The organism is Labrys okinawensis (genome assembly GCF_047345005.1).
In the GTDB taxonomy this organism is placed as follows: Bacteria; Pseudomonadota; Alphaproteobacteria; order Rhizobiales; family Labraceae; genus Labrys; species Labrys okinawensis.
Map to the genome: position 1 here is coordinate 1,178,931 of NZ_CP178864.1, position 227,181 is coordinate 1,406,111.

General features: G+C 63.7%; 208 protein-coding genes and 3 pseudogenes (1 of these 211 cut by a window edge). 126 read left to right on the forward strand and 85 right to left on the reverse strand.

All coding sequences use genetic code 11. The features are described 5' to 3' along the window. Positions 1-657: 657 nt before the first annotated feature. Complete coding sequence (locus tag ACMDCR_RS05695; protein ID WP_413991589.1) at positions 658-1,542, forward strand: hypothetical protein; 885 nt, start codon at positions 658-660, stop codon at positions 1,540-1,542. Between the two features lie 186 nt (positions 1,543-1,728). Here ACMDCR_RS05695 and pheT read toward each other — a convergent pair whose 3' ends face one another. Next, positions 1,729-4,143 (reverse strand): phenylalanine--tRNA ligase subunit beta, encoded by a 2,415-nt coding sequence (gene pheT / locus ACMDCR_RS05700; RefSeq protein WP_413991590.1) that lies wholly within the window; start codon positions 4,141-4,143, stop codon positions 1,729-1,731. Between the two features lie 81 nt (positions 4,144-4,224). Further along, positions 4,225-5,121, reverse strand: a complete 897-nt coding sequence (locus tag ACMDCR_RS05705) for a LysR family transcriptional regulator (RefSeq protein WP_413991591.1) — start codon at positions 5,119-5,121, stop codon at positions 4,225-4,227. A 129-nt stretch (positions 5,122-5,250) separates the two neighbouring features. Between ACMDCR_RS05705 and ACMDCR_RS05710 the strand changes: the two genes are divergently transcribed. From ACMDCR_RS05710 to nudC, 6 genes are all read left to right on the forward strand, one after another. Beyond that, positions 5,251-5,532 carry a type II toxin-antitoxin system ParD family antitoxin gene (locus tag ACMDCR_RS05710; protein WP_413991592.1) on the forward strand — a complete coding sequence of 94 codons (282 nt, stop codon included), beginning with the start codon at positions 5,251-5,253 and terminating at the stop codon, positions 5,530-5,532. Between the two features lie 2 nt (positions 5,533-5,534). Beyond that, positions 5,535-5,693: a type II toxin-antitoxin system RelE/ParE family toxin gene (locus ACMDCR_RS05715; RefSeq protein WP_413991593.1), complete on the forward strand. Its 159-nt coding sequence runs from the start codon at positions 5,535-5,537 to the stop codon at positions 5,691-5,693. 270 nt (positions 5,694-5,963) lie between these two features. Continuing rightward, on the forward strand, positions 5,964-6,248 hold the full coding sequence (locus ACMDCR_RS05720) for a hypothetical protein (protein ID WP_413991594.1): 285 nt from the start codon (positions 5,964-5,966) through the stop codon (positions 6,246-6,248). A 299-nt stretch (positions 6,249-6,547) separates the two neighbouring features. Next, positions 6,548-10,009, forward strand: a complete 3,462-nt coding sequence (gene pyc / locus ACMDCR_RS05725; protein WP_413991595.1) for a pyruvate carboxylase — start codon at positions 6,548-6,550, stop codon at positions 10,007-10,009. 221 nt (positions 10,010-10,230) lie between these two features. Beyond that, on the forward strand, positions 10,231-10,647 hold the full coding sequence (locus ACMDCR_RS05730; RefSeq protein ID WP_413991596.1) for an HIT family protein: 417 nt from the start codon (positions 10,231-10,233) through the stop codon (positions 10,645-10,647). Positions 10,648-10,655: 8 nt separating this feature from the next. Further along, the gene (gene nudC, locus ACMDCR_RS05735) at positions 10,656-11,612 is read left to right on the forward strand and encodes an NAD(+) diphosphatase (protein ID WP_413991597.1); all 957 of its coding nucleotides are present in this window, start codon (positions 10,656-10,658) and stop codon (positions 11,610-11,612) included. A gap of 127 nt (positions 11,613-11,739) precedes the next feature. Here nudC and ACMDCR_RS05740 read toward each other — a convergent pair whose 3' ends face one another. Next, positions 11,740-12,588, reverse strand: coding sequence for a prephenate dehydratase (locus ACMDCR_RS05740; RefSeq protein WP_413991598.1), 849 nt, complete (start codon positions 12,586-12,588; stop codon positions 11,740-11,742). Between the two features lie 11 nt (positions 12,589-12,599). Then, entirely contained in the window at positions 12,600-13,340 is a 741-nt protein-coding gene (locus tag ACMDCR_RS05745; RefSeq protein ID WP_413991599.1) for a 3-deoxy-manno-octulosonate cytidylyltransferase, read from the reverse strand. Between the two features lie 215 nt (positions 13,341-13,555). Between ACMDCR_RS05745 and ACMDCR_RS05750 the strand changes: the two genes are divergently transcribed. Next, on the forward strand, positions 13,556-14,107 hold the full coding sequence (locus tag ACMDCR_RS05750; protein ID WP_413991600.1) for a c-type cytochrome: 552 nt from the start codon (positions 13,556-13,558) through the stop codon (positions 14,105-14,107). Positions 14,108-14,300: 193 nt separating this feature from the next. Beyond that, a complete protein-coding gene (locus ACMDCR_RS05755; protein ID WP_413991601.1) occupies positions 14,301-15,035 on the forward strand; it encodes a DUF1868 domain-containing protein in 735 nt (244 codons plus the stop codon). Positions 15,036-15,135: 100 nt separating this feature from the next. Here the strand turns inward: ACMDCR_RS05755 and ACMDCR_RS05760 are convergent, their stop codons facing one another. The 3 genes from ACMDCR_RS05760 to ACMDCR_RS05770 all read right to left on the reverse strand — a co-directional run bounded on the left by ACMDCR_RS05760 (position 15,136) and on the right by ACMDCR_RS05770 (position 17,760). Then, complete coding sequence (locus ACMDCR_RS05760) at positions 15,136-15,672, reverse strand: thioesterase family protein (protein WP_413991602.1); 537 nt, start codon at positions 15,670-15,672, stop codon at positions 15,136-15,138. A 99-nt stretch (positions 15,673-15,771) separates the two neighbouring features. Next, a complete protein-coding gene (locus tag ACMDCR_RS05765; protein WP_413991603.1) occupies positions 15,772-16,653 on the reverse strand; it encodes a 3-keto-5-aminohexanoate cleavage protein in 882 nt (293 codons plus the stop codon). 207 nt (positions 16,654-16,860) lie between these two features. Continuing rightward, a complete protein-coding gene (locus tag ACMDCR_RS05770; protein ID WP_413991604.1) occupies positions 16,861-17,760 on the reverse strand; it encodes a sugar phosphate isomerase/epimerase family protein in 900 nt (299 codons plus the stop codon). Between the two features lie 233 nt (positions 17,761-17,993). On the opposite strand from ACMDCR_RS05770, the gene ACMDCR_RS05775 reads away from it, so the two are divergent. The 3 genes from ACMDCR_RS05775 (at position 17,994) to ACMDCR_RS05785 (ending at position 24,100) form a co-directional block, all read left to right on the forward strand. Beyond that, the gene (locus ACMDCR_RS05775; protein WP_413991605.1) at positions 17,994-19,337 is read left to right on the forward strand and encodes a polyhydroxyalkanoate depolymerase; all 1,344 of its coding nucleotides are present in this window, start codon (positions 17,994-17,996) and stop codon (positions 19,335-19,337) included. Between the two features lie 209 nt (positions 19,338-19,546). After that, complete coding sequence (locus tag ACMDCR_RS05780; protein WP_413993545.1) at positions 19,547-22,333, forward strand: M16 family metallopeptidase; 2,787 nt, start codon at positions 19,547-19,549, stop codon at positions 22,331-22,333. A 105-nt stretch (positions 22,334-22,438) separates the two neighbouring features. Beyond that, positions 22,439-24,100, forward strand: a complete 1,662-nt coding sequence (locus tag ACMDCR_RS05785) for a tetratricopeptide repeat-containing sulfotransferase family protein (RefSeq protein WP_413991606.1) — start codon at positions 22,439-22,441, stop codon at positions 24,098-24,100. A 37-nt stretch (positions 24,101-24,137) separates the two neighbouring features. Here ACMDCR_RS05785 and ACMDCR_RS05790 read toward each other — a convergent pair whose 3' ends face one another. Continuing rightward, entirely contained in the window at positions 24,138-24,497 is a 360-nt protein-coding gene (locus ACMDCR_RS05790; RefSeq protein ID WP_413991607.1) for a winged helix-turn-helix domain-containing protein, read from the reverse strand. A gap of 158 nt (positions 24,498-24,655) precedes the next feature. Between ACMDCR_RS05790 and modB the strand changes: the two genes are divergently transcribed. The 3 genes from modB (at position 24,656) to ACMDCR_RS05805 (ending at position 27,692) form a co-directional block, all read left to right on the forward strand. Beyond that, entirely contained in the window at positions 24,656-25,357 is a 702-nt protein-coding gene (gene modB, locus ACMDCR_RS05795; RefSeq protein ID WP_413991608.1) for a molybdate ABC transporter permease subunit, read from the forward strand. A gap of 156 nt (positions 25,358-25,513) precedes the next feature. Next, a complete protein-coding gene (locus ACMDCR_RS05800; RefSeq protein WP_413991609.1) occupies positions 25,514-27,148 on the forward strand; it encodes an ABC transporter ATP-binding protein in 1,635 nt (544 codons plus the stop codon). Between the two features lie 190 nt (positions 27,149-27,338). Beyond that, a complete protein-coding gene (locus tag ACMDCR_RS05805; protein WP_413991610.1) occupies positions 27,339-27,692 on the forward strand; it encodes a VOC family protein in 354 nt (117 codons plus the stop codon). A gap of 132 nt (positions 27,693-27,824) precedes the next feature. Here ACMDCR_RS05805 and ACMDCR_RS05810 read toward each other — a convergent pair whose 3' ends face one another. Together ACMDCR_RS05810 and ACMDCR_RS05815 are read right to left on the reverse strand one after the other, a co-directional pair. Then, positions 27,825-28,412: an HD domain-containing protein gene (locus ACMDCR_RS05810; RefSeq protein WP_413991611.1), complete on the reverse strand. Its 588-nt coding sequence runs from the start codon at positions 28,410-28,412 to the stop codon at positions 27,825-27,827. Then, a complete protein-coding gene (locus tag ACMDCR_RS05815) occupies positions 28,409-29,566 on the reverse strand; it encodes a gamma-butyrobetaine dioxygenase (RefSeq protein ID WP_413991612.1) in 1,158 nt (385 codons plus the stop codon). Before ACMDCR_RS05815 ends, ACMDCR_RS05810 begins: the two co-directional genes overlap by 4 nt. 93 nt (positions 29,567-29,659) lie before the next feature. On the opposite strand from ACMDCR_RS05815, the gene ACMDCR_RS05820 reads away from it, so the two are divergent. The 6 genes from ACMDCR_RS05820 to ptsN all read left to right on the forward strand — a co-directional run bounded on the left by ACMDCR_RS05820 (position 29,660) and on the right by ptsN (position 34,245). Beyond that, complete coding sequence (locus ACMDCR_RS05820; protein WP_413991613.1) at positions 29,660-30,538, forward strand: LysR family transcriptional regulator; 879 nt, start codon at positions 29,660-29,662, stop codon at positions 30,536-30,538. Positions 30,539-30,632: 94 nt separating this feature from the next. Further along, positions 30,633-31,403, forward strand: a complete 771-nt coding sequence (locus ACMDCR_RS05825; protein WP_413991614.1) for a mechanosensitive ion channel family protein — start codon at positions 30,633-30,635, stop codon at positions 31,401-31,403. After that, positions 31,403-31,888: an N-acetyltransferase family protein gene (locus ACMDCR_RS05830; protein WP_413991615.1), complete on the forward strand. Its 486-nt coding sequence runs from the start codon at positions 31,403-31,405 to the stop codon at positions 31,886-31,888. Before ACMDCR_RS05825 ends, ACMDCR_RS05830 begins: the two co-directional genes overlap by 1 nt. A 120-nt stretch (positions 31,889-32,008) precedes the next feature. After that, positions 32,009-32,950, forward strand: a complete 942-nt coding sequence (locus tag ACMDCR_RS05835; RefSeq protein WP_413991616.1) for a 2-hydroxyacid dehydrogenase — start codon at positions 32,009-32,011, stop codon at positions 32,948-32,950. A 144-nt stretch (positions 32,951-33,094) separates the two neighbouring features. Beyond that, positions 33,095-33,676: a ribosome hibernation-promoting factor, HPF/YfiA family gene (gene hpf, locus ACMDCR_RS05840; RefSeq protein ID WP_413991617.1), complete on the forward strand. Its 582-nt coding sequence runs from the start codon at positions 33,095-33,097 to the stop codon at positions 33,674-33,676. Between the two features lie 104 nt (positions 33,677-33,780). After that, positions 33,781-34,245: a PTS IIA-like nitrogen regulatory protein PtsN gene (gene ptsN / locus ACMDCR_RS05845; protein ID WP_413991618.1), complete on the forward strand. Its 465-nt coding sequence runs from the start codon at positions 33,781-33,783 to the stop codon at positions 34,243-34,245. A 147-nt stretch (positions 34,246-34,392) separates the two neighbouring features. On the opposite strand, the gene dapB (ACMDCR_RS05850) is transcribed toward ptsN, so the two are convergent. The 7 genes from dapB (ACMDCR_RS05850) to ACMDCR_RS05880 all read right to left on the reverse strand — a co-directional run bounded on the left by dapB (ACMDCR_RS05850) (position 34,393) and on the right by ACMDCR_RS05880 (position 40,926). Further along, the gene (gene dapB / locus ACMDCR_RS05850; protein ID WP_413991619.1) at positions 34,393-35,208 is read right to left on the reverse strand and encodes a 4-hydroxy-tetrahydrodipicolinate reductase; all 816 of its coding nucleotides are present in this window, start codon (positions 35,206-35,208) and stop codon (positions 34,393-34,395) included. Between the two features lie 15 nt (positions 35,209-35,223). Next, positions 35,224-36,039: a 4-hydroxy-tetrahydrodipicolinate reductase gene (dapB, locus tag ACMDCR_RS05855; protein WP_413991620.1), complete on the reverse strand. Its 816-nt coding sequence runs from the start codon at positions 36,037-36,039 to the stop codon at positions 35,224-35,226. 121 nt (positions 36,040-36,160) lie between these two features. Next, positions 36,161-36,637: a GNAT family N-acetyltransferase gene (locus ACMDCR_RS05860; RefSeq protein WP_413991621.1), complete on the reverse strand. Its 477-nt coding sequence runs from the start codon at positions 36,635-36,637 to the stop codon at positions 36,161-36,163. Continuing rightward, complete coding sequence (gene tsaB, locus ACMDCR_RS05865; RefSeq protein WP_413991622.1) at positions 36,634-37,311, reverse strand: tRNA (adenosine(37)-N6)-threonylcarbamoyltransferase complex dimerization subunit type 1 TsaB; 678 nt, start codon at positions 37,309-37,311, stop codon at positions 36,634-36,636. Before tsaB ends, ACMDCR_RS05860 begins: the two co-directional genes overlap by 4 nt. Positions 37,312-37,530: 219 nt before the next feature. Next, complete coding sequence (locus ACMDCR_RS05870) at positions 37,531-38,481, reverse strand: hypothetical protein (protein WP_413991623.1); 951 nt, start codon at positions 38,479-38,481, stop codon at positions 37,531-37,533. Between the two features lie 189 nt (positions 38,482-38,670). Beyond that, positions 38,671-39,324, reverse strand: a complete 654-nt coding sequence (locus ACMDCR_RS05875; RefSeq protein WP_413991624.1) for a methyltransferase family protein — start codon at positions 39,322-39,324, stop codon at positions 38,671-38,673. 153 nt (positions 39,325-39,477) lie between these two features. Beyond that, positions 39,478-40,926, reverse strand: a complete 1,449-nt coding sequence (locus ACMDCR_RS05880; protein WP_413991625.1) for an ATP-binding protein — start codon at positions 40,924-40,926, stop codon at positions 39,478-39,480. A 411-nt stretch (positions 40,927-41,337) separates the two neighbouring features. On the opposite strand from ACMDCR_RS05880, the gene rpsO reads away from it, so the two are divergent. After that, positions 41,338-41,607 (forward strand): 30S ribosomal protein S15, encoded by a 270-nt coding sequence (rpsO, locus tag ACMDCR_RS05885; protein ID WP_413991626.1) that lies wholly within the window; start codon positions 41,338-41,340, stop codon positions 41,605-41,607. Positions 41,608-41,859: 252 nt separating this feature from the next. Beyond that, complete coding sequence (pnp, locus tag ACMDCR_RS05890; protein WP_413991627.1) at positions 41,860-44,004, forward strand: polyribonucleotide nucleotidyltransferase; 2,145 nt, start codon at positions 41,860-41,862, stop codon at positions 44,002-44,004. A gap of 142 nt (positions 44,005-44,146) precedes the next feature. Here the strand turns inward: pnp and ACMDCR_RS05895 are convergent, their stop codons facing one another. Continuing rightward, the gene (locus tag ACMDCR_RS05895; RefSeq protein WP_413991628.1) at positions 44,147-44,962 is read right to left on the reverse strand and encodes an SDR family NAD(P)-dependent oxidoreductase; all 816 of its coding nucleotides are present in this window, start codon (positions 44,960-44,962) and stop codon (positions 44,147-44,149) included. Positions 44,963-45,068: 106 nt separating this feature from the next. Here ACMDCR_RS05895 and ACMDCR_RS05900 point away from each other — a divergent pair, with 106 nt between their 5' ends. The 3 genes from ACMDCR_RS05900 to rplT all read left to right on the forward strand — a co-directional run bounded on the left by ACMDCR_RS05900 (position 45,069) and on the right by rplT (position 46,842). Then, positions 45,069-46,034, forward strand: a complete 966-nt coding sequence (locus tag ACMDCR_RS05900; RefSeq protein WP_413991629.1) for a GlxA family transcriptional regulator — start codon at positions 45,069-45,071, stop codon at positions 46,032-46,034. A gap of 216 nt (positions 46,035-46,250) precedes the next feature. Next, entirely contained in the window at positions 46,251-46,451 is a 201-nt protein-coding gene (gene rpmI, locus ACMDCR_RS05905) for a 50S ribosomal protein L35 (protein WP_311943873.1), read from the forward strand. A 37-nt stretch (positions 46,452-46,488) separates the two neighbouring features. Next, positions 46,489-46,842, forward strand: a complete 354-nt coding sequence (gene rplT / locus ACMDCR_RS05910; RefSeq protein WP_068297422.1) for a 50S ribosomal protein L20 — start codon at positions 46,489-46,491, stop codon at positions 46,840-46,842. Between the two features lie 76 nt (positions 46,843-46,918). On the opposite strand, the gene ACMDCR_RS05915 is transcribed toward rplT, so the two are convergent. Then, positions 46,919-47,749, reverse strand: coding sequence for a TIGR00730 family Rossman fold protein (locus ACMDCR_RS05915; RefSeq protein WP_413991630.1), 831 nt, complete (start codon positions 47,747-47,749; stop codon positions 46,919-46,921). A 509-nt stretch (positions 47,750-48,258) separates the two neighbouring features. Here ACMDCR_RS05915 and pheS point away from each other — a divergent pair. The 7 genes from pheS to ACMDCR_RS05950 all read left to right on the forward strand — a co-directional run bounded on the left by pheS (position 48,259) and on the right by ACMDCR_RS05950 (position 53,970). Beyond that, positions 48,259-49,341, forward strand: coding sequence for a phenylalanine--tRNA ligase subunit alpha (pheS, locus tag ACMDCR_RS05920; RefSeq protein WP_413991631.1), 1,083 nt, complete (start codon positions 48,259-48,261; stop codon positions 49,339-49,341). 267 nt (positions 49,342-49,608) lie between these two features. Then, positions 49,609-50,301, forward strand: coding sequence for a glutathione S-transferase family protein (locus tag ACMDCR_RS05925; RefSeq protein WP_413991632.1), 693 nt, complete (start codon positions 49,609-49,611; stop codon positions 50,299-50,301). Positions 50,302-50,409: 108 nt separating this feature from the next. Continuing rightward, positions 50,410-51,546 carry a tRNA epoxyqueuosine(34) reductase QueG gene (queG, locus tag ACMDCR_RS05930; protein WP_413991633.1) on the forward strand — a complete coding sequence of 379 codons (1,137 nt, stop codon included), beginning with the start codon at positions 50,410-50,412 and terminating at the stop codon, positions 51,544-51,546. 87 nt (positions 51,547-51,633) lie between these two features. Beyond that, positions 51,634-52,257, forward strand: a complete 624-nt coding sequence (locus tag ACMDCR_RS05935; protein WP_413991634.1) for a class I SAM-dependent methyltransferase — start codon at positions 51,634-51,636, stop codon at positions 52,255-52,257. Between the two features lie 10 nt (positions 52,258-52,267). Continuing rightward, positions 52,268-52,969 carry an orotidine-5'-phosphate decarboxylase gene (pyrF, locus tag ACMDCR_RS05940; RefSeq protein ID WP_413991635.1) on the forward strand — a complete coding sequence of 234 codons (702 nt, stop codon included), beginning with the start codon at positions 52,268-52,270 and terminating at the stop codon, positions 52,967-52,969. 54 nt (positions 52,970-53,023) lie between these two features. Continuing rightward, the gene (locus tag ACMDCR_RS05945) at positions 53,024-53,593 is read left to right on the forward strand and encodes a DUF433 domain-containing protein (RefSeq protein ID WP_413991636.1); all 570 of its coding nucleotides are present in this window, start codon (positions 53,024-53,026) and stop codon (positions 53,591-53,593) included. Next, entirely contained in the window at positions 53,590-53,970 is a 381-nt protein-coding gene (locus ACMDCR_RS05950) for a DUF5615 family PIN-like protein (RefSeq protein ID WP_413991637.1), read from the forward strand. The genes ACMDCR_RS05945 and ACMDCR_RS05950 overlap by 4 nt, the downstream gene beginning before the upstream one ends. A 115-nt stretch (positions 53,971-54,085) precedes the next feature. Here ACMDCR_RS05950 and efp read toward each other — a convergent pair whose 3' ends face one another. Beyond that, positions 54,086-54,655, reverse strand: coding sequence for an elongation factor P (gene efp / locus ACMDCR_RS05955; protein ID WP_413993546.1), 570 nt, complete (start codon positions 54,653-54,655; stop codon positions 54,086-54,088). 353 nt (positions 54,656-55,008) lie between these two features. On the opposite strand from efp, the gene trpS reads away from it, so the two are divergent. From trpS to recF, 4 genes are all read left to right on the forward strand, one after another. Then, positions 55,009-56,049, forward strand: coding sequence for a tryptophan--tRNA ligase (trpS, locus tag ACMDCR_RS05960; RefSeq protein ID WP_413991638.1), 1,041 nt, complete (start codon positions 55,009-55,011; stop codon positions 56,047-56,049). An 89-nt stretch (positions 56,050-56,138) separates the two neighbouring features. Further along, positions 56,139-56,336, forward strand: a complete 198-nt coding sequence (locus tag ACMDCR_RS05965; protein ID WP_413991639.1) for a hypothetical protein — start codon at positions 56,139-56,141, stop codon at positions 56,334-56,336. A 268-nt stretch (positions 56,337-56,604) separates the two neighbouring features. Next, the gene (gene dnaN, locus ACMDCR_RS05970) at positions 56,605-57,723 is read left to right on the forward strand and encodes a DNA polymerase III subunit beta (protein WP_413991640.1); all 1,119 of its coding nucleotides are present in this window, start codon (positions 56,605-56,607) and stop codon (positions 57,721-57,723) included. A gap of 183 nt (positions 57,724-57,906) precedes the next feature. Beyond that, on the forward strand, positions 57,907-59,028 hold the full coding sequence (recF, locus tag ACMDCR_RS05975; RefSeq protein ID WP_413993547.1) for a DNA replication/repair protein RecF: 1,122 nt from the start codon (positions 57,907-57,909) through the stop codon (positions 59,026-59,028). A 21-nt stretch (positions 59,029-59,049) separates the two neighbouring features. Here the strand turns inward: recF and ACMDCR_RS05980 are convergent, their stop codons facing one another. Further along, on the reverse strand, positions 59,050-60,438 hold the full coding sequence (locus tag ACMDCR_RS05980) for an aspartate aminotransferase family protein (RefSeq protein ID WP_413991641.1): 1,389 nt from the start codon (positions 60,436-60,438) through the stop codon (positions 59,050-59,052). Between the two features lie 157 nt (positions 60,439-60,595). On the opposite strand from ACMDCR_RS05980, the gene ACMDCR_RS05985 reads away from it, so the two are divergent. From ACMDCR_RS05985 to ACMDCR_RS06005, 5 genes are all read left to right on the forward strand, one after another. Next, on the forward strand, positions 60,596-61,891 hold the full coding sequence (locus ACMDCR_RS05985) for an amidohydrolase family protein (RefSeq protein WP_413991642.1): 1,296 nt from the start codon (positions 60,596-60,598) through the stop codon (positions 61,889-61,891). 185 nt (positions 61,892-62,076) lie between these two features. Further along, a complete protein-coding gene (locus tag ACMDCR_RS05990) occupies positions 62,077-63,120 on the forward strand; it encodes a BMP family protein (protein ID WP_413991643.1) in 1,044 nt (347 codons plus the stop codon). A gap of 96 nt (positions 63,121-63,216) precedes the next feature. Further along, positions 63,217-64,728 carry an ABC transporter ATP-binding protein gene (locus tag ACMDCR_RS05995; protein WP_413991644.1) on the forward strand — a complete coding sequence of 504 codons (1,512 nt, stop codon included), beginning with the start codon at positions 63,217-63,219 and terminating at the stop codon, positions 64,726-64,728. Next, the gene (locus ACMDCR_RS06000; protein WP_413991645.1) at positions 64,728-65,783 is read left to right on the forward strand and encodes an ABC transporter permease; all 1,056 of its coding nucleotides are present in this window, start codon (positions 64,728-64,730) and stop codon (positions 65,781-65,783) included. Before ACMDCR_RS05995 ends, ACMDCR_RS06000 begins: the two co-directional genes overlap by 1 nt. Continuing rightward, positions 65,780-66,724 carry an ABC transporter permease gene (locus ACMDCR_RS06005; RefSeq protein ID WP_413991646.1) on the forward strand — a complete coding sequence of 315 codons (945 nt, stop codon included), beginning with the start codon at positions 65,780-65,782 and terminating at the stop codon, positions 66,722-66,724. Before ACMDCR_RS06000 ends, ACMDCR_RS06005 begins: the two co-directional genes overlap by 4 nt. Positions 66,725-66,744: 20 nt before the next feature. Here ACMDCR_RS06005 and cobD read toward each other — a convergent pair whose 3' ends face one another. Further along, positions 66,745-67,758: a threonine-phosphate decarboxylase CobD gene (gene cobD / locus ACMDCR_RS06010; protein WP_413991647.1), complete on the reverse strand. Its 1,014-nt coding sequence runs from the start codon at positions 67,756-67,758 to the stop codon at positions 66,745-66,747. 74 nt (positions 67,759-67,832) lie between these two features. On the opposite strand from cobD, the gene ACMDCR_RS06015 reads away from it, so the two are divergent. The 7 genes from ACMDCR_RS06015 (at position 67,833) to ACMDCR_RS06045 (ending at position 75,213) form a co-directional block, all read left to right on the forward strand. Continuing rightward, positions 67,833-69,056, forward strand: coding sequence for an acyl-CoA dehydrogenase (locus ACMDCR_RS06015; RefSeq protein WP_413991648.1), 1,224 nt, complete (start codon positions 67,833-67,835; stop codon positions 69,054-69,056). Positions 69,057-69,221: 165 nt separating this feature from the next. Beyond that, positions 69,222-70,553, forward strand: coding sequence for an 8-oxoguanine deaminase (locus tag ACMDCR_RS06020; protein ID WP_413991649.1), 1,332 nt, complete (start codon positions 69,222-69,224; stop codon positions 70,551-70,553). A 97-nt stretch (positions 70,554-70,650) separates the two neighbouring features. Continuing rightward, positions 70,651-71,295, forward strand: coding sequence for an REP-associated tyrosine transposase (locus tag ACMDCR_RS06025; RefSeq protein ID WP_413991650.1), 645 nt, complete (start codon positions 70,651-70,653; stop codon positions 71,293-71,295). Positions 71,296-71,349: 54 nt separating this feature from the next. Further along, positions 71,350-72,159: a M15 family metallopeptidase gene (locus ACMDCR_RS06030; protein ID WP_413991651.1), complete on the forward strand. Its 810-nt coding sequence runs from the start codon at positions 71,350-71,352 to the stop codon at positions 72,157-72,159. Then, positions 72,153-72,947, forward strand: a complete 795-nt coding sequence (locus tag ACMDCR_RS06035) for an alpha/beta fold hydrolase (RefSeq protein WP_413991652.1) — start codon at positions 72,153-72,155, stop codon at positions 72,945-72,947. Before ACMDCR_RS06030 ends, ACMDCR_RS06035 begins: the two co-directional genes overlap by 7 nt. Next, complete coding sequence (locus ACMDCR_RS06040; RefSeq protein ID WP_413991653.1) at positions 72,947-74,569, forward strand: Mur ligase family protein; 1,623 nt, start codon at positions 72,947-72,949, stop codon at positions 74,567-74,569. The genes ACMDCR_RS06035 and ACMDCR_RS06040 overlap by 1 nt, the downstream gene beginning before the upstream one ends. Further along, positions 74,566-75,213, forward strand: a complete 648-nt coding sequence (locus ACMDCR_RS06045) for a class I SAM-dependent methyltransferase (protein WP_413991654.1) — start codon at positions 74,566-74,568, stop codon at positions 75,211-75,213. The genes ACMDCR_RS06040 and ACMDCR_RS06045 overlap by 4 nt, the downstream gene beginning before the upstream one ends. Before the next feature lie 20 nt (positions 75,214-75,233). On the opposite strand, the gene ACMDCR_RS06050 is transcribed toward ACMDCR_RS06045, so the two are convergent. The 5 genes from ACMDCR_RS06050 to ACMDCR_RS06070 all read right to left on the reverse strand — a co-directional run bounded on the left by ACMDCR_RS06050 (position 75,234) and on the right by ACMDCR_RS06070 (position 80,534). Then, positions 75,234-76,232: a DUF4105 domain-containing protein gene (locus ACMDCR_RS06050; RefSeq protein WP_413991655.1), complete on the reverse strand. Its 999-nt coding sequence runs from the start codon at positions 76,230-76,232 to the stop codon at positions 75,234-75,236. Positions 76,233-76,243: 11 nt separating this feature from the next. After that, on the reverse strand, positions 76,244-77,098 hold the full coding sequence (locus tag ACMDCR_RS06055) for a TrmH family RNA methyltransferase (protein WP_413991656.1): 855 nt from the start codon (positions 77,096-77,098) through the stop codon (positions 76,244-76,246). A 220-nt stretch (positions 77,099-77,318) separates the two neighbouring features. Continuing rightward, positions 77,319-78,230 carry a class I SAM-dependent methyltransferase gene (locus tag ACMDCR_RS06060; protein WP_413991657.1) on the reverse strand — a complete coding sequence of 304 codons (912 nt, stop codon included), beginning with the start codon at positions 78,228-78,230 and terminating at the stop codon, positions 77,319-77,321. Between the two features lie 212 nt (positions 78,231-78,442). Beyond that, a complete protein-coding gene (locus ACMDCR_RS06065; protein WP_413991658.1) occupies positions 78,443-79,867 on the reverse strand; it encodes a L,D-transpeptidase family protein in 1,425 nt (474 codons plus the stop codon). A gap of 49 nt (positions 79,868-79,916) precedes the next feature. Further along, the gene (locus tag ACMDCR_RS06070; protein WP_413991659.1) at positions 79,917-80,534 is read right to left on the reverse strand and encodes an ACP phosphodiesterase; all 618 of its coding nucleotides are present in this window, start codon (positions 80,532-80,534) and stop codon (positions 79,917-79,919) included. 508 nt (positions 80,535-81,042) lie between these two features. Between ACMDCR_RS06070 and ACMDCR_RS06075 the strand changes: the two genes are divergently transcribed. From ACMDCR_RS06075 to ACMDCR_RS06120, 10 genes are all read left to right on the forward strand, one after another. Next, positions 81,043-81,276 carry a hypothetical protein gene (locus ACMDCR_RS06075; RefSeq protein WP_413991660.1) on the forward strand — a complete coding sequence of 78 codons (234 nt, stop codon included), beginning with the start codon at positions 81,043-81,045 and terminating at the stop codon, positions 81,274-81,276. A gap of 129 nt (positions 81,277-81,405) precedes the next feature. Next, on the forward strand, positions 81,406-82,089 hold the full coding sequence (locus ACMDCR_RS06080; RefSeq protein ID WP_413991661.1) for an outer membrane protein: 684 nt from the start codon (positions 81,406-81,408) through the stop codon (positions 82,087-82,089). Between the two features lie 539 nt (positions 82,090-82,628). After that, complete coding sequence (locus tag ACMDCR_RS06085; protein ID WP_413991662.1) at positions 82,629-83,066, forward strand: c-type cytochrome; 438 nt, start codon at positions 82,629-82,631, stop codon at positions 83,064-83,066. 282 nt (positions 83,067-83,348) lie between these two features. Next, the gene (locus ACMDCR_RS06090) at positions 83,349-84,275 is read left to right on the forward strand and encodes a c-type cytochrome (protein ID WP_413991663.1); all 927 of its coding nucleotides are present in this window, start codon (positions 83,349-83,351) and stop codon (positions 84,273-84,275) included. A 69-nt stretch (positions 84,276-84,344) separates the two neighbouring features. Continuing rightward, on the forward strand, positions 84,345-85,967 hold the full coding sequence (locus tag ACMDCR_RS06095) for a caspase family protein (RefSeq protein WP_413991664.1): 1,623 nt from the start codon (positions 84,345-84,347) through the stop codon (positions 85,965-85,967). Further along, complete coding sequence (locus tag ACMDCR_RS06100) at positions 85,964-87,478, forward strand: caspase family protein (RefSeq protein ID WP_413991665.1); 1,515 nt, start codon at positions 85,964-85,966, stop codon at positions 87,476-87,478. The genes ACMDCR_RS06095 and ACMDCR_RS06100 overlap by 4 nt, the downstream gene beginning before the upstream one ends. A gap of 10 nt (positions 87,479-87,488) precedes the next feature. After that, entirely contained in the window at positions 87,489-90,152 is a 2,664-nt protein-coding gene (locus ACMDCR_RS06105) for a DUF4384 domain-containing protein (protein WP_413991666.1), read from the forward strand. Between the two features lie 46 nt (positions 90,153-90,198). Beyond that, positions 90,199-92,241, forward strand: a complete 2,043-nt coding sequence (locus tag ACMDCR_RS06110; protein WP_413991667.1) for a tetratricopeptide repeat protein — start codon at positions 90,199-90,201, stop codon at positions 92,239-92,241. A 34-nt stretch (positions 92,242-92,275) separates the two neighbouring features. Beyond that, the gene (locus ACMDCR_RS06115; protein ID WP_413991668.1) at positions 92,276-93,175 is read left to right on the forward strand and encodes an OmpA family protein; all 900 of its coding nucleotides are present in this window, start codon (positions 92,276-92,278) and stop codon (positions 93,173-93,175) included. Between the two features lie 108 nt (positions 93,176-93,283). After that, positions 93,284-94,459, forward strand: coding sequence for an acetate/propionate family kinase (locus ACMDCR_RS06120; RefSeq protein WP_413991669.1), 1,176 nt, complete (start codon positions 93,284-93,286; stop codon positions 94,457-94,459). Positions 94,460-94,677: 218 nt separating this feature from the next. Here the strand turns inward: ACMDCR_RS06120 and ACMDCR_RS06125 are convergent. Continuing rightward, positions 94,678-94,974 (reverse strand): annotated as a pseudogene (locus ACMDCR_RS06125) (phosphoketolase); the annotation flags it as partial. 315 nt (positions 94,975-95,289) lie between these two features. Here ACMDCR_RS06125 and ACMDCR_RS06130 point away from each other — a divergent pair. After that, positions 95,290-96,237: an ABC transporter substrate-binding protein gene (locus ACMDCR_RS06130; RefSeq protein WP_413991670.1), complete on the forward strand. Its 948-nt coding sequence runs from the start codon at positions 95,290-95,292 to the stop codon at positions 96,235-96,237. A gap of 160 nt (positions 96,238-96,397) precedes the next feature. Here ACMDCR_RS06130 and ACMDCR_RS06135 read toward each other — a convergent pair. Next, positions 96,398-96,547, reverse strand: a pseudogene (locus ACMDCR_RS06135) (DUF1427 family protein); the annotation flags it as partial. Continuing rightward, positions 96,544-97,527: a quinone oxidoreductase family protein gene (locus ACMDCR_RS06140; RefSeq protein ID WP_413991671.1), complete on the reverse strand. Its 984-nt coding sequence runs from the start codon at positions 97,525-97,527 to the stop codon at positions 96,544-96,546. The pseudogene ACMDCR_RS06135 and the gene ACMDCR_RS06140, both read right to left, overlap by 4 nt. A 105-nt stretch (positions 97,528-97,632) precedes the next feature. Here ACMDCR_RS06140 and ACMDCR_RS06145 point away from each other — a divergent pair, with 105 nt between their 5' ends. From ACMDCR_RS06145 to ACMDCR_RS06170, 6 genes are all read left to right on the forward strand, one after another. Further along, positions 97,633-98,520, forward strand: a complete 888-nt coding sequence (locus tag ACMDCR_RS06145) for a LysR family transcriptional regulator (RefSeq protein ID WP_413991672.1) — start codon at positions 97,633-97,635, stop codon at positions 98,518-98,520. Positions 98,521-98,648: 128 nt separating this feature from the next. Continuing rightward, positions 98,649-99,320, forward strand: a complete 672-nt coding sequence (locus ACMDCR_RS06150) for an amino acid ABC transporter permease (protein WP_413991673.1) — start codon at positions 98,649-98,651, stop codon at positions 99,318-99,320. Then, on the forward strand, positions 99,320-99,991 hold the full coding sequence (locus ACMDCR_RS06155; protein WP_413991674.1) for an amino acid ABC transporter permease: 672 nt from the start codon (positions 99,320-99,322) through the stop codon (positions 99,989-99,991). The genes ACMDCR_RS06150 and ACMDCR_RS06155 overlap by 1 nt, the downstream gene beginning before the upstream one ends. A 1-nt stretch (position 99,992) precedes the next feature. Beyond that, entirely contained in the window at positions 99,993-100,727 is a 735-nt protein-coding gene (locus ACMDCR_RS06160) for an amino acid ABC transporter ATP-binding protein (RefSeq protein ID WP_413991675.1), read from the forward strand. 5 nt (positions 100,728-100,732) lie between these two features. Further along, positions 100,733-101,650: an isoaspartyl peptidase/L-asparaginase gene (locus tag ACMDCR_RS06165; RefSeq protein WP_413991676.1), complete on the forward strand. Its 918-nt coding sequence runs from the start codon at positions 100,733-100,735 to the stop codon at positions 101,648-101,650. A 55-nt stretch (positions 101,651-101,705) separates the two neighbouring features. Then, positions 101,706-102,497, forward strand: a complete 792-nt coding sequence (locus ACMDCR_RS06170; RefSeq protein ID WP_413991677.1) for a transporter substrate-binding domain-containing protein — start codon at positions 101,706-101,708, stop codon at positions 102,495-102,497. Positions 102,498-102,531: 34 nt separating this feature from the next. Here ACMDCR_RS06170 and ACMDCR_RS06175 read toward each other — a convergent pair whose 3' ends face one another. Then, positions 102,532-103,503, reverse strand: coding sequence for a LacI family DNA-binding transcriptional regulator (locus tag ACMDCR_RS06175; protein WP_413991678.1), 972 nt, complete (start codon positions 103,501-103,503; stop codon positions 102,532-102,534). A 212-nt stretch (positions 103,504-103,715) separates the two neighbouring features. Here ACMDCR_RS06175 and ACMDCR_RS06180 point away from each other — a divergent pair, with 212 nt between their 5' ends. Further along, positions 103,716-104,645: an ROK family protein gene (locus ACMDCR_RS06180; protein ID WP_413991679.1), complete on the forward strand. Its 930-nt coding sequence runs from the start codon at positions 103,716-103,718 to the stop codon at positions 104,643-104,645. 80 nt (positions 104,646-104,725) lie between these two features. Beyond that, entirely contained in the window at positions 104,726-105,448 is a 723-nt protein-coding gene (locus ACMDCR_RS06185; RefSeq protein WP_413991680.1) for a copper homeostasis protein CutC, read from the forward strand. 51 nt (positions 105,449-105,499) lie between these two features. On the opposite strand, the gene ACMDCR_RS06190 is transcribed toward ACMDCR_RS06185, so the two are convergent. From ACMDCR_RS06190 to ACMDCR_RS06200, 3 genes are all read right to left on the reverse strand, one after another. Further along, positions 105,500-107,098 carry an inorganic phosphate transporter gene (locus ACMDCR_RS06190; RefSeq protein ID WP_413991681.1) on the reverse strand — a complete coding sequence of 533 codons (1,599 nt, stop codon included), beginning with the start codon at positions 107,096-107,098 and terminating at the stop codon, positions 105,500-105,502. Positions 107,099-107,413: 315 nt separating this feature from the next. After that, the gene (locus ACMDCR_RS06195) at positions 107,414-107,827 is read right to left on the reverse strand and encodes a tetratricopeptide repeat protein (protein WP_413991682.1); all 414 of its coding nucleotides are present in this window, start codon (positions 107,825-107,827) and stop codon (positions 107,414-107,416) included. Positions 107,828-108,101: 274 nt separating this feature from the next. Next, complete coding sequence (locus tag ACMDCR_RS06200; RefSeq protein WP_413991683.1) at positions 108,102-108,245, reverse strand: hypothetical protein; 144 nt, start codon at positions 108,243-108,245, stop codon at positions 108,102-108,104. Positions 108,246-108,413: 168 nt separating this feature from the next. Here ACMDCR_RS06200 and ACMDCR_RS06205 point away from each other — a divergent pair, with 168 nt between their 5' ends. The 3 genes from ACMDCR_RS06205 (at position 108,414) to ACMDCR_RS06215 (ending at position 110,982) form a co-directional block, all read left to right on the forward strand. Next, a complete protein-coding gene (locus tag ACMDCR_RS06205) occupies positions 108,414-109,712 on the forward strand; it encodes a DEAD/DEAH box helicase (protein ID WP_413991684.1) in 1,299 nt (432 codons plus the stop codon). Between the two features lie 141 nt (positions 109,713-109,853). Further along, positions 109,854-110,135: a translation initiation factor IF-1 gene (gene infA, locus ACMDCR_RS06210; RefSeq protein ID WP_413991685.1), complete on the forward strand. Its 282-nt coding sequence runs from the start codon at positions 109,854-109,856 to the stop codon at positions 110,133-110,135. 190 nt (positions 110,136-110,325) lie between these two features. Continuing rightward, the gene (locus ACMDCR_RS06215) at positions 110,326-110,982 is read left to right on the forward strand and encodes a class II aldolase/adducin family protein (protein ID WP_413991686.1); all 657 of its coding nucleotides are present in this window, start codon (positions 110,326-110,328) and stop codon (positions 110,980-110,982) included. A gap of 232 nt (positions 110,983-111,214) precedes the next feature. Here ACMDCR_RS06215 and hslU read toward each other — a convergent pair whose 3' ends face one another. Further along, the gene (gene hslU, locus ACMDCR_RS06220; RefSeq protein WP_413991687.1) at positions 111,215-112,516 is read right to left on the reverse strand and encodes an ATP-dependent protease ATPase subunit HslU; all 1,302 of its coding nucleotides are present in this window, start codon (positions 112,514-112,516) and stop codon (positions 111,215-111,217) included. A 403-nt stretch (positions 112,517-112,919) separates the two neighbouring features. Between hslU and ACMDCR_RS06225 the strand changes: the two genes are divergently transcribed. Continuing rightward, a complete protein-coding gene (locus tag ACMDCR_RS06225) occupies positions 112,920-113,993 on the forward strand; it encodes an ABC transporter ATP-binding protein (protein WP_413991688.1) in 1,074 nt (357 codons plus the stop codon). Positions 113,994-114,162: 169 nt separating this feature from the next. On the opposite strand, the gene hpxZ is transcribed toward ACMDCR_RS06225, so the two are convergent. Then, positions 114,163-114,546, reverse strand: coding sequence for an oxalurate catabolism protein HpxZ (gene hpxZ / locus ACMDCR_RS06230; protein ID WP_413993548.1), 384 nt, complete (start codon positions 114,544-114,546; stop codon positions 114,163-114,165). Between the two features lie 373 nt (positions 114,547-114,919). Between hpxZ and ACMDCR_RS06235 the strand changes: the two genes are divergently transcribed. The 7 genes from ACMDCR_RS06235 (at position 114,920) to ACMDCR_RS06265 (ending at position 122,222) form a co-directional block, all read left to right on the forward strand. After that, positions 114,920-115,588, forward strand: a complete 669-nt coding sequence (locus ACMDCR_RS06235; RefSeq protein ID WP_413991689.1) for a GntR family transcriptional regulator — start codon at positions 114,920-114,922, stop codon at positions 115,586-115,588. Between the two features lie 292 nt (positions 115,589-115,880). Then, positions 115,881-117,008: a BMP family ABC transporter substrate-binding protein gene (locus ACMDCR_RS06240; RefSeq protein ID WP_413991690.1), complete on the forward strand. Its 1,128-nt coding sequence runs from the start codon at positions 115,881-115,883 to the stop codon at positions 117,006-117,008. A 10-nt stretch (positions 117,009-117,018) separates the two neighbouring features. Then, the gene (locus ACMDCR_RS06245; RefSeq protein WP_413991691.1) at positions 117,019-118,122 is read left to right on the forward strand and encodes an ABC transporter permease; all 1,104 of its coding nucleotides are present in this window, start codon (positions 117,019-117,021) and stop codon (positions 118,120-118,122) included. Positions 118,123-118,129: 7 nt separating this feature from the next. Next, entirely contained in the window at positions 118,130-119,047 is a 918-nt protein-coding gene (locus ACMDCR_RS06250) for an ABC transporter permease (protein WP_413991692.1), read from the forward strand. A gap of 13 nt (positions 119,048-119,060) precedes the next feature. Then, positions 119,061-119,786, forward strand: coding sequence for a cysteine hydrolase family protein (locus ACMDCR_RS06255; RefSeq protein ID WP_413991693.1), 726 nt, complete (start codon positions 119,061-119,063; stop codon positions 119,784-119,786). Then, positions 119,783-121,306, forward strand: a complete 1,524-nt coding sequence (locus ACMDCR_RS06260; RefSeq protein WP_413991694.1) for an ABC transporter ATP-binding protein — start codon at positions 119,783-119,785, stop codon at positions 121,304-121,306. The genes ACMDCR_RS06255 and ACMDCR_RS06260 overlap by 4 nt, the downstream gene beginning before the upstream one ends. Positions 121,307-121,562: 256 nt before the next feature. Next, positions 121,563-122,222: a cysteine hydrolase family protein gene (locus ACMDCR_RS06265; protein WP_413991695.1), complete on the forward strand. Its 660-nt coding sequence runs from the start codon at positions 121,563-121,565 to the stop codon at positions 122,220-122,222. A 204-nt stretch (positions 122,223-122,426) separates the two neighbouring features. Here ACMDCR_RS06265 and ACMDCR_RS06270 read toward each other — a convergent pair whose 3' ends face one another. The 8 genes from ACMDCR_RS06270 to ACMDCR_RS06305 all read right to left on the reverse strand — a co-directional run bounded on the left by ACMDCR_RS06270 (position 122,427) and on the right by ACMDCR_RS06305 (position 130,587). Beyond that, positions 122,427-122,933 (reverse strand): hypothetical protein, encoded by a 507-nt coding sequence (locus tag ACMDCR_RS06270; RefSeq protein WP_413991696.1) that lies wholly within the window; start codon positions 122,931-122,933, stop codon positions 122,427-122,429. Between the two features lie 554 nt (positions 122,934-123,487). Then, on the reverse strand, positions 123,488-124,366 hold the full coding sequence (locus ACMDCR_RS06275) for a PfkB family carbohydrate kinase (protein ID WP_413991697.1): 879 nt from the start codon (positions 124,364-124,366) through the stop codon (positions 123,488-123,490). Beyond that, entirely contained in the window at positions 124,363-125,232 is an 870-nt protein-coding gene (locus tag ACMDCR_RS06280; RefSeq protein WP_413991698.1) for a MurR/RpiR family transcriptional regulator, read from the reverse strand. Before ACMDCR_RS06280 ends, ACMDCR_RS06275 begins: the two co-directional genes overlap by 4 nt. Beyond that, on the reverse strand, positions 125,229-126,197 hold the full coding sequence (locus tag ACMDCR_RS06285; protein ID WP_413991699.1) for an ABC transporter permease: 969 nt from the start codon (positions 126,195-126,197) through the stop codon (positions 125,229-125,231). Before ACMDCR_RS06285 ends, ACMDCR_RS06280 begins: the two co-directional genes overlap by 4 nt. A gap of 3 nt (positions 126,198-126,200) precedes the next feature. Further along, positions 126,201-127,727, reverse strand: a complete 1,527-nt coding sequence (locus ACMDCR_RS06290; protein ID WP_413991700.1) for a sugar ABC transporter ATP-binding protein — start codon at positions 127,725-127,727, stop codon at positions 126,201-126,203. 59 nt (positions 127,728-127,786) lie between these two features. After that, positions 127,787-128,842: a substrate-binding domain-containing protein gene (locus ACMDCR_RS06295; RefSeq protein WP_413991701.1), complete on the reverse strand. Its 1,056-nt coding sequence runs from the start codon at positions 128,840-128,842 to the stop codon at positions 127,787-127,789. A 42-nt stretch (positions 128,843-128,884) separates the two neighbouring features. After that, a complete protein-coding gene (locus ACMDCR_RS06300) occupies positions 128,885-129,868 on the reverse strand; it encodes a sugar phosphate isomerase/epimerase family protein (protein ID WP_413991702.1) in 984 nt (327 codons plus the stop codon). Positions 129,869-130,110: 242 nt separating this feature from the next. Next, entirely contained in the window at positions 130,111-130,587 is a 477-nt protein-coding gene (locus tag ACMDCR_RS06305) for a YybH family protein (RefSeq protein WP_413991703.1), read from the reverse strand. A gap of 178 nt (positions 130,588-130,765) precedes the next feature. Here ACMDCR_RS06305 and ACMDCR_RS06310 point away from each other — a divergent pair, with 178 nt between their 5' ends. Together ACMDCR_RS06310 and ACMDCR_RS06315 are read left to right on the forward strand one after the other, a co-directional pair. Continuing rightward, the gene (locus tag ACMDCR_RS06310) at positions 130,766-131,356 is read left to right on the forward strand and encodes a hypothetical protein (RefSeq protein WP_413991704.1); all 591 of its coding nucleotides are present in this window, start codon (positions 130,766-130,768) and stop codon (positions 131,354-131,356) included. 397 nt (positions 131,357-131,753) lie between these two features. Further along, the gene (locus ACMDCR_RS06315; protein ID WP_413993549.1) at positions 131,754-132,938 is read left to right on the forward strand and encodes a cation:proton antiporter; all 1,185 of its coding nucleotides are present in this window, start codon (positions 131,754-131,756) and stop codon (positions 132,936-132,938) included. A gap of 9 nt (positions 132,939-132,947) precedes the next feature. Here the strand turns inward: ACMDCR_RS06315 and ACMDCR_RS06320 are convergent, their stop codons facing one another. From ACMDCR_RS06320 to hslV, 7 genes are all read right to left on the reverse strand, one after another. Beyond that, positions 132,948-134,060: an HlyD family secretion protein gene (locus ACMDCR_RS06320; RefSeq protein ID WP_413991705.1), complete on the reverse strand. Its 1,113-nt coding sequence runs from the start codon at positions 134,058-134,060 to the stop codon at positions 132,948-132,950. A 4-nt stretch (positions 134,061-134,064) separates the two neighbouring features. Further along, complete coding sequence (locus ACMDCR_RS06325; RefSeq protein WP_413991706.1) at positions 134,065-134,388, reverse strand: DUF3302 domain-containing protein; 324 nt, start codon at positions 134,386-134,388, stop codon at positions 134,065-134,067. A 230-nt stretch (positions 134,389-134,618) separates the two neighbouring features. Next, a complete protein-coding gene (locus ACMDCR_RS06330; protein ID WP_413991707.1) occupies positions 134,619-136,112 on the reverse strand; it encodes a DUF1254 domain-containing protein in 1,494 nt (497 codons plus the stop codon). A 24-nt stretch (positions 136,113-136,136) separates the two neighbouring features. Next, a complete protein-coding gene (locus ACMDCR_RS06335) occupies positions 136,137-137,651 on the reverse strand; it encodes a DUF1254 domain-containing protein (protein ID WP_413991708.1) in 1,515 nt (504 codons plus the stop codon). Between the two features lie 801 nt (positions 137,652-138,452). Then, entirely contained in the window at positions 138,453-138,713 is a 261-nt protein-coding gene (locus ACMDCR_RS06340; RefSeq protein ID WP_413991709.1) for a hypothetical protein, read from the reverse strand. A 21-nt stretch (positions 138,714-138,734) separates the two neighbouring features. After that, positions 138,735-139,124, reverse strand: a complete 390-nt coding sequence (locus ACMDCR_RS06345) for a hypothetical protein (protein ID WP_413991710.1) — start codon at positions 139,122-139,124, stop codon at positions 138,735-138,737. A gap of 252 nt (positions 139,125-139,376) precedes the next feature. Next, a complete protein-coding gene (gene hslV / locus ACMDCR_RS06350; protein WP_413993550.1) occupies positions 139,377-139,952 on the reverse strand; it encodes an ATP-dependent protease subunit HslV in 576 nt (191 codons plus the stop codon). Between the two features lie 505 nt (positions 139,953-140,457). Here hslV and ACMDCR_RS06355 point away from each other — a divergent pair. From ACMDCR_RS06355 to ACMDCR_RS06370, 4 genes are all read left to right on the forward strand, one after another. After that, positions 140,458-141,972 (forward strand): sugar ABC transporter ATP-binding protein, encoded by a 1,515-nt coding sequence (locus ACMDCR_RS06355; RefSeq protein ID WP_413991711.1) that lies wholly within the window; start codon positions 140,458-140,460, stop codon positions 141,970-141,972. 1 nt (position 141,973) lies between these two features. After that, positions 141,974-143,029, forward strand: coding sequence for an ABC transporter permease (locus ACMDCR_RS06360; protein ID WP_413991712.1), 1,056 nt, complete (start codon positions 141,974-141,976; stop codon positions 143,027-143,029). A 66-nt stretch (positions 143,030-143,095) separates the two neighbouring features. Further along, positions 143,096-144,094 (forward strand): substrate-binding domain-containing protein, encoded by a 999-nt coding sequence (locus ACMDCR_RS06365; RefSeq protein WP_413991713.1) that lies wholly within the window; start codon positions 143,096-143,098, stop codon positions 144,092-144,094. Between the two features lie 129 nt (positions 144,095-144,223). Next, positions 144,224-145,384 (forward strand): aminotransferase, encoded by a 1,161-nt coding sequence (locus tag ACMDCR_RS06370; RefSeq protein WP_413991714.1) that lies wholly within the window; start codon positions 144,224-144,226, stop codon positions 145,382-145,384. A gap of 6 nt (positions 145,385-145,390) precedes the next feature. On the opposite strand, the gene ACMDCR_RS06375 is transcribed toward ACMDCR_RS06370, so the two are convergent. Then, positions 145,391-146,593: a hypothetical protein gene (locus tag ACMDCR_RS06375; protein ID WP_413991715.1), complete on the reverse strand. Its 1,203-nt coding sequence runs from the start codon at positions 146,591-146,593 to the stop codon at positions 145,391-145,393. 191 nt (positions 146,594-146,784) lie between these two features. Between ACMDCR_RS06375 and hrpB the strand changes: the two genes are divergently transcribed. From hrpB to ACMDCR_RS06415, 8 genes are all read left to right on the forward strand, one after another. Beyond that, a complete protein-coding gene (gene hrpB, locus ACMDCR_RS06380; protein WP_413993551.1) occupies positions 146,785-149,247 on the forward strand; it encodes an ATP-dependent helicase HrpB in 2,463 nt (820 codons plus the stop codon). 396 nt (positions 149,248-149,643) lie between these two features. Next, positions 149,644-149,778 carry a 50S ribosomal protein L34 gene (gene rpmH / locus ACMDCR_RS06385; protein ID WP_082980037.1) on the forward strand — a complete coding sequence of 45 codons (135 nt, stop codon included), beginning with the start codon at positions 149,644-149,646 and terminating at the stop codon, positions 149,776-149,778. Between the two features lie 61 nt (positions 149,779-149,839). Then, entirely contained in the window at positions 149,840-150,250 is a 411-nt protein-coding gene (gene rnpA / locus ACMDCR_RS06390) for a ribonuclease P protein component (protein ID WP_413991716.1), read from the forward strand. Next, a complete protein-coding gene (yidC, locus tag ACMDCR_RS06395; protein WP_413991717.1) occupies positions 150,247-152,238 on the forward strand; it encodes a membrane protein insertase YidC in 1,992 nt (663 codons plus the stop codon). Before rnpA ends, yidC begins: the two co-directional genes overlap by 4 nt. Then, positions 152,231-152,881 carry a ribosome biogenesis GTP-binding protein YihA/YsxC gene (gene yihA, locus ACMDCR_RS06400; protein WP_413991718.1) on the forward strand — a complete coding sequence of 217 codons (651 nt, stop codon included), beginning with the start codon at positions 152,231-152,233 and terminating at the stop codon, positions 152,879-152,881. The genes yidC and yihA overlap by 8 nt, the downstream gene beginning before the upstream one ends. Beyond that, complete coding sequence (locus tag ACMDCR_RS06405; protein WP_413991719.1) at positions 152,878-153,237, forward strand: DUF423 domain-containing protein; 360 nt, start codon at positions 152,878-152,880, stop codon at positions 153,235-153,237. The genes yihA and ACMDCR_RS06405 overlap by 4 nt, the downstream gene beginning before the upstream one ends. Positions 153,238-153,275: 38 nt before the next feature. After that, positions 153,276-153,566 (forward strand): prevent-host-death family protein, encoded by a 291-nt coding sequence (locus tag ACMDCR_RS06410; protein ID WP_413991720.1) that lies wholly within the window; start codon positions 153,276-153,278, stop codon positions 153,564-153,566. A 73-nt stretch (positions 153,567-153,639) separates the two neighbouring features. Continuing rightward, positions 153,640-154,455: an MBL fold metallo-hydrolase gene (locus tag ACMDCR_RS06415; RefSeq protein ID WP_413991721.1), complete on the forward strand. Its 816-nt coding sequence runs from the start codon at positions 153,640-153,642 to the stop codon at positions 154,453-154,455. 79 nt (positions 154,456-154,534) lie between these two features. Here ACMDCR_RS06415 and ACMDCR_RS06420 read toward each other — a convergent pair whose 3' ends face one another. Continuing rightward, positions 154,535-154,996 (reverse strand): Lrp/AsnC family transcriptional regulator, encoded by a 462-nt coding sequence (locus ACMDCR_RS06420; RefSeq protein ID WP_413991722.1) that lies wholly within the window; start codon positions 154,994-154,996, stop codon positions 154,535-154,537. 286 nt (positions 154,997-155,282) lie between these two features. Here ACMDCR_RS06420 and ACMDCR_RS06425 point away from each other — a divergent pair, with 286 nt between their 5' ends. The 4 genes from ACMDCR_RS06425 to ACMDCR_RS06440 all read left to right on the forward strand — a co-directional run bounded on the left by ACMDCR_RS06425 (position 155,283) and on the right by ACMDCR_RS06440 (position 161,034). Next, positions 155,283-156,230 (forward strand): IS110 family transposase, encoded by a 948-nt coding sequence (locus ACMDCR_RS06425; protein ID WP_413987661.1) that lies wholly within the window; start codon positions 155,283-155,285, stop codon positions 156,228-156,230. A 167-nt stretch (positions 156,231-156,397) separates the two neighbouring features. Beyond that, on the forward strand, positions 156,398-158,806 hold the full coding sequence (locus ACMDCR_RS06430) for a transketolase (RefSeq protein WP_413991723.1): 2,409 nt from the start codon (positions 156,398-156,400) through the stop codon (positions 158,804-158,806). 197 nt (positions 158,807-159,003) lie between these two features. Next, positions 159,004-160,149: an endonuclease/exonuclease/phosphatase family protein gene (locus tag ACMDCR_RS06435; RefSeq protein ID WP_413991724.1), complete on the forward strand. Its 1,146-nt coding sequence runs from the start codon at positions 159,004-159,006 to the stop codon at positions 160,147-160,149. Positions 160,150-160,323: 174 nt separating this feature from the next. Beyond that, positions 160,324-161,034 (forward strand): glutamine amidotransferase, encoded by a 711-nt coding sequence (locus ACMDCR_RS06440; protein WP_413991725.1) that lies wholly within the window; start codon positions 160,324-160,326, stop codon positions 161,032-161,034. A 101-nt stretch (positions 161,035-161,135) separates the two neighbouring features. Here the strand turns inward: ACMDCR_RS06440 and ACMDCR_RS06445 are convergent, their stop codons facing one another. From ACMDCR_RS06445 to ACMDCR_RS06460, 4 genes are all read right to left on the reverse strand, one after another. Beyond that, entirely contained in the window at positions 161,136-162,455 is a 1,320-nt protein-coding gene (locus ACMDCR_RS06445) for a F390 synthetase-related protein (RefSeq protein ID WP_413991726.1), read from the reverse strand. Beyond that, positions 162,455-163,237, reverse strand: coding sequence for an MBL fold metallo-hydrolase (locus ACMDCR_RS06450; RefSeq protein ID WP_413991727.1), 783 nt, complete (start codon positions 163,235-163,237; stop codon positions 162,455-162,457). Before ACMDCR_RS06450 ends, ACMDCR_RS06445 begins: the two co-directional genes overlap by 1 nt. Before the next feature lie 109 nt (positions 163,238-163,346). Further along, complete coding sequence (locus ACMDCR_RS06455; protein ID WP_413991728.1) at positions 163,347-164,309, reverse strand: NAD-dependent epimerase/dehydratase family protein; 963 nt, start codon at positions 164,307-164,309, stop codon at positions 163,347-163,349. After that, complete coding sequence (locus tag ACMDCR_RS06460; protein WP_413991729.1) at positions 164,306-165,382, reverse strand: 3-oxoacyl-[acyl-carrier-protein] synthase III C-terminal domain-containing protein; 1,077 nt, start codon at positions 165,380-165,382, stop codon at positions 164,306-164,308. The genes ACMDCR_RS06455 and ACMDCR_RS06460 overlap by 4 nt, the downstream gene beginning before the upstream one ends. 74 nt (positions 165,383-165,456) lie before the next feature. Here ACMDCR_RS06460 and ACMDCR_RS06465 point away from each other — a divergent pair, with 74 nt between their 5' ends. Next, a complete protein-coding gene (locus ACMDCR_RS06465) occupies positions 165,457-166,080 on the forward strand; it encodes a TetR/AcrR family transcriptional regulator (protein ID WP_413991730.1) in 624 nt (207 codons plus the stop codon). 102 nt (positions 166,081-166,182) lie between these two features. Beyond that, positions 166,183-167,310, forward strand: a complete 1,128-nt coding sequence (locus ACMDCR_RS06470; protein WP_413991731.1) for a hypothetical protein — start codon at positions 166,183-166,185, stop codon at positions 167,308-167,310. A 96-nt stretch (positions 167,311-167,406) separates the two neighbouring features. Here ACMDCR_RS06470 and ACMDCR_RS06475 read toward each other — a convergent pair whose 3' ends face one another. The 4 genes from ACMDCR_RS06475 to ACMDCR_RS06490 all read right to left on the reverse strand — a co-directional run bounded on the left by ACMDCR_RS06475 (position 167,407) and on the right by ACMDCR_RS06490 (position 170,545). Further along, a complete protein-coding gene (locus ACMDCR_RS06475) occupies positions 167,407-168,486 on the reverse strand; it encodes an NAD(P)H-dependent flavin oxidoreductase (protein WP_413991732.1) in 1,080 nt (359 codons plus the stop codon). 412 nt (positions 168,487-168,898) lie between these two features. Continuing rightward, entirely contained in the window at positions 168,899-169,507 is a 609-nt protein-coding gene (gene rdgB, locus ACMDCR_RS06480) for an RdgB/HAM1 family non-canonical purine NTP pyrophosphatase (RefSeq protein ID WP_413991733.1), read from the reverse strand. Continuing rightward, a complete protein-coding gene (rph, locus tag ACMDCR_RS06485) occupies positions 169,507-170,220 on the reverse strand; it encodes a ribonuclease PH (protein ID WP_413991734.1) in 714 nt (237 codons plus the stop codon). Before rph ends, rdgB begins: the two co-directional genes overlap by 1 nt. Then, positions 170,192-170,545: a hypothetical protein gene (locus ACMDCR_RS06490; RefSeq protein ID WP_413991735.1), complete on the reverse strand. Its 354-nt coding sequence runs from the start codon at positions 170,543-170,545 to the stop codon at positions 170,192-170,194. The genes rph and ACMDCR_RS06490 overlap by 29 nt, the downstream gene beginning before the upstream one ends. A gap of 266 nt (positions 170,546-170,811) precedes the next feature. On the opposite strand from ACMDCR_RS06490, the gene mdh reads away from it, so the two are divergent. The 8 genes from mdh (at position 170,812) to ACMDCR_RS06530 (ending at position 181,302) form a co-directional block, all read left to right on the forward strand. After that, the gene (gene mdh, locus ACMDCR_RS06495) at positions 170,812-171,774 is read left to right on the forward strand and encodes a malate dehydrogenase (protein ID WP_413991736.1); all 963 of its coding nucleotides are present in this window, start codon (positions 170,812-170,814) and stop codon (positions 171,772-171,774) included. Between the two features lie 27 nt (positions 171,775-171,801). Beyond that, complete coding sequence (sucC, locus tag ACMDCR_RS06500; protein WP_413991737.1) at positions 171,802-173,001, forward strand: ADP-forming succinate--CoA ligase subunit beta; 1,200 nt, start codon at positions 171,802-171,804, stop codon at positions 172,999-173,001. Continuing rightward, a complete protein-coding gene (sucD, locus tag ACMDCR_RS06505) occupies positions 173,001-173,885 on the forward strand; it encodes a succinate--CoA ligase subunit alpha (RefSeq protein WP_413991738.1) in 885 nt (294 codons plus the stop codon). The genes sucC and sucD overlap by 1 nt, the downstream gene beginning before the upstream one ends. 103 nt (positions 173,886-173,988) lie before the next feature. Next, a complete protein-coding gene (locus ACMDCR_RS06510) occupies positions 173,989-176,937 on the forward strand; it encodes a 2-oxoglutarate dehydrogenase E1 component (protein ID WP_413991739.1) in 2,949 nt (982 codons plus the stop codon). Between the two features lie 11 nt (positions 176,938-176,948). Then, positions 176,949-177,269, forward strand: coding sequence for a YciI family protein (locus ACMDCR_RS06515; protein WP_413991740.1), 321 nt, complete (start codon positions 176,949-176,951; stop codon positions 177,267-177,269). A gap of 133 nt (positions 177,270-177,402) precedes the next feature. Continuing rightward, entirely contained in the window at positions 177,403-178,647 is a 1,245-nt protein-coding gene (gene odhB, locus ACMDCR_RS06520; RefSeq protein WP_413991741.1) for a 2-oxoglutarate dehydrogenase complex dihydrolipoyllysine-residue succinyltransferase, read from the forward strand. Positions 178,648-178,806: 159 nt separating this feature from the next. Further along, positions 178,807-180,207, forward strand: coding sequence for a dihydrolipoyl dehydrogenase (gene lpdA / locus ACMDCR_RS06525; RefSeq protein WP_413991742.1), 1,401 nt, complete (start codon positions 178,807-178,809; stop codon positions 180,205-180,207). Positions 180,208-180,543: 336 nt separating this feature from the next. Beyond that, positions 180,544-181,302: a LolA family protein gene (locus ACMDCR_RS06530; RefSeq protein ID WP_413991743.1), complete on the forward strand. Its 759-nt coding sequence runs from the start codon at positions 180,544-180,546 to the stop codon at positions 181,300-181,302. Positions 181,303-181,318: 16 nt separating this feature from the next. Here ACMDCR_RS06530 and holA read toward each other — a convergent pair whose 3' ends face one another. From holA to leuS, 3 genes are read right to left on the reverse strand one after another with little or no spacing between them, the layout of a single operon-like run. After that, a complete protein-coding gene (gene holA / locus ACMDCR_RS06535) occupies positions 181,319-182,344 on the reverse strand; it encodes a DNA polymerase III subunit delta (protein ID WP_413991744.1) in 1,026 nt (341 codons plus the stop codon). 39 nt (positions 182,345-182,383) lie between these two features. Continuing rightward, positions 182,384-182,914, reverse strand: coding sequence for an LPS assembly lipoprotein LptE (gene lptE, locus ACMDCR_RS06540; protein WP_413991745.1), 531 nt, complete (start codon positions 182,912-182,914; stop codon positions 182,384-182,386). Continuing rightward, positions 182,901-185,528, reverse strand: coding sequence for a leucine--tRNA ligase (gene leuS / locus ACMDCR_RS06545; protein WP_413991746.1), 2,628 nt, complete (start codon positions 185,526-185,528; stop codon positions 182,901-182,903). The genes lptE and leuS overlap by 14 nt, the downstream gene beginning before the upstream one ends. A 216-nt stretch (positions 185,529-185,744) precedes the next feature. Between leuS and ACMDCR_RS06550 the strand changes: the two genes are divergently transcribed. Further along, on the forward strand, positions 185,745-188,909 hold the full coding sequence (locus ACMDCR_RS06550; protein ID WP_413991747.1) for a hypothetical protein: 3,165 nt from the start codon (positions 185,745-185,747) through the stop codon (positions 188,907-188,909). 45 nt (positions 188,910-188,954) lie between these two features. Here the strand turns inward: ACMDCR_RS06550 and ACMDCR_RS06555 are convergent, their stop codons facing one another. After that, positions 188,955-189,722, reverse strand: a complete 768-nt coding sequence (locus ACMDCR_RS06555) for a hypothetical protein (protein ID WP_413991748.1) — start codon at positions 189,720-189,722, stop codon at positions 188,955-188,957. Between the two features lie 149 nt (positions 189,723-189,871). Here ACMDCR_RS06555 and ACMDCR_RS06560 point away from each other — a divergent pair, with 149 nt between their 5' ends. After that, positions 189,872-190,534: a YggS family pyridoxal phosphate-dependent enzyme gene (locus tag ACMDCR_RS06560; RefSeq protein ID WP_413991749.1), complete on the forward strand. Its 663-nt coding sequence runs from the start codon at positions 189,872-189,874 to the stop codon at positions 190,532-190,534. Positions 190,535-190,599: 65 nt separating this feature from the next. Here the strand turns inward: ACMDCR_RS06560 and ACMDCR_RS06565 are convergent, their stop codons facing one another. Continuing rightward, the gene (locus ACMDCR_RS06565) at positions 190,600-191,130 is read right to left on the reverse strand and encodes a L,D-transpeptidase family protein (RefSeq protein WP_413991750.1); all 531 of its coding nucleotides are present in this window, start codon (positions 191,128-191,130) and stop codon (positions 190,600-190,602) included. Further along, entirely contained in the window at positions 191,127-191,321 is a 195-nt protein-coding gene (locus tag ACMDCR_RS06570) for a hypothetical protein (RefSeq protein WP_413991751.1), read from the reverse strand. Before ACMDCR_RS06570 ends, ACMDCR_RS06565 begins: the two co-directional genes overlap by 4 nt. Between ACMDCR_RS06570 and ACMDCR_RS06575 the strand changes: the two genes are divergently transcribed. From ACMDCR_RS06575 to ACMDCR_RS06615, 9 genes are all read left to right on the forward strand, one after another. Next, positions 191,320-192,006: a response regulator transcription factor gene (locus ACMDCR_RS06575; protein WP_413991752.1), complete on the forward strand. Its 687-nt coding sequence runs from the start codon at positions 191,320-191,322 to the stop codon at positions 192,004-192,006. The genes ACMDCR_RS06570 and ACMDCR_RS06575 overlap by 2 nt on opposite strands. A 31-nt stretch (positions 192,007-192,037) precedes the next feature. Then, complete coding sequence (locus ACMDCR_RS06580) at positions 192,038-192,520, forward strand: cyclic nucleotide-binding domain-containing protein (RefSeq protein ID WP_413991753.1); 483 nt, start codon at positions 192,038-192,040, stop codon at positions 192,518-192,520. A gap of 230 nt (positions 192,521-192,750) precedes the next feature. Then, positions 192,751-192,999 carry a hypothetical protein gene (locus ACMDCR_RS06585; protein WP_413991754.1) on the forward strand — a complete coding sequence of 83 codons (249 nt, stop codon included), beginning with the start codon at positions 192,751-192,753 and terminating at the stop codon, positions 192,997-192,999. A 795-nt stretch (positions 193,000-193,794) separates the two neighbouring features. After that, entirely contained in the window at positions 193,795-197,256 is a 3,462-nt protein-coding gene (locus ACMDCR_RS06590; protein ID WP_413991755.1) for a helicase-related protein, read from the forward strand. 3 nt (positions 197,257-197,259) lie between these two features. After that, positions 197,260-197,556 (forward strand): RNA-binding S4 domain-containing protein, encoded by a 297-nt coding sequence (locus ACMDCR_RS06595; protein WP_413991756.1) that lies wholly within the window; start codon positions 197,260-197,262, stop codon positions 197,554-197,556. Between the two features lie 79 nt (positions 197,557-197,635). Beyond that, positions 197,636-198,082 carry an RrF2 family transcriptional regulator gene (locus ACMDCR_RS06600; protein WP_413991757.1) on the forward strand — a complete coding sequence of 149 codons (447 nt, stop codon included), beginning with the start codon at positions 197,636-197,638 and terminating at the stop codon, positions 198,080-198,082. 90 nt (positions 198,083-198,172) lie between these two features. Next, positions 198,173-199,126 carry an aldo/keto reductase gene (locus ACMDCR_RS06605; RefSeq protein WP_413991758.1) on the forward strand — a complete coding sequence of 318 codons (954 nt, stop codon included), beginning with the start codon at positions 198,173-198,175 and terminating at the stop codon, positions 199,124-199,126. 150 nt (positions 199,127-199,276) lie between these two features. After that, complete coding sequence (locus ACMDCR_RS06610) at positions 199,277-199,633, forward strand: YciI family protein (RefSeq protein WP_413991759.1); 357 nt, start codon at positions 199,277-199,279, stop codon at positions 199,631-199,633. A 15-nt stretch (positions 199,634-199,648) separates the two neighbouring features. Beyond that, positions 199,649-200,881 carry an RNA polymerase sigma factor gene (locus tag ACMDCR_RS06615; protein WP_413991760.1) on the forward strand — a complete coding sequence of 411 codons (1,233 nt, stop codon included), beginning with the start codon at positions 199,649-199,651 and terminating at the stop codon, positions 200,879-200,881. A 70-nt stretch (positions 200,882-200,951) separates the two neighbouring features. Here the strand turns inward: ACMDCR_RS06615 and phoB are convergent, their stop codons facing one another. From phoB to ACMDCR_RS06650, 7 genes are all read right to left on the reverse strand, one after another. After that, positions 200,952-201,653, reverse strand: a complete 702-nt coding sequence (gene phoB / locus ACMDCR_RS06620; protein ID WP_413991761.1) for a phosphate regulon transcriptional regulator PhoB — start codon at positions 201,651-201,653, stop codon at positions 200,952-200,954. Positions 201,654-201,668: 15 nt separating this feature from the next. After that, the gene (gene phoU, locus ACMDCR_RS06625; protein WP_413991762.1) at positions 201,669-202,388 is read right to left on the reverse strand and encodes a phosphate signaling complex protein PhoU; all 720 of its coding nucleotides are present in this window, start codon (positions 202,386-202,388) and stop codon (positions 201,669-201,671) included. Between the two features lie 61 nt (positions 202,389-202,449). Continuing rightward, complete coding sequence (pstB, locus tag ACMDCR_RS06630) at positions 202,450-203,262, reverse strand: phosphate ABC transporter ATP-binding protein PstB (protein ID WP_413991763.1); 813 nt, start codon at positions 203,260-203,262, stop codon at positions 202,450-202,452. 8 nt (positions 203,263-203,270) lie between these two features. Next, the gene (pstA, locus tag ACMDCR_RS06635) at positions 203,271-204,092 is read right to left on the reverse strand and encodes a phosphate ABC transporter permease PstA (RefSeq protein ID WP_413991764.1); all 822 of its coding nucleotides are present in this window, start codon (positions 204,090-204,092) and stop codon (positions 203,271-203,273) included. A gap of 11 nt (positions 204,093-204,103) precedes the next feature. Beyond that, a complete protein-coding gene (pstC, locus tag ACMDCR_RS06640; protein ID WP_413991765.1) occupies positions 204,104-205,105 on the reverse strand; it encodes a phosphate ABC transporter permease subunit PstC in 1,002 nt (333 codons plus the stop codon). 207 nt (positions 205,106-205,312) lie between these two features. Beyond that, complete coding sequence (gene pstS / locus ACMDCR_RS06645) at positions 205,313-206,362, reverse strand: phosphate ABC transporter substrate-binding protein PstS (RefSeq protein ID WP_413991766.1); 1,050 nt, start codon at positions 206,360-206,362, stop codon at positions 205,313-205,315. A 243-nt stretch (positions 206,363-206,605) separates the two neighbouring features. Further along, on the reverse strand, positions 206,606-207,838 hold the full coding sequence (locus ACMDCR_RS06650; RefSeq protein WP_413991767.1) for an ATP-binding protein: 1,233 nt from the start codon (positions 207,836-207,838) through the stop codon (positions 206,606-206,608). Positions 207,839-208,010: 172 nt separating this feature from the next. Between ACMDCR_RS06650 and ppk2 the strand changes: the two genes are divergently transcribed. The 3 genes from ppk2 to ACMDCR_RS06665 all read left to right on the forward strand — a co-directional run bounded on the left by ppk2 (position 208,011) and on the right by ACMDCR_RS06665 (position 209,581). Then, positions 208,011-208,922 (forward strand): polyphosphate kinase 2, encoded by a 912-nt coding sequence (ppk2, locus tag ACMDCR_RS06655; RefSeq protein WP_413993552.1) that lies wholly within the window; start codon positions 208,011-208,013, stop codon positions 208,920-208,922. Between the two features lie 115 nt (positions 208,923-209,037). After that, positions 209,038-209,295 (forward strand): PepSY domain-containing protein, encoded by a 258-nt coding sequence (locus ACMDCR_RS06660; RefSeq protein ID WP_413991768.1) that lies wholly within the window; start codon positions 209,038-209,040, stop codon positions 209,293-209,295. 34 nt (positions 209,296-209,329) lie between these two features. Continuing rightward, on the forward strand, positions 209,330-209,581 hold the full coding sequence (locus ACMDCR_RS06665; protein WP_413991769.1) for a DUF2934 domain-containing protein: 252 nt from the start codon (positions 209,330-209,332) through the stop codon (positions 209,579-209,581). A gap of 136 nt (positions 209,582-209,717) precedes the next feature. Here ACMDCR_RS06665 and ACMDCR_RS06670 read toward each other — a convergent pair whose 3' ends face one another. Next, positions 209,718-210,617, reverse strand: coding sequence for an alpha/beta hydrolase (locus ACMDCR_RS06670; RefSeq protein WP_413991770.1), 900 nt, complete (start codon positions 210,615-210,617; stop codon positions 209,718-209,720). Between the two features lie 208 nt (positions 210,618-210,825). Between ACMDCR_RS06670 and ACMDCR_RS06675 the strand changes: the two genes are divergently transcribed. From ACMDCR_RS06675 to ACMDCR_RS06690, 4 genes are all read left to right on the forward strand, one after another. Further along, positions 210,826-211,722, forward strand: coding sequence for a GlxA family transcriptional regulator (locus ACMDCR_RS06675; protein WP_413991771.1), 897 nt, complete (start codon positions 210,826-210,828; stop codon positions 211,720-211,722). Between the two features lie 100 nt (positions 211,723-211,822). Further along, positions 211,823-213,127 carry a M24 family metallopeptidase gene (locus tag ACMDCR_RS06680; RefSeq protein WP_413991772.1) on the forward strand — a complete coding sequence of 435 codons (1,305 nt, stop codon included), beginning with the start codon at positions 211,823-211,825 and terminating at the stop codon, positions 213,125-213,127. Then, entirely contained in the window at positions 213,128-213,811 is a 684-nt protein-coding gene (locus tag ACMDCR_RS06685) for an isochorismatase family protein (protein WP_413991773.1), read from the forward strand. A 92-nt stretch (positions 213,812-213,903) separates the two neighbouring features. Beyond that, positions 213,904-215,478: an ABC transporter substrate-binding protein gene (locus tag ACMDCR_RS06690; RefSeq protein ID WP_413991774.1), complete on the forward strand. Its 1,575-nt coding sequence runs from the start codon at positions 213,904-213,906 to the stop codon at positions 215,476-215,478. A 19-nt stretch (positions 215,479-215,497) separates the two neighbouring features. Here ACMDCR_RS06690 and ACMDCR_RS06695 read toward each other — a convergent pair whose 3' ends face one another. The 10 genes and pseudogenes from ACMDCR_RS06695 to ACMDCR_RS06740 form a co-directional block, all read right to left on the reverse strand. Beyond that, entirely contained in the window at positions 215,498-216,118 is a 621-nt protein-coding gene (locus tag ACMDCR_RS06695; protein ID WP_413991775.1) for a flavin reductase family protein, read from the reverse strand. Between the two features lie 7 nt (positions 216,119-216,125). Beyond that, positions 216,126-216,623, reverse strand: coding sequence for a nucleoside deaminase (locus ACMDCR_RS06700; protein ID WP_413991776.1), 498 nt, complete (start codon positions 216,621-216,623; stop codon positions 216,126-216,128). Positions 216,624-216,723: 100 nt separating this feature from the next. Then, positions 216,724-217,722, reverse strand: a pseudogene (gene truB, locus ACMDCR_RS06705) (tRNA pseudouridine(55) synthase TruB); the annotation flags it as partial. Further along, positions 217,656-218,081: a 30S ribosome-binding factor RbfA gene (gene rbfA / locus ACMDCR_RS06710; protein ID WP_413991777.1), complete on the reverse strand. Its 426-nt coding sequence runs from the start codon at positions 218,079-218,081 to the stop codon at positions 217,656-217,658. The gene rbfA and the pseudogene truB, both read right to left, overlap by 67 nt. 30 nt (positions 218,082-218,111) lie before the next feature. Next, positions 218,112-218,558 carry a hypothetical protein gene (locus ACMDCR_RS06715; RefSeq protein WP_413991778.1) on the reverse strand — a complete coding sequence of 149 codons (447 nt, stop codon included), beginning with the start codon at positions 218,556-218,558 and terminating at the stop codon, positions 218,112-218,114. A gap of 198 nt (positions 218,559-218,756) precedes the next feature. Continuing rightward, the gene (gene infB / locus ACMDCR_RS06720) at positions 218,757-222,107 is read right to left on the reverse strand and encodes a translation initiation factor IF-2 (protein ID WP_413991779.1); all 3,351 of its coding nucleotides are present in this window, start codon (positions 222,105-222,107) and stop codon (positions 218,757-218,759) included. Positions 222,108-222,149: 42 nt separating this feature from the next. Then, positions 222,150-222,893, reverse strand: a complete 744-nt coding sequence (locus tag ACMDCR_RS06725; protein WP_413991780.1) for an RNA-binding protein — start codon at positions 222,891-222,893, stop codon at positions 222,150-222,152. Positions 222,894-222,899: 6 nt separating this feature from the next. Then, a complete protein-coding gene (gene nusA, locus ACMDCR_RS06730; RefSeq protein ID WP_413991781.1) occupies positions 222,900-224,510 on the reverse strand; it encodes a transcription termination factor NusA in 1,611 nt (536 codons plus the stop codon). 12 nt (positions 224,511-224,522) lie between these two features. After that, positions 224,523-225,230: a ribosome maturation factor RimP gene (gene rimP, locus ACMDCR_RS06735; RefSeq protein WP_413991782.1), complete on the reverse strand. Its 708-nt coding sequence runs from the start codon at positions 225,228-225,230 to the stop codon at positions 224,523-224,525. A gap of 209 nt (positions 225,231-225,439) precedes the next feature. Beyond that, positions 225,440-226,480 (reverse strand): LacI family DNA-binding transcriptional regulator, encoded by a 1,041-nt coding sequence (locus ACMDCR_RS06740; RefSeq protein ID WP_413991783.1) that lies wholly within the window; start codon positions 226,478-226,480, stop codon positions 225,440-225,442. Between the two features lie 209 nt (positions 226,481-226,689). On the opposite strand from ACMDCR_RS06740, the gene ACMDCR_RS06745 reads away from it, so the two are divergent. Next, on the forward strand, positions 226,690-227,181 hold the start of the coding sequence (locus ACMDCR_RS06745) for an ABC transporter substrate-binding protein (RefSeq protein ID WP_413991784.1). It continues 777 nt past the right edge of the window; only the first 492 of its 1,269 coding nucleotides appear in the window; its start codon is at positions 226,690-226,692; its stop codon lies beyond the right edge, outside the window.

Genomic DNA, 227,181 nt, shown 5'->3' on the forward strand with positions numbered 1-227,181 from the left:
AAGTGGTGATTCCTGTCAGTGTTTCGAATGGCTTTACTCCCAGGCGCCGCCGCTGGCGTTTCGGGCGCAAATCAGTCTCAAGCGATGCGAAGGGCGAGCAAGCCTGTCACGTGAATAGGACAAACTATTCCTGCCTTCTTTCTCAAAGAATACTTCGCTATCTTGGGCGTCTTGGTCACAGGACTTGAAGTCAAGTCAGTTTGATCGCTTCCTGTTTTTCGTTTCGAGGGCGAACAATCGGCTCTTTGCCCTTGAGAAAACATATAGTAGTCCTTTATCTCTCTGGCTACTTCTTCAAAAGAACGGCGCCATGCCGATCAGTTTTGCAAGACAATTTGGAAATTATTGAATTCTATAACAATTCTAAACAATATTATTTGGCAGGATTATCGATATATATCAGCATAATTAGACGGAATGGGTAGGACATCACTACGCATTGTCGTAAAGGAATGTTGCTGTTCATTTTCAAATTGCGTGCTAAGAACCAGGTATGTGTGGCCTCATAGCCACAGCCAGAGCTAAAGCCCGGCCAATTCGGGTTTCTATGTGGCTTATCCATATACCTCCGCTTGCGGAATCGCGCATCCGGAGGATTGACTAAACGTAATCGGACTCTACCAAGAGATGTACAGAGACTGTTGTTACGACCGATCCATGAGAACATCGTTGCCTGAAGTTCAATCGTCGATCTATGCGGATGCCCAGATGTTAAGGGCGCATCCAGAGTTCAAAAACGCGCGGAATGTCTTTGCTAGACGCTACGTCGCTGTCCTCAAGAACAGCAAGCTGTTGACCCATATGGCAACGGATGAGGTGCGACAGGTCGTGGGTGTCTATGTGCTGGATCGCCATTTCTCCTACGCCTCGGGCGATCCCTCTTCGGGTGTGACGGTCTCCGACGTGCAGGCATTCTGCGCAAGCCTCGAATTGGCCGGGCACAACCGGATCGGCACGTTGCTCAATCTGCTTCGTCAGGCCGGCTATCTGCACCAGCGCAAGGAGGCGCATGACCGGCGCATCAAGAGGCTGGAGGTGACACACGCCGCGATTGCCACCAGCAAGCGGCTGCTGACACCGCCGCTGATTGCCTTATCGCTTCTGGAAGAAGTCAGCGATGCAATTTCGCAAATGGAGGCGAATGATACGCTGCTTGCCGGCATATCCCAGTTCTTGAGCCGGTATTTCCTCACGCATGGGTCGCTCGTCGACCTGATTCCGGACATCCGTCTCTTCATGTCCCGCAATGCCGGCTATGAGATCTTGCTGAAGCTGGTCTCGACCGACCGGCCTGGCGAGGTGCGGGCAGATCGCACGGTTCATTTCCACTATGGCGCCACGGCGGATTACTTTGGCGTCTCGCGCGTGCATGTGCGGCGTCTTCTGGAGGATGCCGAGGCCGCGGGCTATGTATCGCTGCACGCGCCCGGAGGGCGGGCGGTGGAGGTCCATCCCTCCTTGGCAGAACTGGTGGACCGGTTCGTCGCCCTCCAGTTGGCGCTGCTGCTGGAAGGGGTAAAGCACAGCCTGAACCTGGCCTGAGAGAATCAGCACGGGCCGATCAGGCATAAGTGCTCACTTTGCGGCTCAGCAGCGGAGCCAGGAGCAGTCATTGCGAGCTTGCAATGAGAGTGTTTCTGCCGCCCTGATGGAAACCAAGGCCAGTCAGAGAATTTCGCTTCCCCCGACTCGACATCCTGTCGATGCCACGGGGGAAGCCTGCACGTCTCAGCGCAGGGTCGCGCCGGTCTTCCTGCCGACCTCGGTAACGATCTTGCCGGCGACAGCTTCGATCTCGGCATCGGTAAGAGTGCGATCCAGAGGCTGCAGCACGACCTCGACGGCGACCGACTTCTGGCCCTCTCCGACGCCCTTGCCCTCATAGACATCAAAGATCGAGACACCCGAGATCAGCTTCTTATCGACGCCCTGCGCCGTTTTGATGATGTCGGCGGCGCGTACCTTGCGGTCGACCAAGAAGGCGAAGTCGCGCGTTACCGGCTGGAAGGCCGAGACATTGAGCACGCCACGCGACTTGGTAGCCTTGGGCTTGGACACCGGAATCGCATCGAGGATGATCTCGAAGGCCGCGACGGGGCCATCGGCGTCGAGCGCCTCGAGGGCACCGGGGTGCAATTCGCCAAACCAGCCGATGACGTTCTGGGGCCCAAGCTGGATCGTGCCCGAGCGCCCGGGATGATACCAGGAGGGGGCACCCGGCACGATCTGGAAGCTCGCCACTGGCGCGCCAAGGGCGGCGAGCAGGCTGAGCGCATCTTCCTTGGCATCGAACACGCTAACGGGCTGCGGCGCCGCCGACCAGTGCCGGCCAGAGCCTGCAGGGCGGGCGAGACCGCGACGGATGCCCGAAGCGGCGATCTTCTGGTCTTCAGGACGGTCGCCGCGGAAGATCTGGCCGACCTCGAACAGCGCGACGTCGGCGATGCCGCGATCGGCATTGCGCTGGCCGCCCGCGATCAGGCCCGGCAGCAGGCTGGGGCGCATGTCGGAGAGATCGGCGGCAATGGGGTTGGCGAGGGCGAGCGCCGGCTGGCCGCCTCCGAAGCGCTCGGCCTGGTCCTTGGCGATGAAGGACCAGGTCACGGCCTCCATCAGCCCGCGCGCGGCGAGGCTGCGCTTGGCGAGGCGGGTGCGCTTCTGCAGCACGGTAAGCACCGGCAGCGGCACATGGGCGGCGCGCGGCAGCGGCGTGACCGGGATGGTATCGACGCCGACGATGCGCATCACCTCCTCGACGAGATCTGCCTTGCCCTCGATATCGGGGCGCCAGCTCGGCGCCGTCACCGCCAGCGCGTCAGGCTTGCGGATGACGCCGAAGCCGAGGCGTTCCAGGATGTCGGCGCAGACCTCGAGGCTGGTGTCGAGGCCGGTCAGCCTGGCAACCTCGCCCGCCGGCAGGTCGATGATCTCCGCAGCCGGGAGGGGATCGCTCACGACGAACATCTCGGTCGGCTTCCCGCCGCACAGATCCATCACTAGTTGCGTGGCGAGATCGGCGCCGGGTACCATGAATTCTGGATCGACGCCTCGTTCGAAGCGGTAGCGCGCATCGGTATTGATGCCGAGCGCGCGGCCGGTGCGGGCAATGTTGAGCGGCTCCCAAAGCGCCGATTCGATCAGCACGTCGGTGGTACCGGCATCGCAGCCCGAATGCTCGCCGCCCATTACGCCGGCGATCGAGTCGAGGGCCTCTTCGTCGGCGATCACGCACATCGTGTCGTTGAGCGTGTAGGGGCGGCCGTCCAGGGCGAGGATCATCTCGCCGTCCCGGGCGCGGCGCACGGTGAGGTTGCCCTTGACCTTGGCGGCATCGAAGACATGCAAGGGACGGCCGCGGTCGAAGGTGATGTAGTTGGTGATGTCGACCAGAGCGTTGATCGGGCGCAGGCCGATGGCACTGAGGCGGCGCTGCATCCAGGCGGGTGATGAGCCGTTCTTGACGCCGCGCACCAGGCGCAGGGCAAAACCGGGGCACAGCGAGGGCGTGTCGCCGAAATCAAGCGCCACGCTCACCGGGCAGGGGCCTTCGCCGGCGATCGAGGGCACGGCTGGCGTCTTCAGTGTACCGAGGCCGGCGGCGGCAAGATCGCGGGCAATGCCGACCACGCCCGTGCAATCCGGGCGGTTCGGCGTAAGATTGACATCGATGATGGGGTCGTTGACCCCGGCATAGTCGGCATAGGGCATGCCGACGGGTGCGTCCGCGGGCAGGTCGATGATACCGTCATGGTCGTTGGAGAGTTCGAGCTCGAATTCCGAGCAGAGCATGCCGCGGCTCTCGACCCCACGCACGGGCGCGATGGCGAGCGTGATGTTCTTGGCCGGAATATAGGTGCCGGGCGGAGAGAACACCGACTTCATGCCCGTGCGGGCATTGGGGGCGCCGCAGACCACCTGCACGGGCTCGCCCTTACCGGCATCGACCATGCACACCTTCAGCTTGTCGGCATTGGGATGCTGCTCGGCCGAGATGACATAGGCGACGGAAAAGCCGGCCAGCCGCTTGGCGGGATCCTCCACCCCTTCGACCTCGAGGCCGATGCGGGTGAGGGTGGCGACGATCTCGTCGAGCGAAGCCTCGGTTTCGAGGTGGTCCTTGAGCCAGGAAAGCGTGAACTTCATTGCAGCGGCCTAGTCATTCTGATTTGGGCCATGCCGATAGCGCGTTGAGCGGGAAGATGCAAAGATTCTGGGCTCGTAGCTTCAATCCGCCCGCCCGTCCGCCGCAAAGCGCTTGGCTTCCGCGATCAGCGCGGCCACCAGCGGCGTCTGCGTCTCGCGCCGGGGGGTGATCAGGCCCACCATATGCTTCACCGCCGGCTCGACGATCGGAATCGAGCGTACCTTCTGGCCGACGCCCTGCCGCTCCACCAGGATCGAGGGCATCACGCTCGACCAGCGGCCGGTGCGCACATGCGAGAGCAGGACCTGCATGGAATTGGACTCGAGTGTCGGCGTCGCGGCGGAGCCGGCACTGCGCAGCAATTGGTCGATGATGCGCCTGTTCTGCATGTCCCGCGTCAGCAGGCAGAGCGGCACATGGCTGAGCTCGGCCCAGCTTACCGTCTCATGCCCACCCAATTCGCTGTCGGCCGAGGTCAACAGGCAATAGCTCTCCTGATAGAGTTCGATGGCGGAGACCTTACCCAGCGGCTCGTTGTCGAGATAGGTGATGCCGGCGTCGATGGCGAGATTGTCGAGTTCCTGCTGCACGTCGATCGAGGTGCGCGACAGGATGGTGAAGGTCACGTTGGGATGGCGGGCGCGATAAGGAGTCGTCAGCGAGGCCACCATCGATAGCGCCGTGGGAATGACGGAGATGGTGAGATGCCCGGTGAGGCCGCGCTTGAGCGCCGCCACCTCCTGGCGCATGGCGCGGCTGTCTCCGACGATGCGCCGCGCCCATTCCAGCACCTTCTCGCCCTCGGGCGTGAAACCCTGGAAGCGCGAGCCGCGCGAGACCAGGAGGACGCCGAGTTCGCCCTCCAGTTGCTTGATGCCGGCAGAGAGCGTGGGCTGCGTCACCCCGCAGATTTCTGCGGCCCGTCCGAAATGGTGCTCGCGGGAGAGGGCAATGAGGAACTCGAACTTGTCGATCATGGGGGCAAGTTAGCGTGGCGAAGTGCCGGTGTCCAAACCCACGAAGCGATGCAATCGCCTGTTCGCGCAACCTGAGCACTGTGATAGTGTTCTATCCCATGGAATCCTACTGGCCAGAACGGAGCTGCGATGAGAAGTACCCAGCAGTTCAGTGTGACCCTGCCGAATGAGATGGCACAAATGGTGAAGAAGAAGGTGGCGTCGGGTGAATATGCCAGCGAAAGCGAGGTGATTCGTGAGGGGCTGCGTGCGTTGCAGGCGCGCGAAACTGCCTTGGAGCGTTGGCTCCAGACGGAAGCCGTGGCTGCCTATGACGCCGCCATGAAAGACCCATCGCGTGTCGTCAGCGGAGCTGAGGCACGCGCGATCATGAAAGCTTTCCGTGAGCGCATGAGTAAGGAACGTCGGTAATCGTGCGTGTTGACTATTCTCCTGAAGCGATCGGTCAACTACAAGATCTCGAGCGGAAGATTGCATTGGCAGGCAGCCCGATGGCAGCAGCCAGATTTGTCGATGAAATTTTCAATTATTGCGATGGATTTGCAACTTTCCCAAAGCGAGGTCCGGCGTGACGATCTTCGCCCCGGAATGCGGGTCATCGGTTTCAAGCGTCGGGTGACCGTCACTTCTCGGTTCATGAGCATGCCATATTGATTCTTGGCATTTTTTATGGTGGCCAGGACTACGAGGCTACCTATCTCTCGGACGATCCCGCCTGACGCTCGTCGAGCACGTCTGGCATACCCGTGCCTAATCGCACGGAAGTAATCACTGCCCTGGGGCAAAGTCTTCCCATCGATCAAGCGCAAGCCCGCGCAAAGACAGAGAGATGGAAGACGACGATGTTCAAGAAGATCCTGACGGGTACTCTGGTTGCTGCCACGCTGGCTGGCGCTGCTGTTGCTACCACCGGAACCGCCGAAGCCCGCTATGGCCGCAACGGCGCCTTCGCCGCCGGCGCCGGCATCGGCCTGATCGGCGGCCTGCTCGCCGGCGCCGCCTACAGCAACAGCTATGGCTATTACGACGATTATCGCCCGGTCTATTATCGCCGCTGCTACATCGAGCGCCGCCAGGTTTCCGACTACTACGGCTGGCACTGGGAGCGGGTGAAGGTTTGCTACTAAAACGTTCGGGCTACCGGACCTGCACCCCGACACCAGCCCGGTAGTTTCGTAGGAAGCCCCGCTCCGGCGGGGCTTCTGACGTTTGCTGGGAGCGCGGACGTCCGCTCTTGAAATTATGGCTCACCAAGAAGAGACGAGGCGGTTGAAGAATGCGCAAGCCTCTCTCAGAGACCGGACCGGTTCAAGAGCGGACGAGGACGTCCGCGCTCCCAGCAAAGTCCGCGCTCCCAGCAAAGCATTTGCATCCCCTTCGCATTGCAACATAAAGTCGGACACTCTCCTCCAGAATGCGAGTGTCCATGCGTCCGCCCTTCCGCCGCCTGCTCGTCGCCAATCGTTCCGAGATCGCCATCCGCGTCTTCCGCGCCGCCACCGAACTCGGCATCTCGACCATCGCTATCTATGCGGAGGAGGACAAGCTCTCCCTCCACCGGTTCAAGGCGGATGAGGCCTACCAGATCGGCAAGGGAAAGGGACCGGTGGAGGCCTATCTCTCCATCGAGGAGGTAATCCGCGTCGCCAAGGAGGCGAAGGCGGATGCGATTCATCCCGGCTACGGCCTGCTCTCCGAGAGCCCCGAATTTGCCGAGGCCTGCGCGGGGGCCGGCATCGTCTTCATCGGGCCGAGCCCGCAGACGCTGCGCACCCTCGGCAACAAGGTCGACGCGCGTAACCTTGCCATCTCCGTCGGCGTGCCGGTGATGCCGGCGACCGAGCCGCTGCCCGACGATCCCGAGGCGATCAAGGCGGCGGCGCTGGCTGTCGGCTATCCGGTGATGCTCAAGGCGTCCTGGGGCGGCGGCGGGCGTGGTATGCGGCCGATCGAGAGCGAGGACAAGCTGCTCGACGCTGTCTTCACCGCCAAGCGCGAGGCCAAGGCCGCCTTCGGCAAGGACGAGGTCTATCTCGAAAAGCTGGTGCGGCGGGCGCGCCATGTCGAGGTGCAGATCCTCGGTGACAATGTGGGCACGCTCGTGCATCTGTTCGAGCGCGACTGCTCGATCCAGCGCCGCAACCAGAAGGTGATCGAGCGCGCGCCCGCGCCCTATCTCGACGAGGCGACCCGCCAGGAACTTTGCGCGGCCGCCCTCAAGATCGGCCGCGGCACCGATTATTCCGGCGCCGGCACGGTCGAGTTCCTGATGGATGCGGATACCGGCAAGTTCTACTTCATCGAGGTCAATCCTCGCGTCCAGGTCGAGCATACGGTGACCGAGGTCGTTACCGATCTCGATATCGTCAAGGCGCAGATCCGCATCGCCGAGGGCGGCCGCATCGGCGTCATCGGTAAGGACGGCGCCTATGAGACGGGCATCCCGCCGCAATCCGAGATCTTCATGCGCGGCCATGCGCTGCAATGCCGCCTGACCACCGAGAATCCCGAGAACAACTTCATCCCGGACTACGGCCGCATCACCGCCTATCGCGGGGCCATGGGGTTCGGCATCCGAATCGATGGCGGCACGGCCTATTCGGGCGCCGTAGTGACGCGCTGGTACGATCCCCTGCTCGAAAAGGTCACGGCCTGGGCGTCGACGCCGCAGGAGGCCATCGCTCGCATGACGCGGGCGCTGCGCGAGTACCGCATCCGCGGTGTCGCCACCAACCTGCCCTTCCTTGAGGCGGTGCTGGCGCATCCGAAATTCCGCAACAACCAATATACGACGCGTTTCATCGACGAGACGCCGGAGCTCTTCCAGTTCGCCAAGCGCCGGGACCGCGCCACCAAGCTCCTGACCTATATCGCCGACGTCACTGTTAACGGCCATCCCGAAGCGCGTGGCCGTGCCAGGCCCCCGGCCGAGGCCCGTACGCCCGTGGCGCCCGTGTTCGAGGGCAAGCCCTATTCGGGCACAAGGCAACTTTTCGATACGCTCGGCCCCGAAAAATTCGCGCAATGGATGAAGGAACAGAAGAGCGTCCTCATCACCGACACCACCATGCGCGACGGCCACCAGTCGCTGCTGGCGACGCGCGTGCGCACGTATGACATCGCCGGCATCGCCGCGGCCTATGCCGCGGGCCTGCCGCAGCTCCTCTCGCTGGAATGCTGGGGCGGCGCCACCTTCGACGTCGCCATGCGCTTCCTCACCGAGGATCCCTGGGAGCGCCTGGCGCTGATCCGCGAGCGAACCCCCAACATCCTCACCCAGATGCTGCTGCGCGGCGCCAATGGCGTGGGCTACACCAATTATCCCGACAATGTCGTGCAGCTCTTCGTCAAGCAGGCGGCCGGGGCCGGCATGGACCTTTTCCGCATCTTCGACTGCCTCAACTGGGTCGAGAACATGCGGGTCTCCATCGACGCCGTGCTCGAAGCGGGCAAGCTGGCGGAAGGCGCGATCTGCTACACCGCCGACATCTTCGATGCCTCGCGCCCGAAATACGACCTTGCCTACTATGTAAAGATGGCGCGCGAATTGGAAAAGGCCGGCTGCCACATCCTGGCGATCAAGGACATGGCGGGCCTCTTGAAGCCCGCCCAGGCGCGCAAGCTCGTCAGCGAGCTCAAGCAGGAGATCGGCCTGCCGATCCACCTGCACACGCACGATACCTCCGGCATTGCCGGCGCCACCGTGCTGGCTGCCATCGATGCGGGCGTCGATGCCGTCGATGCCGCCATGGACGCTATGTCCGGCACCACGTCGCAGGCCTGCCTCGGCTCGATCGTCGAGGCGCTGCGGCATTCCGAGCGCGATCCCGGCCTCGACCAGGAGGCCATCCGCCAGATCTCCTTCTATTGGGAGGCCGTGCGCACGCAATACACCGCCTTTGAGAGCGACCTGAAGGCGGGCGCCTCCGAGGTCTATCTGCACGAGATGCCCGGCGGCCAGTTCACCAATCTCAAGGAGCAGGCGCGCTCGCTCGGCCTGGAGACACGCTGGCACGAGGTGGCAAAGGCCTACCGCACGGCGAACGACATGTTTGGCGACATCGTCAAGGTCACGCCCTCCTCCAAGGTGGTGGGCGACATGGCGCTGATGATGGTGGCGCAGGGCCTGAGCGCCGCCGAGGTGGAGGATCCTGCCCGCGAGGTGGCCTTTCCGGCTTCGGTCGTCGAGATGATGCATGGCGATCTCGGCCAGCCCGAGGGCGGCTGGCCGGCCGCCCTGCAGAAGAAGGTGCTGAAGGACGTGGCGCCGATCAGCGTGCGGCCTGGTTCGCTCCTGCCGCCAGCCGATATTTCCGCCCTGAAAGCGGAAGCGGAGAAGAAGATCGGCCGCGAGGTCGAGGGCAACGAGATTTCGTCCTATCTTATGTATCCCAAGGTCTTCACCGACTATGCCCATGCCCTGCGCAAATATGGCCCGGTCTCGGTGCTGCCGACGCCGACCTATTTCTATGGCATGAAGACGGGCGAGGAACTCTCCATCGAGATCGAGCGCGGCAAGGCGCTGGCCATCCGATTGCAGACCCTTGGCGAGACGGATGAGGAGGGGCAGGTTCGCGTCTTCTTCGAGCTCAACGGCCAGCCGCGCATCATCAAGGTACCCAACCGCCTCGCCGCCGGCAGCGTCAAGGCCCGGCGCAAGGCGGAAGAGGGCAACGAGGCGCATGTCGCCGCGCCCATGCCGGGTGCGATCTCGACAGTGGCTGTGAAGGAAGGCCAGGCGGTGAAGGCGGGCGACGTGCTACTCACCATCGAGGCCATGAAGATGGAAACGGCGCTGCATGCCCCCCATGACGGCAAGGTGGCGGAACTGCTAGTTTCGCCGGGATCGCAGATCGATGCGAAGGATCTGCTGCTGGTGATCGGGTAGCGCGGAATCCACGCCATCATTGCGAGCGCAGCGAAGCAATCCAGGGGCAACAGACACCGCCCTTTGGCTCCTGGATTGCTTCGCTGCGTTCGCAATGACGGCGTTTCCGTCGCCTTTATCGACCAACGTCAGCGCCTACGGATGTCCTGTCTGCTCTTGGAAACACGGCGGTTGAAGGCTAGGAAGAGCGGACGAGACGTCCGCGCCCCCAGGAATCTCCCATGTCCTCCGCCTTTACCCTCCATCCGCAGATCCTCAAGGACAGTATCGGGATTGGCGACCTGCCGCTCTCGCATGTGCGGCTGATGAACGACTCGACCCATCCCTGGTTGCTGCTGATGCCGAAGCGGGCCGACGTGAGCGAGATCATCGACCTCGACGATGCCGACCGGGTGCAACTCATGGCTGAGATCGCACAGGTTTGCCAGGTGTTGAAGGCGCTGACCGGCTGTGACAAGCTCAATGTCGCTTCCCTTGGCAATCTCGTGCCGCAGCTCCATGTTCACGTCATCGCGCGGTTCCGGGGCGACGCCGCCTGGCCGAAGCCGGTCTGGGGGCAGCTACCGGCTGTCGCTTATTCGATGGATGCCGCAACCAATTTAATTAGCCAGCTTCGTACAAAGCTTTCGATATCCTGAAAAAAGTCATGACATTGCACACATTGTTCGATCGTTCCGCCGCCATCGGCTATTCCGTCAATCCGCTGGATCGGGTCTCCGGGCAGCGCGAAGATGCCAGCTTCATTGCCGAAAAGCTCGCACATTCCTCCAGTCGCTTCCTGGCTTTCGCGGGCGATACGCCATTGCTGCGATTGCGGGAGGGCACGCATGAGGCGCTTTTCGACCGGGAAGAGATCGAATCCTTCAAGGATAGCCGGCAAAGCGTATTCCTCGGCCTGCAGCCCGATGGCGGTGCCGTCTTCGCCTGGGCTTTCGACAAGGCGCTGACCGACGAGTTGGCCTGGCGAAGCGATATCGAGGCGGTGGACTTGCGGTCCCTCGCCATGCGCGGCCTCGTGGCGCCCGGCATTCTGGGTGAGCTCGCGACGGCCAAGGAGGTACTCGACTGGCACCAGCGCCACCGTTTCTGCGCCAATTGCGGGCATGAGACGAGGGCAACAAGCGGCGGCTGGCGGCGCGACTGCCCCAATTGCTCGACTCAGCATTTCCCGCGGGTCGATCCGGTGGTGATCATGCTGGCCATCGATGGCGACCGCTGCCTCATGGGTCGGCAGACCCGCTTTCCCGAAAGGATGTACTCGGCCCTTGCCGGCTTCCTCGAGCCCGGCGAGACCATCGAGGACGCGGTGCGCCGCGAGATTCACGAGGAATCGGGCATCGCCTGTTCCCATGTGCGCTACTTCGCTTCGCAGCCCTGGCCCTTCCCCTCATCGCTGATGATCGGCTGCTTCGCACGAGCCCTGGGCGCCGACATCACCGTCGATATCAAGGAACTGGAAGACGCGCGCTGGTTCACGCGAGCAGAGGTGATCGAGATGCTGGCCGAAAGCCACCCCGAGGGCTTCAACGCCCCCAAGCCGCTGGCGATCGCGCATCATTTGCTCAAGGAGTTCGCGGAAAAGGGCGGCGCGGTGGTGGCGTAGGGTTCCCGGGATCGCAGGCATCCTTGCCTGCTCCTGGAAACGAGGTGCTCGCCGGAAGGGCACACCAATCTCGGGCCATACCTGGACGGTGGAAGAGCAGGCTGGAAGCCTGCGATCCCAGGGCGCCTCACTCCGCCGGCGGCTGGTGATCGTCCCGGTCCAGACTCGCCGGGAACACGCCGAAGATGCGCATCTTCGTCGAGAAGAAGCCCAGCTCCTCCAGCGCGCGCTTGAGGTGCTTCTCCTCGGGATGGCCGTCCACCTCGGCGTAGAACTGCGTGGCCGAGAAATGGCCGCCGACCATGTAGCTTTCGAGCTTGGTCATGTTGATGCCGTTGGTGGCGAAGCCGCCCATCGCCTTGTAGAGGGCGGCCGGCAGGTTGCGCACCGTGAAGATCAGCGAGGTCACCGTCGGACCCTGTCCCGCAGGCACCCATTCCGGGTCCTTGGAGAGGATGACGAAACGGGTGGTGTTGTGCGGCTCGTCCTCGACATCGGCCTGCAGGATGGTGAGGCCGTAGATCTCGGCGGCGAGCGGGGAGGCGAGGGCTGCCCTGGTTGGATCTGCCCAATCACGCACGAGGCGGGCGGCGCCGGCGGTGTCGCTCTCGGTCACCGGCTTGAGGCCGAGCTTCCGCATGTTGTTGCGGCACTGGCCGAGTGCCTGCGGATGGCTGTGCACGGTGCGCAGGGTGTCGAAATTGGCGCCGGGCACCGCCATCAGCTGGTGGTGGATGGGCAGGAAGTATTCGCCGATGATGTGGAGGTCCGAGGTCGGCAGGAGATAGTGGATGTCGGCCACGCGCCCCGCCACCGAATTCTCGATCGGGATCATGGCGAGATCCGCCTCGCCGGAGGACACGGCGTTGAAAGCATCCTCGAAGGTCGGGCAGGGCAGCGGCTCGGCCTCCGGATAGACGTTCACGCAGGCGATATGGGAATTGGCGCCAGGTTCACCCTGGAACGCGACTTTCATCTGGGACGCGGTCATACGATACGGCTTTCGAGGATCTTGCGGGCACGTTCGAGCTCTTCCTGCGTGTCGACGCCGAGCGGGACGCCCTCCACCACCGCGGCATCGATGCGCATGCCGGCTTCGAGCGCGCGCAGCTGTTCGAGCTTTTCGCGCTGTTCCAGCGTCGAGGGCGGCAGGCTGACGAAGCGCTGCAGCGCTGCCCGGCGATATGCATAGAGGCCGATATGATGATAGAGCGGGCCCTCGCCCCAGGGTGCGGTGGCCCGGGTGAAATAGAGCGCGCGCAGGAGGCCCGGCTCGATCGGCGTACCCACCACCTTCACGACGGCGGAGTTGGTCTTCTCCTCCTCGCGCCGGATCACCGCAGCGAGGGTGGCGATATCCACAGCCTTGTTGGCGAGCGGGCCGAATACCGCGCGGATCGATTCCGGCTCGATGGTGGGCAGGTCGCCCTGCACATTGATAATGATGTCGTGACGCCCGTCCGGATCGAGCGTCATCATCGCCTCATGGATGCGGTCTGAGCCCGAGGGATGGTCGCTCCGAGTCATCACCGCCTCGCCGCCTGCGGCCCTGACGACATCGGCGATCTCGGTGGTATCGGTGGCGACGGCAACCCGGCCTAAACGCGAATCGCAGGCCCGGCGCCAGACATGCACGATCATCGCTTCGCCGCCGATGAGGGCGAGCGGCTTGTTGGGCAGGCGCGTCGAGGCCAGGCGAGAGGGAATGAGAATGAGGGGATTGGACAAGGCGTTCCAGCTCGGAGGAGGCCGCCTCTTGTAGCGGGGCGGCGAAAAGTAGCAAGTGCGCGCGATTTATACGAGTTGCAAACTACCGGTCAAACCGGATAGACGAACCTGTGGGGTTTGTCGCGTGACATGCGCGCCACAGGCGCGCGTGTGCGAGGCGTAAAAATTGGCAGCGTTCGCCGCAAGCCAAGGGTGTTTTCTAGTTGGAGCCGGGGATGAGCTCGTCGTCGTTTGAACTGAACAAGATTGCCGGTGCGGTTCTCGGCACTCTGATGCTCTCCTTGGGTCTCGGCATCGTCTCCGGGGAATATTTCAAGTCGGAAAAGCCTGCCAAGGCGGGCTATGAACTGCCAGACGCGGCGCCAGCCGCAGCCGGAGCCCCCGCCGCCGCACAGGATCCGCCGCTGGCTGAAGTGCTTGCCAAGGCCTCGGCCGAGCGTGGCGCTGCCATCTTCAAGAAGTGCGGCGCCTGCCATACCGACGACAAGGGCGGCAAGAACGGCGTCGGCCCCAATCTGTTCGGTGTGATCGGCGGCCCGAAGGGTCACAAGGACGACTTCGCCTATTCGGACGCCGTGAAGGCGCTGCATGACAAGGGTGAGACCTGGTCGGCCGACGATTTCTATCACTTCATCAAGGGGCCGCAGGCCTTCATCAAGGGCACCAAGATGACCTTCGTGGGCCTGCCCAAGCCGCAAGACCGCGCCGACGTGCTGCTCTATCTCAATTCGCAGAGCGACAAGCCGATCGACCTGCCGAAGTCCTGAGGCTTCGCATTTTTCACATGTTTCAAAGCCGGGCCGTCGCGCCCGGCTTTTGTTTTTGAAACGGGCTTCACGGCTCCAGTCAATTACGCAATGTACGCAATATCTCTCATCGCCGGAGGCCGTATCGCTTCATCGAGAGGTCAAGGGAGGCGGCTAGCTTGCCTCCCTCCGTGTTCTATCGTCAGAGAGAGACATGTCGACCGCTTCCATCAAGCCTTCCCTCCAGCAATTCGCCGCCAGCACCAATCGCTCCAGGCCGCGCCATCTCGGCACGCGCTATGACCGGCAGGGCCGTTTCCTGCCCGAGCCCGGCAATACGGTGGTCTGCCATGTCGTGCCCGACACGGCCACCGAGCGGGCCCTGGTGGCGGTGCGCGAGCGCCTGATGGCGATGCCGGATGCGGGCAGCCTTGCCTTCACGCCGGTCGCCAGCCTGCACATGACCCTGTTCCAGGGCATCATCGAATACAGGCGCCATTGGCCCTATTGGCCGCAGGATCAGCTCGCCAGCACGTCGATCGATGTCATGACGCGACTCTATCGCGAGCGACTGGCGGACTTCCGGCCCCCGGTGCCGTTCAAGGTGCATGCTGTGGACGTGACGCCGACCGAGGTGGTGCTCGAGGGCGCAACCCCCGAGGACAGGAACCTGCTCGGGGCCTGGCGCGACGGGCTTGCCGAGGTATTCGGCTATCGCCATCCCGATCATGAGCGCTATCGCTTCCACGTCACCCTGTCCTACCCGGTGGAATGGTTGGCGGATGGGCGCCTGGAGGACTGGCAGAGTGTGCTGGACGAAAGCCTCGCCCTGCTTCAGCGCGAGGCGCCTGTGCTGGAACTGCGCCCGCCGGCTTTCTGCAGCTTCAGCGACATGGAGCATTTCGAGGAATTGCTGGTACTGGAGGGCAGGGAGGCATTGCAGGCGTAGCGAAGGGCGAGGAGGGCGCGCCAAACGCGGAGTGGCAGTCTTCGACTGCCATCTTCCCTCCGTACTGAGACGCTTCGTTCCTAATAATGGCGATCCCGCGCTACTTCTTCCTCAGCCCGAGTGGCACACCCACCGTGGGGGGCACAGGCAGGGCGGCGTGGGCAGCGGCGATGGCTGCGATACGCTCGGCGAGATCAGGCGGGAAGGGCGAGGAGCGGCCTGCCTGCATGTCGACATGGACGAGGATCTGCTCGGCGGTGGCCAGCACGTTGCCGTCAGCCTCGTTCATCATGGCATGGAAAATGTGCAGGCGCTTGGCGTCGTGGTCGATGAGTTGCAGCGTCAGCGCCAGGGGATCGCCGATATGGGCCTCGCGCCGGTTATGGATGCGCGTTTCCATGGTGTAGATCGACTGGCCCGCTGCCCGATAGGCTTCGTCGATGCCAATATAGCGGAAGAAGCAGTCGGAGGAATCGCCGAAGACCAGCAGGAAGGCGCTCTCGGTCATATGGTCGTTGTAGTCGGTCCAGGCCTCGGTCACCGGCGTGCGGTGGAAGGCCAGCGGGGCCGGGATCGGCCTTGACCAATCCCAGCCTGCAAAGGGCTTGCCTTCATTGGGCGCGGTGACGCGGTTCATTACATCCTGTCCCCCGGGTGCGCGGACGTCTCGTCCGCACTCTTGGAAGCGTCCATCGTCGAAGAAGAAGCGGACAAGATGTCCGCGCACCCGGGAATCCTACTTCTGCTTCTTGAGGCCGAGCTTGTCGCGGGCTTCGGCCGGTGTCAGGGCGCGGCCGCCGAGGCGCTCGACGACTTCCCTGGCTCGCATGGTCAGCAATTCATTGCTGGCATGCACGCCGCGATCGAGCCAGATATTGTCTTCGAGGCCCACGCGCACATTGCCGCCCAGCAGCATCGACTGCGCCACGAAGGGCATCTGCATGCGGCCGATGGCAAAGGCCGCCCAGTTGGCGCCTGCCGGCAAATGATTGCGCATGGCGACCATGGTCTCGGTGGTGGCTTCGGCGCCCCAGGGAATGCCGAGGCAGAGCTGGAACATCGGCGGAGCATCGATCAGGCCGCGCTTGATCAGGTCCTTGGCAAGCCAGATATGGCCAAGCTCGAAGCACTCGATCTCGGGCTTGACGCCCACGGCCTGGATGCGCTCGGCCATCTCGCGCAAGAGGTCGCCCGTGGCCATGAATAGACCGTCACCGAAATTCAGCGAGCCGCAATCGAGCGTGCAGATCTCCGGGCGCAGTTCCTCGACATGGGCCACGCGCTCTGCGGCATTCGCCATGTCGGTGCCATGGCCGCCGGTGCGCGGGTTCTGCGGATCGAAGAAGAAGTCGCCGCCCATGCCGGCGGTGAGGTTGATGACGACGTCGACGCCCGAATCACGGATACGCGCTACCGCCTCGCGATAGTACTCGAGCTTGCGCCCGGCCTTGCCCGTCTCCGGATCGCGGACATGCAGATGGGCGATGGCCGCGCCGGCCTTGGCCGCCTCGATGGCCGAGTCGGCGATCTGCTTGGGCGTAACGGGGATGGCGGGGTGCCTGCCGACGGTATCGCCGGCCCCGGTGATGGCACAGGAAATGATGACGTCGGTATTCACGGGGGCTTCCTCCCAGGCAACCTAAGGAGGGTTGCCGACGGGGGCGATGTTAGGGCAGGCCGGCCGGTGAACATGGCCCGCCGCGACAGAGATGATGCCGAATGCGACAGCCTTCCTGGGATCGCAGGCATCCTTGCCTGCTCTTCCTTTCTAATGAACGCGGCGGTTCCAGGAGCAGGCAAGGATGCCGGCGATCCCAGGGGCGCCTCAGCCCTTTGTCTTCAGCTTCCCCAAAAACCCCTTTGCATAGTCCAGCGCCTCATGCCGGTCCCGCCAGAATCGCGTGTTGAGTTCGTGAATGCCTATCAGATCCGCCGGGAATTCGCACTCAGCCGCAATGGCGTCCCAGGGCACCGAGCCCCAACCTTGCGGCAGATGCAGGTCGCCGAAACCGAAGGCATTGGCCTCGGCGCTGGCATAGACCCAGGGCAGATCGGGCTGGCCGAAGGAATCGTGCAGATGCAGATGCGTGGCGAAGGGGGCCAGGGCTTTCGCTTCCTTGAGGAAATCATAGCCATACTGGCTGGCGTGGATCAGGCCGTGGCTGAAATCGAAGGTGGCCCGCACATGGGGGTGATCGATCAGCGACAATTCCTCGGCGAGGCGCGCGATGGTCGGCGTGGCGGCGTAGGGGCCGAAATCGAACAGGTTCTCGACACAGAGCGTCACCTTGTGCCCGGCGGCGAAATCGCCGGCGCGATGCAGAAAATCCCGCTGGCGTCCGGCGGCATTCTCGGCGTCGTGCCGCTCGTCGGGCTTCATCATGCCGGCATGGATGACCAGGTGCGGGGCACCGATCCGGGCGCAGATTTCGACGAAGGCCCTGGTCGTGTCGAGGAAGCGCGGCAGGTGGGCCGCCGGTCCCATGAAATTGATCGAGAGCGGGCCGTGCACGGTGTAGCCGAAAGGCCTGCCGCGGCAGAGCTGCTCGAACTCGGCCACGCGCCCAGCAATCGGCTTTCCAGCGAGGACGAGGTCATAGCAATAGGCGGGGATCTCGACATGGCCGATCGGCAGGTCCGCCATCTCGTCGAGCGTTCCGGCGAAATCGGAAAGGTCGGGCTTGCCTTCCCTTGAAGCAATTCCGAGGGCGGTCTGGGCGGGCATATCGGTCTTCCTGTGAAGTTGGCGCCAGCTTAGGCAATTTTGCCGGCGCAGCCACGGTGAGTCGGGATTTTCTGCACGAGGAAGCATCACGAGAGTTTGTTGCGCCGCAATAATGCTGCTATGACAAATAAGTGACGGACATCTTGCGACGCAGGACTGGGCGCGCCAATTTGTCAGACATGACGGACTGAGCATTCCTTTCTGGTGGCGCGATGTTTGAAGAATTTCGAAACATGTTTGGCATGGGTGTGGTCTCGGCGCCGGTTTATGCGCTCTATGAGGCGACACATGCCGCGTTAGGGCCCACTCGTGCCTTTTCCGACGCGACGCGGGCCTTTTTTGAGAATCCCGGCAACCCGTTCTCCAGCACTCCCTGGGGCAAGTCGGTCGCGGCGGCATGCGAGGTGTTCGAGCGGGTGACGCGCCGCTATGGCAAGCCCGCCTTCGGCATACAGGACGTGCTGGTGGGCGGCGAACGTGTTGCGGTGCACGAAGACATCGTCTGGCAGAGGCCCTTCTGCAACCTCATCCACTTCTCGCGCTCGATCCGCGCCGGCCGCCGCCCGGATCCCAAGCTCCTGATCGTGGCGCCGATGTCCGGCCATTACGCCACCCTGCTGCGTGGCACGGTGGAGGCCTTCCTGCCCAATCACGAGGTCTATGTCACCGACTGGGTCGATGCCCGCATGGTGCCGGTGACTGATGGACGCTTCGACCTCGACGACTATATCGACTATGTCATCTCCATGCTGCACGCGCTCGGCCCCGATACGCACGTGATCGGCGTCTGCCAGCCCTCCGTTCCGGTGATGGCCGCCGTCTCGCTGATGGAAGCCAAGAAGGATCCCTATACGCCGCTGACCATGACCCTGATGGGCGGACCGATCGACACCCGCCTGTCGCCGACCAAGGTCAACGATGTCGCCGTCGACAAGGGGGTCGACTGGTTTCGCTCCAACGTCATCACCAAGGTTCCGTTCCCCCATCCCGGCTTCATGCGCGATGTCTATCCAGGCTTCCTGCAGTTGACTGGCTTCATGACCATGAACCTCAACCGTCATTTCGATGCGCACAAGACCCTCTATTTCGACCTTGTCCGCGGCGATGGCGATAGCGCGCAGAAGCACCGCGAATTCTATGACGAATATCTCTCCGTGATGGATCTCACGGCCGAATTCTACCTGCAGACCGTCGACACGGTGTTCGTCAAATACGCCCTCGCCAAGGGCGAGATGACCCATCGCGGCAAGCCGGTCGATCCCGGCGCCATCCGCAATGTCGCGCTCTTCACGATCGAGGGCGAAAATGACGACATCACCGGCCACGGCCAGACACAGGCGGCCCATGGGCTGTGCGTGAACCTGCCGCTGGACAAGAAGGCGCATTATACCCAGGCCGGCGTCGGCCATTACGGCGTGTTCAACGGTTCGCGCTTCCGCTCCGAGATCGCGCCGCGCATCGCCGATTTCATCCGCTCCAACCTCGGCAACCGCAAGGCGCCGGAGAAGGAGACAAGCCAGCTCATTTCGCTTGACGCCAAGCGCGGTAGCACGCCGGTCCGCACGCCACAGGCGTAACATTTTGGTGTCCCGCAAGTAATTGTGGCATCCGGCCCCAATCCGGGCTGATTTGTCATGCAAGCGCGATGATGCGATGAGTGGTCGGTTGCCGCTTCGTTGCGCACTGCCCCTCAACGCCGCACCCCGAGATCCGCTTGCCCCCTATTTCTTTCCGCCTTTCCGCCCTGTCCCGGCTTCTCGCGGCGACGGCGCTCGCAGTCGTCTTCATGGGAGCGACGCTTCCGGCCCGCGCCGAGGCTCCGAGCGTGTCCTGGCCGCAGACCGCCAGCGACCTGCAGGCCGAATCGGGCATTCGCTTCGGTACGCTTTCCAACGGCATGCGTTTCGCCGTCATGCACAACGCCACGCCCGCGGGGCAGGCGGCGATCCGCTTCCGAATCGGTTCGGGGTCGCTGGAGGAGGACGACAGCCAGCAGGGCCTGGCGCATTTCCTCGAACACATGGCGTTCAAGGGCTCGACCCACGTCGCCGAGGGCGAGATGGTGCGCATCCTGCAGCGCAAGGGGCTCGCCTTTGGCCCGGATACCAATGCGCACACCTCCTATGACGAGACGGTCTATGCGCTGGACCTTCCCGAGGTCGATGCCGAGACGGTGTCCACCGGCCTGATGCTGATGCGCGAGACCGCGAGCGAGCTGAAGCTCGACGCCGGCGCCTTCGACCGCGAGCGCGGCGTCATCCTCTCCGAGGAGCGGCTGCGCGACACGCCGCAATATCGTGGCATGATCGGCCTCATCAACGTGCTGCTGGCCGGCCTGCGGGTGCCCCAGCGCCCGCCCATCGGCAAGACCGACATCATCTCCCATGCGCCCGTCGACCTCGTGCGGGACTATTACCGGGCCAATTACCGGCCTGATCGCGCCACCCTCATGGTGGTGGGCGATGTCGATCCGGACGCGATCGAGGCCGAGATCCGCCAGCGCTTCGATGACTGGAAGCCGGCCGGCCCGGTCAAGCCGGAGCCCGATGTCGGCGCGTTGAAGCAGCAGGGACCAGGGACCGATGTCGTGACGGTGCCAGGCGCCTCCACTCGCGTGCAGGTCGCCTGGACGCGCCCCTATGACGCTTCGGCCGACAATTTCGCCAAGCGGCGGGCACAGACCATCGAGGATATCGGCCTTTCCGTGCTGAAGCGCCGCGTCGGCGCCATGGCGCGACGGGCCAACGCGCCCTTCATCAGTGCCGAGGTCGCTTCTCAGGATCTCTACGATTCCGCCCGCATCGCCCTGATCGCCGCCGACAGCGAGCCGGGCAAATGGCAGACGGCGCTCGCCGCCATCGACCAGGAGCAGCGCCGCATCGCCCAGTTCGGCGTGGAACAGGCCGAAATCGACCGCGAGATACTGGAATATCGCTCGCTCCTGCAGGCGGCGGCCGGCGGCGCGGCGACGCGCACGAGCACCGATATCGCCAATACGCTGGCGCAGAGCGTCGACGACAACAAGGTTTTCACCTCGCCGGCCGACGACCTCGCTCTGTTCGAGCGCATGGTAAAGGGGCTGACGGCTGAGGAGGTCAACCAGGCGCTGCACACTGTCTTCTCGGGCAACGGGCCACGCCTGGTGCTGCAGACGGCGCAGGCACCGGAAGGCGGCGCCGATGCCGTGGCCAAGGCCTATGCCGCTTCCCGCGCCGTGCCGGTGACGGCCCCGCCCAAGGCGGTCGCGGCCGTCTGGCCCTACATCCATTTCGGCAATCCCGGCACCGTGGTCGAGCGGCGCGGCGCCGACGATCTCGGCGTCACCATGGTTCGCTTTGCCAATGACGTGCGCCTCAACGTCAAGCCGACCAAGCTGCGCGCCAACGAGGTGCTGGTGCGCGTCGATATCGGCCATGGTCGGCTCGACCTGCCCAAGGATCGACCGCTGTCGACCTGGACTGCGCAAGCCGTCGAGCTTTCCGGGCTGAAGGGCATCGACTACGAGGATATGCAGAAGGCACTGGCGGCCAATGTCGCCAGTATCGACTTCTCCCTCGAGGACGCCTCCTTCAAGTTCGAGGGGCGCACCAGGCCGGAGGATCTGGCGACGCAGCTTCAGGTGCTGGCCGCCTACAGCTCGGACCCCGCCTATCGGCCGGAAGTCTTTGCACGCCTCCAGCAGGCCTATCTCAACAATCTCGATCAATATGCGGCGACGCCGAGCAGTGTCGTCAGTCGCGACTTCCAGGGCCTGGTGCACGCTGACGACCCGCGCTGGGCCTTTCCGGACCGCGAGCAGCTGCTGGCGACCAAGCCTGGCGATTTCGAGGCGCTGTTCCACGATCCCATCACCAGGGGAGCGATCGAAGTGACCGTTGTCGGCGATGTCACGGCCGACGATGCGATACGCCTGGTTTCGCAGACCTTCGGTGCCTTGCCGGCTCGCCCGGACGGGGCGAGCGTGAACGCCGTCGTCCAATTTCCGCCGCCGGTCACCCAGCCTGTGCTGCGGACCCATACGGGCCGTGCCGACAATGCTGCTGCCGTGATGGCGGTGCCGGTAGGCGACATGCTGTCAGACCTGCCTCGCGCCTTTGCCGTCGACCTCGCCGGCCAGATTTTCGAGAACCGGCTGATCGACCAGTTCCGCATTGCCGAGGGCGCCACCTACAGCCCGCAGGGCGACGTCTCCCTGTCGAAGTCAATCCCCGGTTATGGCTTCGCCTACGCCTATGTCGAGACGACGCCGGCCAAGGTCGACCGCTTCTTTGCCCTGGTCGACAAGATCGCGACCGATCTTGCCGCGACCGATGTTTCGCCGGATGAACTGGCACGCGCCAGGGAGCCGACGATCGAGACTGTGAAGCACCAGCAGGAAGGCAATGAATACTGGCTGCAGAATCTGCGCGGCGTCCAAACCGATCCGCGCCGTCTCGATCTGATCCGTCAGAACCTCACCGGGTACGAAAAGGTCACGGCGCAGGACATCCGCACCATCGCGGCGACCTATTTCAGACCCGAGAAGTTCTGGAAATTCGAGGTCCTGCCGTCGAGCGTGGCAGCGGTCAGATAGGCTCGAAGGACCTCGTGAGGAAATGGAAGGCTGGCGATCAGCTCTGACGCCACCATGTTCCGGAGCAAAGCGCGTTCAGGTGTAGACGCTGCTTTGCTCTGACTTTTGTTTCGACGCGTCTTCGCCAAAAAGTCGATATTTCGTAGCATTTCTTATCTCGGCGGACATAAGCAGGAAATATTTTGGCGTCAGTTTCGTATTTTACTGAAAATACGAGATACTATGAATATAAATCTATTGTACAATAGAGCCGTCGATTTATACGGGCACAATAATTTCGAAGAATCGGATCGTATTTGCCGAAATATTTTAAAGGAAGATTCGCTTCATTTCGGATGCCTGCATCTGTTGTCGTCAATATGCTTTCTCACAGGTAGATTCGATGACGCGCTGTGCTATGCCACATCTGCATTGCAGCTCCAGCCAGACAATACGGCAGTTCTACTGGGAGCCGCGCAGCTGCTCGCCCTGCGGGGGCGCGAAACAGAGGCATTGGAGATCTACGCCAGGATTTTGACACTCCAGCCGGATCACCATGAGGCCTTCAACGGTCGAGGCATCCTGCTCGGCCATCTGAGGCGGCCTATCGACGCGCTGGCGGATTTTACCAGGGCGATTGCGATAAAGCCCGACTTTGCCGATCCGCATTTCAATACGGGCCGGATATCCGAACAGTTCGGCGAATTCGAGCTGGCCCTGCGTTCCTATCGGGCTGCCGTCAGGCTGAATCCGACGCGTGGCTCATTTTTTAATGCACTGGCCGAATGCGGGTATCGCGCCGTCGATGCGGCGCAGATGCATGCTGTGGAAGCGGTGTTGACCCCCTCTCGGCGGCCGGGCATCGAGGACAGGATAGGCCTGCATTTCGGGCTGGCGAAGGCCTATGAGGATCATGAGCACTATGATCGGTCCTTTGAGCACCTCGCTGCAGGCAATGCGCTCAAGAGGAAGACCCTTCACTATGACGAGGCTTCCGAGCTGAGCCTGTTCGAGCGAACTGCAGCCGCTTTCGACATGGAGACGATGGGCCGTCGCGTGGGCCCCGTGGCCTCTTCACCGGATGGGCCGATATTCATCGTCGGCATGCCCCGGTCGGGTTCCAGCCTTGTCGAGGCGATCCTTGCGAGTCATTCGCGGGTCTTCGCCGCTGGTGAAGTCGGTTTCCTCGAGAAGGCCATCAACGAGTTCGGTGCCTTGGGCAGCCTGGCGAAGGATCCCGAGCGCCTGTCAGCGCTATCCGAGCTTGAGCTGCGGGAGATTGGCGAGCGATACCTTGGCATCATGCGTGATGCCAGCCCCCGCGGGAAACGCCCAGTCGACAAATTGCCGATCAACTTTCGCCATATCGGCCTGATCCACAAAGCACTGCCGGATGCCCGCATCATTCATACCTGCCGCGACCCGCTCGACACCTGCCTGTCCTGCTTCTTTCGCCTCTTTGCAAACGCAAATCAGCCATTCAGCTACGATCTTGCGGAGCTCGGGCGCTACTATCGCGGCTATGAGCGTCTCATGGCCCATTGGCGTTCGGTGCTGCCGGGCCAGATCATCGTGGACCTTCGATATGAGGACCTGGTGAGCGACCTGCCGGGAGAGGTTCGCCGGTTGCTCGCCCATTGCGGACTCGCGTGGGAGCCCAATTGCCTGGAGTTTCACAAGACCCATCGGCAGGTGCGCACTGACAGCCGCGTCCACAAGCCCATCTATCGCACATCCATCGGGCGTTGGCGCAACTATGAGGCCTTCCTGGCACCGCTGCAGCAATGAACGCATGTGCACAGTGCCGAGGCCTGCGCTCGTCGGTTCATGCCCTGGCGTTGTTGCCGGTGGTGGGCAGCACGCCCATGAAGGCCTGCTCCGCCAGCCGCGCCGTCTCGGCCTCCAGCGAGCGATAGGCCGCCAGCAGCCGCTCGCCGAAGGCCGTCAACCGGGCTCCGCCGCCATTGACCCCGCCGGCCGAGGTTTCGATGGCCGGTTGCGCGAACATGGTGTTGACGGAGTCGAGCAGCACCCAGGCCCGGCGATAGGACATGCCGAGTTGCCGTCCTGCGGCCGAAATCGAGCCGGTGCGGGCCACCGCCTCCAGGAGGTTCATCTTGCCAGGGCCGAGCCTGGCGTCTTCGGCAAAGGTGAGCTTGAGGCTGACGAGGGGCTGGCCGGACATATTCTGGCTCCGTGATCGGGAAGGGGCCCACAGGCCGCATCATGATTGCGATTGCCGGCGAAGCGCCCTATTCAACAGGATATAACGAATTGGCGCGAAGGCATAACCCATGATGGGCCCCAAGGCGCTTTGCCGGCTGAAAGCGTCCGGGAGGGGCGATGGATCTGCTGTCGCCTGAGGAATGGATCGCTCTGCACCTGAGCCTCGAGATCGCCGGTCTCGCCACCCTGATTTCGCTGCCTTTTGCCATCGCGGCCGCCTGGGTCCTGGCGCGCTGCCACTTCCCGGGCAAGGCACTATTCGACAGTTTCGTGCATCTGCCGCTGGTGCTGCCGCCGGTCGTGACCGGCTACATCCTGCTGGTTCTGCTGGGCCGTAACGGGGTTATCGGCTCGTTCCTGCTGCAGCATTTCAACATCGTCTTCGCCTTCCGCTGGACCGGGGCGGCGATAGCCTGCGCGGTGATGGGCTTTCCCCTGATGGTACGTGCGATCCGGCTTGCCATCGAAGCCGTCGATCCCCGGCTCGAAGCGGCGGCAGGCACGCTCGGCGCCAATCCCTTCCTCACTTTCCTCGCGGTGACGCTGCCGCTGACGGCGCCCGGCATCATTGCCGGCATGGTGCTGGCCTTCGCCAAGGCGCTCGGTGAATTCGGCGCGACCATCACCTTCGTTTCCAATATTCCGGGCGAGACGCAGACCCTGTCGACCGCCATCTACAGCGCGCTGCAGGATCCCAATGGCGACAGCACCGTGGTGCGCCTGACGCTGGTGTCGATTCTGCTTGCCATGGCGGCGCTGGTCGCCTCCGAGGCTTTGGCCCGGCGGGCACGGATCAAGATAGGGCAGGCGAAGGTGTGAAGACTTCCTGGGATCGCGGGCTTCCAGCCTGCTCTTGGAAACCAGGCTCTTGCCAACAAGGAAGAAGCAGGCTGGAAGCCTGCGATCCCGGGAAGATGCCGCGCTTCCAGCGAGAATCCGATTCATTTGGCCACGATTCTGGGTTAGGCCTTGGCGATGGCCTCCTCCGCACCGCTTCTCGACGTCCGCGATCTCTCCGTCGCCTTCAGCAATGACGGCAACAAGGTCGTCGCCGTCGACCACGTCTCCTTCAGCCTCGACAAGGGAGAGACCCTGGCGCTGGTGGGCGAGTCTGGGTCAGGCAAGTCGGTTACGGCGCTTTCCATCGTGCAGCTCCTGAATTATCCGGCCGCCTCCCATCCTTCTGGAGAGATTCTGTTCAGGGGGCAGAACCTGCTGGGCGCCTCGGAAGACAGGATGCGCAAGGTGCGTGGCGCCGACATCACCATGGTGTTCCAGGAGCCGATGACTTCGCTGAACCCGCTGCATACGATCGAGCGGCAGATCGGGGAGATCCTCGACATCCACCAGGGCCTCTCCGGACAGAAGGCCCGCAAGCGCACGCTGGAACTTCTGCGCCAGGTCGGTATCCGCGATCCCGAGAGCCGGCTCGGCGCCTTCCCGCACCAGCTTTCCGGCGGCCAGCGCCAACGCGTGATGATCGCCATGGCGCTTGCCAACGATCCCGACCTCCTGATAGCCGACGAGCCGACCACGGCGCTCGATGTCACCGTGCAGGCGCAGATCCTGAAGCTTCTCAAGGAGCTGCAGGCCCGGAGCGGCATGGCCATGCTGTTCATCACCCATGATCTCGGCATCGTGCGCAAGCTCGCCGACAGGGTCTGCGTGATGCTGAAGGGCAAGATCGTCGACCAAGGCCCGACGAAGGATGTCTTCGCCAATCCGACCAGCGACTATACCAGGCGCCTGCTCGCCGCCGAGCCCAAGGGCCGGCCCACGCCCTTCGATCCCGATGCCCGCACCATCGTCTCCACCGACGAGTTGCAGGTATGGTTTCCGATCAAGACGGGGCTGCTGCGGCGCACCGTGGGCCATGTCAAGGCGGTCGACGGCGTCAGCGTGGCGGTGAAGGAAGGCCAGACGCTCGGCGTCGTCGGCGAATCCGGCTCGGGCAAGACGACGCTCGGCCTTGCCATCCTGCGGCTGATCTCCAGCAAGGGGCCGATCGCCTATCTTGGCCGGCCGATCGACGGGCTCGATCGAAAGACGATGAACCCCCTGCGCAAGGAGATGCAGATCGTCTTCCAGGATCCCTATGGCTCACTGTCGCCGCGAATGTCCATCGGGCAGATCGTCGAGGAAGGGCTGCTGGTGCTGGGTTCGCGCATGCGGGCGGAGGAGCGCCGCAGCGCAGTCGCCAAGGCGCTCAGCGATGTCGGCCTCGACCCGGCGGTGATGGACCGCTATCCGCATGAGTTTTCCGGCGGCCAGCGTCAGCGTATCGCCATCGCCCGCGCCATGGTGCTGCAGCCGAAGTTCCTGGTGCTGGACGAGCCGACTTCGGCGCTCGACATGTCGGTGCAGGCCCAGATCGTCGACCTCTTGCAGCAATTGCAGCAGCAGCACAAGCTCGCTTATCTCTTCATCAGCCATGACCTCAAGGTGGTCAAAGCGCTTGCCAATGAGGTGATGGTGATGCAAGCGGGCAAGGTGGTGGAGCACGGGCCCGCCGCCGAGATTTTCGACCACCCCCGCGAGCCCTACACCCAGGCTTTGCTCGCCGCCGCCTTCTCGATCGAGACCGCGCCGACGGGCGTGGTGCACGAGTAGATTCGGCGAGCGGCGGATCCCGACAACTGTCTGCGGCGGCTTGCCTAAAGCAAAATGCATTTGGGAAGCAGCGGATTTTCAGATCAACTCGGTGGCGTCAAATGCATTTTGCGATTCTTGGTGATTCTGTCTCAAAGCAAAACGCACGAGGATCTGGAAAAGCGGCCTATGCAAAAGGAGGTTCCCGCTCATGACCGTTTTGCGCATCGTGGCCAATCTTGCCGCCCCTGAGCCTGAGAAGGCTGCTGCTTTCTATCGGGATCTTCTTGGCCTCGATCTTGTGATGGATCACGGCTGGATCCTGACTTTCGCGGCCCCCGGCGAGCAGGCGCCGCAGCTCAGCGTCGCCAGCGAAGGCGGTTCGGGGACCGAGGTTCCCGACCTTTCCATCGAGGTCGACGACGTGGATGAAGTCCGTGGGCGTGTCGCAGCCGGCGGTCATGAGATCGTTTATGCGCTCACCGACGAGCCTTGGGGCGTGCGGCGCTTCTATGTGCGCGATCCGCTTGGCAAGGTCGTCAACATTCTCTCGCACGGCCGCTGAGCAACGGGAGAAGGCCTGGCAAGCGTGGAGTGGCGGTCTCCGACCGCCATCCTTGGAAACGGGGCGTTTTGCGGGAAGGGAAGATGGCGGTCAGAGACCGCCACTCCGGTGCCGCGCCTCATCAATCCATGCTCAATTTCCCGTCGCCACGAACCGATCGACCACCCGCTGTAGCAACGGAGCATAGTCGCGGAAGCTTCGCGTCTGCATGCCGGCGACCTTGCCAGCCTCGTCCCACAGCCGCACCCGCACGGCCTCGCTGTAGAAGGGGCTGGAGCGGAATTCAGCAATCTCACCGGCATTCATCGGACCGCCCTGCAGCGCCAGGGTGTGGCGCGAGGCCGTCGAAAGCTTCGCGTCGTAGCTGGGATCGGTGGCGCACAGATAGCGTTTGGCGGCAACATGCAGGCGCACGCATTCGGTCACCAGCGGCGGGAAAAAGGGAGCGAGCACCTCCGCGCCGGCATCGTCATGATGCTTGTCCTCCGTGTCATCCGGCGAATAGGCGCCGAACTCGCTGGTGAAGTGCCCGACATCATGCAGCAGCGCCGCCGCGACGAGTTCGTCGCTGGCCTTCTCCTGCTCGGCGAACCAGGCGCCCTGGAGCATATGCTCGGCCATGGTCACCGGCTCGCCGAGATATTCCTCGGCGCCGCGCCGCTCGAAGATGCCGGCCAGGAAGCCGACGATGGTCGTGGAGTCGAGGGCAGGGGCGCTCATTCTGCGGCCTCCCTCATGGTCTCCGCCTCGATGGCCGCCAGCGTCGACAACAGCCCGTCCTTGTCGGCATAGCAGCCTTGGAGCCAGCGCTTGCCCGTGCCGGAGAAGGCTTTGCGTGCATGCATTACGCGGGTGTTGTCGACGATGAAGAGCTCACCCGGCTTCAGCTTGAAGCTGACCTCCATGGCGGGATCCTCGAGGATTTCGGCAAAGCGGCGATAGGCGGCATAGAAGGCGGGCATGTCGGCATAGGGCACGTCGACAAAGGGCGCCGCCGAGCGATTGTTGAAGCGGATGGCGATCATCTCGCCATCCGGGCCGAGCTCGATCAGGGGACGTTTGGCGCGCAGGCACACACCCGAGGAGCCGGCATATTCGAAGCGAACGGGGTGGCGGGTGAGCAGGTCGAAACCATGTGGATCTTCGTGCTTCAGGCGCCGCGCCACGGCAAAGCCATCGACCACGATGGAATCGCCGCCTTCAACCGAATTCTCCAGGCAGGACAGCAATTGCAAGGTCGGCACGGGATCGCGATAGGGATTGTCGGTATGTGCCTGCAGGCCGAGATTCGTATAGGCAAGGTTGTTGGGATTGACCTCTGCCCGCACCTCGAACCAGCGGCCGTAATTGGTCTCGCGGACATAGCCGAACAGTCCGGCGACATCGCACAGGCTGCCCGAGGTGGTCGGGACCTCACTGAGCACGGCAAAGCCGTAGCGCCGCACGGCGGCAAGCCAGTCGCCGAGCGCCAGACGATCCTGGCGTACGAGCGGATAGGAGGCGCTGGAAACGCTGCCTTGCAAGGCGCTGTCCCATGGCTCGACCGGTTCCGCCAGCCAGCCGGTCTCGCGGGGCTGCTCCCTGTCATAGATCCGCTCATGCAGCCAGGCGGCCGGGAAGACGGTCTCGTGGCCATCGGGCAGGAAGCCTATGGCAATGTCGCCGCTGGCCGTCGGCGCGGCCGAGCCGATGAGCGTCGTTGGCGGAATGTCGAGCACGGTGATGAGGCGCTGTCCGTTGCCGGCGCTGCGCGTCTGCGGATCGAGCGCGTTGTCGCGCAGCCAGAGGGCGTGGAAGCGGCTTCGATGCCCATTGCTCCAGAGGATTCGGACGGCTTGTCCTCCCTCGATGATCTCGATCTCGTCCGCCTTCATGGAGCGCCTCCGTCTTTGCTGCTCCGTCCTTCTTGCCAAAGATCTGGCCATCGTTCAAACAATGAAAAATCGATGTTTGACCCAGGTTCTGTTATGGCTGAAACGACACAGCTGCCACCCCTGATCTGGCTCCGTACCTTTGAAGCCTCTGCCCGTCATCTGAACTTCACCAGTGCGGGCGCCGAACTCGGCCTGACGCAGGCGGCCGTCAGCCAGCACATCAGATCGCTTGAAGCGGAGCTCGGTGCGAGGCTGTTCGTCCGGCTCCGGCGCGGCGTGGCGCTGACGGCGGAGGGCGGCGCCTACCTGCCCCATATCCAGGGCGTTTTCCGCTCGCTTGCACGCAGCACGAGCGAGCTTTTCGGGCCAAGGGCCGGGCGTGCGGTGCTGCGCAGCCCGATTTCGTTCTCCCTGCTGTGGCTCGCCCCGAGACTGCACAGGCTCCGCCAGGCCCTGCCGCAGTTGCGGCTCGAGCTCAATACTATCCATGTGCCCGTGGATTATACCGGTGATCAGGAAGGGTTCGATATCCGCTTCGGCATCGGCCCCTTCGAGGGGCGCGAGAGCCACCGCCTGACCTGGGAGCGGCTGGTGCCGGCCGCTGCGCCGCTTCACCTGCACTTGCTTCATGATCCCGCCAACTGGCCGCATCTGCCCTTGCTGTCGGTGGCGGGAGCGCGCGAGATGTGGCCGGACTGGTTTGCCCGCGCTGCCCTGCCACTGCCGCCGTCGGCCTCCTTGGTGTTCGACAGCTTCGCCGTGGCCCTCGAAGCCGCCCGGGCCGGGGCTGGCGCGGTCCTGGCCTCCCGCCCACTTGCCGATGCGGCGCTGGAGGACGGCAGCCTTGTCCGCCTGTCGGACGTCGAGCTCACGGGCGAGCGCGGCCATTTCATCACCCATGCCGCAGGCCGTGCACTCCCCGCGCATGAGCAGGCCATGCTGGACTGGATCCTGGGCGAAGCGGCGCGTTAGTCGCAAAGCGGAGTGCCGGCAACCTGCTCAATTTGCATGAATCAACGGGCAGGACACACAATGGGGGTCCTGCAGGCAAGCAAGGAGACAGCCCGTGCCGATCGATATCAATGGTTTGGGGAACCTCTTCATCGTCTATGGTATCAATTGCTTAGGCGCTCTTGCCATCGCCGTGGTGGGATGGTGGGCGGCGGGACTCCTCGAACGGCTTGCCCTGCGCGCCCTGATCAGTTCCCATATGGATCCGATCGTGGCGACCTTCCTGGCCAGCCTGGTGCGCTATTCGATCATGGTGCTGATGTTCGTGCTGATCCTGCAGGTGGTCGGCATCCAGGCCACCAGCCTCGTCGCCGTGTTGGGCGCCGCTTCCCTGGCCATCGGCCTCGCTTTGCAAGGCACGCTTTCCAACATGGCGGCCGGCGTGATGCTGCTGCTGTTCCGCCCCTTCCGGCTGGGCGATGCCATCGAGGTGGCGGGCAAGGCCGGCACGGTGAAAAACCTCAACCTTTTCATGACGGAACTCGCCAGCGGCGACAATGTGCAGATCCTCATCCCGAATGGCCAGGTCTGGGGCTCGCCCATCACCAACACCTCGGCCTATCCGACGCGCAGCGTGAGCGTGAAGGTGACCGTGCCCTATGGTGGCAATATCGAAGCGGCCGCCTCCCATATCCGCGATGCCCTCAGCCGCGACAATCGCGTGTTGCCGCTACCGGCTCCGGCGGTCGATGCCAGCGGCTTCAACGACAGGGGCGTCGAGATTGTGGTGACGGCCTGGACCAAGTCTGCCGATGCGGGCGCCTTCAAGGCCGCCATTGTCCATCAGGCTTCCAACGCCGTGCAGCAGGCTGCGTCGGCGACCTGATGATTGTCCGCCGCCTTCTCCCTGCCGACTGGCACGATTACCGCACCATCCGCCTGCAGGCCCTGGAACTTACGCCCGAAGCGTTCGGCTCGGTCCATGCGCTGGAGGCCGCGCGCCCCGCCGAGGCCTTTGCCGAGCGCCTGTCATCCGCCGTTGTGATGGGCGCCTATGCCGAGGGGCGCATCGCCGGCATGGCCGGCTACAAGCGCTGCGAGGGCCCAAGGGATGCCCACAAGGCCTTCGTGTGGGGCGTGTTCGTTGCGCCGGACTTTCAGGGCCATGGCGTCGGCCAGGCGCTGATCACGGCCCTGGTCGCTGCAGCACGCCAGGAGGTCGAGCAACTCACGCTCTCGGTGGTCACGGCCAACAGGTCGGCCATCACCCTTTACGAGCGCAACGGCTTCAGGACCTACGGGATTGAGCCGCGCGCTCTCAAGAGTGCTGCCGGCTATGCGGACGAGGCGCTGATGGTGCTCTTTCTATAAGAGGCAAGTCCGCGCCCTCACTTCGCGATTTGCTCCTGTTCGCCCCGGACAAATCGGCTAGGCTGCATGCCTCCCTGGGGAGTTGAGCATCTCCCTCTTCCCATCCAAATCAGGTTTTCCATGGCCCTTCTCCTCTGCATCACCCAATGGGATGTCGGTCCCTGGCTCGATCGGCTGCGTCGGCTGGCGCCCGGACGCGATATTCGGGCCTGGCCGGAAGTCGGCAACCCCTCCGATATCACCTATGCGGCCCTTTGGAAGCAGCCGCCCGGCCTGCTGTCGAGCTTTCCGAACCTCAAGGGCATCATCTCGCTCGGCGCCGGCGTCGACCATGTGCTCTCCGACCCCACTCTGCCCGACGTCCCGCTCTGCAGGGTGGTCGACGGCAATCTCACCACGCGGATGAGCGAATGGGTGGTGATGCATGCCCTCATCCATCTGCGTCACCAGCGGGATTATGACCTCCTGCAGCGCCAGAAGCTCTGGCGCGAGATCATGCCTTCGCCGGCGGCGCAGGAATTGCGGGTCGGCGTCATGGGGCTCGGCGTGCTCGGCCTCGATGCCATCCACAAGCTCAAGGTCATGGGCTTCGACGTCGCCGGCTGGAGCCGCACGCCCAAGCAGATCGACGGCGTCCGCACCTATGCCGGCAATGACCTTGATGCCTTTCTCGCCCGCACCGATCTTCTCGTCTGCCTGCTGCCGCTGACGCCACAGACGAAAGGCGTGCTCAATCGCTCCCTGTTCGAGAAGCTGGCCCATGACGGCGTGCTCGGCGCCCCGGTTCTGATGAATGCCGGGCGGGGCGGGCTGCAGGTCGAGAAGGACATCCTTGCCTGTCTCGACGAAGGGGTGCTGAGGGCGGCGACGCTCGACGTCTTCGAGACCGAGCCGCTGCCTGCCGACAGTCCGCTGTGGTCTCATCCGGCCGTCACCGTCACCCCCCATAATTCGGCGATTTCAGACGAAGATGCGGTGGGCCGCTTCGTCTTGCGCCAGGTCGACCGGCATGAGCGGGGCCTGCCCTTCGAGGCGCCTGTGGATAGAACCAGACATTACTGAGAGTGAAGCGGAACAACCCCCTCGTGAAAATATTGTAACGTTGACGCCGCCTTCAGACGGTCCTACCTAAGGGGTGGCGGCTACAAGAACGCCTTTCTGCTGCAGGCCATCAGGCCCTGCGTGTCTCAAGAAGCGGAGCGAAGCATGACGCTGCGTGTCTCCGGACAAAATCTCGACATCGGTGATGCCTTGCGAACCCACGTCCAGGCGCGGGTTGCGGATAGCCTGTCGAAGTATTTTGACCAATCCTACACCGGCCAGGTCACCGTGAAGAAGGAAGGCACCGGTTTCCGGACCGATTGCCGCATCCATCTTCCTACCGGGCTTACCTTGCAGACCGAATCGATGGCGCATGACCCCCATGCCAGCGTCGATCTCGCAACGGAGCGCCTGACCAAGCGCCTTAAGCGCTACAAGCACCGCATCAAGGATTATCATGCCGGCCCGGACAGCGCGACCGCGGCTGAATCGACCGATTACATCATTGCCGCTCCCAATGAGGAGGAGGCCGTCCCCGATGAGTTCACGCCGGTGATCGTGGCGGAGAACACCACCCGCATGAAGCGCCTGTCGGTGAGCGAGGCGGTTGTCGACCTCGATTTGACGGGTGCAGCGGCGCTCGTCTTTCGCCACGCTGGACATGGCCGCGTGAACGTGGTTTACCGCCGCTCCGATGGCCATATCGGTTGGATCGACTTGCCGCAAGCCGCGGCTGAGGCGACCTGACGAGGCCCTACCAAACAAGCGCCCGCCTCGAAAAGGGGCGGGTGCAGTGCTGTTGAGCGGATCGTTTCTAGCGGCGATCGGCTCGAACTCCCGCGAGGAACGCAATGCCTTTGAGCGATCTGCTGCCGCAGGATGCTGTGCTTCCGGCGCTGAAGGTGAATTCGAAAAAACAGGCTCTGCAGGAAATCGCCGAACGGGCTGCCAAGCTGACTGGCCTGGGTGAGCGGGAAATCTTCGATACGCTGCTCCAGAGGGAGCGCCTGGGCTCCACCGGCGTGGGCAACGGCATCGCAATTCCCCATGGCAAGCTGGCCAAGTTCAACCGCATCTTCGGCCTGTTCGCCCGCCTCGAGCGCCCGATCGATTTTGAGGCCCTGGACGGCCAGCCTGTCGACATCATCTTCCTGCTGCTGGCCCCGGAAAGCGCCGGGGCGGACCATTTGCGGGCCCTCTCGCGTATCGCCCGCATGCTGCGCGACCCGTCCATCGTGCAGAAGCTGCGCGCCACGAACGACGCAGCCGGACTCTACTCGATCCTCTGCGACGAGCGGACCTCGCACGCGGCGTAAAGCCGGGAGTGGGGCATCCCCGTCTGCTCTTGGACAGCGGCGTTCGAGAACGAGGCGCAGGATTGGAGTGTCGATCACTGATCGACATTCTCGGAGACCGCGCGCTTGATGATAACAATGTCGATCAGTGATCGACACGAGCCAGCCCTATTGCTCCGCCAGCCCCAGCACATCTGCCATTGAATAGAGCCCCGGCGCGCGGCCGAGCCCCCAAAGTGCCGCCCTGAGGGCGCCTCGCGCGAACATCGTGCGGTCCTCGGCCTTGTGCCGGAACTCGATGCGCTCGTGCTCGCCGGCCAGAATTACGCTGTGCTCGCCAATCACCGTACCGCCGCGCAGGGTGGCAAAGCCGATATGGCCTTTCTCGCGAGCCCCCGTATGCCCGTCACGGCGACGATCGGACCTTGATTCCAGATCGATGCCTCGGCCATCCGCGGCGGCCTGCCCCAGCAGCAAGGCGGTGCCGGAAGGCGCATCGACCTTGCGGCCGTGATGCATCTCCAGGATCTCGATATCGAACTCGGCATCGAGGCTGCGGGCCGCCCGCCGGATCATGGCGGCCAGCAGGTTGATGCCGAGTCCCATATTGCCCGAATGCACGATGACGGCATGACGAGAGGCGTCCCGCAGCCGGGCGAAGTCGTCCGGGGAGAGGCCGGTGGTGCCGCTGACCAGCACCATCCCGCGGCGCGCTGCCAGGGTAGCCAGCGCCACCGTCGTCGCCGGCGTGGTGAAGTCGAGGATCACCTGCGCAGTTTCAGGCAAGGCGTGCGGATCGTCCATTACTTCCATGCCGTTCGGCTCCAGGCCAGCGAGCCTGCCGCAATCGGCGCCGACGGCGGCCGAGCCCGGACGCGCCAAGGCGCCGCACAGGGTGACCCCGGGCGTCTCCGCGATCATGCGGATCAGCGTCCGCCCCATTCGCCCGGAGGGACCGGCGACGACAAGCCCGATATCGGCCATGGTTGATCCGGCGGGTCAGAGTTCCGCCAGGCCGAGCACATCGGCCATGGAATAATAGCCCGGCTTGCGGCCAAAGCCCCAGATCGCAGCCTTGAGGGCGCCCTTGGCGAAAATCACGCGACTCTCCGCCTTGTGCGCGAATTCGATGCGCTCGCCCTCGCTGGCGAAGATCACGGTGTGCTCGCCGACCACTGTGCCGCCGCGCAGGGTGGCAAAGCCGATATGGCCCTTCTCGCGGGCGCCGGTATGGCCGTCGCGGACGCGGTCGGAATTACCATCGAGATCGATGCCGCGGCCGGCCGCTGCGGCCTGACCGAGCAGCAGCGCGGTGCCCGAGGGAGCGTCGACCTTGCGGTTGTGATGCATTTCGAGGATCTCGATATCGAAATCCTCATCAAGGCTCTTGGCGACGCGCTTCACCACGGAGGCGAGGAGATTGACGCCAAGGCTCATATTGCCGGACTGCACGATCACCGCATGGCGGGAGGCGGCCTTGAGGCGGGCGAAGTCCTCTTTCGACAGGCCGGTAGTACCGATAACATGCACGATGCGCATCTGGGCGGCGAGAGCGGCAAGCTCGACCGTCGCTGATGGGGCGGTGAAGTCGATGATGCCTTCGGCCGCCGTGAGGAGCGACAGCGGGTCGTCGGTGATCAGCACGCCATTGGGCTCAAGCCCAGCGACCTTGCCGGCGTCCTGGCCGACCGTTGGCGCGCCCGGGCGCTCGATGGCGCCGCTGAGCACCACGCCGGGAGTCTCCGCGATCAACCGGATCAGGGTCTGGCCCATCCGTCCGGAAGCACCTGCTACGACAAGCCGCATCTCGGCCATGGTGAATTCTCCCTGGGAGCGCGGACGTCCCGTCCGCTCTTGGAAACGCTACAGTGCGAGGCAAGGAAGAGCGGACATCGCGACATGCAAGCATGTCGCTGTGACGTCCGCGCTCCCAGCGTTACAACACCCGCTCCATCACGATCGCCGTGGCTGGCGGCCCCTTGGCGCGGGCGTAATAGGCGTTGCGCCGGGCAATCTCATCGAAGCCATGGCGCTGATAGAGCCTGATCGCCGCCACATTATCCTCGGCGACCTCCAGGAACACCTTCCTGGCTCCTGCCGCGGCGAGGCGGCCGAGATGGTGTTGCAACAAGGAAGTGGCCAGGCCCGCGCCCCGGGCGGAGGGCGACACCGCCACACTCAGGATCTCCGCCTCGTCCACGACCAGGCGAGACATGGCAAAGCCGGTCGGCGTGCCCTTGCCCCCGGGGCGGGCGAGATGGGCGAGGATCAGCCTGTCGGCGAGCATGCGCTCGAATTCGAGGGCGTCCCAGCCGCGTTCGAAGCCGGTGGCGTGGATGGCCGCCAGACTTGCGGCGTCATCGACGCGGGCGTCGATAATCACCGGCGGCTGTCTCTTGCCGAACCAGCTCATTGCCGCGCCACCTGGCCGTTCTGCTGAGGCGTGGCGTCGGCGGGCTTGAGATAGGTCGGACGTGGTGGGGAGTCGGCGGGATCGGCGAGAAGGCCGAGCTGGGCCACCCAGGTGATATCGGGCGCCGGGCTGGAATCGACGATGATGCCGGCCGTACCGGCGGCCTTGGCCTCGTTGAACAGCAGGGGAGCGGCTGGCCCGGCCATCTTCACTGTCGCCGGTCCGAGCACGCGCGCGGCCTCGCGCAAGGAGATGCAGCTTGCCTCGACGATGCTGCGGCCACGATTGGAAAACAGCTCGAAATAGACATTCCCATGCCGCGCATCGATGGCGACGGCGACGTGCTGGCCGTCATTCTCGTCGATATGTGGAGCGGCGATGGCGGCGAGCGTCGAGATGCCGACGCAGGGCACGCGCAAGGCAAGGGCGAAGGCCCGGGCGGCCGAAATCGCCACACGCAACCCGGTGAAGGAACCTGGGCCCACGGTGGTGGCGACGCGGTCGATCAGGGAGAAGCCACCGGAGCGCTCCACAACCTGCTGCACCAGCGGAATCAGCGCCTCGGCATGGCCACGCGCCATCAGGATGGTCTGGGACGCGATCTCGCCGTCATCGGAATCGAACACGCTGGCCGAGCAGGCTTCAAGGGCTGTATCGATGGCGAGAATACGCATGTGGGATCCTACGATTGGCCTAGCGCCGGGGATTCGCGGGCCAAAGACCAGCGATATCGCAGGAATCTGCCGTTGCGCAACGCCTGAATCGCTTCATATCCGCAGCCTGCGTCCGGCAGTCCTTGCCGTTTGACTCTCAACGGTTGTCAGGCAACGGCCGGACTGGAGTTCAGAGATCGGCATCGCGGTATGGAAAGTATCCGACGAAGCGAAGGCAGATCACGCCGTCCCCACTCCCCCCTCAACCGAACCAGTCGGGTAGATTTCGTCGATCTTGCGCCACAGTGGGGGCGATTTCGCCGCGTTGCAGCGTTGGCGGTCGGCTTCCCCATCCTTGGACCCCTTGATGGCCCAATCTCGCATCTGAAAGTCAGGTGGAAAGACGGGATTCGCCGTGCCGGCTTGTCGGTTAGGCTTGCCCGCGGCGATGTCGCGGCGCTTCTGATTGTCGTACTCTGTTGTCAGGATGTCCATCTGGCCAGCACTGAGAATGGCGGTGCAGACTTGCCTTCGTGCCCGAAGATAGTGCTGTGCGGCGGCGAGATTGGAAATCAGCGAGCCATTCGGCCGCTGGCGCGCTTCGGTTGTCAGGAGCCAGGCCAGCCGAATGGAGCCACAGCACGCGTCGGCTCCAACTTTGGGAAGCTTGAAGTTCACTTCGTCGTTCGCCTGCCAGTCACCTGCCGGAAGCGATTGGCTCCACATAGTGAGAACCGTGCCCTTCGCCAACGCGTCCTGTGCGCGCGCGATCGCGGAATCGATTTCGTGCCGTATCCCCGCGTCGCTCATCGGTGTGCAGCCGAGATAAACACGTCCATCGTTCACTTGTTCAGGCGGTATGTCCAAATAGGCGATTTCTCTTTTGTAAAGCACGGTGTACGCAAAATAGAGACGGCGATACGCAATCGTCATCGTCAGCGCCGCAGGAGTCATGTCGCCGCCCAAAGTCGGGGCGCTGGCAATCAGCAGCGCGCCGAAGGTGCTGAACATGCCCCAAGCTTTGCCCATGATAAGTTCTATTTTCTGGCGGTCGACCGAGGCCATAGCCGGAATTATGTCAAACATCGCAAGACGATCGAGAAGATGTACGCAATCCGTCCAATCTGACGAGGGAGAGGGCGGTTGCTTGGCGGCTGCGTCGGTGAACCTGCGAATATCGTCAGCTGACATCAAACCCGCCTTTTGAAACATACGACCCCGCCTCGTGGCGCGATTCGACCTCCTGTTTTGCTTGACTGTCAAGGTTTGTGTCGTTGCGTGGAGTAAAATGCATCCAGGCGGGAACGCGCTTCAGGACTAACGCGTCACCATCAGAAGCAATTTGTGATTCCCGATGGTTCTATCTGAAGATAAAGCGCTTTAGGGAAGCAGCAGATAGACCGGAATACAATGCGTGTCCTGCAGCCACTCGATGCCCTCCGCCACCGGATAGGCGGCAAGGAACAGGCATGCGTCGAGGAAGGTGCGCGTCACCAGCGAGGTCTGGATCTCCAACGTGGGCACCGGGCGCCAGAGCCGGAAATTGGGGATGAAGCGGGGCACGCGTTCGCAATAGGCCTCATAGACGCGGCCGAACTTGTCACGCAGGAACTGCTCTTCCTTATGCGTGACGATGGCGAAGACCACGATTGTGATGGTGCAGACCAGAATCGCTGTGGAGATGGCGCCGAATTGTGCGCCGGCGCCGGCTGCGCCGATGAAGGAGAAGACATAGAGCGGGTTGCGACAGACGGAGTAGGGGCCATCCTCGACGATGAGCTGCTTCTTGCGCCCGGCAATATAGAGGGAACACCAGGTGCGGCCGACAATGGCGATCGCCATCAGCACCAGGCCGATGCTCTCGATCGTCTCGTCCATGCCGCTGTCGGCCGTGTTCCGCCAGGCCGAGTTGGTGAACAGGAGGACAACAAAGCCGATGATACCGAGCGCAACGAGCGCGATTCGCCGTATGGTCTGGACGGCATTGATGTCGATGGACGAACCGATTTCGGCGTTATTCTTCGTCTTCAGCATGAAAACACTCAGTTGTGGCCCCCCAAACACGGACCGAGCACTTTATCCCCCAAGGCGATGGACGAGCGGCGTTACCGCGTCGCAGCCGAGATGACTTTAACAATTGTGTGACAACGCGTCCACGCCTTCGGGCCGCCAGCATCGGGACGCGGTTTACGCCGTGTTGCGGTCGGGGATCGAGATACGGAAGGTCGCTCCGGTTCCCGCGTCTCCCGTGCCGAGCAAGGTGAGCGTGCCGCCATGGGCCCTCACCAGTTCCGCCGCAATGGCAAGGCCCAGGCCGGATCCGCCGGGCCGCGTCGAGCCCGAGAAAGCTTCGAACAGCCTCTGCTGGGCTTTTTCCGGCACGCCCGGGCCGTTGTCTGCGATCTCGATCACGACCTGCTTCCTGTCACGTCGCCCACTCACGCTCAGGCAATTGCCCACGCCATCGGCTCGGTTGTGGTTTTCCAGTGCCTGCACCGCGTTACGGCAGAGATTGATCATAATGCGGGAGAGCTGGTCGGGATCGGCGTCGATCTGCAGGCCCGGTTCGAGCGCCTCGTGCCAGGTTATCCGGTTCGCGTGATCCCCGCTTTCCGCACCCAGCCCGACCAGTTCGCGGGTGTCGTTGACGATGGGAGCGACCGCGATGATACGCCGCGAAGGCGGCTGCTCTGCGGCCCGGCCGTAGGAGAGCGTCGACTGGCAGAAGGCAATGGCCCTGTCCAGCGTCTGGATCAGCCTCGGCGCGAAGCGCTGTACCACGGGATCGTTGGTCTCGGCGAGGCGGTCGGAGAAAAGCTGGGCGCCGGCCAGCAGGTTCCGCAGGTCGTGGCTGATCTTGGAGACGGCAAGGCCAAGGGCGGCGAGGCGGCTTCTCTGCTGCAGCATCCCGTGCAATTGGCGCTGCATGGCCGCAAGCTCGCGCTCTGCGACGCCGATCTCGTCGCTGCGACCGGAGGTGGGCACCACGCGCGAGTCGTCCTCCGGGTTCTCCCCAAAGCGCATCATGGCGCTTGTGAGGCGCCGCATCGGCCGCACGATCACCCAGCTCAGGGTCAGATAGACTAGGCATGCAGTGATGGCGGAGATGACCAACGAGGAGAAGACGAGGCGGGTCGAAAAGGCATACATGCCCTGCTGCAGCGGCGTCTCGTCGACCACGATCTCGATGAACTGGCCTTGCATGGGGGCATCGCCCACGACGCGGATGAAGCGCCCCTTGGGAGCGAGCAGCGTAACGACCGCATCGTGAATGGCATCCATCTCCGACAGCGTGCGCAGATCCGTGCTGAGCGCGACCGCCGGCGGCATTTCGGACGAGGCGAGCAGGCGCTTGGTGTCCCTCATCTTCAATGCCACCATCTTGGCGCCGACCGAGTCCAGGATCTGCATGGCGAGGTTGTCGGAGACCATGCCGTCGGGTGCGGCCTCGAGCACCAGTGCTGCCGTCACGGCCGAGGACAGGCGGTTTGACAGCCAGTTGCGCCGGTAGGTGGCGACGGAGGGAAGGTAGATCAGCACCTCCGCCAGGAGGACGAACAGCACCGTCAGCACCAGCAGGCGCGCAGAAAGCCCGAAGCGGCCGGGTTTATTGGGCGTGGCAAGCGAATTGGACACGAATCTGGCTTAACCGAATTTGGTTGCTCTCGCCAGTGCCCAACCCGGCCCGGCGAAGTTGTAATGCGCCTCGCCAGGCCGGTCTTGAGGGCTTGGAGCGCTCTACTAAAGTACGGTTGGCTCACGGCGTCGGTGTGGCGAAGAGCGGCGACAACAACCGTCAAGGCGTGCGGATCCATCCTTTCACGGTCGAGGGCTGCTTTTTCCTAGCTTTTTGGCGGACGTTCGACTATAGGGCCGCATCCCGGTGCAGATGCTCCGGATTTTACCCGCCGCTACCGACCCCGCTGGACGACATCCCGGCCGGGCCAAGGTGGAAGGCGATCCTGGCCAGACGGCCTTCTTCGTCGCAAGACGTTATCCGGCAATCGCGCATCCTCGCGCGCGAATGCCCTATGAAAGGACTATCCGATGTCGATTTCGCAAGAGCGCAAGACCGCGCTGATCAAGGAATATGGTGCCAAGGACGGCGATACCGGTTCTTCGGAAGTGCAGATCGCTATCCTCACCGAGCGTATCACGAATCTGACGGGCCATTTCAAGTCGCATGTGAAGGACAACCACTCCCGTCGTGGCCTTCTCAAGATGGTGGCCCTGCGCCGCTCGCTGCTCGACTACCTCAAGTCGCGCGATGAGAGCCGCTACAAGTCCATCATCGAGCGTCTCGGCATCCGCCGCTAAGACATGAAGCCCGAAAGGCTGGTGCCTTTCGGGCTGCTCTTTTTCACCAACGGGACGTGGCGACATGGGGTTGCCGCGAGAACCCCAACGACCGGATAGGCAGCAAGCCATGGCAGGATCGCAGGAAGCAAACCGTGCGCGTTGAGCGCTCCCGAGGATGCTTCCTGCCATCTTGCGATGGCTGCTTTTATTTCAGGGGCTCCAAAGAAAGCCTTGCCTCATCCGGTCTCAAGCAAAGACAGGATTGAACGCATGTTCACAATTTACCGCGAAGAGCTCGAATGGGCTGGCCGCAAACTCATCCTCGAAACCGGCAAGATCGCCCGCCAGGCCGATGGAGCCGTGCTCGCCACCTATGGCGACTCGACCGTGCTGGCCACTGTCGTCTCGGCCAAGGAGCCGAAGGCCGGCGTCGACTTCTTCCCGCTGACCGTCAACTATCAGGAAAAGGCCTTCGCGGCCGGCCGCATTCCTGGCGGCTACTTCAAGCGTGAGGGCCGTCCGTCCGAGCGCGAGACACTGATCTCCCGCCTGATCGACCGTCCGATCCGCCCGCTCTTCGTGGACGGCTATCGCAACGACACCCAGGTCGTCGTCACCGTCCTCTCGCACGACCTGATCAACGACACCGACGTGCTCTCCATGGTCGCCGCCTCTGCTGCCCTGACTCTGTCGGGCGTGCCCTTCATGGGCCCGGTGGGCGCCGCCAGCGTCGGCTATGTCAATGGTGCGCTGAAGCTCAATCCCACCATCGACGAGATGAAGGAATCCTCCCTCGAGCTCGTGGTCGCCGGCACCGCCGACGCCGTGCTGATGGTGGAATCGGAAGCCAAGGAACTCTCCGAGCAGACCATGCTCGAGGCCGTGATGCTCGGCCATTCCGGCTTCCAGCCGGTGATCGAGGCGATCATCCGCCTCGCCGAGAAGGCCGCCAAGGAGCCACGCGACTTCCAGCCGGCCGACCATTCCGAGCTCGAGAACGCCATGCTCGCCGTGATCGAGTCCGATCTGCGTGCAGCCTATTCGATCACCGTCAAGCAGCAGCGATATGCCGCCGTCGACGCCTGCAAGGCGAAGGTCGTGGCCCACTTCCTGCCTGAGGGCGTGGAGAATCCCGCCTATTCCAAGCAGGAGGTCGCCGAGGTCTTCCATGAGCTGCAGGCCAAGGTCGTGCGCTGGAACATCCTCGACACCGGCACCCGTATTGACGGGCGCGATGTCAAGACGGTGCGCAACATCGTCGCCGAAGCGGGCATCCTTCCGCGCACCCACGGTTCGGCTTTGTTCACGCGCGGCGAAACCCAGGCTCTCGCGGTCGCCACGCTCGGCACCGGCGACGACGAGCAGTTCGTCGACAGCCTGGAAGGCACCTACAAGCAGCGCTTCATGCTGCATTACAACTTCCCGCCCTACTCCGTGGGCGAGACCGGCCGCATGGGCTCGCCAGGCCGCCGCGAGATCGGCCATGGCAAGCTCGCCTGGCGCGCCATCCACCCGATGCTGCCCCCGCAGCACGAGTTCCCCTACACCATCCGCGTCGTCTCCGAGATCACCGAGTCCAACGGCTCGTCCTCGATGGCCACGGTCTGCGGCTCCTCGCTGGCACTGATGGATGCCGGCGTGCCGCTGCGCGCCCCGGTCGCCGGTATCGCCATGGGCCTCATCCTGGAAGGCGAGCGCTTCGCCGTGCTCTCCGACATCCTGGGTGACGAGGACCATCTCGGCGACATGGACTTCAAGGTAGCCGGCACCGAGAACGGCGTTACCTCGCTGCAGATGGACATCAAGATCGCCGGCATCACCGAGGAGATCATGAAGGTCGCCCTCGGCCAGGCCAAGGAAGGCCGCCTGCACATCCTCGGCGAGATGTCGAAGGCCCTGTCCGGCGCGCGCGCCGAACTCGGCGAGCATGCTCCGCGGATCGAGGTGATCACCATTCCGGTCGACAAGATCCGCGAAGTGATCGGCTCGGGCGGCAAGGTCATCCGCGAGATCGTGGAGAAGACCGGCGCCAAGGTCGACATCCAGGACGACGGCACCATCAAGGTTGCCTCGGCTTCAGGCACGGCGATCAAGGCGGCCATCAACTGGATCAAGTCGATCGCCTCGGAGCCGGAGCTCAACGCCATCTATGACGGCACCGTGGTCAAGACCACCGACTTCGGCGCCTTCGTCAACTTCTTCGGTGCCAAGGACGGCCTGGTTCACATTTCGCAGCTCGCTGCGAACCGCGTGAACAAGGTCACCGACGTGGTCAAGGAAGGCGACAAGGTCAAGGTCAAGCTGCTCGGCTTCGACGAGCGCGGCAAGGTCCGCCTTTCGATGAAGGCGGTCGACCAGGCTACCGGCGAGGACCTGGAGAAGAAGGCCAAGGCCGAGGGCGAAGCCGCCGAGTGAGGCAGGCATCATTGGTGATTAAAATTGAGGGGCGGCCCGAGGGCCGCCCCTTTTCTTTTCGCTACTCGAACGGAGTACGGCGCAAGCGCCCCCGCTGTCCTCGCGGAGGAGGGAGACTGAGTCCTGTCCTCTCGTTGTCGGCTCACGCCGCGTTGGCCTGCTGCACCTTGTATCGGGCGCCGGGCTTGCTGCGGGAAAGGTTCGGCCCGAGCGCCTGGCGGGCCGCCTCGTAGCTGTTCCAGTCGGCAATCTCGGGCAGGGCGGGAATGGTCACGAGTTCGCCCTGGTCGAGGCCAGCGAGGGAAGCATCGACCATGTCCTCGGCCGACATCACGCCGATGCTCTCCGGCAACTGCTCGACAGGCACGCCGAGAACGTTCCAGAAATCGGTCGCGGTGGCGCCGGGTAGTACAGCCTGGACGCGTATGTTCTTGCCTGCCAGCTCGTGGTGCAGGCTCTGGCTGAAGGCGAGCACATAAGCCTTGCTGCCGCCATAGACGCCGTTGAGCAGTTCCGGTGCGATCGCCACGATGGAGGCAATATTGATAATGGTGCCGCCGCCACGCTCGACGAGGCCGGGCGCCGCGGCATGGGTCAGCCGCGTCAGAGCGGTGATGTTGAGGCCGATCATCTCCTCCATCTTCTCGATCGATGCCTCGAGCAGGGGCGTCGCGCTGCCGAAACCGGCGTTGTTGACGAGCCCCGTGATGCTCTTGTCGGTCCTGAGCACGGTTTCGACCTTGGCGAGGCCATCCTTGTCGTTGAGATCGGCGGCGAGGATGTGCACCTGTCGCCCGGTCACCTTTTCGACGCGGTCGGCGAGGGTCTTGAGTTTGTCCTCGCTGCGGGCGACGAGGATGAGGTCATAGCCGCGGCGGGCGAGGCGGTCGGCATAGACGGCGCCGATGCCGGAGGAAGCGCCGGTGATCAGGACGGTGCCTTTTGCGCTGGTGGACATTCGAAGTCTCCGTAGAGTGGTGTTTTCGATAGCAGGAGAATAGATCCACTGGCTTTTGTCTCAAATGTCATATATACCACTTTTCAGGACGTTGGAGGAGAGCGCCATGCAAAGCGTCGGTTTTCTGATTTCCACCAATTTCCAGATGATGAGCCTCGCCGCTCTCTCGGCCTTCGAATTCGCCAACTATGCCGCAGACAAGTGCCTTTATGAGCTCGCCGTCGTCTCGGAGAGCGGCGGCCCCGTGCGCAGTTCCGTCGGCATCATGCTCGACAGCACCGCCTTCGGCGAACCGGAGTTCGACACGCTCATCGTTTGCGGCACGCCGGATGCCGATCCGTCCGCGTCGCCCCTCATCGACTATGTGCGGCGGGCGCCCGTTCTGTCTCGCCGCGTCGCCTCGATCTGCACCGGCGCCTTCGTGCTCGCAGAGGCCGGCCTGCTCGATGGCAGGCGGGTCACCACCCATTGGCTGTGGACGCGAGACTTGCAGGCACGCTTCCCGCGGCTCAAGGTGGATGAGGATCGCATCTTCATCACCGACGGGCAGATCTGGACCTCGGCCGGCATGAGCGCGGGTGTCGATCTCGCGCTCGGGATGGTGGAGGAGGACCATGGCGCGGAGCTCGCCCGCCTCGTGGCGCGGCAGCTCGTGCTCTATCACCGGCGCGGCGGTGGCCAGTCGCAACATTCCAACCTGCTCGATCTCGATGCCAAGTCGGACCGGATCCAGACGGCGCTGACCTATGCCAGACGCAACCTGCACACCCCGCTCTCGGTGGAGCAGCTGGCCGAGGTCGCCCATCTCAGCCCCCGCCAGTTCAGCCGCACCTTTCGCCAGGAGACGGGTCAGTCGCCCGCCAAGGCGGTGGAGAACCTGCGCGTGGAGGCAGCCCGGTTGATGATGGAGCAGACCCTGCACCCCATCGACATCGTGGCCCGTGAGACCGGTTTCGCCGACCGCGAGCGCATGCGTCGGGCCTTCCTGCGCGCCTTCGGCCAGCCGCCGCAGGCGATCAGAAGGTTGGCGAAGCCCCCCTTGGGCGCGGATGTCTCCAGGACGCTCGCCTGAGTGTCGTGCGGACGTCCGCGCTCCAGGGAATCTTCGCTCCGCCTGTTGCTTTTTCCGCCCTCTCCTTCTATAGACGCCGCTTCCCCGCATCGACCGGCTGATAAGGGCTGCCGTGGCGATGCTGATGGCTCGGGCGCTTTTCAACAAAGCACACGGCTTACCGGTGGCGGAACCCCAAAGGTTTCGGCGCCTTTCTTATATTCGGAGACGAGCAAAATGCCCAAGATGAAGACCAAGTCGGGCGCCAAGAAGCGCTTCAAGATTACGGGGTCAGGCAAGGTGGTCCACGCCCAGCAGGGCAAGCGCCACGGCATGATCAAGCGTACCAACAAGCAGATCCGTAAGCTTCGCGGCACGCGCGTCCTCTTCAAGACGGACGGCGAAAACGTGAAGAAGTATTTCCTGCCGAACGGCTGATCGCCACGGCAACGCGAAACCTTAAGGAGATCAGCAAATGGCACGCGTGAAACGGGGCGTTACGTCCCATGCTAAGCACAAGAAGACACTCGACGCGGCAAAGGGCTTTTATGGCCGCCGCAAGAATACGATCCGCATTGCCAAGCAGGCAGTCGATCGTTCGATGCAGTACGCCTATATCGGCCGCAAGCTCAAGAAGCGCAACATGCGCGCGCTGTGGATCCAGCGCGTCAACGCCGCTGTCCGCGAGCTGGGCCTGACATATTCCAAGTTCATCGCGGGCCTCGCCAAGGCCGGCATCGAGATCGACCGCAAGGTGCTCTCCGACCTCGCGATCCGCGAGCCGGAAGCCTTCAAGGCGCTGGTCGAGAAGGTCAAGGCTGCCGCGTAAGCGCTGCCCGATAGACTGTTCTGTCAAAAACCCGCTGCGGAAACGTGGCGGGTTTTTGTTTTCCGCGCACCCGGAACTACTCCGCCGGTGCCGTCAGGCCCTTGCGCTCCAGGATCTCCCAGCAATCCTCCGCCGTCTCGGCAAAGTCGAACAGGTTCAGGTCCTCGCGCCGGATGAAGCCTTCCTCCACCAGCGCCTCGAAATTGATGACCTTGGTCCAGTAGGCCTTGTCCATCAGCACGATCGGGCAGAACGACATCTTGCCGGTCTGGCGCAGGGTGATGATCTCGAACAATTCGTCGAAGGTGCCGAAGCCCCCTGGAAAGATGACCAGCGCCGCCGCGTGCATGGCCAGGTGCATCTTGCGCATGGCGAAATAATGGAAGCGGTAGGTGAGGGACGGCGTGGTGTAGGGGTTGGGATATTGCTCGTGCGGCAGGGTGATGTTGAAGCCGATGGTCGGCGCACCAGCCTCGCTGGCGCCGCGATTGGCCGCTTCCATGATGCCCGGGCCACCGCCAGTGGCGATGACGTTGAAGCGCCCATCTCCAATCTCGTTCATCGCACCGCCGCGCCGCGAGGCGATATAGCCGAAGGTGCGCGCCTCCTTGTACCAGCGCCCGCGATTGCCTGGCGCATCCTCGTGCACCCGGGCTGAACCGAACACCACGATGGTGGAGCGGATATGGGCCGCCTTCAGGCCTTCCTCGGCCTTCATATATTCAAGCTGAAAGCGGATACCGCGGGTTGAATCGCCCAGCATGAAATCGGGGTCGAGGGCAGCGAGCCGATAGGCGGGTGCCTCGGTCTGGCGCAATTCGCTGACCTTGGCCCGGGTTTCCGGCGCCAGGACATCGGCGGTCGAGAGCATGTTGGTGGGGGAGGAATCGTCTGGGGCCGGCGTCATAGCCTGTACTCACATACGGAACGCATCACCTGTTGTGATCTCTCGGACCGGGGACTGCAATCCCTCTGGAGTTGTAAATCCAGTGCTATTTGGAGGGATCCGAAGCGGCTCATTAGGCTTCTTCCAAGACTGTCCATGGGAATTCGCCGTGAATTCGACCTTTAGTCGTCACCAGGCTTCGTCTCTGTATTCCAGGCCGACGCGACCGTTGACTGGGCGTGCAACTGACTGCCCGGGACAAGACCGGGCAGATTTCCGAAAAGAATTGCATAAGAGTGTTTGGGATCGACACTCCATATCCGCGCCTCTGTTGGCGAAGCTGGTGCCGAAAGCCGCCAACGTGCCTGCCAGAAATAGGCCTCCGCCTGCCAGGCTCGGCCTGGTCTGGAACGTCAAGACGCCGCAGATGCCACCGCATCGCGAAGCATTGGCGCAAATATCGCCGTATAAGGCGGTTCCCATTGCAAGGGTAAATGGGCTAGAAGGCACCTCGATTTGAGGAATAGCCTATGAACGATCTTGCCGGCCTGGAAAGCAGCCTTCTCAACGACATCGACGCCGCCGCCGACGAGCCGGCGCTGGAGGCGGTGCGTGTCGCGGCGCTCGGCAAGAAGGGTTCGATCTCCGAGCGTCTGGCCGGCCTGGGCAGGATGGCACCGGAGGAGCGCAAGACGGCCGGAGCCGCCATCAACGCCGTCAAGGACCGCGTCACCGCCGCGCTGGCCGAGCGCAGGAGCTTGCTGAAGGCCGCTGCCCTTGAAGCTCGCCTGCAGGCTGAGGCCGTCGACGTCACCCTGCCGGCACGCGAGAGCGGTACCGAGATCGGCCGGCTGCATCCGATCAGCCAGGTCATCGATGAGATCACCACGATCTTCGCCGACATGGGCTTCGCCGTCGCCGAGGGCCCGGATATCGAGACCGACGAATACAATTTCACCATGCTGAACTTTCCGGTTGGACATCCCGCGCGCGAGATGCACGACACCTTCTTCTTCGCCCCCGACGAGAAGGGCGAGCGTAAGGTGCTGCGTACGCATACGAGCCCTGTGCAGGTACGCACCATGCTCAGCCAGAAGCCGCCGATCCGCGTGGTCATTCCCGGCCGCACCTATCGCAACGACTCCGACCAGACCCACACGCCGATGTTCCACCAGGTCGAAGGTCTCGTCATCGACAAGACCAGCACGGTCGGCAACATGAAGTGGGTGCTGGAGGAGTTCTGCCGCGCCTTCTTCGAGGTGCCCTCGGTGAAGATGCGCTTCCGCCCTTCCTTCTTCCCCTTCACCGAGCCATCGATGGAAGTCGATATCCAGTGCTCGCGCAAGGGCGGCGAGATCCGCTTCGGCGAGGGCGAGGACTGGCTGGAAATCCTGGGCTGCGGCATGGTGCATCCCAATGTGCTCCGCAATTGCGGCCTCGATCCCGACGAGTATCAGGGCTTTGCCTGGGGCATGGGCATCGACCGCATCGCCATGCTGAAATACGGCATGCCGGACCTGCGCCCGTTCTTTGACGCGGATGTGCGCTGGCTCTCGCATTTCGGCTTCCGGCCCTTCGACCTGCCAAGCCTGGCGGGCGGATTGTCGACGTAGTTTTCTCGGATGGCAGGCGTCCCGCCTGCATAGGGGAACCGTCGTGCTCTCCGACATAGCGGGTGCAGACTGGAAGCCTGCGATCCCAGGGTTAACCTGTCGTTAACCCCTGATTCCCATTTTCCGCCGCCAGCCGCTGCGCCTGTGTTCTACTTGCTCAAGCCTGTTGCCGGGGGCTCGGGCAGGGGCGTATACCGGATTTCCGCCTAGTCACCCTGCGGGCCTCCCCTCCGCGGTTTCCAGACTGTCTTCAGATTCTCGGGTTCAATGGCAAAGCTTTTTCACAACACCGTCGATCCGCAATCCCGTTTCATTCGCCTTGTGCTGAGTGAAATGGATGTCGCGACCGATCTGGTCGAGGAAAAGCCCTGGGAGCGCCGCGAGGCCTTCCTGCACATGAACCCGGCCGGCGTGCTGCCGGTGATGATCGACGCCACCGGCCTCACCGTACCCGGCGCCGCGCCGATCGCCGAATATCTCGACGAGGCCTATGGCGATGCTCTCGGCGAGCAGCGCCTGCTGCCGCGTGACTCGCGCGCCCGCGTGGAGACGCGCCGGCTGATCGAGTGGTTCAACGCCAAGTTCAATGCCGAGGTGAGCGAATATCTCATCACCGAGAAGATCCTGAAGCGCTTCCTGCCCGTGGGCGAGGGCGGTTCTTCGCCGGACACGGCGGCGATCCGTGCCGCCAAGTCGAATGTGCGCTATCATTTGCGCTATGTCGGCTATCTGGTACGGCGGCGGAACTGGCTGGCGGGCGATCGGCTCTCCTACGCCGATTTCGTCGCGGCGGCGCATCTTTCCATTGTGGACTATCTCGGCGACGTGCCCTGGGATGAGGACAGCGCGGCCAAGGAGTGGTATGCGCGCCTCAAGTCCCGCCCGTCCTTCCGACCCTTGTTGGCGGAGACCATTCGCGGCACGCCGCCCTCCTCGACCTATGCGGACCTGGATTTCTGAGCCGGATTTCTCGGGATCGCAGGCTTCCAGCCTGCTCTTGGAAGCGTGGCGCTTGCCGGGTGGGAAGAGGCAGGCAGGATGCCTGCGATCCCGGGGAGGCCTTGCCCGATGACCTCCCTCAAGTCCCAATTCCTCGCCCGCGCCCATGCTGAAGGCTTCGATGCCGTCCGCGTCACCACGCCCGACGCCATTCCCCTGGCGCCCGAGCGCCTGAAGACCTTCCTCGAACAGGGCTGGTATGGCGAGATGGGCTGGATGCTTGATCGCGCGGATGAGCGCGGTGCCCCGCTTACGCTCTGGCCGGAAGTGCGCAGCATCATCATGCTCGGTATGAATTATGGCCCGGACAGCGATCCCATGGCGGGCCTCGCCGATCCCTCCTCAGCCCTGATCTCGGTTTATGCTCAGGGCGATGACTATCACGATGTCATCAAGAAGAAGCTCAAGAGCCTCGGCCGCTGGTGGGGCGAGGCGACGGGCTTGCCGCTCAAGGTTTTCGTCGACACTGCGCCGGTGATGGAAAAGCCTCTTGCCGCCGCCGCGGGCCTGGGCTGGCAGGGCAAGCACACCAATCTCGTCAGCCGCAGCTTGGGCTCCTGGCTCTTTCTCGGCTCCATCTTCACGGCGGCCGAGATCGAGCCCGACGAGCCGGAGCACGATCATTGCGGCTCCTGCCGCGCCTGCCTCGATGCCTGCCCGACGGCGGCCTTTCCGGCACCCTACCAGCTCGACGCCAGGCGCTGCATCTCCTATCTCACCATCGAGAACAAGGGGCCGATCCCGGCCGAGTTCCGCCGGGCGATCGGCAATCGCATCTATGGCTGTGATGATTGTCTCGCCGCCTGTCCCTGGAACAAGTTCGCCGTTGCCGGGCACGAGCAGAAGCTGATGGCCCGCGAGGGACTGCGGCAACCGAGGTTGGCGGAGCTGGCACGGCTCGACGATGCTGCTTTCCGCGTGCTCTTTGCCAGGAACCCGGTGAAGCGCATCGGGCGCGACCGTTTCATCCGCAACGTCTTGATCGCCATCGGCAATTCCGGCGATGCCGCATTGGTCGGCGAGGCTGAGGCTCTGCTGGAGGACAGCTCGGCGCTCGTGCGCGCCATGGCGGTGTGGGCGCTCTCCCGTCTTGCGCCGGATCGGCTTGCCGCGCATCTGGGCAAGCGCCAGGGTGAGAGCGATGCCGATGTGCTCGTCGAATGGCGCCGGGCCGACCTTCCTGCACAGGAACCTTCCCTATTGTGACATTGCTGTCGCAATGTGCAGCCCATCACCTTGACGCTGCGGGCGTTCGCCAATAGCCATGCGGGCGGGGCAAGCAAGGAGCAGCCGATGATCCACAGAGGTGGCGCACGACGGACGAATTGCGGGCCAAGGCCGGCGGGGCGGCTGAGCGAGGCGGCCCAGTTCTTCAGGAACTGGACCGAAAAGCCCATGCAGCTGGGATCGGTGACACCGTCGAGCCGTATTCTTTCCAAGGTCATGGCCAGCCATGTCGATCCGGCCTCCGTGGGTCCGGTGGTTGAGATCGGGCCGGGCACCGGTCCGATCACGCAGGCCCTTGTCGAGCACGGCATTGCCGAGGAACGCCTGGTGCTGGTGGAATTCAGCCTGGAATTCTGCGATCTCCTGGCTCGCCGTTTTCCCAGGGCGCAGATCGTGCAGGGCGACGCCTATGCCCTCGCCCAAACGCTGGAAGGCAAGCTTGCCGGCAAGGCGGCGGCGGTGGTCTGCGGCCTGCCGTTGATGACCCGGCCCGAGGCCCAGCGTCTGGACCTTTTGGCGCAGGCCTTCACCCTGATGCAGCCCGGCGCGCCCTTCGTGCAATTCACCTATGCCTTGACTTCGCCGATCCCAACGCGCGATGCCTTCTTCACCTGGAAGGGCTCGCCGAGGATCTGGCGCAATGTCCCGCCGGCGCGGGTGTGGACCTATACGCAGCTTTCGATGAACTGACTTGCGAGGAATGGACTTGGATACGAAGGACCGGCTGATTTGTGCCCTGGATGTCGACAGCGTGGCCAAGGCCGAGGCCCTGGTGATGCAGCTTGGGGACAGCGTGACGTTCTACAAGGTGGGTTACCAGCTCGTCTTCAACGGTGGCCTGCCCTTCGCCCAGGATCTCGCCCGCTCCGGCAAGAAGATCTTCCTCGACATGAAGCTGCACGACATCGGCAACACAGTCAGCAAGGGGGTGGAGGCGATCGCGCGCATGGGCATGACCTTCCTCACGGTGCACGCCTTCCCGCAGACGATGAAGGCGGCGGTGGACGGGGCTCGCGGCTCGGACCTAAAGATCCTCGGCGTCACCGTAATGACGTCCTATGACGATGCCGACCTTGTCGAGGCGGGCTACCGGCGGAGCGTTAGCGAGCTCGTCTTCCAACGTGTGGCGCAGGCGATGGCGCTCGGCGTGCCCGGCCTGATCCTTTCGCCGGAGGAGGCGGCTGCAACGCGCAACCGAGTGGGTGACCAAATGCTGCTGGTGACGCCGGGCGTGCGTCCGGCAGGTTCCGACAGCGGCGACCAGAAGCGCATCATGACGCCCGGCGATGCGATCCGCGCGGGGGCGGACTATCTGGTGGTGGGCCGTCCGATCGTGGCGGCAAGCGATCCCAAGGCGGTGGCGGAGGCGATTCAGGCAGAGATTGCTCCGGGCGCCACTTAGACCTTGAAAAATCGCTCGTTCGGTCCATAATTCTTTCCTGGCCAGGAGAAAGTTATGGTTGCTATCAACCTGTTGACGCCGAATGAAGTTGCGGCGTTGGCGCAAACCTCTGCGAGCGTCGTCGAGAAAGTATTGGAGCAAAGAGTGCTCAACCTCGTCGGCCCTGCCCGAAAAAAACGCTTGTTGCCCCTCCATGCTGTCGCCGTGGCTGTGGCCGCCAAGGTTCTGGGCCGGCGTCTTACTGTCGACGACAAGCGCAGGATGGCTCGTCATCTCTCTCGCCTCTCGTCTGCCGCCCTGAAGACGGCGGAGGTCGAGGTGGCGCCGGCAGTCGTCGTCCATGTTGGGACATTGGCGCGCGATGCGGTTGAGCGAGCCGAGCGCTATGTCCATGCCCGCGATTCCTTCATCGAGAGCGTGGAGGGGGTGCAAGGCGGGCGCCCTGTCATTCGGGGAACGCGGCTGACCGTGAGCGCTATCCACGGCCGTCTGGCAGGGGGCGACACCATTGAGGCTCTGATCGAAGATTATCCGGATATCCCGCGCGAGGCGTTCGAGGCGGCGTTCCTGTATGAGCAAACGCACCCACAGGTGGGGCGGCCTTCAATTCAGCCTGGACAATGAAGTTCTTCATCGACGAGTGTATCTCGCCCTCATTGAGCCGGCATCTCAATGAGGCGGGTTTGCACGATGCCGTTCACCCACGTGATCGCGGACGGTTGCGAGAGCCGGATCACGTTGTCTTTGCCCGAGCGATCGCCGAAGATCGCATCATCGTCACCGAGAATGCGGACGACTTCCGCTCCCTCGCAGCCAAGGTGGACTTGCATCCCGGCCTGATCATCTTGCCGTCTCTTCCGCGCCTCGAAGCACAAAGGCTGATGGATCTCGTCGTTGCTTATCTGGAGCACCAAGGCGGGAAGCGCCCGCAGGACCTGCTTGTGAACGCCGTCCTGTCCATAACGCCTGCGGGCGTCATCCATAATGAACCATTGCCTTGAGGATGCGCAGGGAGCGCTCAACAATGTAGAAAGGGCGCGGCCATTGTCCACGGCCGCGCCCCTTCTTGTAAACGTCGTGTTTCCAACAGCGGACGAGGACGTCCGCGCTCCCAGTTTAGTCCTTGGCGCGTTCCACGTAGGAGCCGTCTTCCGTCATGACCACCACGCGGGTGCCGGCGGAGATGTGGGGCGGCACGGTGGTGCGCAGGCCGTTGGAGAGGGTAGCAGGCTTGTAGGAGGAGGAGGCTGTCTGGCCCTTGGTGACCGGCTCGGTTTCCGTCACTTCCAACACCACGCGGGCGGGCAGTTCGATGGCAACCGGCACGCCGTTATAGAGGCTGATCTGGCACTCCATGCTTTCGGCGAGATAGACCGACTGGTCGCCGATCACATCCGCCGGCACGGAAACCTGCTCATAGCTCTCCATGTTCATGAAGGCGAAGCCGTGGGCGTCTTCGTAGAGATAGGTGTAGGGCTTGGTTTCGATGAAGGCGCGCTCGACCTGTTCGGTGGTACGGTAGCGCTGCACCGTCTTCACGCCATCCGACAGGCGGCGCATGTCGATCTGCGTGGTGGGCGTGCCCTTGCCCGGAAAGAAGCTTTCTGCCTTGAGCACGACGAGAAGCTGGTTGTCGATCTCGACGACATTGCCCTTGCGAATCTGGCTGGCGATAACCTTCACGATATTGTCCTGAACCTTGAGAATGCGTGGCGCCTCATACACCGCCGCAACCGGGAGCGAAAGCGTTGCCGCGAAAATAACGCCGTCCAGGCCGGTTTTCCGGGGTGAGCCTGCCCTTGTAGCGCACGATCAACCCCGCCAGCGGGTTGGGAGTGGCGGTCTCCGACCGCCATCTTCCTTCGCAGCGAATGTGGCGGTTGCAAGATTGGCAGTCGGAGACTGCCACTCCCATTGTGCTCCTCTTCTGCTGGGCCGGCACCCCACATAAACGGCCTCTGCACTTGCATCCGCCCCGCCTGCCCGCCATAAGCGCTCGACACTTTCGGGAATTTTCCTGCCATACGGAATCGAGAACCATGACGAAGTTCGTGGAGCGCGTCTTTTCGGGCGTTCAGCCGACGGGCAACCTGCATCTGGGCAATTATCTCGGCGCCATCCAGCGCTTCGTGGAGATGCAGAACAAATATAACTGCATCTATTGCGTGGTGGACGAGCATGCCATCACTGTCTGGCAGGATCCCAAGGGGCTGCAGAACGCCATCCGCGAGGTCACGGCCGCCTTCATCGCCTCCGGCATCGATCCCAAGGCCCATATCGTGTTCAACCAGAGCCAGGTGGCCGAACATGCCGAGCTTGCCTGGGTGTTCAACTGCGTGGCGCGCATGGGCTGGCTCAACCGCATGACGCAGTTCAAGGAGAAGGCGGGCAAGGACAAGGAGGCGGCCTCTGTCGGCCTGTTCGCCTATCCGGCGCTGATGGCCGCCGACATCCTCGTCTACCGCGCCACTCATGTGCCGGTCGGAGAGGACCAGAAGCAGCATCTGGAACTGTCACGCGACATCGCCACCAAGTTCAACAACGACTTTGCCGAGTCGATTGCCGCCCATGGCTTCGAGGACGGTTTCTTTCCATTGCCCGAGCCCCTGATCCAGGGCGCGGCGACGCGTGTGATGAGCCTGCGCGACGGCACCAAGAAGATGTCGAAGTCGGACCCGTCCGATCTGTCGCGCATCAACATGACGGATGATGCCGACACCATCGCCTCCAAGATCCGCAAGGCTCGCACCGATCCCGAGCCGCTGCCGAGCGAGGAGGAGGGCCTCAAGGGCCGCGCCGAGGCGGACAATCTGGTGGCGATCTTCTCGGCGCTGTCGGGCCGGATGGTGGCCGACATTCTGGGCGAGTTCGGTGGCGGCCAGTTCTCGACTTTCAAAACGGCGCTCGCCGATCTCACCGTGGCCAAGCTTTCGCCGATCACCACCGAGATGAAGCGCCTGATGGCCGATCCCGCGCATATCGACGCAGTGCTGGCCGACGGCTCGGCCCGGGCCCGAACCATTGCGGCGCCGATCATGAACTCGGTGAAGGACATTGTCGGCTTCATCCGGGCCAAGTAAGGCTGGATATTCGATACGGGAACCCAACGCCTTCCGGCGGCGTTAAAAGCGACGGCTTTTGCCGTGGTTTTGCGTTTGGAGGAGCCCCCATGTTGTCCGAGGTTATCTCGCTGCTGATCGGCATTATCCTCATCGGCCTCGTCTGCTGGCTTTTGATGTACGTCATCGACCGCGTGCCGATGGAGGGACGGTTCAAGCAGATCGCCCGCATCCTCGTCGTCATCATAGCGGTCCTCGCCATCGCCCAGCGCCTGGTGGTGCTGCTGGAACCCGTGCCCACGCTTTGAGGCTCGTTCGAGCGTGTTGTGAGCTTTCCGTATTGGCCAGGAGTGCAATTATCCGGGTGCACGGGCATCCTGCCCGTTCGTCCTCTCCTTCGAGCGCGCCGGTTCAAGAACGGGCAGGATGCCCGTGCACCCGGATATTCAGGATAACCCCGAAAAACGTGCCGGATCGCTTGCCTTTCCCCACGGCAAATTGCATGGTCTTCGCCCTTTTTCCACCGTATGTGGGCCATCGGCCCGACCTGCGGCTCGCTATGCCAGGACGCTTTCCATGAAGGTTACGCTCGAACGGACCGCCCTTCTCAAATCGCTGGGCCATGTTCATCGCGTCGTCGAGCGGCGCAATACCATTCCGATCCTTTCGAACGTGCTCATCCAGGCGCAGGGCGCCAGCCTGCTGCTGAAGGCGACCGACCTCGATCTCGAAGTTGTGGAATCCTCGCCCGCCGACGTCATCATGGATGGCGCCACCACGGTGCCCGCCCATACGCTCTACGACATCGTCCGCAAACTCCCCGATGGGGCGCAAGTGTCGCTCGAAGGCGGCGGGGAGGCGACGCAGCTCATCGTGCGCTCCGGGCGCTCGCGCTTCACGCTGCAGACCCTGCCCCCTTCCGATTTCCCTGATCTTGCCGCCGGCGAATTCCCGCACTCCTTCCAGCTCAAGGCGGCGGATCTGCGCAAGCTGATCGAGAAGACGCAGTTCGCCATCTCCACCGAGGAGACGCGCTATTACCTCAACGGCATTTACCTCCATACGCTGGATGTCGAGGGCGAGAACCGCATCCGCGCCGTGGCGACCGACGGCCACCGCCTCGCCCGTGTCGAGCTCCTTGCGCCGGAAGGCGCCAACGGCATGCCGGGTGTGATCCTGCCGCGCAAGGCGGTCGGCGAGATCCAGAAGCTGATGGAAGACGCCGAGGCGCTCGTTTCAGTCGAGCTTTCGCAGGCCAAGGTGCGCTTTACCATCGGCCCGGTGGTGCTGACCTCCAAGCTGATCGACGGCACTTTCCCCGACTATGCCCGCGTCATACCCACCGGCAACGACAAGTCGCTGATCGTCGAGCGCACCGATTTCACCGCCGCCGTGGATCGCGTCTCGACCATCTCCTCCGAGCGCGGCCGCGCCGTGAAGCTGTCACTGAACGATGGCCGTCTCGTGCTCACCGTCACCAATCCGGATTCCGGCACGGCGACGGAGGAGATCGAGGTCGATTATGATGCTGGTCCGCTCGATATAGGCTTCAACTCGCGCTACCTCCTCGACATCGCGGCCCAGCTCGATGGCGACACGGCGCTGCTGAAATTCGCCGATCCCGGCTCGCCGACCCTGGTGCAGGACCGCGAAGGCGCCGCGGCACTCTACGTGCTGATGCCGATGCGGGTTTGATTTTCCCGGGCGCGCGGACGCCTCGTCCGCTCCTGGAAGCTACGTGTTCTGCGATAAAGGAAGAGCGGACAGGATGTCCGCGCACCCGGGATCCCTTCGTGGAATCGCAGGCATCTTTGCCTGCTCTTGGAAACGAGCCGCTTGCCAGAAAAGAAGAGCGGACAAGATGCCTTCGATCCCAGGATGACCTCGCCCCGCATCACTCGCCTGATCCTCACCCATTTCCGCTCCTATCCGCGGCTGGATCTTGCCGTCGATTCCGGCATGGTGGTGCTCACCGGCCAGAATGGCGCGGGCAAGACCAATGTGCTCGAGGCCATCTCCCTGCTCACCCAGGGCAAGGGCCTGCGCCGGGCCGAGCTCGAGGACATGGCCAGCGAGGAAGGCCCCGGCAGCTTCGCCGTCGCCGCCGAGATCGACGGTGCTCTTGGCCCGGTGCATCTTGGTACCGGCCTGGAGGGTCCCGAAAGCGGGCCGCGCAAATACCGTATCGATCGCCAGCCCGTCTCCTCTGCCACAGCTTTCGCCGATCATCTCCGCCTCGTCTGGTTGACGCCCTCCATGGACGGGTTGTTCTCGGGCTCTGCGGGCGAGCGCCGGCGCTTCCTCGACCGCCTCGTGCTGGCCGTCGATGCCGGCCACGGCACGCGCGTCAACGCCCTGGAGCGGGCGTTGCGCTCGCGCAATCGCCTGTTGGAAGAGCCCAACCCCGATCAGCGCTGGCTCGATGCCGCCGAGCATGAGGTCGCCGACCTCGCCATCGCCGTTGCCGCATCCCGCGCCGATACGGTACGCCGCCTCGCTGGCCTCATCGAGGAGGAGATCGATCCTTCTTCGCCTTTTCCGCACGCCCGTATCGCTCTCGACGGGATGATCGAGAACGCGGTGCTGGACGAACCGGCTCTGGCGGTGGAAGAGCGCTATCGGCAGACCCTGCGCGACGGGCGCCCGCGTGATCGCGCGGCAGGTCGCACTCTGGAGGGGCCGCATCTTACCGACCTCCTCGTGGTGCACGGCCCGAAGGGTATCGCCGCGGATCGCGCCTCCACCGGCGAACAGAAGGCGCTGCTACTTGGTCTGGTGCTGGCGCACGCAAGGCTGGTGGCGCGCCTCGCCGGTATGGCGCCGATAGTGCTGCTCGACGAAGTCGCCGCCCATCTCGACCCCAGCCGCCGGGCTGCGCTGTATGACCGGCTGGAGAGTTTCGGGGCGCAGGTCTGGCTGACCGGCGCTGATCCGAGAGCCTTCGAGGCGATAACGGATCGGGCGGCGGTGTACAAGGTTACGCCGGGCCGGGTGGAGTAGGGACCTCCGCGCTCCCAGCGCTCACACATACCCCCGGAGTTTCACCTCCGCCCAGGCTTGGTCCAGCGTCTTCCTCGCTTTGCCGATCAGTTCGTCCACTTCCTCATGGCTGATCACCAGAGGTGGGGCGATGATCATGGTGTCGCGCGTGGCACGCATCACCAGGCCGTTCTGGAAGGAGTAGTCGCGGGTGATCAGGCCGACCGTTCCCGTCTCCACCGGCCATGAGGCGCGGGCCTGCTTGTTGGGCGTCAGCTCGAGTGCGCCGACGAGGCCCACCATCCGCGCCTCCCCCACCATCGGGTGTTCGCCCAGCGCCAGCCATTGCTTCTGCATATAGGGGCCGATGTCGGTCTTCACGCGCTCGACGATCTTTTCGTCACGCAGGATCTTGATGTTGGCGATGGCTGCCGCGGCCGCCACCGGATGGCCGGAATAGGTGTAGCCATGGTTGAAATCGCCGGCATCGGCGATCACTTGCGCGACCTTCTCGTTCACCATCACGCCCCCGATCGGCAGATAGCCCGAGGAGATGCCTTTGGCGATCGCCATGATGTCGGGCTCATAGCCGAAATATTCGCAGCCGAACCATTCGCCCGTGCGCCCGAAGCCGCAGATCACCTCGTCCGAGACGAGCAGGATGTCGCGCTCGCGGCAGATGCGCTGGATCTCGGGCCAGTAGGTCGAGGGCGGGATGATCACTCCGCCGGCGCCCTGGAGCGGCTCGGCCATGAAGGCGGCAATGGTGTCGGCGCCGAGCTCGTCGATTTTGCGCTCCAATTCGCGTGCCGCCCACAGGCCGAACTCCTCGGGGCTCTGGTCGCCGCCCTCGCCGTACCAGTAGGGCTGGGCGATATGGACGATGCCGGGGATCGGCAGGCCGCCCTGGGCATGCATCGGCTTCATGCCGCCGAGCGAGGCGCCGCCCATGGTGGAGCCGTGATAGCCGTTCTTGCGGGCGATGATGGTCGACTTGCCCGGCCTGTCCTGGGCCGCCCAGTAATGGCGCACCATACGGATGATGGTGTCGTTGGATTCAGACCCCGACCCCGTGAAGAACACGCGCTGGAACTGCGGCGGCGTTACCTCGGCGAGCAGTCGCGAGAGTTCAATAGCCGGCAAATGTGTTGTCTTGAAGAAGGTGTTGTAGAACGGCAGCTCGCGCATCTGCTGCGCCACCGCCTCGATGATCTCCTCTCGGCCATACCCGATATTGACGTTCCACAGGCCCGACATGCCGTCGATGATCTTGTTGCCCTCGGAATCCCACAGATGCACGCCCAACGCCTTGACGATGACGCGCGCGCCCTCGGCATTGAGGCCCTTGGTGTCGGTGAAGGGATGCATGTGATGCGCCGCGTCGATGGCGCGCAGTTGCAACGTCGTCAGGTTGGTCTGATGCAGGCTCATGATCAGGCTTTCGGGAAATTTTGTGATCCCAATTTTGTGATCACAAACCCCGGAAGTCAAGTCTTGGATTGAGGGGCGTGGCTTAACCTTCTGTTGCGCCTTGCGAAGCGTCGGCAATCTCTGCTCCATTCGCCGGGCGACATAGGGAGCCGAAACAATGGCCTTTGATCTTCTCATCACCAATGCCGTCCTGCCCGACGGACGCAGCGGGCAGGCCATTGCCGTCAGCGGCGAGCGCATCGTGGCTATTGGCCCCGATGTCGCGGGCGAAGCAGGCCAGACTATCGACGCCGGTGGCCTGCTGGTTGCGCCCCCCTTCGTCGACTGCCACTTCCACATGGACGCCACCCTGTCGCTCGGCCTGCCCCGGCTCAACCAGTCCGGCACTCTCCTGGAAGGCATCGCGCTCTGGGGTGAACTCAAGCCCATGCTTACCCATGAGGCGGTGATCGTGCGGGCCCTGCGCTATTGCGATCTCGCCGTCAGCCAGGGGCTTCTCGCCGTGCGCAGCCATGTCGATGTCTGCGACGACCGGCTTCTCGCCGTCGAGGCGCTTCTCGAAGTCAAGCGGCTGGTGAAGCCCTATCTCGACCTCCAGCTCGTCGCCTTTCCGCAGGACGGCTATTTCCGCTCACCCGCTGCCGCCCGTAACCTCGAGCGGGCGCTCGACCTCGGTGTCGACGTGGTCGGCGGCATTCCTCATTTCGAGCGCACAATGGAGGAGGGCGCCGCCTCGGTAAAGGCGCTCTGCGCCATCGCCGCCAAGCGGGGCCTGATGATAGATCTCCATTGCGACGAGAGCGATGACCCCCTTTCCCGCCACATCGAGGTTCTGGCCGCCGAGACGCACCGCCTCGGACTGGGGGGCCGGGCCGCGGGTTCGCATCTCACCTCGATGCATTCGATGGATTCCTATTACGTCTCCAAGCTGTTGCCGTTGATCAGGGAATCCGGCCTCTTCGCCATCGCCAACCCGTTGATCAACATCACGCTGCAGGGCCGGCACGATACCTATCCCAAGCGGCGCGGCCTGATGCGCATTCCCGAGATGCGCGCGCTCGGCATTCCCGTCGCGCTCGGCCAGGATTGCGTGATGGATCCCTGGTACGGCCTTGGCGGCGCCGACATGCTCGACGTCGCCCACATGGCCGTCCATGCCGTGCCGATGACGAGCAGGGAGGCGATTCGCTGGGCCTTCGAGGCAGTTACCTCCGTGCCCGCCGCGGTGATGGGGCTTCAGGATTATGGGTTGGCCAAGGGCTGCAACGCCGATTTCGTACTGCTGCAGGCCCGTGACACCATCGAGGCGGTGCGCATGAGGGCAACGAGGCTGGCCGTCATCCGCCGCGGCAAGGTGATCGCGCGGACGCAGCCGCGTCAGGCCACACTCGACCTGCCCGACCGGCCGGCAAGCCTCGATCCCTCCAGCTATGCACCGAAGGCAGCGGAGTGAGCAAAATGCGGGCAAGCCCGTGGCGTGCCCCAATTGCAGTGCTGTTTTCTCATTTGACCATCTGGACAGCGCCAGGAAGGAGCGCCACACTCGACGGAACGGAACCTTCGAGGATTCCGCGCCTGCAAAATAATGATCGTCATCCGGTTTCGATTTCAAAGGCATCAGGGCAGAGGGGGCACGACATGTCGGATAAACGCGACGGCCGAATCGAGAACAGGCACCAGGGGGGCGAGGGTCTCTCCCGCCGGCACTTGGTCCAGATCGGCGCTTTCGGCCTGCTCGCCGCCGGCCTGCCGCTGCCAGGCTTGGCAGCGGAGAAGAAGCTCAAGGTCGCGGCCATCTTCGCAACGCCGATCGAGGAACCCTGGGATCACCAGATTCATGTCGCCCTGCTCAAGGCGCAGAAAGAACTCGGTATCGAGTACAAGTTCTCCGAAAAGGTCGAGGCCGCCGATTTCAGCCGCGTGATGCGCGAATATGCGCAGGGCGGCTACCAGCTCGTGCTCGGCGATGCCTTCGCGGCCGAGCGGGAATCGCGCAAGACGGCCAAGCAGTTTCCAAAGACGGCCTTCCTGTTCGGTTCCGGCGCCGGCCCGGCCGAGCCCAATTTCGGCGTCTTCGACAACTGGATCCACGAGCCTGCCTATCTCTCCGGCCTGATTGCCGGCAAGATGACCAAGTCCAATACCGTCGGCGCCGTGGCGGCGATGGGCATTCCCGAGGTCAACCGCCTCGTCAACGCCTTCTTCGCCGGCGCGAAGGAAGCCAATCCGGCCATCAAGAAGAAGGTGACCTTCATCGGCTCCTTCTTCGATCCGCCCAAGGCCAAGGAAGCCGCCATCGCGCAGATCGATGCCGGCGTCGACGTCATCTATGCCGAACGTTTCGGCGTGATCGACGCGGCCAAGGAGAAGAAGATCTACGCCATCTCCAACATGTCCGACCAGGCGGATCAGGGCCCCGACACCGTCATCACCGGCCCGGTCTGGGACATGTACCCCACCGTCGAGCAGGCCATCAAGGTGGTGCGTGCCGGAGTGTTCACGGCGCAGGACTATGGCGACTTTTCGCGCATGGCAAAGGGCGGATCCACCCTGGCGCCCTACCACAAGTTCGACACGCTCCTTCCGGCGGAGGTGAAGGATCTGGTGGAGAAGAAAAAGGCGGAAATCCTCGACGGCAATTTCCGCGTCGACGTGGACGAGAATACGCCGGTCTCGGACTGAGGGGGAGGGACGAGGCAGCACGGCGCGCCTTGCCAGCTTCGCCAAGAAGGCCTTGCCTGCTGCCTTCCATGACCCTTCCGCAGGGACAGCTCATCCATGAACTCCACCATTCCCATCGTGGAGATGCGCGGCGTCTCCAAGCGTTTCGGCGCCGTGCAGGCCAATGAGGCTGTTGACCTTACGGTCCGGCCCGGGGAGATCGTCGGATTGCTGGGCGAGAATGGCGCCGGCAAGACCACGCTGATGAACATTCTGTTCGGCGCCTATGCCGCCGACGCCGGCGAGATCCGGATCGACGGGCAGCCCGCGCGCATCGGGAGTTCCGCGGACGCGCTCGCTGCCGGCATCGGCATGGTGCACCAGCATTTCCATCTCGCCTCGCGCCTCACCGTGCTCGAAAATCTCCTGGTGGGGCTGCCGGGGAAGGGAGGACGTCTCGACCGGGCCGGGGCGCTGGTTCGCCTGATGGAGATCGCCAGCCGCTTCAATCTCAGCCTTGATCCCGATCGTCGCGTCTCCTCGCTCGCCGTGGGAGAGCAACAGCGGCTGGAAGTGATCAAGGCGCTGTTTCGCGGGGCCCGGCTTCTCATCCTCGACGAACCTACGGCGGTGCTTGCGCCCGAAGAGGCGGAAGGGCTGTTCAAGGCCCTGCGCGCCATGACGGCCGATGGGCTTGGCATCATTTTCATCTCCCACAAACTCACCGAGGTGCGCGGACTGACCGATCGCTGCGTCGTGCTGCGGCATGGCAGGGTGGTCGCCTCCATCGCCGAACCTGCCAGGACATCGTCGGCCGAAATGGCCCGCCTGATGTGCGGCCATGAAATCGTGCCCCCGGAACGGCCCCCGTCCGAACCGGGCGCCGTCGTCCTCAGCCTCGACAGAATCTCTACCACCGGGCATGGCGGCATGATGCTCAGGGATGTCAGCCTGTCCGTGCGCGAGGGAGAAATTCTCGGCATTGCCGGCGTGGCGGGCAATGGTCAGAGGGCGCTCGCCGATGTCGTGGCTGGCATGCTGAAGCCGGCCGGCGGCAGGCTTGAGATCGGGGGCGTGCCGGTCGAGCCCTATGGCCCTCGCCGCGTGCAGGAGATGGGGCTCGGCCGTATCCCTGAAGACCGCATGACGCAAGGCATGGTCACAAGCCTGCCGTTGGCCGACAGCATGGTGCTGCCGCGCATCGGCACCGCCGTGTTCTCGGCCCGGGGCCTCCTAAGGCCGGGCGCGATCACCGCTTTCGCCGAGGGGCAGATCCGGGCCTTCGACATACGCTGCCCCGGCCCGATGGCGCGGGCTGGCTCGCTTTCCGGCGGCAATCTGCAGAAGGCATTGCTGGCGCGCGAGCTTGCCTTCGATCCCAGGGTGCTGATCGTCGCCCAGCCGACGCGCGGCCTCGACATCGGCGCCGCCCGCTTCGTGCATGAGCGCTTCCTCGACCTTCGCGCCCGGCGCTGTGGCTTGATGGTGATCAGCGAGGATCTGGAGGAACTGCTGACCCTCTCGGACCGCATCGCCGTGCTTTACGAGGGACGTGTCGCGGGAGTCCTCCTCTCGAAGGAGGCATCGATCCAGCGGCTTGGCCTGCTGATGAGCGGAGCACGACACTGATGCTGAGGCTGGAGCCCCGCCAGGCCACGCCCGTCTGGTTCAACGTCGCCCTGCCGCTCGCGGCCATCGCGGTCACCCTGATCCTCTGCAGCGGCCTCATCGCGCTGGCCGGCGCCAATGTGCTGGATGCCTATGGCATCATGCTGGCCGCCGCCTTCGGCGATTTCTACTCGACGACCGAGACGCTGGTGAAGGCCGCGCCGATGATCTTCACGGGCCTCGCGGTTGCCGTCGCCTTCCGGGCGAAGTTCTGGAACATCGGCGCGGAGGGACAATTGATGGCCGGCGCGGTGGCCGGCTGCTTCGTCGGCACCTTCCCCATGCCGGGACCCTTTGCCTGGCTGGCCATGGCGATCGCTGGGGCGGCGGCAGGAGGGTTTGCCGCTCTTGTGCCCGCGCTCCTGCGCGTACGGCTCAAGGTAGACGATGTCGTCAGCTCGCTGCTCCTCAATTCGGTAATCTATTTTGCCGTGATGGCGCTGATCGAGGGACCCTGGAAGGATTCGCTCTCGGGCTATCCGATCTCGCCGCCCATCGAGGACAGCGCCAATTTCCCGGTCTTCTTCGAGGGCACGCGCCTGCACCTCGGCGTGCTCTTCGCCTTCCTGGCCGCGCCAGCGGTGTGGCTCCTCATCACCCGCACGACGCTAGGCTTCGCCATCCGCGTCATTGGCGAGAATGCGGAGGCGGCGAGCTATGGCGGCATCGCGGTGAACCGCATTCTCGTCCTCACCGCTCTCCTGTCGGGAGGCCTTGCGGGCCTCGCCGGCGTGGGCGAGGTCGGCGGCGTGCATTTCCAGGTCATGAGCGATCTGTCGCCGGGCTTCGGCTACAGCGGTATCGTCATTGCCATGCTCGCCCGCCTCAACCCGCTCGGCGTGGTGCCGGCGGCGATCTTCTTCGCAGCCGCGATGACCGGGGCTGAAGCGATGTCGCGAGCGACCGGCGTGCCTGTCTTCCTCGCCGACGTCATCCAGGGCACCGCCCTGCTCGCCATGCTGGTGGCGCTGTTGTTCACGGCCTACCGACTGCGCCGTGCCGGAGCGGCGGCATGAACGCGATCCTCGAACAGGTCTTTCAGATCGGCTTCTTCGCCGCGACACTGCGCATCGCCACGCCGCTGATTTTCGCATCCCTCGGCGAACTGATCTCCGAGCGGGCCGGGGTTCTCAATCTCGGCATCGAAGGTATCATGCTGCTGTCGGCGATGACGGGCTTCACGGCCGCCTATTTCACCGGCAACCTCTGGCTCGGCATCCTGGCTGCGATCGCCACGGGGGCTGTGATGGGGGCGCTCCACTCGGTATTCACCGTGGTGCTGGGCCTCAGCCAGCATGTTTCTGGCATCGGCGTCACCCTGTTCTGCACCGGGCTCGCCTATTTCTTCTATCGTCTGATCTTCGGCCAGCAATCCTCGCCGCCCACGGTGACGGCCTTCCAACCCGTGCCGATTCCAGGCCTGTCGGCAATCCCCCTCGTCGGGCCGGTGCTCTTCAACCAGTTCGCGCTGGTCTATCTGGCATTGCTGGGCGTGGGGCTGGTCGCCTTCATCCTGTACCGCACGCCCTGGGGCCTCGGGCTGCGTATGGTGGGGGAGAACCCCCGCGCTGCCGATTCGGCCGGCATCAACGTGATGGCGAGGCGCTTCCAGGCCGTGATCCTCGGTGGCGGCCTGATGGGCGTGGGCGGTGCCTTTCTCACCCTGGCGCAGTTCAACGCCTTTACCTTCGGCGTGATCTCCGGGCGCGGCTGGGTGGCGATCGCCCTCGTGGTGTTCGGGCGCTGGGATCCGGTGCGGGCGGCCGGCGCGGCCTTGCTCTTTGCCCTGATCGACGCCCTGCAACTGCGGCTGCAGGCGAGCGGCCTCGGCCACATCCCCTATGAAGCCTTCCTGATGCTGCCCTTCGTGTTCACCATCGTCGCCATGGCGCTGATGTCCCGCAACGCTGTGGCGCCGGCGGCCTTGCTGAAACCGTTCAGGAAGGAGGAAAGGTAGAGGCGCTGCCAGAACCTTCTTCACATCGCATGCGTCTCGCGGCTGTGGTGACGCGCCAGCACCGAGCGCAGGCGCTCCGCCGCTTCCGCATTGCCCGGCAGGCCGAAGCGCAGCCAGCGGGGATGGTCGGCGAAGCGCCGTACCCAGATGCCGACCTGGCCAAGCTGGCGGAAGAGGGCCGGGGCGTGCGGGGTTTGCAGCAGGCGGTAGAGATCGGTGCCGCCCAGCACGGTGCCGGCGCCCATGAGATCGGCATCTAGTTCCTGGCGGGCGGTGCGCAGGGACGCGCGCGTGCCGTTCTGCCAGAGGATATCGGCGAGCGCCACGCGGCCGATCGCGATGGATTCGCCCGAGACCGCCCAGGCACCCATGGCCTGGCGCAGCCGTCCGGTGATCGAAGGTTCGGCCAGTACGAAGCCGAGGCGGATACCGGCGAGGCCGAAGAACTTGCCGAAGGAGCGCAGCATGATCAGGCCCGGCGTGCCGGCCATCGAGGCGAGGGAGATCTGTGGCACGACATCGGCAAAGGCCTCGTCGAGGATCAGCGCGCCGCCCTTGGCCTGTTTCTCGGCGGCGAGCGCCAGGAGTTCCTCGCGGCCGAAATAGCCGCCGTCCGGATTGTTGGGATTGACGATCACCGCGATAGTGGCGCTCTCAAGCTCCTCCCAGCGCCGCGCTTCGAGCACCTGATGGCCGGCCAGGGCCCAGGCGCGGGCATGCTCGGTATAGGTCGGGCTCAGCACGGCGACACTGCCGGCCGGGAACAGGCGTGGCAGCCATTGGATCGCGGCCTGGGTGCCCGGGGTGGCAACGATGCAGGCATCGAACGGCACGCTATAGCATTGCGCCGCTACGGCTTCGAGATCGCGCGTGTCGTCGGGCGAGGGCAGGGCGGTCCAGGCCTCGGCCGGAATGGGCGGGATCGGATAGGGCCAGGGATTGATGCCGGTCGAAAGATCGAGCCAGGGCTGCGTGGTCTGCGGAAAGAGCCGCCGCGCCTCACCGAGATTGCCGCCATGCTCTACTGCGCTCATGAGCCCACTCTTTTCTTGACGCCCGAAGGCGGCGCGACCAATGTCCCGCCAAATCAGTTTAGGAGGGTATGGCCATGGTGGACGCCGCGATCAAGCTTCATGACGCAGGAGAAGTCATCAAAAAGGCGAGCGAAGCCTTCGACTGGACCGACCCGCTCGATCTCGAATCGCTTCTGACCGAGGAAGAGCGGCTCGTGCGTGACACCGCGCGCGACTACGCGCAGGACAGGCTAATGCCCCGGATATTGAAGGCCTATCGCGAGGAGACTTTCGATCGCGCCATCATGACGGAGATGGGCGAGCTTGGCCTGCTCGGCGCCACTATTCCCGAGGCCTATGGCGGCGCCGCCCTCGGCCACGTCGCCTATGGCTTGGTGGCGCGCGAGGTGGAGCGTGTCGATTCGGGCTATCGTTCGGCGATGTCGGTGCAGTCTTCGCTTGTGATGCATCCCATCCATGCCTATGGCAGCGAGGAGCAGCGCAAGAAGTACCTGCCGAAGCTCGCTTCCGGTGAACTGGTCGGCTGTTTCGGCCTCACCGAACCCGACGCTGGTTCCGATCCCGGCTCGATGAAGACCAAAGCGGTGAAGGTCGAGGGCGGCTACCGGCTCGACGGCGCCAAGATGTGGATCACCAATTCGCCGATCGCCGATATCGCCGTGGTCTGGGCCAAGCTCGATGACGTCATTCGTGGCTTCATCGTCGAGCGCGGCATGAAGGGCTTTTCCACGCCAAAGATCGAGGGCAAGCTTTCGCTGCGCGCGTCGATCACCGGCGAGATCGTGCTGGAGGGCGTGGTGCTGCCGGAGGCCAACCTCCTGCCCAACGCCAAGGGCCTTTCCGGGCCGTTCGGCTGCCTCAACAAGGCGCGCTACGGCATCGCCTGGGGGGCCATGGGCGCGGCCGAGTTCTGCTGGCACCGCGCCCGCCAGTATACGCTCGACCGCAAGCAGTTCGGCCGTCCGCTTGCCGCCACGCAGCTGGTGCAGAAGAAGCTCGCCGACATGCAGACCGAAATCGCGCTCGGCCTGCTCGGGGCGCTGCAGCTCGGCCGCCTGCTCGACGCCCACACTGCCGCCCCGCCCGCCATCAGCCTGATGAAGCGCAACAATTGCGGCAAGGCGCTCGACATCGCCCGCGTGGCCCGCGACATGCACGGCGGCAACGGCATCGCCGACGAGTTCCACGTCATGCGCGTGGCGCAGAACCTCGAAACGGTGAACACTTATGAAGGCACGCATGACGTGCATGCCCTGATTCTGGGAAGGGCACAGACGGGGATCCAGGCGTTTTTCTGAGTTTCCCGGGTGCACGGGCATCCTGCCCTTTCCTAAAACGATACGCTTGAAGGAAGAACGGGCAGGATGCCCGTGCACCCGGAAGAAACACTTTCCAATCAAATGCGGCTTGGTCTCCACTACCGCAGACGCTTCAATGGGCGATCACCCCGCAAAGGAGTCGTCATGCGCCTGTGGCTGAAAGACCCGCTCTCTATTCTGGCCGATGGCGCGGAACGCGGTATCGTTGTCGAAGGCAGCCGTATCGCCGAGTTGGTGCCGGCCGGCCGCGAGCCGACTCTGCCCGTTGACACGACCTTTGATGCGTCCCGCCACGTCGTTCTCCCGGGCCTCGTCAACACCCACCACCATTTCTACCAGACGCTGACGCGGGCCCATCCCGACGCCTGCGACATGCCGCTGTTTCCCTGGCTGAAGACGCTCTACCCGATCTGGTCGCGCCTCGACCCCGAGAGCTTCCGCCTTTCGGTGCGCGTCGCGCTGGTGGAATTGCTGATGTCGGGCTGCACCACGGCGGCCGACCATCATTATGTCTTTCCGAAAGGGCTGGAACAGGCTGTCGACATCGAGGTCGAGGAAGCGCGGGCGCTCGGGATCCGCATGACGGTGTCGCGCGGCTCGATGAACCTGTCGCAGAAGGATGGCGGCCTGCCGCCCGACAGCGTGGTCCAGGACGAGGACGAGATCCTCACCGATTGCGAGCGCGTGGCGGGGGCCTATCACGACCCGCGGCCGGGGGCGATGATCCGGATCGCCTTCTCGCCCTGCTCGCCCTTTTCGGTGACGAAGAGCCTGATGAGCAGGACCGCGGCGCTCGCCGAGCGGTTCGACTGCCGCCTGCACACCCACCTGGCCGAGACCGAGGACGAGGACCGCTTCTGCGGCGAGGTCTATGGCTGCCGGCCGATCGAACTGCTCGATGAGGTCGGCTGGATGTCGCCGCGTACCTGGCTGGCCCACGGTATCCATTTCAGCGCCGATGATTGCACCGCGCTTGGCCGCCATGGTGTCGGCGTGTGCCATTGCCCAACTTCCAACGCCGTGCTCGCCTCGGGCTTCTGCCGCACGGGCCTCCTCGAAAAGGCCGGCGCGCCGGTGGGGCTCGGCGTCGACGGCTCGGCCTCGAACGATAGTTCCAACCTGATGGAGGGCGTACGCCACGCCTTGATGATCAACCGCCTCTCGCACGGCGCCGAGGCCGTTTCCTGGCGCGACTGCCTGCGCTGGGCCAGCGAAGGCTCGGCACGCTGCCTCGGCCGCGACGACATCGGCGCGATCCGAATAGGGCTGGAGGCGGACCTGGCGCTCTTCACCCTCGACGAACTGCGCTTCTCCGGCGCCCACCACCCCGTCGCCGCGCTGGTGCATTGCGGTGCGCATCGTGCCGACCGTGTGATGGTGGCCGGGCAATGGCGCGTGGCGGACGGCCTGCCTGTGGGGTTGGATCTAGGGGCGTTACGCGAGGCGCATGGCAGGATCGCAGGACGGTTTCTGTGATCTTGCCGGGTGCGCGGACGTCCCGTCCGCACCTTGGAAATGTTACGGGTGCAGGATAGGAAAGAGCGGACGAGACGTCCGCGCACCCGGGAGGCAAATGACCGACGAGCAGCCTCGATCACCACTGAAGCCGCAAGCCGAATGGCATTCGCGTGGCTATCTTCCTCACTGGGAAGCCGGCGAAGAAGCTCAGGCGATATTCTTTCGCCTTGCTGACTCCATGCCTAGGCACTTGAGGGAACGCTGGGCAACGGAGCTAAGACACTTGCCGGATGATGCGAAGGCAAGGGAATCCAGAAAGCGTATCGAGGCCTTTCTTGATGCGGGCCATGGAGAGGCTTTTCTATCCAAGGAAGCGATCGGACCTATTATCGAAGGATCCTTGCTTCATTTCGATGCGGAGAGATATCGACTACACGCTTGGTGCGTGATGCCTAATCACGTCCATGTTCTCATCACTCCGATCGGTGACCATTCTTTGTCCAGCATCATCCACAGCTGGAAGTCATTCACAGCGAAGAAACTCAATGTTGCTTTGGGGCGGACAGGCCAAGTTTGGTTCGAGGAATATTTTGACCGAAAAATTCGAAGCGAGAAGCATTTCGAGGATGCAAGGTATTATATCGAGCAAAATCCAGTTAAAGCAGGTCTGTGCAAAGACGCTTCAGAGTGGCGATATTCGAGCACTTCGCGAAGTAGAAGTTGTCTGGCGCGCGCGGACGTCTCGTCGGCATCTTTCTAACCTCCAAACGGAGCGGTTCAAGAGCGGACGAGACGTCCGCGCACCCGGGAAATAATGATCGATCTCCTCTCCCCCGTCCCCCTCCGCCCCGAGTCCGCCGGCACCGCTTCCGGCTACAGTCTGGTTCCGTTCGATCGCGCCGATCCGCGTTGGGACGAACCTCTTGTCGATCTGGCCGCCGAGGGTCTCCTGACACAGTCGTGGTATGCCCGCACGGATGGCGGCAATGCGCCCTATCACAAGCGCATCGCCGACGCAGTGGAGGTGGTGGCGGCGCGGGCAGGCGTGGCCAAACGGCTGAAACAGGCGGACGACGCCGTGGCGGGCCGGGGCCTGCGCATCAAGACGCTGGATGCTTATCGTCCGGTCGAGACGCAGGCGGGGCTATGGACCTTCTTCGAGGCTGAGGTCGCGGCCGAGCATCCGGAGCTTCCGCCCGAGGCACGCGAGGCCATCGTGCGTACTTTTGTCTCCGATCCCCGCCGCTTCAATCGGGAGGACGAGACGACCTGGCCCATTCATTCCACCGGCGGTTCGGTGGACATCATGCTGGTCGATGCGGCGAGCGGCGCCTTGCTCGACCATGGCGCTGCGTTCGATGAGGGGCATGAGCGATCCTACACCGACCACTATGAAAGGCTGCTGCAGCAAGGCGAAATCGGGCCGGAAGACCCTCGTCTCCTCAACCGCCGCGTGCTGTTCAATGCGATGGTTAACGAGGGCTTTACCAACTACGCGTACGAATTCTGGCACTTCGATTATGGAACGCAGCTCCATATCCTGACCTTGCGGGACCAGGGCGCCGCAAATGCGCCGCAGGCTGCGTGGTATGGAACCACGGACCTGCCGGAAGGACTATGTTGAAACTCTCTACCTTCACCGCCAAGGGTGCGCCGCATGCGATCGTTTCGTTCGGCAAGCCGCTGGATGCCGGGACGCCGCATGTGATCTGGGCGCATGGCTGGGGACAGGACCACCATGCCTTTCAGGCGCTGGCGCAGTCGCTGGAACGCTCGGCTCACCATACGCTGATTGACTTTCCCGGCTTCGGCCAAAGCCCGGTGCCGCCGGAGACCGGACATGCGGGCGTGTGGGACACCAACGACTACGCGGATGCCGTGGCCGAATGGCTCGGCACCTTGCCGCGCAGCAGGCGGATCTGGGTCGGCCATTCCTTCGGCGGACGTGTCGGCCTCAGGCTGGCGACCAACCATTCCCAAGCGCTCGACGGCATGGTGCTGGTCGGCTCGCATGGGCTGAAACCGATCCGCAGCCTCGCCACCCGCCTGAGGATCTTCTGGCGCGTGCGCCTGTTCAAGGCATTGAAATTGCTGGAGAAGATCGGCGTCGACGTCAGCGCCCGCAAGGCCGGTTTTGGCTCGGCCGACTACCGCAATGCAGGGGTCATGCGGCCCATCTTCGTGAAGGTCGTCAACGAGGACCAGAGCGAAGCGATCAAGGCGATACGCATCCTCGTCCGCATCCTGTGCGGTTCGCTGGACGACCAGGCGCCGCCCGAGATGAGCGAGCGCATGGCGCAGCTTATCCCCGGCGCCACCGTGAACATCCTGCCCGGGCTCGACCACTACACCGTCCTGACCGATGGTGGTCCGCAGGTCGCCCATACTGTTGCCAAACTCCTGGAAGGCTGATGCTCGAAGCGCTCGCCCCTGTCCTCAATTCGCCCCACATCGCCGCCGCCCTTGTGCTGCTTGGCTTCATTCCCTTCGCCTGGAAGCGCTTCCTGACCTATCTGCATATCTTCCAGCAGGAGGAATATGACGGCGGGCGCTTCCTGCACTGGCTGTTCTACAATGTGGTGTTCGACACCCGCGTCAGCCTTGCGGTGGTCGTGCTGTCGGCGATGAGCAAGCTCTATCCGGCGCCGGTCTTCATCCTTGCCTTCTTCATCGGGGTGATCCTGCTGATCATGTCGCGGCGCGAGCGCGATCCGCGCCAGACCGGCAAGAAGAAGCTGGCGATGACGCAGCGCGCCACCCGCATCCTGCGCGTCGCCTTCGCGCTTGTGCTGGTGCTCGGCCTGATCGGCGTCAGCTTCGGCGTGGCGCCGGTCTGGGTGGTGGCGCTGGTTCAGCTCATCCCCTTCGCGCTGGTGGCGGCGGTGAAGATCCTGCAGCCCGGCGAAAACCGCATCCAGCAGGGCTTCTGGAACGAGGCGCATGACAAGCTCAAGCGCCTGGCGCCCGTGATCGTCGGCGTCACCGGCTCCTATGGCAAGACCTCGACCAAGCATATCCTCGGGCATCTCCTCGAAAGTGCCGGCTCGGCCCTGATCACGCCCGGTTCGGTCAACACGCCGATGGGCATCGCCCGCATCGTGCGCGAGCAGCTGGAGCCCTATCACCGCCATTTCGTCGTGGAGATGGGCGCCTATGGCCCAGGCTCGATCGAGCGTCTCTGCCGCCTCGCCCCGCCCGATATCGCGGTGGTGACGGCGGTGGGCGCGGCCCATTACGAGCGCTTCAAGTCCCTCGACACCGTGGCCAGAACCAAGTTCGAGCTGCCGACGGCGGCGATCGCCCGCGGCGGCAAGGCGATCATCAATGACGCCGTGCTCGTCTTCAAGGACGCGAAGGATTTCACCGACGCGCACCGTGCCTCGATAGTGCTGGTCGGCAACGGCGAGGGGAGCGAAGCCAGGATCCATTCGGTCACGCAGGGCAAGGACGGGCTTACCGTGTCGCTGAGCTATCTCGGCAAGGACTATACGCTCGCCGCGCCGCTCTATGGACTGCATCACGGCGGCAACATGGCGATTGCCTTCGTTACCGCGCTCGCCATGGGCATCGACGCCGAGATCGCCGAGATTGCCATGCGCTCGACGCCGCAGATCAAGCACCGCCTGGAGGTGAAGCGACAGGCCGACGGCACCGTCATCGTCGACGACGCCTATAACTCCAACCCCGCCGGCTTCGCCTCGGCGCTCGATATCCTGCCGCTGCTGGTGGGCGAGGGCGGCCGTCGCATCCTGGTGACGCCGGGCATGGTGGAACTCGGCGCTGCCCATTCCGAGGAGCACAGGAAAATCGGCACCAAGGCGGCCGAAACGGTCGATATCCTGCTCGCCGTGGCGCCCGACCGCATCCGCGATCTCGTCCAGGCCTACAAGGCGGCCAAGCCCGATGGAGAGGTGGTGGCATGCGCGAGCTTCGCCGCCGCGCAGACCTGGATGGGCGCCAACCTCCACGCCGGCGATGTCGTGCTCCTGGAGAACGACCTGCCCGACCTCTATGAGCGCCAGCTTCGCCTGTGATCGCTGACCGGAAAGCCTTCATCGTCGCGCAGACACGGGTGCTGGCCGTGCCCCACGCACCCGAAATCTCGTTGCATCTCGCCGACGAGGTGACGCCGCTCTGGCAGAAGACCGAGGAAGAACTCGGCACGATGGGACTTCCGCCGCCCTTCTGGGCCTTCGCCTGGGCCGGCGGCCAGGCGCTTGCGCGCTACATCCTCGACCATCCCGAGACGGTCGCCGGCAAGCGCGTGCTCGACTTCGCCTCGGGTTCCGGCCTGGTGGCGATCGCTGCGATGAAGGCGGGGGCGCTCGTGGCCCACGCCGCCGACATCGACAGCTTCGCACTGGAGGCCATGCTGCTCAATGCCGAGCTGAACGGGGTACGCGTCAAGCCTGTCGAAGAGAATGTCCTCGGCCGCTTCGATATCGAGGCCGATGTGATTCTAGCCGGCGACATCTTCTACGACCGCGAGATCGCCGCCGCCGTGCTGGCCTGGCTCAAGGGCTGGCGCGAACGAGGGGCGAGCGTGCTGGTGGGTGATCCCGGCCGGACCTATCTGCCGAAGGACGAACTCACGTTGCTCGCCACCTATCAGGTGCCGGTGTCGCGGGAGTTGGAAGATCTGGAGATCAAGAAGTCGAGCGTATGGACGCTGAAGTGACGTCCGCGCACCCGGAAAGACTACGGCTCCGGCACGCTTTCCCGTATCGCCTGCGAAAAATTCGCGCTCTGGTCCGCCGCTTTCGCCCGCTCGGTGATCCGCCCCTTGTCACGCAATTCGCTCAGGGATACCTGATGCGTCAGTGCGCCGATGTCGTAGAGATAGTCCGGCAGGTAGCCGCTCACCAGGACGCGCCAATCTAGAGGCAGGGTGGGGTTGAGCTTCCGGGCCAGGTAAAACGGCACCGTGGTGCAATTGGTGGTTGCCGTGTTGTAGAAGCGCGGCTGTCGGGCGAGACGGTTGCCCATCGAGAGAAAATAGACGAGGGCCTCTCTAGCCCGGGCCGGGCTGGTACGCAGATTGAAGATCTGTACGTCCTCTCCCCTTACATTCGAGCGCACGCGAATGACATCGCGTTCGTCGGCGGCGATGGCGACGAGTTCGTTCTGCTTGAAGAGGCCGGAGACGGCCGAATACGCCTCGCCTTTCTGGCGTCGCACTTCCACGGAAAAGGCCAGATATCTGCCGTCGGCGAAGCCGAAGCTGATCATGGTATGGGCGATGGCCGGATTTCCCCAGGTCGAGGTGAACAGATCGACGCGGGTGATGGTGTCGAGATCGTAGCTGCGTTCTTCCCAATGCTGCGTGAAGTCGGTGTCAGAGCGCCACTCGAAATCGCGTACATTGGTGACCCTGACTGTGGAGCCTTCCATCGTCGAGGTGTACTGGCGCGCCACGTCGGGCGACCAGTCCTTGTCGCTGCGCGGCCCAATGGTCTGCCACCACACGAGCAGGGCGGCGAGTGCGACCGCATACGGAATGAGCTGGCGCCAGCGGCTGAAGGCGCAACCTCGCAGGGCGACGAGGGCAAGGACGACCCAGAGAGCGGGAATGGAATAGCGCGCGATCTCGCCGAAGGGGAGGCGATACCACAGCGCCAGTGTGCCCCAGAAGGCGGTGAGGGCGACGAACAGCGCCAGGATCATGTGCCCGGCGATAGAGAAAATCCTGGCCGCCATTGGTCTCCGGTCTATCCCAGTTTGAGTTGTCCCCGTGCGATCTCGAACAACATCACGCCGGTCGCCACTGCCAGGTTGAGCGAATCCGCTTGCCCCCGCATCGGGATCTTGACGAGATGGCTGCAGGCTGCCGCGAGATCGTCCGGCAGGCCTTGCTGTTCATTGCCCATCAGCAGGAGACAGGGGCCCTTGCGATAGTCGACATCGCGATAGTCATGCGTTCCGGCAAGGTGCGTACCCACGACAAGGCCGTCGAAGCCCTTGCGCCAGGCGAGGAAGCCCTGGGCAGTGGTCGCGGCCAGCCGTACGTTGAAGATCGAGCCCATGGTGGCCCGGACGGCCTCGATGCCGAAGGGGTCGGTGGTGTCGCCGATCAGGACGATGCCCTCCGCGCCCACCGCGTCGGCGGTGCGGATGATGGTACCGAGATTGCCGGGGTCGCGCACGCGGTCGAGGCCGATCCAGATTTCCTCGCGGGCGATCTTGAGGCCGTCGAGCTTTTCGAGCCGCTGCTCGAACACGCCGATCACGGTCTGGGGATTGTCGCGGCGCGAGAGCTTTTCCAGGATCTCGCCGGTGACTTCGAGCACTTCGCCGCCCGCCTGGCGCGTCGCCCGCACGGCGCGCGCCAGCATCGGCTTGTCCTCGCCGGAGCGGTGCACGAGGATGCGGATCGGCCAGCCGGCCTCGATGGCGTCGGCCACCAGCTTCAGGCCCTCGGCGATGAAGAGGCCCGCCTCCTGGCGCACCTTGCGCATCTCCAGCGCCCGGATGTCCTTGATCAGCGGGTTGGTGAGGCTGGTCACCACGCGCGACACGGGCGTGGTGGGAACGGGCGGACGCGGGCGCTGGAAACGGGGCTTCATGACGATTTCTCGAAAGCCTGGCTCAAAAGTCGTCGGCTTGCCGAAGGAAGCGCAGCATCCTTTGTCATGCCCGGGCTTGTCCCGGGCATCCAGACGCGACCTTTCCAGCGCTTGCGCCTTTCTGGATTGCCGGTACGAGCCCGGCAACGACAAAAAGGTCGAGGTTCCACTGACTTCTTGCCAGAGCTCCAGTGAGAGCGTTCGGTTGCCCTTGTGTCTCTCATGCGGCGCTCCAGCGCGAATAGAGCGAGGTCGAGAGGAGCCGCCCGGATCCTTCCTCGGAGACCACCAATTCGCCGGAGGTGATGTCGCCGCCGAGATCACCGAACACCTCGCGCGTCAGCTCATGCACAGCCACGAAGGAGGCCCGGATGGCATAGGCCGTGACGATCACGAAAGCCGGCTTGTCGGTCAGCACGGCGCGGCAGAGGTCAAGCATCCTCGGCAGGTCGCGGAAGAGGTCCCAGACCTCGCCGCCCGGGCCGCGGCCATATTTGGGCGGGTCGAGCAGCACCACGTCATATTTGGAGCCGCGGCGCTCCTCGCGCGCGGTGAACTTCACGGCGTCGTCGACGATCCAGCGGATCGGCGCATCCGACAGCCCGGCCAATGCCTGGTTCTCGCGGGCATATCCGATCGATTTCTTGGAAGCATCGACGTGGGTCACCTGCGCGCCATGCTTGGCGGCGAGGAGGGAGGCGACGCCGGTGTAGCCGAACAGGTTGAGCACGCGCGCCGGGCGCTTCAGCCCCTGCAACTGCTCGATCATGTAGTCCCAATGCGGGGCCTGCTCGGGAAAAAAGCCGAGATGGCGGAAGGGCGTGAAGCGGCCGTGGAATGCGACGCCGCGATAGGAGACCGGGAAGGTCTCCACCGGCCTGCCGGCGAATTTCCAGCGCCCGTCGGAGCCCTCGTCCTCGGCGTTCATGCCCAGGAACACCGCATCGGCCTTCTCCCACAGCGCCGGGTTCTTCCGCACGCCCATGGCCTGTGGTTCGGGACGGTCGACCAGAAGCTTGCCGAAGCGTTCGAGCTTGCGGCCTTCGCCGCAATCGACCAGGCGGTAGTCGGCAAAGCCGGGGGTGACGAGAAGCTGCGGCAGGGTCTGCATCGCGGAGGAGGAAGTGGACATGGCGCGGACCAAATAACAGTTTTTCGCGCGCGGCAAGGGAAATGCTGGGAACAATCGTCGCTGGGAGCGCGGACGTCTCGTCCGCCTCTTGAAACGGCGGCGCTCTAGAATGAGGAGAGTGCCTCCTGACGGGCTGCACCTTGTCCTGAAGCGCTGTCGTTTCAAGAGGCGGACGAGACGTCCGCGCTCCCAGGGATGTCCGCACTCCGAGGTCAGTTCGCCGTGGCCGAGGCGTCGATGACGATGGGCCGCGTCTTCACCACCGTCGTCGCGACCGGCTTGACCTGCATCGGCTTCGCGGCAACCGGCTTCGCCTGTGCGGGCTTGGCCACCACCGGCTTGCGTGGCTGGGCCGGCATGGTAACCGGCACCGAGGCGGTGCGGTCGGTGATGGTGCTGGCCGCCAGCGTATCGGCGGGCGCTGGCTCAGGATCGGCGGGCGTGTCGATATTGTAGACGTCGGGCCGGAACTGCACGCTTCCATCGGGTGCGCCCCAGCCGGTGAGGTACACCCAGGCGACCGGCACCGGCTTGGCCGGCTTGATCGTCTTGGGCACGCCCGTGTCGATCTGGTCCTGGATGGCCTGCCCTGTCCATTCCGAGCCCTGCATCACCCAGGCGGCGAGATCCTGCGCGCCGGCGACGCGGGTGCAGCCGGAGGAGCCGAAGCGCACATCGCTGCGGAAGAGTTCGCGATGCGGCGTGTCATGCATGTAGACCGCATCCTTGTTGGGCATGTCGAGCCTGAGGAAGCCGAGCGAGTTCCACACGCCTGGCTCCTGCTTGACGAAATAGTCCTCGGCGCGCGCCGTCGACCAGTCCACCGTATGCGGATCGATCTCCTGCCTGCCGCGATAGATCCGCATATGGCTTTCGGTCAGATAATTCGGATTCTTCTGCAGTTTCGGGACGATATCCGCCTTCAGGATCGATTGCGGCACATTCCAGTAGGGCAGGATATTGATCGCCATCACATTGGTGGTCAGCGTCGGCGAGGCTCGCTCGGGGCTGCCGACCACGGTGGTGTAGGAACGATCCACCACGCCGTGATCAACCGCTTCGAGGCTCGCCGCCGGGATGTTGGAGACGATGTAGCGGTCGCCGAACTTGAATTTCAGCGCCGCCAGACGGTTGGCCGAGGCGTCGAGCTGGTGCAGGCGAACCTCCACCGGCACGTTGAGGGCGATCATGGTGAGCCGGCCGATCGAGCCGGTCTGGCTAAGACCGTGCCGGGCCTGAAAATGCTTGAGAGCGTCCTGCGTCGTCTGATCGAATTCGCTGCTCGCCGGCAGGCTGGGGTCGAGGTCGCGCGTGACGGCGAGTCGCGCCCGCAGCGCCTTCGCGAACTTGCCCTTGGCGCCGATGCGCATGCCGGAGGCGCCCGGCGGCAGGGGCTGCCAGCCGCCATTGGTGGCGATCTCCTCATAGTCGGTGATGGCGCGCAGCGTCAGGTCGTAGGTCTGAGGCGAATAGTTCGGCTGGTCGTCGGCGAAGGCGGGCGTCGCGAAGGCGAGGGCAGCGGCGACGCCCAACGCGCCGAACCAGCGCGCGGCTTGAGACCGTCCGGATTGCTGCGTCTCCCGGTTCTGGAAGGGATGCGAAAGCCAGGAGGGATGCATGAAAACACTCAAACGCAACAAGGACTTCTTCGGCCATCACCTTACGACGGTGATAGTGAATCTTTCCTTACGTGCTCGCCAGCGCCGTTAAGCATGGCCGCCTCTCGATCGAGGCGTTGCCTGTCATCGCCAGCAATTCCGGGAAAAAGTCGTCGAAATCCTCCTGGAAACCCTCGCGGTGGCGCTCCAGCTCACCTCGCAGGCCTGAGAAATCCGCAGGACGGCGCAGGCGGCTGCCGACGCGCGCCATGGCGGCGCTGACGCCGTCGAGGGTGGCGTAGTCGCCGGCCCATTGCGTGATCGAATGAATGTGCTTGTAGGTCTTTTCTGGCAGGTCGCCTTGCAGGGCCGGCAGGCCGTTGCGCACGCTGGCAAGGAAATTCGGCACGGAATCAGCGTGATAGGCGTCCCAACGCTGGATCAGGCAGTGATCGTAGACGATGTCGACGATGATGCCGGAGAAACGCCTGTAGGTCGGCCAGAGCCGCTCGCGGCTGCGCCGTGGCACCGGATGAGCATCGGTGAAGGCATCGATGCGCCGGTGCATCTCGATGCCCTCGCGATAGCGGCCGGTGAAGCGCTCCTGCTCCGGCAGGTGCACAAGGTCCGGCAGGAGATTGCCGACCTGGTAGGCCGTATCCGGCGGAGAAAGCAGGAGATGGGCGAGATAGTTCATGCCCGCCATATGTGACCTTCGCGCAGGCGATGCAAGTTCCGGGTGCATGGCTCGACGACTTCGGCGTCGAACAGGAGACCGGCAAGCTATATTGGCGAGGCAAGCCAGTTACTGGTGAGGCTCAATTCGGCCTGAAGCGGCTCTAAAAAGTGCTGCGATATTGGTGTCTATGCCAGCTATCGTGCAGACTGCCCACACCGTCATAGCCTACTATCACCCGCCTCACCCGTGATCTTCGTCGCTGATGACGGCGAAGGGCCGGATGTGAGCCTAGGGAAGCACGCTGGGGGCCACCTATGAAGAATATAGCGATTGCCGTCCTGCTCGTTTGCCTTTGCTTCGTTTCCTATCAACTCGCGGTCGTCGAAGATGAGCGATATGCCCGCCAAATAGGGCTATGTGATTCCTATACGCTGACGAGCTGTCCCGCCGCTCGTACCTCGCTGCTATGGGATCTTTATTGGGGCCTTAGACACAAGAAACCACGGGCCGGTGAGGCTTAGGAAAGACAGAGCAGGTGCGTAACAAATACGATCCCGATCAGCTCGTAACCTACAATCGCGGCTCAAGGCACATGACGCTTCGCCAGGCCATTGCCCGTTACAAGCACGAGAGATCACAACTTTCTCCCACAGACCATGTCGAACTGCACACAGACGGCCGGGGCGAAGACAACATCATCACTGAAGAAGAGCTACAGAAGCTTATCGACCACCCCGACTTCTTCGATCCGAAAGATACCGCAGGCTAGGCCGTCGCTTCGCCGAGATATACGTCCTCCAGAATGGCGAAATTGAATCCAAGTGTTGCCTAATTGTGACATCAATTTAATGCAACTTATGATAGTAGGACATCACCCATTCATTGGATGATCGATATCATGAAGTCACTTTTGATCGCCTCCTCTCTTTTCGCGCTTCTTGCTCCGAGTGCATTCGCTGCCGATCTGGCTCCCCAGCCTGTCGAGCCGGTCGTTCCCGTGGTGCTGCCCTACAGCTGGACCGGTTTTTATGTAGGCTTGCATGCCGGCGGTGTCTTCACCAATGCCTCGGCGAGGGTCGGTGCCGTTAATTTCAATGATCTTGATGACAGCGCCTTTATTGGAGGCGCACATGTTGGCTACAACTACCAGTTCGATGGTGGTTTCGTTGTTGGCGTCGAGGGTGACATTGACTACACGAGCCTCGACAAAGACACGAATACTGTCTTGGGTGGCATCCTTTTCAATGCCAACATCAAGAGTGAATGGCAGGGCTCCATCCGTGCGCGCGTTGGCTATGCCTTTGACCGCTTCCTGCCTTACATCACAGGTGGTGTAGCGTTCGGTGATGAGAAGTTCACCGCCGTTCAGACAGTTCCGTTCGCCCGTGTGTCAAATAGTGATACTCGGACTGGCTGGACCATAGGCGGTGGCCTCGAATACGCGGTGACCGACAATTGGCTGGTGCGCGGTGAGGTTCGCTACACCGACTTTGGGCATAACTCGTTCACTGCCTCGGGCGTCCCAGGACGTGTGAAGTTGAACGAAGTTTCGACGACGCTAGGCGTCAGCTACAAGTTCTGACATGGTTGTTGGGTGACATTAAAGGCCCCGCTTCGGCGGGGCTTTCATTTTGGCGGGCAGACTGCGCGGCTCTCATTCCACCTCGCTGTCCCTTATGATCCTCCTGCCCCGCTGCGGGGTAATGCGCCGATTCCTCGAGTGCATCCTCAGCGAGTGGCAAATGCTCAAATTTTCTCCGTGTCCAAGCCAGCCTTTATTAGCCTACCGCTGGCAGATACAAATTGTCGCCGTCGCCGTGGGAGCCAGATGGCGTGCTGTCGACGAACTTAGCCGAAAGTTTTTTTGCCCTACCCATTAGCCTTTGGTCCTAGTCACAGTCGCGGCCACCAGGCGAAAGACAACGTAAGACAACGAAACCTAACCCGTTGTCTTGTAAAAGTTATTCGACCTTCAATTTAGTGTCACGAAGGCCGGCGAAGCTTAGCAAAGCAGTGCAAAGCCGATTTGAAATAATTCAAATCTACCCACTTGCGATTGCCGCCAAAAAAAGGTGCTATTCGCTACCGCGTCGCCATGCCCAGGTCAGGGAGAACTTCTGAATGAAACGTTTTGTCATCGCCGCCGCTGTGGTCGCCGTCGGCGTCACTACCGCCTTCGCGGGTCCGATCGAGGATCGCCAGGCCCTGATGAAAGGCATCGCAAAGGCCACCAAGGACGCCAGCGCCTACGCCAAGGGTGAGGCGCCTTTCGATGCCACCAAGGTAAAGGCGCTGCTTCAGGTCTATGTCGACGGCGCGGCCAAGCTGCCGACCCTCTTCCCGGACGATTCCAAGACCGGCGGCGGTACTGACCCGACCACCGCTTCGCCCAAGATCTGGGAAGATATGGCGGACTTCAAGGCCCATGCTGCCAAGCTGGGCGCTGATGCGACGAGCGCCATGGCCGCAACCGATCAGGCCAGCTTTGCCAAGGCGTTCGGTGTCATCGCCTCCAACTGCAACAGCTGCCACGGCACCTATCGCGTCAAGAAGGACTGAGGTTCGGCGCCACGCCGGCCCGGTTAGACCGTGCTCGCTACTTCCGACATTACCGGGCATGTCCCGGTAATGTTGCTTCAAAACGGCCGGCAGCGAGGCCGCCGGTAAGGGTGTTTCCGACAAGAATGTACTTGGGACATGTTTCACGGCCACATCACGCCGGAGCATCTGGATAGGGGCATCCGGGCCCGCCAAGGCAGCTTGCGAATAGAGCGACGGTGCAAGGTGTTCAGGCGTTGAGCCTGGGCAATGGAGTTCAGGCCGGAGAAGGGGCTTTCCCGGATGTCTTGGAAGAAAATCATCGGCGCACTGGTCGTGCTCGGCATAGTCGGTCTGGGCGTGTTCTGGTTCGTTACCCAGCCTTCGCCTCTGCCTGCTTCCGCTCTAACCGCCGACTATAAGCCCAATCTCGCCAATGGCGAGACGATCTTCACCATCGGCGGCTGCGTTTCCTGCCACCAGACACCCGGCCAGGACGACAGGCTCAAGCTTGGCGGCGGCCTGGCTTTGGGCTCACCCTTCGGTACATTCTATGCGCCCAACATCTCCCCGGATGCCAAGCAGGGGATCGGCGCCTGGAGCGAGCTCGATTTCATCAATGCGGTGCAGCGCGGCATCGGCCGCGAGGGCGAGCATCTCTACCCGGCGCTGCCCTACACGTCCTACGCCAAGCTCAAGCTCGAGGATGTCCGCGACCTCTTCGCCTATATGAAGACGCTGCCGGCGGTGGACACCCCGGACAAGCCGCATGACATCGGCTTTCCCTTCAATATCCGGCGTCTGCTCGGCGGCTGGAAGTTCCTCTATTTCGACGACAAGCCCTTCACGCCCGATCCGAGCAAGAGCGCGGAATGGAACCGTGGTGCCTATCTGGCGCTCGGTCCGGGCCACTGTTCCGAATGTCACAGCCCGCGCAATGCCTTTGGCGGTATTGAAGCGGACAAGCGCTTTTCCGGCGGTCCCGCGCCGGACGGCAAGGGCTGGGTGCCCAATATCACGCCTCATGCCGACGGCATCGGTGACTGGAAGGAGGCTGAGATCGCCGACTTCCTGAAGACCGGTTTCACACCGGCCTTCGATTCGGCGGGCGGCAGCATGGCGGAGGTGATCCAGAACACCAGCCGTCTGAGCGACGATGACCGCAAGGCCATCGCAGCCTTCCTGGTGAGCCTGCCGCCGATCCCGGGCAAGGCGCCGAAGAAATCCTGAGGGCCCGCTCCGCCGGCGAGCCGCTCGTGATGACAATGATGCGCGGCGGCGCGGACCGGAGACTAGGACGTGACCCGACGCCAAAGCCTCCCGATGACGGCCACGACCCTGCTGGCGGGAGCGGGGTTTTTGCTTGCCGCCCCGGCACTGGCTGCCGATTCCTACGCCCTCGTGGTCGGGATCGACGAGTACACGGCGCCGATCCCGGCCCTGCACGGGGCGGTCAACGATGCCGAGGACGTGGCGCAGGCCCTGACCAAGGCCGGTGTCAAGAAGCTGGTCCTGCTCACCAACAAGCAGGCCGCCAAGCCGGCCGTGGTCGCGGCCTGGGAGGGCCTGTTGAAACAGGCCCAGGCCGGCGACACCATCTATTTCACCTATGCCGGCCATGGTTCGCAGGAACCCGCGGCGCCCAATGATCCCGACGAGCCCGACGGGCTCGACGACAACCTCCCCCTGGTGAACTTCGCTCTGAAGGGGCCGGGTCTCGCCGACCGCATCGTCGACAAGGAGGTCGCCGTCTGGCTCAAGGAGGCGGAAGCCAAGAAGGTCTATGCGGTCGTCGTCACCGACGCCTGCCATTCGGGTACGATGTATCGCTCCGTTTCGATGGGCCTGACCTATCGCGTCGCGCCCAAGCCGCAGATCGACCGCGCCGAATTGCTGGAATTCGCGCCTCCCCCGCCGGTGGTCTCGACCAAGGTCGCGCCCAACGACCAGTTCACCTTCCTTGCCGGTGTCTCAGATGACAAGCTGGTGCCGGAGGTGACCATCAACGGCCAGCAGCGCGGCGCCCTCTCCTTTGCCTTCGCCCGCGCCATCGAGGGCCAGGCGGATGCCAATCATGACGGCGTGACCACGGAGAAGGAGCTGGTCTCCTTCGTGCGTGCCTCCGTGCTGCAGGCGACGCAGAGCCAGCAGGTCTCGCAATCCTTTCCAACCGTGAGCCGCGACATCCCTGTATTCCGCTCCGCCGCGCCGGCGCCCGGCAATGAGCCGGGGCAGGCCGGGACGGATACGCAGAGCGCCATCGCCATCGCCGAGCAGGCGGTGAGCGGCAACACAGCCCTGAAGCTCGCGGTGCGCAACGGGCAGCTCACCGCGGAGATCCCCGGCGCCACCGTCGTTCCCGATGAGGCCGATGCCGATCTCGTCTACGACGCAGCCAAGGGCACGGTGGAAAAGCGTGTCGCCGGCATCGTGGCCGAGGGCGTGCAGCCGCAGGGCCTGCCGGGCATCGTCGCCAAGTGGCGGGCTATCGCCTTCCTGCAGGCCTTCGCCAGCGGCTCGATCCAGCCCTTCGAAGTCGCCGGCGGCTCGCGCACCTTCAATCGCGGCGAGCGGCTCACCGTCGGTCTCGGCGCTTCCAGCCATCATTTCATGACCCTGTTCAACCTGCCGCCTGACGGCAAGGTGGAGTTCCTCTATCCGACCTCCCAGGCCGAGCATGACGAGGACTGGAGCAGCAAGCCCTTCTCGCTGCCGCTGCAGGTGCGCGACCCGCCCTTCGGCGCCGAGCACCTGATCGCCATCCTCTCCGACCAGCCGCTCGACCAGTTGCAGACCGCGCTGCAGGCAATGTCGAAGCCCGATGCCGCCGCCGACCTGCCGGATACGCTGAAGAATGCCCTCAACGGCCAGCAGGTCACGGTGGCCATCGCCAACATTTTCACCAGCGCAGGTCCGCAATGAAGGGGATGATTCGCAAGCTGCGAGGCTGGATTTCGGTGGGGCGATCCAGAGATCGGGCCACCGTGATGCTCGCCGCCCTGTTGGGGCTATCGGCAACCCCGGCGCTGGCGGATCGTGCCCTTATCGTCGGCATCGACACCTACCAGGCAAGCCAGCTTACCGCGCAATTGCCGGGTGGGGCCCGCGCCGATGCTATGCGCATGCAGGCTCTCCTCACCGGCACGCTCGGCTACCAGCCCGGCGACGTTAGGTTGCTGCTTGACGACCAGGCCTCCGGCACCGCCATCCTCGACGGGCTGCAGAACTGGCTTGGACAGAGCAAACCCGGCGAGCGTGTGTTCTTCTATTTTGCCGGCCAAGGCTATTTCCAGAAAGCCGGAGGCGGGCGGGAGGACACCCTCCTGCCCTTCGATGCCGCCATGCGACCCGGCGGGGTGGGCAATGCCCTTGGCCAGAGCCGCATCGAGGGCATATTGGCGCAATTGTCCGGGCGCCATATCACCGAAGTAATCGATTCCAGCCATGCCGGCACCGTGACGCGGGCCATCGTGGTGGAAGCCGCAGGCAGCGGCAATCCGGCTGCCCGCTCGCCACAGATCGATGGCGCGACGCGCTCCATCGTGGTGGAGCCCGCCCTTGGCGAGGAACCGGCGAGCCCGCCTGCTCCAGCGGGGCTCGACCTCGTCAGATGGGACGCGGTCTCGCCCGCACAGACAGCCCTGGTCGACGAGGATGGTGCGCCTTCCTATCGCGGTGTGTTCACCACGGCCTTCGCCGACGGCGTCGAGAAGGGCCTGGCGGATGCCAACCGCAACGGCACCATCTCCAACCAGGAATTGCTCGATTACGTCCGTGAGCAGTCCCAGGCCTATTGCGACCGACACCGCGATCGTTGCGAGATGGGCCTGACGCCGCTGCTCTCCGGCGAGGGCGCCGCGCTCAAGGTCGCGGCCGACAGGGCCGGCTCGGTCGAACCGCTCAATGAAGGCAAGCCCACCGCCGACAAGATCCTCGACGTGCTGGGCGCGCAGCTTTCGGACAACGTCCGCGTTGAACAGATCCCGCCTTCTCCGGTGAAGCTCGGCACCAGAAACATGAAGTTCCGCGTCACCTCGGGCCAGGACGGGTTCCTCATCCTGCTGTCGGTCTCGGATGACGGGGAAGTGGTGCAGCTCTTCCCCAATGCCATCGCCGCCGCCCATGGCAAGGATGGCCGCATCCGCGCCGGCAGCCCGATCACGGTGCCCGACGCCAGCTACGGCATTAGTTTCGATGCGACCTCTGTGACATCTGGTACAGTATTGGCCCTGGTTGTCGTCGATCCTCTGAAACTGTCGAAAGGCTTCGTTACGCGCCAGATCCAGGTGATCCCGGCGGACGAGGTCAACACGTCCGTCCTGCCGGAACTGGCGGAAAGCCTGGCTACTCCCGCCAACGCGGACAGCCTCAAGGCCAATGCCAAGGCGGTGGGGCGCTCCGTCGCCACACTGCGCTATGAAATCGTCCCGTGAGGAAACCATCATGAACTACCGGAATTCCATGCGCATCGCAGGCCTGATGGTCGCGGGAACCTTGCTGATGGCGGGGCTGACGACCTTCCGCCCGGCCTTCGCCGAGGACACCAAGCCAGCAGCCGCGGCTCCTGCTGCCCCGGCTGCCGATAGTGCGCCCGCAGCCGTCCCCGCACCCGCTGCTGCTCCTGCCGCTGCGCCTGTTCCGGCGCCCGCCACCGCCCCGGCTCCGGCAGCGGCTGCCCCGGAACCAGCCCCTGCTCCAGCTCCAGCCCCGGCGGCACCGGCGCCCGTGGCCACGCCGGCTCCAACGCCAGCGCCAGCTCCAGTTCCCGCGCCTGCGGCGGCTCCTGCCCCAGTTCCGGCCGCGCCGGCCCCCGAACCCGCGGCTGCACCCGCGCCTGCACCCGCCGCCCCGGAACCGACCCCGGCCGCCGTCACGATCCCCAGCGACATCAAGGTGCCGACCGATCCGATCGCCAAGGCGGCCTTCGACGTGCTCGAAAAGCATTGCTCGCGCTGCCACCAGGCCGGCATGCTGACCGCTCGCGAGAAGCCAGCGAAGAATTTCGGCAACATCCTGCATCTCGATGAGATCGCCGCCGACCCGCATCTTATCCAGGCCGGCAACCCGGAAGGCTCGAAGATCTTCCAGCAGATCATCAACAAGGAAATGCCGTATGACGTGAACTACGAGTTCGATACCACCAAGCCTGAGGTGACCCAGGCCGATATCGAAACCTTGCGCGGCTGGATCAGGTCCACGGGCGACCAAGAGGCGGCCGCCTGCTCGGGCCGCAAATTCGTCACCTCTGCCGATATCATCGCCGATATCACGGCCGACCTGCAGAAGCAGGACGACAGTCGCCTGCGCGGCATGCGTTACTTCACGCTGACCAATCTCTACAATTCGTGCGCCACCGACGAGGCGATGAATGTCTATCGCCAGGGTCTGGTGAAGCTGCTCAACGGCCTTGCCCGCCGCTCGGACGTGATCAAGCTCACCACCATCGATCCCGAACAGACGATCCTGGCCGTGAACCTGCAGGACATGGGCTGGGACGAGGGCGACTGGAATACGGTGCTGGCCGCCTATCCCTATGGCACCAAGCCGGATGTCAAGGCTTTCGACTTCATAGCCCAGCAGACAGGTGCGATGCTGCCCTATGTGCGGGGCGACTGGTTCGCGTTCACGGCGTCACAGCCGCCGCTCTATGACACGTTGCTCCAGCTGCCGATCACCTACCCGGGCCTGACCGACAAGCTCGGCATCGACATGGCCAGCGATATCGCCAAGTTCGTAGCCCAGCGCGCCGGCTTCCAGAAGTCGGGCGTCTCGCAGAACAACCGACTGATCGAGCGCCATCCGATCACCACAGGCTATTTCTGGACGTCCTATGACTTCTCGGGCTCGAAGGGCATCCAGAGTCTCTTCCTGCACCCGCTCGGCCCCGGCGGCCCGAACGGCTTCCACCATGACGGCGGCGAAAGCATCTTCTCCTTGCCCAATGGGTTCCAGGGCTATTACCTCAACAAGTCCGACGGCACCCGCCTCGACAAGGGCCCGACGCAGATCGTGCGCGACCCTTCGCGCCGCGACCTGGCGGTGACCAACGGCATCTCCTGCATGGGCTGCCACGACCAGGGCATGCGCAAGGCCAGGGACGAGGTGCGCAAGGCCGTCGTCGCCGATCATTCCTTCTCCAAGGACGATCGCGACACGGTTGCCGCCCTCTATCCGGACAACGCCAAGATGGATGGCATCATCGAGGACGATTTCCAGCGCTTCAATGCGGCGATGAAGCGTGCCGGCCTCGATCCGACGCTCAAGCTATCGGGCGTGGAAATGACCAACGCCCTGTTCAAGCGCTACGAGGACGATCTCTCCCTGCGCCGGGCTGCCGCCGAATACGGTTACACTCCCGAGGAGTTCAAGGAGCACTTCATCGACGCCGGTCCGGAGGCGATCGCCCTGATGCGCCGCCTCGATCAGGGTATCGTGCCGCGCGACCAGTTCGAGAACCTGTTCTCGAAATTCGTGGAGGGCGCCACGGAGGACCGCTTGCTCAACACCTCGAACCTCGCCGGCGCCCAGGCCGTGGCCCCGCCGGTGTTCAAGCCCACCTCAGGCGGTTCCTTCGACCTGCAGCTCATTTCCGACAAGAGCGAGTACCGCCAGAACGACTCGGCCGTGCTGCGCATCACGGCGACACGTGACTGCAACCTCTTCGTCGTCAATGTCGACAAGGCCGGTACGGGCACCATCATCTTCCCCAACAAGTTCCAGGCCGACAATGCCGTCGCCGCCGGCCAGGAGGTCGTGCTGGGCGGCCCGGGCAGCAAGTTCCGCTTCCGCCTGGCCGATATCGGGCAGGAGAAGGTGGTTGCGGTCTGCCGTATTGGCGGCTCGACCCGCAACATTGCCGGCTTCAAGGTCGATCCGGTGAACAACAGCTTTGCTTCCATCCCCAATTTCGACCAGGGGCTGACCCGCCAGATCATCGTCGAAGCCAATGAGGATCGCCAGGAAGCCTCGGGCCTCGATGTCGACAGCAAGAAGCAGGCCCAGTTCGCCAAGATCGCCCAGGCCACCGGACAGAAGGTGGCTCCTGGCGCTCCGGATGCCGCCAGGCAGTCCGTAGCTTCCACTGCGATCGTAATTCCAGTGCGTTGAGGGGCTGGCCACACGCTGGCATATCTCAGGGATGAGGAGAGGGCAGATGCGCAGACTTTGGCTTACGCTGATCTTCGTGTCTGCTGTTATCGCTTCCCAGCCGGCCTGGGCGGACGATTCCTCCGTCTGCGCGGGCAGCAATGACGATCTTGCCATTCCGGCCTGCGGCCGCGTCATCGCCAAGAAGAGCACGAGCAGGGCCGGGCGGGCGCAGGCCTACTACAACCGGGCGATCTCCTACGCCAACAAGGGCAAGTCCGACCTCGCGATCCAGGATTACAGCCAGGCCATCGCCCTCGATCCGAACTATGCTTCCGCCTACAACAATCGCTGTTCAGCCTACAGCAAGACCGGAAAGTTTGACGAGGCGATCGCCGATTGCGACAGGGCGATCGAGCTCAAGTCGGATTACGACCTTGCCTACTACAACCGCGGCAACGTCTATCGAAAGAAAAACATGCCCGACCGGGCGATTGCCGATATCACCAAGGCGATCTCGATCAAGGCCACGGATCCCGACTATTTCTTCTACCGGGCGATGGCCTACCAGAACAACGACCAGATCGATCTCGCCATCAAGGATTACGACAAGGCCATCGAGCTCAATCCCGACTACGGCAATGCCTACTACAATCGCGGCAACATCTATCGCAAGCACAACAATCCCGACCAGGCCATTGCCGATTTCACCAAGGCGCTCGCCATCGATTCGAGTGACGCCGACACCTTCTTTTTCCGGGGATTGACCTATCAGAACAACAACCAGCTCGACGAGGCGATTGCCGACTACGACAAGGCCCTCGAACTGACGCCCAACGATTTTGACACCCTGTTCAATCGCGGCCTCGCCCGAAAGAAGACGGGCGACTTCGACCTGGCAATCGCCGACTACGATAAGGCGCTGACGGTCAAGGCCGATGCCGGCGCCTACAACAGCCGCGGCAACGCCTATTACAGCAAGGGTGACCCCGCCCGGGCCATCGCCGACTACACCAGCGCGATCGGGCTCGATTCCAATGATGCCGACGCCTACTACAATCGTGGCACGACCTTCACCGACCAGGGCGACTACAACAGCGCTGTTGCCGATTTGGACAAGGTCGTCACGCTTCAGCCCAACAACGCCTCAGGCTTTACCGCGCGGGCGAACGCCTATCGCAAGAAGGGCGAGATCGAGAAGGCCATCGCCGATTATCGCAGCGCACTGGCGCTTGCGCCCGATGATGCCGACGTCAAGAAGGGGCTGGCGGACGCGATCGGTGCACAGCCGCCGGCCGGCGCTGATGGCTCCAACCTTTCGGCTGATAGCGGCGCGTCGAAGGAAGCGGCTACCGCTACCGGAGCCGGCGGGCCGAAATCCGCTGAATCGAATGCGATCGCCCAGCCAACGCTCCGCCGTGTGGCGCTGGTGATCGGCAATTCCGGCTATCGCGCCGTTGCACATCTGCCCAACCCGGCAAGCGACGCGCAACTGGTGGGCGACGCCCTGCGCCAAGCCGGCGTCGATGTCACCGTGGCCTTGGATCTCGACCGCGCCGGCATGGTGAGCGCGCTGCGTGCCTTCTCCCGCAAAGCCGACAATTCGGACTGGGCCGTCATCTATTACGCCGGCCACGGCATGGAACTGGACGGCACGAACTATCTCATTCCCATCGACGCCACGCTGGAGACGGATCGCGACGTGCCGGACGAGGCGCTGTCGCTCGACCGCGTGCTTTCCGCTGTCGATGGCGCTCGCCTGTTGAAGCTGGTCATCCTCGATGCCTGCCGAAACAATCCCTTCGCCCAACAGATGAAGCTCACCGTGGCGAAACGGGCAGTGACGCGCGGCCTGTCGCGGATCGAGCCGGCGGATGCCACGATGGTCGTCTATTCGGCCAAGGAGGGCACCACAGCCGAAGATGGCGACGGCGCCAACAGTGTGTTCGCCGCATCCATCTCGAAACGGATCGTCGAGCCGGGCGTCGAAATCAACAAGGTCTTCCGCCTGGTGACGAGGGATGTCCTCACCGAGACTGGGAACCGGCAACAGCCCTTCGTCTATGGCTCCCTGCCGCCCGACGATTTCATACTGGTTCCGGCGAAATGAGCGTTTCGGCCGGCACCGTGACGGAGTAGTTCCTATGCGCCTTTTGTGTACCCGCCTGCTGGTCGCCGCCGGCCTCCTGATGGCGGCCTCGCTGCCTGCCCTTGCCGATTGCGCTGGGCTCGATGCCCAGGTGAAGGCGGCCATCAGCTCCGGCAATATCACGGCGCTGCCGGGGCTGGCCGATACGATCGCCAAGGATACGAGCTGCGACAGCTCCTATGTCAACAAGGCCCGCCGCTCGATGGCACTCGCCTATATGCTGGCGGGCGAGCAGCCCGACGGCAGCTACAGTAGCGAGTTCGTGCTCGGCGCGGCCGCCATCGCGCGGCCCTGGCAGGTCTCCATGGCGCTGGGCGACGTGAAATATGAGGCCCGGGATTATCCAGCCGCCGTGGAAGCCTACGAGGCCGCGATCAACGAGATCCGCGACGTCAAGCAGGTGCCCAAGCCCCCCTCGCGCGAGATCGAGGAATATCTCGCCAAGCGTGCCTATCAGGCCAAGTCGCTGGCGCCGAGCTATATTGCCTCGCGAGGCTTTCGCGGCGAGCCTGCGGGCGTGATGGTTCCGACCTTCCGCAACTTCACCGCCGTGGCGGTGCCGGTGCCGATCCGCTTCGACACCGACCAGGCCGTGCTGACGCCCGACGGCGACAAGGCGGTGGACGATCTCTACAATTTCCTGAAGACGCAGACGGTTACCAGCCTCGTCCTGATCGGCCACACCGACGAGCGGGGCAGCCATCAGCACAACATGCAGCTCTCCTATGACCGGGCGCAGACCGTCGCCGACGCCCTGCGCCATCGCGGCCTGACGGTCGCCATCCGGATCGAGGGCCATGGCGAGGGGGAGCCCTTTGCCGCGGACGACCGCTCGAAATACAGCCAGGACGACCTCTACGCCTTCGACCGGCGGGTGGAATATCAGGTGAAGTGAGACTGGTCTTGCCATGACCCTGTGAAGCGCGGCCCGACAACGGAACCGTCATTGGCGTGTTATGGTTTCCGGTGCTCCCTGCTGCGGCTTCGGCTCATAGGAGCGTCCATGGAAAAGCGTGTACTGCTGACCTTCAACCCGGGTTCCTCCACCATCAAGCTCGGGCTCTTCCGCATCGAGGAAGGGGCCGCGCGACGCTTCGGGAGCGGCATGGTGGATCTCAGGAAGAGCCCGCTCGTCCTGCATCTGTCGGAAGGAGGCAATACGACCGATGTTTCGTTGAAAGCCGAGGGCGGCGAAGACCTGACCGGCCTGCTCGATGAAATGCTCGACTGGCTCGCCCGGCATTTCTCCCTGGATGGCGTGGCTGCTGCGGGCCACCGGGTCGTGCATGGCGGGGATCGTTTCACCAAGGCCATCTCCATCGACGATGACAGCCTTGCCGCGATCGAGGAACTGGTACCGCTGGCGCCGCTGCACCAGCCGCAGAGCGTGCGCCTGATCAAGGCGCTGCGGCATCTGCGTCCGGATCTGCCGCAGACCGCTTCCTTCGACACCGCCTTCCACGCCACGCTGGCCGACCTCGTGCGGCGCTTCGCCTTGCCGCGCGAGTGGCATGAGCGCGGCGTCAAGCGCTACGGCTTTCACGGCCTCTCCTACAAATTCATCAGCGGCGAGATCGTGGGGCGCTTTCCCGCGCTCGCGGAGGGGCGCATCGTCGTGGCGCATCTGGGCAGCGGCGCGAGCCTCTGCGCCCTCGAAGGCGGAACGAGCCGGGACACCAGCATGGGTTTCTCGACGCTCGACGGCGTGCCGATGGCCACGCGCTGCGGTGCCCTCGATCCCGGCGTGCTGCTGCACCTCATGGGACGGGAGAGGCTCGGCCGGGATGAAGTCGAGGACATGCTCTATCACCGCTCCGGCCTGCTCGGCGTTTCCGGCATCAGCGGCGATACGCGCGTGCTGCTGGAGCGAAGCGAGGCCGAGGCCAGCGAGGCGCTCGACCTCTTCGCCCTGCGCATGGCGGGAGAGGCGGCGCGGCTTGCCGCAACAGTGGGCGGTCTCGACGCTCTGGTCTTCACGGCCGGCATCGGCGAGCACCAGCCCGAGGTCAGGGCCGCCATAGCCCGCCGGCTGTCCTGGCTTGGCCTCGACCTCGATGCCAGGGCCAATGCCGAAAACGAGTCGGTTATAACGACGCCACGGAGCCGGATCACCGGCTTGGTGATCGCCACCGACGAGGAACAGGTGATCGCCGACGAGGCTATTTTATTAGTCGGCTAAGTGAAACTCAAGGGGGTTGGCGCAAACCTTCCATCATTCCGGCCGTATCCTCACAAGCTTGCTTGTGAGTGGAAGCGAAGAGCCGGGATCCATGAACACAACCTTGGAAAGACTATGTTCTTGGATTCCGGGTCTCCCTTGAGCCGCCCGAGATGACGCGGCGTGTTCCGCGCTTTGGCAAGAGGGTGAACAGCCCTCGTCGGACGGCCCACCCGGTCTCAACCCGCCTTCGCGCCCTTGTAGGGCCAAACCCAGTTCTTGATCTCCGGCATGTCGTCGCCGTGACGGCAGACATAGTCCCGGTGCTCGATCAGCTTGTGCTGCAGCGCCTGCTTGATATGGGCAGCGCGGGGCAGGAGTCCGGGCACATGATCGATGGCGGCAATGGCGAGGTGGAAGCGATCGAGTTCGTTCATCACCGTCATGTCGAAAGGCGTGGTGATCGTGCCCTCCTCGATGAAGCCGCGCACATGAAAATTGTCGTGGTTCGTGCGCCTGTAGGTCAGGCGATGGATGCGGGGATGCTCCGGTGGCCGCGCAGGACGGTCTGGCGGGTCCAACATGCCGGTAACCGCGAGGTGGCGGCCTTTTCAGAGCGGTCTTCCGGCCGAGCAGAAGCCTCTGATCACAGGCATGGCGAGGATCGCGAGCCGTGAGAGAACCGCACTCTTACCGACCTGAATCCGGAGTGTCGCCTTCGCGACGCGTGCAGTTGATTTGTCAGATTAATGCGCCATTATGGGCGCCGCGCCGCAGGCAGGCGCGGAAACCAACAGGCCAAGGCGGGGCAAAGCATCCGCCGTACGGGACGAAAGCCAAAGGAGAACTTCATGAAATTTTCGCGCGTCTTTGCCGGTACGGTGCTGGCGGGTCTTGCCCTCGCGTTGGCCACGGGCACCACTTCCGCCCAAAGCCTGAAGAAGGTCGGCATTTCCGTCGGTTCGCTCGGCAATCCCTTCTTCGTCGCCACTATCAAGGGCATCACCGACAAGGCCAAGGGCATCAATTCCAAAGTCGAAGTGACCTCGGTCTCCTCCGACTACGACCTCAACAAGCAATTTACCCAGATCGACAATTTCATCGCCGCCGGCGTGAACGTGCTCATGCTCAACGCCGTCGATCCCCAGGCGATCCTGCCCGCAGTGAAGAAGGCCCAGGCGGCCGGCATCGTTGTAGCCGCCTTCGACGTGGCCGCCGCGGGCGCCGACGTCACCGTGATGACCGACAATGTCAAGGCCGGCACCCTGTCCTGCCAGTACATCGTCGACCATCTCAAAGGGCAGGGCAGTGTGCTGATCGTCAACGGTCCGCAGGTCTCCTCGGTGACCGACCGCGTCAAGGGCTGTGAAGCGGTCTTCGCCAAGAACCCCGGCATCAAGGTCCTGTCCGACGACCAGGACGCCAAGGGCTCGCGCGATGGCGGTCTCGCCGTCGGCCAGAGCCTGCTGACGCGCTTTCCGAAGGTGGACGGCATCTTCGCCATCAACGACCCGACGGCCATCGGCGTCTCGCTTGCCGCCAAGCAGCTCAACCGCAACGAATTCATCATCACTTCGGTGGACGGAGCGCCGGATATCGAGAACGAGCTGAAGTCGGGCACTTCCCTGATAAAGGCCTCGGCCTCTCAGGATCCCTATGCCATGGCTGGCCATTCGCTCGAACTGGGCGCCACCGCGCTCGACGGCAAGAAGCCGGAGAACAATGTCATTCTGCTCGACCCCGTGTTGATCACCAATGAGAACATCGCCAGCTACAAGGGCTGGGAAGCGGCACGCTGAACGCAAACCGTACATTGGGACCAAAACGGCCGCTTCGGCGGCCGTTGATATATTGAGCCATCCGCACTTGCCGAGGCGCCGATCAGCATACGCGGCACCGTCATCCCTTGCGGGAAGTACCATCGACTATCTGTGCTTGCTGTGCGGGAAAGAAATGCGCCTTCGCCATCACCACGGCCTGCTCGCCGACGACCATGCCGAGCAGGCCCACCAGCGCGATAATCGGCGGGGCCGGCGAGCGGATGCCGGTCAGGCCATAGGCGACGCCGACGGCGAGGCCCATGGCGAGGGAAATCAGGAAGCCGATCATGCCGCGCCTCCCACATTCGGGGTGATGACGACGCGCCCGGCGATGCCGTCGGCGACCCTGCGATAGCCCTCCCGGGCCTGCTGGAGGCTTACCGTCTCTGCGATCGGCGCAGGCCGGTAGACGCCGGCCTCGAAGCCCGGCGCCAGGGCTTCCAGGATACTGGCCGAGGCGGTGAGGTCGCGCTTCAGTGAGTCGACGCCGAACAGCCGGCTTTCGTTGTGATAGAAATCGGCAAGGTTGAACGTGACCTCGCGCTGGCCCGTGGTGCTGATCTCGATGAGACGCCCGCGCAGGGCAAGGCAGTCGAGGGCGGTGCGGAACATCACGCCGCCCACCGTGTCGAAAACCACATCCGCCCCCTTGCCGTCGGTCGCGGTGCGCACCGCCGCGGGCAGGTCCTCGGCCCCGATGATCTGGTGTTCGGCGAGGCGATGGATCGGCGCGTCCGGGCGCGGCGCATGGCGGTCGGCCCCGATGACGCGAGCGCCGACGTGATGGGCGATCTGGGCCGCAGCGCCGCCGACACCGCCGCCCGCACCGATGATCAGCAGCGTCTCGCCCGCCTTCACCTGTGCGGCCTCGACGACGCCACTCCAGGCGGTGATGAAATTGACGCCGACCGAGGCCGCCTCGGGGAGGCTGAGCGTTTCCGGCTTGCGGCGGAGGCTCACAACCGGCACCTCGATGTGGCTGGCATGGGTGCCGTCACGCGTAAAGCCGACATCGCCGCCCGAGCCCCAGACCTCGGCGCCGACCCAATCGGCCGGCCCCTGCTCGACCACGCCGGCGTAATCACGGCCGGGGATGCGGGGCAGAGTGGTCTGCTTCATGGCGCCGGCGACATTCTTGACATCGCTCGGATTGATGGAGGCGGCTTCGACGCGTACCAGCGCCATGCCCGCGCCAACAACCGGAGGTGCACGGGTCACCAGCTCCAGGGTCTCCGGAGCACCGAATTGCCGGATTTGCAGGGCGTTCATGATTGCTTCCTCAATGATTGCCTGATTGAGAATTAGCCCCTCATGACGGTGGTGGAAACATCCCGAAGTGGATATGATGCTTCCGATTATCGGAAGCATTACAGTATGAGCCGCTTTGATGACCTGGAAGTCTTCAGCGCCATCGTCGATGCTGGCGGCATTTCGGCGGCAGCGGCAGCACTCGGCTCCTCGCCGCCCGCCGTCAGTCGGCGTCTAGCGGCGCTTGAGGCCCGTCTTGGCGTGCGCCTCGCCGAACGCAGCGCCCGGCGCTTCCGCCTCACCGACGAAGGCACGCTCTATCATGCGCGTGGGCAGGGACTGCTGGCCGAATTGCGCGATGCCGAGGCCGAGGTGACCAAACGCGGCGACATAGCGCGCGGCCTCCTCAAGGTCGGCGCGCCGATGGAACTCGGCCGTCGCCGCATCGCGCCGCTGCTGGCCGACTTCGCCGCTCTCCATCCCGGTCTCGAAGTCCATCTGCTGCTCTCGGATGCCGGCATCGAGGTGGGCGAAGAGGGGCTCGACGTGGCCTTGCGCTTCGGGCGCCCCGCCGATCCTTCGCTGATCGCCCGCCGCATCGCCACCGTACGCCGCATCGTCTGTGCCTCGCCGTCCTATCTTGCCACCCACGGCATACCTGCAAGGCCCGATGACCTCACTCGTCATGATTGCCTGCGTCTTGCCCGCCGTCACCGCCTGCTGGACCAATGGCGCTTCCGCGTCGAGGATGAGGAGCGCATCATCAAGGTCTCCGGCACGCTCTCCTCCACCAGCGGCGACGTTCTGCACGGCTGGGTCCTGGCCGGCAGGGGACTGTCGCTGGAGGCACTTTGGGATGTCGAGGACGACCTAGCCGGCGGCCGCCTGGTGGAATGCCTTGCACCCTTCTGGTGCGACTCCATCGATCTCTTCGCCACCTTCCTGCCCGGCAAGCCCTTGCCGCCGCGCATCCGGCTGTTCATCGATTTCATCGCAGCGGCATTTGCGCGATAGTAGCGGAGGGGTCCCCATGACGACTCAGACCTTTATCGCCTGAGTTCGGAGCCCGCGCCGCCACCATCCCCTTCTTGACATAATCTCGTCATCGCCACACACTGAAACCGGTTTCACAGAGGCAGCCTATGCGCTTCGACCTTTCCATCCTCGTCCCGCATCTCGGCTTCCTGGCCAAGGGAGCCGTGCTGACGGTCGAGGCATGCGCATTGGCGCTGCTTGGCAGCCTGATCACGGGGGCGCTGGTGGCGATCGCCCGGACCTCTGCCTTCACCGGGCTGCGCAGGGCGGCTGCTGTCTATGTCGACCTCTTTCGCAATATCCCCTTCATCGTCCAGCTTTTCTTCTTCTATTACGGCCTGCCGGAGATCGGACTTTATCTGAACGCCTTCGTCACCGGCGTGATCTCGCTCTCCATCGCCGGCGGCGCCTTTGCCTCCGACGTCATCCGCTCGGGAATTCTGGCCATCGAGCCGGGGATCATCGAAGCCGCCGAGGTCAGTGGGCTCGGGAGATCCACCATCCTGCGGCGCATCGTGCTGCCGATCGCCTTGCGCACTTCGATCCGCCCGCTTGGTTCCATCCTTATCAATCTGGTGCTGACTTCCTCGATCCTTTCCACCATCACCCTCAACGAATTGACGGGCTCGGCCAAGATCGTCGCGGCCGATACGTTCCGGCCCTTCGAAGTCTATGCCGCGCTGCTCGTCGTCTATGCCAGCCTGACCTATCTGATCTCGCTCGCCATCGGCCGCCTGCATCTCCGCCTCAATCGAGACATGGCGGAGGCACGGATCTGATGCGCTACACCGACTTCACGCCCTACGATCTCGTGTTGCTGGCGCAGGGGCTTGGCATTTCACTTGGTCTGTTTGCAAGCACGACGCTGCTCGGCTTGCTGCTGGGAATGGCGCTGGCCGTCATCCGCTTCTACCGACTTCCAGTGCTCACGCAGATCGTCACCTTCATCACCGAGCTTCTCAAGAACTCGCCGGTACTGGTGCAACTCTTCCTGGTCTTCTTCGGTGTACCAGCCTTCTTCCGGCTGAACCTGACGCCCGCCGAGGCGGCAACCATCACGCTCACCGGCAATACCGCTGCCTTCATCTATGTCATCGCCGTCTCAGCCATGGAGGCGGTGGGGCGCGATCAGGTGGAGGCCGCCCGCGTCTTCGGGCTCACGCGCTGGCAGGTGTTGCGCCACATTATCGCCCCGCAGGCCACCGCCTTCGCCATCGGCCCGCTGACCGGCCTCATGGTGAATCAGTTGCAGGTAACGTCGCTGATTTCGGTGATCGGCGTGGTGGACCTCACCAAGGTCGGCAACATCCTGAACCTGCGCACGCTGAAGCCCTTCATCGTGTGGACGGTGGTCGGCCTCCTTTATTATCTCGTCGCCAAGCTGATCGCATGGGCTGGCGCCCGCTACGAGGCAAGGTTGCGTGCCCATACCGCCTGGAGGGGCATCTGACATGCTGACGGTCGAGAATGTCAGGAAGGTCTTCGGTTCCCTAACGGTACTGGACGGGGTGAATCTCACGGTAAAGCCGGGTGAGGTGGTCTCGATCCTCGGCTCCTCCGGCTCAGGCAAGTCGACCCTGATCCGCTGCATCAACGGCCTGGAACGGCTCGATGCCGGCCGTATCGGCATCGACGAGTTCGATATTTCGAAATCGCGCGATCTCGCCGAGGCCCGCAAGTGCACGGCCACGGTCTTCCAGCTCTTCAACCTCTACCCGCATATGACGGCGCTGCAGAATATCACGCTGGCGCCGATCGAGGTGCTGAAGCGCCCGAAGGAACAGGCGGAGGCTGAAGCGCGGGCGCTGCTCGACTCAGTCGGCCTTGCCAACTGGGCCGGTTCCTATCCGGCGCAGCTCTCGGGCGGTCAGCGGCAGCGCGTCGGCATCTGCCGGGCGCTCGCCATGCAGCCGCGCTATCTCCTGCTCGACGAGGTGACCAGCGCGCTCGATCCGGAGATGACGGCCGAGGTGCTCGCAATCCTCGCCAAACTCGCGCGGGAGGGCACCACCATGGTGTTCGTGACGCATGAGGTGGAGTTCGCCCGCCGGATCTCCGACCGCATCGTCTTCCTGGAGCAGGGCAAGCTGCTGGTCGACCTGCCGACGCAAGCCTTCTTCGCCCCGGAGACCGGGCGCGACCATCCGCGCATCGCGCAATTTCTCTCCAAGATGCGGAAAGACTGACTCTCATGCTGCTCGTCGCAAATGCCGAGGCCTGGCCTGGTTTTCCCCTTTCGGTCGAGATGCTGCGGGCTGGCACCGACAGCCTCAGCGCCATGGTCGCCGGCATAGGCCGGGTGGAAGCCGAGCCGAAGGTGCGCAGCGTGGGTTATGGCGGCTGGCCCAACATGCTCGGCACAATGGAGTGCGATGGGGCGGTGATGGACGGCACCACGCGTGAAGTCGGCACCGTTGGCGCCGTGCGCGATACGCTCCATGTCGCTGCACTCGCGCACGAGGTGATGAAGCGGCTGCCGCATGTCATGCTGACGGGGGAGGGCGCGCGGCGATTTGCCGATGAAATCGGTTTCCCCATGCAGGATATGCTGCTGGAGGACAGTAAAAGGGTGTGGTTCGAGCGTCTTCAGAAGGAGCTCTGTCCGGAAGAGCTGAAGAAGTTCCCCGATATTCCGCTCGCGCCCTTGTCGCGTGCGATCACCGATCCCGAGCGGGTGCGTGACACCACCGTTTTCCTGAGCGCCGACGCGGCGAGAGGCGTCCATGCCGCCACCTCGACCTCCGGCTGGGCCTGGAAATATCCGGGCCGCCTCGGCGACAGCCCCATTCCCGGCGCCGGCTTCTATGCCGACAGCCGTTATGGCGGGGCAGCCTGCACCCACACCGGCGAGATGACCATGCGCTGCGCCACCGCGCGCACCATCGTGCTCGGTCTGAAATTAGGCATGCCGCTCAACGAGGCGGTCGACCTCGCCTTGGAGGAGCTCGCCGAACTGAAGGGCGGCTTTCTCGGCGGCGTGGTTGTTCATGCCGTCGATGCCATGGGCAATCATGACGTGGTGAATTTCCGTTGTCCGGGCGAGATCAAGTACTGGTTCTGGGACGCCACCATGCCCGAACCCGAGCTTCGGCAGGCTCGCGTGGCCTGACCGATCATTCAGAGACGTACCAAGAGACGTATAACGACAAGAAAGGGAACTAGCCATGAGACCCATCCTGACCTTCCTGGCTGCCGCAGCGCTGAGCGTCGCCCTCGCCGTTCCGGCGTTCGCCGGCATGCTCGACGACATCCGCTCGCGCGGCACTGTACGCATCGGCGTCTCGCTCGGCGGCGAGCCGATCGGGTTCCGCGATGCCCAGAACAACCCGGTCGGCTATGACGTCGACGTCGCCACCATGCTCGCCGCCAAGCTCGGCGTGCCGGTCGAGTTCACCGATGTCTCGGGCGATGCGCGCATCTCCATGCTGGTCTCCGGCCAGCTCGATATCGTGGTGGCCAATACCTCTGCCACGCTGGAACGCGCCAAGACCGTCGATTTCTCCATTCCCTACAATCGCGCTGGCCTGCGCGTCATCGTCCAGGCCGATTCCGGCATCAAGGACCTGAAGGACCTCGCCGGCAAGTCGATCGTGGTTGGCCGCGGCACCACCGGCGAAACCTTCATCAAGAAGGCTGTGCCCGACGCCAATCTCGTCTATGTCGACCAGTTCGCACCCGATGGCGTGCTGCAGCTCCAGCAGAAGCGTGTCGATGCGGCGATCGAGGATTCCTCGCTGCTGGATTATCTCGCCACCAAGAACCCGTCGCTGGTGACGCTGCCGGGCCTCTATTCCAACGATCCGATCGGCATCGCCGTCGCCAAGGGCGATCCGGAATTCGTGCGCTGGCTCGACATGTTCGTCTCGGACTACATCCAGTCAGGCGCCTACGAGGCCAACTACAAGAAGTGGTGGGGCGACAAGGCCAACCCGCCCAAGCTCAACCCGATCTGGTAAGGCGGGCGAGGCTCGCGTTGGGCCCTTCGTCCCTCTATCCCGTCAGCCTCGGCACGTAGCGTGAGGGGATCAGCGCGGGTGCGATGTCCTCGCCGGCGGGCGGCTCGGCCAGGATTTCGAGGATCCGGGTGACATAGGCCCTCTTGTCATAGCCGATCGAGGAGATCGGATAGGCGTCGAAGTCGAGCAGGGACAGGTTGTCGAAGCCGTAGAGCCGGAAGCGCGAGGGACGGTTGCCGGGGAAATCCCGGCGGCAAGCGTCGAGGATGCCCATCGCCATGGCGTCCGAGGTGCAGAAGATCGCCTGAGGGCAGTCCGCGCCGGTGAGGCCTGCCGCCAGGGCGTGGCCGCTGTGATAGGAGTAGTCGCCCTGGGCTGTCCCGACGAGGCCGATGCCATGCTTCTCGAAGGCCTGGCGGTAGGAGGCGATGCGAGCCTGCTCCACCTGCGAGCTCGCCCGCCCGGTGACGAGGCTCGCCTGCTTCACGCCCTTCGCCGCGGCATCGGCGACCGCTTCGCCGATGCCGGTGGCCTCGTCCGGGATGACTGCAGGCGAAAGCCGGTCATGGCGCCCGTTCAGCATGACGACCAGGTCGGAGCGGAACATCCGGCGCACTGTGGCGGCGTCAGCGAAATCGGAGAAGACCAGCGCCGCGTCGACGTGATAGGCGATGCCCCGGCGCAGGAATTCGCCGACCTTTTCCTCAGAGCCGACGCGGATCAACACGGTCTGCTTGCCAGCGGTCTGGATTTCGGTGAGGAGCAGATCGAACAGGTCGAGATCGGAGAGGTCATGAATGTGATTGACCACCACCGCGATGAGGTTGACCGTCTTGGTCGTCAGGCTTTGCGCCAGCAGGTTCACCCGGTAGCCGAGTTCCTCGGCGGCGGCCAGCACGCGCTCGCGCTTGTCCTGGGAGACGGGACGCTTATCTGCGGAGAGCGCCCGCGAGGCGACGGCCCGCGAGACGCCAGCAAGTCTGGCCACATCGGCAATCGTTGGCATGGCGCCGTCTTCTCCCTGCCCCCTCACGCCGGGGCGCAAATGCTTCTGCGCCGGCTAAGAGGCATATTTATCGTTATCGCGCCTAGCCCCTCTTTGGAAAGTACGCATACCTTAAGCAAAGTGGGTCAGGTCGGAACGTTCTTCCGGCTTAGCGCTGGAAGCAAGAGCATTTTGCGATTCTTGGCGATTCAGTCCGAAAGTAGAACGTTCCAATGATCCTCTGTTTCGACATCGGCGGAAGCGCGATCAAGAGCGCAGTCGCCCATTCCAACTCCGACATTCGCCTTCTGACGCGGACGCCGACGCCGCTGGATGATTTCGAGGCTTTCGCCGCAGCCCTCGCGGCCCATGGAGCGGCCAGCCCCGTCGAGGCGCGCGGCACGCTGGCGCTTTCCATCACCGGCGTCGTGGATCCGGAAAGCGGCATCATCACCTGCGCCAATATTCCCTGCATCGACGGCCGTCCGCTGGCTGCCGATCTCGAAGCCCGGCTTGGCTGTTCCGTCACGATCGCCAATGACGCCGATTGCTTCACGCTCGCCGAGGCGGTGGCGGGTGCGGGCAGGGGGCACCGCATCGTCTTCGGCGCCATTCTGGGCACGGGGGTCGGCGGCGGCCTCGTCATCGATGGCCAGATCGTCGCCGGGGCCGGCGGCTATGCCGGGGAATGGGGGCACGGACCGATCGCGGCGACGCTGGTGGGCGAGCCGCCTGTCGAGATCCCGCGTCTCGCCTGCGGCTGCGGCCTCGCCGGCTGTCTCGATACGGTTGGTGGGGCGCGAGGCATGGAAAGGCTGCACCGGCATCTCCACGGCGCCGACCGCTCCAGTGCCGATATCGTCGAGGCCTGGCTGCAGGGCAGCACCGCGGCCGCCCGCACCATCGAATGCTATGTAGAGCTCGTCTCGGCGCCTCTGGCCCTGGTGGTCAACATCGTCGGCGCCGGCATCGTTCCCGTCGGCGGTGGGCTTGGCCGGGTTCCGGGCCTCGTCGGCCGGATTGATACGGCAGTGCGCCGGCAGATCTTGAGGAAGACAAGCGCGCCCCTGGTGGTGCCATCCCAGTCGACCGTCGAGTCCGGCCTGATCGGGGCGGCCATCCTGGGCCTGAGGGGAGAGAGGCGCGCTTCATCTTTGGATTGAAGCGCCAAGGATCGCAAAATGCTAAGACCAATGATCTACTCTGGAAGACCCTTTCCACCTGAAAACATTTTGCTGTCGTAATGACGATACCCTTGCTCGAAGTCTGCGTTGACGACGCCGATAGCCTGCTGGCCGCTTTCGAAGGCGGCGCCGACCGTATAGAGCTCTGCTCGGCGCTGGAGGTCGGCGGCCTGACGCCAACGCCGGGCCTGATGCGCCTCGCCGCCACGCTGCCGATCCCCGTTTACGCGATGGTGCGCCCGCGCCCGGGCGATTTCGTCTTCGAGGAGGGCGATGTCGGCACCATGCTGGCCGATATCGACGCCATCCGGGCGGCTGGGCTGGCGGGCGTGGTGCTCGGTGCCTCCCGGCCGGACGGGGCGCTCGATGTCGCCGTGCTCGAACGCCTTGCACAACGTGCGGAAGGGCTGGGCATGACGCTGCATCGCGCCTTCGACCTGGTGCCCGATATTGCCGAAGCCGTGGAAGTGGCCGTGGCTGTCGGTTTCGAGCGCATACTGACTTCTGGCGGTGCGCTTACCGCCCTGGCCGGGCTGGAAAGGCTGAAACAGACCTTCGATACGACGCAGGGACGGATCGGCATCATGCCGGGTTCCGGTTTGGCGCCTTCGAATGTCGCGGCGGTGCTCGAGGCCGTGCCGGCGTTCGAGGTTCATAGTTCCTGCTCGGCCCCCAGGCCCAGCGCGGGCAGCAATGCCATCCGCCTCGGCTTCGCGAGAGAGAGCAGACGTGTCACGACCCGGGATGCGGTCATTGCCTTTCGCAGGGCCATGACGCCATGAAAAAGGGCGGCCCAGCTGAGGCCGCCCTTTTCGTCGAAGTCCGATCTTCGCTCAGACGAACTGGCGCATCAACACGAAGAGCGAGAAGGACAGCGCCATCGAGACGGGAAGCGTGAGCACCCAGGCCATGATCAGGTTGCGCACCGTCGACATTTGCAGCCCCGTGCCGTTGGCCGCCATGGTGCCGGCGACGCCCGAGGAAAGCACATGGGTCGTCGATACGGGCAGGCCCATGTAATCGGCCGCGCCGATGGTGGCGGCGGCAACGATCTCGGCCGCGGCACCCTGGCCATAGGTCAGATGCGTCTTGCCGATCTTCTCGCCGACGGTGACGACGATGCGCTTCCAGCCCACCATGGTGCCGAGGCCGAGCGCCAGGGCGATGGCGACCTTCACCCAGGTCGGGATGAACTTGGTCGTGTTATCTGCGGCGGCGTGATAGGCCTTGATCGTCTTCAGGTCTTCGTCCGACACCGGCAGCAGCTTCTTGCTGTCGATCAGCTTGAGGGCTTCGCTGATCAGGTACATGTCATTGCGGGTGTTGGTGACCAGGTTCGAGGGCACCGCCGAAGCCGAACCATAGGGCGAGATCTCGGCATTGGTCTGGTCGATGAAGGTCTTCAGGGCCGGTGTGGTCTCGTCCGTCCAATTGCGGGTACGCACGGCCTGGGCCACCTTCTCCTTGGCATCGGCCGGAGCGACGGTGACGCCCGGCTTGATGTAGTTGCCCAGGGCCGTGCCAGCGGCAGTGGAGGCAGCCTTGTAGGTCTGCAGATAGTTGATGTCGGGCGTACGGTTGAGGGCAAAGGCGGTGGGCACCACGCCGATCAGGATCAGCATGATCAGGCCCATGCCCTTCTGGCCGTCATTCGAACCGTGGAAGAAGCTCACGAGGGTACAGGTGAGGATCAGAAGGCCGCGGATCCACAGCGGAGGCGGCGCGCTGGTCTTGGGCGCCTCGTAGAGCGCCTTGTTGCGGACGACGAGCTTCATCACCAGCAGGAGGCCTCCCGCCAGGAAGAAGCCGAACAGCGGCGAGACAAGCAGCGACAGGCCGATGTTCTTGGCCTGGTTCCAGTCGACGCCGCTGGTGGCGGAACCGGCGGGGGCCAGGAACTGGTTGGCGAGGCCGACGCCGATGATCGAGCCGACCATTGTGTGCGAGCTCGAAGCCGGGAGGCCGAAATACCAGGTGCCGAGGTTCCACAGGATGGCGGCGATCAGCAGCGAGAACACCATCGCCATGCCGGCCCCCGAGCCGACCTGCATGATGAGCTCGACCGGCAACAGCGAGATGATGCCGAAGGCCACCGCGCCGCTCGCGGTGAGAACGCCGAGGAAGTTGAAGAAACCCGACCAGATCACCGCCACTTCGGCCGGCAGCGAGTGGGTATAGATCACCGTGGCCACGGCATTGGCTGTATCGTGGAAGCCGTTGACGAACTCGAAGCCGAGGGCGATCAGCAAAGCCAGGCCGAGCAGGATCCAAGGAACCGCTACGGCGCCGGTGAGATCGGCGGCAAGGGCGTAGCAGACATAGCCGAGCCCGCCGAGCAGGATCAGGGCCACGACAATATTCGGCCAATTGCCAAACGCGCTCGGCTTCTCCAGGGGATGTCCCATCCCCTTGCCGGAAGTCATATCTGTCATTTGAAAATCCCCCGCGGTCACAAAACCAAGCGAGGCTTAGGCGTCGTTCGTGAAGGTGGGATGACAGTTGTGGAGATGGAGAAGCATATGCCAAAACGATCGCCGCGAAACATTTAGTCTTCTGTTTTCGACGCTATCGTCTGCTTGGCGAGGGCGAGCCGCTTGCCCTCCAGCGCATTAGGGTCGCAGCATTCCAATCGACCTTGAGGAACTTCTTGGAGGGTGGGTTTGACAACCGAGTGGCGAATAGAACGAACTGGCATAATGTTTCGAAAATCAGGTACAGAGGCAGCTTGACCCGATCGCTGCCTGCCACTACGCCGCTTGCCCGATACCGGCTGTCTGGATGCTCTCCGGCGCGGCTTCGGCCGATGCTTCCGGGCCCGCCGTCTCGGTTCGCTCGCGCTGCTCCCAGAGGGACGCGATGGCGTGGTCGAAATCGGCCGCGGCCTTGTCGAAGTCGCCCTTCAGGCGGTGTACGGCGCTGCGCTTGAACAGCGCGTCGATATGAGTCGGATCGATCTGGAGGGCCTTGTCAAAATCGGCGATGGCCTCATCCAGAACATTGCGATGCTGATGGGTGAGGGCACGGCCGTAAAAGGCCTGCGCCGCATTGGGCGCAAGCGCGATGGCCTGGTTGAAATCGGCAAGCGCGAGATCGTGCCGGCCGTCGTGGAGATGGCGGGTGCCGCTGACGATCAGGGCGGCCCAATCCTGGCTGTCGGGCATGCGGTTGCGACCCCCCCTACGCGAAGTCTTTGGAGCGACGTTATAAGGTCGTCATCAAAGCAGCAACATGAACGAAAGTCTATGACGTTACGTTATAACTTCTCGGTCTTGTGATGTCGTTTGTTCGAAAGTGCGGCAGGGTTCTTCACAGGACGCCCGCGGCGGATCGATGGGGCTGGTGGCACAGCCGGCTGATCTATGCTCACGCCACTGCATTCTCTCCTCGTCACAGTCCCATGTAATTGCAGCCCAGGCGAACCGAAGAGAACTCCTTTCAGGATTGCGCGTTACAGCGGCCGCCCACCGGGGAGAGGCGTGTTCTTTTTGCTTTTCCCTTGACTTGCCGTTGCAAAAAGCGCAGCAACCCCCATGTATCGATCGCCGAAGGTTCGCGCGGCGCGCTGGTTTTTGTTTTCATGAAGCAGCGCCTCATCCTCCGGCCGTCCCCAATAACATTCCGCTGCTCCCATCCGCGCGTGGGTCGCGACATCGCTATGCCGCTCTTTGTGAAGGGCGCTTGCGATCGCGGACCCGGACGGTGGCCGCGCTGCCGTCCGATCGATGAGCGTGGCATGAAGGATTTGATGTGACTTCCGAAGTAACTTTTGCAGCGCTCGGCTTGGCCGAGCCGCTTTTGCGTGCGCTTGACGCCGCCAATTACCAGAACCCGACCCCGATCCAGCACAAGGCCATCCCCGCCCTTCTCGAAGGCCGGGACATGATGGGCCTTGCCCAGACCGGCACCGGCAAGACGGCTGCCTTCGCGCTGCCGATCCTGCAGCGCCTGTCGGCAAAGCGCCATGGCGCGGGCGCTAAGGGCACCCGTGCCCTGATCCTGGCGCCGACGCGCGAGCTCGCCATACAGATCGACGAGAGCTTCCGCACCTATGGTGCCCATTTGAACTTTCGCATCGCCGTGATCTTCGGCGGTGTCAGCCAGGTGCCGCAGGTGAAGGCCCTGGCCGATGGTGTCGACATCCTTGTCGCCACTCCCGGCCGCCTGCTCGACCTGCAGCAGCAGCGCAAGGTTCGTCTCGACAAGGTCGAGATCCTCGTCCTCGACGAGGCCGACCGCATGCTCGATATGGGCTTCTCGCGCGACGTGCTGAAGATCGTCGACGAGACGCCGTTGGAACGCCAGTCGCTGCTGTTCTCGGCCACCATGCCGAAGGCGATCAAGAAACTCGGCGAGGAGATTCTCCTCAACCCCGTGCATGTCGAAGTGACGCCTGAGGTGGTCACGGTCGACAAGATCGACCAGCATGTCTACCACGTGCCGGCCTCGGTGAAGCGTTCGCTGCTGCTTCACCTGCTGAACGATCCGGCGATGAGCCGCGTCATCGTCTTCACCCGCACCAAGCATGGCGCCAATCGCGTGTCGGATCATCTCGACCGTGCCGGCATCCCCTCGGCGGCGATCCATGGCAACAAGTCGCAGAATGCCCGCCAGAAGGCCCTGGAGGACTTCCGCTCGGGTTCGACCCGTATTCTGGTCGCCACCGATATCGCAGCCCGGGGCATCGACGTCGACGACATCTCCCATGTCATCAATTTCGAGATGCCCGTGGAGGCCGAAAGCTATGTGCACCGTATCGGCCGCACGGCGCGTGCCGGCCGCAGCGGCGTCGCCTATTCCTTCTGCGATCCCAACGAGCGCGACGAGCTCAAGGCGATCGAGCGCCTGACCAAGAAGCCGCTGACGGTCGCCACCCCCATCCAGGGGCTGGAGGCTGATCAGAGGCATGGCGAGCGTGGCCCGCGTCACCCTCATCAGGGCAAGCCGTCCGGCCAGCCCCATGGCAAGCCAAATTCGGCCCAGCCCCGCAGCGCGCGTCCGCGCCGTCCGGGCGGTGGTGGCCGGAACAATCAGCGCCGCGCCGCCTGAGGCGTGGCCAACCCGTAAAGCCCTGGAGCAAAATGCATTCGAGCACGAGCAGCTCACCAAACTAAATCTTTGGTATCAAATGCATTTTGCGATTCCTGGTGATTCAATCTGAAGATAAAACGTGCTGCACAGGAACTGGATATGGCAAAAGAAGAACTGATGGAATTTGAAGGCTCGGTCTCCGAAGTGTTGCCCGACGCCCGTTTCCGCGTGAAGCTCGACAATGGTCACGAGATGATCGCCTACACGGCCGGCAAGATGAAGAAGAACCGCATCAAGACCATCGAGGGCGACCGCGTGACTGTCGAGATGTCGCCCTACGACCTCGACAAGGGCCGCATCATCTTCCGCCACAAGGACGAGCGCGCCGCTTCCGGCCCCCGTCCGCCCCAGCGCGGTGGCGGCAATATGCGCCGACGGTAGTCCCTGGGAGCGCGCCGGTGTGCCGACCTCCAGGTCGGCACTCTTCCTTCGCAGGGTGTGTTTCCATGCCGATCTGGAGATCCGCACACCCGGGCTTCCGCGCTCAACTTCGCTCAGCTGGCGATTTGACCTTGCCAGTCTCGGCCCTTCTTCCGCATCGATAGGCGCTGATCGGATTCGAGGAAGCGCCATGAAGCAAGACGAGCTCGCCCTGCGCCGGGCCATCATCGACAAATGCCGCTGGATGAACGCCCAGGGCCTGAACCAGGGCACCTCCGGCAATATCTCGGTCCGCCACGAGGACCGCATGCTGATCACGCCCACCAGCATTCCCTATCATGAGATGGAACCGGAGATGATCGCCTCGATGCCGTTCGAGGGCGAGTATGGTTCCTGGCAAGGCTCGCGCAAGCCTTCCGTGGAATGGCGATTCCATTTCGACATCCTGAAAGCCCGGCCCGATGCCGGCGCCGTGGTGCATACCCATGCAACCTGGTGCACCGTGCTGGCTATCGCCCACAAGCCGATCCCAGCCGTGCATTACATGATCGCTGCCTTCGGCGGGCCCGACATCCCCTGCGCGCCCTATGCGCGCTACGGTACGCCCGAGCTGTCACGCCATGCCGTCGAAGCACTGGACGGACGCAATGGCTGCCTGCTCGCCAATCACGGCATGATCACCGTAGGCTCGGACCTGGACAAGGCCATGTGGCTGGCGGTGGAACTGGAGACGCTCGCCCGGCAGTACTACCATTCCCTGCTGATCGGCGGCCCGAAGCTCCTGCCCGACGAGGAGATCGCCGGCGTGGTGGAGGGCTTCAGAGGCTATGGGCTGAAGGATAGGTAGAGCATCCTTGGACCATAGCCGTCTCGGCCATAAGAGCGGACCCCGCAGACAAGTGCGCGCCAAACGCGGAGTGGCGATCTCCGATCGCCATCTTCCCTTCTCACAAAACGCCCGTTTCCAAGGATGGCGATCGGAGATCGCCACTCCAATCCCGCGCCACGCCGCACAGGGTTGGCGCCCGTCGGCGGGATGCCTGCGGTCCCAGGCGTGCCCTGAACGGCACGCTGTCGGCTCACAAGATAAACCGGCTCAAATCCGTGTTCCTGGCGAGATCCCCCACTGTCTTCTGCACATAGGCGGCGTCGATCGTCACGCTTTCGCCGCCCTTGTCGGGCGCAGCAAAGGAGATGTCGTCGAGGATGCGTTCCATCACCGTTTGCAGGCGGCGGGCGCCGATGTTCTCCACCGTGGCGTTGACCTCCACGGCGATGGAGGCGATGGCGTCGATCGCATCGGGCGTGAAGTCGAGCTTCAGATCCTCGGTGCCCATCAGCGCCACATATTGCTTGATCAGGCTCGCCTCGGTGTCGGTAAGGATGCGGCGGAAATCGTCCTGCGTCAGCGCCTTCAGCTCTACGCGGATCGGCAGGCGGCCCTGCAACTCCGGCAGGAGATCCGAGGGCTTGGCGACATGGAAGGCGCCGGAGGCGATGAACAGAATGTGGTCCGTCTTCACGGAGCCATGCTTGGTCGAGACCGTGGTGCCCTCGATCAGCGGCAGGAGGTCGCGCTGCACGCCCTCGCGCGAGACGTCGGCGCCGCCGCGGTTTTCGCGGGCGCAGATCTTGTCGATCTCGTCGAGGAAGACGATGCCGTTGTTCTCGACCTGGCGGATGGCTTCCTGCACGATCTGGTCCTGATCGAGCAGATTGTCGGCCTCTTCTTGGATGAGCTGCTCATAGCTGTCCTTGACGGTGGTGCGCTTCACCTTGGTGCGGCCTGAAAAGGCCTTGCCGAAGATGTCGCCGATGGACACCACGCCCATCTGGCCCTGGGGCAGGCCGGGCAGCTCGAAGCTCGGGGTCGAGGTGTCCTTCATCTCGATCTCGATTTCCTTGTCGTCGAGTTCGCCGGCACGCAGCTTCTTCTGGAAGCTCTCCTTGGTGGCCGGGCTCGCCGTGGCGCCCACAAGGGCATTGAGCACGCGCTGCTCGGCGGCCAGATGGGCCTTGGCCTGCACTTCCTTTCGCCTGTCGGCCTTGACCAGGGCGATGCCGATATCGACGAGATCGCGCACGATCTGTTCGACATCGCGTCCGACATAGCCGACCTCGGTGAACTTGGTGGCCTCGACCTTGAGGAAGGGCGCGTTGGCCAGCTTGGCGAGGCGCCGGGAAATCTCGGTCTTGCCGACGCCGGTCGGCCCGATCATAAGGATATTCTTCGGCATCACCTCTTCGCGCAGGGTTTCGTCGAGCTGCAGGCGGCGCCAGCGGTTGCGCAGGGCGATGGCGACGGCGCGCTTGGCATCGTGCTGGCCCACGATATGGCGGTCGAGCTCGGAAACGATTTCGCGGGGAGAGAAATTGGACATTGGCACTCGGTGGAGATTGCGCGGTCGGCGTGGGGACAAAGCTGCTACATAATGGCTGAGCCGAGAAAATCCAGCGTCGAGATGGCGGGCCTGTCGCGCTGGCCGTCAGCTTGTCCGCAACCTATGGAAGAGAGGGCGGACGATGTACGCTCCTCATTTCTCGCCGGATGGTGAAGCATTGGTCTGAAGATTTGTGCGTGGCCATTCGTGCTCGCGCTTGACACGGCTCTTGTCCAGCCGTCAGGATGAACTTGGCAGCCGTCGCTGTCTGAGCGCTTCGCCTGACGCAACAGCTCAGGTCAAGAGTAACGCTTCTCAATGGCCCGTCAGAGGCCGAAACCACAAGAATAGCCTAAATTACAAGGCTATAGGCGATTCAATATAGTTTCGGGAGGAGCGCGAGGTGGCATCGGTCGACTTCGTCAATGTCAAGAAATCATTCGGCACGCACCCTGTCATCAGGGGTGTGGATATTGAGATTGCCGATGGCGGGTTCGTGATCCTGGTGGGCCCTTCCGGGTGCGGCAAATCCACCCTGCTGCGCATGCTGGCCGGCCTCGAGAATATCTCGGCTGGCGAGATCCGCATCGGCAAGGCGGTCGTGAACAACCTGCCGCCGAAAGAACGCGACATCGCCATGGTGTTCCAGAACTACGCGCTCTACCCGCATATGACCGTGGCCGACAACATGGCCTTCTCGCTGAAGCTGAAGGGCACCAGCAGGAGCGAGATCGAGGCCAAGGTGAAGCCCGCCGCGGAAATCCTCGGCCTCGCCAACCTGCTCGACCGCTATCCGCGCCAGCTTTCGGGCGGCCAGCGCCAGCGTGTCGCCATGGGCCGCGCCATCGTGCGCGACCCGCAGGTCTTCCTGTTCGACGAGCCGCTATCCAATCTCGACGCCAAGCTGCGCGTCGCCATGCGGGCCGAGATCAAGGAACTGCACCAGCGCCTGAAGACGACCACCGTCTATGTCACGCATGACCAGATCGAAGCGATGACCATGGCCGACAAGATCGTCGTCATGCATGACGGCATCGTCGAGCAGGTCGGCGCGCCGCTCGAACTCTACGACCAGCCGGCCAATCTCTTCGTCGCCGGCTTCATCGGCTCCCCCGCCATGAACATGATCAAGGGCAAGCTCGATCCGGCCGACGCCAGCCGGTTCATCGCCGAGGATGGCACGGCGCTGCCGGCGCGGGCGCTCCGGGAGGCGGCGCCGGGCAAGGCGCTGATCTATGGTCTCAGGCCGGAGGCGCTGAGCATCGATCCGAACGGCATCCCGATGAGCGTCATCGTCACCGAGCCGACCGGCGCTGAGACCCAGATGATGGCCAGGCTCGCCGGTATCGAAATCTCCTGCATCTTCCATCAGCGGGTCGCCGCCCAGCCCGGCGAAGTTCTGAAGGTGGGGATCGACACCAGCGCGACCCATCTCTTCGACGCGGAGAGCGGGCGCCGGCTGCAGCCCGTGGCCTGAACCGGCCGGTGGGCGTGCTCATCGGGCTCGCGCGTGGTGGCGTCCATGAATGGGGCTCGCTGATGCCCGGCGCCGGTTCGGCTCGCCGGGAGTTCAACCGCTGCCTACGCGAATAAATGTCGAGAAAGTCCGTGAACATCCGCGACGGCCGCGAGTGCGCTTGGACGCCTTACCCCATCTCGATCACGCTGACATGCGCGGCCACCACGCGCCAGCCTTCGGGGGTGCGCAGCCAGGTCTGCATCTGGCGCCCGCAGCGGCCGGGGATGTCGGGACGGACGAACAAGGTGGAGGCGGTGGCGAAATCCCGGCCATAGGTGGTGATCACCGTCTTCTGGAGTTCCCGCGCCAGGCCCTGGCTCGGCCGGCTCGCGCGAAAGGCGGCAATCTCGTCGAAACCATAGAGGTTCTCGGCGATGCCATAGCGGATGGTGCGGCCATCCTGCCAGAACAGTTGGTCCAGCACGACGACGTCGTTGGTCACCAGCGCCTCTTCATAGCGCTCGAAGATGGCGGTGACCTCGGCCAGCGCGCCGGGCTCGTTGATGGCAATCGCGTCTTCAACCGTCACTTGGCGTGCCGCTTGCTTGGAACTCATGGTGGTTTCGGTCCTGGAGCGAGTTGAATGATGGTGCCGGTTTCCCACGACATCGCTTCCTTGCAGGATTCATACCGGGCGGGTCCGAGCCAGCAGGAGGTGGTCTGCGATGCCGGCGGCGAAGGCGCGACGGCTGGTCTCTTGCCCTCATGCATACAAATTTTGCCAGATTGCTTAATTTTTATACAGTCTATGTTTCTGCTTTGTGCGGAAGCTGCGACGTGCCAGGGACAGCGCGGGCCATCTGCGGCGGGCGTCGGCCTCCGCCTGAAAAGGTGCGGCGTGGCAATATGAGAGCTTGGGGCAGGGTCCAAGGAAGACGAAGGGTATGAAATTGACGAGACAGACAAAGGCGCAGGCGATGGTCCAGGCAATTGCCGATGACATCGTGCATGGTCGCTATCTGCCGGGAACGCCGCTGGACGAGACTTCGCTTGCCGCGGCCTATGGCGTTTCCCGCACGCCGACCCGCGAGGCCCTGCGCCAGCTCGAAGCGATCGGCCTCATCGAGGGCAGGGCCCGGCGCGGGGCTGTGGTTGCCGATGTCGGCGAGCGCCAGCTCGATGAGATGTTCGCCGTGATGGCCGAACTGGAGGCCCTTTGCGCCCGCTGGAGCGCGCTGCAGATGACGGCGCTGGAGCGACGGAACCTGCAGGCGATCCACGACGAAAGTGCCGCGTTCGTCGCGGCCGGCGACCGTGCCTCCTATGTCGAGGCCAATGTCCGCTTCCACGAAGCGATTTATGCCGGCGCCCATAACGGCTTCCTGGCCGAGATGGCCCAATCCGTGCGCCAGCGCCTGGCGCCCTTCCGCCGTGCTCAGTTCGAAACGCTCGGACGCCTCGCCAAATCTCATTTCGAGCATGGCCGGGTCACGCTGGCGATCCAGCGCGGCGATGCGGAAAGGGCGGCGCGAGACATGCGGGCGCATCTGGCCATTGTGCGCGATCAGGTCGATGCGGTCACGAAAGTCGCCGAGGGGATCGCGTCGATCTGATTCGTGCAATCGTGGATTAAAATTTAAGCAGAGAAACTCAAATTGCATACAATTGGCGTCGCGCTTCAGTGGCTTGATAGGACGACACTTCGATCGCCGGAGGAACCTTTCCTATTGTAAGGTACTGAATTAGCACCAATAAATAAGAAGTCCGCATTTTTCGTCCGTCTCTCCCGCATTTGGCACAAAGCTTGCGAATCAGCGGATAGGAAGCCGGTCTGCGGCGCTTCATCCGCATCATCCGGCCAAGTTTGATCACGCAAGTGGCACATTCCGAGCGGGAGACTAAGAGATGTTGCGCGACCAGCTTTTCACCAACCAGATTTCCCGGCGCCATTTTCTGAGGGGCGCCGCTGCGACTTCCGGACTGATGCTCGGCGGCCTGCCCTTGGCCGCCAGGGCGGCGGGAGACCTCACCATCGGCGTGATCTATGTCGGCGCCCGTGACGATTTCGGCTGGAACCAGTCCCATGCCGTCGCCGTGCAGGCGCTGAAGGCGGTGCCGGGCGTCAAGGTCGTCGAGGAAGAGAACGTGCCGGAGACCGATGCGGTTTCCAAAACCATGGAATCGATGATCAATCTCGACGGCGCCGGGTTGATCCTGGCCACGTCCTTCGGCTATTACTCGCCCTTCGTCATCGACATGGCCAAGCAATATCCAGACGTGGTGTTCCGCCACGCGGCGCCGCTGTGGGACAAGGACAAGGATCCGAAGAACGCCGGTTCCTATTTCGCCTTCCTCGACCAGGCTCACTATATCGACGGCGTTGCGGCAGGGGCGGCCTCCAAGTCCGGTAAGCTCGGCTTCGTCGCCGCCAAGCCGATCGGGGTGGTGCTGCGCAACATCAATTCCTTCCTGGTCGGTGCTCGCAGCGTCAATCCGGCGGCTACCGTTCAGGTGATCTTCACCGGCGACTGGTCGATGCCCGTGCGCGAGGCCGAGGCCACCAACGCGCTCGTCGACGCCGGCTGCGACCTCATCACCTGCCATGTCGACGGCCCGAAGGTGGTGATCCAGACCGCCGAGGGCCGCGGCGTGAAGACTTGCGGCCACAATGCCTCCCAGGCGAGCCTCGCGCCCAAGGGCTTCGTGACCGGCGCGGAGTACAAGTGGGAGACCATCTACAAGCAGTTCGCCGCCACCCTGGCCAAGGGCGATCCCCTGCCGAACATCACCTTTGGCGGCTATGCCGAGGATATGGTGCAGAATACGGCGTTCGGTGCCGGCGCCGACGAGAAGACCATCAAGGTCACCAACGATGCCATCGCCGCCCTCAAGGCCAAGGCGCCGATCTTCAAGGGGCCGGTGAAGGACAACAAGGGCAATGTCGTGCTGCCCGAGGCCTCCTACGACAACATGGCGCCGGTGCTCAATGGCATGACCTATCTCGTCGAAGGTGTCATCGGGTCGGCGGGCTGAGGGTGGCCCGATGACGGATATGGCCAGCCCCACAACCCAGACCGCCAGCGTGAAGCTGCGTTCCGGCGGTCTCTCCCAGCTCCGGGCCAGCGCGGAATATGTCGCGATTCCGCTGCTGGCGCTCGTCGGCGCCTTCGTGCTGTTCTCGCTGTTCCTGCTCGCGGTCGGCAAGTCGCCGCTGACCTTCGTGGAACTGCTCTGGACCGGAGCTTACGGCTCCGCCTTCTCCTGGCGCAACACGCTGCAGCGTGCCTCGCCCCTCATCCTGACGGCCCTGGCGGTCGCCATCCCGGCCCGGCTCGGCCTCACCATGATCGGTGGCGAGGGCGCCCTGGTGCTCTCCGGCCTCGCCGCCGCGGCCATCGCCATCCCCTTCGTCGGCAGCGGCATCACCGCCTGGATCGTCATGCCCCTGATGATGGTCGCGGCCGCCGCCACCGGCGCGGTCTGGCTCGGCATGGCGGGCTGGCTGCGCTACAAGCGCGGCGTCAACGAGACGATCGCCTCGCTGCTGCTCTCCTACATCGCGATCGCGATCATGAACTTCTTCGTCGAGGGCGCGCTGCGCGACCCCGCCCAGCCCAACAAGGCCTCGACCCTGCCGATCGGCGACGCCTACAAGGTGGGCCTCATTCCCGATCTCGGCGTGCACTGGGGCATCGTCTGGGGCATCGTTCTCGCCATCCTGCTCTACGTCCTGATGGCGCGCACCACCTTCGGCTTTGCCGCCCGCGTCACCGGCGGCAATCTCCGGGCGGCGCTGGCGCAGGGCCTGCCGGTCGGCAAGCTGATCCTGGTGTGCTGCATGATCGCCGGGGCCTGCGCCGGCCTTGCCGGCTATTTCGAGGTGGCCGCCATCCAGGGGCGCGCCAATGCCTCGCTCGCCGCCGGCTACGGCTTCACGGGCATCCTCGTCGCCTTCCTCGCCCGTCACAACCCGATCGCGATCATCCCGGTCGCCGTGATGTTCGGCGGTCTCTCGGCGGCGGGCGGCCTGATCCAGCGACGCATGGGCATGCCGGATGCCACCGTGCTGGTGCTGCAGGGCTTCATCTTCGTGACGCTGCTGACGTCAGAGACGCTCTACGGCCGCTTCAAGCTCTTCAGATCGTGAGGCCGCGATGGACAATGCCCTCATCACCGTCCTGATCGCCATGCTGGGCGGCGCGATCCGGGTCTCCACGCCCTTCATGTTCGTGGCGCTCGGCGAATGCCTGACGGAGAAGTCCGGCCGCATCAATCTCGGCCTCGAAGGCACGCTCGTGCTCGGGGCCATGGTCGGCTATGCCGTCTGCTACGAGAGCGGCTCGCCTTGGCTCGGCGTGCTGGCGGCGGGCATCGCCGGAACCGTGCTCGGCGGCATGCATGGCTATATCTGCAAGCTGCCCAAGGTGAATGACATCGCCATCGGCATCGCCATGATGTCGCTCGGCATCGGCCTCGCCTTCTTTTTCGGCAAGGCCTACATCCAGCCCCAGGCGGCGCATCTGCCTTCCGTGCCGCTGGGCGGGTGGACCGGCAACAAGGAGCTGGCGGTTGCCCTCGACATCAATCCGCTCTTCTTCGTGGGCATCGCCGTCGCGGTCGCAATGGCCTGGGCGTTGCGCAACACCCGCTGGGGCCTGATCGTGCGCATGACGGGCGACAGCGCCGCCGCGGCCCGCGCCATGGGCGTCTCGGTCGATCTCGTCCGCCTCCTCGCCACCGCGACAGGCGGGTTCCTGGCCGGCATCGGCGGCTCCTTCCTCTCGCTCTATTATCCCGGCTCCTGGAACGAGGGCCTCTCCTCCGGCCAGGGCCTGATGGCCGTGGCGCTGGTGATCTTCGCGCGCTGGGACCCGATCCGCTGCTTACTGGCGGCGCTCCTGTTCGGCGCGGCCGGCGCGCTCGGACCGGCGCTGCAGTCGGTCGGCATCGTGCAGGGCTATTACCTGTTCAACGCCGCCCCCTACATCCTCACCCTCTTCATCATGATCGCTTCGTCCAACTCCAAGCAGGCCTTGCAGGCCGCGCCGGGCGAACTCTCGATAACCAAATGAGTGAGATGCTGCCATGAACGCTCCCGTCAAGGACATCGAGGCCACCACCGTCATCCCCGCCGAACCCTATCCCTGGCCGTATAACGGCAAGCTGAAGCCCGGGAACACCGCCCTCATCATCATCGACATGCAGACTGATTTCTGCGGGCCGGGCGGCTATGTCGACAAGATGGGCTACGACCTCAGCCTCACCCGCGCGCCGATCGAGCCGATCAGGCAACTGTTCGCGACCCTGCGCCCGCTCGGCTACACCATCATCCACACGCGCGAGGGGCACCGGCCCGACCTCGCCGACCTGCCGGCCAACAAGCGCTGGCGCTCGCGCCGCATCGGCGCCGGCATCGGCGACCCCGGCCCCTGCGGGCGCATCCTGGTGCGGGGCGAGCCCGGCTGGGACATCATCGACGAGTTGGCGCCGCTGCCCGGCGAGGTCATCATCGACAAGCCGGGCAAGGGCTCCTTCTGCGCCACCGATCTCGAACTGATCCTGCACCTCAAGGGCATAGAGAATGTCGTGCTCACCGGTATCACCACGGATGTGTGCGTGCACACCACCATGCGCGAGGCCAATGACCGCGGCTTCGAATGCCTGATGCTCACCGATTGCTGCGGCGCCACCGATCATCGCAACCACCTCGCCGCCATCGAGATGATCAAGATGCAGGGTGGCGTGTTCGGCGCCGTCGCGACGTCGAAGCAATTCCTGGCGGGCGTCCAGGCGGCGGCGGAGGCAGCATGAGCACGCCAGGCAGGAAGGCAATCGGTCTCGCCACGCAGGGCATGACCAAGATCTTCGGCTCCTTCACGGCGCTGGACGATGTCTCCATCGATATTCCCGCCGGGCAGTTCCATGTCCTGCTAGGCGAGAACGGGGCGGGCAAGTCGACGCTCGTGAAATGCATCATGGGCTTCTACCAGCCCGACAGGGGCAAGATCCTTGTCGACGGCAAGGAGGTCTCGGTGCGCAATCCGCGCGAGGCCAGGGCGCTCGGCATCGGCATGGTCTACCAGCATTTCACTTTGGTGCCATCGCTCACCGCTGCCGAGAACCTGGTGATCAGCCGGGCGGATGCGCCCTCGGTGATCAACTGGCGCAAGGAGAAGGCCGATCTCGACGCCTTCATGGCCCGCATGCCCTTCCAGGTGCCGCTCGATGCGCCGGTGGCCTCCCTCTCGGCCGGCGAGAAGCAGAAGCTCGAAATCCTGAAGCTCCTCTATCTCGACCAGCGCTTCCTCATCCTGGACGAGCCGACCTCGGTGCTCACCCCTGACGAGGCCGACGAGATCCTCGGCCTGCTGCGCGGCATGACCGAGCGCGGCGAGCTGACCGTGCTGATGATCAGCCACAAGTTCCGCGAGGTGATGGCCTTTGCCGACGCCGTCACCGTGCTGCGCCGCGGCGCCCGCACGGGCGGCGGCATGGTCAGGGAACTCAATCCGACGCTGATGGCCAGGATGATGATCGGCGACACCAAGATCCGCGAGCGGGCGGCGCGCGTCGCCCATGACGACAAGGCCGCGGTGCTCGATCTCGCCGGCATCTTCGCCGACGACGATCATGGCCTGCCGGCCGTCGACGGCGTCAGCCTGAAGGTGAGGAGCGGGGAGATCGTCGGCATCGCCGGGGTCTCCGGCAATGGCCAGGCGGCGTTGGTGGAGGTGCTCGGCGGCCAGCGCCCGATGCGCGATGGCCGCATCTTCATCCACGACAAGCCCTTCGAGCCTGTCAGGCGCGACTTCGACCGCTTCAAGGTCTTCGGCCTGCCGGAGGAGCCCTTGAAGAACGCCACGGTGCCGCGCATGTCGGTGGCCGAGAACATGGCATTCCGCGCTTTCGACAAGACGCCGATGGCCAGGTTCGGCTGGTGGCTCTCGCCCTCGCCGATTCGCGCCAGGGCGGCCGAGCTGATCGAACGCTACAAGGTGAAGACGGTGTCGACGGATTCGCCCATCGAGACGCTGTCGGGCGGCAATGTGCAGCGCGCCGTGCTGGCCCGCGAGCTGTCGGGCGATGTCGACGTGCTGATCGTCGCCAATCCCTGCTTCGGGCTCGACTTCGCCTCCGTCGCCGAGATCCGGTCGCAGATCATGGACCAGCGCAACCGCGGCGCCGCCGTGCTGCTGGTCTCGGAGGACCTCGACGAGATCCTCGAACTCGCCGACCGGGTGGCCGTGATGTCGGAAGGCAGGATCTCCTATGTCGCGCCGGTGGGCGAGACCGACCGCACAACCATCGGCCATCACATGGCCGGGCATTGAGGCAGGCGACGGTTCCCGGAAGCCCGAGTTCCAGAGCAAAGTGGCTTCAGACCAGATCGTCACGCGCCAGGAGCGGCTGTCATCCCCGGCGAGCATGTCGCAAGCTGTTGCTTGTGACTGCGAGGGAAGGGGATCCGGGGGCCAAGGTCTCTGTCCCATGAGCCCCTGGATCCCCTTCCCGGGCCTTCGGCCCGCCGGGGATGACAGCCGATCGAGCCTGAAACCATAACGCTTGAGACACTGGAGAACAGCCGCGATGGAAGTCGAAGCCAAGCCCTATCCCTATGTGCTGGCCCCGGGCAGGACGGCGCTGGTGGTCATCGACATGCAGCGCGATTTCATCGAGCCCGGCGGCTTCGGCGATGCGCTCGGCAACGACGTCTCGCGGCTCACGGCGATCATCCCCACCGTGGCCGGCCTGCTCGCCCTGTTCCGCCGGAATGGCTGGCCGGTGATCCACACCCGCGAGAGCCATCGGCCCGATCTCAGCGACTGCCCGCCCGCCAAGCGCCTGCGCGGCGGCGGCACGCTGCGCATCGGCGATGCCGGCCCGATGGGACGCATCCTGGTGCGCGGCGAGCCGGGCAACGCCATCATCGAGGCCTGCTCGCCCCTGGAGGGCGAGATCGTCGTCGACAAGCCGGGCAAGGGCATGTTCTGGCACACCGACGTGCACGAGCGCTTGAAGGCGCTCGGCGTGACCCATCTCGTCTTCGCCGGCGTGACGACGGAGGTCTGCGTCCAGACCTCGATGCGCGAGGCCAATGACCGCGGCTTCGAATGCCTGCTGATCGAGGATGCGACGGAAAGCTATTTCCCGCACTTCAAGGCCTCCGCCATCGAGATGATCACGGCGCAAGGCGGCATCGTCGGCTGGGTCGCGCCGCTGGCGAGCCTGGAGAAGGCGGTGGGGTAGGGGGCAGGGTGAGAGCATGGATGACGGGCGCGACGCAAAGCCTCCCCCACGAAGCTGGGGGAGGCTTTGCGTCGCGCCCTCCCTCGCACTCGATTACTGCCTTCACCCTCTACGCCTTCACACACACCTCCGCCTTTCCGCGCCCTCACCGGGCCGGATCATGAAGAGGATCGAGGCGACGGCGGCCGCCGGAGCGGCCGCGAATCATGGATCGGTGGAGTGCCTGGCAGCCTGTCGATGCGGCCGCCGTCGCCTCACCCTGCTCCCGGCCCGCGCGTCGACAAACGCGCAAGGGCCCGGGCGTCTCTTCCATCGCCCGGGAGCCTCGCCACCGGCCCAGCCTTTCGGCCCAACCGATGCTTTGCTCCCAGGCCGCCGGATGGAAGGCATGCCGAGGACAGGAGGACGCGGCTCCTCCCGCCCAGGCCATGCCGGCCAGGCGATCTCGGCCGCTGCAGCTTCCAGGCCAGGGAAGCCGGCGGCCGTCTCGATCGCCTCGCCCACGGAACGGGCGACGGGTATGGGCGCACAGGGCGATCCCTCGCCCCGCTTGCCGGCGCCGACAGCCCTGTCCTCGCTGTCACCACCGCCGCTGCCGGCAAGCCGGCAGAGGTCCGAACGGGCTTGCAAGCCGGCCTTGCAAAGGCCAGCCCCGATCGCCTGCACGGCGAAACCGCCGCGCCTGCCATCAAGCCCTTTCCCATCGCGCATGGATCCCCAGGGCGTGACACGCCCCAATGGCGGTTCCACGGACCGCCGATCCAACAGGTTCCTCATCAAGCCCCGTCGCGCAGGCCGAATGGACCGGATCGAACCTCCGGCGCTGCCGGAGGCGAGAACCCTCTCCGCCGGAAGGCGGTGAGCCGGCCTGCGTGATCCCCCGCTCTCGCGCCCTGTCCTGGCTTGCGGCCATGACGAGCAGGGCTAGAGAGCGATGCGGCTGGCGTGCCGCCGGGATAAACCGGAATCAACCGGGGTGGGCGGAAGCAGCGGGCCAACCAGGATCCGGATCGGCCCGCAGGTGCTTCATTCCACGCGCGAGTAGGACATCAAGGGGTGCGCCTGTCAAATTTCGTTCAGTTTAAGTTCGTTGGTATTCGTGGGAGAAAACTTCATCCCATGCGGCCGTGTCGCGCTTGTCCTTCACGGACATGCTCGAAGGTTCGGTTCACGCCAGAAGCGGCCGTTGGGGCTACGTCTGAAAGCAGACATCCTGCTCCATGCTCCATTCGAAATGGCCCGCGTCCAAAGAGGGCACTCTTTGTTTAGTTCGCGGGCGTCGAAACGTGGGCGGCGGCTGCTTCATTCGCGATGCGGAGGCTGGCCTCGAAGCCTTGACCGGAGGCAATCGCACTCACCAGCGTTCCGACGAATACGTCCCCCGCGCCGTGCGTGCTGATCAGCTTGACCGGCAAAGCCTCTAGGACGATTGGCTGCTTGCCATTTTCACAACCAGCGACGCCGTCGCCACCAGCTGTAACGACAACTGCGGGGTAGTGAAGCGCGAGCTTTTCCGCTGCAGCTCTGGCCGAATTCAGATCATTGACTTCCAATCCTCCAAGTTGCTCGGCTTCGATCGCATTCACGATGAGAAGATCGACGCTCTGCGATAGAGCTTCCGGAAGATGTCGATAGGGAGCCGCATTCAGGCAGACTTGGACACTGGCTTTTCGAGCCGCTCTGGCTGCCGCAATATTGATCTCCTCTGCCATTTCATTTTGGAGAACTAGAGCACCTGCCCTGGACCATAGGACCTGCTCTTCAACAGCTTCGGTCTTAACAAGTAAGTTGGCTCCCGAGACAATCACAGCGCCATAATCGCCCGACGAATCCGCAATGGCGACGCTCATGCCAGAGCCTACACCGGGTCGGCGCTCGACACGCGAAACATCGACGTTTGCCGCCTGAAGCTTAGTCAGAAGAAAGCGGCCAAAATCATCGTCTCCAACGGCGCCCACCATACTGACATCGGCGTCCGCCATTGCGGCAGCGACGGCCTGGTTGCCGCCCTTGCCTCCAAACTTTGGATGCCAGGAGTATCCCGTGACGGTTTCGCCCTTCTTGGGTCGATCAGGCGCATCTACCATAATGTCGTAGTGAAGGCTTCCCACCACCACCACTTTGGCCTTCCGGGTGCTTTTCATGGAGATCGTCTCTTCAAAGTTACAGCATTCCTCGTCGCCGCCAGGTTTCTCTCGGCGGCCAACAAGTCACGCTGAGCGACCGCAACAAAAACGGCGTCGCAAATCAGGAGTTGGGCGATACGGGCCGCGGCGTTCTCGCCCAGAAGGGGAGAGCCGACAGCGGTTGAACACAATACAACGTCCGCGAACTGCGCAATTGGCGAGGTTGCGTAATTGGTCAGAACAATGGTGCGTGCGCCGCGCTGGCGGGCAAGCTCCAGAGGCTCGATAACCGCGTTCGTCGCACCGGAATGCGAGAACCCGATTGCGACATCCCCTTCACCGAGAAGCGAAGCCGACATCAGCATCATATGGGCGTCGTCGAACACACTGGCTCGAACACCAATGCGCAGGAACTTGTGAGCGACGTCCCGCGCAATCTGGGCCGAGCCGCCGATGCCGTAGAAATCCCTTTGCCGCGCCGCGAAGATAAGGTCCGCCGCTCTCTCGAAAGCCTCGGGATCAAGGATCGACAGCGTTTCCTCAAGGGCGTGGATGGAGGTCCTGAAGACCTTCTGAGCGATCTCCATTCCCGTGTCGTCAGGAGAAAGCTCCTGATGCAGCTCGGCTGTCGGGAGGTTGTGGTAATCGACCAGGCCGGTGCGAAAGTCCTTGAAGCCCGAGAAGCCGAGCTTCTTGGCAATCTTGACGATCATCGCCTCGGAGACGCCAGCATCGTCGGCGACAGACTTCAAGGCAGTTGTCTCGTCGAAGTCCTTCCGGCCAAGGATATTCTCAACCACCCTACCCTCGAGTGGGGTCAGATGCGGCATCATCATGCGGATCCTCGGACCGACTGTCCGAGGATCATGTGTGGTCATACTCATTCCCGTCCCCTGGTGGCGCGATCGATCAGCATCGCCACAAGGATTATAAGGCCGGTTGCAAGCAATTGGTAAAACGCCTGCACATTCATCAGGGTCAGGCCATTGCGCAGGGAGCCCAAGATAATGGCGCCGAGCAAGGTGCCGACGACCGAGCCCTTCCCGCCCATCAGCGAGGCGCCACCGATCGCAGCAGCTGCAATGGCATCCAGCTCCCAAAGATTGCCGAGCGTTGGATCGGCAGCACCCAGGCGGCCGACCAGGATGAGACCTGCCACAGCAGCAAGAGCACCCGAGATCATATAGCTGGCAATCTTGGTCCGTTCGACCGGAACGCCGGCCACATGAGATGCTTCCTGATTGCCGCCGACCGCGAGGAAGTACTCGCCAAGGGGTGTCTTATTCAGCACGATCCAGACGATGATGGCCAAGACGCCGACGATGATCACTGGATGAGGCACGCCGAACAATGACGTGTTAAAAATGGCCCTGAACTGCGTCGGGATCCCGAAGATAGGGTTGCCGCCGGTGTAGATGAGAGCCGAGGCGCGATAGAGCGACAAGGTGCCGAATGTGACGATGAATGGTTGCAGGCCGCCATAGGCAACCAGAACGCCATTCACCGCACCGGTTATAAGGCCAAATACAAGCGCTACCGGGATAGCAACCACGATCGGAGCGCCAGCCGCCATCAGCGCGGCAGCGGCAATTGCTGCGATAGCGGCGGTCGGCCCGACGGAGAGGTCAATGCCGCCTGCAATAATTACGAGCGTCATGCCGAGTGCAACGCAGGCATTGATCGACGACTGCTGCAGAATATTGAGAATGTTCTGCTCAGTCATAAAATTAGACGACAGAAGCGAGAATATCACCACGATAACGACGAGGCCGAGGAAGGTGCCGGCGTCACGCAGGGCGAAGGCGAAACTAAATCGGCTCGAGGCCGCGGCTATGGCATTGCTGGACATGGCTCAAGGCCTCCCGACGGGTGTTGTTGTTTGACCGGACTGTGGAACAGCGAGGGCGACGATCGCCTCTTCCGTCAATTGACGACGTTCAAGGACACCCGCGATTTCTCCGGCGCGCATGACCAGGACGCGGTCCGAGACGCGGAGGATTTCCGGAAGCTCCGAAGACACCACGACGATGGCGCGCCCTTCAGAGGCCAGTTTTTCGATGACCGAATAGATTTCTGCCTTCGCGCCCACGTCGATTCCGCGTGTCGGCTCATCGAACAGAAGGATCTGTGCGCCCGCAGCGATCCACCGACCAATAATCGCCTTCTGCTGGTTGCCGCCCGAGAAGCGGCCGATCGGCCGGTTGATGTCCAACGGCCGAAGATTGAGGCTCTGCATGATCGCCTGACTCTCTGTGGCCAGTGCACGCTGCTGAACAAAGCCGAAGCGCGAGAAGCGGCGCATCGATGAAAGGCCGATATTGCTCTTCACCGAGCGCTTGGCGATGATTCCGTCGCGTTTGCGTTCCTCGGGGAGCAGGCCGAGGCCAGCCGCGATTGCGGCACGAGCATTGCCCAAAGGCAGACTCTGGCCGCGCACTCGAACCGCTCCGGTATCAGGATGGTCGACCCCTGCGATGAGGCGCAGCAATTCAGTTCTGCCAGCGCCCACGAGTCCCGATATGCCGATGACCTCGCCTTTGCGCAGCTTGAAAGATGCATTACGCACTGCCTCCCCGCGGCCGAGGTTCTCGACTTCAAGCATGGTCTCGCCTTGAGTGAAGCTCTTATGCTCCGCCACAGCCAGCTCACGCCCGACCATTCGCGTCACCACTTCGCCTTCATTGGTGTCACGCATCACGACGTCGGCGACCTTCCGGCCGTCGCGCAGGATGGTGGCGTTGTGGCAGACGCGGAAGACCTCATCCATCTTGTGAGAAACATAGATTACGGAAACACCTTTGCTCGCGAGCTCTGCGATCAGGACGGCCAGGCGTTCGAACTCGGCGGGTGTTAAACTTGATGTGGGCTCGTCCATTGCTAGCACCTTGGCGTCCTCCATCATCGCGCGGGCGATTTCCACGATCTGCCGTTGAGCGACTTTGAGAGTTTTGATCGGCACCGAAGGATCGATCGCCGGGTCGAGTGGCGCCAGAGCCTCGCGGGCCGCCTGTTCCTGTGCGCTCCGATCGACCAGCATTCCACCGGCCATCGTTTTTGGACGGCCCAGAAACATGTTTTGCGCGACTGTGAGATTTGGAACGTGCTGGAGCTCCTGATGGATCATCGCGATACCAGCCTGGCGCGCTGCCACGGGCCCGTGGCCCTGGATACGTTGCCCATCCAGCTCAATGTGTCCGTCCGAGGCTTCAAGCACACCTGAGAGGATGCGCAGAAGCGTAGATTTGCCGGCGCCGTTCTCACCGAGAAGGCCATGCACTGTGCCCGGCGCTATGGAAAAGCTGACGGCGTCCAGGGCACGCAGACCACCAAAACTCTTCCCAATGTCGATCAATTTGAGACGCGGTACAGCGTTGTCCATCCGGGTATCTCCAAGATTTTGCAGGCCAGCACCACTGTGGGCGGTGCTGGCCCCCAGGCTTACTGATTGGCCTGCTTGAGAAGGACCTGGCGGAGGTCATCACCTTTGGCAGAGAAGGTGTCGACATTGTCCTTGGTGATGAGTGCCTGGGGGGTCGCTACAACACGCGGCAATGCCTGCTTGCCAAGCAAGCGCAACGCCGTCTCCATGGCGACTTCACCGGTCAGTTCGGGGAAGGAGTCGACCGTGCCCGTCAGGTCACCGGCCTTGATCGAAGCGTAAGCGTCCGAAATGCCGTCGGTACCGAAGACAACGACCTTGTCCTTCGCACCTGCCGCCTTGACAGCTTCGATGACGCCAAGAGCCATGCCATCGTTGTTGGCGTAGAAGCCGACAAGATCGGGGTTTTGCTGCAGGATGGTCGCCGCGGTATCATAGGCGAGCTGACGGTCCCAGTTGCCAGGGACGCTGGCGACGACCTTGAACTTTCCATCCTTGGTGATCGTTTCGCTGAAGCCCTTGGTACGCTGGCCGGCGGCGTAAACACCGGCTTGGCCTTCGATCACAGCGACCTTGCCGCCCTGCGGCCGGTTCTTAAGGAACCATTCCGCCACCTTCACGCCGTTGTCGCGCTGAACGTTGCCGACATAGTGCTTGGCGCTCGGGATTACGGCGTCATTGACGTTGATGACGGGAACGCCGCTGGACTCTGCACTTTCAACGGCCGGCTGAAGATTCGAGTCCGTCTGTGGCGAGAGCAGGAGTGCCTTGAAACCCTGCGAGATCAGATTTTCCGTAATCGAGAGCTGGCCGAGCTGGTCGCCTTCGCTCTGGGCCGCCTGATAGGTCACTTCGACCCCATGCGACTTGGCATAGTTCTGATAACCCTCGCCAAGGGTACGCCAATATTCATTGGTCAGCGTCTTGGAGACGCCACCAATCCGCGTACCCTGAGCCGCAGCCGGCACATCGCCGAACTTGCTCTGCAATTGCGACCAGTCGATGCGATCTTTTTCCGTGTCCGAGTTGAGCGGAGCCAGATCCTGAGCGTGAGCGAGGCCCACGGTCAGGGCAAGCGCGCAACTGGCGACAAGCGTCTTCAATGCGAATTTCATCACATTTCCTCCAAGTTGGTCTATTGGGTTTGATGAGGCAGGCTAGGCGCCGATAAGCGCCTGATTTACGATCTGCTGGCTAAGGACAGCGTCCTGCTTTGCCTTTGCATCCTTCAGACGATTGTCTGCATTCAGCCGATCGGAAATTGAGAGAAGACGCTGGACGGTCGCGATGTTGACTTCGCATTCCGCGACTGGGTCCAGGCCGCTGGCATCAGGGAAGGTGTCGAAGTAGAGCGCCCCGTCGTACCCGTCCTGACGGATCTGTTGCAGCAGCTCCAGGGTCGAGCGCATGTGAACCGCACCGACCATCAGCCCGTCGTCACGCTTGGCGTACCCGTCGTTAAGATGGACACCCAAAAGGCGGCTGCGGCGATGGATAAGGTGCGCAGCGAGCGCGGGCTGTTCACCGGCATAAAGCGAGTGAGCGAAGTCGATCGTCACGCCGAGGTTGGCAGCGCCCGCGTCGGCGATGGCGAGAAGGGTCGTCGATGCGTCTCGCAGGAGTGCCTGCGCCCGCGGTTCATCGGGCTTGTACTCGATACTAACAAGGCATTCTGGATCATGCTCTGCAACTTCACGAATGCCCTCGACTTCCCAGTCCCAAGCCTGTTCATAATCGAGCTGAAAATTGTAGTCGTATCCGTCCTGACCCAGCCACAACGTCATTAGATTGGCGCCCATGGCCCGCGAGGCGTCGATACCGCGTTTCGTCAGTTCAATCGCCTCTCGCCTCACGGATTCGTCCGGATTTGTGAAGGCACCGCGCTTGAAGGCAGGGTTGGTGTAGTAGCGCATCGCCAGGCCGTTGATCGAAAGGCCGAGATCGGCAATGCGTTTCGCCAGGGCCGACGGATCATCCGCAACGTGATCTGGATAGTTCAGATCCACGTCCGTTAGGCCCTTTGCGGTCGCAGCGCGCTCAGCCATCTGCAGAAAAGTCGGTTTGCCTTGCAGATCGGGCCAAGCCAAGTGCGGGGCCGAACTGAAGGAATTGAGCCGTGTCGCGAACCGCGTGATTGCCATATCAGCCTCTTCTTTTTCAAGTTCACAACTTTTCATTAATTTGTGAAGTTGTCAATATGAAAATTGCTGATGAAAGGGCCGCCGCTGACTTCCAGGATTTTTCCGAGCCTTTAGTCTGGCTTTCGACCCATCCAAAGGGGAGAACTCAATAAGGCATTGAAAAGCGGACGTTCTCGAATTCTGCTTGGGTCACCGGCAGATATCCGCCTTTTCTTCAATAGGCGCTCCCGTCTCGTCCGCGTCTATTTAAGCAACTCATTGGGCTTGGTCGTAAATGCGATGAAACGGGCAATCGACCATCTGCCGTCTGGCTGGCGCCGGAATATGTCCATGCCCTCTTCAGACGTGGTCTCCGTTGTTCCTTTTGCCGCGACTACAAGTGTCCACGTCAATCGAACCACAGCAACGTCGCCTGCCACTATGATCTCGTGAATGTCGGGATTTTCGTATCGGAGTGTTATATCGGGTCTGGCGAAAACTTTGGTGAGGTTTGCGCACATCGTTTCATGGGTGCCCTGGATCAACTCGGGAACCGAATAAAGCAAATCCGGCGCAAAGAGGTCACAGGCAGCCTTCGGATCCTTCGCGTTGAACGCAGCCGCCCATCGCTGAAATCGTTCCACGATGGCAGCCTTGTCCGCGGCTGGATCCGCAAAGGCAGACGTCTGTGCCATGGCTGCGGCGGCGGCAAGGATCACGCCGAGAAGGGGCCGTAGCATCCATCCCTCCGGTAAGTCCCCATAGGGCTCAAACTCTTACAACCGTAATTTATTTCAGGGCAAACTGACACCGGTGTGTAACCGGGATCAGGACCAATACAAAGATCCCTGAAGATGCCATGACAAGTTGGTGGTCTTTGGCGTGTTCGATTGTCCTTGTCAGCAGGAGCGCCGTATCGTGGATAGCTACCAGTATCAATCAATCCTTACACACATAAGAAATAAAGTTGCTCGGAAAGTTGCCAATAACACCTATCAGAAGCGCCCAGCTACCCAAAATACAGAAACATACGCCGTTAACTTGCACACTTTTCTGCCAGAACGACCAATACAAATCGTATACGATCGTTCATTCTACATAAATGGATACATTGTTAACAATCATGGGTACCGATATTTTGGATTGACGACAGCCTTCAGGACAGAAGACAATGTTCCCATCAACAATTACACATCGTTTGCGGCGCGTTATGAATACAGGGATGGTTTTCGAACAAGTCCTCAGATGATTACGCCGGATATTCTGAACAGTATTTTGGGTAGGATAGGCAGATTGACGCCAGGCAATAATGTTCGATTGGGCAATGAGGCTGCAGACGCGCTTGATCACCAAAGAATGTTTGTAGGTTTTGCTGAAGCCGTTCGATTTGGTGATATTATATCAGATATTATTTGCGAGAGGCCGCTTACCCAACTTCAGACCAGGTTAGACTGGCAAAATCGGACAAACGATGGTGATGGGGCGGTGGCTGTGTTGTGCAGGGAATGAGACGAGCGGCCGATGCAATCACCCGGATGGTTCGAGGCCCGGGCAAGCTGGCAATTCTCAAGGGCGTGATAGGGGAGAGTTTCATCCCGTCTAGTCATGTCGAGCTTGTCGTTCATAGACCTCTTTGAAGGTTCGGTTCGCGCCAAGACCTGCCATTGGCGACTTTCGCTCAGGGAGGTATAAAGGCGCTTCACTGACGACCGTGGAAAGCATTTCATTGTCTCGTAAAGATCGGTGGTTGCCTTCTGCTTGTCTTCGTCAGGCAAGTAGTATTCAAGCACAACGACATATGTCATGATCGCCTAGTTTCATTCCGAGAGCACACATGGCTGGTTTGGGGTCCCTCTCACTCGACCTTCCACCTTTGGCGCGCTTTGCTATAGCGCTCATCGGCTTGATGGTGGTTCGCTGGGTCAGCCCGCGTCTGCGCATGCCGGACTGTGTCGGTTATATTCTGCTCGGTGTGCTGATTGGCCCGCACATGCTCGGTGTGTTGCCAGAGCACGCGCAGGTCGCGAATTTCTTCGCTGAACTCGGCAAGTTGTTGCTGATGTTCTTCGTCGGTCTGGAGATCGACCTCAATCAATTCATGCGCGCAAAGACTCGCGCGCTCTCATTCGGCCTCGCGACCTTCGCGATACCGATGCTGGCGGGGTTCGCGGCGGCCTATGTCTTTGGCTATACTCTCGTATCCGCCTTGCTCGTGGGCTCCCTGATCGCCTCGCACACACTTATCGCCTTCCCAATTGTCATGCGGGCTGGGCTAGCCAGCCGCCCCTCGGTGGTGGTTGCGGTAGGGGCTACCGTGCTTACCGACATGTTTTCCCTGCTGGTCCTGGCCGCCTGCTTGACTACCCATCGGACCGGTTTCGCGCCTTTGGCGATCGCCATCCAGGTTGCAGAGCTCGTTGTCTTCGCGGCTATCCTGCTTTTCGTGGTCGGCCCTCTGGCACGCCGCGCTGTTACTGCCTTGGGAGAACGTGAAGAAGCCAGCTTCACCCTCCTGCTCGTCGTCGTCTGCCTTGCCGCGATTGCTGCAGAGGCCATCCAGCTCGAGGGGATTATAGGCGCGTTCTTGGCCGGCATGGCGGTGAATGAGGCCGTCAAGGCGTCCGGCGCGAAGGAAAGGCTCGAATTCCTTGGCAACAGCATCTTCATCCCCGCATTTTTCATCGTCACCGGATTCCTGATCGACCTGCGTCTACTGGCCCAGTCCCTGACCTCGGACTTGCCGCTGGTTCTTTCCATCATTCTGGGGTTGGTCTTCGCCAAATGGGCGGCGGCGGAATTGACGGGCCGGGCCTTCGGCTTCGAGGCGACAGACCGGCTGCTAACGACCTCGCTAACGCTGCCACAGGTCGCAGCGACGCTCGCGGCCGCGCTCGTCGCCTATGGCGCGATGAACGCTGCCGGCGAGCGTCTGATCGACGGCAGAATGCTGAACGTCACCTTGGTCCTTGTCGTCGTCACCGCGATGCTCGGGCCGATACTGACTTCGTTCGCCATCAAGCGGGTGCGCGGCTCGCCTCCCGACAGCGACACGCTGACCAGCGCGGAAGCTTCGGCGCCGGCGTCGAACTGAAAAGCGCTGTCAAATCAGATAATTCAACCAGCTTTTCATGCGCAGCAGAATGCGGCGGATGACGGCGATCGGCACGAGGTGATCGCTGTAGATTGCGACCTGCGCCGTCGCCCCGGCGGGAAGTTCATACCGCGAGAGGTCTGCGGTGATGTCGATGACGACAAGCGCCATACCCTGGGCCGCACGATCCTCCGGATCGAGCAAAGAGGAAGCGGCCTGCAACTGTCCCTGTGACACGGCGTCGACCAGGGACCGAACCTTGCCGGCAAACACCCTTCCGGGAATGGCGTCGAAGGCTATCTCGGCATCCTCGCCGGGTCGGATACGCTGCACCACGTTCTGCGGGAAGGCGGCCGTGAATATCCGGTCGTCCGCATGAATGAAGACCATGGCGGGCGTGGTGCCCGCCATCATGCCGGGGCGGAGGAAAAGCTGGGTGACATATCCATCCGTCGGCGCTCTGACAGTGGTCTGCTCCAGATTGTAGCGGGCGTCGCGCAGGTCCGCCGCAAGCTGGGCGACAGTGGTATTGACACCATTGATCTGAGAGGTAGCAGCAAGCCGGGCGCGCTCCTGGCCGGCTTGCGCCTGATTCAGCGACTGCCGCGCGGCCTCCAGATTTCGGGCGGCTGTGTCGACGGTTGCCTGCGCGACGTCCTTTTGCTGGAACAACTCCGATTGACGGTCGAAAGTCTGCTGCGAAAGCGCGACCTGCGCTTGGGCTTTCGCAACGGCCGCGGACGCCTGATCGAGTTCAGTCTGCAGCTGCTTGGCGCTCTGCTGGGCTGCCGTGAGCGCGGCCTCCTTCTGATCGACCACGAATTGATAGGGCTTCGGCTCGATAACGAACAATGTCGCGCCCGCCTTGAGAGGCGTGTTCGGCTGCACAGGCACATCAATGACGCGGCCCTTGACCTCCGGGATGATCGGCGTCGTATGGAAATAGAGACGGGCGAGCGTGGTGAAGGGATGATTGTAGTTCATTGCGGTGATGAGGCTGCCGATGATAACGAAGCCGCCGATAATCGACGTCGTCACCGTCCATTTGTTGACTGGAACACGCAGCAGCTTGAAAATCACGACGCAGATGGCGGCGTAGGCGAGAAGAAGGAGGGCGGCCATGGCCTCACCCTGCCTGTCTAGATTGTTCGAGCACTTCGAGGCGGCGTTCCAGCGCCGTCATTGATGACCTCAGCTCTCGTATTGCCTCATCCGGTATGGAGAAGGCAGGGCGTCTGTCGACGGGTTTGTAGAGCAGGGCCCAAATCCACAGGAACGGCCACAAGGCGCCAAGGGTGAAAAGGCTCACCCAGGTCGCGGCTCCGATCGCGTCGGCATGCGGATGATCGCGTCGCTTGGCGATTTCATAGGGAAGGCTCCAAACCGCGACGAACCCATAGATCACAAGGAGCACCATCACGATCAGGATGACCAGGGCGGCGGTGTTCATGGGGTGTTTCTCGCAATCTCATCGGAAGCTGACATGCTCGGGCGCGTCGGTTCTGTTGGCCTTCATAGGCCTCTGGACGTTCATCCGGGGCACCCCGCTTACACACACTCGATCAAATCGATCTCAGAGGTCTGCCACCAGCAGGCTCGCTCCAGCTTTCGCAGTTAAGATCGTGGAATTGCGCCGGCCGGCCACCAATTGTCGTCCTTTGCTTTCGAAATCCATGGGCGTCACGCGACAACTTCGAAGTCGGACAGCTTGAAAGTCTTGTTGTTCAAGGCTTCCGACGGCCCATAGCAGCGCATGGCCGGCAAGGGTCGCTTGCCTGCGGTTGGTATCCAATTGGTTTCAAGGCCATCGGGTGCTTTCGGCCCGACATAGATCGTCACGCCGCCGTCCGCATTCTTCTTCATCTTATCGAGGTCATAGGACGACAGCGTCGTGCGATCGGAGGCACTATAGATAAAAGCGCAGGTCGCCCTGTCATAGACGGTCAGCGCCCAGAACTGCTTGACCGGCATATCCTTGGGCACATCGATCTTGTAGGTCTTGCCTGCCTCCAGAAGCTTGCCGTCCTTGTCGGCCAAAGCCATGAAATATTGCGTACCGGGATGATCGCTCAAAACCTTTGGCATGTAAGTGCACCAGTAATACTCGGCGGCGCGCTCGATAAGGTCGATACGATCATCATAGGTGAATGTGAACGTGCGGTTGTCGTCTGCCTGCAAGAGAGAGGCATAGTGGCGATCGGGCCAATACAGCTTGTCTGTGGGAAAATTGTCGTACCAAGATTGCAGGTAATACCAGGCGTCGATTGCGGCTTGCCGCATGGCGCGCTTCGCCGTCTCGTCAGGCTTGAAGGGTTTGCCCTTTTCGATGCCGAGCGACTTGACCATGCCCATCATGACCTTGTCGTGTTCGCGAACGGGCTCGACACTCATAATGGCATGCATATCCTCGAAGTGCCGCTCGTCATAGAAAGGCAGCGTCGGATAGCGCTCCTCGGCGGGATCGACGAACTTCTGCCGCGGAGGGTTCGCTGCCTCGGACAGATAGTACATCCGCAGGCGCTTGGCGTATGTGTACGCGTCAGCGGTGGTCTTACCGGCGGCGGCAATTGAGCGGAATGCAAAAGCGATGCGATAGTTCGGCGAGGGCACGTGGACATAGCCGGCGGGCACCTCACCGTCATAGTCAGGTGGAGTGAAAAGCATCTTGCCGCCCTCGCCTTTGTCCAACCCGGTCGGACCGACATCGGCGATGGTGAACTGCCAGGCATCGACGACCTGCCCGTAGAGGCTTCCATCCGAACCCGCGACCGGAAGCTCCAGGACGACAGGTCCGTTGCGAAGATCGGTGTAGGCGGCGATGTAAGGCGTGGTGCTGTTCGCCGTGATGGCCTCAAGCCGAGGCGTAGCTGGCGCCGAATAGGCGATGATGTCGTTATCCTTCATGCCGAGATTGTCGAAAGCAGCACGGCGGAAAGAATAGATGGCGATCGCTGGCATATTCCAGAGCACGGCTTCGAACGCGCGCTGGTAGGCGATCTGATAGTGGAAGTCCCTAACTGAGCAGGCAGAGCCCGCCGGCGGCTGACCGCCAAGCGGCTCCTGCCCCTCTTGGGCAGTCGCCTCCCCGATGAGATCAGGTCCGAACGGCGCTAGTCCAAAGGCAGAAGCAATGGCGCCAGCGGCGGCTGGCACGAAGAACTCACGACGGTTCATTCGGAGACTCCCAGGTTCGCCTGCTCAGTTCGGGATGCGCTTCAAATCGTCAGGCTTCCAGGTCTGTTTGAAGAAAGCCTCTTTCGGGCTGTAGAGCCGCAGAATTATGAAATAGCCTTTGCCCGGAAGGGTGGCGACCCAGTTGTGCTCCTTACCCGCCGGCGATTTTGGGCCGAAATAGAGGTCGTAAGAGCCGTCGGCGTTTTGGACAGGCTTATCCATCGAGTTGAGCGAGGGTAATGACTGCCCATTTTCCAAACCTGAGGCCCGCATTGGATCATAAACCGTGACTGACCAGAAATTGGCGGCCGGGACGTCCGGCGGAAGGTGGAGTTGGTAAGTATTGCCACCGTCAAGAAAATTTCCGTCTGCGTCGCGCCAGGTCGACGGGTATTTTGCTCCCTTTTCGACCAGATCCCTGACCATGCCTGGACTGGCGGCATAAGCGGTGGTGAAGTAGGCGTTGCGTTGTTGCAGGTTGGTAAAAGTGCCACTCGCCTGAAATTGCGGATTTTGCCCGGCGAAGACATTTTCCCATTGACGGTCCGGGTAGTATTTACCCCCTGGCTGACTAGCCAGGCCATTCCAGATTTCGACCTTGCTCATGTTGAACGCGGTTCGGGCCGCCTTGTCGAGCAGTTCCTTTTGATGCGGCGTAGGCTGAAAAGGCTGGCCTTTCTGGATGCCGATGGCCGCCATCATGCCACGCCAATCCATGTCGGCCGGGTCGACGGTCTCGTCCTGGACGAAGCTTGCCAGCATGTCGAAATAGCTGCCGTCCTGCGGAAACAGCATATAGGCGGGGGTCTGCGAGCCATCCGGAAACTTCATGGCCTCGGCGCTGTCGCGCTTGCCCAGCGGATAGATGCGGGTGCTGGCGATCAACTGGTTGGCGCCGCTGAGATCCTTTGGATCGGTAAAGAAGCCGCGATAAAACACCAGGACGTTGTTGGTGCGGGAGCGATAGACATAATAGCCCTTGGGCTCCGGTCCCTTATAGTCCCACGGCACGATCAGATATTTGCCGCCGCGAGCGGCATCGGGGCCGGCGAAGCCGAAGTCGCCCGTATAGGCCGTCCCATTGATGGTGGGACCGGTCAGGGGCCGCTGGAAGAAATCGTCGAGAATGCCCTGATTCTTCGGAGGAACCTCGACGACGATCGGTCCGTCCTTGGCAATGTTGACATAGCCCATGGCATAGAGACAGTCGGAATTCGGCGTCGTAACCTTGGTCTGCGCATTCAAGCGCTCTTTCCACACAGGCAGAACGTTGTAGCCGGCGCCATAGGTCTTTTCCGAACCCTGCTTCATCGCCCAGATATTCACGGCCGGAAGCGACCAGAGATAGACCTGCACCGCACGCTGAAAATAAAGCTCGTCGTCAAGAAGCTCGGCGGCCTCCGGCGTCGGGAAATCGCCCTGGAATTGGGCGTTGACGAGGGCGTCGTAGCGCGACGAGGTCTGCGCTTGGGCAAGGGAAGTTGCGGAGAGCAAGGCGACCGCGCCAGCTCCAGCATAAACAAAGCGTATCCAATTCATTGAAAGTCTCCCAGCAGAAAAACCTGAATCCTCGTTGAGAGTAGATAGGGCAACGTCTGGTATAGATGTTTACGCAAGGGTATAGCTTTGAATTTTTGTACATCTCGTTGACGAGAGGATAACTTATGTAGACGCAAATCCGCGAGTACGTTACTGTTACAATGGCGTAAATGCGTTGACTCGTTGGTCAATATGAAGGCGTGCAGGATGCCGCTGGTGGGATCGTATTTCAAGCTGGAGAAACAGGCGGAGTGTCCTGCACAGCTGCCGGCTCGTATCCATCGATGGAACTTACGGCCAAACCTGTTGATACCTCATCATCGAGGAAATATTCTTTACTGCTAACGCCTTGTTCAACTGAGATCATCTCCCCATCTGCCTCATTTATAGTGAAATTGAGGTCAAAATTGCGCCTATCATCGAATTGCGGGCTAGGGAAGCCTGTAACCGTTACCTTCTTAACGAATGCGAGAAAAGCTTGACGAAATAAAATGCCAAAGCTCAGGTTACTGCTTGGCCTATCTTAAAAAAGCAGGCTTTCCAATTCGATCCGGTAGCAACAAAGCGAAGGTAAATTGATACCAAGCTCTTCATTATTTGCCGGTTCCTGATAAATATAAGTGGTTGCTTTAGGGAAGGCTTCTGCTATGTGCGAGCCGGCCTATATTTAAATTGTTCTGTAATTGATTAAGCAACGCATGATGTTGTCGCGGCCATAACTATAAACACGAGATATGGCAAAGTTTGTCGCCGGAATTGAAACGGTGCCGTGATGGAATTGCTGGCTCTCCGCACCCCACCCTACTTCCGCCTCGCATTCTCGAACATCTCCTCCAGCGGATCCACGAAAGACCCGCCGAGCAGCGGATAGGCGATCACGAAATACAGCAGCTTGCCGAGCGTGATGAAGCCCACCCATTGGAGCACCACCATCGGGAAAGGCGGGTCGAACAGGCCGAAGCAGATGAGGGCGCTCAGCACCAGCGTGGCGAGCAGCACCACGGCGTGGACCAGGAGCCTGGTCGCCGTGGGTTGCGCGCTGATATCAAGCATCGGCTTCATGCCTGCCTGCCGGATCCGGCCTCAGCTCTTCCTCTTGCCTTCCTTCGCCGCATAGGCTGCCGGCGCCCGCTCGGAGACGCAGGCGTCATAATCCGCCTGGCTGGAGACGCGGCCCGCGGCCTGGCAGGCCGACTCGGCCTCCACATAATCGGACTCGTTCTTGATGCAGGCGTCGCCCTTCGGCGTGCCGGCCTTCATGCCCTTGCGGCTGCAGGTTTCGGTGCCCATGCTGAGCGCGCCTTCGTGCCGTATGCAGGTCACCATGGCATCGCTGCCGGCGGCCACGCCCTGGGCCTCGCACTTCTTCTGGAACGGGTTGGTGGTGGGAAAGCTCTCCTGCTTCTCCTGCGCGCAGCTCGCCAGGGCGAAGACGGCGAAGACGAGGGGAATGCTGATTTTTGCAAGGGACATGAGCCGCGCCACCACATTTTCGTTACGTGTAGCCGACTTCTATCAGAGACAGGGCAATCGGGTGAAGGCCTTTGTGGGCGTCTCGTGTGCGCTGGGCCGGGCTGGGACGGTGTAGTCGGACCAGACAAGGGTTTGGTGGGGACTGCAGGAGGAGAAGGCGCTTTATTCTGCTTGCGGTCCCGGATCTGCGAAGCGGCATTGCATGCCGCATCGCGTCCGGGATGACATGCCCCTTCGCCCGATCGTTCCTTGTCAGAGATCGATGCTCTCGATCACCAGATTATGGTTGGTATAGACACAGATATCCGCCGCGATGCCCATCGCCTTGCGCACGATCGCCTCTGCATCCGCATCGGTATCCACCAGCGCCCGGGCCGCGGCGAGGGCATAGTTGCCGCCGGAACCGATGGCCATCACCCCGCCTTCGGGATCGAGCACGTCGCCGGTGCCGGTGAGCACCAGGCCCACCTGCTTGTCCGCCACCAGCATCATCGCCTCCAGCCGACGGAGATAGCGGTCGGTACGCCAGTCCTTGGCGAGCTCCACGCAGGCCCGGGTGAGCTGGCCGGGATATTGCTCCAGCTTGGCCTCGAGCCGCTCGAACAGCGTGAAGGCATCGGCCGTGGCGCCGGCAAAGCCGGCGATGACGTCGCCCTTGCCCAGGCGCCGCACCTTGCGGGCATTGCCCTTGATCACCGTCTGCCCGAGGCTGACCTGCCCATCGCCCCCGATCAGCACCTTGCCGCCCTTGCGGACCATCAGGATCGTGGTGGCGTGGAATGGCGAACGCGGCCCGCTGTCCTGTGCGGGTTGGTTGTCGAAATTCATGGAGACCTCACTCATGCTGGTCTCTATCTAGGGCGGGGAATGGAAAAGGCAATTCCCGGGCGGGTTGTTACAGGGAGGCGGATGAAGAGCGGAAGGTCATCCCGGACGCGATGCGGCATGCAATGCCGCTTCGCAGATCCGGGATCGCAAGACGAGTGAGCCTCTTTCGGCGAGCGATCCCCGGACCAGACAATTGTCTGGTCTGACTGCACCGCATCATTTCATTCTGCGGTGCGCACGGGATGACTGCAAAGGCCTTCACCCGAACGCCTTGCGGTCCCCCCCTCATTCTACCAAACCGGCAGACAAAAAATAGATTGTGCGCCGCGCGAAGTGGTGTAAAACTGGATAATGTCAACGACACTTAATTAATAGACGAGCCCAAGGATAGACCAGTTTCCTGGAGCCAATAGTTCCGGGTGCTTGTCGCGCAGCTATCAGACCTGACTTGATCATGCCGCGGCTTTGCCCGTGATCTTGCAGCTATGTGGTATTGGGGGGATGAGTGAGCGCGCCGTTGCTGACCATGACTGGTGTCACCAAGCATTTCGGAGGCGCTCAGGCCCTGCGTGGGGTCGACTTCGAGCTGCGGGCCGGCGAGATCCATGCGCTGCTGGGCGAGAACGGGGCCGGCAAATCCACCCTGATGGGCGTGTTGGCGGGCGTGCATGCGCCCGATAGCGGCAGCATGGCAATCGACGGCAAGGCGGTGCATTTCGCCAGCCCCCGCGAGGCGCAGGCGGCCGGCATCGCCACCATCTTCCAGGAACTCGACCTGGTGCCCGGCCTCGATGTCGCCGCCAATCTCTTCCTGGGCCGCGAGATCGTTCGGCCCGGCGGTTTCCTCGACACGGCGGCCATGCGGGATGAGGCCCGCCGGCGCCTTGCCGATATCGATGTCGACATCGATGCCGAGCGGAAGGTGGGCGATCTGTCCATCGGCCAGCGCCAGGTGGTCGCGATCGTCAAGGCGCTGTCCTATGCCTCGCGCGTGCTGATCATGGACGAGCCGACGGCGGCCCTCACAGCAGGGGAGGTCGAGCGCCTGTTCGGCATCATGCGCCGGCTCAGCGCCAGCGGCGTCGGCATCGTCTACATCTCGCACCGGCTGGAGGAAGTGCCGCAGATCGCCGATCGCGTCACGGTGATGCGGGACGGCCTGGTCGCCGGGACGACGAAGCCCGATGCGCCGCAGTCCGAGCTCGTGCGGCTGCTGGTCGGCCGCCCGCTCGACGAACTCTATCCCGCGCGCAGCGAGGCCGTGGGGCCCCGGCTTCTCCATCTCGAAAACGCCAGTTTCCGGCCGAAGCGCCAGCGTGCCGGCTGGCAGGTGCCGTCGGGCCTGTCGCTCGATGTGCACCGGGGCGAGATCGTCGGCCTCGCCGGCCTGATGGGCGCCGGGCGCACGGAACTGCTCTCCGCCCTCTATGGCACCGGGCTTGCCGGGCGCTGGGAAGGCATCGTCGAAATCGAGGGCCGCGCGGTGAAGCTCGACTCGATCCGCGCCGCGCGCCGTGCCGGCATCGCCTTCGTCACCGACGACAGGCGCGGCAGCGGGCTGATGCTGCGCATGGGCGTGGGGCGCAACCTGGTGATGTCGATCCTCAGGCGTGTGTCGCCGAACGGCTTTTCCTCGGCGGCGCGCGAGGCGGTGGCCGTGCTGAAGGCGTTCGGCCAGTTCGACATCAGGCCGCGCAATCCGGATATCGCGGTCGGCGCCTTGTCGGGCGGCAACCAGCAGAAGGTGGTGCTGGCCAAGGAGATCCTCGGCGAGCCGCGCCTCCTGCTGCTCGACGAGCCGACGCGCGGCGTCGATGTCGGCGCCAAGGGCGAGATCTATGCCCGCCTGCGCGATCTCGCCCGCCAGGGGCTCGGCATCCTCGTCGCCTCCAGCGAAATGCCGGAGCTGATCGGCCTGTGCGACCGCATCATCGTGCTCCGGCAAGGGCGCGATGTCGCCGAGTTCAAGGGTTCCGTCGACGAACACACCGTGCTTGCCGCGGCGAATGCAGGGATTTGAGATGACCGACGCCAAAGCATCAGCTCCCGCCCAGCCCGGCCAGAGCGCGGCGCCAGCCAGCCGGCGCGATCCCCTGGCGCTGGTCGTGCGCTTCCAGAGCCTGATCGGCCTGATCGTGGTGGTGATCGGCGGCATCATCTTCTCGCCGCGCCGGCACGGCCAGATCCTCTTCCTCGCCCCCGACAACATCGCCAACATCGTGCGCGCCGTGTCGGAGACCGGCATCATCGCCATCGGCATGACCTTCGTGATCATCACCGCCGGCATCGACCTCTCGGTCGGCGCCCTGCTCGGCCTCTCCAGCGTGGTGACGGCCACGATGATGATCAACTCGGGCTTCGGCCTGGTGCCGACCATCCTCCTGGTGCTGGCGATGGGCATCGCCTTCGGCGCCATCCAGGGCGCCATCTCGACGCGCTTCCGCCTCGAGGCCTTCATCGTCACGCTTGCCGGCCTGCAGGCGGCGCGCGGCCTGGCGCTGGTTGTCTCGGGCAACCAGTACATCAACATTTCCTATGGCGACGGGCCGGGCCTGGCGCCGCCGGTGTTCTCGATCCTGGGCGACCGCCTGTTCAACAATGTCGTGCCGGTCGCCACCATCGTCTTCGTGGTGTTCGCCGCCATCGCCACGGTGGTGCTCAACACCACGCGCTTCGGGCGCTACGTCTTTGCCGTCGGCGGCAATGAGCGGGCGGCGCGGCTTTCCGGCGTGCCTGTCTCGGGCGTGAAGATCGCCGTCTACGCTATCACGGGCTTCGCCTCGGCGCTCGCGGGCATCGTGCATGCCGGACAGTTCAACTTCGGCAGCGCCAATGACGGCGCCGGCTATGAGCTGACCGCCATCGCCGCCGTGGTGATCGGCGGCACCAGCCTGTTTGGCGGCTCGGGCTCGCTGGTCGGCACGGTGGCCGGCACCATCATGCTGGGTGCGCTCGCCAACGTGCTCCAGCTCAACAACATCACCCCCGCCATGCAGTTGCTCGCCACCGCGGCGATCATCGTGCTGGCGGCCGTGCTTCAGTCCCTCGTCCGTCGCCGCGAGGGCCTGATGCGTTGAAGGCAAAGGCGAATCCGGGAATGCCGTCCATTCGATCGTCAACAAGATATAAGAGGAGGAAAAAGTATGCATGCAACACGCAGAACCGGCCTGACGAGGGCCGCCTCATGCGCGCTTATGGCAGGCGCGCTCGTCGCCTTGTCGGGAGCCGCTTATGCCGCCGATCCACTGGTCAAGGCTTGCGCGAAGGACGGCGAGTTCGTCATCGGCTTTTCGCAGGCCAACAATGCCGAACCCTATCGCCAGCACGTCAATGACGAGCTGACGGCCGCAGCCAAGGCCGTGCCGCAATTCACGCTGCAGATCGCCGACGGCGCCGGTAATGTGAACACGCAGACCTCGCAGGTGGACAATTTCATCACCCAGAAGGTCGATCTTCTCCTGATCTCGCCCTTCGAGGCCGCGCCCCTGACGCCGGCCGTGCAGCGCGCCATGAAGGCGGGCATTCCGGTCATCGAGCTTGACCGCAAGACGGTGGGCGATCCCGGCAAGGACTACACGGCCTTCATCGGCGGCGACAATTACAAGATCGCCCTGGAGGCCGGCAAATACACGGCCGACAAGCTCCTGCCGGATGGCGGCCAGGTCGCCGTGCTGGAGGGCCTGCCGAGCTCGACCCCCGCCGTCGAGCGGCTCAACGGCTTCAAGGATGGCGTGAAGGGCAACAGCAAGATCGAGGTGGTGGCCGAGCAGGCGGCCGACTGGCTGCCGGACAAAGCCCAGACCGCCTTCGCTGCCATGCTGCAGGCCCATCCCGACATCAAGATGGTCTATGCCAGCAATGACATGATGGCTGCCGGCGCCCGACTCGCCGCCAAGGGCGCGGGCAAGGAAGGCCAGATCAAGATCATCGGCACCGACGGCCTGCCAGGCCCGGCGGGCGGCATCCGTGCCGTGGCCGAGGGCGAATGGGCGGCGACCTTCACCTACCCCACCGGCGCCAAGGAAGCGATCGAGATGGCCAAGTCCATCCTGCTCGATTGCGCCCCCTCGGTATCACCGAATGTGACGGTGGCGACGACGGCGATCACGCCCGACAACGCCAAGAGCCTGATGGGCAATTGATGCGGATGGCCGGGCGGGATGTCCCCGCCCGGCCATGCTTCTTGCCGAAAGGGATTGGGTTGACGTAGGAGGGACCGTCTGCGCGGGATCGCCAGGATCCGTCCGCGCTGTCAGAAGACCCGGGTCCCCATGAACAAGATCTTCTCCGACCTCAAGACCAGCATCTTCGAGACCATGTCGCGGCTTGCCCGCGAGCATGATGCCGTCAATCTCGGCCAGGGCTTTCCGGACGGGGCCGGTCCCGAGGATGTCAGGCTGAAGGCGGCGGAGGCGGTGGTCTCCGGCTGGAACCAGTATCCGCCCATGCTCGGCCTGCCGGAGCTGCGCCAGGCGGTGGCGACGCATTACCGGCGCTTCCAGGACCTAGCGCTCGATGCCGACAGCGAGATCATGATCACCTCGGGCGCCACCGAGGCCATCACCGATGCGCTGATGGCGGTGGTCTCGCCGGGGGACGAGGTCATCCTGTTCCAGCCGATGTATGACGCCTATCTGCCGCTGGTGCTGCGGGCCGGCGGCGTGCCGCGCTTCGTCACGCTGCAGCCGCCCCATTGGCGCCTGACCCGCGAGGCGCTGGAGGAGGCCTTCACGCCCCGGACGCGCGCCGTGCTGTTCAACAATCCGCTCAACCCGGCTGCCGTGAGCTTCTCGGACGGGGACCAGGCGCTGCTCGCCGAGTTCTGCGTGCGCCACGATGCCATCGCCATCTGCGACGAGGTCTGGGAGCACGTGATGTTCGACGGCCGCCAGCACCGGCCGTTGATGAGCTTTCCGAAAATGCGCGAGCGCACCGTCAAGATCGGCTCCGCCGGCAAGATCTTCTCGCTCACCGGGTGGAAGGTCGGCTTCGTGATGGCGGCGCCCGATATCCTCAGGGTGATCGCCAAGGCGCACCAGTTCTTCACCTTCACCACGCCACCGAACCTGCAGGTGGCGGTGGCCTATGGCCTCGGCAAGGACGACGATTACTTCACCGGCATGCGGGCCGACTTCCAGCGCTCGCGCGACCGCTTCGCCGCCGGCCTTGCCGATCTCGGCTTCGCCACGCTGCCGAGCGAGGCGACCTATTTCCTCAACATCGATCTCGCGGCCAGCGGCATCGAGGAGGGCGATGTGAGCTTCTGCCAGCGCCTCGTCCGGGAGCGAAAGGTGGCCGCCATCCCGGTCTCGGCCTTCTATGCCGAGCATGCCGTGACTTCGGTGATCAGGCTTTGCTTTGCCAAGCGTGACGCGACGCTCGACGCGGCGCTCGCCAACCTCAAGGGGCTGATCCACGCTCCCGCGCAGTGAGCGGCCTCAATCCCGCCGGCGTCGGGCGCCCAGACGGGCAAGGAAGGCGAGCGAGACGGTGGTCAGGCCGAGCGCCATCAGCCACCAGTTCTGCCAGGCGGCCAGCCCGGTGAACATCACCACGAGGGCAGTGGCTGAAGCCGCCAGCGCGGCCGGCGTCGAGCGGTCGTCGTCCCGGTCCATGCCGCGGAAGGCGAGCCAGAGCGTGATGCCCGCCAGGACGACGCCGACGGCACCGAGCTCCAGCCAGATCTGCAGGGCGACGTTGCGGGGCGAAGTGAGGATCTGGCCGCCGACGCCGCGGGTAAGCGCGGAGCTGGCATCGAAACCGTAGCCGGCGATCAGATGGGTCGGCAGGCTGTAGGTCACGTCGCGCCAGATGGCGACGAGGTGGTCGCCCTCGGCCGGCAGCAGGAAGCCGCCATATCGGGCCATCAGCCAGCCGATGAGAGGCGCCAGGACCAAAAGGGCCAGTGCGCCGATGGCGAGAAGGCGGGCGGCAAGACGCTGACGCCACAGCGCCAGAACCATCACCAGCATGCCGATGATGAAGGCGGCGAGCACCACCAGATTGTGCACCAGCCACAAGGCGAAGGCCGTCACCAGGCACATCAGCACGGCCTGCCAGCTGCGTCCGCGCGCCAGCACGGCGCCGACCGCCGGCCAGATGAGCAGCTCCAGCAGCATGGCAGCGCGCACGCTTTCCACATCCTCGCTGCCGACCTCGCCGAGGTCCCGCAGCGGCGAGAAGGGCAGGAATTCCAGAGCCAGCGCGACCGCGGCAATGGAGACGCCGATCGGGATGAGGTTGACGTCGCTGAAGCGCACATTCGCCTTCAGGCAGGAGATGGTGACGGCGAACAGCAGCACGACGAGCAGGATGCCCGGCAATTGACCGGCTGCCGCCGCGGGCCGCGGCGTCCAGAAGATGGTGACCGCCGCCCAGATCATCAAAAGGAAGAGCGCCAGCGTCTCATAGGACAGCAATGAACGGCTGAGCCGGCGCAGGGCCGTCGGCAGGCGACCATCGAGGGCGGCGGCCAGGATGAGCAGGGCGGTGGCGATCGGCACGATGACCGCCACGGCATGGCGGGAGAACATCGCGAGGAGAGGCGCGAAGATCACCAGCAGGAACAAGCCCAGCCGGGTAAGTAAGCCCGAAACCGCGAGCGCGGGATCGAGCGGAGCTTCATAGGCGCGCCGTTCCATCGCCTCGTCCTCTACACAACACGCAGTAGCTATGGCGGAAGCCTTCCGGAGCGTCCATGACGAAAAAGTCACACTATGGTTAAAATCGTACGCGGCTAAGAAGCCGCGAACCAACCCCGGAGCCTTGTTCGGAGCGTAGCCCGAGCCGCTTGCCCATTGCGCTTGCCGGCACGATAGGCCACATCGGCGCGATGCGTTCCTTCGACCAGCCCTTGCCCATCGACGAGGCCCTGCCGGCCCTGCTCGCCGCCCTCGGCGCGCGCTCGAATGCGGTGCTCGTGGCCCCACCGGGTGCCGGCAAGACCACGCGCGTGCCTCTTGCCCTGCTCGACGAGGCCTGGACGAAGGGCGGCAAGATCGTCGTGCTGGAGCCGCGGCGCCTCGCCGCCCGGGCGGCTGCCGCGCGCATGGCCTCGACGCTCGGCGAGCCCGTCGGCGCCACCGTCGGCCTCAGGGTGAGGCTGGAATCGCGCATCTCCGCGAAGACGCGCATCGAGGTGGTCACCGAAGGCGTGTTTGCCCGCATGATTCTCGACGATCCCGGCCTGACCGGCATCGCCGCCGTGCTGTTCGACGAATTCCATGAGCGCTCGCTCGATGCCGACGAGGGTCTCGCCTTCGCGCTCGATGCGCAGGCGGGCCTGCGCGAGGACCTGCGCATCCTGCCGATGTCCGCCACCATCGATGGCGCGCGCGTCGCCGGCCTGATCGGCGGGGCGCCGGTGATCGAAAGCGCCGGCCGCGCCTTTCCGGTGACGACGCATTATCTCGGCCGCGACTCGCGCCAGCGCATCGAGGAGGCGGTGGGCGAAGCAGTGATGCGGGCCCTGCGCGCCGAACGAGGCTCCATCCTGGTCTTCCTGCCGGGGCAGGGGGAGATCATCCGCGTCGCCCGCCTGCTCGGCGAGAAGAATCCCGGCGAGGACGTCGACATTGCTCCGCTCTACGGCGCCATGGATGCGCGCGACCAGGACAGGGCGGTGGCGCCAGCGCCGCCCGGGCGCCGCAAGGTGGTCCTCGCCACCTCCATCGCCGAGACCAGCCTCACCATCGAGGGGGTGCGCGTGGTCGTCGACGCCGGTCTCGCCCGCGTGCCGCGCTACGAGCCCGATCTCGGCCTCACCCGGCTCGAGACCGTGCGTGTCTCGCGCGCCAGCGCCGATCAGCGCCGTGGCCGCGCCGGGCGCACCGAACCCGGCACATGCTATCGCCTCTGGGAGGAGGCGGCGACCGGCGCCTTCGAGGCCTTCGCCAAGCCCGAGATCCTGGCCGCCGATCTCAGCCCGCTGCTGCTCGACTGTGCCGCCTGGGGCGTAGGCGATCCGCTGAGCCTGGCATGGCTCGATCCGCCGCCGAAGCCAGCGCTTGCGGAAGCGCGGGCGCTGCTCACCGCCATCGAGGCGCTGGACGAGGAGGGCCGGCTCACCGACATGGGCCGGCAGCTCTCGGCTCTTGCACTGCCGCCCCGGATGGCGCGCATGATCGTGGCAGCTACCGAGAACGGCGAGGCCATGCTGGCGGCCGAGATCGCCGCCGTGCTTTCCGAGCGCGGACTAGGCGGGGAGGGCACCGATCTCGTCGAACGCATCGAGCGCTTCCGGCGCGACCGCGGTGGCCGCTCGCAGGATATGAGGCGCCTGGCGCGCGGCTGGGTAAAGGCGGTCTCGGGCGAAGCACGAGAGACCGATCCCACTCGCGCCGGCGTCGTGCTCGCGCTCGCCTTTCCGGATCGGGTGGCAGTGGCGCGCGGCCAGCCGGGCGGCTTCACTATGGAGAACGGCCGCGCGGCGCGCCTGGAGCCACATGACCGGCTGGCGCGCGAACCCTTCCTCGCCATCGCCGAGATCGCCGGCAGCGCCGGGGCGAGCCGCATCCTGCTCGCCGCCCCGATCACGCTGGAGGAAATCGACGCGCTGCATGGCGTCAGCGAAACGGTGACCACGGGCTACGATCCGGCCACCTCGAGTCTCAAGGCCCGTTCTCTGCGCCGCTACCGCCGCCTGATATTGCAGGAGACCACGGCCGCCCTGCCGCTCGATGCCGAGGCGGCGGTGCTTCTCGCCCGCGGACTTGCCCAGAGCGGCATCGAGCGTCTGCCCTGGAGCAAGGCGCAGCGCCAGTTGCGCGACCGCGTCGCCTTCCTGCGAGCCAACGGCTCGCCGGGCTGGCCCGACCTTTCCGATGAGGCTCTGGCAGCCAGCGCGGAGGAATGGCTCGCGCCGGCCCTCCAAGGCGTGCGCGGGCTCTCCGCAATCACCCCCGATATGCTGGAGAGCGCTCTCGCCGGCCTCCTGCCCTGGAGCGAAAGGCGCCGCCTCGATGCCGAGGCTCCTGCATTCTTCGAGGCGCCGACCGGGTCGAGCCTCGCTATCGACTATGAAGCGGAGGGCGGCCCTGCCATCTCCGTGCGCGTGCAGGAATTGTTCGGCCTCGCCAAGCACCCCGCCATCGCCGGAGGACGCGTGCCGTTGACCCTCAATCTGCTCTCGCCCGCCCATCGCCCGGTGCAGGTGACAAAGGACCTGCCGGGCTTCTGGAAGGGCTCCTACGCCGCCGTGCGCGTGGAGATGAAGGGGCGCTACCCCCGTCACCCCTGGCCGGAAGACCCGGCCGCTGCGGTGCCGACGACGAGAGCCAAGCCCAGGGGGACGTAGCGCTGGGAGCTTCCTGGGAGCGCGGACGTCCCGTCCGCTCTTGAAACAATGACGTTTGAGAAAGAAGTCCACCCTTGTTGCAGGGCGCGGCCGTTCTTGGTCTCAACACTCAACCGCTTTCGCCTTTGCCGGAAATTGCATCGTTTCAAGAGCGGACAGGATGTCCGCGCTCCCAGGAAGCTCTCAGGTGTCATGAAGCCTTCGCATTCCCGCTCTTTCGGCGAGACTCCTGATTGACTTCCCGTCTGGCTTACCTCATAAGCACGGCGAATTTGGCGTCGCCCTCGGGCCGGGACGCACCCAGGGCGATGGCCGGGGCGCGTTTTTGCTGTTGCAGGATAGGCGCTGTTCCTTTCAACTCGATCGGCATCCGGCCGCGACTGCGGAGAACGACCCGTGAAACGTACCTATCAACCCTCCAAGCTTGTCCGCAAGCGTCGCCACGGCTTCCGCGCCCGCCTCGGCACCAAGGCCGGCCGCAAGGTTCTCGCTGCCCGTCGCGCGCACGGCCGCAAGCGCCTGTCCGCCTGAGGCGAACGGGCATGGCGCAGTGATGGCCTGTCATTGCGCCCGACAACCCGAGCATTCATCGATGCAGCGACTGCTCAAGCGCCGGGACTTTCTGTTCGTCCGCGATGGCCGCAGGGCAAATGCTGCGACATTGTCTTTGCAGGCGCGCCGCCGGGAGAGTGGCCAGCCGGGCCTGTCCGAGGCTGCGACTCCGCAGAGCGATGAGCCGCGAGTCGGCTTTACCGTGACCAAGAGGGAAGGTAGCGCCGTTGAGCGCAACCGAATCCGTCGGCGCCTGCGCGAGGCGGTGCGGCTCTCTGGCGCGCTTCACGCGCGCGCTGGCCATGATTATGTCGTCGTGGGGCGGCACACCGCTCTCGACGCGCCTTTTGCGACGATCGTTGACGAAATGATAGCGGCGTTCGGCCGCGTGCATGCGGAGCGCCAGGGCGCCCGCAAGCCGCGGCGCTCGGCCGATGAGGCTGCACGATGAAGAATGTAGACACCAAGAACCTCGTTCTGGCGATCTTCCTGACGCTGGTGGTGGTCGCGGTCTGGGAATATTTCATCGGCCAGCCCATGCAGCGCCGGCAGGAACTGGCGGCCCAGCAGCAACAGCAGATCCAGCAACAGCAGCAGGCCGCCCAACAGCAGCAACCGCAGACGGCCGCGCCCGCCACCGGCAGCAGCTCGAATGTGCCTGGCGTCTCCTCGGGCCAGCAGCAGTTCGGCAGCCGTGAGGCGGCCGTGGCGGCCTCGCAACGCGTGCAGATCGATTCGCAGCGCCTGATCGGTTCGATCAACCTCACCGGCGGCCTGATCGACGATCTGGCCCTGCGCGGCTATCGCGAGACGCTCGATCCCAATTCGCCGAATGTGAAGCTGTTCTCGCCGCGCGGCACGCCGATCCAGGCCGCTGATCACCATACCATCGTCGAGAACCATGGGCCGTATTTCACCTATTCCGGCTGGAAGGCGGCGCCCGGCGCCACTGTGAAGGTACCCGGCATCGACACGGTATGGACCGCCAAGTCCACCGCGCCATTGTCCTCGACCTCGCCCGTGCAACTCGACTGGGACAATGGCCAGGGCCTCGTCTTCCATCGCACCATCTCGATCGATACGGACCGGTCCCAGACCGGCTGGCTCGTGCCGGAGGCCGGCGATCCGCTGCCCGCGACTGCTCTCGACCTGCCGCGCCAGAACCTGCCGAAGGACCAGCAGGGTTCGGGTGCCAAGCCGATCGGCGGCTTCATGTTCACTATCAAGGACAGCGTGGAGAACAAGGGCACCGCGCCGGTCCAACTGGCCCAGACCTCCTATATCGCCCGTATCGGCACGCCGACGGTGGGCGGCTATTCCGTGCTGCATGAGGGCCTGATCGGCCGCTTCAGCGGCACGCAGGTCGAGACGACCTATAAGGGCCTCGAGCCCGACAAGCCGGTCGATCACGCCGGCGCCACCGGCTGGCTCGGCTTCACTGACAAATACTGGGCCAACGCCCTGGTGCCGGATCCGACCGCGACCTTCGACGGCAAGTTCGAGGTCGGCACGGTCAACGGCGTGCAGACCTATGTCGCCAGCGTGCTGCGGCCGGAACAGACGGTGGCGCCCGGCGCCACCTATGAGGTGAGCACCAATCTGTTCTCCGGCGCCAAGGAAGTCGCCACGCTCTCGTATTACGACGAGACGACGAAGGTGGATAACCTCTCCTATCTGATCGACTGGGGCTATCTGTGGTTCATCACCAAGCCGCTCTTCCGTCTGATCGAGATCCTCTTCCATCTGTTCGGCAATTTCGGCCTGGCCATCCTTGGCACCACCGTCATCCTCAAGCTGTTCTTCTTCCCGCTCGCCAATCGCTCCTATGAGTCGATGTCGAAGATGAAGAAGGTCCAGCCGGAGATGCAGAAGATCAAGGACCAGTTCCCGGACGACAAGCTGAAGCAGCAGCAGGCCACGATGGCGCTCTACAAGGAGCAGAAGATCAATCCGCTCTCGGGTTGCCTGCCCATGCTGTTCCAGATCCCGGTGTTCTTCGCGCTCTACAAGGTGCTGTTCGTCACCATCGAAATGCGCCAGGCGCCCTTCTTCGGCTGGATCCATGACCTTTCGGCGCCCGATCCGACCACGATCTTCAACCTGTTCGGCCTGATTGCCTGGCAACCTCCGACTGCCCTCATGATCGGCCCCTGGGTGATCCTTATGGGCTTCACCATGTTCATCCAGATGCAGCTCAATCCGGCCCCGCCGGATCCCACGCAGGCCATGATGTTCCGCTACATGCCGATCGTCTTCACCTATATGCTCGCTGCCTTCCCGGCCGGCCTGGTGATCTACTATTGCTGGAACAACTCGCTCTCGATCCTGCAGCAGACCCTGATCATGAAGAAGAATGGCGCCAAGATCGAATTGTGGGACAACCTCAAGTCGATATTCATAAAAAAAAAGACCCCTGACGGATCCCGCGTAGATGCCTGAGGCAGTGGACTACGCGGCGGCCGGCAAGAAGCTCTTCGCCGCGAGCTGGGATTTCCGACACGCGAGCAACACGCTGGAAGCCCTGCCGCTGCCCGAGGGCGTGGAGATCGCCCTTGCCGGGCGGTCCAATGTCGGCAAATCGAGCCTGATCAACGCGCTGACCAACCGCAATGCCCTGGCGCGCACCTCGCATACGCCAGGCCGTACGCAAGAGCTGATCTTCTTCTCGGCGAATGCGCCGCTGACCCTGGTCGACATGCCCGGCTATGGCTATGCGGCCGTGAGCGACAAGAAGGTCAAGGCCTGGACCAGGCTGATTCATGACTATTTGCGCGGACGGGTGAACCTCGCTCGCGTCTTCGTGCTGATCGATGCCCGGCACGGCCTCAAGACCACCGACGATGCCGTGCTGAAGACGCTCGACCAGGCGGCCGTGGTCTACCAGATCGTGCTGACGAAGGCGGACGAGGTGAAGAAGGCCGACCTTGAAAAGCGCGTTGCCGAGACCAAGGAGAAGATCTCCCGCCGCCCTGCCGCCTTCCCCGAGCTTATCGTCACCTCGAGCCGCGAAGGCACCGGCATGGATGAACTGCGCGCCACAATCGCTCAGATCCTGGTGGAGCGCGGCGGCCTGAAGCCATGATCGCCGACCGTATTCTCGCCGTGCTTGGCTGCCTCTTCGGCGCAGCCGGCATCGTGCTGATGGCGCTCGCCGCCCATGGCCGCTGGCCGGAAATCAACTATGCCGCCGTGATGGTGCTTGCCCATGCACCCGTGCTGCTGGGCATCACTGTCGCCATCCGGCTCGGCCTGCTGCGCGACTTCGTCGCCCGCCCCGCAGCCTTCGTGCTGGCGGCTGCCGTCGTGCTCTTCTCGGCCGATGTGGCGCTCCACGCCATCACCGAAGGCCACCTCTTCCCCATGGCGGCGCCAACAGGCGGCACCCTTTCCATCCTCGCCTGGCTGATGCTGGCGGTCTCGGCCGCGATGGCGCGGTAGCTCCTGCTCTCTTGAAAATCCCGATGTTTGGGATTTTCATGAGCATCAAGAATTTCAAGGGAGGAAGAGTAGTGCGTCGGTTCAGCACTGTCGAGCTTGCACGACGGATTTCGGTGGTAACGCACGCTGCTGCTCAGGAGCCAGTGGAAATCATGCGGCATCGCAAGCCAAAATTCGTGCTCATGAGCATGGAGCGCTATCACAGCCTCATCGGTGCGGACGAGCAGGATCCGCGCCGCAGCTTCACGTCGAAGACATTGCCGAATGATCTTCGTCTAGATTTGCTTGCTGCTGCGGGTCAGTATGAGCGCGAGCATGCTGACGGTTGATAGATCCGAAGGTCCTTTCCCTCCGCCCCTATCGTGTATCATGTTGCCTTGACCGCTATCAGGAGCAAGGGGGATGACGGTATTTCTCTGCAAGGCCTGCGGCACCTCCTATCCGGATGCTCCCCAGCCGCCCCTGGGATGCCCGATCTGCGAGGACGAGCGGCAATATGTTCCGGCGGGTGGGCAGGAGTGGCTGGCGCGCGAAGCACTGGCGTCTGTTCATCGCAATGCCTGGCAGCAACATGAGCCCGATCTCTACAGCCTGCAGACCGTGCCGGCCTTTGCCATCAACCAGCGTGCCTTTCTGCTGCGGACGCCGGATGGCAATGTGCTGTGGGATTGCATCGCCTTGCTCGACGGCGCCACCAAGGCGCTGGTCGAGAGCCTCGGCGGCCTGAGCGCCATCGCCATCTCCCATCCGCATTACTACTCGACCATGCAGGATTGGGCCGCCGCCTTCGGTGCGCCTGTCCACCTGCACGCGGCCGATCGCCAGTGGATCATGCGGCCCGATCCTGCCATCCGGCTTTGGGAGGGCGATGCGCTGGAACTGTGGCCGGGCATCACTCTGGTGCGCGGTGGCGGGCATTTTCCCGGCGGTACGGTGCTGCATTGGGCTGATGGAGCCGATAAACGGGGCGTGTTGCTCGCCGGCGATATACTGCAGGTCACGCCAGGCGCCCATCGAATTTCCTTCATGTGGAGCTATCCCAACATGATGCCGCTGCCGGCAGCCGAGATCGGGAAACTGATGGAGCGGGTGTCGGCCCGGCCGTTCGAGCGGATCTACGGTGCCTTCCTCGGACAGAACGTGCTGGCGAACGCCCATGCCGTGCTCGGCCAGTCAGCGGCACGCTATATCGAATTGCTGGAGGGAAGGACGGGGTGAGGCGTTCAGTTCCGGGAAGTCGAGTCTTCAGATCGGCATGAAGCCACGGCCTTTCCATGAGGCGAGGGCGCCGACCCCCTCACTTGATCGGCAGCACGTTCGTATATTTCACCTGCGCCAATGCGAAGCTCGATTCGATCGAGGCGATGCCGTCGAGCCGGGTCAGCTTGTCCTTGATGAAGCGCTCATAGGCGGCGAGATCGGCGCAGACCACGCGCAGGAGATAGTCGCGCGTGCCCGTCATCAGATAGCATTCCAGCACTTCGGGCCATTGCACGATGGCTGTGTCGAAGCGGTCGAGATATTCCTCGACCTGGCGCTCCAGTTTGATCGAGATGAAGACGCTGACCGGCAGGCCCACTTCCTTTTGCTCGACCACCGCGACATAGCCGCGGATGACGCCGCTTTCCTCCAGCTGCCGCACACGGCGCAGGCAGGGGGAATGGGAAAGGCCGACCCGTTCCGCCAGCGCCTGCACGGTGATGCGGCCGTCCTCCTGAAGCAGGCGCAGGATCTTGTGATCGATGGCATCGAGGGGCATGGACTTCCCTGGGATCGCAGGCTTCCAGCCTGCCTCTTGAACCGTACTACCACCTGGAGAGGACGATGCAGGCTGGAAGCCTGCGATTGTCTATTTCAATCCCATCGTGCAAGCCTAGCTTTTGGATGCCTCCAGCTCGGTGGCCGCCGAGCTGGAGGCGGGAGGGGACGGGTCGTGCCTGCGATAATCGAAGGACTGACTTAGGAGTCTGACCACCCCTCTCTTTTCCATGAGGCCTGAACGGATACCGGCATTGCTCCGGAGACAAGCAGAGGACTTGGAAAAGATGACGAGCAGCCTAGCACACAATGTCGGCACCGACATCGGCAAGGATCATTTGGATGTGGCTGTCCACCCGGCAGGCCTCATCAAGCGCTTTGCCAACACCCAGGCGGGCCATCGCGCCCTGCTTGCCTGGCTTTCTTCCTGGACTGTCGAGCGTGTGGTGTTCGAAGCAACGGGGGCCTATCATCGCGCCTTCGAACGCGCGCTCAACCAGGCCGGCCTGCCGGCCGTCAAGCTCAACCCGCGCCAGGCCCGACGCTTTGCCGAAGGTATTGGCAGGCTGGCCAAGACCGATCGCATCGATGCCATGACCCTGGCCCGCTATGGCCAGGCCGTCCAGCCCGAGCCGACCCTCATCGTCAGCCAGGCCCTTGAGGAGATGAAGCAATTGGCCGCGGCGCGGGACGCCCTGATGAAGATCAAAGTGGCAACCCAGACCCGCCAGCAAACCGCCGAACTCCCCCTGATCAAGCGCCAACTCGCCAAGACACTGGCTCTGACCCAAGCGCAGATAAACGCCATCGACGAGGAGATCGCCAGGCGGGCCGACAAGGATCCCGCCTTCAAGCGCAGAGCCGAAATCCTCGACTCCATCCCCGCCGTGGCACCCATCACAGCTCACGCCATGCTCATCCACATGCCTGAACTGGGCACCCTGTCTCCCCCTCAAGCCGCAAGCCTGGCCGGCCTCGCCCCTGTCCCACGCGACAGCGGCAGCAAAAATGGCAAGCGCTTCATTCGCGGGGGAAGAGCCCTTCTGCGACGAGCCCTCTATATGCCCATGGTCGCCGCTATCCGATGGAACCCCGACCTCGCCGCTAAATACCAGGCCATGGTCGCCGCCGGAAAACCCAAAAAAATCGCCATCGTCGCCATCATGCGCAAGCTCATCATCCTCGCTAACGCCCTCTTGCGAGATAATCGGATTTGGACGCCTAAAGCTGCTTGACCGAATACGGATACTCCCAGGGCGTTCACGTCGCGATCATATTACGCAGCAATTCCCTCATTCCAAGCGATAATCGCCAAATTGGAAATTAAAATCCTGCAAGATTGACCAAAATCGCCGGTCTCTTTCTGCTATTGTCAACGGACTCACGCCCGGAACCCATTGCCATGGCCGACCCCCGCCTGCCTTTCCTCGCCGCCCTTGAACGCAAGGCGCTCTGGCTCTCCTCCTGGATGATCCACAACGCCAATCATCTGCGCGCCAAGGAGGATGGGCTCAAGATCGGCGGTCACCAGGCCTCTTCCGCCTCGCTGGCGACGATCATGACCGCGCTTTACGGCGCCACCCTGCGTCCGCAGGACAGGGTGGCGGTGAAGCCCCATGCCTCGCCGATCTTCCATGCGCTCAACTATCTCTTTGGCCTGCAGAGTCTCGAAAAGCTGCAGAATTTTCGCGGCTTCAAGGGTGCCCAAAGCTATCCTTCGCGCACCAAGGATGTCGATGACGTCGATTTTTCCACCGGCTCCGTCGGTCTCGGCGTCGCGCAGACGCTCTTCTCGGCCTTGGTGCAGGATTATGTGAAGGCCAAGGGCTGGGGCGCAGGCAGCGGAAATGACTGGCCCGAGGGGCGCATGATCTCCCTCGTCGGCGATGCCGAGATGGATGAGGGCAATATCTTCGAGGCGCTGCTGGAGGGCTGGAAGCAGGGCATCCGCAATGTCTGGTGGATCGTCGACTACAACCGGCAGTCCCTCGACGCGGTGGTGCGCGAGGGGCTGTGGGAGCGCTTCGAGTCGATCTTCCGCAATTTCGGCTGGGATGTCGTCATCCTCAAATATGGCAAGCTCCTGGAGGCCGCCTTCGCCGAGCCCGGGGGCGAGGCTTTGCGCCGCTGGATCGACAACTGCCCGAACCAGCTCTATGCCGCGCTCTGCTACCAGGGTGGCAGCGCCTGGCGGCGGCACTTGATGGATGCCATCGGCGACCAGGGGCGGGTGGCCAAGCTGATCGAGGCCCGCTCGGATGAAGAGCTGGCGCGGCTGATGACCAATCTCGCCGGCCATGACATGCCGAGCCTGCTGGAGGCCTTTGAGGCTGCCGCTACGCATGATCGGCCGACCTGCTTCATCGCCTATACGGTGAAGGGCTTCGGGCTGCCTTTCCAGGGCCACAAGGACAACCATGCCGGCCTGATGACGCCGGCGCAGATGGAGGTCTGGCAGAAGGCGATGGGTATCCGCCCCGGCCATGAGTGGGACAAGTTCGAGGGGCTGGACGTGGCGCCCGAGGCCATGCAGGCGGCGCTCGACAAGGTGCCTTTCGTCCGGAAGGGGCGCCGGCGCCTGGCCGCCGCCAAGGTGGAGGTGCCGGAGGCGCTGCCCTACCGCGCTGCTGCCGCCATGTCGACGCAGCAAGGCTTTGGCGTCATCCTGAATGATCTCGCCGCCACCAACCTGCCGGTGGCCGAGCGGATCGTCACCACGGCGCCGGACGTCACGGTTTCCACCAATCTCGGCGGCTGGGTCAACCGGCGCGGCCTGTTCGCTCGCGAAGAGCTGGCAGATACCTTCAAGAAGGAAAAGATTCCCTCCACCTTCACCTGGGAGTTTTCGCCGAAGGGGCAGCACATCGAGCTCGGCATTGCCGAGATGAACCTTTTCATCCTGCTTTCGGCGCTCGGCCTTTCCCATTCCATCAATGGCGAGCGCCTGCTGCCGATCGGCACGCTCTACGACCCCTTCATCCAGCGTGGCCTCGATGCGCTCAACTATGCCTGCTACCAGGATGCCCGCTTCATGGTGGTGGCGACACCCTCCGGCGTGACGCTGGCGCCGGAAGGCGGAGCGCATCAGTCGATCGCCACGCCCCTCATCGGTATCGCCCAGGATGGGCTCGCCGCCTTCGAGCCGGCTTTCGTCGACGAGCTTGCCGTGATCATGCGCTTTGCCTTCGATTACATGCAGCGCGACGGGGAGGGGGACCCGGACGAGACGACCTGGTTGCGCGACCAGACGGGCGGCTCGGTCTATCTACGCCTCTCCACCCGCACACTCGACCAGCCGCAACGCGCAATGACCCCCGACCTTGCCGCGGACATCGTCAACGGCGCCTATTGGATGCGCCGGCCCGGTCCCAATGCCGAGATCGTCGTGGCGGTGATGGGCGCTCCGACTGTGGAGGCCATCGAAGCCATCGGGCTGATGAGCGAGGATCGCCGCGACGCCGGCCTGCTGGTGATCACCTCGGCCGACCGCCTCAATGCCGGTTGGACCGCCGCCGAACGAGCCCGCCAGCGCGGCAATTTCAACGCGCGCAGCCATATCGAGCGCCTGTTCGCGCCCCTTTCGCGCGATTGCGGCCTCGTTACCGTGGTCGACGGCCATCCCGCCACGCTCGCCTGGCTCGGCGGCGTGCGCGGCCAGCGCGTGACCTCGCTCGGCGTCGAGCATTTCGGCCAGACGGGCACGATCCAGGACCTCTACCGCCATCATGGCATCGATACGAATGGGATCCTGCATGCCGCGCAGGCCCTGGCGCCGGGCAGGCCGATGCGGAACAGGCGGGAGTTGCCATAGCTGGGAGCGCGGACGTCCCGTCCGCTCTTGAAGCGTCGTAGCCTCCAAACCGTGCGAGACCATCGTCAACAGTCGCGGACATCAATCGAACGGTGGCGTTTCAAGAGCGGACGAGACGTCCGCGCTCCCGGGACGCTCCCAGGTTGCCTCGAATCCTCACCCTTGCGACAGTGCGCCTCCCTCGCAAGGTCTTTCCGATGTCCATCTCCCTCCTGCGCGTTGCTTCCTTCAACACCCAGCTCCTCGCCCGCTCGGGTGTGCCCTTTCATGAGCAGCCGCCCTATACGCCGGAGGAATATGAGGCCAAGACCGGCTTCATCGGCGGCCTTCTGGAGCGTGGACAGGTGGATATTGCCGGCTTCCAGGAAGTGTTCCACGAGGATGCCCTGCGCCATGCCGTCGAGAAATCGCCGCGCCTCACGGGCGCTTATGTCTGCGCGCCGCTCGCCGACGACAACGGCCCGAAAACGCCCGACGGTGCGCTGAATGCCCCGCGCGTCGGCTTCGCCAGCCGTCTTCCGGTGAGCAAGGCGGAATCCATCCGGGCTTTTCCCTCCGGCCTCGGCAATGGCTTTGCCGTGCGCCGCGACGCGAACGGCCGGCAGGAAGCCGTGCCCGTCGGTATCGGCTTCTTCGAGCGGCCGGTCCTGCGGGTGGAGGTTGCCCTGCCGAACGGCGTCCCGCTCGCTGTCTACGTCGTGCATCTCAAATCGCGCCGGCCGGTAATGCTGGAGGACGAGGACAGGCGCGATCCGGCCGTACGGGCGCTGGCGGTTGTGCGCGCGCTGGTGCAGCGCGGGGCCGAGGCGGCAGCGCTTCGCGTGATGCTGACGCGGGAGCTGGAGGGGCGCGGCGCAGCGCCCCGGCCCGTGATGGTGCTCGGCGATCTCAACGACGAACTCACCAGCGCCACCACGGAGCTCATCCGTGGCGAGCAGCCCCTGCCCGAAAGCCTGAAGCCGTTGATGGTCGACCCCGGCGACTGGCAGCGCAAGAACCGTCGGCTCTGGGACCTGCACCTTTATGCGGCATCTGACCAGCAGGCGAGCCACATCAAGGGTACGACGCTCTACACCCACATTCATTTCGGCGACTACCAGGCGCTCGACCACATCCTGTTCAGCCAGGAATTCTACAGCCGCAACCCCAACAGGATCGGCGATTTCCGCTATCTGCAGGTCTATAACGATCATGTCGTCGACACGCATATGACCGACATCAACCGCAATATCCGTACGGCGAGCGACCATGGCGTGCCCGTGGCGGAATTCACCTTGCTCGCGCGATCCACCATGCGGGAGGGCGCGGCAGCATCGCATGGGGGGCCGCTCGGGATCGGCTGACCGGCCGTCGACGCTGGTCTCGTCCCGCGCGTTTCACGGCGGTTGGCACAGGCTTTGCTTTGTTGTTCGTCGGGCTTAGCCTGTGCGGCTTGTGCGGTCGATCACCGCACCCGCTTAACTTTTCGACCACATTTGCGTAACACTGTGGTTACCAAATCGTTTTACGGGCGAATCGTGACGAGAAAGAAGATCCTCATCGTTCTGCATCAGGAGCATTCTTCTCCGGGCCGTATCGGCCGGCTCCTGATCGAGCGCGGACATGAACTCGACATTCGACGCCCGCGTTTCGACGATCCCCTGCCCAGGACGATGTGCGAGCATGACGGTGCCGTGATCTTCGGCGGCCCGATGAGCGCGAACGATGACGAAGCCTGGATCCGCCGCGAGATCGACTGGATCGGCGTGCCGCTGCGCGAAGACAAGCCCTTCCTCGGTGTCTGCCTCGGCGCCCAGATGCTGGCCCGCCATCTCGGCGGCAAGGTGGCTCCCCGCGATGACGGCGTGGTCGAGATCGGCTATTGGCCGATCGAGGCGACCCAGGACGGCCACGCCATGATGCAATGGCCCGGCCATGTCTATCACTGGCACAAGGAGGGCTTCGAGCACGTACGCGGCACTCGCCTGCTCGCCACGGGCGAGACCTTCGCCAACCAGGCCTTTGCCTTCGGGCGTGCTGCCTATGGCATCCAGTTCCATCCGGAAGTCACCTATCTGATGATGAACCGCTGGACGGCCAAGAGCGAAGAGAAGCTGCGTGCCACCGGCGCGCAGGACCGCGAAACCCAGCTTTGGGGCCGCCATCAGCATGATCACAGCGTGCAGCAATGGCTGCATCGCTTCCTCGACCTGTGGCTGAAGCCTCGCATGGCGGTTGCCGCGGAATAGCGAACCCGGAGTGTCGATCACCGATCGACCTTCTTAGAGACGACGTGCTCGCCGGAAGGAAGATGTCGATCGGTGATCGACACTCCAATTCTGTCTGTTCCTCACATCCATTCGCGCTGCATTGCCCCCGCCTGAGAGACGGGCGCGCCCGGGTTGATGCGGCGGATGCGGCGTAGTTTGCCGGCAATGGGTTCGTGGATGCCTCGTGTCATCTGGATGGCGATGCCGTTTCCGCCATGCTGTTCGAACAGGCTCCGCAAGGAGGCGTCCACCCTCGCCTCGCTCTCCTCCGGCGCATCATAGGGCAGGCGCACGCGAAAGCGACGGTGTCCGATCTGCTCGAAGCGGAAATCATCAAGGCGCCGTTCGGCGTCGAGGATGGCGACGCGGATGGCTTCCGGCATCAAGGTGACGCCCTCCGCAATCTCGATGACGTCGTCGCAGCGCCCCTCGATGCGATCGATCGCCTGCAGCGGCGATCCACAGGCGCAGCGATAGGGCGACAGCACCAGGATGTCGTTGAGGCGGTAGCGGATCATGGCCTGGGCGCGCCGACGCAGATCGGTAATGATCGGCACGAAGCGGTCGGGATAACCCTCCACCGGTTCGCGTTCGATCAGCATGTCGTCCTCGTTGAGGTGGATCATGCCGCACCGGCAGGCGATGCCGATGAAGCCTTCGGTCGCCTGGTAGATCGAGCGCGGCGCGGTGCCATATCGGCTGGTCACCGGTATCGCGTCGAGAGGATCGAGGACTTCGCCGCCAGCAAATATATGAGCCGGCTTAATTTTAAAATTCTGTTCGGCCACGGCACGCAGGGCCTTGGGCGGCGCCACCAGCACGTCGGGCGCGAAGGCCTCCATGCCTTGGCGATGCGTGGCGATGCCGTGGCGCAGATCATAGAAGCCGAAGGCGAGCCGGCCGGACTGCCGGGTCGTCTCATAGAGCGCATTGCCCGTTGCCATCATCACAGCGATGCGGTGCCGGGTGAAGGGAAAGTCGGGCAGCGTTCGGGCGAGAATCGAGCCAAGCCATTGATAACGCTCGGCTTCGCTGATCAGGAACAGGCCCCGGTTGCCTGAGGTGCCCGAACTGGTACCGATGGTGAGATCGCCGAGGCGGCCGGAATGATTGGCTTCGGCCAAGCTCTTCTCCGCCACCTCCCAGGCTTGCTCCGCCGTGACCCGATGGGCATTGAGTTCGGAGAAATGGGCGAGGGTCTGGGCCTTGTCGATGAAAGGCCAATAGGCAAAATGTTTGCCGGCATGGGGTTTGTAGAAGGGGATGTTGGCGCCGGCGTGCTCGAGGAGATTCGCCAGCAGCTTGTCCTGACGTATTTTGATGTCCTGCCTCGTCCTGAGCTTGGCCAGGGTCCAGCGTTTGGCGACATATGCCTTGAGGATGGCGAGGGCGGGAGACATCAGGCCGGCTCGGGGTCGTGGCAGAGGCGGATGGTCACGCCGCTGGCATGGGCGGCGCGGGTGACGGCGATGCTGCGCAGGGCGGCGGGGCGGTCCGGCGTGATCATCCGGGCAATCCAGGGCAGGGGCTGCTCCTTCACGATCGCCGCCATCGTCCAGGCCGCATCGACGGCATAAAAACAATTCTCACCCGAAAAATAGATGCCGACATGGCCTTCCATATGTCCGGGTAAATCGACGGAGATCATCGAGCCGTCGCCGAAGATGTCGTGGCCGCTACCGCCCCATGGCAAGGGCGCCATCGGCGCATGTTCGAGCGTGCGGCACGCAGAGGCGGATAGCGCCGGCAGGAGGTTGCGGAAGAGGGCTTGGCCGGAGTCACGCCAGGAAGGGCTGCGCGACCACAATTCCAGCGTGGCGGCGGAAGCGTGGAGCGTAGCGTTGCGGAAGCGGTCGAGCCCGCAGATATGGTCCGCGTGCAGATGCGTGAGGATGATGTGGCGGACGTCGTCCGCGCCGGCGCCGATGGCAGCGAGCTGTGCCCCGATATCGCCTTCGGGCATCAGCTTCGGGCGCAGCAGGGAACGGTAGAACCACAGGGCCGGGGAATGCGAGCGATAGAGATCTTCGCTATAGCCGGTATCGACGAGCACCACCCCTTCCCTCGCATGCTCGATGAGGCCGTAGCGGATAGGCACATCCATACGCTCCCAGCCGGCGGTAGGATCCACCAGGCGGGCGGAGGCGCGAATGCGAGCGCAGATGGGAAACCGGATCTTCATGTCGTTCTAGAGCGTTCTGCCTTCAGCCCGAATCACCAAGAAACGCAAAATGCTTTTTGGTACCAGCAAGTTAATTTCGAAATCCGCGCCTGCCTGAACGCATTTCGCGCTAGGCAGCACCGCGAATGGTTCGCTCCAATGCTTCATCGAGGCCTATGGGAGGCCGCCAATCAAGCTTTTGCCTCACCTGGAGTAAATTAAGCGTGAGCGAATAGCTCAACAGGCCAAGTCCGTAAGCCGTCACGGGCGGTTCGCGTCTCCAGGGATCGAGCCGGAAGAGCACTTCGAGAAGATGTGCTCCCGCGAAGACGAGGGGTGCGGGCAGGCTACACCAGCGCACGTCCACGCCGAGGCCTCCGAGCAGCCGTTCGACCATATCGCGGACGACGACGGGTTCGCCCTGCGAGACATTGTAGGTGCCAGCGAGTTCGGCAGGCGCCTCGGCCATGGCTAGCAGCGCATGCGAATGCGTATCCACGAAAGTGAGATCGGTCATGGCCCGGCCATCCCGCAGCAGCGGGAGCGGGCCCCGGCGGGCGGCGGCGAGGAAGCGGGGCAGAAGTTGCGTATCGCCAGGGCCGAAAATGGCGCGGGGGCGGGCAATGAAGACGGGGCCGCCGAAGCGCCGTGCCTCCTCCTCCGAAGCGCGCTTGCTGGCGGCATAGGCATTGACTGGGGGCGGCAGCGTGGTGTCCTCGCTGAGATCGAGGCGGTCCTCGAAGGCGAAATAGACGCTGCTGGAGGAGACATGCACGAGACGGCCGATTCCGGCCGCCTCGGCGGCGCGCACGACATGACGCGTGCCGGCGACATTGACACGCTCGAAATCGTAGGTCCGGCCCCATGGTGCGGAGAGCGCCGCGAGATGGATCACCGCATCACAGCCCTTGAAGGCTGCCTGCAGGACTGTCTCGTCGCCGAGGTCGGCCCGAAGGAACCGGGCCTGGCCCTGGAAATCGCCGGGGCCGGTGATGCCGCGCGCCGTGGCGACCACTGCATGGCCTCGTTCCGCGGCAGCATGGACCAGATTGCGCCCGGCAAAGCCGGTGGCACCGGTGATGGCGATCTTCATGGCATTTCGAGGCAGAGGCCGCCGACGGAAAAACCTGCCGAGGTACCGAGCACCAGGACGCGGCTGCCTCTGCCGATGCGGTCGGCGGCGAAGGCATGGTGCAGGGCCGTGGGAATGGAGGCGGCGATCTGGTTGCCATGATCGGCGAGGATGTCGACGATCTTACCCTTGGGGATGCCGAGCCGGCCGCTGAGATGGTCGATGGCACCCCGGCTTGCCTGGTGAGGCACCACGAGGTCGATATCGCCGAGCCGCCAGCCGGCCTTGGCGAGCAGCCTGTCGAGGAAAGGCGCCACCACCCGCGCGGCCAGGCGATAGGCAGCCTTGCCGTCCATGCGGAAGAAGGCGCCGTCGATGAAGGATTTGATGTCGCGGTGGAGATCATAGCGCGTACCGCCGGCCGGTACCTCGCAATCGTGATAGCCCTCACTCCAGCTTTCCATCAGCGAGGCGACGAGGCCGCCCTGCCGCCCCTTGGCGGCGCCGATCACCGCGGCGGCGGCGCCGTCGCCGAACATGGCAGCCGTGTCCGGGTCCTGGCGCCAGGGCAGGCCGCGCGAGGCGATTTCGCTGGAGACGATCAGGATGTGGCTGCTGCGTCCGGTCTCGATCATCTGGGCGGCGAGGTCGAAGGCAGTGACGAAGCTCAGGCAACTCGCATTGACGTCGAAGCAGGGAATGCCGGTCTTGCCGAGCCCGAGCCTTGCCTGCACCAGGGGCGCCATGGCCGGGATCAACTGCTCGGGGATCGAGGAGGCCGACAGGATCATGTCGAGCCCGCCGGCGGGAAGCCCGGCCGCGGCAAGAGCGTCGCGAGCCGCCTCGGCCGCCATGAAACTGGAGGATTCGGCCTCGGCGACCGGCCGTTCGGCGATACCCGTGCGTTTTTCGGTGCGGCCGACGGCCCGACCGAGCATGCGGTCGATATCGGCGCTTCTGCGCCGGGCCGCCGGCATGTAGACGCCGGTGCCGGCGATACGGATGCGCGCCTGGAGCCGTCTTGCTGGCGAGATGTCGGAAGCAGCCTCCGCCGCGCCTCTCGCTTCCATCCGCATGGGGTCGTCGAGCGTCATGTCGCCAACATTGAACAGTGTTCATTTTTTTGATATCACCAAAATGAACGCCGTTCAAGCTGTGGGAGAGGCGCATGAGTACCGGTACGGTGCGGCAGAGCCGGGCGCAGGCGCGCCAGGATGCCACGCGTCAGCGCATTCTCGATGCGGCGCGCGACATCATCCTGCGGCACGGCTTCAGAGGCCTGTCGATCCGTACCATCGCCTCGGCGGTCAACTGCTCCGTTGGCACCATCTACAACCACTTCTGCGACTTTGATGACATCGTGCTGCATCTCAACGCCGAGACCATCGCCCGCCTCGATGCGGTGCTGGAGGAGGCGGTGTTCGGGCAGCCGGACTGGCAACCTTCGGCGCTCGTCGATGCCTATTTCGATTTCCTCGAACAGAATAACGCCGCCTGGCGTGCGCTGTTCGAGCATCATCTGCCGCGCGACTATCGCCTGCCGGACTGGTATCGCGAGGGCGTGGACGCCCTGGTCGGCCATGTCGTGGCCGCCTTCGGGCCGCTGGTGCCCCATCTCAGCCGGCAGGACTGCGCCGAACTGATCGTCGGGCTGTGGGCCGGCCTGCATGGCCTGGCTTCGCTCGACCAGGAGGACAAGCTCTCGACCGTTTCGGTCGGCAGTTCGGCGCGGAAGATCGGCCAGATGCTGGTGCGGACCGCTCTGCGCGGGGCTGGCGCCAGCCGCGCCTGAAGCAAAATGCGTTCAAGCAAAGCGGCCTTGCGGACCGCGCCATGGGTACCAAAGCATTTTGCAATTCTGGGTGATTCAAATTCAAGGTGGAACGCCTGAGCCATGCGCCTTCTCGTCACCGGTGCCCGCGCCCCTGTCGCCGTCGAGATCGCCCGGCTGCTGCTGGCTGCCGGACATCAAGTACATACGGCCGATTCCGGTCCCTTCGACCTCGCCGGTACGGTAAAGGGTGTGCGGCGGCACCGGCTGCCGCCGCCCCGGAAGCAGCCGGCGGCCTTCGCTCGCGCCGTTGCCGAAATCGTGGCACGCGAGAGCATCGAGCGCGTCATTCCGACCTGCGAGGAGGTGTTCTATCTCGCGGCAGCCCGAGAGCAGGGCTATCCGCTTCCGCTCTTTGCCCCCGACTTCGGGACCTTGCGTCGATTGCACGACAAGCACGCCTTCATTGCCCTGGCTGCCGGCCTGGGGCTGCCCGTACCGGATACGCGGCTTCTCGAAAGCAGGGAGCAGGGCATGGCTCTCGCACCCCTTGCCAGGGATCTCGTGTTCAAACCGGCCTTCTCGCGCTTCGGGACCCAGGCTCTGGTGGGCGAACGTCCGGATGGCATAACCCCGACGCCACTGCGGCCCTGGGTGGCTCAGGAGCGTCTGCAGGGCGAGGAGCTCTGCCTTTATGCCCTGGCCAGCGCCGGACGTCTGGATGCCTTCTGCGCCTATCGCCCGCTCTATCGTCTCGGCAGGGCCTCGAGCTTCTACTTCGAGCCCATCGCGGCGCCTGATGGGGAGGCGCTGGTTAGGCGCGTGACGGAGGCCTTGACCTATACCGGCCAGATCGCCTTCGATGCGATACGCACGTCCGATGGACGCCTGCTGCCGATCGAGTGCAACCCGCGCGCCACCAGCGGTGTGCATCTGCTGGCGGGGACTCCCGGTTTCGCCGCCTGCCTGACGGGCGAAGCACAAGCCAGGATGCTGGTCGCGCCGGGCGAGCCGGCCATGCTGGGCCTCGCCATGGTGCTGATCGCCTTGCCGCACCTGCGCTTCGGACACATCGGCGCCTGGCGGCGGGATTATGCCAGGGCGCGGGACGTGCTGGCGGGATTCAACGGCCGGACACTCGGGACGCTGGCGCGGCAGGCTCTTGAAAGTGCGAGACGGCGTATTCCGCTCCGGGCTATCGCCACCCATGACATCGAGTGGGATGGCGAGCCGATCGATATGAGGGAATAGCGCCCGGGACCGCCGGCTTTCCAGCCGGCTCTTCCTACCCGGCAGACTCGGTGTTCCCGGCAAGAGCCGGCTGGAAAGCCGGCAGTCATAGGGGTGCTACCTCGCCAGCCCGGCAAACCGCTTCAACGCTTCGTCGGCGAGCGACCGCGTAAGTTCGCCTGCCGAAGGTGCGTCGCGGCAGAGCTTCGCCGCCTGTCCGGCCCATAACGGCATGAAATCACCCGAGCCTTCTTTCTCGGTCTTGGCCCGCAAGGGCATCAGTGCCCCGCCGGCCAGCGGGAAGGCCGGAGCGAGATCGGAGATCGGGCCGACCTCACGCATCAGGCGGTTGACGATGCCGCGGGCCGGGCGGCCGGTGAAGAGATTGGTCAACGCCGTCCTGTCGGCCTTCTGGTCATGCAGCGCCGCGCGGTGGGGTGTGGGGACGCGTGCCTGCGGCGTGAAGAGATAGGCGGTGCCGATCTGCACCGCCGCCGCGCCCAGTGCGAAAGACGCCACGATCCCCCGGGCGTCCGAGATGCCGCCCGAGGCTATGACGGGCACCTTCACGGCATCCACGATCTGAGGCACCAGGGCGAAGGTGCCGACCTGCGTGGACAGGTCTTCTTCGAGGAAAATGCCGCGATGGCCGCCAGCCTCGAAGCCCTGGGCGATAATGGCATCGCAGCCACGGTCCTCCAGCCAGCGCGCCTCATCCACCGTGGTGGCGGAGGAGAGGATCTTCGCGCCCGTCGCCTTGACGCGATCGAGCAGGAGGCCGTCCGGCAGGCCGAAATGGAAGCTGACGACCTCGGGCCTGTAGTCCTCGACAAGGCCGCAGAGCGTATCGTCGAAGGGCGCGCGATTCGAGACCGGGACAGGGCCGTTGGGATCGAGGCCGGCTTCGAGATAGTAGGATCCCAGCCTCTTGCGCCAGCCGGCCTCACGCGTGGCATCCGGCACGGGCGGCGTGTGGCAGAAGAAGTTGACATTGATCGGTTTTGCCGTGCGCTGGCGGATGATGCCGAGTTCGTTGCGCGCCTGCTCCGCCGTTATGGTGGCGCAAGGCAGGGAACCGAGCCCGCCGGCCTCGGCCACCTCAATCACCATGTCCGACAACACGGGCCCCGCCATGGGCGCCTGGATGATGGGAAGCTCGATGCCCAGGAGATCCTGGATTCGCCGATCAGGCCACATGTTGCGTCTCCTCCTGCCCGATGCACGACACGGGAAAGTGGCGCCACCTTAAGCGATCCCAACTCACCATGATATCGTCGCATACTAGGGAGCGCGGATTTCAAGTCCGCTCTTGAACCGCCGCACTCGCATAATCTGGCTGTACGGCATCGTTGCGCTTTATCCTGAAACCGCGCGGTTCGACAGCGGACTGGAAATCCGCGCTCCCGGGATACGCCTGGATCGGTGTGCCGGTCTTCAGACCGGCATGCCCTCGGCCTCGGTGGCAAGATGCCATTCCCGCCACATCGGCCATCGGTCGATCTGGCTGAGAAGACCGGCACACCAAATATGCCTCTTTCTGCCGGCGACCTGTTTCAGGGAGCGGACATCGCGACATGAAGGCATGTCGCTGTGATGTCCGCGCTCCCAGTTATTTCAGGCAGGCCTCTGCCAGTTGCTGGAACGACCTTGCCCGGTGCGAGATCTTGTTCTTCTCGGCTTCCGGCATTTCGGCGAAGGTCTTGTCCGAGCCGTCGGGCTGGAACATGGGATCGTAGCCATGGCCATGCGCGCCTCGGGTCGGCCAGACCAGCGTGCCGTCGGCGCGGCCCTCGAAGGTCTCGCGGTGGCCATCGGGCCAGACCAGGGTGAGCACGGAGACGAAGGTGCTGCGGCGTTGCGCCGGCGCGGTAGCGCCGACGGCGAGGAGTTCGTCCTGTGCCTTCTGCATGGCGACGTCCCAGCTGCGGGTCGGGCCGGCCCAGTCCGCCGTGTAGACGCCCGGAGCGCCGCCCAGGGCCTCGATGCACAGGCCCGAATCGTCGGCCAGCGCCGGCAGGCCGGTTGCTTCCAGTGCTGCGAGCGCCTTGATGCGGGCGTTCTCGACGAAGGTCGTGCCGGTCTCGTCCGGCACGGGCAGGCCGAGCTGGCCGACCGAGACGACATCGACTCCATAGGGTGACATCAGCGCCTGGAATTCGGCGAGCTTGCCACTGTTGTGCGTGGCCAGCACCAGCTTGCCGGTGAGGCGGCGGCCCATCAGGCGACGGCCTTCTTCTGGAGCTCGACCAGTTCGCCGATGCCCTTGCGCGCCAGCGCAAGCATCTCCAGGAACTGCGCCTCGCTGAAGGGCGCGCCCTCGGCCGTGCCCTGGATCTCGACAAGGCCGCCGGCGCCGGTCATCACGAAATTGGCGTCCGTCATCGCCTCCGAATCTTCGGCGTAGTCGAGGTCGAGCACCGCCACCCCCTTGGAAATGCCGCAGGAGATCGCCGCGACATGATCCTTGATCGGGCTGGCGGCGAGCATCTTGCGTTCCATCATCCAGCGCACGCATTCCTGCAGGGCGATGAAGCCGCCGGTGATCGAGGCGGTGCGGGTGCCACCATCGGCCTGCAGCACGTCGCAATCGATGGTGATCTGCTTCTCGCCCAGGCGCACCAGGTCGACGACCGCGCGCAGGGAGCGGCCGACCAGGCGCTGGATCTCCTGGGTGCGGCCCGAGGGCTTGCCGGAGGTCGATTCGCGCCGGGTGCGCTCATGCGTAGCACGCGGCAGCATGGCATACTCGGCCGTGACCCAGCCCTTGCCGGTGCCGCGCAGCCAGGCCGGGGGCTTTTCTTCCAGGCTCGCAGTGCACAGCACATGGGTTTCGCCGAACTTGATCAGGCAGGAGCCTTCGGCGTAGCGGGCGACATTGCGCTCGATCGAAACGGGGCGCAACTCATCGGGCGCGCGGCGGGAAGGACGCATCACAATCTCCAAGAAATCCGGGCGCGTTGTAGCCCGCCTCGGCGGTCATCCGCAAGCCGGGGCTCAGACGGGCAAGTGTCATGATCGAGAGCCTGCTGCGCGAAATCCCGCGCGCCGACATGGGCATACGTTGCGGCTTCCTGGACCCTGCCAACTTCAGCCGCAATTTCAGGCTTTGTTTCGGGGCGAGTCCCAGGGAACTTCCGCGGCGGGGGTGAGCTGCCATTCGGTCTGCAACTGACGAGGATGTCTGGCTTTTCTTCATTGCAATACTTTCATCCATAATGGTCCTCGGATGACAAAGTTGGAACAGGGATTCCAGCATTCAAATCTTCAAAACCCTGTTACATGTTACAAAATATGAAATCTGTAACCTCAAATCCTGAGCTTTTCGATCAACCTTTTACCTCTCGTTGATTGAACGTAACATATTGATGATAAAAGATTTAGCTATAGGAAGAGCGGCTGGCGGATTGGGCGTCTTATGGCGATTCTGCTCTTGTTCTCCTGAAGCTTGAACCGGGCTCCCAAAGGGGCTATCGGAGGTGGGGACGGTTTCATCTTCGGCAAATATCTCAGGGACATTACGTTATGGCACGTAGCAAGATCGCTCTTATCGGGGCGGGACAGATCGGTGGCACGCTCGCACTTCTCGCCGGTCTGAAGGAACTGGGCGATATCGTGCTCTTCGACGTGATGGAAGGCGTACCCCAGGGCAAGGCTCTCGACATCGCCGAAGCCTCGCCGGTCGATGGTTTCGACGCCAAGTTCGCCGGCACCCAGAGTTATGAAGGCATCAAGGGCGCCGACGTCGTCATCGTCACCGCGGGCGTGCCGCGCAAGCCCGGCATGAGCCGCGACGATCTCCTCTCCATCAATCTCAAGGTCATGGAGCAGGTGGGTGCCGGCATTGCCAAATATGCCAGGGACGCCTTTGTCATCTGCATCACCAATCCCCTCGACGCCATGGTCTGGGCTCTGCAGAAATCCTGCGGCCTGCCCGCCAACAAGGTTGTCGGCATGGCCGGCGTGCTCGACTCCTCGCGCTTCCGCCATTTTCTCGCCGACGAGTTCAACGTCTCGGTGGAAGACGTCACGGCCTTCGTGCTCGGCGGCCATGGCGACACCATGGTGCCCTCGGTGCGCTATTCCACCGTCGCCGGCATCCCGCTGCCCGATCTGATCAAGATGGGCTGGATTACCGAGGCTCGTCTCGCCGAGATCGTGCAGCGTACCCGCGACGGCGGCGCCGAGATCGTCAACCTCCTGAAGACCGGCTCGGCCTTCTATGCGCCGGCCGCCTCCGCCATCGTGATGGCCGAGAGCTATCTCAAGGACAAGAAGCGCGTGCTGCCCTGCGCCGCCCAGCTCAACGGACAGTATGGTGTCAAGGATCTCTATGTCGGCGTGCCCGTGGTACTCGGCGCCGGCGGTGTCGAACGCATCGTCGAGATCCAGCTCGACAAGGAAGAGCGCGCCGGATTCGAGAAGTCGGTCAACGCGGTGAAGTCGCTGGTCGACGCCTGCAAGACCATCGCCCCTTCGCTTGCCTGATCCTGCCCGCCACCGGAGCACAATCCAATGAACATCCATGAATACCAGGCCAAGGCCGTGCTGAAGGAATTCGGCCTGCCTGTGTCGCGCGGTGGTGCGGCGCTCACGGTCGAGGAAGCCGTCCGAGCCGCCCAGGACCTGCCGGGCCCTCTCTATGTGGTGAAGTCGCAGATCCATGCCGGCGGCCGCGGCAAGGGCAAGTTCAAGGAACTGCCTCCCGAAGCCAAGGGCGGCGTGCGCCTCTCCAAGTCGATCGACGAGGTCAAGGCCAATGCCGCCGAAATGCTCGGCAACACGCTGGTGACGGTGCAGACCGGCCCGGCCGGCAAGCAGGTCAACCGCCTCTATATCGAGGATGGCTCCGACATCGAGAAGGAATTCTACCTGTCCATGCTGGTCGACCGCGAAACCAGCCGCGTCGCTTTCGTGGTTTCCACCGAGGGCGGCATGGATATCGAGAAGGTGGCCCATGAGAGCCCCGAGAAGATCGTGACCTTCTCGGTCGATCCGGCCACCGGCGTGATGCCGCATCACGGCCTGACGGTCGCCAAGGCGCTCGGCCTCTCGGGCGATCTCACCAAGCAGGCGATCAGCCTCACCACCAAGCTCTACACGGCCTTCGTGGCCAAGGACATGTCGCTGCTCGAGATCAATCCGCTGATCATCACCAAGGATGGCCAGCTCAAGTGCCTGGACGCCAAGATCTCCTTCGATTCCAACTCGCTCTATCGCCATCCGGACATCGTGGCCCTGCGCGACGAGACGGAGGAGGATCCCAAGGAGATCGAGGCCTCGCGCTACGACCTCTCCTATATCGCCCTCGACGGCTCGATCGGCTGCATGGTCAACGGCGCGGGCCTTGCCATGGCGACGCTCGACATCATCAAGCTCTATGGCGAGGAACCGGCGAACTTCCTCGATGTCGGCGGCGGCGCCAGCAAGGAGAAGGTGACGGCCGCGTTCAAGATCATCACAGCCGACCCGCAGGTGAAGGGCATCCTGGTCAACATCTTCGGCGGCATCATGCGCTGCGACGTCATCGCAGAGGGCGTGATCGCCGCGGTGCAGGAAGTCGGCTTGCAGATCCCGCTGGTGGTGCGGCTCGAAGGTACCAATGTCGAACTCGGCAAGCAGATCATCCGCGAGTCCGGCCTGAACGTCATCGCCGCAGATGATCTCGATGACGCCGCCCAGAAGATTGTCAAAGCCGTGCGGGAAACCAAGTAATGTCCATCCTCATCAACAAGAACACCCGCGTCATCTGCCAGGGCTTCACCGGCAAGAACGGCACCTTCCATTCCGAGCAGGCCATGAAATACGGCACGCAGATGGTTGGCGGCACCTCGCCGGGCAAAGGCGGCTCGCAGCATCTCGGCCTGCCGGTCTTCGACACGGTCGCCGAGGCACGCCACGCCACGGCCGCCGACGCTTCCGTGATCTATGTGCCGCCGCCGGGCGCGGCGGACGCGATCTGCGAAGCTGTCGATGCCGAGATCCCGCTGATCGTCTGCATCACCGAGGGCATCCCGGTGGCTGACATGATCAAGGTCAAGCGCGCCCTGTCCGGCTCCAAGTCGCGCCTGATCGGCCCGAACTGCCCGGGCGTGATGACTTCGGACGAATGCAAGATCGGCATCATGCCCGGCAACATCTTCCGCAAGGGTTCGGTGGGCATTGTATCCCGGTCGGGAACGCTTACCTATGAAGCAGTGTTCCAGACCTCGAATGAAGGCCTCGGCCAGACCACGGCCGTCGGCATCGGCGGCGACCCCGTCAAGGGCACCGAATTCATTGACATGCTTGAGCTTTTCCTCGGTGACCCCGACACCCATTCGATCGTCATGATCGGTGAGATCGGCGGCTCGGCCGAGGAAGACGCGGCGCAGTTCCTGATCGACGAGGCCAAGCGCGGTCGCAAGAAGCCGACGGTCGGTTTCGTGGCTGGCCGCACCGCGCCTCCTGGACGACGCATGGGCCACGCCGGCGCCATCATCTCGGGTGGCAAGGGTGATGCCGCCTCGAAGATCGCGGCTCTGGAGGCTGCGGGTGTGCGGGTCTCGCCGTCGCCGGCGCGCCTGGGCACGACGTTGAGTGAACTTTTGAAGGGCTGAGGACAGGGCCGATGGAGGAGCGATCACTGATCGCCCTTTCTGAGGAGTATGCCGGAGAGGTGGGCGATCGGTGATCGCCCCTCCAGTTCGAAGGAACGGGACGATGGATCGTCAAGACGAACGGAACGGGCAAGGCTTTGCCTATGGTGGCGATGCCGCCTATCTCGAGGACCTCTACGCGCGTTACGAGGACAACCCGTCTTCGGTGACCGGCGAATGGGCTTCCTTCTTCGCCGGCCTCGCCGACGACAAGGCAATCGTCGAAAAGAATGCGCGGGGCGCCAGCTGGGCCAGACCAAACTGGCCGATTGCCGCCAATGGCGAGCTCGTCTCCGCCCTCGACGGCAATTGGGGGCAGGTCGAGAAGAAGGTCGGCGAGAAGATCAAGGCCAAGGCTCAGGAACAGGGCGCCACCATCACCCCGGAGGCGGTGCTGCAGGCCACGCGCGATTCGGTGCGTGCCATCATGCTCATCCGCGCCTACCGCATGCGCGGCCATCTCTTCGCCAATCTCGATCCGCTCGGTCTGCAGGCCCCTCGTGACCATGAGGAGCTGCATCCGCAGACCTACGGCTTCTCGGAGAACGACCTCGATCGCAAGATCTTCATCGACCATGTGCTGGGGCTTGAATTCGCCACCATCCATGAAATCGAGACGATCCTCAAGCGCACCTATTGCTCGACGCTGGGCGTCGAGTTCATGCATGTCTCCGACCCCACCCAGAAGGCCTGGATCCAGCAGCGCATCGAGGGCACGGACAAGGAGATCTCCTTCACCCGCGAGGGCAAGCGCGCCATCCTCAACAAGCTGATCGAGGCCGAGGGCTTCGAGAAGTTCATCGACGTCAAATATACCGGCACCAAGCGTTTCGGCCTGGACGGTTCGGAGTCGGCGATTCCCGCGCTGGAGCAGATCATCAAACGTGGCGGCGCCCTCGGCGTGCAGGACATCGTGCTGGGCATGGCCCATCGCGGCCGCCTCAACGTGCTCGCACAGGTGCTGGGCAAGCCGCATCGCGCCATCTTCCACGAATTCAAGGGCGGTTCCTACACCCCCGACGACGTGGAAGGCTCGGGCGACGTGAAATACCATCTGGGTGCGTCCTCGGACCGCGAATTCGACGGCAACAAGGTGCATCTGTCGCTCACCGCCAACCCCTCGCATCTGGAGATCGTCGATCCCGTGGTGCTCGGCAAGGTGCGCGCCAAGCAGGACCAGCATGACGACGTCAACGCCCGATCGACTGTGATGCCGCTGCTGATCCACGGCGATGCCGCTTTCGCCGGCCAGGGCGTGGTGGCCGAATGCCTCGGGCTTTCGGGCCTGAAGGGCCACCGCACCGGCGGCTCGATGCATTTCATCATCAACAACCAGATCGGCTTCACCACCTATCCGCGCTATTCGCGCTCCTCGCCCTATCCCTCCGACGTGGCGAAGATGATCGAGGCGCCGATCTTCCATGTGAATGGCGATGACCCGGAAGCGGTGGTGTTTGCCGCAAAGATCGCTACCGAATTCCGGCAGACCTTCCACAAGCCCGTGGTCATCGACATGTTCTGCTATCGCCGTTTTGGCCACAACGAAGGCGACGAGCCGGGCTTCACCCAGCCGCTGATGTACAAGAAGATCCGCTCGCATCCGGGCGTGGTCGAGATCTACTCGCAGCGCCTGATCGAGGCCGGCGTCGTCACGGCCGGCGAAGTCGACAAGATGAAGTCCGACTGGCGGGCCCGCCTGGAGGCCGAATATGAGGCCGGCCAGGCCTACAGGCCCAACAAGGCCGACTGGCTCGACGGCCAGTGGGCTGGCCTGAAGGCGATCGGCGCCACCGACGACGATCCGCGCCGCGGCGCCACCGGCGTCGACAGTGCCAAGCTGACCAATATCGGCATGGCGCTGACCAGGACGCCGGAAGGCTTCCATGTCCACAAGACCATCCAGCGCTTCATGGAAACGCGGCGCAAGATGATCGAGATGGGCGAAGGGCTCGATTGGGCGACAGCCGAGGCGCTGGCCTTCGGCACGCTCTGTGACGAGGGCCATCGCGTGCGGCTCTCAGGCCAGGACTGCGAGCGCGGCACCTTCTCGCAGCGCCATTCGGTGCTGATCGACCAGGAGACGGAGAAGCGCTACACCCCGCTCAAGAACATCCGCGAGGGCCAGGGCAGATACGAGGTCATCAACTCGATGCTCTCGGAAGAGGCCGTGCTCGGCTTCGAATATGGCTATTCGCTGGCGGAGCCGAAAGCGCTGACCTTGTGGGAAGCCCAGTTCGGCGACTTCGCCAACGGCGCGCAGGTGGTGTTCGACCAGTTCATCTCTTCGGGCGAGCGCAAATGGCTGCGCCTGTCGGGCCTGGTCTGCCTGCTGCCGCATGGCTATGAAGGGCAAGGGCCGGAGCATTCCTCCGCGCGCCTCGAGCGCTTCCTGCAGATGTGCGCCGAGGACAACATGCAGGTCGCCAACTGCACGACGCCGGCGAACTACTTCCACATCCTGCGCCGCCAGCTCAAGCGTGATATCCGCAAGCCCCTGATCCTGATGACGCCGAAGTCGCTGCTGCGCCACAAGCGCTGCGTCTCCAAGCTCAGCGAACTCGGGACCGATACGACCTTCCACCGCATCTTGTGGGACGATGCCCAGTTCGGCACCTCCACCACCAAGCTGGTGGCGGACGAGAAGATCCGGCGCGTCGTGCTGTGCACCGGCAAGGTCTATTACGACCTGCTCGACGAGCGCGAGAAGCGGGGCATCGACGACATCTATCTGATGCGCGTCGAGCAACTCTATCCCTTCCCGCTGAAGTCGCTGGCCGCGGAACTGTCACGCTTCCGCAAGGCGGATGTGGTCTGGTGCCAGGAAGAGCCCAAGAATATGGGCTCCTGGTCCTTCGTCGAGCCCTATCTCGAATGGGTGCTCGGCCAGGCTGGAACCAAGGCCAAGCGTGCCGCCTATGCCGGGCGCCCGGCTTCGGCAGCCACGGCCACGGGCCTGATGTCCAAGCATCTGGCCCAGCTCCAGGCCTTCACCGATGAAGCGCTGACCATCTGACGGGAGAGATCATGCCCTTCTTCGTTTGCCGGCTCATCGCCCCGCGCCCGACCTTCGCCTTCGACATGACGGAAGCGGAGCGCGACATGATGGGCCGGCATGGCGCCTATCTGCGCCAATGGGCGGAGGAGGGCAGCATCATCCTGTTCGGGCCGGTTGGCGACCCCAAGGGGCCCTGGGGCCTCGCCATTTTCGAGGCTGCGGACGAGGCCAAGGTGAAGGAGATCTTGGACGGGGATCCCGTCCTCAGCTCCGGCGCCGGCTTTTCCCACGAGATACTACCCATGATGCAGGCCGTTTCCGGGCGCCGCCTGCTCCCTGCAAACCCCTAGAGCAAGGCGCGTTTACACGTAAGCACTCATTGCTCTAGCTCTTTATTTTAACGCGTCCTTGCGAATCCTGACGACTCCATCAGTTCGCAAGACGCCATGGTTAGAAGAGGAACCCCGCACGGGGCGCAAAAATATGGCGACGGAAATAAAGGTGCCGACCCTCGGCGAATCGGTCACGGAAGCCACGATCGGCAAATGGTTCAAGAAGCCCGGCGATGCCGTGAAGGTGGACGAGCCTTTGCTCGAGCTTGAAACCGACAAGGTGACGCTGGAGGTCAACGCTCCCGCCAGCGGCGTGCTGGGTGAAATCCTGGCGAAGGCCGGTGAGACGGTGGGCGTGGGTGCCTTGCTGGGCTCCGTCGAGGCTGGCGGTGCTGCTGCCGCTCCCGCACCGGCCGCGCCCGCGCCGGCGGCAACCCCGTCTGCTCCCGCGGCTCCGGTGGCCGCCGCCGCTCCCGCGACCGCCATGCCGGCATCGCCCGCCGCCGCCAAGATCGCCGCCGACCGCAGCCTCAACGTGGCCGAGATCGAAGGCTCCGGCCGCCGGGGCCAGGTGCTGAAAGGCGATGTGCTGACGGCTGAAGCGCCCAAGCCCGTCGCGGCCCCGGCCGTCGCTCCGGTGCCTGCGCCCGCTCCGGTTCCCGCCGCGCCCCGCGCGCCGTCGCCCGCTGCCGACGCCGCCCGCGAGGAACGCGTGCGCATGACCAAGCTGCGCCAGACCATTGCCCGCCGCCTCAAGGAGGCACAGGCCAATGCCGCCATGCTGACGACCTTCAACGAGGTCGACATGACCCACGTCATGGCCCTGCGCAACCAGTATAAGGACCTGTTCGAAAAGAAGCATGGCGTGAAGCTCGGCTTCATGTCCTTCTTCGTGCGCGCCGTGACGCAGGCTCTCAAGGAGATGCCGGCTGTCAATGCCGAGATCGACGGGCAGGACATCATCTACAAGAACTACTGCCACATCGGTGTCGCCGTCGGCACCGACAAGGGGCTGGTGGTTCCCATCATCCGCGATGCCGAGACGCTTGGCCTTGCCGCCATCGAGAAGGCCATTGCCGATTTCGGCAAGCGCGCCCGCGACGGCCAGCTGAAGATCGAAGAGATGCAAGGCGGCACCTTCACCATCTCGAACGGTGGTGTCTATGGCTCGCTGATGTCGACGCCGATCCTGAACGCTCCGCAATCGGCCATCCTGGGCATGCACAAGATTCAGGAACGCCCGATGGTGGTCGGCGGCCAGATCGTGGCCCGCCCGATGATGTATCTCGCGCTCTCCTACGATCACCGCATCATCGACGGCAAGGAAGCGGTGACCTTCCTGGTTCGCGTCAAGGAAAGCCTGGAGGATCCGGCAAGGCTTGTGCTGGACCTCTGACGGGCGTCATCCCGGACGCGGGGCGGCATGCAATGTCGCGCCGCGGATCCGGGGCCGCGTGACGATCGAGCAACCTATTCTAATGACGGTCCCGGGTCTGCGTCGCACCGCTTCGCGCTGCAACACGCCCGGGATGACCCCCAAAGCGAGCACTCCCCCATGCCCACCCATGATCTCGTCGTTATCGGCACCGGCCCCGGAGGCTATGTCTGTGCCATTCGCGCGGCCCAGCTCGGGCTCAATGTCGCCGTGGTCGAGAAGAACGCCACCTATGGCGGCACCTGCCTGAATATCGGCTGCATCCCCTCCAAGGCGCTGCTGCACGCCTCCGAGCTTTTCGATGAGGCCGGCCACGGCTTCAAGGCCTTCGGCATCGAGGTGCCGGCGCCCGTGCTCAACCTCGCCCAGATGATGAAGCACAAGCAGGAAACAGTGGATGCCAATGTCCAGGGCGTCGCCTTCCTGTTCAAGAAGAACAAGATCACCGCCTATCGCGGCAGGGGCAAGATCCTTGGCGCCGGCAAGGTCGAGGTCACGGCCGATGACGGCTCCAAACAGACCGTCGACACCAAGTCGATCGTGATCGCCACGGGTTCCGACGTTGCCCAGCTGCCGGGCGTGACGATCGACGAGAAGATCGTGGTCTCCTCCACCGGTGCGCTGGAACTTGCCGTCGTGCCGAAGAAGCTCGTCGTCATCGGCGCCGGCGTGATCGGTCTCGAACTTGGCTCGGTATGGCGCCGCCTGGGCGCCGAGGTCACCGTGGTCGAGTTCCTTGACCGCATCCTGCCTGGCATGGATGGCGAGGTGGCCAAGCAGGCCCAGCGCCTGTTCACCCGCCAGGGCATGGAGTTCAAGCTCGCCACCAAGGTCACCGGCGTGACCACCAGCACGACGGGTGCCGTCGTCTCGATCGAGCCCGTCGCCGGCGGCGAGACGCAGACGATCGCCGCCGATATCGTGCTGGTCTCGACCGGCCGCCGCCCCTACACGGACGGGCTGGGCCTGGAGGAAGCGGGCGTGGGCACGGAGCGCGGGCGCGTGGTGATCGACGACCACTTCGCCACCAATGTACCCGGCATCTATGCCATCGGCGACGTGGTGCGCGGCCCGATGCTGGCTCACAAGGGGGAGGATGAGGGCATTGCCATCGCGGAGATCCTGGCCGGGCAGCATGGCCATGTGAATTACGACACCATTCCAGCTGTGGTCTATACCTATCCCGAGATCGCCTCGGTGGGGAAGACCGAGGAGGAGCTCAAGGCCGCAGGCGTCGCCTACAAGGTCGGCAAGTTCCCATTCACCGCCAATGGCCGCGCCCGCGCCAACCGCACCACGGAAGGCTTCGTCAAGTTCCTGGCCGATGCCACGACGGACCGCGTGCTCGGCGCCCATATCCTTGGCGCTGGGGCTGGCGAGATGATTCACGAGGCCGTTGTTCTCATGGAATTCGGCGGTTCCTCGGAGGATCTCGGCCGCACCTGCCACGCCCATCCGACCATGTCGGAGGCGGTGAGGGAGGCTGCTCTGGCGGTCGAGGGGCGCGCAATTCACATCTGAAGCAAAATGCGTTCAGGTGGGAGCTGATATCGAAATTGACTGCCTGGTACCAAATGCATTTTGCGATTCTTGGTGCTTCGATCTGAAAGCAAAACGCTCTAGAACGCCCTTTTGCTGTTGCAAAGCCGCTAAATGGCCATACACACGCGCTAAAGCGCTTTGTGATTTGACGAAATCGTCATGAATCGCAAAGACGCGTCAAATATGGAACCGGAGCAAATTAGCGTTTACGCCTGAACGCGTTTTGCTCTAGGGCATCGTCCAAAGCGGGACATGCCCGCCTTCTTTCCAAGCCGCCGGTTCGGCCCCTCGGGCCGGCCGCCCTCGGAGTTTCCAATGCCTGTAGCCCGGACCGTTCTCGCCGCCCTGAGCCTCTTTATGCTGGCGGGGACAGCCCTCGCGCAGGACGATCCGGCTGGTACGCCCACGCCGCCGTCCCGCCCGCCAGTGCAGCAGACCCCCACTGGTGCCGGCGACGTGCCCGCTCCCGAATTCGTGGCCTCCGGCCAGCCCCTGGAGATCGACACCCATCCGATCAATCCGAAGGGGGTCAGTACGGCGGACAAGGCGACGCTCGACCAGATCGACACCTATTTCAACAATATCAAGTTCTTCTCCGGCGATTTCTTGCAGGTCGGCTCGGACGGCAAGCGCGTCACCGGAAAGTTCTGGGTCTCCAAGCCCGGCCGCATGCGCTTCGACTACGATCCGCCCTCGGCGCTGCAATTGCTGGCCGACGGCACATCGGTTGCGGTGCGCAACCGCAAGCTCAATACCCAGAGCCTCTATTTCATCAAGCAGACCCCGTTGCGCTTCCTGCTGGCTGAGAAGCTCGATCTGATCGAGGATTCCAAGGTGCTGGAAGTAGGCAGCGAGCAGGCAGGCATCAGCGTGGTGCTGGAGGAAGGCTCGGCCGCGAGCGGAGGCAAGTCGCGCATCCAGTTGACCTTCCCCGCGCCATCCTATGATCTGAAGCAGTGGACGATCACGGACCCGCAGGGCTACGATACCACCGTGACCATCTCGGGCATCGACCGCAAGCTGCAGCTGCCGGATCGTATCTTCTTTATCGACCAGCAGAAGATCTTGAAGTGACAGGGAGCGCTCCCTGTCACCTCCTCCTTGCCAGCAATGCAGTGCGCATCAGGGCGCGTGAGACGATCGCCTCGTCCAGGGCTGCATTGCGCCTTGCATCGAACACCGCTTCCGACAAATCGGCGACGATGCGGTCAAGCCTGTTCATGCTGAGGGCTGCCAATTGCGCGGTGACCGCGGCCCGGCGCTTGAAGTAGATCTGCATCCCCATCGTCTCAACCACGCCCGCCGGCGGACGGCCCTTCTCGACCTCGCCGCGCAGCCTGTGCAGGAGAAGAGCGTGGCGCAGTGCCATGCCGGCGAGCTGGGAGGTATTGACGCCCTCGCTCCAGGCCTTGGCGAGGGTGGTGTCCAGCCTGTCGGCCTGGCCGGAAAAGGCCGCGTCGATGATCTCGTCGGTGGCGAGGGCGCTGGCGTCTCCCACCACGGCCTCGACATCGCGCGCCTCGATACGCCCGGCGCCGTGGGCATAGAGGGTAAGCTTCTTCAATTCGCTCCGCGTCGCCAGCCGGTCGCCGCCGAGGAGGCCCATCAGCATTTCGCGCGCATCGGGAGCGATGGTGAGGCCTGCACCCGCCACTTCCTCGGCGATGATCTGGCCGATATTGGTGCTTTCGTCACTGAAGCAGGCGATTACGGTGCCGGCCCGTGACTTCTCGACCAGTGTCAGCAGAGCATGGCCCTTTTTCAGCTCTCCCGCCTCGATCACCACCCGGCAGGCGCTCGGCGGACTTGCGAGCACCGGCTCGACGGCGGCCACGAGGCTGCGGCTCCCGGCGCGCAGGCGCACGGCCCTGCGGCCGCCGAAGAGCGGGATGGTGAAGACCTCGTCGGCAAGGCGTGCCGGATCGCCGCTGACATCGTCGCCGTCGAGGCGTACGAGCTGGAAGGGATCCTCGACGTCATCGACCGAAGCCGCAACGAGCGCGCGCACGCGCTCGCTTACCAGGCCCGTATCCGGCCCATAGACCAGAATCACGGCGAAATGCGCGTCCGGCTTCTTGATGAAGGCATCGACGGCCCGCCGCTCGATCGTCGCCATGATGCCCTAATATCCTTGCGCCCTAATATCCTTGCGCCCTTATGGGTGATCGGCGAGCCAGGTCGCCAGGCGCAGGCGGATCTGGTCGGCCATCACCCCAGCCGCGTCGTTTTCGGCGTCGCGCTCAGCCCGTATAGCGGCGTAACGCTGCAGGCCCGAGGCGTAGGATTTGCGGGTGTTCATCTTGGCCTTGTAGAGCACCTTGCTCGTTGCGGCATCCTTTAATGTGAAGTCGACCGTTACGGTGACCAGGTCTATCTGCGGCGTAGCATTGAGGGCGTTGATGAGCGCCGACTCGGTAAGGGTGGAGGTCACAAGCGTCAATGTATATCGGGTGGGCGGCGCATAGTCGCCGCCCGTCAGGTTGAACGACAACTTGTTGCGCACCTGCTGGCCGATGCGGTCGTCGACGGGTTCGATGGAGATCGCGGCAAGGCGGTCCTTCAATCCGGGAGCGCCGTTGGCGGGGTCGGCCAGCATCGGGCGAAAGCAGCCGCCCAGCATCAAGGTTGGAACGAGCGCTAGTGCGAGGAGAGCCTTCCGGCGGGTGGGTTGGTCAGACGACGACATTCACAATCCTTCCCGGCACCACGATGATCTTCCTTGGCATGCGGCCCTCGAGGGCGCGCTGCACCGCTTCGTTCGCCAATGTGGCAGCTTCGACCTCTTTTGGCGACGCCGATTTCGGCACCGTCACATCCGCGCGCTTCTTGCCATTGATCTGCACCGGCAGGGCGATGCTGTCGTCCTCCAGCAGCGCCGCTTCGGTTTTTGGCCAGGCGGCCTCGGCGACCAGGCCCCCGGTACCTAGCAAGGTCCAGCACTCTTCGGCCAGATGCGGCATCATAGGGGAGATGAGCTGCACCAGGATGATAGCGGCCTCCTCAAGGGCGGCGGCGGTATCGGGAGGGATGGCCTCGCCATGCTTGAAGCCGTCCAGGACGCGGCCCATGACATTGGTGAGCGTGTAGATGTGTGCGACGCAGCGGTTGAAGGCAAGGCGCTCGATATCGGTCTCCACTGCCGCGAGGGCACGGTGCGCCGCCTTGCGGATGACGAGCGCTTCCTCGCCGCCCGCATCGGGGACGGATGCCCTGGTGCCCTCCGCCGCGATCTCGTTTACGATGCGCCAGATGCGCTGCACGAAGCGGCCTGCGCCCTGCACGCCATCCTCGGTCCAGATCACATCGCGTTCGGGCGGCGAGTCGGAGAGCATGAACCAGCGGGCGGTGTCGGCGCCGTAGTCGGCGATGATGTCGTCGGGATCCACGACATTCTTGTGCGACTTCGACATCTTCTCGATCGGACCGATCTCGAGCGGCTCGCCCGTACGGCTGTTGAAGGCGCGGCGCTCTGCGCCGTCACCCTCGATCCGCACATCGGCCGGCACGATCCACTCGCCATTGGCGGCGCGATAGCTCTCATGCACCACCATGCCCTGGGTGAACAAGCCTTTGAAGGGTTCGTCCAGCCCGACATGACCGGTCTTCTTCATGGCGCGGACGAAGAAGCGACTATACAGCAGATGCAGGATGGCATGCTCGATGCCGCCGATATATTGGTCGACAGGCAGCCACTCATCGACCTCCTTGCGGATGGTCGGCGCGGTCTCAACCCACGGATCGGTGAAGCGGGCGAAATACCAGGACGAGTCGACGAAAGTATCCATCGTATCCGTCTCGCGGCGGGCATCGTGTCCGCATTGCGGGCAGGAAACATGGCGCCAGGTCGGATGATGGTCGAGCGGATTGCCGGGCTTGTCGAAGGTGACGTCATCAGGCAGCTTGACCGGCAGGTCTTTCTTGGGCACCGGCACCACACCGCAGACCTCGCAGTGGATCACCGGGATCGGGCAGCCCCAGTAGCGCTGGCGCGAGATGCCCCAGTCGCGCAGGCGGAAATTCACCTTGCGTTCGGCCACAGGCATGTTGCCGCGAGTCTCGCTCTCCAGCCGCTTTGCTACCTCTTCCTTGGCCTGCGCAATAGTCATGCCGTTCAGAAAACGCGAATTGATCAGCAGACCGTCGCCGTCATAGGCGGTGTCGCTGATGACGAAGCTCGTGGGATCCTGGCCTGGCGGGCACACTACGGGGGTGTTGCCCAGGCCATAGGTGTTGACGAAATCGAGGTCGCGCTGGTCATGGGCCGGGCAGCCGAAGATGGCGCCGGTGCCATACTCCATCAGTACGAAATTGGCGACATAGACGGGCAGTTTCCACGAGGAATCGAAGGGATGCACCGCCCTGATTCCGGTGTCGAAACCCTTCTTCTGCGCCGTTTCGATTGCCGCTTCCGAGGTACCGGTGCGCTGCACTTCCTCGATGAAGGCAGCCAGGGCCGGATTCTTCTCGGCCGCAGCCTTGGCCAGCGGGTGGTCGGCCGCGATCGCCATGAACTTGGCGCCGAACAGCGTGTCGGGGCGGGTGGTATAGATCAGCAGCTCGCTCTCGCCGGCAGGCACGGTATCCTGGTCCAGCATGAAGCGAACCTGAAGACCCTCCGAGCGGCCGATCCAGTTCTTCTGCATCAACCGGACCTTGTCCGGCCAGCGATCGAGCGTATCGAGGGCTTCCAGGAGATCCTGCGAATAGTCGGTGATCTTGAAGAACCACTGCACCAGCTCGCGCTGCTCCACCAGCGCGCCCGAGCGCCAGCCGCGGCCGTCGATCACCTGCTCGTTGGCGAGGACGGTATGGTCCACCGGATCCCAGTTCACCCTGGAGACCTTGCGCTCCACCAGGCCGGCCTGCAGAAAGTCCAGGAACATCGCTTGCTGATGGCGGTAATAGGAGGGATCGCAGGTGGCGATCTCGCGGCTCCAGTCCAGCGACAGGCCCATCGATTTGAGCTGGCCGCGCATCGTGTCGATATTGGCGTAGGTCCATTTCGCCGGATGCGACTTATTCTGTGCCGCTGCGTTTTCTGCGGGCAGGCCGAAGGCATCCCAGCCCATGGGATGCAGCACGTTGAAGCCCTTGGCCCGGCGGTAACGCGCCACAACGTCGCCCATGGTGTAGTTGCGCACGTGACCCATATGGATGCGCCCGGAGGGATAGGGGAACATCTCGAGCACGTAGTAACGCGGCCTTGGATCCTCGTTCTTGGTCGCGAAGATGGCATTGTCAGCCCAGGTCTTCTGCCATCTGGGCTCGGCGTCGCGGGCGTTATAGCGCTCGGTGGTCATGGAACAGCAACTCAAAAAGGGTAGGCGGGAACGAGTACGTGTCTCGTCGGTATGTGGGGATGAAGGCTTTTAGCGGGGCGATCCCGTTATTGCCAGCTTTGTGTGGGGGAAAGGAAGAGAGATGAGGTTCATCGTTGCCCAAATCGTAATGTGTGCCTAAAACTTAGGATGGTTCACAAAATAGGCAGTATTGCAGCGGGGCAGTGAGGGCAGGGCATGGGCAAGCCGAACGTTCGTCCCTTGATTGCATTTTCGATTCTGCAACTCGAAGAAGCATTCGAGGCGGCGGTGCTCGCCCAGGACAACAAGAAGATCAGGGAAGTCGCCAAGGAGTTGGAATGCCGCAGCGTTCCGAAAGCCAAAAGGCTCCTCCGCAGGGTGTCGGATCATATCGAAGCGACCAGGAAGCCGCGGCATACCGCTAGGAAGCCGAATGCCGCTGAACCCCGCGACGGCAGTACCATGGAGGCCGCTGCGCCCAAACCTCCGCAAGCGGCGCCGACACGGAAAACGAAGACCGAGACCGTTCCGCCCGCCGATGCTCCGCCGGCCCCTGCCCCCGCCCCCACCGAACAGGATACCGCACCGCCTGAACCGTCGAGGGAGCTGAGTTCAAGCCAGACCAGCCGACCTCCCATTCGGCAGGAACCGGCCTCCGACAACCTGCAAACGCAGGCGCTGGACCAGGCCCAGGCGCGCCGCGTGCTCGATGCCTGGATGCTGGCGGAAATCCTGGCGCCTTATGGACGCTATGGCAGGCCCTCCGATCTCATCGGGAGCAAAGGGGTCGGCATCGCGGACTTGGCTGTTACATCAGACCTGCCCTGGCTGTCGGGCGAGGAGGGCCAAGTACAGGGTGGCCCGTTCTACCAGGTCGTCGTCGGGGCCATTCGCCTGGACGAGGCTGCGGCGCGCCTGTTCGAGCTCTACGGCGATACGAAGATCGATGGCGCGGCACCCTCCGGCTTCGCACCGATCGCCATCCTGACCCTGGAGCGCGATGGCAGGCCGATCGCGGGCAACGCCCTGGCGATTTCAAGCTTTGCCTGGGCGCTGCCATTTGCCCTGAAACGCGACTTCGCCGCCCTTGCGAGTTGGACGCAGGCGCGGCAGGTCCTCGCATTGGAGGCCGAGAGGCTGTTGTGGCCGGCGGGGGAGGTGGCGGAGCCTCCCATTCTGACAGGGTCGCTGCTGCAAGGCCTTTTCCAGCACCTTGTCGAAAAGCTGGAACTGCCGGTTGAACTTACCGTCTCACCGCATTTCGCTCTTAGGGTCGAGCGGAACTGGCGCGGGGAGGTGCTCCCCGATTCGCCGGCCGTAGAAAGTCCGTATCTCGCCAATCTTGAGATGGCACGGCAGCAGCTCCAGAAGGGCCGGCCCCACGAGAATCTCGCCCGCTATCTCAGTCTGAAGGTTCCCTCCCGCCGGATCGACCTGCGTGGAAACGACATCGCGCTCGCGGATGCGATTTCTCCTACCAGGATACCGCCGGGCAAATGGCCAGCCGGAGCAGAACAGCCGCTCGTGCTCCTGCAGCAAGCAGCCGTGAATCTGGCCCTCGACGGGCGCGATGCATCCCGTCTCCTGCCGATCAACGGGCCTTCGGGCACCGGAAAGGGCGCCTTGCTGCGCGATCTCATCGCCGCCCTGGTGATTAGGCGGGCCGAGGTGATGTCCGAGATCGCCAATCCCCGAGAGGCGTTCACCCATATCGGCAAGGTGCGGGCGACGGATGGCTTCACCGATCGCTACGTGGTCAGCGAGGCCTTGAAGGGCCATGAGATCGTGATCGTCGCGTCCAACGATGCGTTGGAAAAGATCGTTACCGAGTTGATGGACCTGCGGACCATCGATGCCACGCGTGCCGATCTGCGCTATTTTAGCACGGTCGCAGATCGTCTTTTCCAGGCGGATGAGGCAGGACCGCGGAACTGGGGCCTGGTTGCCGCAGCGCTGGGCAGGGCGTCCGACCTGGCGCGGCTCAGGCGCACGGTCTGGGACGATGAGGAATACGGCCTGAGGCCCTATCTGCTCGAGGCCGTCGGCGCCTCACAATCCATAGAGGCCGGCGTGGCCGCCGCCAAAGGCGGGCGGCGTCGCAAGCCCGCCGTGGTGGAGGCCGAGAAGCCACCGGAGAAAGCCGAAGCGCTGATGCGCTGGCAGGAGGCGCAGCGCGCCTTCAGGTCGAAGGCGAAAGAAGCCAGGGCCCAGCTCGACGTTCTGGAGCGTGGCCGCCAGGCGCTCGGAGAACGGGTCGATCCCGAGGCCGAAGAGGCGCTGCAGCTCCAGCTCACGTCCGCTGAAACGGTCGCGGAGGAGGCGCGCGCGCTCTTCACCAATCTCACCGCGCAAATCGAGGCGATCCGCCGTGCCCTGGCCGACGCCGAGCAGGCACTGCAGGATCACACAGCCAGCAAGCCCTCCTTTCTGCGCCGCCTGGTGGGCGCCAGGCAACCCCTGGCCTGGAGCCAGGCCATGGAGCGGCTGGAGCGTGAGCGTGACGACCTATCAGAGAAGCTGTCCGGCCTCGAAGGCCAGCTGAAGGCGGCGGGATCGCGGCACGACGAGGCGACGGCTCTCCTGGCAAATCTTCGTCAGACTGCCGGGCAGCTCGAGGCCAGGAAAAAGTCGCTGGCGGAAGCGATCGATGCCGCCATCGCCCTCAGCGGCCTCGGCTTCGTCGACGCCGCCTTCTTCGACCGCCCGGACATGGAGGTCCAGCGCGACACGCCCTGGCTGAGCGCCGAGATCAACCGGCTGCGCGAGGACCTTTTCGCTGCGGCGATGGGACTGCACCGGGCGTTCGTCGATGCTGCCGCAAAGCCCGTCAGTTCCAATCTGGACCTGTTGTTCCGCAGCTTCTCCGGCAATGCCGAATGGACGGAGAAGATGCGCCCGCTCATGCCGGACCTGTGGGCGACCTTCGCCTGCGCCATCCCGGTCATCGCCACCACCTTCGAGGCAGCCGAGCATTGGTTCGATGCGTTGGAGCCGGAGGCACTCGGTTGGTTCCTGATCGACGGGGCCGGCGAGATTCCGCCTCAGCATGCGGTCGGCGGCCTCCTGCGTGCCAAGCAAGCCGTCGTAATCGGCGATCCCATGCAGCTTGCGACGGTGCCATGCCTCTCGCCAGGATTGGTCGAGGCGATTGCCGGGCATCTCGACATCGACGCCGAGCGCTTCATGGCCCCGAGCGCCTCGGTGCAGACCCTTGCCGGCGGCGCAAGCGTATTCGGCAACACCGTGGCGCTGGGCGGAGCCTGGAAGCGCCGGGCAGCGAAACCCTCGGCTGTGCCGGTGTCCGGGCCGTCCGCGAAAGCCGACGGACCCCAGAGCTTTGCCAAGGCATTTCCGAGAAGAGTCGACAGGTTTTCCGATTGAAAAAGTGTGTAAAAACAAAGAGCTATAGATATATTGCGATTTTCTCTAGCGCTTCAGATACTCCAGCAACCCGCTGACCGCATCGCTGGTGGCGCGGCCCTGGACATGGGTCTTGACCAGCAACGAGCCTTGATTCTCGGCAAAATCCGCCCGGTCGATCTTGACATCGAGGCCGGGAATGTCGGGCACCACAGCCTGGGCCTTGTCCGACTCCAGCGCCTTGGCTATGGCTTGGGTAAGCTGTGCATTGACGTCGCCGAGGATGGCGGATGCTGCCGCTAGGGTTTCAGGATGGCCCGTGCGGATGTCCGCCTGGCCCTTGACGCGCAGCGCGACCTGGCGCGGCGTCGGGGTATAGAGTTCGACCGGAATGATGATCGAGATCGTGTCGGTGGCGATCTTGGTCTTGACCTTCTGGCCCAGTACCTTCGCACACGCCCAGGCCGTCACATGGCCGGAAATGTCGAGCACGGCGGTGTCGCCATCCGCTCTGATATGGGCGTCATCGACGCTGTTCACCACCAGGTTGGCTCCCTTGTGACGGCAGGCATCGTCCGGGAGCGGCAGGCGTTTGGCGATCTCCAGAGCCTTGTCCTGCAGGTCCTTGAGGTCGCCGGTCGCCACCAGATTGACCGCCATGCGATCGGCGTCCGTGTGCATGTCGAGCGAGGCGGTGATGGGGATATCGACCGTGACGCCCAGGATCTTCACCGGCACCGTCTGCGGCCCGATATCGAGCGCCCGGGCCGGCAGGGACAGGCCTGCGAGGACGAGGAGGGCGGCAATGGCTCTTCTACCGGCGAAAGGGGACATGGACGCTTCTTCCTGAAACATTGGTCTTCGAGTTGAGGGCCTTTATCATGGCAAAGTGATGTTCTGATAGCCTTCGGCCGACGCCGGCGCTATCTCCGGGCTCGATTCGTCCGTTCGTGCACCCGATGGAAGCACCCCAGGAAGCAACAATGTCCGATGCCACAGCCCGTCTTGCCGAAGTCCGTCTCGCCATTGCACGTGCGGAGGCCGATGCCCATCGCCCGACGGGCTCGGTGACCCTGGTTGCCGTCTCCAAGACCTTCGGACCGGAAGCGATCGAGCCGGTGCTTGCATGGGGCCAACGCGTCTTCGGCGAGAACCGCGTGCAGGAAGCGCAGGGCAAATGGCCGGGCCTCAAGGAGACCTATCCCGATATCGAGCTCCATCTCATTGGCCCTCTGCAGTCGAACAAGGCCAAGGAGGCGGTTGCCCTATTCGATGCGATCCACACCGTCGATCGCCCTTCGATCGCACAGGCGCTCGCCAGGGAGATCGCCCGACAGGGCAAGGCGCCACGTCTCCTCGTGCAGGTGAACACCGGTGAGGAGGAGCAGAAGGCCGGCGTGTCTCCGCAGGAGGCGGATGCCTTCATCGCCGCCTGCAGGCAGGAGCACGGCCTCGAGATCGAGGGTCTGATGTGCATCCCGCCGGTCGATCAGTCGCCGGGGCCGCATTTCGCGCTGCTCGCCAAGATCGCCAGGCGCAATGGTCTGGCCGTGCTTTCGATGGGCATGTCCAGCGATTTCGAAACGGCCATCGAGGTTGGCGCCACGCATGTGCGTGTGGGCAGTGCGATCTTCGGGGCAAGGTGACTGGGAGCGCGGACAGGATGTCCGCTCTTGAATCGAAGGTGGGGCAGGACGTCCGCGCTCCCAGGCTACCCGATCACCATCACCGCATGGCGCGACAGGCGGGGCAGCACCTTGCGGAAGACGTCGGGCGTCACTGCCACGCAGCCCGCCGTGGGCGAGCCGTTCTCGCGCGACAGGTGCCAGAAGATGGCGCTGCCTCGACCTTTCACGATCGGCCCGTCGTTCCAGCCGAGTGGGATGATGACGTCGTAGAGCCTGTCGGCTCGGGTCAGCCTTTCTTCGCTCGTCTGGTCGAGGGGGCGCTTGATCGGCTTGTTGTAGCGCCGGTCGGCCACATCGTCGCACCAGGCGTCCTCTGGCCGTATGGCATGGAAGGGCAGGGCGGAGGGGATGCGCGGGCCGCGGTCGCGCCTTTGCAGCAGGCCGCGCAGGGGCAGGGCGCCACGCGGCGTGCCGCCATCGCCCTCGCGCTTGGCCGTGACGAGGCCGCTGCGCCCGAGCACGCAGGGGAACGTTACGCCGGCTATGGTCAGGCGTCCCTTCGTGTGGCAGAGCGGCGAAGCCTGCACGCGCAGGAGCCTGATTTGGCGCTTCACGGCGTTATTTCCTGCTTCTTCATCGTAAATTCTTTGTCGAAAGAGCATCCCGCTATTTCACAAATCATGGCGCATGCTCCCATAATGCGATAGAGGCCTTGCAAAGCATTATCGCAGGCCTTGCTGCCGCGCCCTGCAAAGCGCCCCGCCTGTCTGTAAAGTTCCGCTGTCTTGCCTTTGGGGATTGTCATGTCCGGCAGTCGCAAAATTCTTATAGTCGATGACGAAAACGACCTCCGCCAGGCCCTGGCGGAGCAATTGTCACTCTATGACGAGTTCGAGATCGTCCAGGCCGAATCGGCCAGTCGCGCCGTGCAGGTCGCCAAGGGCGATCATCTCGATCTCGTCATCATGGATGTCGGCTTGCCGGACATGGATGGCCGCGAGGCGGTGAAGCTTCTGCGCAAGAACGGCTTCAAGTCACCGATCATCATGCTCACCGGGCATGACTCCGACGCCGATACCATCCTGGGCCTGGAAGCGGGCGCCAATGACTATGTGGTGAAGCCCTTCCGTTTCGCCGTGCTGCTCGCCCGCGTACGCGCGCATCTGCGCCAGCACGAGACGAGCGAGGATGCCGTCTTCAACATCGGGCCCTTCACCTTCAAGCCGGCGTCCAAGCTGCTGTTGACCGAAAAGGGCTCCAAGGTCCGCCTGACGGAGAAGGAGACCTCGATCCTGCGTTATCTCTACCGCTCGGGCCAGAAGGCGGTGCAGCGCGACGTGCTCCTGCAGGAGGTGTGGGGCTACAATTCCGGCGTCACCACCCACACGCTGGAAACGCATATTTATCGTTTGCGTCAGAAGATCGAGAAGGATCCCTCCAATGCCGCTCTCCTCGTGACTGAGGGGGGCGGTTACAAGCTCGTTCCCTGATCCAGGCGGGCCTTCTGACCGATAATCGCGTATGGCGCTTGACGAAGATATGGTTCTGCTGGCTCAGGTCGCGCTGTTCCGCGACATGGACCGCGATGCCTTGCGCCTCCTCGCCTTCTCCTCCGAGCGCCGGCGCCTGCGGGCGGGGGACACCCTGTTCCGCAAAGATGATATCTCCGAATACAGCTTCGTGGTGGTCAGCGGCAGCATCACCCTGATCGACGACGATGTCGCCACCGCCATCGTCGGTCCAGGCACCCTGATCGGCGAGATGGCGCTGGTGTCGGAGACGCGGCGCCCCACTACCGCTATCGCCCGCGAGCCCACGGTCATCCTGCGCTTGTCGCGCCAGATGTTCCGCCGCACGCTGGAGGAGTATCCTGCCACCGCCGCCCGTATCGCCGCGGAACTCCGGCAGCGTGTGCTCGAAATCTCGAACGAGCTCGCCGAGGTGAAGAAGAGGCTGATCGAGATGGGGTCGGAAGAAACCGGTCCGAAGTCATCCAAGAGCTGATTCGCTCGCCTTTCGTTCCAGCCCTGTTCAAGATCTTAAAAACAGTAGTCAAAGCCGTTTCGCCGCGGGACGGTACTGTCCTTATTCAGAGACGGTTCACCCAGCGATTGCTAGCCTCGCTTCACTGGAATGCTGAGGAGACTAGGGGGATCAAAATACCCGTCAGACTGATCTTAGCTGCCTTCATCGCCTTCATGGGGCTGTTCGCGACAGTGCAAACGTCTTCGGCCATGCCGATTGCGCCTGCTGCGAACCAGCAGCAGGGCGCGCCCAACCTTCTTCAGGATGTCGTGTGGCCCTGCGGGCGCGGCTGGGTCCAGAATCGATGGGGACGCTGCGTACCCATCCGCCCTTATGGCTATTATGGACCGCGCCATTATTACGGGCCTCGCTACTACCGACCTCACTACTATTACGGCCCGCGCCACTATTACGGCCCGCGTTACTATCGTCCTCATCGCTACTATCACCGGTGGTAGCGCGCGCGGTTCGAAGCGCAGACGGCGGGCGGGCTACGGCCCGCCTTTTTTGTAATCGCGTGGGGTGAGCGTCCGTCGCCGAAATGACTGGCGAAGCGATTCGGGCGTGCTTCGTTCGAGCCTCGTTCCAGATCTTAAACGCATAAGCGAAATTGCCATCGGGCCGATCCATTTCAGGATTTAACCATGAGGCCGGGAGCGGCTGTGACGGTGGCCAAATCCGGATCACCTCCTTCGGCATTATTGTGTCGCAAGGCGGCGTCGAAGGGGGCTTCGAGGGATGGATGGCCGGCCCTGTAGGGCGCGGACGTGGAAGACAGCGATTCGGGCGCGCTCCGTTCAAGCCCCGTTCCATCCGTTAATCGGTCGGGCGATCGCGGCCCTGATCTGGTCCAAATCGGGATCGGGCTGACATCAAGCCCGTCCTGGAGGACTGTTCGGCCTTAACCATGCCATCCGAGGGGCGAACAAGGTGCGAAAACGGGGCGGACGGTGATTCGGGCGCGCTTCGTTCCCACGCCGTTCGAGGGGTTAAATTTTGGCTTTGCGATCGCCATATTGTGCTTCATAGCAAGACAGGCTCTTCCGAGTCTGGTACCAGAAGGCAGGAAATGGCCCTTTGATTGGTGTTTTCCCAGAGCAATTCCCAGCCAGGTCGACAGGCTTTCCAATTAAGGAAACGCATGAAGACAGAGAGTTCGCCGTCGCAGGGCATGGGGTGTCCGGCAATTCGTAATCTTGGATGTTTCGGCATCCGCCACTGAGACTGACGCCCGAAAGACCGCCGAGACATTGATGCTGCCTCCCATCCTGCCCCCGTCCGTGCGCGCCCGTGGCGTGACTGCGGTGCTGGGCCCGACCAATACCGGCAAGACCTATCTCGCCATCGAGAGGCTGCTCGGCCATGGCGCCGGCATCATCGGCCTGCCGCTGCGCCTCCTGGCGCGCGAGGTCTACAACAGGCTTGTCGAGCGGGTCGGCGCCGAATTCGTGGCGCTCGTCACGGGCGAAGAGAAGATCAAGCCCGACAGGGCCCGCTATTGGGTCGCTACCGCGGAGGCAATGCCGCGCGATCTCGAAGTGCCTTTCGTGGCACTTGACGAGATCCAGATCGCCGCCGACCTCGAGCGTGGCCACGTCTTCACCGACCGCCTGCTCAACCGCCGCGGCACGCATGAGACGCTGCTGCTCGGTTCGCTGACCATGAAGCCGATCGTCGAACGGCTGATTCCCGGCGTCAATGTCGTCACGCGCCCCCGCCTGTCGAACCTTCTCTTCGCCGGAGACCGCAAGCTCACTCGCCTGCCGCGCCGCACGGCCATCGTCGCCTTCTCGGCCGACGAGGTCTATGCCATTGCCGAGCTGATCCGCCGCCAGCGCGGCGGGGCTGCCGTGGTGCTGGGCGCATTGTCGCCGCGCACACGCAATGCGCAAGTCGCGATGTACCAGAATGGCGACGTCGATTTCCTGGTCGCCACCGATGCCATCGGCATGGGCCTCAACCTCGATGTCGACCATGTCGCCTTTGCCGGCGACCGCAAGTTCGATGGCTACCAGTTTCGTCGCCTGACCCCGTCCGAATTCGGCCAGATCGCCGGCCGCGCCGGGCGCCACGTCCGCGACGGCACCTTCGGCTCGACCGGGCGCTGCGATCCACTGGAGCCCGAACTGGTCGAAGCCATCGAGGGTCACACTTTCGACAGCGTCAAAGTGCTGCAATGGCGCAATCCAGCCCTGAATTTTTCATCGATGCAGGCACTGCAGGCTTCGCTTTCGGCCGTGCCCGAGGAGCAGGGGCTCACCCGTGCGCCCGATTCCGATGATATCCGCGCCTTCTCGATCATCTCTCGCGATGAAGAGGTGCGCCGATACGCCCACGGGCCGCAGGCGGTCGCGCGGTTGTGGGAAGTGGCGGGCCTTCCCGACTATCGCAAGATTTCGCCGCACTCCCATGCCGATATCATCACGAACCTCTATGGATTCTTGATGAGGGAGGGTAAGGTCCCCGACGACTGGTTCGCCCGTCAGGTCGCCATGTCGGATCGGACCGACGGCGACATCGATACGCTCTCCACGCGTATCGCCCATATCCGAACCTGGACTTTTGCGGCAAATCGGCTTGACTGGCTGAAAGACCCCGCTCATTGGCAAGGTGTGACACGCAGTGTGGAGGACAAGCTCTCCGACGCCCTGCACGAACGGCTTGCCCAACGCTTTGTCGACCGTCGCACCAGCGTGCTGATGCGGCGCCTTAGAGAAAACGCGATGCTTGAGACTGAAATTACCAAAACCGGCGATGTGATTGTCGAAGGTCAGCACGTCGGAACGCTGCAGGGCTTCCAGTTCGCCCCGGATCCGAGTGCTGGTGACGGGGAAAGCGGCCGTGCCCTGAGAGCCGCCGCGGCCAAGGCCCTGGCCGGCGAGATCGAGTCCCGCAGCCAGAAATTCTCGCAGGCGCCGGATACTGAGTTCGCCCTGGCCACCGATGGCACCGTGCGTTGGATCGGCGAGCCCGTGGCCAAGCTTCTCGGCGGTGAGAAGCCTCTCGCGCCGCGCATCCGCCTGCTGGCCGACGAGCAGCTCACCGGCCCGGCCCGCGATGCGGTGCAGACCCGCCTCGACATCTGGATCGGCAACCATATCACCCGCCTGCTCGGCCCGCTGCTGGCGCTCGACAAGGCCGAGGATCTGCAGGGACTCGCCAAGGGCATCGCCTTCCAGCTCGTCGAGGCGCTTGGCGTGCTTGACCGTGCCAAGGTGGCCGAGGATCTCAAGCAGCTCGACCAGAACCAGCGCGCCTCGCTGCGCAAGCATGGCGTGCGTTTCGGCGCCTATCACATCTATCTACCGGCGCTGATGAAGCCGGCGCCGCGAGCCCTGGCGGCCCAGCTCTGGGCGCTGACCCATGGCGGTCTCGACCAGAAGGGCCTCGACGAGATCCCGCATCTGGCCGCTTCCGGCCGTACCTCGATGCCATCGGACAAGTCGATCGACAAGAACCTCTATCGGCTGGTGGGCTACCGCGTCTGCGGCGAGCGCGCGGTGCGGGTCGATATTCTCGAGCGCCTGGCAGACCTGATTCGCCCGGCTATCGCCTATCGCCCTGGAACCACGGTCGGTCAGCCCCCCTCCGGCACCGCCGATGGCGACGGCTTCGTCGCCACCGTGCAGATGACCTCGCTGGTCGGCTGCTCTGGCGAGGACTTCGCCTCGATCCTGCGGGGCCTCGGCTATCGCTCCGAGAAGCGAAAGGGCCCGGCGATCACCCATGAGATCCGTCTGCCGGCGCCGACCGAGCCGGTGGCACCGGCCGCGACCGAGGAGGCCACGGCTGCGCCCGCAGCGGATGAAGCGGTGGCGCCGGCCACGGAAACCGGCCAAGGGACAGTCGAACAGACGGTCGAAGAGACGGCCCAGGAGGCCGCCTTCGCCGCCGAGCCTGCGCCGATCGAAGCGGTACCCGAGGCTGAGCCCGTCGAGGCTGCGGCGCCTGCACCGGCCGAGATCGATGCGATGGAAGCGGTGGCCTCGCCGCCGCACGAGGAGTCCTTCCAGGAAGTCAGCGAGCAGGCGGCCGGCGAGACGGCAGCCGAATCGCCTGCCGACGAGGCTCCGGCCAGCGAGGAACCTACCGGCCAGAGCGCCGTCTCCGCGCAGGCTGACGAAGCACCGGCCCCCGAGGCCACGCCGGAGGAGATTCCGGAAATCGAAGTCTGGCGTCCGGCGCGCTTCGAGCGCCATCACCAGCGCCCGCATTATCATGGCCGGCCCCAGCACGGCAATCGCCAGGCGGGCGCCGAGCGTCAGCCGGCTGGCGACCGCCAAGGCGACAATGGCGCCGCCGGTGGTTTCCGCCGCGGACGTCCCGCACCGCCCGACGGGGCCGTACCGGCTCCCGTCGAAAGCGGCGAAGCCCGGCAGACCGAGCGTCGGTTTGACCGGCCTCGGCGCGAGGATCGCGGCAATGGCAAGCCAAACGGCGACCGCAAGCCCTTCGAGGCGCGGGGTCCGCGCCCCGAGGGCAAGCCTGGCGACGGCCAGCGCCGTCACGGTGGCGGGGAAGGGCGGCCCGATCGTGACCGTGGTCCCCGTCCAGACCGTCAGGAACGCGGCGGCGATCGTGGTCCGCGCAACTGGTCGAGCGATGCCAAGCCGCAAGGCCGCGAATCCAACCGCGCGCCGGATCCGAACTCGCCTTTCGCCAAGCTCCTCGCGCTGAAGGAGCAGATGCAGGGCGGCAAACCGGACAAAAAATAAACGATGAGCGATGTCGGAAGCCAGGATCGTCTCAGGATCGACAAATGGCTCTGGCATGCGCGTGTGGTGAAGACCCGCTCACTCGCAGCAAGATTGGTCGCGGACGGCCACGTCCGCGTCAACGGCGCGCGGGCAGAGGCGCCGGCCAAGGCGGTGAAGGCGGGCGACGTGCTCACCATCGCGCTGGAGCGTACGGTGCGTGTCTACCGCGTGAAGGCACTCGGCGAACGCCGCGGCCCAGCGACCGAGGCGCAGACGCTCTATGAGGATCTCTCGCCGGAACCGCCGCGCTCCCGGTGACCCTATCCAAGCGCTCGATAATCCCTATATTCGTGATAGACGTGGTTGACTGCTTTCTGGAGCGGAGCACCCTGGGCGCATGCTGACGAACAAGGGCAAATATGGTCTCAAGGCGTTGGCTCATCTTGCGGGCCTTCCTCCGGGCGAGACGGCACAGAGCCAGGAGATCGCCGAGGCCAATCGCATTCCCAAGAAATTCCTCGATGCCATCCTGGGCGAGTTGCGCGTCGCCGGGATCATTCGTTCCAAGAAGGGCAAGGGAGGCGGCTATATGCTGGCGCGCGATGCCAGCGAGATCAGCGTGGGCAATGCCATCCGCGTACTCGACGGACCGCTTGCGCCGATCGCCTGCGCCAGTCACACCGCCTATCAGCCTTGCCTCGACTGCCCGGATGTTCCAGGCTGCACGGTGCGTCTCCTGATGCGGCGCGTGCGCGACCTTTCCTCCGACCTGCTCGACAACATGTCGGTGGAGGAGATGCGCAAGGCCGGCAGCAGGGAACCCGAGCTGAGCTATTCGATCTGATCCTTTCCCCAGGCCGCCGCGGTGACCCGGCAGCTTCGCCGGGCCCTTGTGAAGGGCCCGTTTCCCGATATGCGATGACGGAGAATACTCATGGAAAAACGCGCGATTGGACGTTCCGATCTGATGGTTGCTCCTCTCGGCCTTGGCGGCAACGTCTTCGGCTGGAGCGCCGATGAGAAAGCGTCCTTTGCCGTGCTGGACGCCTTCGTCGCCGCCGGCTTCAATCTGATCGATACGGCGGACGTCTACTCGGCCTGGGTGCCGGGCAACCAGGGTGGTGAATCCGAGGCCATCATCGGCAAGTGGATGAAGGCGCGCGGCAACCGTGCCGATGTCGTGGTGACCACGAAGGTCGGCTCGGAAATGGGGCCTGGCAAGAAGGGCCTGTCACACGCCTATATCAAGAGCGCGGTGGACGCCTCGCTCAAGCGCCTGCAGACCGATTATATCGATCTCTATCTCTCCCATTGGGAGGATCCGGAAACGCCGATGGAGGAAACGCTCGGTACCTACGCGGAACTCGTGTCGGCGGGCAAGGTACGGGTGATCGGCAATTCCAACCATAGCGCCAACACGATGTTCAAGGCGCTGGCCGTCAGCACCAAGGAACTCTGGCCGCGCTTCGAAAACCTGCAGACCCAATACAATCTCTATGATCGCGCCGGATACGAAGCCGAGCTCGAACCTTTCTGCCTCAAGAACGAGATTGGCGTGACCAGCTATTTCTCGCTGGCCAAGGGCTTCCTATCCGGCAAATACCGCACGACCTCCGACTTCGCCAAGAGTGCGGCGCGTGGCGGCGGCATGGGCGAATATCTCAACGAGCGGGGCTTGCGCATTCTCGAGGCGCTCGACGCGGTCGCCCACGCCAAGAATGCCACGCCCGCCCAGGTCGCCATTGCCTGGCTGATCGCCAGGCCCGGACTGGTGGCCCCCATCGCCAGCGCGACCAGCGTCGAGCAGTTGCAGGATCTGATCAAGGCGACCGAGCTTTCCCTGGGCTCGACCGAGATCGAGCATCTCACCAAGATCAGCGCGCCCTAGCCTCTTTGTATCGACGTGTCCTAGCGGTTCTTGGCGGCTCGATTTGAAAGCAAGTCGCCCCAATAATGGCTGTCCCTGTCGAATAGGGCTGGAGACGCGCGTCATTGTCGTGCCGGCGCGAGGTGCGCCGGCCGATCGAGGAGAGATGCAATGGAATTCGCGATTCTGATCTATTCCAGTGAAGAGGCCATGCAGAACGCCCAGCCGGCTGCAAGAAATGAGATGCTTGCCGCTTATGGCGCCTATACGCAGGCGATCAAGGCTTCCGGTATTCTGCTGGGATCCAACCGCCTGCGGCCGACCGCTTCGGCCACCACCGTTCGGATCCGCGACGGCAAGACCCAGGTCTTGAACGGGCCTTTTGCTGAGACCAAGGAGCAATTAGCTGGCTATTATCTCATTGATGTGGCCGATCTCGATACGGCCCTGAACTGGGCCTCTCGCTGCCCGGGCGCCGGCGCAGGCTCGGTCGAGGTACGCCCCATCTGGCCGATGGACGAGTATTAAGCGGCCCGACAGGCCGTGCCGCCCTCCGCCTCAAGCCTTGCCGAAAGCGTCGCCCGGCGAAGCTATGGCAAGCTGGTCGCCTTTCTGGCGGCACGCTCCGGCGACGTGGCCGGGGCGGAGGACGCGCTCGCCGATGCCTTCGCGGCGGCGCTGGAGCACTGGCCCGCGAGCGGCATCCCCGACAATCCCGAAGCCTGGCTGCTGACATCGGCCCGCCGGCGCCAGATAGACAACGCCCGCAAGACCAGGCTCCGCCTGGAGAAGGCTGACGACGTCACCAGGCAGATCGAGGAACTTGCGATGATCAGGGAGCAGGATCATGTCATTCCTGACGAGCGCCTGCGCCTGATGTTCGCCTGCGCCCATCCGGCGCTCGATGCCACCGTGCGCGCGCCATTGATCCTGCAAACGGTGCTCGGCTTCGATGCCGCCGCGATCGCCAGCGCCTTCCTGATCTCGCCGGCTGCCATGAGTCAGCGGCTGGTCAGGGCCAAGACCAAGATCAGGCAGGCCGGCATTCCCTTTCGCGTGCCCGAGCGCGAAGAACTGCCGGAGCGCCTCGATACCGTGCTGGAGGCGGTCTACGCCGTCTTCGCCGAAGGCTGGGCCGATCCGGAGGGCTCGCGGCCACGTCGGCGCAACCTTGCTGCTGAAGGCATCTGGCTCGGCCGCCTGATCGCCTCGCTGATGCCGGACGAGCCCGAAGTGCTTGGCCTGCTCGCCCTGATGCTGCATGCCGAGGCGCGCCGCGCCGCCCGCCGCAGTCCGGAGGGCGACTTCGTGCCCCTTGCTCAACAGGATACCCTGCTCTGGGACGAGGAGATGATCGAGGAGGCCGAGGCCCTGCTTGCCCGCGCGGTAAAGAGAGGGCAGATCGGCCGTTATCAGCTGGAGGCAGCGCTGCAGTCGGCCCATGCGATCCGGCGCAGGGGCCTGGCGGTGGACTGGGCGGCGATCGTGCAGCTCTACGACGCGCTCGTCCTGCTGACCCAATCCCCGGTCGCCGCCATCAATCGTGCCGTGGCGCTAGCCCATATCGAGGGCACGGAGGCCGCACTGGCGGCGTTCGACGCATTGCTGGAGGACGCTCGCCTTGCAGAGTACCAGCCCTATTGGGCGGCGCGGGCGGACCTGCTGGCACGAGCGAAACGGTTCGACGAGGCGAGGGACGCCTACATGCGTGCGATCGGGCTGGAAAGCGATCCTGCCATCCGTCGCTACCTGCAAGGGAAGATGGGGCAGGTTTAGTTGCAAGTGCCTTTCAGGGGCGCGGACATCGCGACATGCAAGTATGTCGCTGTGATATCCGCGCTCTCAATCAGCCCTGCTTCGAGAAGGTTTCGTCGAAGGAATAGCCGGCGCCGCGTACCGTGCGGATCGGATCGATCTCGCGCGTGCGGTTCATGGCCTTGCGCAGGCGGCCGACATGCACGTCAACGGTGCGCTCGTCGATATAGACGTCGCGGCCCCAGACGCTGTCGAGCAGCTGTTCGCGGGCGAAGACGCGGCCTGGTGCCTGCATCAGGAATTCCAGCAAGCGGAATTCCGTCGGCCCCAGGCGGATCTCGCGATTGCCGCGATGGACGCGCTTGGTCTCGCGGTCGAGCGAGATGTCGCCGGCCTTGAGCAGGGAGGCGACATGATCGGGCTTGGCGCGGCGCAGGAGGGCCCGCACGCGGGCCGAAAGTTCCGGCACGGAAAACGGCTTGACGACATAGTCGTCCGCGCCGGTGGCAAGGCCGCGGACACGCTCGGCCTCCTCGCCACGGGCGGTGAGCATGATCACCGGCAAGCGCTCCGTCTCTGGCCGCATACGGATGCGCCGGCACAATTCGATGCCCGACAGGCCGGGCAGCATCCAGTCCAACAGCACGAGATCGGGGACGCTCTCGCGCAACCGGATCTCGGCATCGTCGCCCCGTGCCACGCTGTCCACCTCATAGCCCTCGGCCTCGAGATTGTAGCGCAGCAGAAGGGTGAGGGCTTCTTCGTCCTCGACTATCAGAACCTTGGGAGGCATAGCCGGTTCCCCTTGTTACTTAGCCGGCACTGGAAGGTCGACGAGAGACGTACTCGTATCCGCCTTCGGACGTTCGCCGGCAGGGGATTCGCCGGTCACCAGATAATGCACGGTCTCGGCGATGTTGGTGGCATGGTCGCCGATGCGCTCGATGTTCTTGGCGCAGAACAGCAGATGTGTGCAGAAGCCGATATTGCGCGGATCTTCCATCATATAGGTCAGGAGTTCGCGGAAGAGCGAGGTGTACATGGCGTCGATCTCGCCATCCGAACGCCAGACCGAGAGTGCTTCCTCGACATTGCGCTGGGCGAAGGAGTCCAGAACCTGCTTGAGCTGCTCGAGTACGAGGTCGGCCATGTGGTCGAAGCCGCCGAAGAGCTGGTTGGGCTGCATATGGCCCTGGATGGCCACGACGCGTTTGGCGACGTTCTTGCCGAGATCGCCGATGCGCTCGAGGTCGTTGGCGACCCGCAGGGCCGAGACGATCTCGCGCAGGTCCAGCGCCAGCGGCTGGCGCTTGGCGATGATCAGGATGGCGCGTTCCTCGACCTGGCGCTGCAACTTGTCGATCGAGGCGTCGAGATCGATCACCGCCTTCGCGCGCTGGCTGTCGCGCTTGAGCAGAGCTTCCACACTGTCGGCCACGCTCTTTTCGGCAAGGCCACCCATTTCTGCGATCATGTTGCGCAACTCGCGCAATTCCTGATCGAAGGACGTAACGATGTGATCGGACATGCCGTTCTCCAAATTCCTTGTCGCCGCCGTCTATGTGCCGGCTTGAATGCCTGCCCGGGGATCAGCCGAAACGGCCGGTGATGTAATCCTGCGTGCGGCTGTCATTCGGGTTGGTGAAAATCTTGTTCGTCGCCCCGATCTCGATGAGGTCTCCGAGATAGAAGAAAGCGGTGGTGTCGGCGCTGCGCGCCGCCTGCTGCATGTTGTGGGTCACGATCACGATGGTGAAGTCGCGCTTCAATTCGTCGATCAGTTCCTCGATCTTGGCGGTCGAGATCGGGTCGAGTGCCGAGGTCGGTTCGTCGAGAAGCACTACTTCCGGCTTCACCGCGATGGTGCGGGCGATGCACAGGCGCTGCTGCTGCCCGCCGGACATGCCGAGCGCCGAGGCGTTGAGGCGGTCCTTCACTTCGTTCCACAAGGCTGCCTTGGTCAGGCACCATTCGACGCGCTGGTCCATCTCGGCCTTGGAAATGTTCTCATGCAGCCGGACGCCGAAGGAGATATTATCATAGATCGACATCGGGAAGGGCGTCGGCTTTTGGAACACCATGCCGACGCGGGCGCGCAGCACCGCCGGATCGATCTCCTTGCCGATGACATTCTGGCCGTCGAGCATGACCTTTCCCTCGGCGCGCTGGCCGGGATATAGATCATACATGCGGTTTAGCACACGCAGCAGCGTGGACTTGCCGCAGCCCGAGGGGCCGATCATCGCGGTGACCTGACGCTCGGCCACGCTCATGTTGATCTTCTTCAGCGCATGCTTCTCGCCGTAATAGAAGTCGAGGTTTTCGACCTTCAGCTTGACGGGAGCGTTGGGATCGGCAACCGGGCGGTCGGAAACCGCGATCGAGGCGTTGGGTGAGGACATGGGAGCACTCATTTCTTGGGAGCGAGCACGACGCGGGTGATGATGTTCAGGGCCAGCACGCCGATGGTGATGAGGAGGGCGCCGGCCCAGGCGATCGAGACCTGGTTGGGATCGGGGCTCTGGGCGAAGAGGTTGATCGCCAGCGGCAGGCTGGGGAAGGCGCCGCCGAGATCCAGCGTCCAGTTCGAGTTGCCGAAAGCGGTGAAGAGCAGTGGCGCGGTTTCACCGGCGGCGCGGGCCAGCGCCAGCAGGATGCCGGTGATGATCCCGGTGCGGGCCGAGCGCCAGGTGACCGCCATGATCACCTTCCACATCGGCGATCCCAGGGCGAACGCCGCCTCGCGCAGGCTGATAGGCACCAGGGTCAGCATGTCCTCGGTGGTGCGCACCACCACCGGCATGATGATGATGGCGAGCGCAATGATGCCCGCCCAGCCCGAGGACCCGCCCATCGGCACCACGATCATCAGGTAGACGAACACGCCAAGCAGGATGGATGGCGCCGACAGGAGGATGTCGTTGATGAAGCGCACGGCCTCGGCGAACTTGCTGCCGCGGCCTGCCTCGGCGAGGAAGGTGCCGGCCATGATGCCGAGCGGGGCGCCGATCAGGAGGGCGATGAAGACCATGATCAGGCTGCCCACGATGGCGTTGAGGAGGCCGCCGTCAGCCATGACCTTCGTAAAGATGGTGCTGTTCAGGGCCGGCAGGCCGAGCCCGAACAGGGTGATCAGAATCCAGGCGAGAGCCAGCAGCGAGATCACTGCAAAGCCCGTTGAAATGCCCTTCATGATGTAGTCGACGGAGCGGCGGCGAGCGAGGCGATCCATGATAAGTCCCCTTACTTGACGCCGGACTTGACGAGCATGCGGGAGATCGCAAGCACGATGAACGAAATGACGAAGAGCACGAAGCCCAGTTCCATCAGCGACTCGTTGCGCAGCGAACCCGCCGGAGCGTCGGGGAATTCGTTGGCGATTGTGGAGGCGATGGTGGCGCCCGACGAGAACAGCGAGGCCGAGATCCGGTTGGCGTTGCCGATCACATAGGTCACGGCCATGGTCTCGCCAAGCGCGCGGCCGAAGCCGAGCATGGTGGCGCCCACGAGGGCGGTGCGGCCATAGGGCACCGAGACGTTGCGGAAGACCTCGAAGGTGGTGCAGCCGACGCCATAGGCCGATTCCTTCAGCATGGGCGGCACGGCTTCGAGGATCTCGACGAACATCGCCGTGATGAAGGGGATGACCATGAAGGCCAGGATCACCGCGGCGGTCAAAATGCCGAAACCGCTGGCGGGGCCGGCGAAGAGATAGTTGATCACGGGGATATAGCCGAACACCACCTTCAGGAAGGGCTGGATGTAATTGGCCATCAGCGGGATGATCGCGGCCACGCCCCACATGCCGAAGATGATCGAAGGCACCGCGGCCAGGAGCTGGATCGCCATGCCAACGGGCTTGCGGATCGACAGCGGCGCGATCTCGGTAAGGAAGAAGGCGATGCCGAAGGACATCGGCAGCGCGATAAGCAGTGACAGGAAGCCGGTGAACAGCGTGCCGTAGATCATCACGCCGGCGCCGAATTTTTCAGTCACCGGGTTCCATACCGTAGACCAGTAGAAGCTCACTCCGAAGTGGGAGAGGGCGGGCCAGCCGCCCCAGAACAGCAGGATGACGATGGAAACGAGCAGCACCAGGATCAGGCCGGAGCAGATGTAGAGCAAGGCCTTGAAGATCGGGTCGAAGGCTGCGCCGGGCACGCGCTTGGCCTGCGGAGAGGGGGAGCCCCGGGCGGCATCGGCAACCGATGTGGTGTCCCGGGATGAATCGGCGATAGCGCTCATGATTACTCCTCGTCAGAGCAGTTTTGGTTTTTCCTGATGGCAGTAACGCTATCGCTTCTCAGGAAAAACCGAAACTGCCTAATATCGCAAAAGACGAACAGATCTGTGCAAGGCAACTGTACAAAAATGCTCGGTGCTTAAAACGTTCCACCTGGTAACGAAAACTCCAGCGCGGCAAAATGGCCGCGCCGGAGTACGCGAAACAACTCAGTTGCTGTAGATGGACTTGCCGTCGGCGCTCTTGATCTCGGCAGCCCAGGACGCACGGATGTTATCCACGACGTCCTTCGGCAGCACGATGTAGTGCAGCTTCTCGGCCGAAGCCGAACCGTCCTTGTAAGCCCAGTCGAAGAACTTCATGACGTCAGCCGACTTGGTGGCGTCCTTGGGGTCCTTCGGGAGCAGGATGAAGGTGGTGGAGACGATCGGCCACGCAGCGTTATCATCGACGTTGACCATGGACACGGCGTAGTTCTTGGCGCCCTTCCAGTCGGCCTTGGCGGCAGCGGCGGTGAAGGAAGCCAGGCTCGGCTTGACAGCCTGGCCGGCCTTGTTCTGCAGGTCGACGATGGTCAGGCCGTTGTTGGCAGCGTAGGCGTACTCGACATAGCCGATGGCGCCCTTGGTGTTCTTGACCGAAGCGGCGACGCCGTCATTGCCCTTGGCGCCCGAGCCGGCCGACCACTGCACGGAGGTGGCGGCGCCGACATTGCTCTTCCAGTCGGCGCTCACGCCGGAGAGGAAGGAGGTGAACACGAAGGTGGTGCCCGAACCGTCCGAACGATAGACCGGAGCGATGTCGAGGTCGGGAAGCGTCACACCCTTGTTGAGGGCGGCGATGGCCGGGTCATTCCACTTGGTGATCTTGCCGAGATAGATCTGGGCGATCACGTCGGCGTTGAGAGCGAGCTGGTCGGAAGCGACGCCGTCGATGTTGACGATCGGCACGATGGCGCCGACGACGGTCGGGAACTGCAGGAGCTTGGCAGAAGCGAGCTTGTCGGCAGCCATCGGGGCATCGGAAGCGCCGAAGTCAACGGTGCGGTTGGTGATCTGGGTCTGGCCACCGCCCGAACCGATCGCCTGGTAGTTCACAGCATTGCCGGTCTTGGTCTTATACTCGGCAGCCCAGGCATTGTAGACGGGGGCGGGGAAGGTACCGCCGGCGCCGGTGATGTCGCCTGCATAGGCAGCGGTGGCCGCGATCGTGCTCGACAGGGCTACTGAAGCGGCGAGCGCAAGGAAAGAAAGCCTCACGGGATATCTCCGTTGTTTTCGGAGCAGGCGCCCCCAACCGCTTCCCGATCGATAGCCCTGCCCAACGGCGCGAGTCCTAGAAGTGCGCCGCAACGGTTCTATGACAATTAGGCTATTGTTTTATGACAAAGATATCCAAGATAACTCAGCCGTTTAGGCAAGATGTTACATGCTTGCCGACCAAGTCTGTCGGCAATTGTTAAAGTCAGTCGACTTCTTTAAATGCACGCACAGGTTGTTCATTCAGATGATCTGATCGATCTTTACAGAAAAGACCGTTCCTTCTCCCGGCACGCTTTCGATGCCGAGCCGGCCGCGATGGCGGGCGACGATGTGCTTGACGATGGCAAGGCCAAGGCCCGTGCCGCCTTTCTCGCGCGATTTGGCGGCATCGACCCGATAGAATCGCTCGGTGAGGCGCGGTACGTGCTCGGCCTCGATGCCGGGGCCGAAGTCTCGCACGGTGACGACGGCGTCGAGGCCCTTGCCCTGCGGCTTAGGGATCGAATCGAGGATGACCTCGACCCGTCCGCCCGAGGCGCCATATTTGATAGCGTTCTCGACAAGATTCTCGAACACTCGGATGAGTTCGTCCCGCTCGCCGCGAACTTCGAGCGAGGATACGCGCTTGTCGAGGCTGAGTACCACGCCCCGGTCATGCGCCAGGGGGCCGAGCGTATCGGCGACGTGGCCCACCACCATGTTGAGGTCGACTGGCTTGTCCGGCTGGACATGGGCGTTGAGCTCGATGCGCGAAAGGGAGAGCAGGTCGTCGATCAGGCGCGACATGCGGTTGGCCTGGGCGCGCATGATGTCGAGGAACTTCTCCCGCGCTACCGGATCGTTGCGGGCAGGGCCCTGCAGGGTCTCGACGAAGCCGAGGAGAGAGGCGAGGGGGGTACGCAGTTCGTGGCTGGCGTTGGCGACGAAATCGACGCGCATCTGCTCCACGCGCTGGCGCTGGGTGACGTCGCGTAGAACGATCACCACGAAGTCGGTGCGCCCGGACGGGCCCATGATGGTGGAAATCTGCGCTTCGACCATGCGATCGACAGGCACGCGCTCAGAATACTCGATCTGGCGCGAACCGCCGGCGTCCAGCGCCGCGCGGATGGCATCGATCAATTCGGGCACGCGCAGGGCGTAGGTCAGCGCTTCCGAGACCCGCAAGTTCGGGATGATGTCGCGCGCCTTGCGGTTGAAGAAGCGCACGGCGAGGTTGGCGTCGAGCACGATCACCGGATCGGGAATGGCGGCGACGAGGTCCTCGAAGGAGGGCTTGCCGCCATTGTCGGGATGAACAGGCGTGGAATTGCCATCCTGGACGATCGTGGGAGGGACCAGACCGGCGGCGGCGATGATCATGGCGAGGGCAGCAACCCCATGCCAAGCGGAGATTCCGTCCCACAGCGCCAGCAAGGTCAGAACAAGCGCAAGGGCGGCCACCAGCCAGCGGCGACCCCAGATGCGGTGCATGATGGTTTGGTTCGAACCCACAGGCTCAGCTACACCGTCCGAAGTCAATTTCGTCAAGAGCCGGGAACGCCCCATCACTATCGACATTGCGGCTTTCCATCTGAGTCGTTGTGGAATTCGTTCACCTTGGCAATGTATGCCAGCCCGTGACAGTTTCACGACAAGGGCGAAAATTGGGGAGGCTTCGGTGACAAAGAAGGTGGCCAGGAAGAAAGAGGAAGACGGCTTGAAGCAGGCGATCGCCACCTTCCAGCTCGATGCAGAGCAACTGCCGCAGGTGATCGACGAAGCAGCCTTCGGCTCCGGTGACTACCCGCACAAGGAGAAGCTCAAGTCCAAGATCTATGAGCGGGACCTGCTCGCCTTGCAGATCGAATTGCTGAAAGCGATGGACTGGGTCCGGGGGCAGGGCGAGCGTGTGGCGGTGATCTTCGAGGGGCGCGACACCGCCGGCAAGGGCGGCGCGATCCACCGCTTCACCCAGCATCTGAGCCCGCGCGACGCGCGCGTCGTCGCCCTGCAGAAGCCGACGCCCACCGAGCAGGGGCAGTGGTATTTCCAGCGCTACGCCAGCCAGTTGCCCACCAAAGGCGAGATCACCATTTTCGACCGCTCCTGGTACAACCGCGGCGCCGTAGAACCGGTGATGGGCTTCTGCACGCCCGCACAGACCGATATGTTCCTGCACGAGGCGCCGCAATTCGAGGCCATGCTGGTGCGTGACGGCATCCGCCTGTTCAAGCTCTTCCTCACCATTGGTCAGGCCATGCAGCTCAAGCGCCTGCATGCCCGCCATGCCGATCCGCTCAAGCAGTGGAAGCTCTCGCCGATCGATCACCAGGCCGTGGGCAAATGGGAAGCCTATTCCAGCGCCTATGACCGCATGCTGGCGGCCACCGACACGGTCGATACGCCCTGGACCATCGTCAAGGCCAACGACAAATACCGCACGCGCCTTGCCACCATCCGGGGCGTGCTGGCGGGGCTGCCCTATCCCGACAAGGACGAGAAACTCGTGGGCGCCCAGGACCACAGGATCGTGCTGACGGCGGAACGCTTCCTCGCCAAGGGCGGGGAGGTATGAAGACGTGGGCGGGAGGCAAAGACGCGCTCGCGTTGCGCCCGCTTCCTTCATTCTCGTGGAACCAGCCAGCACCCATCACTGTTGTCCTCCGACACGACATCCGATGGTGCGGACCATGAAAAAAATTGCCGTTGCCCTGATCGCTGCTACGCTTCTCGCCGGCCCCGCCTTCGCGCAAGGCACCACCGAGCCTCCGCCGCCCAAGGGCAAGAAGCTCTCGGAACTGATTGCCAAGGTCGAAACCCGCGACAAATTCCTGTATATTTCGCAGATCGATTGGTCCGCGAGCGGTTACTACGACGTGATCTATTATACCTCGGACAAGGCGAAGGTGGAGCTTCATCTGGATGCCATGACAGGCGAGGCACAATAGCCTGCAGCGTTCAACCGAGCATGGGAGTTCAACGATGACTCATACGACCGAGCAGCGTATTCGCATGAAGGCCTACGAGATCTGGCTTCGTGAGGGATGCCCGGAGGGGAGCGATCAGCGGCACTGGGAGATGGCGAAGAAGTTCATCGCCGGCGAGGAAGCCAAATCCACGCTGACATCGCGTTTCTTCGAGGTTCCCGAGACGGATGAGGCCGCATCTCCGCCGGCCGCCATTGCCCCGGTCAAGCGCAAGGCCGCCCGGGTGTCCAAGGCAAAGCCGCATTGAGGCGTATCACCCGTCTGCGGCATCAATCTGATTGTTGAAGCGGATATCGTAGCGGGTTGCGATCCGGCGGAATCGGGAGGAATCGCAAAAGACGCGTTGCGGGCCATCGCCGCGGCAGTCGGCCTGGCGCTGCTGGCTATGGCGGTGGCGCTGTAGCCAGTTTCCCCTTCATCCAGGACGCCGCATCCTTGAGGCTGTCCGTTGCCTCTGCGAGCTTGCCGGCCTGCTTGAGGAAGCCGTGATCCATGCCCGGCACTGAAATGAAATGCGTGGCCGAGCCATTCAGCTCCAGCTTCCGGTGCAAGGCGAGGGAATCATCGAACACCGCGTCCTCTGCCGCGGCAAGGATATAGGTCGGTTCGTGGATGGCGGCGGCCTTGCTGAGCGGCGAGATCTCGTCGATCCGCACGTGCTTCTTGCCGTCGAGCAGGCGCCCATACATGGAGCGGAGCGCCTCGGCATCAAGGCCATTTTCCGGCGTACCGGCGCGGGTAATGCTGGCGCTCTCGGTGAGGCCGAAGCCACCGTAGAAGAGGGCGAGGCCCGCCACCGTGGCGCGGTGCTGCGGCGGCAAGCCGAGCAGGCCCCAGAGCGACACGCAGGCGCCAGCACTGTCGCCTGACAGGAAGAGCCGGAAATCACCGCCATGGGTGAAAAGCGAGGACGCCTTCGCACAGGCCGCAACTGCATCGTCGCGCTGGGCCGGAAAAGGGTATTCCGGCGTCAGCCGGTAGCGGGCCGACAGCACCGGCATGCCGGCGAAATGGGCGAGCCAGGCGGTGACGCCGCGGTGCGTGCGCGGGCTGCCGGCCAGGAAGCCGCCGCCGTGGAAATAGACGATCGCAACGCCGGGCTTCGGCCGGGGCGGGGTGAAGAGGAGGCCGCCCCGGAAAGCACCTTCCTCGCCAAGCTCGCTCTCCCCGACGTCGTCGGGCAGGGGGCCTTCCTGGAGGATGGCATCGGCGAGATGATGCTCGCGGAGCAGGGCCGGCGGCGACGTCGCCCATGAAATCTCGGTGTCCCGGCTCGAATCCATGGCCAGTCCTGCCTGGTCGGAGGCGTCAAAGGTGTGAGAAAGGTTGATCTACCATCATCGCCCGTGAAAAATCACGAGATCGAAGTGGTACCCAGCGGGTTGTTATCAGGTGATCCGGACCTACGCAAAGATCAAGATCTCACTCCCGTTGGCACAGCAGCCACGCGAGGTCATCAAATTCGCGATCCTGATTTTTCCAGGATTTCCAATGATGGCCTTCAGCTCGATCATCGAGCCCTTGCGCGCCGCCAACACTCTGGCCGGCAGAACCTGCTATTCCTGGATCACGGTGGGCCTGACGGGGGAAAGGGTGAGAGCCTCCAACGGCATCCATATCGAGCCCGACTACAGCGTGCGTACCGCGCCGCTGGCCGACCGGGTGGTGCTGAGCTCCGGCGGCGACGCCGACCATCTCATCGCCGAGGAGGCGCTGGCATGGATCCGGCGCAATCTCAGGGCAGACGCGCAACTGGGTTCTGTCTCTGACGCTGCCTTCTTCCTCGCCCGTGCCGGTCTGCTCGACGGCCATGCCTGCACGCTGCACTGGATCAGCCAGCCCGCCTTCCGGGAGGCGTTTCCGGACCTTGATCTGCGCCGCGACCTCTATGTCATCGACCGCAAGCGCTTCACCTCGGCAGGCGGCGTCGGGGCGCTCGACATGATGCTCGACCTCATCGGCAGCGATTATGGCGCCGAACTCTCCGCCGGCGTCGCCGAATGGTTCGTGCACAGTCCGCTGCGATCCAGCGTCGATCGCAAGCTGATGCCCCTGCGCCTGCGCACCGGCGTCCACGACGAACTCGTCCTTTCCGCCATCGCCATCATGGAGGACGAAGTAGAGGATCGCCTCAGCATTGCCAGCCTCGCCCAGCGGCTTGGCGTCTCGCCCGACAAGCTGGAGCGATCCTTCCGTGGCGAGGTGGGCGTCTCGCCGGGAACCTATTACCGGACTACGCGGCTGCGGCGGGCCCATGACCTCCTGGCGCACTCCACCCTGCCGGTCCGTGAGGTGGCGCTCTCCTGCGGTTTCTGGAGCGTGTCGAGCTTCTCGCGGGCCTTCCGAGAGCAATATGGCTACTCCCCGCGCGAGGTGCGAGCAGCTTAGAGCAAAACAGATTCGGCGGAATTCCGCACACTGCCTGCGGAATTCCGCACATTATGGCTCTGTAGGTTGGGGCATCCTTCGTGGCGGAAAGGATGCCACCATGAGTATTGTGGTTTTCAACCCGCACACCGTCGAGGACGTCGATTTCGCCGACAGTATGCGGCATCCCTCGATGCAGGATCCGGCCGGCGGCATGTGGCTCTCCGACACCGAGCCGTCCTTCATCGACACCGACGCGCTACGCAAGGGACGCCTCGCCAAGCTGAGGGCCTGGATGGCCGAGGCCGGCTATGGCGCCGTGCTACTGTTCGACCCCTATAATCAGCGCTATGCCACTGGCTCGCGCAACATGTTCGGCTATTTCCTGCGCAATTCCACGCGCTACTTCTTCGTTCCGACCGAAGGGCCGATCATCCTGTTCGAATATCCGCAGAGCTACCATGTTTCCATGGTGCTCGACACCGTGGACGAGGCCCGTCCGTCCAAGCTGGTGTGGTCCTCGGTATCGGGTCGCGACGATGAGACTGTGGGGCCCTTCGCCGACGAGATCGTCGATCTCATGAAGAGCCACGGCGGCGGCTCGATGAAGATCGGCATGGACCGCTGCACCCATCTTCAGGCTGCAGCACTCGAAAAGCGCGGCTGTGAGGTCAGGGATTGCCAGGGCGAGATCCTGGCTGTGCGCGCCATAAAGACACATGAGGAAGTCAAGTGCCTGCAGGCCAGCATGGCCGGCGCGGAGGCGGCGGTTTCGGCCGTGCGCGAAGCCATCAAGCCGGGCGTCTCCGAGAACGAACTCTTCGCCATCATGTATCATGAGGTGATCCGGCAGGGTGGCGAGTTCATCGAGACCAGGCTGCTCACCTCCGGACAGCGCACCAATCCTTGGTTCAACGAGGCGAGCGGCCGCAAGATCCGGCCCGGCGAACTGGTGGCTCTCGATACCGACACGATCGGCTGCTACGGCTACTACTCCGATTTTTCACGGACATTCCGCTGCGGCCCGGGCAAGCCAACGGCCTATCAAAAGATGCTGTACCGCATGGCGCATGACCAGGTGCAGCATAATATCGCCATCGTGAAGCCCGGCATGGCGTTCCGTGAGATCGCCGAGAAGGCCTGGAAGATCCCCTCCCGTTTTGTCGACCAGCGCTACACCTCGGTGATGCATGGCGTCGGGATGCATGGCGAAACGCCCTTCATCGCCCATGCCATCGACTACCAAACCTATGGCCGGGACGGCCATCTCGTGCCCGGCATGGTGGTCAGCGTCGAGAGCTATATCGGCGAGAAGGGCGGCCGGGAGGGCGTGAAGCTGGAGGACGAAATTCTCATTACCGAGACGGGCACCGAGCTGTTCTCCCGCTTCCCCTATGAGGACGACTTCCTGGAAGGCGAGATTTGAATGCGCAAGCTCCTGACGATCCCTCGCGGCAAGCTCGCCAGCCTGTCCATCGATCTGCAGGAAGAGCACAGGCACGACCAGCGCTACCAGGTCCATGCCTATGACAGGGTTCTCGCCAATGCGGCTCGCCTCCAGCAGGCCGCGCGAGCGAATGGCGTGCCGGTGCTCCATTGCGCCTATATCGTCGATACTGCCGAGGCCCGGACACGTCCCTTCCATCCGATGATGGCGGACGGCAGTTCGGCCTTCAGCGACAAGTCCAGCCCTCTGTCGGCGATCTGCCCTGAAGTCGCGCCATTGGATGGTGAGCCGGTGCTGGTGAAGTCGGACGCCAGCGCCTTCTGCGAGGGCTCTCTTGCCGGGCGCCTGAGGGCGGATGGCATCGAGTGGCTCTGTATCGCAGGTGTGTGGACGGAGGCCTGCATCGACGCCACCGTGAAGGACGCCGTACGGCTGGGGATCCGGGTACTGCTGGCTAAGGACGCCTGCGGCAGCGCCACGCCGGCCATGCACCAGACCGGCATCCTCAACCTCGCCAACCGTCTCTATGGCGGGGCCATCACCGATACCGACGGTGCTTGCCGCCTGATCGGCGGGGAGGACGTCGATGTCTGGACGATCGAGGGCTCCGTGCCGCTGCGCTTCAGTTTCGACAGCGCCGCCGCTGCCTACAGCCACCTCTAGCCGCGGGGCCGGCGATGGAAACGGTCAAGTACATCCACGGGAAACGGGGCTTGATCGCACAGTGCACCGACATTGCCACAGGGAACGTTCTCATGACACGCAAGTCTCGACTGGATGCCTCAGACCTTATCGTGGATCGTCGCGAACTGATGAAGAGCGCCGTGGCTCTGGGCCTCGGCTTTGGCGCCTTAGGTGTCCTCGGTGGCTCGGCGCGGGCTGCCGATGCGCCCAGGAAGGGCGGTACCTTCCGGATTGGCATGGAGGGCGGCTCGGCTTCGGATAGCCTCGACCCGCGCACCTTCGCCGACTCCATTCCGGAGAGCGTCGCCTACCAGATCTATAATGGCCTGATCGAGATCGGTGAGGATGGCAAGGCCAAGGGAGAGCTCTTGGAGAGCTGGGAATCCAAGCCCGGCGCGGTCGAATGGATCTTCAATGTCCGCAAAGGCATCACTTTCCATTCCGGTAAGACGCTCGATGCCGACGACATCATCTACTCGCTCAACCTGCATCGCGGCGACACCAAATCCGCTGCCAAGGACGTGCTCAGCGACATCAAGGAAATCAAGAAGTTGTCGCCGACGCAGATCCAGATCACGCTGGCTCGAGGCAACGTCAACCTGCCGTACAACCTGTCCGACTTCCACATCTACGGCGTCCCCCAGGGCCTCACGGACTTCTCGAAGCCCGACGGTACCGGCGCCTATAAGCTGGTCAGCTTCGAGCCCGGCGTGCGCGCCGTTACCAAGAATTCCGGAAGCTACTGGAAGGAAGGGCGCGGCAATTTCGATGCGGTCGAACTGCAGTATATTCCCGACACCACCGCCCGCATGCAGGCCCTGCTCGCCGGCCAGGTCGATGCGATCAACCGCATCGACCCCAAGACGGTGGCCATTATCTCCGCCTCGCCCGATGCCCAGATCGTGCAGACCAAGGGCACCGGCAATCGCTACTGCTTCGCGGCCCTGTGCGACACCGCGCCCTACGACAATATCGACCTGCGCTGGGCACTGAAGTACGGCATCGACCGCAAGAAGATCGTCGACACCGTCTATATGGGCTACGCGACCGTGGGCAACGACACTACCGTCAGCCCGATGAATCGCTTTTTCAACAAGGACTTGCCGCAGACGCCGTACGATCCGGAGAAGGCGGCTTTCCATTACAAGAAGGCGGGCAGCCCGAAGCTGGAGCTCAAGGTATCGGAGGGCGCCTTCTCAGGGGCGACTGATGCCGGCGTCCTCTACCAGGAAGCGATGAAGCAGGCCGGCATCGACCTCACCGTGACCCGCGTCTCCGGGGATGGCTACTGGTCCAATGTCTGGCTGAAGGTCCCGTTCTGCGCCGTGGCCTGGGAGGACCGCCCAGCCGTCGACATGCAGCTCTCGCAAACCTATCTGTCGGACGCGGCGTGGAATGATACCCACTGGAAGCGCCCGGAATTCGACAAACTCGTGATTGCCGCCCGCACCGAGGAGAACGAGGCCAAGCTGCATGAGATGTACAACGAAGCGCAGAAGATGATCCACGACGACGGCGGCATGATCTGCTACGCGGTCGGCGACTATCTCGACGGTTATGCCAAGAAGGTCGCTGGCGTGGCTCCGCATCCGCGCTTTGACATGTGCGACCTGCGCGTCGCAGAAAAGGCTTGGTTCACGGCGTAAGGAACGAGCCTCTCCTGTCTCATAGCTTCGGCGTGAGCATGTCGAAGCGGTCGCGGATGGTCGAGCAGGTGTCGCCGCCCAGGCGCGCAATGGCATCGATCCGGTCGGGATCGATTCGCAGGCGCTCGTCCACTACGCCTTCGCGAAAATGCGCGAAGACGATCTGGCCCAGGATGATCTGGCGGGATTTGCCCAGCTCCAACGTGACATGGCGCCGGCACTCGAAGGAGGCCGGCGCCTCCTTGATCCAGGGGGAGACTACTTTCTCCCCCGGCATGGCCGTCAATCCGGCCTCCTTCAGCTCGTCCACGCCGCGCGGATATTTGGCGCCGCACACATGCATGGCCTCGGCAATCGCATGAGAGACGATATTGACCGTGAAGACCTCGGTCACGCGGATATTGTGGCCGGTATCCTTGAAACTCATGTCGGGATGGTTCTCGACACCGAGCGCCAGAATCGGCGGATCGGCCGACAGGCAGTTGAAGAAGCTGAAAGGCGCAGCATTGATGCTGCCATGCTCGTCTACTGATGTCACGAGGGCGATGGGGCGGGGAATGATCGAGCCGATCATCAGCTTGTAGCGTTCGCGTTCGCCAAGCGTGCTGAAGTCGAAGCGGGTACGGTCCTGTTGCGTCATTTCGGTCTCAAGCGGTTTTCCTTGTCCCGGCCCAGGTCCGCAGGATTGCGGCGGCCTCCGTGTCGAGGTGCTGTTCGGCAGGGACGGCCCGTTTGTCGACCGTCGCTCCAGCTTCGCGCCGCAGCCTGTCGACATCGACAGGGTGGCGCTGCTCCCTGGTCAGCCCTGCCAAGGCATCGCCGGCCTGTGCCATTGAGGAGGCGTAATAGAGCCGGCCGATACCGGCGACCTCCATCACCGCCACGCACATCGCGCAGGGCTCGCAAGAGGTGTACATCTCGGCACCCGAGAGATCGATGCATTGCAGTCGGTGACAGGCATTCCGGATCGCCTCGACTTCGCTATGCGAGGTGGGATCGAAATGGGCAAGTGAGTGGTTCAGGCCTTCTCCGACGATGGCCCCATCCAGGACCACGACGGCACCAAAGGGCTCGGTGCCGGCTTTGTCGAGCGCCTGCCGCGACAGGGCAAGGGCCCTGCGCATGAAGGTCTCCTCATAGGCCATGGCTGGATCCCTTGCTGGTGCAGGTTGCTGGGTCTGCCAAGCAATCGCCGTGCCAGTGTCGGATTGGGTGAGGGGCTGTGACCTGGGCAGTCTCAGGGGGTCAAGCGCCCACGCCGCCGAGCTTGAAGATGCGCTTGGGCAGCAGTTCGCCGCGTTCGAGTTCGGCCAGCGCCACCAGCACGCCGCCGGACATCACCGCCGCCACGCCTTCGAAAATCGGCGCGTCGCGCCCGCGGAGGATGATGCTCTGGCCCCGCGCAAGACGGCTCGCATCATGCTGGGAAACAGCGAGTGTCGGCAGGGCTTCCAGCGCGGTTTCCACCGGCAGCAGGGCGTCTTCCATCGGCGGCAGGTCTTGCCCGCCGTCCTTCATGGCGCGCAATTCATCCGGCGTCACCGCGTCCTGCTCGTCGAATGTGCCGACCACGGCCCGGCGCAGGGTGGTGACGTGGCCGTAGCAGCCGAGATCCCGACCGAGGTCCCGGGCGATGGCGCGCACATAGGTGCCCTTGCCACACTCGGCCTCGAAGGTGGTGGCCTCGGCGCTGTTCTCGACGATCCTGAGCTCGTGGATATGGATCTCGCGGGCTTCGAGCTCGACCTCCTCGCCATCACGGGCGAGGTCATAGGCGCGCTCCCCATCGATCTTGATGGCCGAGAACTTTGGCGGCACCTGGCTGATCACGCCGGTATAGCGCGGCAGCAGCGCCTCGATCTCGGCCAGCGTCGGGCGCTTGTCCGAGGTCGCGATGGCCTCGCCCTCGGTGTCGTCAGTATTGGTCTCCACGCCCCAGGTCACGGTGAAGCGATAGACCTTGCGACCGTCCATCACATAGGGAACCGTCTTGGTGGCCTCGCCCAGTGCGATCGGCAGGATGCCCGAGGCGAGGGGATCGAGCGTACCGGCATGGCCGGCCTTCTTGGCGTTGAACACGCGCTTCACCACGGCGACGCCCTGTGTCGACGTCATGCCGACAGGCTTGTCGAGGATGACCCAGCCGTTGACCTCGACACGGTTCGAACGGGGGGCGCTCATACCTCGTCCTCCTCGGAGCCGGGGAGCTTCTGCTCGAGATCGCGGCTGACTTCCGGCTTGCGAAGGAGGCCATCGACCTTGGAGGCGTAGTCGAAAGTCGTGTCGAGCAGGAAGCGGAGATTGGGCGCGAACTTCATGGTCACGCGCCGCGCGATCAGGCCGCGCAGAAACTTGGCGTTGGCGGCCAGCGCCTTGATCACCGCCTCGCCGTCCTTGCCGCCCAGCGGCATGACATAGACGGTCGCGACCTTGAGATCGGGCGACATCCGCACCTCCGGCACGGTGATCACCCTGCCTTCGAGCATGGGATCCATGATCTCGCCGCGCTGCAGGGCTTCGGCAACGGCGTGGCGGATCAGTTCCGCGACACGCAATTGCCGCTGCGATGGGGCCTTGGAGGATGGGGGTGTCAGTCTGGGCATTGTTGCTTTCGTTGAAGTTCCGTTTGTCCGTCAGGGCAGCGCGTTGGCCGATCTATGCCGCTGCCACAGCCCGAGCAGGACATAGCTCAAGGCCAGCCCGGCGTTGAGAACCATGTCCAAGATATCATTCTCGCGCGAGATGCATCCCTCGGAGATGGCAAGATTATAGACCTGCTCGTCCACGAGAGGCGCCAGAGCGCCCATCGCCGCCATGATCCCCGTGACGGCCCCGGCCAGGAAGGTCAGCCAGGGCTTGCCCGCGAACCAGGCGATGAGAAGCCCCGCGACAACAGGCGCGTACCAGGCAGGACCCATGGCCAGGGGACCATTGGCGGACGTCCAGCCCGCGCCCGCCACCTTGTCGCACACCTGCGCCGCAGCAGGGCCAGCCTGTAGCGAGAGGGCTATGAGCCCAGCCAGGGCCATGCCCCCATGCCGCAAGGCGGTCCCGGCCAGGAGGATGGAGAAGCGGGCCATATCGGTCTGCACTAGAGCAAAATGCGTACAGGTAGGAACGGGTCTCAAGATTAACCTACTGGTACCAAAAGCATTTTGCGATTCTTGATGATTCGATCCGAAAGTAAAACGCACTGTACCTCCCGGGAACGGAATCGGTCTGCTCAAAAAGACATGGCCGGGACGAGCCCGGCCATGCTCGATCTCTCATGAGGCCGATCAGAGCGTGCGCTTGATCTCCTCGACGCGATAGCACTCGATGACGTCGCCAGCGCGCATGTCCTGGTAGTTTTCGAAGGCCATGCCGCATTCCTGACCGACCTGGACTTCCTTGACTTCGTCCTTGAAGCGCTTGAGCGTCGAGAGCTTGCCTTCGTGGATGACCACGTTGTCGCGGATGAGGCGGACATTGGCGCCACGCTCGACATGGCCATCGGTGACGCGGCAGCCCGCGACCTTGCCGACCTTCGAAATGTTGAACACTTCGAGGATCTGCGCATTGCCGAGGAACTCTTCCCGCAATGTCGGAGCCAACAGGCCCGAGAGCACGCCCTTCACGTCATCCACGAGGTTGTAGATGATGTTGTAGTAGCGAATCTCGGTGCCGGTGCGCTCGGCCGCTTCGCGTGCTTCCTTGTGGGCGCGCACGTTGAAGCCGATCACCGCGGCGCCGGAGGCCTCGGCCAGCGTGATGTCGGATTCGGTGATGCCGCCGACACCCGAATGGATGACACGAGCCTTCACCTCATCATTGCCCACCTTGTCGAGGGCGCCGATGATCGCTTCCACCGAACCCTGCACGTCGGCCTTGACGACCAGCGGCAGCTCGCGGGCACCTGTGCCAGCCTTGACGGCGGCCATCATGTCGGCGAGCGAACCACGGCCGGTCGACAGGCGCACGGCAGCGTTTTCGCGCTTCTGGCGCTCGCGATATTCGGTAATCTCGCGGGCACGGGCCTCGTTCTCGACAACCGCGACGCGGTCGCCCGCTTCCGGCGTGCCATTGAAGCCGAGCACCTCGACGGGAACCGACGGACCGGCCTCCGACATGTTGGCACCGACATCGCTGATGAGGGCGCGCACGCGGCCCCATTCGGCGCCGGCGACGACGATATCACCGACCCTGAGCGTACCGCGCTGCACCAGGACCGTGGCGACCGGGCCGCGCCCGCGGTCGAGCTTGGCTTCGATAACGGTGCCCTCGGCCGGACGTTCCGCATTGGCCTGCAGGTTGAGGATCTCGGCCTGCAGCTGGATGGCCTCCAGCAGCTTGTCGAGATTGGTGTGCTGCTTGGCGGAAACCTCGATTTCGAGGGTCTCGCCGCCCATGCTCTCGACCTGCACATTGTGCTGCAGCAGCTCGGTGCGCACGCGCTCGGGCTTGGCGTCCGGCTTGTCGATCTTGTTGATCGCCACGATCATCGGCACCTTGGCGGCGGCCGCGTGATTGATGGCTTCCACCGTCTGCGGCATGACGCCGTCGTCGGCAGCCACCACTAGCACGACGATATCCGTCACCTTCGCACCGCGGGCGCGCATGGCCGTGAAGGCTGCGTGGCCGGGCGTGTCGATGAAAGTGATCTTGCCGCCGAGCGGCGAGGTCACCTGATAGGCGCCGATATGCTGGGTGATGCCGCCGGCTTCGCCGGAGACCACATTCGCCTTGCGGATCGCGTCGAGCAGCGAAGTCTTGCCGTGGTCGACATGGCCCATGATGGTCACGACCGGCGGGCGCGGCTCCAGATGATCGTCGATATCCGCTTCGCCGAACAGGCCCTCCTCGACATCCGCTTCCGACACGCGCTTGGCAGTGTGGCCGAGTTCTTCCACGATCAGCTGCGCAGTATCGCCATCGATCACGTCGTTGATCTTCTTCATCTCGCCCTGCTTCATCAGGAGGCGGATGACATCAACGGCGCGTTCCGACATGCGGTTGGCGAGTTCCTGGATGGTGATCGCTTCCGGAATCACCACCTCACGCATGATCTTTTCTTTGGTCTCGACCACGCGGTGGCCGGTCATGCGCTGAGTGCGGCGGCGGAAGGAGGCGACCGAACGCGTGCGCTCGTCCTCATCACCCGTCGCGCTGGTCACGGTCAGGCGGCCACGGCCCTTCTGTTCGGTGACACGAGGCGTTGCTTCGCGGCGCGGGGCGGCGGCGGCGCCGCGACCGGCACCACCAGGACCGCGGCGCACGCCACGGCCGCCCTCGTCATCGTCGACGACGGTGCGGGCACGGGCGGGACCGCCGACATTGCGGCCTGCGGGCGGCGTGATTGCCGGCTCGGCGGGCGCAAAGGCGGACACGCCGCGATTGGCGCCGAAACCACCGCCGCCAGGGCGACGGTCGCCAAAGCTCGAACCGCCTTCGCGCGGCGGACCACGACGTTCGCCAAAGCCACCGCCTGCGCCGCCTTCACGGGGCGGACCACGACGCTCGCCAAAGCCGCCTGCGCCTTCGCGAGGCGGGCCGCGGCGTTCGCCGAACGGAGCGGCGCCATCACGCGGGGGACCGCGACGCTCACCGCCGGGGCCTGCGCCGCCTTCGCGCGGCGGACGACGATCGCCATAGGGGGCGCTGCCTTCACGCGGGGGGCGACGGTCAGTGAAACCTTCGCGGCGTTCGCCTTCGCGGCGCTCGCCATAACCGCCAGCGGGTCGCGGCGCGCCGGCATCGCGGGGAGCGGGCGCTGCCTCGCCGAGATGACGACGGGCTTCGGCCTCGCCGTGACGACGAGCTTCTTCCTCGCGGCGATGACGCTCTTCTTCCTCACGCTTGCGCGCTTCGGCGATCTTGCGCTCTTCTTCGCGGCGCGCTTCCTCCGCGGCGCGGCGAATCGCTTCCTCGGCGGCGCGCTTGCGATCCTCGGCCTCACGGACACGAGCCTCGGCAAGCACGCGGGTGCGCGCGTCCATTTCCTCGTTCGACAGCGTACGCAGCACCATGCCGGCGCCGGGGCGATTGCCGCCCGAACGCTGGCCGCCTTGCTGCGGGCGGCCCTGCTGGCCGGGACGGTTGGCCTGCGGCTGCTGGCCGGGGCGACCCTGGACCTGCGGCTGCGCCGGACGCGGCACTGCAGCCACCGGCGCAGGGGCTTCGGTGCGCGGAGCAGGTGCGCTTACGGCAGGAGGGGGCGGCGTGGGAGCAACAGCGGGAGCGGCGGCCACCGGGGCAGGCGCCTGAACGGGCTTGGGTGCCTCGACGACGGGCTTGGGAGCCTCGACGGGCTTTGGCGCTTCCACCACCTTGGCGACCTCGACCGGGCGCGGCGCGGGAGCGGCCTGCTGTGGAGCAGGCGCCGGCGGCTGCGGCACTGGGCGCGGGGGCACTGTCGGGGCCTGCGGCACCGGACGCGGCGGCGGCGCGGCAGCGGCGGGCTGCTGCTGGGGTGCCGGCGTGGGAGTGGGCCCTGACGGACGCCGCTTCACCGTCTCGACGACGACTGTCTTGGTACGGCCATGCGAAAAGCTCTGGCGCACCGTATCCGGCGCGCTCGAAGGCCGCTTCAGAGTCAACGTCTTGGTGGGCGTAACAGTCAGCGTATCGCCCGGGTTCTTCGTATCAGTCATTCCGTGCCAAATCCTGCGGGTCGCCCCGTTTCATACAAAAGTTCAGATGACGTCGTCGCCGTCTTGCGACGGGGCGGCATCTTGCGTTGAGGGTTCGTCGTCCGCTTGCAGCGGGGCTTTCAGGGATGGAACGTCCTCGGCCGAAGCCAGTCCGCCATCCCGCCAGAAAGCGAGCGCTGCAACGCGATCCAGGAAACCGGTTGCCGCCGGGCCCGCGCAGAGCGCAGCATGTATCACATTTGTCCGCCCTAATGCCAAATCCAAATGGGCGGAATCGAGATTCATTATGATGTCGGGTGCATTTTTATCCAAATAGGCGCGCCGGACGGCCTGCGCAAGCTTCCTTGCCCCATCTTCCGCTCCATCCCGGGCCTGAATCAGGGCCACGATACGTTGCGAGAGTCGTTCGGAATCGAGCGCGTCCATCACCTTGGCAAAGCCCGAAATCACCAGCCCGGCCTTGTTGGCGAAGCTGAGCATGTCGAGCACGGCCTTTTCGAGCAGCGTCTCGACCATGTCTGGCAGCATCGGGGGAACTTCGACCGGACGCTTCAGCGAGCGGGCGAAGGCCTTCCTGCGGATCGCTTCGTTGAAGCTCGCCCGGTTGGCGGTGACCCAGACGCCACGGCCCGGCAGCAAACGCTTGAGGTCGGGCGTCAGAACCCCATCGGGTGAGGGGACCAGGCGGATCAGCGTGTCGACAGGCCGCACGAGGCGCGTGGCGACGCACAGGCGCTCGCGCGCCCGGCGGTCATCTCGCTCTTCGAAGCTCGGCGTTGTCAACACGGCGGGTCATGCTCCGTGCTCGGCAGATGCAGTTTCTTCGCCGGCGGCTTCTTCTTCGTCGGCTTCCTCGGGAGCCTCGATCCAGCCGGCCTTGACGCGGGCAGCCATGATGATCGCCTCGGCCTCGTCGCGCGTGAGATCGAAGCCGTCGAGATAGCCAGCGTGCTTGGTGGTCTCGCCATCCTTGCGCTCGGTCCAGCCGACGAGATCGTCGGTGGCGCAGCCGGCGAGATCCTCGACCGACTTAACGTCGTTCTCGCCGAGAGCCACCATCATGGCGGTGGAGACACCCTCGACATCCTTGAGTTCGTCCTCGACACCCAGCGCCTTGCGCTTGGCGTCGAATTCGGCCTCGACCGCATTGAGATAGTCGCGGGCGCGGGTCTGGATCTCGGCCGCCGTTTCCTCGTCGAAGCCCTCGATCGAGGACACGTCGGAGGGATCGACATAGGCGACTTCCTCCACCGTACGGAAGCCTTCCGACGCCAGCAACTGGCCGACGACTTCGTCGACATTCAGGGCGGTCATGAAGGTCTGCGTACGCGCCACGAATTCCTTCTGGCGGCGCTCGCTTTCCTCGGCCTCGGTAAGGATGTCGATGTCCCAGCCGGTCAGTTGCGACGCCAGGCGCACATTCTGGCCGCGACGGCCGATGGCCAGCGACAGCTGGGCTTCCGGCACCACGACCTCGATCTTCTCGGAATCTTCGTCGAGCACCACCTTCGACACTTCGGCAGGCTGCAGCGCGTTGACGATGAAGGTGGCCACATCCGGCGACCAGGGGATGATGTCGATCTTCTCGCCCTGCAGTTCGCCAACCACGGCCTGCACGCGCGAACCGCGCATACCGACGCAGGCGCCTACCGGGTCGATGGAGGAATCGCGCGAGATCACGGCGATCTTGGCGCGCGAGCCGGGATCGCGGGCCACGGCCTTCACCTCGATCACGCCGTCATAGATCTCAGGCACTTCCTGCTCGAAGAGCTTGGACATGAACTGGGGATGGGTGCGCGACAGGAAGACCTGCGGGCCGCGCTGCTCGCGGCGCACGTCGAAGAGATAGGCACGGATGCGGTCGCCCGGGCGGAAGACCTCGCGCGGCAGCAATTCGTCGCGGCGCACCACGGCTTCGCCGCGGCCGAGATCGACGACGACATTTCCATATTCCACACGCTTGACCAGGCCGTTTACCACCGTGCCGACGCGGTCCTTGAACTCGTCGAACTGGCGGTCGCGCTCGGCCTCGCGCACCTTCTGCACGATGACCTGTTTGGCGGACTGGGCAGCGATACGGCCGAAATCGAAGGGCGGGAGGGTCTCGGCGATCCAATCGTCGATCTGGGCGGCCGGGTTCTTGCGGCGAGCGTCCTCGACCAGGATCTGCGTGGCGTCGTTCTCGATCTGGTCGACCACCTGCAGCAGGCGGGACAGGCGGATCTCGCCGGTCTTGGGATTGATCTCGGCGCGGACTTCCGTCTCCTGGCCATAGCGCGAGCGCGCGGCCTTCTGGATCGCATCTTCCATGGCGGCAAGCACGATCTGGCGGTCGATCACCTTTTCACGGGCGACGGCATCGGCGATTTGCAGGAGTTCCAGGCGATTCGCGCTGACGGCCATGGTTCTTTCCTCTCAGCGAGTTTTTGGTTGCTTGTGCGGCTTATGGTTCCGCGGATTATTGGGCTGCGGAGCCTCCTCGGCGTCCAACTCAGCCTCGTCTTCTGCCTCGATCTGCGCTGCCAGTGCCTTGGAGGCGGCCTTCGCACGGCGAAGCGATTCCGTCACCAGCGCGTCGGTCAAAATGAGATGGGCTTCGCTCATCTCATCGATCTTCAGTTCGACGTCGGTGGCTTCGCCGGGCTGGGCATCCGTGCGGCGGACCTTGGCCTTGTTGCCCTCGCCCCCCAGCAGGATACCACGAAAGCGACGGCGACCGGCGACGATCAGAGTCATCTCGATCTTGGCCTCATGGCCGGCCCAGCGCTGGAAGTCGGAGGCGCGCACCAGCGGCCGGTCGATCCCAGGCGAGGAAACTTCCAGGTGATAAGCCTTGCCGATGGGATCATCGACATCGAGCACCGGCGAAACGGCCTTGGAGACCTCTTCGCAATCATCCACCGTCATGGAGCCGTCGGGCCGCTCGGCCATGATCTGCACGGTGCCGCCATTGGTCCCCGTGAGGCGCACGCGCACCAGGCGATAGCCCATCGGCAGGATGGTGCGCTCCACGATCTCGGCCACCCGCGCGGCAACGCCCGTCTCGGTGAGACGGCGTGGCTCATTCAGGGCATCGGCCGCAAGATCGGCTTCGCTGACAATGTTGGATCCGGGCTCGGACAAGCAACCCTCGAAACAAAAAGAGCGGGTCCCGGGTGGGGCCCACTCTCACAAACCAACGATCCATGGACCGTCTATGAGATGTCTCATCGAGACAGCCGCAATATAGGGATTTTTCGCAGGCGTGCAAGAAGGGAATTATTCACCTTGTGCACGCCGTCCCGTTGACGTCGCCACCAGCGCCTATCCGCTGCCGGACCCGAGAACCTGGCTCACCCTCTCGCCGGCCCCGCGCTGTCGCGCTTGTCGAGCTCCCCCTTCAGCACCGTCACGCGGGGCGGGGCTGCCTCCCCCTTGATCATGCCGAGCAGGATCTCGGCTCCCGTCGAGCCCAGTTCGAAACGTGGCTGGCGGATCGTGGTCAGGGTCGGCTCGACATATTCGCCGATCTCGATGCCGTCGAAGCCGACGATGGAGACGTCCTCGGGCACGCGCACGCCCGCGCGCCTGATCGTCTTCATGAAGGCGATGGCCATCTCGTCGGAACAGGAGACCACGCCGGTCGGGCGTCGTTCGAGCTTCAGGAAGGCCTCGCCGGCAGCAACTCCCGAAGCGAAGTCGTAATTGCCTTCGAAGCGGACGAAATCGTCAGGTCCCAGACCCGCTGCCGCTAGCTCGGCGAGGAAACCGGGGTAACGCTCGACCTCGTTGAAATTCCCTTCCGGGCCAGCGATGTAGGCGAGGTGCCGATGGCCCATCTCGATCAGATAGCGGGTCTGCGCCCGGCAGCAGACTTCGTCATCCACCAGCACGGCGGGGATGTTCGGCCCGTCGGCCTCGGCGCAGATGGCGACGATCGGCATGCCGGAATCGATGATCGAGCGCCCGCCATAGGCGGGCACGGCATTGGAGAGCACCAGCGCGCCGTCGATGAAGCCGCCAAAGACGAGGTCGACCAGATGCTTTTCAGTGTTGTCGTCGTGGATACCGAGATTGCCCATCAGCACCGAATAGCCGGCCTGGCCGAGGGCGACGTCGATGCCGCGCAGCACCTCGCTGAAGAAGGGCGGGTTGCGCCTTTTGCCCACCACCACCAGCACCGTCCTGGACGAGCCGGCGCGCAATTGGCGGGCGGCGACATTGGGCGTGTAGCCGAGTTGCCGCACCGCGGCGAACACGCGCTCGCGCGTCTCCTCCAGCACGCGGTCGGGAAAGGTGAGGGCGCGGCTGACCGTGGCGGTGGAGACGCCGGCGGCACGCGCGACATCGCCGATGCGGGCCTTGGCGGCTTCCCTCGGGTCCCTGCGCTGCACTCGCTTTGCTCTTGGTTTAGCGGAAGCCATGGCTATTACCGTTCGCTAAGATGCTGATCGCTCAACAAAAGCACGCCTGTTTCTCTCCTTGCGCGCCTCTTTCGGCTCCTGCAACTCCCCCCTTGACATGAACCTCGATCGCAATCAATATCCTCAAGCGTGCAATCGATTACATAAACTAAAGATGCAACGCTTCAGGGAGAATGTCCATGGTAAAAATGTCTGAAATTTTGCCGGCCCGTTATTCCCGTACCGCTATCGCGGTCGTACTGGCAAGCCTCGCTTTGGCAGGTTCCGCCCTGGCGCAGGACAAGCCCAAGGCCGAAGTGATGCATTGGTGGACCTCGGGTGGCGAAGCTGCGGCCGTCAAAGTCTTCGCGGATCAGTATGCAAAGGCCGGAGGCGTCTGGGTCGATGCGGCCGTGGCCGGTGGCGAGGCTGCCCGCGCCGCCGCGATCAACCGCATTGTCGGCGGCAATCCGCCCACTGCCTCGCAGTTCAATACCGGCAAGCAGTTCGATGACCTCGTCAGCCAGGGCCTGTTGAATACGCTCGACCAGGTCGCCGACGAGGGCAAGTGGAAGACCTTCCTGCCGCCGGCCTTCGTGGAGGCGGCGAGCCGTGATGGCCATTTCTACGCAGTTCCCGTCAATGTGCACGGCCAGAACTGGGCCTTTTATTCCAAACCGGTGCTCGACAAG

Excerpts from the sequence above, each read along its gene's own strand:
- ACMDCR_RS05695 (WP_413991589.1), top strand. The coding sequence starts at position 658 with ATGAGAACATCGTTGCCTGAAGTTCAATCGTCGATCTATGCGGATGCC.
- pheT (WP_413991590.1), bottom strand. The coding sequence starts at position 4,143 with ATGAAGTTCACGCTTTCCTGGCTCAAGGACCACCTCGAAACCGAGGCT.
- ACMDCR_RS05705 (WP_413991591.1), bottom strand. The coding sequence starts at position 5,121 with ATGATCGACAAGTTCGAGTTCCTCATTGCCCTCTCCCGCGAGCACCAT.
- ACMDCR_RS05710 (WP_413991592.1), top strand. The coding sequence starts at position 5,251 with ATGAGAAGTACCCAGCAGTTCAGTGTGACCCTGCCGAATGAGATGGCA.
- ACMDCR_RS05720 (WP_413991594.1), top strand. The coding sequence starts at position 5,964 with ATGTTCAAGAAGATCCTGACGGGTACTCTGGTTGCTGCCACGCTGGCT.
- pyc (WP_413991595.1), top strand. The coding sequence starts at position 6,548 with ATGCGTCCGCCCTTCCGCCGCCTGCTCGTCGCCAATCGTTCCGAGATC.
- ACMDCR_RS05730 (WP_413991596.1), top strand. The coding sequence starts at position 10,231 with ATGTCCTCCGCCTTTACCCTCCATCCGCAGATCCTCAAGGACAGTATC.
- nudC (WP_413991597.1), top strand. The coding sequence starts at position 10,656 with ATGACATTGCACACATTGTTCGATCGTTCCGCCGCCATCGGCTATTCC.
- ACMDCR_RS05740 (WP_413991598.1), bottom strand. The coding sequence starts at position 12,588 with ATGAAAGTCGCGTTCCAGGGTGAACCTGGCGCCAATTCCCATATCGCC.
- ACMDCR_RS05750 (WP_413991600.1), top strand. The coding sequence starts at position 13,556 with ATGAGCTCGTCGTCGTTTGAACTGAACAAGATTGCCGGTGCGGTTCTC.
- ACMDCR_RS05755 (WP_413991601.1), top strand. The coding sequence starts at position 14,301 with ATGTCGACCGCTTCCATCAAGCCTTCCCTCCAGCAATTCGCCGCCAGC.
- ACMDCR_RS05760 (WP_413991602.1), bottom strand. The coding sequence starts at position 15,672 with ATGAACCGCGTCACCGCGCCCAATGAAGGCAAGCCCTTTGCAGGCTGG.
- ACMDCR_RS05770 (WP_413991604.1), bottom strand. The coding sequence starts at position 17,760 with ATGCCCGCCCAGACCGCCCTCGGAATTGCTTCAAGGGAAGGCAAGCCC.
- ACMDCR_RS05775 (WP_413991605.1), top strand. The coding sequence starts at position 17,994 with ATGTTTGGCATGGGTGTGGTCTCGGCGCCGGTTTATGCGCTCTATGAG.
- ACMDCR_RS05780 (WP_413993545.1), top strand. The coding sequence starts at position 19,547 with ATGGGAGCGACGCTTCCGGCCCGCGCCGAGGCTCCGAGCGTGTCCTGG.
- ACMDCR_RS05790 (WP_413991607.1), bottom strand. The coding sequence starts at position 24,497 with ATGTCCGGCCAGCCCCTCGTCAGCCTCAAGCTCACCTTTGCCGAAGAC.
- modB (WP_413991608.1), top strand. The coding sequence starts at position 24,656 with ATGGATCTGCTGTCGCCTGAGGAATGGATCGCTCTGCACCTGAGCCTC.
- ACMDCR_RS05800 (WP_413991609.1), top strand. The coding sequence starts at position 25,514 with ATGGCCTCCTCCGCACCGCTTCTCGACGTCCGCGATCTCTCCGTCGCC.
- ACMDCR_RS05805 (WP_413991610.1), top strand. The coding sequence starts at position 27,339 with ATGACCGTTTTGCGCATCGTGGCCAATCTTGCCGCCCCTGAGCCTGAG.
- ACMDCR_RS05810 (WP_413991611.1), bottom strand. The coding sequence starts at position 28,412 with ATGAGCGCCCCTGCCCTCGACTCCACGACCATCGTCGGCTTCCTGGCC.
- ACMDCR_RS05815 (WP_413991612.1), bottom strand. The coding sequence starts at position 29,566 with ATGAAGGCGGACGAGATCGAGATCATCGAGGGAGGACAAGCCGTCCGA.
- ACMDCR_RS05820 (WP_413991613.1), top strand. The coding sequence starts at position 29,660 with ATGGCTGAAACGACACAGCTGCCACCCCTGATCTGGCTCCGTACCTTT.
- ACMDCR_RS05830 (WP_413991615.1), top strand. The coding sequence starts at position 31,403 with ATGATTGTCCGCCGCCTTCTCCCTGCCGACTGGCACGATTACCGCACC.
- ACMDCR_RS05835 (WP_413991616.1), top strand. The coding sequence starts at position 32,009 with ATGGCCCTTCTCCTCTGCATCACCCAATGGGATGTCGGTCCCTGGCTC.
- hpf (WP_413991617.1), top strand. The coding sequence starts at position 33,095 with ATGACGCTGCGTGTCTCCGGACAAAATCTCGACATCGGTGATGCCTTG.
- ptsN (WP_413991618.1), top strand. The coding sequence starts at position 33,781 with ATGCCTTTGAGCGATCTGCTGCCGCAGGATGCTGTGCTTCCGGCGCTG.
- dapB (WP_413991619.1), bottom strand. The coding sequence starts at position 35,208 with ATGGCCGATATCGGGCTTGTCGTCGCCGGTCCCTCCGGGCGAATGGGG.
- dapB (WP_413991620.1), bottom strand. The coding sequence starts at position 36,039 with ATGGCCGAGATGCGGCTTGTCGTAGCAGGTGCTTCCGGACGGATGGGC.
- ACMDCR_RS05860 (WP_413991621.1), bottom strand. The coding sequence starts at position 36,637 with ATGAGCTGGTTCGGCAAGAGACAGCCGCCGGTGATTATCGACGCCCGC.
- tsaB (WP_413991622.1), bottom strand. The coding sequence starts at position 37,311 with ATGCGTATTCTCGCCATCGATACAGCCCTTGAAGCCTGCTCGGCCAGC.
- ACMDCR_RS05870 (WP_413991623.1), bottom strand. The coding sequence starts at position 38,481 with ATGTCAGCTGACGATATTCGCAGGTTCACCGACGCAGCCGCCAAGCAA.
- ACMDCR_RS05875 (WP_413991624.1), bottom strand. The coding sequence starts at position 39,324 with ATGCTGAAGACGAAGAATAACGCCGAAATCGGTTCGTCCATCGACATC.
- rpsO (WP_413991626.1), top strand. The coding sequence starts at position 41,338 with ATGTCGATTTCGCAAGAGCGCAAGACCGCGCTGATCAAGGAATATGGT.
- pnp (WP_413991627.1), top strand. The coding sequence starts at position 41,860 with ATGTTCACAATTTACCGCGAAGAGCTCGAATGGGCTGGCCGCAAACTC.
- ACMDCR_RS05895 (WP_413991628.1), bottom strand. The coding sequence starts at position 44,962 with ATGTCCACCAGCGCAAAAGGCACCGTCCTGATCACCGGCGCTTCCTCC.
- ACMDCR_RS05900 (WP_413991629.1), top strand. The coding sequence starts at position 45,069 with ATGCAAAGCGTCGGTTTTCTGATTTCCACCAATTTCCAGATGATGAGC.
- rpmI (WP_311943873.1), top strand. The coding sequence starts at position 46,251 with ATGCCCAAGATGAAGACCAAGTCGGGCGCCAAGAAGCGCTTCAAGATT.
- rplT (WP_068297422.1), top strand. The coding sequence starts at position 46,489 with ATGGCACGCGTGAAACGGGGCGTTACGTCCCATGCTAAGCACAAGAAG.
- ACMDCR_RS05915 (WP_413991630.1), bottom strand. The coding sequence starts at position 47,749 with ATGACGCCGGCCCCAGACGATTCCTCCCCCACCAACATGCTCTCGACC.
- pheS (WP_413991631.1), top strand. The coding sequence starts at position 48,259 with ATGAACGATCTTGCCGGCCTGGAAAGCAGCCTTCTCAACGACATCGAC.
- ACMDCR_RS05925 (WP_413991632.1), top strand. The coding sequence starts at position 49,609 with ATGGCAAAGCTTTTTCACAACACCGTCGATCCGCAATCCCGTTTCATT.
- queG (WP_413991633.1), top strand. The coding sequence starts at position 50,410 with ATGACCTCCCTCAAGTCCCAATTCCTCGCCCGCGCCCATGCTGAAGGC.
- ACMDCR_RS05935 (WP_413991634.1), top strand. The coding sequence starts at position 51,634 with ATGATCCACAGAGGTGGCGCACGACGGACGAATTGCGGGCCAAGGCCG.
- pyrF (WP_413991635.1), top strand. The coding sequence starts at position 52,268 with ATGGACTTGGATACGAAGGACCGGCTGATTTGTGCCCTGGATGTCGAC.
- ACMDCR_RS05945 (WP_413991636.1), top strand. The coding sequence starts at position 53,024 with ATGGTTGCTATCAACCTGTTGACGCCGAATGAAGTTGCGGCGTTGGCG.
- ACMDCR_RS05950 (WP_413991637.1), top strand. The coding sequence starts at position 53,590 with ATGAAGTTCTTCATCGACGAGTGTATCTCGCCCTCATTGAGCCGGCAT.
- trpS (WP_413991638.1), top strand. The coding sequence starts at position 55,009 with ATGACGAAGTTCGTGGAGCGCGTCTTTTCGGGCGTTCAGCCGACGGGC.
- ACMDCR_RS05965 (WP_413991639.1), top strand. The coding sequence starts at position 56,139 with ATGTTGTCCGAGGTTATCTCGCTGCTGATCGGCATTATCCTCATCGGC.
- dnaN (WP_413991640.1), top strand. The coding sequence starts at position 56,605 with ATGAAGGTTACGCTCGAACGGACCGCCCTTCTCAAATCGCTGGGCCAT.
- recF (WP_413993547.1), top strand. The coding sequence starts at position 57,907 with ATGACCTCGCCCCGCATCACTCGCCTGATCCTCACCCATTTCCGCTCC.
- ACMDCR_RS05980 (WP_413991641.1), bottom strand. The coding sequence starts at position 60,438 with ATGAGCCTGCATCAGACCAACCTGACGACGTTGCAACTGCGCGCCATC.
- ACMDCR_RS05985 (WP_413991642.1), top strand. The coding sequence starts at position 60,596 with ATGGCCTTTGATCTTCTCATCACCAATGCCGTCCTGCCCGACGGACGC.
- ACMDCR_RS05990 (WP_413991643.1), top strand. The coding sequence starts at position 62,077 with ATGTCGGATAAACGCGACGGCCGAATCGAGAACAGGCACCAGGGGGGC.
- ACMDCR_RS05995 (WP_413991644.1), top strand. The coding sequence starts at position 63,217 with ATGAACTCCACCATTCCCATCGTGGAGATGCGCGGCGTCTCCAAGCGT.
- ACMDCR_RS06000 (WP_413991645.1), top strand. The coding sequence starts at position 64,728 with ATGCTGAGGCTGGAGCCCCGCCAGGCCACGCCCGTCTGGTTCAACGTC.
- ACMDCR_RS06005 (WP_413991646.1), top strand. The coding sequence starts at position 65,780 with ATGAACGCGATCCTCGAACAGGTCTTTCAGATCGGCTTCTTCGCCGCG.
- cobD (WP_413991647.1), bottom strand. The coding sequence starts at position 67,758 with ATGAGCGCAGTAGAGCATGGCGGCAATCTCGGTGAGGCGCGGCGGCTC.
- ACMDCR_RS06015 (WP_413991648.1), top strand. The coding sequence starts at position 67,833 with ATGGTGGACGCCGCGATCAAGCTTCATGACGCAGGAGAAGTCATCAAA.
- ACMDCR_RS06020 (WP_413991649.1), top strand. The coding sequence starts at position 69,222 with ATGCGCCTGTGGCTGAAAGACCCGCTCTCTATTCTGGCCGATGGCGCG.
- ACMDCR_RS06025 (WP_413991650.1), top strand. The coding sequence starts at position 70,651 with ATGACCGACGAGCAGCCTCGATCACCACTGAAGCCGCAAGCCGAATGG.
- ACMDCR_RS06030 (WP_413991651.1), top strand. The coding sequence starts at position 71,350 with ATGATCGATCTCCTCTCCCCCGTCCCCCTCCGCCCCGAGTCCGCCGGC.
- ACMDCR_RS06035 (WP_413991652.1), top strand. The coding sequence starts at position 72,153 with ATGTTGAAACTCTCTACCTTCACCGCCAAGGGTGCGCCGCATGCGATC.
- ACMDCR_RS06040 (WP_413991653.1), top strand. The coding sequence starts at position 72,947 with ATGCTCGAAGCGCTCGCCCCTGTCCTCAATTCGCCCCACATCGCCGCC.
- ACMDCR_RS06050 (WP_413991655.1), bottom strand. The coding sequence starts at position 76,232 with ATGGCGGCCAGGATTTTCTCTATCGCCGGGCACATGATCCTGGCGCTG.
- ACMDCR_RS06055 (WP_413991656.1), bottom strand. The coding sequence starts at position 77,098 with ATGAAGCCCCGTTTCCAGCGCCCGCGTCCGCCCGTTCCCACCACGCCC.
- ACMDCR_RS06060 (WP_413991657.1), bottom strand. The coding sequence starts at position 78,230 with ATGTCCACTTCCTCCTCCGCGATGCAGACCCTGCCGCAGCTTCTCGTC.
- ACMDCR_RS06070 (WP_413991659.1), bottom strand. The coding sequence starts at position 80,534 with ATGGCGGGCATGAACTATCTCGCCCATCTCCTGCTTTCTCCGCCGGAT.
- ACMDCR_RS06080 (WP_413991661.1), top strand. The coding sequence starts at position 81,406 with ATGAAGTCACTTTTGATCGCCTCCTCTCTTTTCGCGCTTCTTGCTCCG.
- ACMDCR_RS06085 (WP_413991662.1), top strand. The coding sequence starts at position 82,629 with ATGAAACGTTTTGTCATCGCCGCCGCTGTGGTCGCCGTCGGCGTCACT.
- ACMDCR_RS06090 (WP_413991663.1), top strand. The coding sequence starts at position 83,349 with ATGTCTTGGAAGAAAATCATCGGCGCACTGGTCGTGCTCGGCATAGTC.
- ACMDCR_RS06100 (WP_413991665.1), top strand. The coding sequence starts at position 85,964 with ATGAAGGGGATGATTCGCAAGCTGCGAGGCTGGATTTCGGTGGGGCGA.
- ACMDCR_RS06105 (WP_413991666.1), top strand. The coding sequence starts at position 87,489 with ATGAACTACCGGAATTCCATGCGCATCGCAGGCCTGATGGTCGCGGGA.
- ACMDCR_RS06110 (WP_413991667.1), top strand. The coding sequence starts at position 90,199 with ATGCGCAGACTTTGGCTTACGCTGATCTTCGTGTCTGCTGTTATCGCT.
- ACMDCR_RS06115 (WP_413991668.1), top strand. The coding sequence starts at position 92,276 with ATGCGCCTTTTGTGTACCCGCCTGCTGGTCGCCGCCGGCCTCCTGATG.
- ACMDCR_RS06120 (WP_413991669.1), top strand. The coding sequence starts at position 93,284 with ATGGAAAAGCGTGTACTGCTGACCTTCAACCCGGGTTCCTCCACCATC.
- ACMDCR_RS06130 (WP_413991670.1), top strand. The coding sequence starts at position 95,290 with ATGAAATTTTCGCGCGTCTTTGCCGGTACGGTGCTGGCGGGTCTTGCC.
- ACMDCR_RS06140 (WP_413991671.1), bottom strand. The coding sequence starts at position 97,527 with ATGAACGCCCTGCAAATCCGGCAATTCGGTGCTCCGGAGACCCTGGAG.
- ACMDCR_RS06145 (WP_413991672.1), top strand. The coding sequence starts at position 97,633 with ATGAGCCGCTTTGATGACCTGGAAGTCTTCAGCGCCATCGTCGATGCT.
- ACMDCR_RS06150 (WP_413991673.1), top strand. The coding sequence starts at position 98,649 with ATGCGCTTCGACCTTTCCATCCTCGTCCCGCATCTCGGCTTCCTGGCC.
- ACMDCR_RS06155 (WP_413991674.1), top strand. The coding sequence starts at position 99,320 with ATGCGCTACACCGACTTCACGCCCTACGATCTCGTGTTGCTGGCGCAG.
- ACMDCR_RS06160 (WP_413991675.1), top strand. The coding sequence starts at position 99,993 with ATGCTGACGGTCGAGAATGTCAGGAAGGTCTTCGGTTCCCTAACGGTA.
- ACMDCR_RS06165 (WP_413991676.1), top strand. The coding sequence starts at position 100,733 with ATGCTGCTCGTCGCAAATGCCGAGGCCTGGCCTGGTTTTCCCCTTTCG.
- ACMDCR_RS06170 (WP_413991677.1), top strand. The coding sequence starts at position 101,706 with ATGAGACCCATCCTGACCTTCCTGGCTGCCGCAGCGCTGAGCGTCGCC.
- ACMDCR_RS06175 (WP_413991678.1), bottom strand. The coding sequence starts at position 103,503 with ATGCCAACGATTGCCGATGTGGCCAGACTTGCTGGCGTCTCGCGGGCC.
- ACMDCR_RS06180 (WP_413991679.1), top strand. The coding sequence starts at position 103,716 with ATGATCCTCTGTTTCGACATCGGCGGAAGCGCGATCAAGAGCGCAGTC.
- ACMDCR_RS06185 (WP_413991680.1), top strand. The coding sequence starts at position 104,726 with ATGACGATACCCTTGCTCGAAGTCTGCGTTGACGACGCCGATAGCCTG.
- ACMDCR_RS06190 (WP_413991681.1), bottom strand. The coding sequence starts at position 107,098 with ATGACAGATATGACTTCCGGCAAGGGGATGGGACATCCCCTGGAGAAG.
- ACMDCR_RS06195 (WP_413991682.1), bottom strand. The coding sequence starts at position 107,827 with ATGCCCGACAGCCAGGATTGGGCCGCCCTGATCGTCAGCGGCACCCGC.
- ACMDCR_RS06200 (WP_413991683.1), bottom strand. The coding sequence starts at position 108,245 with ATGAAAACAAAAACCAGCGCGCCGCGCGAACCTTCGGCGATCGATACA.
- infA (WP_413991685.1), top strand. The coding sequence starts at position 109,854 with ATGGCAAAAGAAGAACTGATGGAATTTGAAGGCTCGGTCTCCGAAGTG.
- ACMDCR_RS06215 (WP_413991686.1), top strand. The coding sequence starts at position 110,326 with ATGAAGCAAGACGAGCTCGCCCTGCGCCGGGCCATCATCGACAAATGC.
- hslU (WP_413991687.1), bottom strand. The coding sequence starts at position 112,516 with ATGTCCAATTTCTCTCCCCGCGAAATCGTTTCCGAGCTCGACCGCCAT.
- ACMDCR_RS06235 (WP_413991689.1), top strand. The coding sequence starts at position 114,920 with ATGAAATTGACGAGACAGACAAAGGCGCAGGCGATGGTCCAGGCAATT.
- ACMDCR_RS06240 (WP_413991690.1), top strand. The coding sequence starts at position 115,881 with ATGTTGCGCGACCAGCTTTTCACCAACCAGATTTCCCGGCGCCATTTT.
- ACMDCR_RS06245 (WP_413991691.1), top strand. The coding sequence starts at position 117,019 with ATGACGGATATGGCCAGCCCCACAACCCAGACCGCCAGCGTGAAGCTG.
- ACMDCR_RS06250 (WP_413991692.1), top strand. The coding sequence starts at position 118,130 with ATGGACAATGCCCTCATCACCGTCCTGATCGCCATGCTGGGCGGCGCG.
- ACMDCR_RS06255 (WP_413991693.1), top strand. The coding sequence starts at position 119,061 with ATGAACGCTCCCGTCAAGGACATCGAGGCCACCACCGTCATCCCCGCC.
- ACMDCR_RS06260 (WP_413991694.1), top strand. The coding sequence starts at position 119,783 with ATGAGCACGCCAGGCAGGAAGGCAATCGGTCTCGCCACGCAGGGCATG.
- ACMDCR_RS06265 (WP_413991695.1), top strand. The coding sequence starts at position 121,563 with ATGGAAGTCGAAGCCAAGCCCTATCCCTATGTGCTGGCCCCGGGCAGG.
- ACMDCR_RS06270 (WP_413991696.1), bottom strand. The coding sequence starts at position 122,933 with ATGCGCGATGGGAAAGGGCTTGATGGCAGGCGCGGCGGTTTCGCCGTG.
- ACMDCR_RS06275 (WP_413991697.1), bottom strand. The coding sequence starts at position 124,366 with ATGAAAAGCACCCGGAAGGCCAAAGTGGTGGTGGTGGGAAGCCTTCAC.
- ACMDCR_RS06280 (WP_413991698.1), bottom strand. The coding sequence starts at position 125,232 with ATGAGTATGACCACACATGATCCTCGGACAGTCGGTCCGAGGATCCGC.
- ACMDCR_RS06285 (WP_413991699.1), bottom strand. The coding sequence starts at position 126,197 with ATGTCCAGCAATGCCATAGCCGCGGCCTCGAGCCGATTTAGTTTCGCC.
- ACMDCR_RS06290 (WP_413991700.1), bottom strand. The coding sequence starts at position 127,727 with ATGGACAACGCTGTACCGCGTCTCAAATTGATCGACATTGGGAAGAGT.
- ACMDCR_RS06295 (WP_413991701.1), bottom strand. The coding sequence starts at position 128,842 with ATGAAATTCGCATTGAAGACGCTTGTCGCCAGTTGCGCGCTTGCCCTG.
- ACMDCR_RS06300 (WP_413991702.1), bottom strand. The coding sequence starts at position 129,868 with ATGGCAATCACGCGGTTCGCGACACGGCTCAATTCCTTCAGTTCGGCC.
- ACMDCR_RS06305 (WP_413991703.1), bottom strand. The coding sequence starts at position 130,587 with ATGCTACGGCCCCTTCTCGGCGTGATCCTTGCCGCCGCCGCAGCCATG.
- ACMDCR_RS06315 (WP_413993549.1), top strand. The coding sequence starts at position 131,754 with ATGGTGGTTCGCTGGGTCAGCCCGCGTCTGCGCATGCCGGACTGTGTC.
- ACMDCR_RS06320 (WP_413991705.1), bottom strand. The coding sequence starts at position 134,060 with ATGGCCGCCCTCCTTCTTCTCGCCTACGCCGCCATCTGCGTCGTGATT.
- ACMDCR_RS06325 (WP_413991706.1), bottom strand. The coding sequence starts at position 134,388 with ATGAACACCGCCGCCCTGGTCATCCTGATCGTGATGGTGCTCCTTGTG.
- ACMDCR_RS06330 (WP_413991707.1), bottom strand. The coding sequence starts at position 136,112 with ATGAACCGTCGTGAGTTCTTCGTGCCAGCCGCCGCTGGCGCCATTGCT.
- ACMDCR_RS06335 (WP_413991708.1), bottom strand. The coding sequence starts at position 137,651 with ATGAATTGGATACGCTTTGTTTATGCTGGAGCTGGCGCGGTCGCCTTG.
- ACMDCR_RS06340 (WP_413991709.1), bottom strand. The coding sequence starts at position 138,713 with ATGAAGCCGATGCTTGATATCAGCGCGCAACCCACGGCGACCAGGCTC.
- ACMDCR_RS06345 (WP_413991710.1), bottom strand. The coding sequence starts at position 139,124 with ATGTCCCTTGCAAAAATCAGCATTCCCCTCGTCTTCGCCGTCTTCGCC.
- hslV (WP_413993550.1), bottom strand. The coding sequence starts at position 139,952 with ATGAATTTCGACAACCAACCCGCACAGGACAGCGGGCCGCGTTCGCCA.
- ACMDCR_RS06360 (WP_413991712.1), top strand. The coding sequence starts at position 141,974 with ATGACCGACGCCAAAGCATCAGCTCCCGCCCAGCCCGGCCAGAGCGCG.
- ACMDCR_RS06365 (WP_413991713.1), top strand. The coding sequence starts at position 143,096 with ATGCATGCAACACGCAGAACCGGCCTGACGAGGGCCGCCTCATGCGCG.
- ACMDCR_RS06370 (WP_413991714.1), top strand. The coding sequence starts at position 144,224 with ATGAACAAGATCTTCTCCGACCTCAAGACCAGCATCTTCGAGACCATG.
- ACMDCR_RS06375 (WP_413991715.1), bottom strand. The coding sequence starts at position 146,593 with ATGGAACGGCGCGCCTATGAAGCTCCGCTCGATCCCGCGCTCGCGGTT.
- hrpB (WP_413993551.1), top strand. The coding sequence starts at position 146,785 with ATGCGTTCCTTCGACCAGCCCTTGCCCATCGACGAGGCCCTGCCGGCC.
- rnpA (WP_413991716.1), top strand. The coding sequence starts at position 149,840 with ATGCAGCGACTGCTCAAGCGCCGGGACTTTCTGTTCGTCCGCGATGGC.
- yidC (WP_413991717.1), top strand. The coding sequence starts at position 150,247 with ATGAAGAATGTAGACACCAAGAACCTCGTTCTGGCGATCTTCCTGACG.
- yihA (WP_413991718.1), top strand. The coding sequence starts at position 152,231 with ATGCCTGAGGCAGTGGACTACGCGGCGGCCGGCAAGAAGCTCTTCGCC.
- ACMDCR_RS06405 (WP_413991719.1), top strand. The coding sequence starts at position 152,878 with ATGATCGCCGACCGTATTCTCGCCGTGCTTGGCTGCCTCTTCGGCGCA.
- ACMDCR_RS06410 (WP_413991720.1), top strand. The coding sequence starts at position 153,276 with ATGAGCATCAAGAATTTCAAGGGAGGAAGAGTAGTGCGTCGGTTCAGC.
- ACMDCR_RS06415 (WP_413991721.1), top strand. The coding sequence starts at position 153,640 with ATGACGGTATTTCTCTGCAAGGCCTGCGGCACCTCCTATCCGGATGCT.
- ACMDCR_RS06420 (WP_413991722.1), bottom strand. The coding sequence starts at position 154,996 with ATGCCCCTCGATGCCATCGATCACAAGATCCTGCGCCTGCTTCAGGAG.
- ACMDCR_RS06425 (WP_413987661.1), top strand. The coding sequence starts at position 155,283 with ATGACGAGCAGCCTAGCACACAATGTCGGCACCGACATCGGCAAGGAT.
- ACMDCR_RS06430 (WP_413991723.1), top strand. The coding sequence starts at position 156,398 with ATGGCCGACCCCCGCCTGCCTTTCCTCGCCGCCCTTGAACGCAAGGCG.
- ACMDCR_RS06435 (WP_413991724.1), top strand. The coding sequence starts at position 159,004 with ATGTCCATCTCCCTCCTGCGCGTTGCTTCCTTCAACACCCAGCTCCTC.
- ACMDCR_RS06445 (WP_413991726.1), bottom strand. The coding sequence starts at position 162,455 with ATGTCTCCCGCCCTCGCCATCCTCAAGGCATATGTCGCCAAACGCTGG.
- ACMDCR_RS06450 (WP_413991727.1), bottom strand. The coding sequence starts at position 163,237 with ATGAAGATCCGGTTTCCCATCTGCGCTCGCATTCGCGCCTCCGCCCGC.
- ACMDCR_RS06455 (WP_413991728.1), bottom strand. The coding sequence starts at position 164,309 with ATGAAGATCGCCATCACCGGTGCCACCGGCTTTGCCGGGCGCAATCTG.
- ACMDCR_RS06460 (WP_413991729.1), bottom strand. The coding sequence starts at position 165,382 with ATGACGCTCGACGACCCCATGCGGATGGAAGCGAGAGGCGCGGCGGAG.
- ACMDCR_RS06465 (WP_413991730.1), top strand. The coding sequence starts at position 165,457 with ATGAGTACCGGTACGGTGCGGCAGAGCCGGGCGCAGGCGCGCCAGGAT.
- ACMDCR_RS06470 (WP_413991731.1), top strand. The coding sequence starts at position 166,183 with ATGCGCCTTCTCGTCACCGGTGCCCGCGCCCCTGTCGCCGTCGAGATC.
- ACMDCR_RS06475 (WP_413991732.1), bottom strand. The coding sequence starts at position 168,486 with ATGTGGCCTGATCGGCGAATCCAGGATCTCCTGGGCATCGAGCTTCCC.
- rdgB (WP_413991733.1), bottom strand. The coding sequence starts at position 169,507 with ATGGGCCGCCGCCTCACCGGCAAGCTGGTGCTGGCCACGCACAACAGT.
- rph (WP_413991734.1), bottom strand. The coding sequence starts at position 170,220 with ATGCGTCCTTCCCGCCGCGCGCCCGATGAGTTGCGCCCCGTTTCGATC.
- ACMDCR_RS06490 (WP_413991735.1), bottom strand. The coding sequence starts at position 170,545 with ATGCTGGAATCCCTGTTCCAACTTTGTCATCCGAGGACCATTATGGAT.
- mdh (WP_413991736.1), top strand. The coding sequence starts at position 170,812 with ATGGCACGTAGCAAGATCGCTCTTATCGGGGCGGGACAGATCGGTGGC.
- sucC (WP_413991737.1), top strand. The coding sequence starts at position 171,802 with ATGAACATCCATGAATACCAGGCCAAGGCCGTGCTGAAGGAATTCGGC.
- sucD (WP_413991738.1), top strand. The coding sequence starts at position 173,001 with ATGTCCATCCTCATCAACAAGAACACCCGCGTCATCTGCCAGGGCTTC.
- ACMDCR_RS06510 (WP_413991739.1), top strand. The coding sequence starts at position 173,989 with ATGGATCGTCAAGACGAACGGAACGGGCAAGGCTTTGCCTATGGTGGC.
- ACMDCR_RS06515 (WP_413991740.1), top strand. The coding sequence starts at position 176,949 with ATGCCCTTCTTCGTTTGCCGGCTCATCGCCCCGCGCCCGACCTTCGCC.
- odhB (WP_413991741.1), top strand. The coding sequence starts at position 177,403 with ATGGCGACGGAAATAAAGGTGCCGACCCTCGGCGAATCGGTCACGGAA.
- lpdA (WP_413991742.1), top strand. The coding sequence starts at position 178,807 with ATGCCCACCCATGATCTCGTCGTTATCGGCACCGGCCCCGGAGGCTAT.
- ACMDCR_RS06530 (WP_413991743.1), top strand. The coding sequence starts at position 180,544 with ATGCCTGTAGCCCGGACCGTTCTCGCCGCCCTGAGCCTCTTTATGCTG.
- holA (WP_413991744.1), bottom strand. The coding sequence starts at position 182,344 with ATGGCGACGATCGAGCGGCGGGCCGTCGATGCCTTCATCAAGAAGCCG.
- lptE (WP_413991745.1), bottom strand. The coding sequence starts at position 182,914 with ATGTCGTCGTCTGACCAACCCACCCGCCGGAAGGCTCTCCTCGCACTA.
- leuS (WP_413991746.1), bottom strand. The coding sequence starts at position 185,528 with ATGACCACCGAGCGCTATAACGCCCGCGACGCCGAGCCCAGATGGCAG.
- ACMDCR_RS06550 (WP_413991747.1), top strand. The coding sequence starts at position 185,745 with ATGGGCAAGCCGAACGTTCGTCCCTTGATTGCATTTTCGATTCTGCAA.
- ACMDCR_RS06555 (WP_413991748.1), bottom strand. The coding sequence starts at position 189,722 with ATGTCCCCTTTCGCCGGTAGAAGAGCCATTGCCGCCCTCCTCGTCCTC.
- ACMDCR_RS06560 (WP_413991749.1), top strand. The coding sequence starts at position 189,872 with ATGTCCGATGCCACAGCCCGTCTTGCCGAAGTCCGTCTCGCCATTGCA.
- ACMDCR_RS06575 (WP_413991752.1), top strand. The coding sequence starts at position 191,320 with ATGTCCGGCAGTCGCAAAATTCTTATAGTCGATGACGAAAACGACCTC.
- ACMDCR_RS06570 (WP_413991751.1), bottom strand. The coding sequence starts at position 191,321 with ATGACAATCCCCAAAGGCAAGACAGCGGAACTTTACAGACAGGCGGGG.
- ACMDCR_RS06580 (WP_413991753.1), top strand. The coding sequence starts at position 192,038 with ATGGCGCTTGACGAAGATATGGTTCTGCTGGCTCAGGTCGCGCTGTTC.
- ACMDCR_RS06585 (WP_413991754.1), top strand. The coding sequence starts at position 192,751 with ATGCCGATTGCGCCTGCTGCGAACCAGCAGCAGGGCGCGCCCAACCTT.
- ACMDCR_RS06590 (WP_413991755.1), top strand. The coding sequence starts at position 193,795 with ATGCTGCCTCCCATCCTGCCCCCGTCCGTGCGCGCCCGTGGCGTGACT.
- ACMDCR_RS06595 (WP_413991756.1), top strand. The coding sequence starts at position 197,260 with ATGAGCGATGTCGGAAGCCAGGATCGTCTCAGGATCGACAAATGGCTC.
- ACMDCR_RS06600 (WP_413991757.1), top strand. The coding sequence starts at position 197,636 with ATGCTGACGAACAAGGGCAAATATGGTCTCAAGGCGTTGGCTCATCTT.
- ACMDCR_RS06605 (WP_413991758.1), top strand. The coding sequence starts at position 198,173 with ATGGAAAAACGCGCGATTGGACGTTCCGATCTGATGGTTGCTCCTCTC.
- ACMDCR_RS06610 (WP_413991759.1), top strand. The coding sequence starts at position 199,277 with ATGGAATTCGCGATTCTGATCTATTCCAGTGAAGAGGCCATGCAGAAC.
- phoB (WP_413991761.1), bottom strand. The coding sequence starts at position 201,653 with ATGCCTCCCAAGGTTCTGATAGTCGAGGACGAAGAAGCCCTCACCCTT.
- phoU (WP_413991762.1), bottom strand. The coding sequence starts at position 202,388 with ATGTCCGATCACATCGTTACGTCCTTCGATCAGGAATTGCGCGAGTTG.
- pstB (WP_413991763.1), bottom strand. The coding sequence starts at position 203,262 with ATGTCCTCACCCAACGCCTCGATCGCGGTTTCCGACCGCCCGGTTGCC.
- pstA (WP_413991764.1), bottom strand. The coding sequence starts at position 204,092 with ATGGATCGCCTCGCTCGCCGCCGCTCCGTCGACTACATCATGAAGGGC.
- pstC (WP_413991765.1), bottom strand. The coding sequence starts at position 205,105 with ATGAGCGCTATCGCCGATTCATCCCGGGACACCACATCGGTTGCCGAT.
- ACMDCR_RS06650 (WP_413991767.1), bottom strand. The coding sequence starts at position 207,838 with ATGCACCGCATCTGGGGTCGCCGCTGGCTGGTGGCCGCCCTTGCGCTT.
- ACMDCR_RS06660 (WP_413991768.1), top strand. The coding sequence starts at position 209,038 with ATGAAAAAAATTGCCGTTGCCCTGATCGCTGCTACGCTTCTCGCCGGC.
- ACMDCR_RS06665 (WP_413991769.1), top strand. The coding sequence starts at position 209,330 with ATGACTCATACGACCGAGCAGCGTATTCGCATGAAGGCCTACGAGATC.
- ACMDCR_RS06670 (WP_413991770.1), bottom strand. The coding sequence starts at position 210,617 with ATGGATTCGAGCCGGGACACCGAGATTTCATGGGCGACGTCGCCGCCG.
- ACMDCR_RS06675 (WP_413991771.1), top strand. The coding sequence starts at position 210,826 with ATGATGGCCTTCAGCTCGATCATCGAGCCCTTGCGCGCCGCCAACACT.
- ACMDCR_RS06680 (WP_413991772.1), top strand. The coding sequence starts at position 211,823 with ATGAGTATTGTGGTTTTCAACCCGCACACCGTCGAGGACGTCGATTTC.
- ACMDCR_RS06685 (WP_413991773.1), top strand. The coding sequence starts at position 213,128 with ATGCGCAAGCTCCTGACGATCCCTCGCGGCAAGCTCGCCAGCCTGTCC.
- ACMDCR_RS06690 (WP_413991774.1), top strand. The coding sequence starts at position 213,904 with ATGACACGCAAGTCTCGACTGGATGCCTCAGACCTTATCGTGGATCGT.
- ACMDCR_RS06695 (WP_413991775.1), bottom strand. The coding sequence starts at position 216,118 with ATGACGCAACAGGACCGTACCCGCTTCGACTTCAGCACGCTTGGCGAA.
- ACMDCR_RS06700 (WP_413991776.1), bottom strand. The coding sequence starts at position 216,623 with ATGGCCTATGAGGAGACCTTCATGCGCAGGGCCCTTGCCCTGTCGCGG.
- rbfA (WP_413991777.1), bottom strand. The coding sequence starts at position 218,081 with ATGCCCAGACTGACACCCCCATCCTCCAAGGCCCCATCGCAGCGGCAA.
- ACMDCR_RS06715 (WP_413991778.1), bottom strand. The coding sequence starts at position 218,558 with ATGGCCCGCTTCTCCATCCTCCTGGCCGGGACCGCCTTGCGGCATGGG.
- infB (WP_413991779.1), bottom strand. The coding sequence starts at position 222,107 with ATGACTGATACGAAGAACCCGGGCGATACGCTGACTGTTACGCCCACC.
- nusA (WP_413991781.1), bottom strand. The coding sequence starts at position 224,510 with ATGGCCGTCAGCGCGAATCGCCTGGAACTCCTGCAAATCGCCGATGCC.